This is a genomic window from Mycobacterium farcinogenes, assembly GCF_019739075.1.
In the GTDB taxonomy this organism is placed as follows: Bacteria; Actinomycetota; Actinomycetes; order Mycobacteriales; family Mycobacteriaceae; genus Mycobacterium; species Mycobacterium senegalense.
Genome location: NZ_CP081673.1, coordinates 5,372,989 through 5,603,674, shown reverse-complemented (window position 1 = coordinate 5,603,674; position 230,686 = coordinate 5,372,989). Strand labels below are relative to the sequence as shown.

Here is a 230,686-nt window from a genome sequence, read left to right as displayed (position 1 = left end):
AGGCTCTGGAGTCTGTCGATGCCGAGCGCGCCTGCACGCACTGCCTGGCCCACGACGGGGTGAAGCTGCCGTTCGAGCTGCCCTGACGGCCCACGACCGGACCCCCTCTTGACACCCGTCAAGTCGGGGTGCCAATACTGACGGGGTGAAACCCGCGATCTGTGAGCAGTTCGGTATCGACTTTCCGCTCTTCGCCTTCAGCCACTGCCGCGACGTGGTGGCCGCGGTGACCAACGCCGGCGGCTTCGGCGTGCTGGGCGCCACGGCCTACACGCCCGAGCAGTTGGACCAGGAGCTGTCCTGGATCGACGAGCAGGTCGGCGGCAAGCCGTACGGCGCCGACATCATCGTGCCCGCGAAGTTCGAAGGTAAGGGCGAGAAGCTGTCGCGCGGACAGCTCACCGACCGTATCCCCGCCGAATACCGCGAGTTCGTGGCGCAATTGCTGGCCGATCACGGTATCGAGCCCGAGGCCAAGCAGCGGTTCGGCGGCTCCTCGTTGTCCGGCGACACCGGCCGCGAGTTGTTGGACGTGGCGATGAGCCATCCGATCAAGCTGATCGCCAACGCACTCGGGGTGCCGCCGGACTACATGATCGAGGCCGGCCGTGAGCGCGGCGTGCCCGTGGCGGCGCTGGTCGGTGCCCGCGAGCACGCCCTCAAGCAGGTGCACGCCGGGGTGGACCTGATCATCGCGCAGGGCACCGAGGCGGGCGGGCACTGTGGTGAGGTGTCGACGCTGGTGCTGGTGCCGGAAGTTCTCGAGACGCTGGAGCAGGCCGGCAGCGACATCCCGGTGCTGGCCGCCGGCGGCATCGTGACGGGACGGCAGATGGCCGCCGCGGTGGCGATGGGGGCGGCCGGAGCCTGGACCGGCTCGGTATGGCTGACCACCGAGGAGGCCGAGACCGCGCCGCACACCGTGCAGAAGATGCTCGAGGCGACCTCGCGTGACACCGTGCGCTCGACCGGGCGGACCGGCAAGCCGGCCCGCCAGCTCCGCTCGGAGTGGACCGATGCCTGGCAGCCGAATCCCGGTGGCCACCAGACCCTTCCGCTGCCGCTGCAGAACATGCTGGCCGAGCCGGTTATCCGCCGGGTGGATGTGCTTGCCGCCCAGGGACATCCGGGTGCGCAGGCGCTGGCCACCTACTTCGTCGGCCAGGGCGTGGGCTTGATGAACAAGGTCAAGCCGGCCCGCGAGGTGGTCCGTGAGTTCATCGAGGACTACCTGGCTGCCACCGAGCGGCTGAGCAACTCGCTACCGGACTGAGCCGGCAGGTTGGTGCGTCGACGTCAGTGCCAGTCCCAGACCGACATGTCGTTGGGCGGGTAGTTCTGGCAGACGTCGGTGGTGTTGGCTGCGACGCCCTTGTTGTTGAAGAACAGCTTGGCCCAGTTCGGCCAGCGCCAGGACATGTTCTCGAAGAAGGCGTTGGTGGCCATGTTCTCGGAGTACTGGCGGCGGCCGGCGTAGTCCATGGAGAAGAACCAGTGGATGCGGTCCTGGGCGCCCTGCTGGTCGGCGACCGGCTTGTTGTTGTAGTCGATCATGTAGCGCTCGTAGTAGACGGGCTCGACGTCGCGGGCGGCCGCCATGATCTGCTCGGCGGTGCACGGGGTCTTGAGGATCCGGTTGGGGATCGGGTAGTCGTCGGTGGCGTCGGCGTTTGCGATGCCGGCGCCGGCCAGTGCTCCGGCCACCGCGCACCCGGCCAGGCCGGTGCGGATCAGGTTACTGAGATTCTTGCGCTTCACCCTCGCTCCAAAGTCGTTCAGTGCGCGGCTTGTTCGTAGACGAACCGCTGATCGGGGCAGTAGTAGTTGATGGCGGTACCCAGGAACTGCCACGACTGGGCGTCGGTGCTGTCCTTGTCCAGCTGTTTTTTGACGAACTTCACCGAGTCCTGGGCGGTGTGGTCGACCCCGTTGTGCAATCGCTTGCACATGATCTTGCCGATCCAGGCGTTGTAGTCCTTCTGCCCGTAGATCCCGAAGGTGTGCAACTCGTGGGCGAAGTTGGTGTCGGGATCCCGATCGTAAGACGGATCGGCGTAGGCCGGTGCGGACAGGGCGACACTGGTTGCGGCGCAGAACGATAGGACGATCAGCAGGCGTCTCATCAGGTCAAGGCCTCCTCGGGATCGCGCTGGATGGGTTTGGGCCAGGGCTGCGGCAGCGGGCGCTGGCGGACGCGTTGCGGCCACCAGAACCAGCGGCCCAGCAGCGTGGCGATCGACGGCGTCATCAGCGATCGAACCACGAGGGTGTCGAACAGCAGACCCAGGCCGATGGTCGTGCCGACCTGGCCGATGACGATCAGGCTGCTGACGGCCATCGATCCCATGGTGAACGCGAAGACCAGACCTGCGGAGGTGACCACGGCGCCGGTGCCGACCATGGCCCGGATGATCCCGGTCTTCAGCCCGGCGTGGATCTCTTCCTTTATTCGTGAGACGAGTAGCAGGTTGTAGTCCGCGCCCACTGCGAGCAGGACGATGACCGACATCGGCATCACCATCCAGTGCAGCGGGATGCCCACGATGTGTTGCCACAGCAGCACCGACAGCCCGAAGGCCGAGGCGAGGCTCAGCACCACCGTGCCGACGATCACCGCGGAGGCGACCACGGCGCGGGTGAGCACCAACATGATGATGAAGATCAGGATCAGTGCCGCCGCGGCGACGATGATCAGGTCGTAGTCGGCGCCTTGCTGCATGTCCGCGAACGTCGCCGAGCTGCCGCCGAGGTAGATCTTCGATCCCTCCAGCGGTGTCCCCTTGATGGCGTCGGTTGCGGCGACCTTGAGCGGTGCGATGCGAGAAGTGCCTTCCGGGGTCAGCGGATCACCCTGGTGAATGATGGTGAACCGCACCGCATGTCCGTCAGGTGACATGAACAGCTTGAGCCCCCGCTGGAAGTCGTCGGTCCCGAAGGCCTCCGGTGGCAGGTAGAACGAATCGTCGTTCTTGGCGGTATCGAACGCTTCGCTCATGGCGGTGGCGGTGTTCTGCATCGCCATCGTCTGGTCCTGCTGGGCCTTCTGCACCTGGTACTGGTTCAGCAGGATCTGCTTCTGGTTCTTCATGGTCTGGATCTGCGCAGGCAACACGGCGACCATTCGCGGCATCAGGTCCGCCATGCGCTGCATTTCCGGGACCAGATCCTGGAAGTCGTCGGACATCGTGTTGATGCCGTCGAGCGCGTCGAAGATCGACCGGATGGACCAGCACATCGGAATGTCGAAGCAGTGCGGTTCCCAGTAGAGGTAGTTGCGCAGCGGCCGGAACTGGTCGTCGAAGTCCGCCAGGTGATCCCGGACGTCGTTCATGTCGCCGGACGTGGTCTTCATCTTGTCGGCCATCCGCTGCGACACCGCGGCCAGATCCGTTTGGATGCTCATCATCTCGGTCATCGAGTCGATGCTGTTCTGCAGATCGTTGGCCTGTTTGAGGATGTTGTCCAGGTTGCTCTGCAGGTAGTCGTTGTTCATCAACTGGGTCGTGCCGCTCTGGCCCAGCGTGTACGGGATCGTCGAGTGCTTGATCGGATCGCCGTCGGGACGGGTGATGGTCTGCACCTGGGCGATGCCGTGCACGTTCTTGAGGGCCTTGGCGATCTTGTCGATCACCAGGAAATCGGCCGGGTTCCGCAGATCGCGGTCGGACTCGATCATCATCAGGTCCGGGTTCATCTTGGCCTGCGAGAAGTGCCGGAATGCGGCGTCGTATCCGATGTTCGTTCCGACGTCCTTGGGAAGGAAGATGCGGTCGTTGTAGGTGGTGTGATAGCCGGGCAGGGCGAGCAGGCCGACCAGCGCAGCCACGATGGCGCACATCAGGATTGCGCCCGGCCAGCGGACGGTGGCGGTGCCGACCCGGTGCCAGCCACGCGAGTTCGAATGCCGCTTGGGCTCGAGGATCTTGCCGAACCGGCTCAACACCGAGATGACGGCCGGCCCCAGGGTCAGCGCCATGGCGACCACCATCGTCATTCCGATCGCCAGTGGGATACCCATGGTCTGGAAGTACGGCAGGCGGGTGAAGTGCAGGCAGAACGTCGCACCGGCGATGGTCAGACCCGACGCGAGCACGACGTGGGCCGTGCCGTGGAACATGTCGTAGTAGGCCGCTTCTTTGTCCTCGCTGGCTCTTCGTGCTTCCTGATATCGGCCGATCAGGAAGATCGCGTAGTCGGTGGCCGCGGCGATGGCCAGGGTCACCAGCATGTTGGTCGCGAACGTGGTGAGACCGAAGAAATTGTGGAAGCCCAGTAGCGCGACGAGTCCACGGGCGCCGGACAATTCGAGCACCACCATCACCAGCACGATCAGCGTGGTGATGATCGATCGGTAGACCGCCAGCAGCATGACGGCGATGACCCCGAAGGTGACGAGTTCGATCAGCTGCATGCTCTCGTCGCCGACGATGTTCTGGTCGGTGCTCGACGCCGCGGACCCGGTCACGTAGGCCTTCACACCGTCGGGTGCGGGGCTTTCGGTGGCAATGCGTCGCACTGCTTCGACTGACTCGTTGGCCAGCGTCTCGCCCTGGTCGCCGGCGATGTAGACCTGCACGTAGGCGGCCTTGCCGTCGCGGCTCTGGGCGCCCTTGGCGGTCAGGGTGTCGCCCCAGAAGTCCTGGACGTGCTGCACGTGGGTGGTATCGGCGCGCAGGTCTCGAACCATCTGGTCGTAGAACATGTGCGCCTCGAGGCCCAGCGGCTTGTCGCCTTCGAGCACGACCATCACCGAGCTGCTGGTGTCGTACTCCTGGAACTTCTTGCCGACCTCTTTGATGGCGATCATCGACGGCGCGTCGTTGGGGCTCATCGACACCGCGCGCATCTTGCCGACGACCTCGAGCTGCGGCACAACGGTGTTGAGCAGTGCGACGATCACGATCCAGATCAGGATGATCGGCAGGGCGAATGCCCGGATGAATCGCGGGATCGCCGGGCGCGGAGGCGCTGCGTGGCGCCCGGTTGCGATGGCGTCGGTCGGGGTGTCGTCCGTGGGCGCGCTCATGCTGCCTTCACAAAGCAGAAGGTTTGTGCGTTCAAGCCAGTAGCCGTTCTCTCTTCTTTGACCTGGTCGTCGACAGTGACGCGGCAACTGATGCTGTCCCCGTCGCCCTGGGCCATGATGTTGGGCTGGACCGACGGCAACGTGGTTTGCAGCGTCAAAGTCCAAGGCAGCGGAACGGTTCCGGTGCGCTGGGGCTTGCCTTCGAGGTCCATGTAGTTGATGACGGCAGTGCTGCCGTTACCGAAGATCTCGTATTTCACGAACTTTGGGTTGAAGTCCTCGGCGTTGTCCGACGTGGTGTCGGTGATGATCACGGGATGTGCGCCGAAGACCTTGCGGACGTTCATCACGATCAGCGCGCCGGCCCCCATGGCGATGACAATCAGTACGGGGAGCCAGATTCGGCGGATGGCCTTCAGCATTGCGGCTGGAAGAGGAGTGCGGCGAAGTGATGCCGCGCCTGGACGGCTGTCATTGATGGGCCTCCCGACGTGTTGTTGCGTTCGCGTCGACCTGGCTATTAGGCAGCCTACGCAGTTCGAAGGGTAAAGTTAGCCGAATAAGTGGATAGGATCAATCCACTTATGACGCCGATCACTTAAACTGAGAGATATGACCGAGGAAACACGTCCCGTGCTGCGCAGGGATGCCGAGCGCAATCGGCAGCGGGTGCTGACCGCAGCGCGCGAACTGTTTGCCGACAAAGGTCTTGAAGCAACCCTCAACGACGTGGCACGGCACGCCAACGTCGGGGTGGGCACGGTGTACCGACGCTTTGCCACGAAGGAAGAGCTCATCGAGGCCATCTTCGTGGACGGCATGGACCAGCTCACCGCGCTGGCCGAAACCGCACTGCAACACGAAGATTCATGGCTCGGTTTCGCCTGGTACGTCGAGAGCATGTGCGAGATCACGGCGACCGACCGAGGCTTGCGGGAAATCGCGTTCAGCAAGTGTTATGGCGGCGACCGGGTGAAGGCCTGCCAGGAGCGGCTCATGCCGGTGTTGACCAAGCTGGTGGAGCGGGCGCAGGGCGACGGTTATCTGCGTCCGGAGGTGTCGTCGACGGACATGCCGCTCTTGGGCCTGTTGTCCGGCACGGTCAGCGAATTCGCGGGCAATGTCGACCCCGATCTCTGGCGCCGGTATGTGGCCCTCCTTCTGGAGGGCATGCGTTACCACGCAGATCAGTCACCGGTTCCGGTGGCAGCGCTCGACAGTGATGCGCTCGACACCGCGATGCAGTCGTGGGAGCCGGCCGGCCCGCCGCGTTAGACGTTTCGGAAACGCTTGTGTGGGCACAATATCCACGTGGCAATCAACGGTGGCGCCCACGTGCGCGAAGGTGAGCTGTTCTGTGGTGTCGAGTTGGCCAGGCGTATCGAGAAAGCCGAATCGGACCTCATCGTCGCGGCGACTCGGGCGGCCCGTGATCGCGGTGCCGACGGTTTGGTCTTGCCGGTCGCCGGGGGATTCGCCTGCTTTGCCGAGCCGAACTCGCCGATGAACAAGGTGGTCGGCCTCGGTTTCGACGGCCTACCCGATGAGGCCGTGCTGGGTGAGATCGAACGCGCTTTCGCGGCCCGGGGCAGCGCCACCCAGGTGGAGCTGTCCAATCTGGCCGATCCCGAGGTCACCGCATTGCTGTCCGGGCGCGGCTACCGCCTCGAAGAGTTCGAGAACGTGCTCGGTCGGCCGGTCGGCGACGAGCCGGCCCCGGTGTCGGACGTGCAGGTGCGCCGGGCCGACGATCTCACCGCCTGGGTGAATGTCGTGGTGGAGGGCTTCGCCCATCCCGACGGCGAGGGGCCGGTGAGCCATGAGCAGTTCCCCGCCGACATCGTCGAGCGAGCCGAGCGCGATATGGAAAAGGCCGGGGCCACAGCGTATGTTGCGCTGTGTGACAGCGTGATCGCCGGGGGCGCGATGATGCGGGTGGCCGGCTCGATCGCTCAGCTGGCCGGGGCTGCCACGGCGCCGGCCTACCGGCGCCGCGGGGTGCAGGCCGCCCTGCTCGCGACGCGACTGCATGAGGCCGCCGGCGCCGGATGCGAGATCGCCGTCGTGACAACGGCACCCGGCTCGAAGTCCCAGCACAATGTGCAACGCCGCGGTTTCCAGCTGCTCTACACGCGCGCGATCCTGGTGAAACCCGCCGAGTCGGTTCAGTAAAGGATCTTGCGCAGGTTGTCCTCGCTGTAATATGCGTCGAGTTCAGCCTGACTCTGATCGGGCTTGAACGCCTTGGCCATCTGGGCGACCGAGGGCACGGCCGTCGGATCCCAAGTCTCGGGCTTCCAGGCCTCCGAGCGCAGGAAAGCCTTGGGGCAGTGGAAGAACACTTCCTCGATGGCGATTTCCAGCGCGAGGATCGGCCGCTTACCGCCGACCGCCATGTCGTCGAAATAGTCTGCGTCGGAAAGAATCCGGGCGGTGCCGTTGATGCGCAGGGTGTCGCCGCGGCCCGGGATGACGAACACCGTGCCTACGTGCGGGCGCTGCAGCACGTTGAGGAACCCGTCGACCCGCCGGTTTCCGGGACGTTCCGGGATCGCGATCGTGGTTGCGTCGATGATCTGGACGAACCCCGGCGGATCGCCTTTGGGGGAGACGTCGACGCGGCCGTGCGCGTCGGTGGTCGCCACGAATCCCAGCGGTGACTGCTTGAGCCAGCCCTGCTGTGCCTCCGACAAGCGGTCAGTCACCTTCTTGGCGACGGCGGCGGTGGGTTGCCCGACGATGGCGCGCAGCTCATCGGCGGAAGTCACTTCTCGGCGCATGTCTCCATCATGCCGAAGCCGACAAGTGAAATTCCGGCTCCGTAGTCGCGGCGCTCAGCTGTAGCGCGCCGCCAATGCCCGGCGGTCCAGCTTGCCGATGCCGCGACGGGGCAACTCGTCGACGACGTGCACCTCGCGCGGAGCCGCGGTGGCATCGAGGGTTTGTGCCACATGGGTGCGCAACTCGGCCACAGCGGGCGCCGGCGCACCGGGTGCCAGCACCAGCGCGGCCACCACCCGTTGACCCAGCCGCTCGTCAGGAACTCCGAAAACCGCGCAGTCCGCGATCGCCGGATGGCCGGCCAGGGCCGACTCGACCAGTTGCGGCAGCACCGTCAAACCACCGGTGCTCACCGCATCGTCGACGCGGCCCAGCACCCGCAGCACGCCCGAATCATCCACGGTGCCAAGGTCGTCGGTACGGAACCACCCGGGCTCGGCGAACGGGTCCGGACTGACCGGGTTGCGGTACCCCTTGGCCACGGTGGCTCCGCCGAGCAGGATTCGTGAGTTGTCGATACGGATCGAGACGCCGTCGAGCGCCACACCGTCGTACACGCAGCCGCCGGCGGTTTCGCTCATCCCATAGGTGCGCACCACGTTCACCTGAGCCGCCTCGGCGCGTTCGGCCACCCCGGCCGGCATCGGCCCGCCACCGATCAGGACGGCGTCGAGGTCGGCGAGCGCCTCGGCCGCAGCCGGATCCTGCAGGGCCTTGTCCAACTGAACGGCCACCAGCGAGGCGTAGCGGCGCCCGCTGCCCAATGCAGCTACCGCAGAAGGCAACTCGGTCGGATCGAACGATGCGGAGACGGTGACGGGTGAGGTGCCGGCCAGCACGCTGCGCACCAGAACCTGAAGTCCCGCAATGTGGTAGGCGGGCAGCGCGAGCAGCCAGTGCCCGGCGCCGCCCAGCCGGGCATGGGTGGCGGTCGCGCTGACGCGCAGCGCGTCGGCGGTCAGCAGCGCGCCTTTCGGCTTACCAGTCGTGCCCGACGTCGAGATCACCACCGCGACGTCGCCGTCGATCTCTTCCCCGGCCCGCAAAGTGCTTTTCAACAAAGAACTTTGACGCTCGTCCCCGGCGGGTACGGGCAGGATCGCCGATCCGCTTGCGGTCAGAACGTCGTCGAGGATGGTCAGCAGTTCGTCCGTCGCGGAGCCGACAGCGATGGGGCGTAGAACGGTTATGCCGGGCCCCCTGGCTCATCCGGATCGCCACCGTCGGTTCGGTCGGCCTCGATGGAATCCTCGGCGTCGCGGGGATCGTCCAACGGCCAGCCCTTGGCGGCCAGGCGCTCCCGCACCCGCTCGACGTCCTCGGCACGGGGCAGCTCGTCGGTGATCTGGGTGATCAGTACGCCGATGTCGATGTGATCGAAATCACCGCGATCGATGAGATCTTGTGCGACGGCTTTGACTTCGTCGTTGGTCAACCGCCGCGTCAACAGCGCCAGCAGCGGCACCCGGTCTGGCCCGGGCACCCCCTCGGGGTACCCGGCATTGAGCCAGGCCGCGATCTTCGCGAGAAAAGCGTTCACTGTGCCTACTCCTGATGCACCCGAGCGAGGTTCCTCCGGACAAATGATTTTGAGCCGGGGGACCGCATCGATGGTAGTGCTGTCCGCCGACTCAGGCTCGCAGTGAACTTATAGCCAGCTCGGGGATCGGCAAACCGCCCCGGCGAACAATCCGGGGTGTGCAGATGAACACTCGGTGAACTCATTTGGAGCGTATTCGAATCCCCAGCTCAGCGTGGTGTTTCCGGCTGGTCAAAAACGCCGGCGGTCCTACAGAATTACGGCCATGAGCGCTGAGCTGATCATTCTGGTGTTGCTGATAGCAACAGCATTGGCCTTCGATTTCACAAATGGCTTTCACGACACCGGAAACGCGATGGCGACCTCGATCGCCACCGGGGCATTGAAGCCGAAAACCGCCGTGATCCTGGCGGGTGTCCTCAACCTGGTCGGCGCGTTCCTCTCGGTCGAGGTGGCCGTGACCGTGACCACCTCCGTGCTGAAGATCCAGGACAGCAAGACGGGGTCGCTGGTTTCCGGCATCGATGCCTCGACCGGCTTGACCATCATCTTCGCCGGCCTGATCGGCGGCATCCTCTGGAACCTGCTGACCTGGCTCTTCGGTATCCCGTCCAGCTCGTCGCACGCGCTCTTCGGCGGGTTGATCGGTGCCGGCCTCGCCGCGATCGGACTGTCCGGGGTGAACTGGTCCGGCGTGATCCAGAAGGTGCTCATCCCCGCGGTAGCTGCCCCGTTCATCGCCTGCCTGGTGGCTGCCGCCGGTACCTGGCTGGTCTACCGCATCACCCGCAACGTCCTGAAGAAGCGCCGCGAGCAAGGCTTCCGCTGGGGCCAGATCGCCACGGCCTCGCTCGTGGCGCTGTCGCACGGCACCAACGACGCGCAGAAGACCATGGGCGTCATCGCGCTCGCACTCATCACCACCGGCCACCTGACCGGCGACGTGAAGGAGAACGGTCTGCCGTTCTGGATCATCGCGTCCTGCGCGCTGGCCATCGGCCTCGGCACCTACATCGGTGGCTGGCGCGTCATCCGCACTCTGGGTAAGGGGCTGGTCGAGATCGAGTCCCCGCAGGGCCTCGCTGCCGAGGCTTCCTCGGCCGCGATCATCCTGAGCTCCAGTGCCGCCGGTATGGCCCTGTCCACCACTCACGTCGCGACCGGCTCGATCCTGGGCAGCGGGGTCGGCAAGCCCGGCGCCGAGGTGCGTTGGGCGGTCGCCGGACGTATGGCCGTCGCGTGGCTGATCACCCTGCCCGCCGCCGGCATCGTCGGCGCGCTGGCCTTCTGGCTGTCCCACGGTGTCGAGTCGCTCACCGGGGCAGCGCTGGCCGGCGACGGCCTGATCTTCCTGATCCTGGTGGCGCTGTCCGGCTACATGTGGTGGCGCGCCCAGCAGCAGAAGGTCGACCACAAGAACGTCAACGCCGATTGGGATTCCTCCACCAACTCGGTCGTGCCGGCGGAGGTTCGTGAGGCCGCCAAGCCCGCCGGCACCACCGATACCGCCGACAAAGCCACAGTCTGACCGGATCTGACGAAGGAATCTGCTGATGATTTATCTGGAATCGATCTTCAAGGTGTTGGTCGTGGGCTTGATCCTCGGAGCCGGCCTGCCCGCGGTGTTCGCCGCCGGTCTGGTGGCGTTCTCCAACGGCGCCGGTGGGACGCATGAGGATGGCACCGTGGTGGCGCCCAACCCCGTGCTGAAGGCGTTCGGTCTCGTGCTGTTCGGTCTTGTGGCCGCGGTGATCGTGATCGCGATCCTGTGGATCACCAAGACCACGATCATTCACCACTTCGGATTCAACCCCGTCCCCTTCATCCCGGGTAAGTGAGCGCACACATGACCGAATCTGCCGGCTACATGGAGAACGTGCTGACGTGGCTGCACAAGGGTTATCCCGAGGGCGTGCCGCAGAAGGACTACTTCGCTCTGTTGGCGTTGCTCAAGCGCTCGCTGACCGAGGATGAGGTGGTTCGGGCCGCCCAGTCGATCCTGCGTTCCAACAACGGGGACACCCCGGTCACCGACGACGAACTTCACGACGCGGTGCGCAAGGTCATCGAGAAGGAGCCGAATCCCGAAGAGATTCAGCAGGTGGCCTCTCGCCTGGCCTCGGTCGGCTGGCCGCTGGCCACACCGGTGCGCTGAACTCGCGGCCGACTTATTGCCGCGTATCCCGTCGCAGCGGATGAGTGTCGGGGACCTGCACGAAGATCAGGGTGATGCCGTCGGGATCGGTCACGTGTAACTCGTGCAGACCCCACGGCTCCTCGGCCGCGGCCCGGGCGATCTTCACGCCACGGCTTTCCAGTTCGGCCTGGGTGGCGTAGACGTCACGCACCTGCAGCCACAGCGCCCCGGGGAACCGCCCGGGTTCGGCGGGGCTGTGGTGGCCGGCCAACTCGATCAACGACTGCCCGGCGTAAAAGACTGTGCCTGCACCGTATTCGCGAGCAATGGCCAGACCGATCCCGTCCCGGTAGAACGCCACCGACTTCGGGTAGTCGACCGGCCGGAGCAACATCCGACTGGCCAGGATTTCCATATCCCTTGTCTACCACCGCGGCTGTGCCGGTGGCGACACGACACGTCAGACCGGCTGCACCCGTTGCCGTTTCATCACCGCGTCGACGAGCCCGGGCGCGACGGTGTTGAGCGCCTTGGCGGTCACCGCCATGCGCGGGGCGATCTGCACCGGGCGGGTGCGCGCCGCGGTCAGCATCCAGTCCGCGGCCTCGGCGGCCGTCAGCCCGGGCAAGCCGTCGTAGGCCCGGGTCGGAGCGATCATCGGGGTCTTCACCAGCGGGTAGTACAACGTCGTGGAGTGCACGCCGTCCGTGGCCCATTCGGTTTCGATGACCCGGCTGACCGCGGCCAGTGCCGCCTTGGAGGCGTTGTAGACGGCGAACAGCGGCGAGGATTCGTTCATCACGCCCCAGGTTGCGACGTTGATGATGTGGCCGTCGCGGCGGTCGCGCATGCCGGGCGCCAGGCCGCGGATGAGCCGTAGCGGCGAGTAGTAGTTGAGCGTCATCGTGCGTTCGACGTCGTGCCAGCGCTCCAGTGATTCGGCCAGCGGGCGCCGGATCGACCGGCCCGCATTGTTGATCAGGATGTCGACGCCGCCCAGATCGGCCTCGACGCGGGCCACCAACTCGTCGACGGCAGCCATGTCCGACAGGTCCACCGCGTGGGCGCGGGCGTCACCGCCCTTGGCGGTGATCCGGTCGACCAGCTCGTCGAGCAGTTCCTGGCGGCGGGCCACCGCGACGACGGTGGCGCCCTTGGCGGCGAACTTCTCGGCCGCTGCCTCGCCGATGCCCGAAGACGCGCCGGTCAGCAAGATGCGCTTGCCGGCGACGTCGATATCGTCACGGGCCTGCAACCGTTCGGTCAGCGGCGGACGCATGCTGGTCAGCAGCAACTGTTCGGACAGCCGACGCAGCGGGCTCTTGCTCATGCGCCGAGTTTAGGAGGCCTGGCTTTCCGCGATGACTTGTGGGCTGCTGCCGAGTCGGTACCGGTATGGCGATCACGGGCAAGCTAGACCAGCGCTTCAGCGAGGCGACCGAAGCGACGAGTTGGGAGGCCGCCGCGACGGCCCTCGGCGCCGCCGGGCTGTACTGGCTCACCACCGTCCGCGGCGACGGACGGCCCCACGTCACACCGTTGGTCGGGGTGTGGATCGACGACACGTTCGTGTTCTGCACCGGGGCAGGCGAGCAGAAGGCACGCAACTTGCGGGCCGGCACGGCCGTCGCCGTCACCACCGGTACCAACACCTGGAACTCCGGCCTCGACGTCGTGGTCGAGGGCACCTCCGCGCGGGTGACCGGGCGGCAGCGGCTGACCACCCTGGCCGACGCCTACCGGGCCAAGTACGGCGATGACTGGGATTTCGATTGTGACGACGAGGTTTTCGACCCGGAGAGGGAGGCTGCCCTCGTCTACCGGGTCACCCCGACCAAGGTGCTCGCGTTCGCGAAGTCACCGCACGGCCAGACCGGGTTTCGTTTCCGGTGATTTGTGCACGATTACCGGCGGTGAGCGCGGGTAATCGTGCACAAATCACTCAGAAGTAGCGCGGGAAACCGCTCCAGTCCGGATCGCGCTTCTCCAGGAACGCGTCGCGACCCTCGACGGCTTCGTCGGTCATGTAGGCCAATCGGGTGGCCTCCCCGGCGAACACCTGCTGGCCCACCAGGCCGTCGTCGATCAGGTTGAACGAGAACTTGAGCATCCGGATCGCCTGGGGCGACTTGCCGTTGATCTCGGCGGCCCATTGCAAGCCGACGGACTCCAGCTCGGCGTGGTCGACGACCTCGTTCACCGCACCCATCTGATACATGGTCTCGGCGTCGTAGGCGCGGCCCAGGAAGAAGATCTCGCGGGCGAACTTCTGCCCGGTCTGCCGGGCCAGGTAGGCGCTGCCGAAGCCGCCGTCGAAGCTGCCGACGTCGGCGTCGGTCTGCTTGAAGCGGGCGTGCTGGCGGCTGGCCAGGGTCAGGTCGCAGGTGACGTGCAGGCTGTGCCCGCCGCCGGCCGCCCACCCGTTGACCAGGCAGATCACCACCTTCGGCATGAAGCGGATCAGCCGCTGCACCTCGAGGATGTGCAGTCGCCCGGCCCGGGCGGGGTCGACGGTTTCGGCGGTTTCGCCCGCCGCGTATTGGTAGCCGGACCGGCCGCGGATGCGCTGATCGCCGCCGGAGCAGAAGGCCCAGCCGCCGTCCTTGGCCGACGGGCCGTTTCCGGTCAGCAGGACCACCCCGACGTCGGGGGACATCCGGGCGTGGTCGAGGACGCGGTACAGCTCGTCGACCGTGTGCGGCCGGAAGGCATTGCGCACTTCGGGCCGGTCGAACGCGACTCGCACCGTGGGTTGCCGGGCGCCGTCGGCGACGTGGCGGTGGTAGGTGATGTCGGTCAGATCGTCGAAGCCGGGCACCGGCTCCCAGGCTGTCGGGTCGAACGGGTTGTCTGCACTCACGTGCTCGACTGTAGAGCGACCATGCCCAGAGGTTTCACAGGTATCGCAGCGGGGTACCAACCCCGGCGCGATGATGCGCACCGCGTATCACCAGAGGAGAGAGGGCCACGATGAAGAAGTTGGCGAGTGTGTTGATGTCGGGTTTGGCCGCGGGCGTAGTGCTCGTGGGTTGCACACCCGAGGTGACCGGCGGTGACACGAAGTGCAAGGACTTCATCGGGCAGGACGAGAAGACGCAGAACGACGCGGTGGCCAAGATGCTCAAGGACGAAAAGGGCACCGACGCCGCGCAGCTGGAGATCACCGGAACCCGGTTGGCGGTGCAGACCTTCTGCCAGACCACGGGCAAGCAGGACTCCAAGATCAAGGAGGCCCCGCACCTGAGCTGACCGGGTTAGATCGGGTCCAGCCGGAAGACGGGGCAGCGCCCGGCCAGCGCTTCGAACTCGTCAGGGTTGGGCCCGGTCACCAGGCCGGCGTTGCGCATGAAACCGACACCGGTCGGTACCAGGATCGGGAACTGGCGCAGCAGCGGGCGAGCCTGCTCGACGGGGATCTCCACCATGCGCACCCGCTGGTCCTTGCGGCCCTGGTGCACGGTGGCCTCGCCGGCGGCGCGGGCGTTGGCCGCCCAGTCGCCTTTCGGTAGCCCGGCGACGATGTAGCGGTGGCCGTCGATGGTCATCGGCGTGACCGGCGTCGACCGGGGTTTCCCGGTTTTCCGCCCCGGAACGGTCAGCACCACGGGACCCTTGTCGCCGCCGACGCCGAGCTTGTTGAGCCCGATCATCACCTTGTTGACGTACTTGAGCCACCACGGTGGCCGGATGCGGTCGTCAGCCATGCCTCCACATTAGGCACGGATGCCGACATCCTGCAGGGCCGTGATCAGGCCGTCGGGCCGCTCTGCGGTGGGCAGCGAATCGACCAACGCGAACCGACAACCTAACGCGCGGGCGCCGCCGTCGGCCTCTTCGCTGTCGCCGACCATGAGTGCGTCCGCAGCGGCCACCCCGAGGCGGTCCAGTGCCGCGGTGAAGATGGCCGGGTCGGGTTTGACGGCGCCGACTTCGAAAGACAACACAAATTCGTCGACGTGGTCGGCCGCGCCGATCGCGCCGAACGCCGGCCGCACGTCGAACGCGATGTTGGAGACGACGGCCGTCCGAAGGCCCTGTGTCTTGAGGCTTTCGAAAACCCGTGCCGTGTCGGGGTAGGCGGTCCAGCTGGCGGGGTCGATCACGCGGTTGTAGAGCGATTCCGCATGGTGATCGGCCAGGCCCGATTCGCGCGGCACATGTAGATAGGCCTCGCGGTGCAGGTGCGGCGCGAGGTCGCGGTTGGCCCAGGCTCGGTACTGCTCATCGGTCATCGCGACCGAGCGCCCGGTCGGGGCGGTCAGGCGGCGCATCAACTCGGCTTGCACATGGCCGTCGACCTCACGTTCGTCGACGGCCATCCCGGCGAACCAGCTGTCCTGTTCCTCGAGGCGGAACAGGGTCCCGGAGAAGTCGAACAACACCGCCGACACCATGCCTGCCATCGTGCCACGATGCCGGTCTGGATCAGCCGCGTTCGCGGATGGCCTTGTCCAGCAGTACGTCTCGCTCACGGTCGTTGTCGGTCAAGGCCGCGGCCCGGTCGAACTGCTCGGCCGCCTCGAGGTGCCGCCCCAGCCGGGACAGCAGTTCGCCGCGGATGCTGGGCAGCAGATAGGAGCCGTCGAGGCCTTCGATTTCGTCGACGATCGCCAGTGCCTCGCGGGGGCCGGATCGCATCGCGACGGCCACCGCGCGGTTGAGTTGGACTACCGGCGACGGGGTGATCTGCAGCAGTGCGTCGTACAGCGCGACGATGCGGGCCCAGTCGGTGTCGGCCGCGGTGGGGGCTGTCGCGTGGCATTCGGCGAGCGCGGCTTGCAGGGCGTACGGGCCCCAACCTCGTTGCTGCCGGGCCGCGCTGGAGCGCTCAAGGGCGGCGACGCCCCGCTGGATCTGTGCGCGATCCCACCGGGCCCGGTTCTGGTCTTCCAGCAGGATGGGCCGGCCCTCGGCGTCGGTGCGGGCCGCAAAGCGGGAGGACTGGAATTCCATCAGCGCCAGCAGGCCGTGGACTTCGGGTTCGTCGGGCACCAGTGCGGCCAGGACGCGCCCCAATCTCAATGCCTCGGCGCACAATTCGTCACGGATCCAGCGCTGGCCGGCAGAGGCCGAATACCCCTCGTTGTAGATCAGGTAGATGACCGAGAGCACCGCCGACAGCCGCTGCGGGTATTCGTCCCGCGGTGGCAATTCGAAGGGCGGGTTGGCCTGGGCCAGAGCCTTTTTCGCGCGGGTGATTCGCGCGGCCGCCGTCGCGGTCGAGATCAGGAAGGCCCGGGCGATCTCGTCGGTCCTCAACCCGCCGACCATGCGCAGGGTCAGTGCGATCTGGGCTTCGCGGGACAGCACGGGGTGGACGGCGATGAAGATGAGCCGCAGCACGTCGTCGTCGATGTGGTCGGGGTCCCAGGACTCCTCGACATGTTCGGCCAGCTCGCGGGCCAGCACCGCGTACTTGGCATCGAGGTTCTCCGCGCGCCGCCAGTGATCGATGGCCTTGCGTTTGGCCACCGTGGTCAGCCACGCTCCGGGATTGCGCGGCACTCCGGTGGCCGGCCACTGCGTCAGGGCGTCGAGTAGGGCTTCGGAGGCCAGATCCTCGGCCAGGCCGACGTCGCCGACGGTACGGGTCAGGGTGGCCAGGATCTTGGCCGACTCCATTCGCCACACCGCGTCGAGCGTCTTCTGCAGGTCGGCGGGGGTAGCCGGGTCGTCTGCCACGCCGCCATTCTGCCGATTGTCACGCCAGAGTGGCGCTCAAGCGCGAGCGCCACTCCAGCGTGACGAAGAGAGCTAGCGGGCCGCGAACGTCAGCCGATTGCGCGGGCAGCGCCCTCCCAGAACTGGGCCCGCACGGCCTTCTTGTCGGGCTTGCCGAGGGCGGTCACCGGCACGGAGTCGACGACGATCACCTGCTTGGGCGATTGCACCGAGCCTTTGCGTTCCTTGACAGCGGCCTGGATCTCGGCGGTCACCTTGGCGACGGCCTCGTCGTCGGACGCGGCGTCGGGCCGCAGCACGATCACCGCGGTCACGGCCTCGCCCCACTTCTCGTCGGGAGTGCCGATCACGCACACCTGCGCCACCGAAGGATGTTCGGCCACCACGTCTTCCACCTCACGGGGGAACACGTTGAACCCGCCGGTGACGATCATGTCCTTGACCCGGTCGACGATGAACCAGTAGCCGTCCTCGTCCTCGCGGGCCATGTCGCCGGTGTGCAGCCAGCCGTCCTTGAAGGTGTCCGCGGTGGCCTCGGGCAGCTTCCAGTAACCGCCGGCCAGCAGCGGCCCCGACACGCAGATCTCGCCCACCTCGCCTTGGGGCACCGGGTTGCCCTCGGGGTCCAGCAGCGCGGTCCGCGCGAACAGGGTGGGCCGGCCGCAGGAGGTCAGCCGCTTCTCGTCGTGATCTTTCTTGCCCAGGTACGAGATCACCATCGGCGCCTCGGACTGGCCGTAGTACTGCGCGAAGATCGGCCCGAAGCGCTTGAGAGCTTCGGCCAGCCGCACCGGGTTCATCGCCGAGGCGCCGTAGTACACGGTTTCCAGCGAGGACAGGTCGCGGGTGTGGGAGTCCGGGTGGTCCATCAGTGCGTAGATCATCGACGGCACCAGCATGGTCGCGGTGATGCGCCGCTCCTCGATCACCCGCAGCACCTCGGCCGGGTCGAACTTGGGCAGCACGATCATCTCGCCGCCCTTGACGATCGTCGGGACGAAGAACGCCGCACCGGCATGGGAGAGCGGCGTGCACATCAGGAAGCGCGGGTTCTCGGGCCACTCCCATTCGGCGAGCTGGATCGTGGTCATCGTGGTGATCGACCGCACCGTGCCCATCACGCCCTTGGGCTTACCGGTGGTGCCGCCGGTGTAGGTCAGCCCGCCGATGTGATCGGGGTCCAGTTCGGCGGCGACCAACGGCACGGGCGGGTACTTGGCGGCCTCGGCGGTCAGGTCGGTGCCCACGCCCTCCAGCGCGGAGGGGACGGGTCCGATGGTCAGCACCTGGCGCAGCGTGGGCACCTTCTCGAGCAACCCGAGGGCCCGCTCCACGAAGGCAGGGTTGGGGTCGATGATGAGGGTCGTCACCTCGGCATCGGTCAGCACATAGGCGTGGTCGTCCAGCGAACCGAGAGGGTGTAGTGCCGTGCGACGGTAACCCTGGGTCTGGCCGGCGCCGATGATCATCAGCACCTCGGGCCGGTTCAGCGACAGCAGGCCGACGCCTTCACCGGCCCCTGCGCCGAGCGCCTCGAAGGCCTGAATGTACTGGCTGATGCGTTCCGCGAGCTCGCCACCGGTCAGGGTGGTCTCGCCGAGGAACAGCACGGGCTTGTCCTTGTTGCGCTTGAGCGCGCCGACGGTGAGGTGGCCGGAATGGATCGGATGGTGCAGCAAGGCATCACTCATGGAGTCCAGACTAGAACGTGTTCCAGAAATTGCGGAGCCGATCCCCCGATATGGGCGTAACACAAGATCCTCGCGGCCCGAAAGATAGGTAGTGCACTACTCATGCCGGTGCGACCGGCGGTGCCTAACGTGACTGATTGTGGGGGTGGGAGCCAGACCCCGGCGGGTTAGGGACCGCCGGGGCCTGTGCCCCGATCAGCGGTTGGCGGCCTCGCGGGCCTGCCGGGCGAGCTTCTCGGCCACCTCGGCTTTCCACTGGATCTCTTTCTGAACCCACTCGTTGTCCTGCGGGAACTCCTCGGTCTCGCTGACCCGGCGGACCTCCAGCTTCACGCCCTGGCCCAGCGGGCATTTCCGTGCCCACTGCTTGGCCTCTTCCTTGGAGGACACATCGAGGATCCAGAAGCCGTTGAACAGCTCCTTGGCCTCGGTGTAGGGCCCGTCGGTGACCACCGGGGGATCGGCGTTGAAGTCGACGACAAAGCCTTCTTCCGGGTCGGTCAGGCCCTCGCCCGCCAGCAGTACGCCGGCCTTGATGAGTTCCTCGTTGTAGCGGCCCATCGCCGCGATGATCTCGTCGAAGTCGATGTTCTGCTCGGCCATCGCCACTTCGGCCTCGGGGGTGGAACGCATGATCAGCATGTAGCGCGACATTGTCTGTCTCCTTCTTATGTAGGGAAGGGGCTCGCCTGTTCTACTCAAAGGGTGGCCCTCGTTACATACGTCGAACGGCGCCCCGCGGAAATCGACAGGGCGGGCGGAAACTTTTGAAAATTTTTCCAGGGTTTCTGGGGACACACCCGGGCAAACGTCTCAACGCTCTAGCATCCGGGCATGACCAGCCCGAGCGCGCCCGCCGATCTCGTCCTGTACGGAACCGTTCTGACCGTCGACGACGCACAGCCGACTGCCGAGGCGCTCGCGGTCTCCGGTGGCCGCATCGTGGCGGTCGGGTCCCGGGCCGAGGTGTCCGGCTGCGTGGGCCCCGAGACCGACGTCCGTGAGGTCGACGGCTGTGTCATGCCGGGCTTCGTTGAGGCACATGGTCATCCGTTGATGGAGGCGATGACCCTGTCGGGGCGCATCGTCGATATCCGCCCGGTCACCCTGCCCGGCGCCGATGAGGTGCTCGACGCGATAACCGCCGAGGTGGCCGAGCGGGGTGCCGACGGCGCCTTCTTGAACGGCTGGGATCCGCTGTTGCAGCACGGCTTGCCCGAGCCCACCTTGTCCTGGCTGGACGGTGTGGCGCCCGAGGCGCCGTTGGTGATCGTGCACAACTCGGGCCACAAGGCCTTCTTCAACACCGCAGCGGCTCGGCGTGCCGGGCTGACGAGAGACACCCCGGATCCCAAGGGGGCGAAGTACGGTCGCGATGCCGACGGCGAGTTGGACGGCACAGCCGAGGAAACCGGGGCGGTATTTCCGCTGTTGGGGGACGCCATCTCGGTGAGCGACTATCCGGCCATGCTGGTCGCCGAATGCGCCCGGCTCAACCAGGCCGGGCTGACCACGTGCTCGGAAATGGCATTCGACCCGATGTTCCGGCCGCTGCTGGCGCAGCTGCACGACCAGCTGACGGTGCGGTTGCGCACATACGAGATGTCAACGGCGGCACTGCACACCGATGCCAGCCCATCGGAGGGCGACGACATGGTGCGCCAGGTCGGGATCAAGATCTGGGTCGACGGGTCGCCGTGGGTCGGCAACATCGATCTGACGTTTCCCTACCTGGATACCGATGCCACGCGGACCATCGGCGTGGTGCCCGGCTCCTGCGGGCACGCCAACTACACCAAGGAGCAACTGTCCGAAATCGTCGGCACGTTCTTCCCGAAGGGTTGGCAGCTGGCCTGTCATGTGCACGGTGACGCCGGGGTGGACACCATCCTCGACGTGTACGAAGAGGTTCTGCGAGCGCATCCCCGCGACGATCATCGGCTGCGGCTGGAACACGTCGGCGCCATCACGCCCGAGCAGTTGCGGCGGGCCCACTCCCTGGGCGTCACGTGCAGCCTGTTCGTCGACCATTTGCATTACTGGGGCGACGTGCTGGTGGACGGGTTGTTCGGCCCCGAGCACGGCGGCCGGTGGATGCCCGCGGGCTCGGCCGTCGCGACCGGCATGCGGATCTCCCTGCACAACGATCCGCCGGTCACCCCGGAGGAGCCGCTGCGCAACATCAGCGTCGCCGTCACCCGCGCCGCGCCCAGCGGTCGCGTGCTGGCGCCGGAGGAGCGGCTGACCGTCGACCAGGGGATCCGGGCGCAGACCATCGATGCGGCCTGGCAGTTGTTCGCCGACAACGTGATCGGCTCGCTCGAGGTCGGCAAGTACGCCGACCTGGTGATCGTCTCGGCGGATCCGCGCGAAACCGCCGCGGAAGCCATCGCCGACCTGGAAGTACGGGCCACTTTCCTGGCGGGCCGGCAGGTTTACCCGAAAGCCGGTTGACGGCTCGCGCACCGTGGCACGCTCTGGGCATGTCAGATTTGCCGGCACCGAAGTTTCTCGACGAACGCGTCGCTCATTGGGCGGCCACCAAGCCTGACGAGGAGGCGGTCACCTATCTGAGCCGCACCTGGACCTGGTCGCAGTGGTATGACCGGATCCAGCGGTTGGCCGGGGCATTGAGCGCGTGGGGCGTCGGCCGGGGTGATGCCGTCGCATTCCTGGACAAGAACCACCCGGCCTGCGTCGAGACCACCATCGCCGCCGCGTCACTAGGCGCGGCCACCGCGATCATCAACTTCCGGCTGGCCGCCGACGAGCTGGATTACGTGATCAACGACTCCGGGGCCAAGGTGCTGATGGTCGGCGAGGAGCTGCGGGGCGGCATCGACGCCATCGCCGACCGGCTCACCTCTGTCGAGCACATCGTCACGGTGACGCCCGAGGGTGGCGACGGGGACGAGTACGAGGCGCTGCTGGCCGGTGCGTCGCCGGTGGGCCGGTCACCGGACGTGCGGCCCGACGACACGGCCATCATCATGTACTCCTCGGGCACCACCGGCCGGCCCAAGGGTATTGCGCTGACCCATGCCAACGTCATCGCCCACACCATCAACGCGTTCGAGGGCTGGACGCTGAGCGCCGGGGACAAGAGCCTGGTGGCCATGCCGCTGTTCCATGTCGGCGGCTCGTCGTACATGCAGTGGGGCCTGCATCATGGCGCGCCGACCTACATGACGCGTGACGTCGACGGGATGGCGCTGGCCGGTGGCATTCTGGCCGGGGCGAACCGCACGTTCCTGGTGCCCGCGGTGCTGGCCAAGGTGTTCGACACCGGCGAGGATGCGGTGAAGCTGTTCGGTGCGCTCAAGACCTTTGCCTACGGTGCGTCTCCAATGCCGTTGCCGCTGTTGCGTTCTGCGTTGCAGGCCTGGCCGGAAACTGAATTCATCCAGGTGTACGGGCTGACGGAGGTATCGGGTGCGATCAGCCGGCTGGGGCCCGACGATCACCGTGGGGCCAGTGAAGCGCGGCTGATGAGCGCGGGCACCGTGGTTCCCGGTTCCGAGGTCAAGGTGGTGGACCCGGACACCGGCGCCGATGTTCCGGTCGGTGAGCAGGGTGAATTGTGGTTCCGTTCACCGCAATTGATGAAGGGCTATCTCAACCGTCCGGATGCCACGGCGGAGTCGATCACACCCGAGGGCTGGTTCCGCACGGGCGATATCGGCCGCGTCGACGACGGCGGCTACATCTTCGTCGAGGACCGGCTCAAGGACATGATCATCTCGGGTGGCGAGAACATCTACTCGATCGAGGTCGAGCGGGTACTGGCCGAACACCCCGCCGTCACCGAGGTGGCGGTGATCGGCGTGCCCGACGAAAAGTGGGGTGAGTCGGTGAAAGCCGTTGTGACACTGGACGGCGAGGTTTCCGAACCGGACCTGATCGCGTTCGCCCGCGAGCACCTGGCGGCCTACAAGTGCCCCAAATCGATTGACTTCGTCGATGAACTGCCGCGCAACCCCACCGGCAAGATCCTGAAGAAGGATCTGCGCAAGCCCTACTGGGAGGGCCGCGACCGCGCCACCGTGTAGGAATTACCCTCCCATTTCTCTGTATTTCCCGCCTCGGGCGGAGTAGGTTCGGGCCATACGTGTGCGCGAGATGTGGGGTGCCGACATGGTGCACGGACGTAACTTGCTCAGAATATCGGGATACCGCCGCGGGACAGTACTTCTCACAGTCCTGACAGTGGCGGTGACCATCGGTCTCCTCGGGGCACCGCAGAAAGCGAACGCGTGGTCGAGGGCGGGATTGCCGGTCGAGATGCTCTCGGTGCCGTCACCGTCGATGGGTCGCGATATCAAGGTGCAGTTCCAGGGCGGTGGCCCGCATGCGGTGTATCTGCTGGACGGCCTGCGCGCGCGTGACGACTTCAACGGGTGGGACATCGAGACGCCGGCATTCGAGTGGTTCTACCAATCCGGGCTGTCGGTGGTCATGCCAGTCGGTGGGATGTCGAGTTTCTACAGCGACTGGTACCAGCCGGCGTCGGGCAACGGCGGTGTGTGGACGTACAAGTGGGAGACGTTCCTGACCAGCGAGCTGCCGCAGTGGCTGTCGGCCAACAAGAGTGTGTCCCCGTCGCGCAATGCCGTGGTCGGCTTGTCCATGTCGGGCAACTCGGCGATGATCCTGGCCGCCTATCACCCGCAGCAGTTCGTCTACGCGGGCTCCTTGTCGGCGTTCCTGAATCCGTCGGTCGGCCAGTGGCCCGGCCTGATCGGGTTGGCGATGAACGACTCCGGTGGGTTCTCGTCGGCCGCCATGTGGGGTCCGCCGGGTGATCCGGCATGGGCGCGCAACGATCCGACGATCCAGGTGGGGCGGTTGGTCGCGAACAACACCCGCATCTGGGTGTACTGCGGTTCGGGAACCCCGGGTGAATTGGGCGGCGGCGACCTTCCCTCCACCTTCCTCGAGGGCACGGCGCTGCAGAGCAATCTCAACTTCCGCGACCAGTACGTGGCCGCCGGTGGCAACAACGCGGTGTTCAACTTCCCGCCCACCGGGACCCACACCTGGGGCTACTGGGGCGCGCAGCTGCAGGCGATGAAACCCGACTTGCAACGGGTACTCGGTGCCGGTTAGGCATCATTGACTCTGTGCCCGCGCTAGACGACGTCCTGGACCGCCTTCATGTCGTCTCCCTGCCGATGCGAGTTCGCTTCCGCGGCATCACCGTTCGTGAAGTAGCACTGATCGACGGCCCGGCCGGGTGGGGCGAGTTCGGCGCGTTCCTCGAATACGAACCGCCCGAGGCCGCGGCCTGGCTGTCCGCCGGGATCGAGGCCGCATACCGGCCGGCGCCGGCCGTGCATCGTGACCGCATCCCGATCAACGCCACGGTGCCCGCGGTGCCCGCCGCCCAGGTTCCCGAAGTCCTGGCGCGGTTCCCCGGGGCGCGCACCGCGAAGGTCAAGGTCGCCGAACCGGGGCAGACCTTGGCCGACGACGTCGCCCGCGTCAATGCCGTGCGCGCACATGTTCCGGTGGTGCGCGTGGATGCCAACGGAGGGTGGACCGTGCCGCAGGCCGTCGCCGCGGCGGCCGCGTTGACCGCCGACGGGGAGCTGGAATACCTGGAACAGCCGTGTGCCACGGTTGACGAGCTGGCCGCGCTGCGGCCGCAGGTGACCGTGCCGGTCGCCGCCGACGAGTCGATCCGCAAGGCATCTGATCCGCTGCGAGTGGTGCGGGCACGCGCCGCCGATGTGGCGGTGCTCAAGGTGGCGCCGCTGGGCGGGGTGTCGCGGATGCTCGGGATCGCCGCGCAGATCGACATCCCGATCGTGGTGTCCAGTGCGCTGGATTCCGCGGTGGGCATCGCCCGCGGGCTGCTGGCCGCCGCCGCATTGCCGGAGTTGCGGCACGCGTGCGGGCTGGGCACGGGCGGATTCTTCGTGGAGGACGTGGCTGACGTGCCCGCACCGGTCGACGGCTATCTGCCGGTCGAGGCGGTGGCGCCGGATCCGGCGCGGCTGTCGGGGCTGGCCGCGACGCCGCAGCGTCGGCAATGGTGGATCGACCGGGTGCGCGAGTGCTACCCCCTGTCATCTGACAGCCCGATCATGGCCTGATTTGTGGGGTGCATGGCATAGACGCCATCGCCGAGGTCGCGAACACTGAAGACGTGATGCGATCGGTGGTGATCCTGGGCTACGCCGGGGTGCAGGCGCTGGACCTCGTCGGCCCGTTCGATGTGTTCTCCACCGCCACGCTCGTCCTGGCCGGTCGGGGCAGATCCGACGAGGGCTACGCGCTCACCTTGACCGCGGTGGACGGTCAACCCGTTTCCACTCTCACGGGGCTGGAGTTCGTCGCCGCCCCGTTGCCCGATCCCGGCGAGCCGATCGACACGATCGTCATCCCAGGCGGTATCGGTGCCGACGCCGCCCGCGGCAACGCGGCCGTCGTCGGCTGGATCAGCACCGCGGCAAAGCACGCCCGTCGCGTCGTCAGTGTGTGCACGGGAGCGTTCCTGGCTGCCCAGGCCGGCCTGCTCGACGGCTGCCCGGCCACCACCCACTGGTCTTCCGCGCGTCGGATGGCCGAGGAATTCCCTTCGGTGGCAGTCGATCCGGAACCGATCTTCGTCCGGAGCTCCGAGCAGGTGTGGACGGCGGCCGGCGTCACGGCGGGGATCGACCTGGCGTTGGCGCTGGTCGAGGATGACTATGGCACCGACGTCGCCCAGACCGTGGCCAGGTACCTGGTGCTCTACCTGCGCCGTCCCGGCGGGCAGACACAGTTCGCCGCGCCGGTGTGGATGCCCCGGGCCAAACGGGCCCCGATCCGGGCGGTTCAGGAGTTCATCGAGACCGAACCCGGTGGCATACACAGCATTTCCGAGCTGGCCCGGCGCGCGGCGATGAGCCCGCGGCACTTCACCCGGCTGTTCACCGACGAGGTCGGCGAGGCGCCCGGCGCGTACGTCGAACGCATCCGCACGGATGCCGCGCGCCGCCAGCTCGAGGAGTCCGACGACACCGTCACCGCGATCGCCGCCCGGTGCGGGTTCGGTACCGCGGAGACCATGCGGCGCAGTTTCATTCGGCGCCTTGGTATTTCGCCTGACCAGTATCGAAAGACATCCGCGCACGTGCGCACCCGAGATCTCACCGCCTGAAAGGACCATGCCATGCAGATCGCCATCGTGTTGTACCCCAGCTTCACCGCACTCGATTTCATCGGGCCCTACGAGGTGCTGCGCAACCTTCCTGACACCGAGGTTCGTTTCGTCTGGCACGAGCCGGGCCCCGTCACCGCCGACTCCGCAGTGTTGACGGTGGGCGCCACCCACAGCTTTGACGAGACGCCGTCACCCGACGTGGTGCTGGTGCCCGGCGGGCCGGGCACCACCATGGTGGCCCGCGACGAGAAGGTGCTCGGCTGGCTGCGGCAGGTGTATCCGGGTGCCACGTGGATGGCGTCGGTGTGCTCGGGTTCGGTGGCGCTGGCCGCGGCGGGCCTGCTCGAGGGCAAACCCGCCACCTCGCACTGGTCGGTGCTGAACGTGTTGAAGGTGATGGGTGCGAAGCCGGTGGGGGACCGGCGCATCGTGCGCGCCGAGCCCGACGGCAAGGTGATCACAGCGGCAGGCGTGTCGGCGGGTATCGACCTGGGAATTTGGCTGGCCGGCCAGATCGCCGGCGAGGCGAAGGCAAAGGCCATTCAGCTGATGATCGAGTACGACCCGCAGCCACCTTTCGATTCCGGGCACATGTCGAAGGCGAGCGCGGCCACCAAAGCCGGCGCCACCGCGCTGCTGGGCAAGGACATGATCAAGCCCGAGCCGCTGAAGGCCGGGGTGCTGCTGGCCTGGGATCAGGCGATCCGGAAGGTGCGGGGTCGACGCACCGCGTGATCTGTTGCACTGAGGGTGATCGAGTAGCGTCGGCCGGGTGAATCTGGCTTATGACGACCGAGGCAAGGGCCAGCCGGTGCTGTTCATCGCCGGCCGCGGAGGTGCCGGCCGCACCTGGCATCTGCATCAGGTCCCGGCGTTGCAGCGGGCCGGCTACCGCGTCATCACCTTCGACAACCGTGGCGTCGGCGCGACGGAGAACGCCGCGGGATTCGGTACCGCACAGATGGTGGCCGACACCGCCGAGCTGATCGAGAGCCTGGGCGCGGCGCCCGCGCACGTGGTGGGGGTCTCGATGGGCTCCTACATCGCTCAGGAGCTGATGCTGGCCCGGCCCGAGCTGGTGCGCTCGGCGGTGCTGATGGCGACCCGCGGTCGCCACGACCGGGCCCGTGAGTTCTTCCGCGACGCCGAGCGGGATTTCGCGACCTCGGGTGTGCAGCTGCCGCCGAAGTTCGACGCCAAGATGCGGATGTTGGAGAGCTTCTCGCCCAAGACGCTCAACGACGACCGGCTGGTGCGCGACTGGGCCGAGATGTTCACCATGTGGCCCACCAAGCAGACCCCGGGCCTGCTCACGCAGCTCGATGTCGGGCCCGAGGACAACCGGCTGCCCGCCTACCGGTCCATCACCACGCCGGTACTGGTCATCGGGTTCGCCGACGATGTGGTTTTGCCCGCTCACCTGGGTCGTGAGGTCGCCGACGCGATCCCCACCGCCCGGTATCTGGAGATCCCCGAAACCGGGCACCTGGGCTTCATCGAGAAACCCGAGGAAGTCAATGCCGCGCTGCTGGAGTTTCTCGCCGGTCAGGCCGGCCAGACCGGTCAGTACTGACCAATAAGGTGGAGTGGTGAACCCCTCGACGACCCAGGCGCGCGTAGTCGTCGACGAACTGATCCGCGGCGGTGTCCGCGATGTCGTGCTGTGCCCCGGCTCGCGCAATGCGCCGTTGGCGTTTGCCCTGTCCGACGCCGACCGTGCCGGCCGGATCCGCCTGCACGTCCGGATCGACGAGCGCACCGCCGGTTACCTGGCCGTGGGGCTCGCAGTCGCGGAGCGGGCGCCGGTGTGTATCGCGATGACCTCGGGCACCGCGGTGGCCAACCTCGGTCCCGCTGTCGTGGAGGCCAACTACGCGCGGGTGCCGCTGATCGTGCTGAGCGCCAACCGGCCCTATGAGATGTTGGGCACCGGCGCCAACCAGACATTTGAACAGCTCGGGTATTTCGGCACCCAGGTGCGGGCGAATATCAGCCTGGGCCTTGCTCCCGATCTGACCGGCGGACATCCGGGCGAACTGGACACCCTCAATGCCCAGTGGCGTTCGGCGACGTGCCGAGTGCTGGCCGCGGCGACGGGATCGCGCACGGCCAACGCCGGGCCGGTCCAGTTCGACATCCCGCTGCGCGAACCGCTGGTGCCTGACAGCGCGCACGGGGACGCGTCGCTTCCGCCAGGCCGGCCGGGCGGCAAGCCGTGGACCTACACCCCGCCGGTGAGCTTCGACCAGCCGCTGGAGATCGACCTCACCCCGGACACCGTGGTGATCGCCGGCCACGGCGCCGGGGTGCACCCGAATCTGGCCGGGTTGCCGACGGTGGCCGAGCCCACCGCGCCGCGTCCGGAGAACCCGCTGCACCCGCTGGCACTGCGCCTGGTGCATCCCAAACAGGTCATCATGCTGGGGCGGCCCACCCTGCACCGGCCGGTCTCGGCACTGCTGGCCGACCCCGCGGTGCCGGTCTATGCGCTGACCACCGGCCCGCGCTGGCCAGACGTGTCGGGCAACTCGTTGGCCACCGGGACTCGGGCGGTGACGACGGGCACGCCCGACCCGGCCTGGCAGGCGCGGTGCAGCGAGCTCAACGAGCACGCCGTCGCCGCGGTGCGCGCTCAACTGGCATCGCATCCGCTGACCACCGGTCTGCATGTGGCCGCGGCGGTCGCCGACGCGCTGCGACCGGGCGATCAGCTGGTGCTGGGCGCGTCCAACCCGGTGCGTGACGCCGCGCTGGTGGGGATGAGTGCCGAAGGGCTGAAGGTGCGCTCCAACCGCGGTGTCGCCGGGATCGACGGCACGGTGTCCACGGCGATCGGTGCGGCGCTGGCCCACGACGGCCGGACCATCGCCCTGATCGGGGACCTGACTTTTGTGCACGACAGCTCGGGGCTGCTGATCGGTCCGACCGAGCCGACGCCCCGCGACCTGACCATCGTGGTGTCCAACGACAACGGCGGCGGCATCTTCGAGCTGCTCGAGCAGGGCGATCCACGGTTCGCCGACGTCTCGTCGCGAATCTTCGGCACCCCGCACGATGTCGACATCGCGGCGCTGTGCCGCGCGTATCACGTCGACAGCCGGCAGATGGAGGTCGGCGATCTCGCCGCGGCGCTGGCCGAGCCCTTCGAGGGCATGCGGGTGCTGGAGGTGAAGGCCGACCGGTCGTCGTTGCGTGCGCTGCACGCGTCGATCAAGGCCGCCCTGTGAGGCCCGGGCAGATCGCGGCGCGGTTGCGGGCGTTGGTGCAGCCGTTGATCCCGCACCTGTACGGCGAACCGGGGGAGACGCGGTCGCAGCGGATCATCCGCCGGGTGCGCATCGGCGTCGTGATCGCGGCCTGCCTGGTGACGCTGCAGTCGGTGTTGCTGGTGCTCGGTGCCTGGCGCAACGATCAGCAGATCGAGCGCAACATGGGCGTGGCCGCCGCCGAGGTGCTCAGCGCCGGGCCGCGGCGTTCGACCATCGAGTTCGTCACGCCCGACCGGGTGACCTACCGGCCCGAGCTGGGCGTGCTGTATCCGTCCGAACTCGACACCGGGATGCGCATCTACGTCGAGTACGACAAGAACAACCCCGATCTGGTGCGGGTCCGCGACCGCGATGCGTCGCTGGCGATCATCCCCGCCGGGTCGATCGCAGTGGTCGGCTGGCTGGTCGCGGCGGCGGCGCTGACGTTGCTGGCGTTCCTGCAGCGTCGGTTGAGCCGGGTCAGCTCTGCGGCGTAGCCAGCAGTTTGGCCAGCCAGTCGGGGTCGCTGGTGTCCACCACCTGCTCGCCGACGAGGTCGTACACCGCCGGGGTCGACACCTCGTATTGGGTTTCGCTGAGCAGCCCGGCGTTCGCGTCGTTGAGTTGGCCGGCGTCGATCGCCTTGTCCCCGGCGGCGATCTTGTCGATCTGTTCGGAGCCGACCCCGCTTTCGGAGGCCATGGCCGCGATGGCGTCGTCGCTCGGTCCGGCCGAGCCCTCGGGTTGCTGGTGGGCCCACAAGTCCTGCACGAAGGCCTGGAATGCGGTTCCGGTCGTGCCGGGGCCCGCGGCCAGGAACAGTGCGTTGGCGACGCGCGCCGAGTACTCCGTGACGGAGCGGTCCAGGAAGGTCAGGGGCCGGTACGTCACCGCCAGGCGGCCTTGGCCGATGGCGGCGGCGATCGCGTCGCCGGACTCATGCTGCAGGTGCGCGCAGGCCGGGCACTGCGGCTCGGTGAACAACTCGATCTGGGCCGGCGCGTCCGGGTAGCCGATCTGGATGCCCGCGCCGTCCTTGGTGATCGTGGTGCCTGGCTTGTTTCCGTCAGCCTGGGCGGTGCCGTCGACGACCCGGCTGCAGCCCGCGGTGAGCCCCGCGACGGACAGGGCCAGCACGGCCAGCATCGCTGCAGCAACGCGGGACAATCGCATCCGGCAACCCTATCCCTGCGCATCAGGTTTTAGCGTGTCGTATCCCCGGACGCTACCTCGGCGACAGGTGCCGCTGCGACCATCCTGGTGTGCGCGTTGCAATCGTTGCAGAGTCCTTCCTCCCGAATGTCAACGGCGTCACCAACTCGGTGCTTCGGGTGATCGAGCATCTCCGCCGCACCGGCCACGAGGTACTCGTCATCGCCCCGGACACGCCACGGGGCCAGCCGCCGGCCGAACGCGTTCATGACGGGGTGCGGGTGCATCGAGTGCCCTCGCGGATGTTTCCCAAGGTGACCTCTCTGCCGCTGGGCGTGCCGCGCCCGCGGATGGTGAATGTGCTGCGGGGCTTCGACCCCGATGTCGTACACCTCGCGTCACCGGCGCTGCTCGGCTGGGGCGGGGTGCACGCCGCCCGCCACCTGGGCGTTCCGACGGTGGCGGTGTTCCAGACCGATGTCGCCGGTTTCGCCGAGAGCTACGGCGTCGGCATCCTGTCGCGGGCCTCGTGGGCGTGGACACGGCGCCTGCACAGCAAGGCCGACCGCACCCTGGCCCCGTCCACGTCGGCGATGGAAAACCTTGAAGCCCATCGGATTCCGCGGGTGTTCAAGTGGGGACGCGGGGTGGACATCACCGGTTTCGCGCCGTCGGCGCGCAATGAGCAGCTGCGTGCGTCGTGGTCGCCCGAAGGTAAGCCGGTTGTCGGGTTCGTCGGCCGGCTGGCCCCGGAGAAGCACGTGGAGCGGCTGGCCGCGCTGGCCGGCCGCGACGATCTGCAGCTGGTGGTGGTGGGCGACGGGGTGGACCGGGCCAAGCTCCAAACTGTGCTGCCCACCGCGGTTTTCACCGGTGAGCTGCACGGGCCCGAGCTGGCCGCCGCCTACGCCAGCATGGACGTCTTCGTCCATCCCGGTGAGCATGAGACGTTCTGCCAGGCGGTGCAGGAGGCCATGGCTTCCGGGCTGCCGGTGATCGCTCCGGATGCCGGCGGCCCCCGGGATCTGGTGGCGCCGTACCGCACCGGATTACTGCTCGCGGTAGATGAATTCGAGTCCGCGCTGCCCGCCTCGGTGGAGCATCTGATCGCCGAGCGGTCGCGCTACTCGGTGGCCGCCCGCCGCAGCGTGCTGAGCCGCACCTGGCCGGCCATCTGCGATGAGCTAATCGGGCACTACGAGGCCGTGCAGGGCCTGCGTCAGTTGCGCGCGGCCTGATCGGCCTTCGGGGACAACCTGTTTCAGGAGCGCAGCCACTCGAGTAGATCGGCCATGATGGTCTCGGCCTGGGTGGTCGGCATACCGTGCGGGAATCCCTCGTAGGTCTTGAGTGTCGAGTTCGGCAGGAGTTCGGCCGACAGCGGCCCGGAGTCCGCGTACGGCACGATCTGGTCGTCGTCGCCGTGCATGACCAGCGACGGCAGGGTGATCTTCTTGAGATCCTCGGTGAAATCGGTCTGCGAGAACGCCACGATGCCGTCGTAGTGCGCCTTGGGGTCGCCCATCATGCCCTGGCGCCACCAGTTGGCGATGATCGCCTCGCGGGCAGGCTGCGGGGTCTTCTCCTGTTCCCGGTTGAAGCCGTAGAACGGGCCTGAGGGCAATGCGCGGTAGAACACCGAGCGGTTCGCCGCCAGTTGGGCCTGAAGGTCGTCGAACACCGATTTGGGCAGCCCGCCGGGGTTGGCGTCGGTCTTGACCATCAGTGGCGGCACCGAGCTGATCAGGACCGCATGAGCGGCCCGGTCCAGGCCGTGGCGGGCGAGGTAGTGCACCAGCTCACCGCCGCCGGTGGAGTGCCCGACGTGGATGGCGTCGCGCAGGTCCAGGTGTCGGACCACGGCGGCGAGGTCGTCGGCGTAGTGGTCCATGTCGTGGCCGTCGGCCACGTGCGAGGAGCGTCCGTGCCCGCGCCGGTCGTGGGCCACGACGCGGTATCCCTGCTGCAGGAAGAACAGCATGAACGTGTCCCAGTCGTCGGCGGACAACGGCCAACCGTGGCTGAACACTATGGGCTGGCCCGAACCCCAGTCCCGATAGAAGATCTCGACATTGTCCGAAGTCGTGATGGTCGGCATGGGTTCGACGGTACGCCGGTTTCGGTTTGCTGGAGGCCGGATCGCGGCCTAGTTCTTCTGCTGTGCGGCCAACCACGGAATCAGGCCGCCGGCGAGCACATGCCGGACCTGTCGCGGCGAAAGGCGATGGCGCACGGCGAATGACGTTCCCTGAGTGGAATTGGTGACGGTGATGGGATCACCGTCGGCCAATGCCCGGCGCAGGTTGGTCAGGGCGAGTACGTCGCCTTGGGCCACCGAGTCGTAGTCGGCGGGATCGGCGAATTCCACTGCGAGCACGCCGAAATTGGCGAGGTTCTGCCAGTGGATGCGCGCGAACGATTTGGCGATCACCACCTGCAGTCCGAGGTAGCGGGGCGCGATCGCGGCGTGTTCGCGGGACGAACCCTGACCGTAATTCTCACCGCCGACGACGATGTGGCCGGACTGAGCGGATCGCGCTCGTTCCGGATAGGTCTCGTCGATCTGGGTGAAGCTGAACATCGCGAGTTTGGGGATGTTCGACCGGAACGGCAGGGCGCGCGCGCCGGCCGGCGAGATCTCGTCGGTCGAGATGTTGTCGCCGACCTTGAGCAGGACCGGCGCCTCGATCACGTCGGGCAGCGGCGTCAGCTCGGGGAGGCTGGAGATGTTGGGCCCTTTGATGACTTCGACGGTGCGGGCCTGTTCGGGTGCGGCCGGAGCGACCAGCATGGCCGTGTTGACGCTGAAGTGGGTGGGCAGATCGAGCTCCGGGTACTCGATCCCGTTGTCGGCCGCCCATTGTCGCGGATCGGTGATGACGCCCGTGATGGCCGATGCCGCAGCGGTTTCCGGTGAGCACAGCCACACCGAATCCTCCTTGGTGCCGGACCGGCCCGGAAAGTTGCGTGGCATGGTTCGCAGCGAGTTGCGACCGGTGGCCGGCGCCTGACCCATGCCGATGCAGCCCATGCAGCCGGCCTGGTGGATGCGCGCGCCGTTGATGACGAGTTCGGTCGTGGCGCCCATCCTGGTCAGGTCGGTGAGGATCTCGCGGGAGGTGGGGTTGACGTCGAAGCTGACGTCGGGCGAGGTCTGACGGCCGTGCACCATGGCCGCTGCGATCGCGAAGTCGCGCAATCCGGGGTTGGCGCTGGAGCCGATGACCACCTGCGACACGGGCTCGCCGGCCACCTCGGACACCGGGACGACGTTGCCGGGTGAGGACGGTTTGGCGATCAGTGGTTCGAGTGCCGACAGGTCGATGACCTCGTCGATGTCGTATTGCGCACCGTCGTCGGCGACGAGTTCCACCCAGTCGTCGCCACGGTCCTCGCCGGTGAGGAAGTCGCGTACCGCGTCGTCGCTGGGAAAGACGGTGGTGGTCGCGCCGAGTTCGGCGCCCATGTTGGCGATCACGTGCCGATCCATCGCCGACAGGCCCTCGAGCCCGGGGCCGTGGTACTCGATGATGCGGTTGACGCCGCCTTTGACGTCGTGGCGCCTGAGCATCTCCAGGATGACGTCCTTGGCCGAACACCATTGCGGGAGCGTGCCTTCCAGCCGAATGCCCCACACCTCGGGTGCGCGCAGGTGCAGCGGTTCGCCGGCGATGGCCAGTGCCACCTCGAGCCCGCCGACACCGATGGCCAGCATCCCCAGCGATCCGGCGGCCGGGGTGTGCGAGTCCGACCCCACCATGGTCTTGCCGGGTATGCCGAAGCGCTGCATGTGGGTGGGGTGCGATACCCCGTTGCCGGGTTTGGAGAACCAGAGCCCGAAATGTTGCGCGGCGGTCCGCAGGTACTCGTGATCCTCGGCGTTCTTCTCGTCGGTCTGCAGCAGGTTGTGGTCGACATACTGCACGCTGACCTCGGTCCGGGCCCGGTCGAGCCCGAGCGCCTCGAGCTCCTGCATGACCAGTGTTCCGGTGGCGTCCTGCGTCAGCGTCTGGTCGATCCGGATCGCCATCTCGTCCCCGGGCGTCATCGACCCGGAGACGAGATGGGACCCGATCAGCTTTTGTGTGACGCTTTCCGGCATACCCACAGGCTTCCCCGGGGATTGCCGGATGAAACCGCGGCTAGCCCTGGGCGAGAACCGACACCGGCTGCCACTGCTCCCAGGTGGCCAGCCGGCTCTCGTAATCGGCCTTGGCCAGCTGTAGCGGCAGCTCACCGAAGAACACCCGCAGCGGCGGGTTCTCGGCGTCGACGATCTTCAGTACCGCCTCGGCCGAGGCCTTGGGGTCACCGGGCTTGGCACTGCGCTGGGCGCGGGCACGTTGCGCGGCCGCGCGGGCGTCGTCGTAATCGGCAAGCGGGGCAGCATGTCTGGCCGAGGAGCCGGCCCAGTCGGTGGAGAACCCGCCCGGCTCGATCAGCGTGACGTGCACCCCGAAGGGCGCCACCTCTTGGGCCAGTGACTGGGAGAGGCCTTCCAGCGCCCACTTGGACGCGTGGTACATGCCGACCAACGGGAACGCGGTGATGCCGCCGATCGAGGACACCTGGATGATGTGTCCGCTGCCCTGGGCCCGCAGGTACGGCAGCGCGGCCTGGGTGACCCAGAGCGCGCCGAAGACGTTCGTCTCGATCTGATCGCGGGCGTCGGCCTCGGACAGCTCCTCGATGAAGCCGAACTGGCCGTAGCCCGCGTTGTTGACGATGATGTCCAGCCGGCCGAAGTGATCGTGGGCTGATTTGACCGCGGCGAAGTCCGCCTCGCGGTCGGTGACGTCCAGTTTGATCGGCAGGAGCGCGTCGCCGTACTTGTCGGCCAGGTCGGCCAGCGTCGCGGTGTCCCGCGCCGTGGCGGCCACCTTGTCGCCCCGCTCCAGGGCGGCGATCGCCCACTCCCGGCCGAAGCCTCGCGATGCACCGGTGATGAACCACACTTTTTCGCTCATGATCAGCTTCAAGTCGCCCCGGCGAGCACCAATTCCCGGTCGCAGGAAGTTCACAGGGATGGCTACGGGTAGCGTCGGCGGCGTGAGCCGAGCGAGCCTGGAGAAGAACCCCCACGAAGTGGCATCGATGTTCGATGCCGTGGCGCGGCGCTACGACCTGACCAACACCGTGCTGTCGCTCGGGCAGGACCGGTTCTGGCGTCGCCAGACCCGTGCGGCGCTGGGTATCGGCCCGGGGGACAAGGTGCTGGATCTGGCGGCGGGCACCGCGGTGTCGACGGTCGAGCTGGCGAGCTCGGGCGCGTGGTGTGTGGCTGCGGACTTCTCGGTGGGCATGCTCGCCGCCGGGGCGTCCCGTCCGGTGCCCAAGGTGGGCGCCGACGCCACCCGGCTGCCGTTCGCCGACGGGGTCTTCGACGCTGTCACGATCAGCTTCGGGCTGCGCAATGTCGTCGACCATGTGGCGGGGCTGCGGGAGATGGCCCGGGTGACCCGACCGGGAGGCCGGCTGGTGGTGTGTGAGTTCTCCACGCCGACCAACCGGGCGTTCGCCACGCTCTACAAGGAGTATCTGATGCAGGCCCTGCCGCGGATGGCCACCGCGGTGTCGAGCAATCCCGACGCCTACGTGTATCTGGCCGAGTCGATCCGGGCCTGGCCGGATCAGGCCGAGCTGGCCCGGCGCATCGGTGACGCCGGCTGGTCACAGGTCAAGTGGCGCAACCTGACCGGCGGCATCGTGGCCCTGCACGCCGCCACCAAGCCGTCTCCCTGACCTGCACCGCGAGCGTGCGTGTCTGCTGCCCGCCACGCCGCCAATCGCCGACAGTCTGCGCACGCTCGCGCCGCGCGTGGTAACCCAGCGGGCGGAAAACGAGGTACCGGACTCCCCAGCGTTTCCGCGTGCGCGCGCCTTACCTTTCGGCCACGTCCGCGAAGGGCCGAGAGACGATGTGCTGCAGCCGCTACCGCTCTCCGGTGACTTCTATCCCTGGTGGCCGGGGGGCGACAGCCGACAGCCCGGTCAGCGCCGGGCGTTGGCGACCAGCTTGTCGACAATGGTGGCCGCTTGATCCCGGACGTTGTGACCGCACACCTTGGCCTCGACGGACATGTCGGAGACAGTCGCGATGGCATGCTGACAGGCCCATCCGTCGGTGCCCTCCCGGGTGGCTGTCTGTTTGATCAGATCATCGCCGAGGACGAGCTCGCCGATGTTCCAGACCTCGATGCCGTGGTCCTCGTGAACCGGGATCGCCGATCCCGTGCAGTCGCCCCATACCTTCGCCGAAATCTGGTGCATGGTTCGGGCTTCGTCTTCGGAGGCGTAGAGCACCGCGGCTTGCTGCACCCAGTGTTGATGGTCTGAGTCCGAGTCCTGGGCGGTCTGGGTGCGTACCGCGGTCCAGTACGTGAACAGGTAGTCCATCTCCTCTGCGGGATAGAGTGCGGCCAGGCACCTTTCGTCGCGAACCTTGGGAAAGTTGTTGTTCATGTCCGCCGAGTTGCCGGTCAACACCATATTCCCGGCCCCGACGATCGCCTTGAGTTCCTCGATCGGCAGCATGATCTGCTCGAGCTTGTTCTCGGCCGGCGAGGGAGCCCTCTTCAGTGCGGTGCCCGACACGGTGTTCGTGCAACCGGTCAGCCCCACCAGTGCCGCTGCCACGGCGAGGACACCCAACATCCGAGTTCTGCGCACCCCGTCATTGTGGCGGACGGTCAGCACAGGACCCGACTGATCACCGTGAACCGCCGCAGGGCGCGCCGGTCGCCGGCGCTGACGCGAACGCCGGTCAGCTCGGCCGCCCGCGGATGCTGCATGGCCCGGATGGCCCGCTGCGGCACGGCCCGTGGCCACCAGTCCGTCGGTGCGAACATCTGCCGGCGGAACGGCTCGAAATGCTCGCCCGCCGACAGCTGCGTACGGCATGCGTCATCGAAGTACTCGCCGAACTCCGGCCAGCTGGCCGGCATGGGGCGCGCGGAGATGCCGTAGCGGCGATACCACGCGCAGCACTCCTGGTAGAGCTGCTCGTGCTCGCGCTCGTCCAGCTTTCGGATGAAGGTATTGACCATCATCACAAGGCTTTCCACATAGGTGGCGTGCTGGAAATGGAAGACGTCGGGATTGAGCGCGTGGTATTTGTGACCGGCCGGGTCACGGCCCTTGACCTCCTCATGCGCGAACCGGATGTAGGGGCGCATGTCGACGTCGGTGAACGCGATCCTGATCGCCTGGGTCACGGTGCGTTTGTGGTGCAACCAGACTCGCCGGTGCAGAAGAGCGTGCTGGGAGATCCCGGTGGCGATCGTCGGATGCAGCGACTGCAGGCAGACCGCCCTCGGCAGCACGAACAGGAACCGTCGGTCCGGCAGATAGCGCGAGAGCAGGGTGTCTGGGGTCGTCAGATCAGCGCCTTCTTACGGCGGATCCGGCGGCGGATATCCTTCATCAGCACCGAGTAGTTGCCGGTGCGTAGCGATTTCGGCAGGAAGCGGTTGACGAACGCCACGAACAGGAAGAGATGTTCGAAGCGGCGCCGGTCGGTGTCGGTCCACTCCAGTTCCATCGCCTCGCGGAACACCGGTGCCAGGAATCCGATGGTCAAAAACCGCAACAGCGGCGCCAGCATCTTGCGCATCGGCCAGTTGATCATCCGCAGCTCCACCAGGACCATGAGGTAATCCCGTACGAACGGGGTCATCTGGACGCGTTCGCACGCGGTGTTCCAGTACGCGTCGAAATCCGCCCGCGTGGCCGGCCACATCTCTTCGAGCACCTGCAGCGTGGTGCCGATGGTCATCGCACTCTGGTAGAAGGTTTCGGCCTGCTCCTCGGTCATGGTGCCGTACAGCAGCTGGTGGGTGTCCTCGTAGAAGATGAAAAGGCATGCCGCCACCCACAACTGGAGTTCGCGGTTGAACGCGTTGTACTTGACCGGGCTGTCTTCAGTGGACCTGACCTGCCGGTGCGCGACGTTGACCGCCTCGCGGTAGGCGTTCTTCTCTTCGTCGGTGCCCAGGATTGCGACCGTCAGGTACTGCGCGGTGGTCCGCAGCCGCTTCCAGGGGTGGTGCACCAAACTGCCTGACTCCACCCGGCTTTCGGCCACGCCATAGCCCACCTCGGGCCAGCTCATCTGCATGATGACGTTGGCCGCCGCCCCGGCGGCGGACCAGAAGTCCAGCGCGTCGGTGAGATCGACGTGCTTCTTCCGGATCCACCGGGGCACCCGCTGAGTGACGGTGATGCGCGTTTCGGCAGTGGTCAACCGCGGCTGGGCGGCCAGATCCACATATGTCGCTGGCATGGGACTCCTCTCGGGGGCGAACTATGGCTAACAGGGGTTACACGGTCTGCACGTCGTCGACGATCCAGCGATCGCCGCTGCGCACCAGCTTGACCACCATCCGGTACTTCTGGTCACTGCCTTGTGGCGCAGTCACATTGGTGACGTGTTGATCGACGAATGCCACCACGGTGGCCGCGTCGTCGGCGAGGGAGTCGACCACCACGTGGTCTGCGGTCGCGGTCGCGACACCTTTGCTGGTCACCACGATGTCGCGCAGCGCCTTGACCATCTCGTCGTATTTGGCGGCGAAGCCGGGGGTGGAGTTGGCGACGATGTGTTCGCGGTTGGCGTCCATCTTCTGGTAGTCGAACGCGGCCATCGCCACCAGGTAGTCGCGCGACATCGCCACGGCCTGACCGCGCAAGGTGTCGTCGCGACGGTGTTGGTACTCGCTGATCGACAACAGCACCAGCGCGGCGGTGGCGGCGACCGCCAGTAGCGCGACCAGGCCCGCCAGTACCCGGCGCTTGGCGCGGCTGGGCGCAGTGGGATCGGACGCCTGTGCCTCGGCTTCGCTTGCGGTTTCCTCGGCCGGGTCCTCCAGCGTCAGCACCGATTTGGGGTCGTCGGCGTCATCGTCGGAATTGCTCACTGCGGGCCACCTTTCAGGATGCTGCGCCATTTGTAGGCCAGCTGGGCCAGGGTCGGGATCTTGACCGGGTCATCGACCACTTCGGGTCCGATCGGGTGCCCGGGGGTCTGGGAGTTCTGCAGGCCGAGATCGTTGGGTCGGGGTGCGTTGACCGCGCCCCGCATCAGCATGTCGGGTGCCGGCGGGCAGTACATCACCAGGTTCGGATCTTTCGGGCTGACGTCGCCGATGGCGCGGCGGTCGACGTCGTAGTTGCACACTGGCCCCTGGGTCGCGATGAGCGAGAAGTCGGCGCGGGTCTGGCCGGTGGCGTCCAGCTTGACGATCGAGGTCAGGTCTTGCAGTCCCTTGGGGATCGTCGACAAACCCGTCTGCAGCGAGTCGGTGCGGTCGCCGATGATCGGGGTGACGGTGGCGAGGTTGGCCAGCGTGGCACCGAAGGTGCCCTGGTAGGTGTCGAGCACGCGCTGCAGTGAGGCCAGCGCGGCCGGCGAATGGTCGGTCAGGTAGAGGAATGCCGGTCCGCTGCCGTCGAGTTGGTTGGCCAGCCGGGCGCTGGCGCCCATGCCGCGCACGAACGGGTCACCCTGGCCGGCCATCGTGGTGACGAGTTCGGCGGTGCCCTCGATCAGGGGCTGCAGCTGGCCGGTCTGGTTGCGGATGCGGGTGGACATGTCCGACGCGTTGTCGATCAGCATGGCCAGGTCGGGGCCCAGCCCGTCGAACGCGTTCGACAGCTCGGTACCCACATCCCGGACTGCCCGCGTATCGATGCCTTTCACCAATTGCGCGGTGTCGCCCATGATCCGGTCCATCTGGATGGGTTGGCGGTCGGCGGGTGCGGCGATGGTGTCGCCGGAGGCCAGGTAGGGGCCGGCGTCGGACTGCGGCATGATGTCGACGCTCTGAATGCCGGCGGCCGTGCCCATCCCGACGGTCAGGATCGCGTCACGCGGAATCCTGGTGTCGGGGTCGATCGACAACCGCACCATCGCGGCGCCGTCGGGGGAGAGCCAGACGTCGTCGACGGTGCCGACCTGCACGCCGCGCACCGTGACGCTGGTGCCGGCGGTCAGTCCGAATGCGTCGGTCATGTTGGCGTTCAGGGTCATCGGCGTCCGGAATCCCTGCGGCCCGGCCACATAGCGGATGCCGAACGGGATGACGATCGCGGCGATCACCGCGAAGATGGCCAGCTGAACTACGACCAGGCGTCTCAATTCAGACCTCCCGACAAGAACCCTTCGAGGGCGACATCCCCGGTGATCGGGGTGCCGTTGACGATCAACCCTCCGGTCAGGAGCTTGTCGATGGTGCCCGGAATGTCCAGGGCGCCATCGAACATCAGGTAATCGCCGTGAACCGAGCTGCCGAACTTCTCCAGGAAGGTGTTCATCGAGGTGAGCATCGCGCCGAGCCGGTCGTTGAAGGTGCCCATCATCCCCACCACGGTGCCGGCGTCGCTCACCATGGCACCCAGGTCGGCCGAGGACAGCACGTTGTTGGCGGTAGCGGCCAGCGCGGTCGTCGAGGAGTACAGGGTTTGCAGCTTGGCGCGCTGGATGTCGAGCATCGCCACCACTTTGGGTACCGCGTCGAGATATCCGGCCACGGTCTTCTGTTCGTGCCCGAACTGTCCGGCGATGTTGGCGGCCAGGGTCATTGCCTGATCGAACTCACCCTGATGTTCGGAGGCCTTGGCGGCCAGCAGCGACATCGAGTCGATCAGGCCGCGCACCTTGTCGGCCCGGCCGGCGAACGCCTTGTCCAGTTCGGTGACGATGGTGGCCAGCTGGTCGACGCCGCTGCGGGACAACAGCGCGCCGAAGGTGGCCAACGCGCTCTCGATCTGCGGCCCGAGCTCGGTATGGCTGGGCGGAATCACGTCGCCGTCACGTAACGCTCGTTGCGGGACCGGTGCGCTGCTGAGCCGGACGAACGGATTGCCCAGGGCCGAGGGCAGTTCCACACTGGCCACCGTTCCGGAGTCCAGGCCGGCGGCGTCGGCCAGGCTAAGCTGCACCGAGGCGCCCGAGGCGGCCAGGCTCATCCCGCTGACCCGGCCCACCACCTTCTGCCCGTTGCGCACGTCGGCGCCGATGGTGATGCCGTCGGCGGTCGGCAGCACCACCGTCACCGCCATGGTGTCGGAGGGAGAGGTGCGGCCCAGCGGAAGGTCTTGAATACCGAGCTTGAAGATGTTGCCGCTCAACGCGAATGGAATCGCGACCGCGACCACCACGGCGCAGCCGGTGGCCGCGCCCCGCAAACTGGGCTTGGGCAAGGCTTTACGCATGACCGTTCACCTCGGGTATTTCGGGTTCGGGGCCGGAGCGTTGCCGGTGACGGCCGACACGATGCCCAGCGGGTCCGAGCGGCTGATCGGATACGAGATCGGGTTGGTGATCCCCGCACCCACGCACATCGGCAACATGTTGCGGTCGCAGAAGTTCTGGGCGGCGGCGAACTGGGCGAGCACCGTGGACACGTTCAGTCGGATCCGGCCACGCCGGTCGGGGCCGATCGTGTTGGACAGGTTCTGCATCATCAGCGGCACCAGGTCCATGAACTCACCCAGTTGCGGCTGCTTGGCCGTCAACACGTTTCCTACAGCGTTGAGGTTGGCTGCGATGGTGCCCAGGTCGTCGCCGTGCTGGGCGACGAAGGTGTCGACCTGGTCGAGCACCACCTTGAGGTCGGCCATGGGCTGGGCGATGTCGACGCCTGTGTCGGCCCAGCTACCGCCGACCTGCCCGAGCTCGGTGACCATCTGGTCCAGCGACACCTGCCGTTGATTGAATGCCGCCATCAGCGTGCTGAGGTTGTCCACCACCGCTCCGATGTCCTCGGCCCGCGCGCCCAGCACGCCGCTGGCCGCGCTCAGGTTGCGCATCGCGGAGTTGAACAGCTTGCCCTGGTCGCGCCATTGGTCGGCGCCGCGGGACAGCACCGCGCCGATATCGCCCTGTTGCGGGCCGATCGCTGAGGTCAGCGTGCTCAGGCTGCCCAGCATGGTGTCGAAGGTGATCGGGGAGTGGCTGTGGTCGGCTCCGATGACGTGTCCGTCGGCCAGCGTGGGACCCGATCCGCTGTAGGCGGGGCCGAGTTCGACGCTGCGGTCGCTGATCAGCGCCGGGCTCACCACGTACGCGTCCGGATCGGCGGGCAGCGCGACGTCGTCGGGCAGGGTCATGGTGACGCGCACCGTGGTGCCCTGTGGCGTCACCGCGGTGACGCGCCCCACCGGAACCCCGAGCACGGTGACCTTGCTGCCGGGGTAGATACCGTTGATGTAGCCGAAGTCGGCGTGCACGGTACGGGCCCGGTCGGTGCGGCCGAACACATACCAGCCGCCGGCGGCCACACACAGGACCGTCACAATCGCGATCAAGGCTCTACGCGTCATCGGCACTCCCGCTGAACGTTGAGGAAGCACAACAGGTTGTCGGGCATCACCACTGACGGGGAGTTGACGTCGGCCCAGTTGCCGTTGCCGGTGGCGTTGGTGACCGCACGGATCGCCGGCGGCATCTTCTGCAGGGTCTGGTCGATCTTGTCCACGTTGGCTTTCAAGGTTCCGGTGACCGCGGTGAGCCCGGCGATCAAACTGCCGAAATCGGCCTGCTTTTCGGTGTAGATCTGGGCGAGGTGCCGCATGATCGCGGTCAGGTTGGTGACGATGTCGGTCAGCGCCTGGCGACGCGCGGCCAACGACGACACGATGTACTGCGCGTTGGCGGCGGTGTCGGCCAGCGAATCCGTCTGGTGGGCCAGCATTTCGGCCATTTGCCGGCTGATCCGCAGGATCTCGTCGATCTTGTCGCCGTTGTCGGCGAAAGCCGAGCTGGCCGCGCTGATCCCGGCGAGTGCCTGGCCGAGTTCGGCGCTGTTGCCGGGCATGGTCTCCACCAGGGTGGTCATCATCGCGGTCAACGGCTGCTGGTCGACGTGCTCGGCGGTGTCGGCGGCCTTGCGCCCCACCTCGTCGAGGCTGTAAGGCACAGTGGTGCGCGACAGGGGAATGACGTTGGAGTCCAAGCCGTTTACTGTCCCGGCGGGCATGACGTCCAGGAAGCGCTTGCCCAACACGGTCCGCAACCGCACGGTCACCGTGGTCCGGTTGCCCAGCGCCTGCGCCTTGTCGAGGCGGAAGCCGACCCGGACCCGGTCCACGGCCAGGGCGACATCCTCGACTCGACCGGCCGGCACCCCGGCCACGTAGACGGGGTCACCGCCGGTCAGTCCGCTGGCGTTGGCGAGTTCGGCGACATAGTCCTTGGTTCGGACGTGGTAGACCGCGCGGGGGATCCCGATCGAGACGACCATGATGGCCACCAGTGTGATGGTTCCGATCATGCCGAGTGCCAACGGGATTGACGGGTTGTGTTTGCGCTGATCCTTGACGAAGAGGAAGATCACCGCGCCGACGAAGAGGTCGATCAGTTTGACGAGAAACATCTACTGACACACCTCGGAATGCGTGTAGCCGAAAATGTTGGCTTCGTGGCTGCGGATCTTGAGGGTGAAGTTGCACAGGTACAGGCTCACGAACCCGCCGTAGCTGGTGGTCCGATTGATCGCATCGCCGAATTCGGGCAGCCGGTTCAGCAGCGTGGTGAACTGCTCGGTGTTGGGCTGCCAGGCCTGCAGCATGGCGTTGAGATTGGTGATCGTTTCTCCGTAAGCGGTGCTGGAACTGTTGACCGTGTTGGCCAGGGTGGCCAGCACGGCATTGCCCTGGTCGATGAGCGTCTCGAACTGGCGGTCACCGGAGGTCACCGCAGCGCTGAGCCGGTTGAGCCCCTGCAACATCTGCTCCAGTTGCGGCTGGCGGGCGTTCATGGTGCGCATCAGTGTCGACATGTTGTCGATCAGCTGGGTAAAAATGGCGGAGTTCCCGGTCAAACTCGATGTCATGGCGGCGATCTGGGTGAGCAGCGTGGTCAAGGTCTGCGCCTGGCCGCTGAAGGTCTCGACGAATCCCCGGGTCAGGGTGTTGACCTGCTCGGGGGCCAACGCGTCGAACAACGGCTTGAACCCGTTGAGGAGCGCGGTCAGATCCACCGCGGGTGAGGTCTGGGCCAGCGGGATGACTCCGCCGGCAGCCAGGCGTGCCGGTGGTTCGTCGGTGGAGACGTCCATGATGGCCTCACCCGGATCGGACAGCGCCACGTAGCGGGCGCCGAGCATGTCGCCGTAGCGTACGGCTGCGGTGACGTTGCTGGTCAGGGTGAAATCGGAGTTGACCTCGATGTCGACGTCGGCGCGGCTGGTGCCGTCGGCGTTGGGAGCGAACCGGATCGAATCGACCCGGCCGATCCGAATGCCGTTCATGGTCACCGGGTTTCCGACGTTGAGGCCTTCGACGCTGGTGAACTGCGCCTGGTAGGTCACGGTGCTACCGCGCACCGGCACCGACAGGGTGTTCATCACCAGCACTGCGCTGAGCATCCCGGCGGTGCCGAAGGCGCCCAGCTTGGCCCATGACTGCCACCGACCGTTGCGGTTCATGAGACCTGCACTTCCGTGCCGCGCACCAGCGGGCCCAGCATGAGCACCGTGGCGATGTTCGGTTGGGTTGAGGGGGCACCGGCCGGGGGCACGAGTTGGTCCTGCAGGACCGCGAGCGCGTGCGCCTGGCCGTCTGCGTCGACGACGGCGGAGGCCGGCGCGGCCCCTGGAACCGATTCGGCGGGAAGCGGTTCGGTCGGTATCGGTGCGGACTGCGGCAATCCCGGTCCCGGTGGCAGGGACGAGTTCGTCGGCAGGTGCGGGGCGGGCGGGGTGAACGGCGTGATCGGCAGGTCGGCGGCCGGGCGGGCCAGCACGTCCTCGGGTTGATCGGGGATCCCGCCGGTTGGTGCGGATTCGGCACAGCGCGCGCCCTGCAGGTTGCCGTAGACCGGGCAATCTTGAAGGGAGTAGGGCATCGGCCCGGCGAACGTCGCCACGGCGGTGATGTTGAACTTGCCCGTGGCGAACACCTTGGCGCCGGCCTCGCCGAACGACTGTGCGCCGGCCAGAGTGTCCACCAGCCCCAGTGGCTGGGCTGCGGTGGTGGCCATGATCTTTCCGGCCGCGTCGACCACGGTGATCAACTGCTCGCGGTGATCGGACAGGAACGCGGTGAGCACCGAGGAGAACCGGGCGAACCCGTCCAGCGCCGAGGAGAATTTCTTCTGATCGTCGACCATTCGATTCGACACCGATGTCGCCGCCGACAGCGTCGAGATGATGTCGGGGGTGGCGGTGTTGAGCGAGGCCATCACGTCGCGGAATTGCGGTGTGGTGTCGAGGAATCGGACGAGCGACGGGGTCAGCACCTGCGCACTGGCGCTCAGGTTGTCGATCGTGGTGCCGAGTTCGGTGCCCCGGTTGCGCAGTGACTGGCTGATCGCGGTGAGGGCGGTCTGCATGCGTTCGGGTTTGATCTGCGAGAACATTTCGACGATCTTGGTGAACACGTCGTAGAGCGCCATCGCGTCGGGGCTGTCGTCGATGGCCACGGTGTCGCCGGGCTTCAGGCCCGTCGCCGAACGGTCACCGTGCGGGTCGACGAGTTGCAGGTAGATGTCGCCGAAGAAGGTGCGGGGCACGATGCGGGCGACGGCCGAGGACGGGATGACGCCGAGGCTGTCGGGTTCGATCGCCAACCGGACGCGTGAGGTGTGGGTACCCGATTCGATGTCGGCGATGCGCCCGACGTTGACGCCGTGGTAGCGCACCGGGGATCCGCCGGTGATCAGCCCCGCCGACACCGGAACGCCCACGAACACGTCGGCGCTGCGTTCCAGGTGACCCGAGGCCCGCGCCACCAGGACCGACGCCACGGCCAGCGCCACGACGGTCGCGGCCAGGCCCCGCACTGCCAGCTTCGCCCGGCCGGGTTCGGTACGTCTGTGAGATCTCTTGAGGTGCTTCACATTCCCATCCCGGGGATCTCGGGCACCAGGCCCCACAGTGCGAAGGTGAGCAGTACGTCGAGGATGCCGACCGCGAGGATCGCGGTGCGCAGCGCCCGGCCCGCGGCCTGCCCCACCCCGGCCGGACCGCCGGAGGCGAAATAGCCGTAGGTGCAGTGCACCAGCGCCACCACAACCGCGAACACGATCGCCTTGATGCCGGAGTAGAGCAGATCCTGCGGGCCGAGGGCCAGATGGAAGAAGTAGTCATAGGTGCCGGGGGACGCCCCGTTGAAGACCACCACCACCGTGCGGGTGGACAGGTAGCTGGCGAGCAGTCCGATCATGTAGATCGGGATCACGCACACCACCGAGGCCAGCACCCGGGTGCCGACCAGATAGGGCACCGAGCGCAGCGCCATGGCGTCGATCGCGTCGATCTCGTCGGAGATCCGCATGGCCCCGATCTGGGCGGTGAATCCGGTCCCGACCTTGGCGGCCAAGGCGATCGCCACCACGACAGGCGCCAGTTCGCGGGTGTTGGCGATCGCGGCGAGCATGCCCGAGAGCGTGTTCATCCCGACCAGGTCCAGGCCGCGCTGGGTTTCGACGCCCAGCATCATGGCCGCGGCCAGTGACATGGCGAAAACGATGCCGATGGTTCCGCCGCCGGACAGCAGGGAGCTCGTGCCGAAGGTGACCTCGCCGATCTGATTGAGGGTGTGTTTGCGGTAGCGCACCAGGGCGTACGGCAGCGAGCCGAGCACCTTGGCGTAGAACGTGACGTGCTGGCCGGCGACCGCGAGCGCATCGAGACCGGCCACCGCCGGCCGCGAAATCCGGTGCAGGGCAGCGCTGCTGGTGATCGCGGTCACCGGTAACTGCCCACGGCCGGAACCACCACGGTGTACAGCGCCGACATGGTGGTGTTGAGGATGAAGACCAGGGCGAAGGCCAGCACCACCGCCTCGTTCACGGCGTTGGCCACGCCGCCGGCGCCGCCCTTGGCGTGCAGGCCCTTGAAGGTCGCGACCAGGGTGGCGGTCAGCCCGAAGACCGCCGACTTGATCAGTGCCATAACGAAATCCGACACCTGGCCGTACTGGCTGAAGGTGGCCAGGAACGTTCCGGCGGGCAGGTGCTGCACGCTGATGTGGTAGAGGTAGCAGGCCATCACGCCGCCGAAGGTGACGATCGAGCACAGTGCCAGCGCCACGATGACGGCGGCGACCAGCCTCGGTGCGACCAGGCGCTCGATCACATCCAGGCCCATCACTTCCATCGCGTCGATCTCCTCGCGGATGGTGCGCGATCCCAGGTCGGTGCAGATCGCCGAGCCCGCGACCCCGGCCATCATCAACGCGCAGACCAGGGCCGCGGCCTGGCCGACGATGATGAAGGCCACCACAGCACCCGAATAGCCGCCGGCGCCGATGCGCCCGGCCAGCTCACCGACCGACACCGCGATGAACACCCCGATGGGCATCATCAGCAAGAGTGCCGGGCCGGTGCAGACCCGGCCGATGAACAGGGTCTGGGTCACGACCTCGTCGAGCACCAGGCGTCGGCGGATCAGCGCGGTGACGACGCTGACCAGCGCCTGTACCGAGAAGCCGAGCACGTAGCCGCCCTGGACCAGGACATCCCGTACGGGGCCCTTGGACGCTGGTAGCTCGTAGGTCATCGAGTTCCTTCCGCGCGTGTTGTGGCATGCGCGGGGCCGCCCGGTGACACCGGCTGTGCTGAAGCACCGTTTCGACCCCCCGGTCGCCTGTGGAGCATGTCACATCTCATGACGCGATCGCAACAATTAAGTGAATGGCCATTCTCGAGTGGAGAGACGGTGTCTTCGGAGGTCCGGAACAATTCCGTACCCGGGTTTGTGACCCGTCGATCACATAGTGGTGGGGGCCTTCGAAGCGGCGCGTCGCGCCGGTTCAGCGGAGAACCTGGATTAACTTAGCGTCCACGGCGGTTGGCGGGCCGAGGTGGTAGCGGTATGCCGTGACCCGCTTACTGAAAACAGTTACCAATAACTACGATGGCCCGGTGACATCGGTACCTGTGCTTGCGGTCGCCGGTCATCTCGGCGCCGGAAAAACCACGCTGCTCAACCACCTGCTGCGCAACGGCCGCGGTGTCCGCATCGGGGCGCTGGTCAACGACTTCGGCGCGGTCAACATCGACGCCATGCTGGTCGCCGGCCAGGTCGATGCGATGGCGTCGCTGTCCAACGGCTGCATCTGCTGTGCGGTCGACGCCGACGAGGCGGGCGAGATGCTCGGCAAGCTCGCCGCCGTCAAACCCCGGCTCGACCTGATCGTGGTGGAGGCCAGCGGTGTGGCCGAGCCGGCCGCCCTGGCGCGCACCATCATCACCGCCGACGATCCGCGCTTCCATTACGCCGGCCTGGTCCTGGTCGTCGACGGCCTGCAGCCCGATCTCGGCCACGGGGTACCGGTCGCCGATCTGGTGGTGCTGAACAAGGCGTCCTCGTGCGCCGACGCCGACGGCCTGATCGCCCGGATCCGCGAGCTCAATCCCCGGGTTCCGGTGCTGCCCACCGACTTCGCCCGCATCGATCCGGAGCTACTGATCGACCCCCCGGAGCGTGCGCCGCAGGCCCAGCTGTCCTTCGACGAGCTCCTGCGCGAGGAGCACGGTCACGACCATCCCGCGTATCAGAGCATCGAGTTCCGCACCGATACCCCGGTGAACCCGCGCTTGTTCATGGAGTTTCTGCGAGATCGGCCCGAGGGGCTGTATCGGGCCAAGGGTTTCGTCGACTTCGGCGACCAGCGGTTCCTGGTGCAGCTGGTCGGCAGTTCGCTGCGCTTCGAGAAACGTCGCCCCGGTGGCACCGAGTTGGTGTTGATCGGCACCGGGATGGACACCTCGGCACTGCTTGCCGGGCTGCAGCGGTGCGCCGGCGCACCGGCCGACGAGAACGCGATGCTCGGCGTGCTCAAGTACGTGGTGTAGCCGGCGGCGGGGGTGTCCGGCACCGGTATCCTGACCGCTCACCCGACTTCAAGGAGCCGCATTGTTCAAGGTCAACGAGTACTTCGGTGGCGACGTCGCCTCGATCGGCTTCACCACGCCGGAGGGAGCGGCGACCGTGGGCGTCATGGCCGCGGGTGAGTACGAGTTCGGCACCTCCTCCCTGGAGATCATGAAGGTGGTCTCCGGTGCGCTGACCGTCAAGCTGCCCGGTGCCGAAGGATGGGAAACCTTCGCGGCCGGAACACAATTCACCGTGCCTGCGGACAGCAAGTTCCAGGTGCGCACCGAGGTCGAGACGGCCTATCTTTGCGAGTACCGCTGAGCTGAGCGGTGTCTCCTTGGCCGCGCCGTTTTCCACCGCCGGGCTGTTCGACTTCGCTCGTCATGACCCAGGGGTGGAAATCGGCGACCGCGGCGCACGTGTGCCGACCACCGGTTTCGGGTATGTAGAGGCCCATGCGACCGATCACCCTGGCCAAGACGGCCTCTGCGGCATTGACCACTGCGTTCGTCGGCGGGCTGGCCAGCCGCCCCGCCCAGTCCACGTGGTACGAGCGGCTGCGTAAGCCGTCCTTTCAGCCTCCGCGACAAGCGTTTCCGATCGTCTGGCCGATCCTGTACGCCGGCATCGCGGTGGTGTCGGCCCGCACCATCGACCGTTTGCGCGCCGACGGCCAGGCCGACCAGGCTCGCGCTTACACGGCGGCGCTGAGTGCGAACCTCGCTGTCAACGCCGCGTGGTCGTGGGTGTTCTTCTCCCGTCGCCGACTCGGCGCCGCAGCGCTCACGGCCGCGGCGCTGACGGCCAGCAGCGCGGATCTGACCCGCCGCGCGGTACAGGCCCAAGGTGCCCCCGGCGCCATCCTGTCGCCATATCCGCTGTGGTGTGCCTTCGCGATGGCGCTGTCCACCCGGATCTGGATGCTCAACCGCGAACAAGCGGATCAGCTGAACGGTTTGCGCTGATCCAGCCTCCGTGACGCCAGCCCCGCGCTCCGCCACACCCGGGCCACCCAGTCGTCGTCCTCTTCGGTGACGAGATTGCCCATCACCCGCACGGCGATGTTCATCAAGAACGACGAGCGCACCGCGATCGGGCCGGAGGCCGGCAGGAACCGGGGCAGGGTGAGCAGCAGTGCCAACCGCCGGGCGATGGAGAAGCCCTGGGCGTAATGGTCCCGCAGCAGCGCGGGCCAGGCCTGCGCATAGTCGCCGGACCCCAGCATCTCGGCCGCCAAGCGGCCGGTTTCCAGCCCGTAGTCGATGCCCTCGCCGTTGAGCGGGTTGATGCACGCCGCCGCGTCGCCGACCAGCATCCAGTTGGGGCCGGCCACCCCGGACACCGCGCCGCCCATCGGCAGCAGCGCGGACAGGGCCGCTCGCGGCTCCCCGGAAAATCCCCATTCCTCGCGGCGCAGCTGGGTGTAGTACGACAGCAGCGGTCGCAGCGCGGCGTGTGCCGGGCGTTTCGCCGTCGCCAGGGCGCCCACCCCGATGTTCACCTCACCGTTGCCCAGCGGGAAGATCCAGCCGTAGCCGGGCAGCACCTGGCCTTCGGGGGAGCGCAGCTCCAGATGCGAGGTGATCCACGGCTCGTCGGCGCGCGGGGTGGTGAGGTAGCCCCGGATGGCGGTGCCGTACACGGTCTCCTTGTGCCACGTACGACCGAGCATGCGGCCCAGGGTGGAGCGGGCCCCGTCGGCCACGATCAGGTGCGTGCAGCCGATGGTGGCGCCGTCGTCGAGCTGCACCGACTCGACGTGACCGCGCGAATCATGGCTCACCCCAACCACTTTGGCGCCGAGCCGCATCTTCACGCCGTCGTCGGCGGCGACCGAGCGGATGCGGTCGTCGAGTTCGGTGCGCGGTACCGCGCTTCCGGTTGACGGGAACGACGGCCCAGGCCACCGCACTTCCACATCGGCACCGAATCCCGACATCCGCAGGCCGTGGTGCCGGATCCGGGTATCGAGCCAGGGCCCCATGCCGAGACGTTCCAGCTCGGCGACCGCCCGCGGCGTCAGCCCGTCGCCGCAGGACTTGTCCCGCGGGAACTGCGCCGCGTCGATGACCAGCACGTCGCGACCGACTCGGGCCGCCCACGCGGCGGCCGCTGACCCGGCCGGTCCGGCGCCCACCACGACCACGTCTGCCTGTGTATATCCCCGGGTCGCTGCGCTCCTGCCCGCCGGTGCATCCATGTCCCCCAGTATGTTGGACGAATGAGGACACCAGCGACTGTGGTGGCAGGCGTTGATTTCGGGGACGCGGCGTTCGCCGTCGAAGTCCGGGACAGCGTCGCCAGGATCGAACAACTGATGTCTGACGAGCTGGGCAAAGCCGATGAGCTCATGGCCGAGGCCGTCCAGCATCTGTTCCAGGCCGGCGGAAAACGGTTCCGTCCGTTGTTCACCGTGCTCTCGGCGTCGCTGGGCCCCCGGCCCGGCGATCCGGAGGTCACGATCGCCGGCGCGGTCATCGAGCTGGTGCACCTGGCCACGCTGTACCACGACGACGTGATGGATGAGGCCCAGATGCGGCGGGGGGCGGCCAGCGCCAACGCCCGGTGGGGCAACAACATCGCCATCCTGGCCGGCGACTACCTGTTCGCCACGGCGTCGCGGCTGGTTTCGCTGCTCGGACCGGACGCAGTGCGTGTGATTGCCGACACATTCGCGCAACTGGTGACCGGACAGATGCGCGAGACTCGCGGCGCGGCCGAGCATGTCGACTCCGTCGACCACTACCTCAAGGTGGTCTACGAGAAGACCGCGTGCCTGATCGCCGCCTCCGGACGGTTCGGGGCGACGTTCTCGGGTGCCGACGCCGACCAGATCGACCGGCTGCACCGGCTGGGCGGGATCGTGGGCACCGCGTTCCAGATCTCCGACGACATCATCGACATCGACAGCGATCCCGATGAATCGGGCAAGGTGCCGGGCACGGACCTGCGCGAGGGTGTGCACACCCTGCCGGTGCTGTACGCGCTGCGCGAGTCCGGCCCCGGTTCCGATCGGTTGCGGGAGTTGCTGGCCGGCCCGGTCGAGCGTGACGAGGACGTCGCCGAGGCACTGGCGTTGCTGCGGGAATCGGCCGGAATGGCACGCGCCAAGGAGACCGTCGCCGAGTACGCGGCACAGGCCCGCGCCGAGCTTGCGGGCCTGCCGGCCGGGCCCGGCCGTGACGCGTTGGCCGCCCTCGTGGACTACACGGTGAACCGCCACGGCTGATTCGAGGAACCACGGACGGTAACTGAGCGTTTAATCAGCGATGGTTGCCGAGTAGTTGCCTAGGAGGAAACTGCGATGACGTGGAACCCGCACGCGAACCGGATCAAGACATTCTTCCTGCTGGTCGGGATGTCGGCGTTGATCGTCTTCGTCGGTTCGCTGTTCGGCCGCAACGTGATGTATCTGGCGGTCCTGTTCGCCGTGGGCATGAACGCCTACGTGTATTTCAACAGCGACAAGATGGCGCTGCGTGCGATGCATGCCCAGCCGATCACCGAGGTGCAGGCGCCGGAGATCTACCGGATCGTGCGGGAGTTGGCCACCACGGCCCATCAGCCGATGCCACGGCTGTACATCTCCGACACCGCGAACCCGAACGCGTTCGCCACCGGCCGCAATCCACGCAACGCCGCGGTGTGCTGTACCACCGGCATTCTGCAGCTCCTCAACGAGCGTGAGCTGCGTGCGGTTCTCGGGCATGAGCTCTCACACGTCTACAACCGCGACATCCTGATCTCGTGTGTGGCCGGCGCGATGGCGTCGGTGATCACCGCTCTGGCCAACATGGCCATGTTCGCCGGAATGTTCGGCGGTAACCGTGAAGGCTCGAATCCTCTTGCCCTGCTCCTGGTTTCACTGCTCGGACCCATCGCGGCCACCGTGGTGCGGATGGCGGTATCCCGCCAGCGGGAATATCAGGCCGACCAGTCCGGTGCCGAATTGACCGGTGATCCACTGGCATTGGCCTCGGCGCTGCGCAAGATCTCCGGTGGGGTCGAGGCGGCCCCGCTGCCTCCACAGCCCCAGTTGGCCGATCAGGCGCACTTGATGATCGCCAGCCCGTTCCGCGCCGGCGAGCGTATCGGCAAGCTGTTCTCGACCCACCCGCCGATGGCCGACCGTATCCGTCGCCTGGAGGACATGGCCGGCCGCGGCCCTGGCCACTACTGATCCGTTTCGCCCAACCATCGCTCGTCGGGTCTCCCTGCGCAGACAGGAGTACCGACGAAACAGCGCGAGCGTGCGTGAACTGCTGCCGACATCTGGTGTGTCGGGCAGCAGACACGCACGCTCGCGCTGCTGGGTGACCTTCGCGGTGGTGGGTTATGCCGCGTCGGCCAGGGTTTCAATGTGGGTCGGCGTCACACGCAGCACGCCGGCGCTGGCGATGTCGTAGAACAGGCCGATCACGTTGACCCGCCGCGCCACCGGGTGCGCCTGCAGGGTCTGCACCTGAACGGCGATGTTGACCATCGACAGCTGATCCACCGTGCCGAAGCCGGCCTCGGCCGCCGAGAGCGCCACCGGGTGACGACCCTCATCGAACGCCTCCAGAGACGTATCGCCGTGCGCCAGCCAGGATTCCAGATGTTTGTCGCCGACGTCGGTCTTGCCCAGCATGGCGGTCATCGCGCCGCAGCTGGAATGTCCGCACACCACGATCGAGGAGACATCGAGCTTGTCGACCGCGAACGCGATGGCCGCTTCGATGGAGGCGTCGGCCTGGCCCGCGGGCACCATGTTGCCGACGTTGCGCACCGTGAACAGGTCGCCGGGCCCGCTGCTGGTGATGACGTTGGGCACCACCCGCGAATCAGCGCAGGTCAAGAACAGGGTCTCGGGCCGCTGCGCATCAACCAGCTCCTGCATGTGCGGGCGCAGCACCGGGGCGGTACGGCGGTGGTAGGCGGCCAGGCCGTGCAGCACCGAAGCCGACTCCTCGCGCTGCCAGGAGCTCCACGGAACCACGCCGGAGCGCTTGTCGAACGGCGTGAAGCCACGCATCGGCGGGCCGGCGACGGCACTGGCCATCTCGACCGCACCCACGTCGTGAATGTCGACCGCGCCACCGGTGGCCACGTGCTGGCGCTGCCACTCTTCGATGGTCTCGTGGGCGGCGTGGTCGATGAAGTCGACCGACAGCTCGACTGTCACCGTCGTGCCGGACGGCACGCGCGCCAGCGCGCTGGTGAGGGTCGGCAGGGACAGGAACGTGCAGGAGCCTTCGATGGCGACGCGCCAGGTGTCCTCGCCGGTGGGTTCGGCGACGATGTTGGTCCGCACCACCCGCCAGACGGTCAGGGCGACCGCCAGCGCCAGGCCGATCAGCACACCTTCGAGCAGGTTGAGGAACACCACGCCGGTCACCGTCACCGCGTACACCGCGAAATCGCCTGTGCGTCGCGCGGTTTCGATGTGGGCCCGCTTGACCAACTGGCAACCGATGACGATGAGCAGGCCGGCCAGGGCGGCAGTCGGGATCATCTGGGCCAGTCCGGCGAACGGCACGGCGAACACCAGGATCCACACCCCGTGCATGATGGCCGCCGCCCGGGTGCGGGCGCCGGCGGCCACGTTGGTGGAGCTGCGCACGATCACACCGGTGACGGGCAGACCGCCGACGGCGCCCGAGACCATGTTGGCCGTGCCCTGCCCGATCATCTCGCGGTCGAAGTTGGTGCGCGGGCCGGTGTGCATGCGGTCCACCGACACCGCCGACAGCAGGCTCTCGACGCTGGCGATCAGGGCCACGGTCAGCACGCCGGTGGCAAATGCGCCCCAGTTGCCCTCGGGCAGGCTGGGCAGGGCCAACGCGTCCAGCAGCGAGCCGTTGATCTGGATGCGGCTGACGTCGGCGAACGGTGCCAGCAGGGACAGGGCCGTGACGCCGACGATGGCGACCAGCGGACCGGGCACCTTCTTGACGGCCTTGGGTGCCCAGCGCCACCCCACCAGGATGGCGATCACCAGCGCACCCAGTACGACCCCGTGCCCGTGGGCGTTGATCAGCTGACCGGGCAGTTCGACGACGTTGGCCCAGGCCGAGCTGTTGGAGCTGCCGCCCAGCAGCACGTGGATCTGCTGCAGTGCGATGGTGATGCCGATGCCGGCGAGCATCGCGTGCACGACGACGGGGGAGATGGCCAGCGCGGCGCGCGCGACTCGGCTGAGCCCGAACAACACCTGCAGCACGCCGGCGCACACGGTGATGGCGCAGGTCACCGCCCAGCCGAACTGTGATATCAAGCCGGCGACGATCACGGTCAGTCCGGCGGCGGGCCCGCTCACCTGAAGGGGCGATCCGCCCAGGGCACCTGCGATGATGCCGCCGACGATGGCGGCGATGATGCCGGCCAGTACCGGTGCCCCCGAGGCCACGGCGATGCCCAGTGACAGGGGCAGGGCGACCAGGAACACCACCAGTGACGCCGGTAGGTCGTATCGCAGAACGGATCTCGCCCGTTCTGCGAGTTGGTTGGTTTGCTGCATGGCGCGCCTCCGTCTGGAATCGGTGATGCGCGGGCTCGCCTCGTTGCGGCCCGCGCAAAGTTATTGACGCCGTTGTCGGGGAACAACTGCGAAAGGTGTTGGAGCGCAGTGCGACACAAGTCGACTTATGGCTCACCTGTAGCTGGGTATTACCCAATTGCTGTGGGCGAGAGTATTTATCGCTGTGAGCAGGCGCAAGGAAGATTCGACCACGCATAGGGAACCCAAATGTTTCGGTGAAGTGTCCGTCCCCGCGAATATCCCTGGTGTGCAGGGAGAATCATTCAGGAAATGGCATTGGGCAGCACCAATTGTTCATCTACTCGTTTGAAACTGTATGTATCGCAAGACGTTTGAGCTGGATCACCACAGGTCAGAAACGTGACGTGCATCATAGAAAACTCATAGATACGGCATTCCCTTAGAAGTCCATATGAACTCCGTGACAACACTCTGTGTACTCCGCACAATGGAGGCATGACGACGATGTCCGTTTCCCCCCGCGCCCAGCAACCCCGCCAGGCCATCCTCGGACAGTTGCCGAAGATTCACCGCACCGACGGATCAGCAATCCGAGTGTTGCTGGTTGACGACGAGCCGGCGCTGACCAACCTCGTCAAGATGGCTCTGCACTACGAAGGCTGGGAAGTCGACGTGGCGCACAACGGCCACGACGCGGTAGCAAAGTTCGACGAGATCGAGCCCGACGTCGTGGTGCTCGACATCATGCTGCCCGACATCGACGGCCTGCAGATTCTGCAACGGGTGCGGGAAGCCGACGGCTACACGCCCACGCTGTTCCTGACCGCCAGGGATTCTGTGTTGGATCGGGTCTCCGGCCTGACCGCCGGCGCCGACGACTACATGACCAAACCGTTCAGCCTCGAGGAGCTGGTGGCCCGGCTGCGGGGGTTGCTGCGCCGGTCGAGCCACACCACACCGCCGGCCGACGAGACCCTCAAGGTCGGCGACATGGTGCTCGACGGGGCCAGCCGGGAGGTCACCCGGGCCGGTGAGCCGATCAACCTCACGGTGACCGAGTTCGAGTTGTTGCGCTACCTGATGCGCAACCCGCGCCGGGCGTTGAGCCGGGCCGAGATTCTCGACCGGGTGTGGAATTACGGGTTCGGCGGAAAGTCGAGCATCGTCGACCTGTACATCTCCTACCTGCGCAAGAAGGTCGACACCGACCGCGAGCCGATGATCCACACCGTGCGCGGCGTTGGGTACATGCTGCGGCCGGCGTCGTGACCGGCTGATGCCGCCCAGACGCTGGGGGCCGCGCTCGCTGCGCCGGAAATTGGTGCTGGGTGTCAGTGCGATCGTCACGGTGGTGCTGTTCGCGGTCGGCGCGTTGTCGATATACAGCCTGCACACGTACGTGACGACGATGAGCGATACCGAGGTGTCGCGGTCGTTGGCCGCCTTCAGTCATTCCCACGAGAAATGGCGGGAGAGTCGCGACGAGCACGAGCTCGCGGCAGACACCGAGGCGCTCACGGCGTTCGTCGGGCAGGCCCCGGGCAACCTGATCGCGGTGCTGCACGACGGTGTGGTGATGCAGTCGGCGGTGTTCTCCGACGGTGAGCCGCACCCGGCGCCGGCGGCGGTGACTCGGGCACTCGACCAGTACAGCTGGACCGACGAGCGTCCCCGCACGGTGAAGCTTCCGGTGCTGGGCTCCTACCGGTTGGCCAGCCAGCCTGCGGAAAACGGTGACGTGCTGGTTTCTGGGGTGTCGCTGGACAGCGCCAACCTGGTGATCGCCCGCAAAACGGTGACCGTCGGGGTGATGATCGTCATCGCCCTGATCGTCACCGCCTTGGGCACCGTCGCGGTGGTCCGCTACGCACTGCGGCCGTTGAGCCGGGTGGCGGCGACCGCGGCCAAGGTGGCGAAACTGCCCTTGGACGGTGGCGATCACCGGATCACGACGCGGGTGCGGGACACCGATACCGATCCGGACACCGAGGTCGGCCTGGTAGGGGAAACACTCAACCAGCTGCTGGCCAACGTCGACAGCGCGCTGGCTGCGCTGGCCGAGTCCGACCGGCGCACCCGGCAGTTCCTCACCGATGCCAGCCATGAGCTGCGTACCCCGCTGGCCGCGATCCAGGGATATGCCGAGCTGACCCGGCAGGACAGCGCAACGCTGCCGCCGACCACCGAATACGCGCTGGCGCGCATCGAAGCCGAAGCGCGACGGATGACGGGCCTGGTCAGTGACCTGCTGTTGTTGTCGCGGTTGAGTGAGGGGCAGGACCTGGAGACCGACGACATCGACCTGAGCGATCTGGTGGTCGACGCGGTCAACGACGTGGCGGTGGGCGCGCCCGAGCATCACTGGGTGGCCGAGTTGCCCGACGATCCGCTGTGGGTGCGCGGCGATCTGGCCCGGCTGCACCAAGTGGTCAGCAATTTGTTGACAAATGCCCGCATACATACGCCGCCCGGAGTGACCGTCGCAATTGCGCTCACCAAAGGTGATGAATTCGCGGAATTAACGGTTACCGACGACGGGCCGGGAATTGATGCCGAATTGTTGCCGAATCTTTTCGGTAGATTTGTCCGGGCCGATAAATCGCGGTCGCGAGAATTGGGCAGTACCGGGCTGGGGCTGGCCATCGTGGCGTCGATCGTCGAGGCGCACAACGGGACCGTGGCGGTGGCCTCGAAGCCTGGTGAAACAGTGTTTACTGTGCGTATCCCGCTGGCAGGCGAGGCTGCCCCCGACGCGGTCGCCGGGTATTCGAAACATATGAATCCGGCCTGAGTTCCCAATGTGCGGCCATTCATATGCGGCCATTTGTATGCGTTCAACATGAGTCGATGGACCTGGCTGAATTAGGTGCATAGGCTGAAATCAATCAGCAAGGAAGGCAGGTAGTTCAATGGGGAACTCCGTCAGGAATAGTGTCATCGCCGCGATCGGAACCGGTTTGGCCGTAGGTGCGCTGGCGGTGGCCGGACCGGCCGCGGCGGCGCCGGGTGGCACCGGGTCGGCGCAGCAGACGATCAAGCAATTGGAGGACGAGGGCTACCGCGTCATCCTGTCCCGGGTCGGCAGCGGGTCGATCAGCGACTGCAACGTCAAGGCCGTCCGTCCTGGCCGCGACATCACCGAACTCAAGGCCGCCCCGCGCGGCAACACCGAGGAGCGGGTCCGCTACACCACGGTCTACGTCGACCTCGCCTGCGGCCAGGGTAAGTAGCCCGCCCCGCAGCGGTGGACCACACCAACGCCCCGGGTTAGTGTGGCGACGTGCTGAGCAGAGTGGTGATTGGCCTGGTGAGCGCCGCGGGGGCGGCGGTGATGAGTGTGCCGCCGGTGGCGGCCGCCGAGCCGGAACCGGCGCCGGCCCTCCCCAATGTCAACGCGTATCCACCGGTCAAGACCTCTGAATACGCGGTGATGGACAACAACTGGTACGCGTTCAGCGTCCCCGAGGGGATCACCTGCGTGCTGCAGCGCAGCGGCGGTTACGGCTGCAGTGGCCCGATCCCGGCCGCGCCCAACGGCGCCAACCTGGTCAGCGGCGGGCCCGGGGTCCCCGGGTTCGCCAGCTCGCCGGCCCCGGTGTTCGCCGTCGTCGACAATCCCAAGCCGTTGCCGCCGAATTCGCGGATCAGCTATCAGACGATCAGCTGCGGCACCGACGGTGTGACGACGTCGTGCATCGACGGCCGCAACCAGTCCGGTTTCGTGATCGGCCCGGCGGGCAGCTTCGTCATCGGTGAGCAGGAATCGGACTTCAAGCCCACCTTCCAGATCGGCTGAGATCGGCTGTCGCTCAGCCGATCTTCGCGATCACAGTTCGGCGAAAGTGACACAGGGGTCGTTGCCGCCGACAGATAGCGACCTTGGCGTCACGCTCGGCGCATAGCTCAACGCGAAGGCTCAGAACCCGGAGCCGTGCACCTCGTGGCCCGGCTTTTCCACCAACAAGCCGCGATAGGCGTCTTCGACCGTGCTGCTGTGGTTGATCACCCGGTCGACCTCGCGGGCGATGGGCATGTTCAGCCCGTATTTGTCGGCGAACTCCATGATCACGCTCGCAGCCTTGACGCCCTCGGCGACCTGATTCATCGACGCGATGATCTCGTCGATCTTCTTGCCCGCGCCCAATTGCTCGCCGACGTGACGGTTACGACTGCGCTGGCTGGTGCAGGTGACGATGAGGTCTCCCATGCCGGCCAGGCCGGCGAAGGTGTCGCGGTGCCCGCCCATCGCTTCGCCGAGTTTGGCCATCTCTCGCACCGCCCGGGCCATCACCATGGCGCGGGTGTTCTCCCCGATTCCCAGTGAATAGCCCATGCCGACGGCGATGGCGTAGACGTTCTTGAGCGCCCCGGCCATCTCCACACCGATCACATCGTCGGTGGTGTAGGTGCGAAACCGCCTGGTGCGGAACAAGGTTGCGATATTGGCCGCGAGGTGTTGGTCGGGCATGGCCAGCACGGCCGCGGCGGCGTAGCCCTCGGCGACCTCGCGGGCGATGTTGGGTCCGGCCAGGATGCCGGCCGGGTGCCCGGGCAGCACCTCGTCGACGATCTCGCTCATCCGCCGGTTGGTGCCCTGTTCCAGGCCCTTGACCAGGGACACCACCGGCACCCACGGTCGCAGCTCGCGGGCCAGCTCGGTGAGCACCCCGCGGAAGCCGTGGGACGGCACGCCCATCACGATCACATCGGCGCAGTTGGCGGCCTCGCTGAAATCGTTTGTGGCCTTGAGGCTTTCGGGGAGCGCCACTTCGTTCCCCAGATAACGCGAGTTGCGGTGGTTCTCGTTGATGTCCTTGGCGGTCTCCTCCGACCGCACCCATTGCAGGGTGGGGCCGCGCCGAGCGCAGATCGAGGCGACGGTGGTGCCCCAGGATCCTCCGCCGAGGACGACGACGTTGGGTTCTCGTTGCGCGGGTGCCATGGCGATCAGAGTATTGCCGCGAGGCCGTTGCTGAGCCCAAGTTGTCGAACTGGGTCACCTCGGGCCCGTTGCCGGCCGACGCGGCCTGTGGAAGCCGGCGGCGACGCCGGACGCCGCTGCGAGATCGGTCGAAACTCGACTGACATCGACTGTAGTCAGTAGACTTCGGCGCAACAGCTCACCAGGTACCGCGGTGCCACCCGTCGGCAAAATCGTGGCAACTTTTCCGACGAGTTCGGCACGATTGGCAAAGTTAACGTGCGTCCCGGGTACTGATTCCGTGGTGAGTTCGTGCCGCGGGCGCGAATCCCTGACTGGTCGGGCGTGTCCCTTACGCCGGTGTCAATGGGACGGCCGGTCCCCTGGAGGCTGAATGCGCTGCATTTACAGGTGATCCACGAAGTGAAAACGTCACCACCGTACGGCGGCGTGACGGGCGCGGCGTGCCGGCGGACGGCGACTGATTTGCCGGAGATTGATGAGCCAACCTCGCTAAGTGAATGATAATTCGGCAAAACATTGACGGAGCATGAGCGCCGACGTTACAGTGCCAACCACTGCGAGTTATCCGGCCGGCGGTGGCCATATCTCGGCCTGGGGAGGGATTGCACTGTGTTCGTTCTGCTGCTTAATGAGAGAGGATGACGGCACCGCCCGAGCGTGTGGCTGAGGGGACCGAGGCGGAACGGGGAATCGACGCCATCGAGAACTGGGCCACCGGCTATGCCAGGCGCCATCCTCTGGCGTCACTCACCACGGTCGGCGACCAGTTCGTCCTCGGAGTCCGGACCATCCAGATTCTCTTCTTCGACCTGGTGACAGGACGCTTCCAGTGGCAGGAATTCATCCGCCAGGGCGCCTTCATGGCCGGTACGGCCGTGCTGCCCACCGTGCTGGTGGCCCTGCCGATCGGTGTCACCCTCTCGATCCAGTTCGCCTTGCTGGCCGGGCAGGTCGGCGCGACATCGCTGGCCGGGGCGGCCAGCGGCCTGGCCGTGATCCGGCAGGCCGCATCGCTGGTGGCAGCCGTTCTCATGGCCGCCGCGGTCGGATCGGCGATCACCGCCGACCTGGGTTCGCGCACCATGCGTGAGGAAACCGATGCCATGGAGGTCATGGGTGTTTCGGTGATCCAGCGGTTGGTGGTGCCGCGCTTCGTCGCCGCCATCATGATCGGCGTCGCGCTCACCGGTGTGGTGTGCTTCGTCGGATTCCTGGCGAGCTTCCTGTTCAACGTCTACTTCCAGAACGGCGCCCCCGGCAGCTTCGTGGCAACCTTCGCCTCGTTCGCCACCACCGGCGACATGATCGTGGCTCTGGTCAAGGCGGTGATCTTCGGCGCCATCGTGGCCGTGGTGTCGTGCCAGAAGGGATTGTCCACCAAAGGCGGCCCGACGGGCGTCGCGAACTCCGTGAACGCGGCGGTGGTCGAATCGATTCTGTTACTGATGGTGGTCAACGTGGCGATCAGCCAGCTCTACATCATGTTGTTCCCCCGGGTCGGGCTGTGACATGACGGCCTCTACGTTCGTCCCACCACTGCTCGCACCATGGGTGCGGCTGTACAAGCGGGTGTCCCAGCCGGTGATGCGGTTGGGCCACATGATGGTGTTCTTCGTCCGGGCGCTGACGGCCGTGCCCATCGCGCTGCGTCACTACCGCGGAGAATTCGTCCGGCTGCTATCCGACATCGCCTGGGGCAACGGCTCACTCGTGGTCGGTGGCGGAACCGTCGGGGTGGCCGTGGTGCTGGGTGTCACGGTCGGCGCCCTCGTCGGCATCGAGGGCTACAACTTCCTCGATCTGCTCGGTCTCGGCCCGGCCACCGGCATCATCTCGTCTCTGGTCAACACGCGCGAACTGGCGCCGATCGCTGCCTCACTGGCCTTCGCGACCCAGGCCGGCTGCCGGTTCACCGCACAGCTGGGGTCGATGCGGATCGCCGAGGAGATCGATGCGCTCGATTCCATCGCGATCCGCCCGATTCCGTATCTGGTCACCACCCGGCTGATGGCCGCGGTGGTCGCGGTGATCCCGCTCTACGCCCTCTGCCTGGCGGTGAGCTACCTGACCACCCAGGTGGTCGTGTACATGATCAGCGGCGGCTCGAGCGGGTCCTATCTGCATTACTTCAGCCTCATGCTGTCCGGGCAGGACATCCTCTACTCGGTGCTCAAGGCGGTCATCTTCGTGTGGATCGCCTCGACCGTGCAGTGCTACTACGGGTTCTATGCCTCTGGCGGCCCGGTGGGTGTGGGTGTCGCGGCCGGTCATGCGATGCGGGCCAGCATCACCGTGGTGATCATCGTCAACATGTTGCTCACCATGGCGCTGTGGACGGTCGATTCGGGAGCGAGGTTCGGCGGCTAGATGGGTAACGCGCTGGATACCGACGGGCGGGGTCCCTCCGATCGTCAGCTGCTCGGCTGCGGAGCCGCCGTACTCGTTGTGGCAGCACTGGTCTCGACGTTCCTGTTGGTGAAGGCAACCGGCCGGCTCGACGCCCGGGTACCGGTGGTGGCCGCGCTGGTCAACGTCGGTGACGGTCTGCCCCAGCGGTCCGACGTCAAGTACCACGGCGTGCTCGTCGGGATGGTCGACGACGTCGTCCCGGCCGCCAACGGCGATCCCAACTTCGTGCACATCGACCTCAAACCCGAATATGCGGCGTCCATCCCCAAGACCGTGACCGCGCGCGTGGTGCCCAGCAATGTCTTCGCGGTGTCCTCGGTGCAACTGGTCGACCCCGGCGGGACGGCAAGCGCGCCAATCGCCGCCGGGGCGCAGATCCCCGAGGACACCGAACTTCCCACGGTGTTGTTCCAGACCACGATCAGCAAGCTGCGCGACGTGCTGGCCGCCACCGGACGTGGGCGCGAGGACAAGACCGTGGGCATCCTGGCCGCGGTGAACGCCGCGACCGAGAACCGGCGCAACGAATTGCTCACCAGCGGAGCGCAATTGAATCGGCTGATCGATCAGCTCGATGCGGTGGTGGCCACCGAACCCGACTCGACCACCGTCTCGGCGCTGATCGATGCCACTCGGGGGCTGCAGCAGACCGCGCCCGATCTGCTCGACGCCCTGCACAAGGCGGTGCAGCCGATGCAGACCCTGGTCGAGCAACGTTCACAGCTGAACACGATGCTCAACGGCGGGATCAACACCGTGGGCACCACGCACACGGCGCTGGACAACCACACCGACCAACTGGTCAAGACCACCGCGAACCTGACGCCGGTGTTGGGTGTGCTGGCCGACACCTCCAACAACTGGGTGCCGGCCTTCGTCAAGCTGAATCAGCTCTCGGGCAAGTTCATGGACAACGTCTGGATGCCTGAGCACGACTTCGCCAACATGCGGATCAACCTGTCGTTCACCCCGAGTTACAGCTACACCCGCGCCGACTGCCCCCAGTACTCCGGGCTCAAGGGGCCGAGTTGCTTCACCGCCCCGCTGGTCCCCACGCGGCCGGCGCTGCCGGACGTGTTGCTGCCGCAGAATTATCAGCCGCCTGCCGACCTGGTGCCGCCGGCCGGGACAGTCGTGGGTCCGAATGGCAATCTCGTGGCGGTCGGGCCGCCGCTGGTCAACCCGAACCCCAACCTGGCCGACCCGAATCCGCCGCTGCCGTCGTGGATGCCGCCGTCCGGGCCGGTGCCGGGCACGGCGAATCCCGCGCTGATGCCGACGCCGCCCCCACCCGTGCCGCTGTCGCCGGTCGCTCCGGTGGCGCCTCGACCGGCGGGCGCGCCCCCGGCGGCTTCGGTACCCGGATCGGCTCCCCCTCCGGGTGCCGCCCCGGCTCCGGCCGGTCCGCTGCTGCCTGCCGAGGCCGCACCCGCTGCCGCACAACCTGTTCCTGGAGAGGAAGGCCGATGAAGTACCGCGGTGCAATGATCGGCCTCTCACTGTTCATGGTGGTGGCGCTGGGCCTGACCTGGCTGGTCTACGTGACGCTGCGGCGCGACGTGGCAGGCAAGACCGTCCCGTACGCCGCCTTGTTCTCCGACGTGTTCGGCTTGCGTGAGGGTGACGATGTCCGGATGGCCGGGGTGCGGGTCGGCCGGGTCGAGAAGATCGAACTGCAGGGCGCGCTGGCCAAGGTGTCGTTCGTGGTGCAGGACAACCAGCCCATGTACGGCCGGACCGCCGCCTCGGTGACCTACCAGAACATCGTCGGGCAGCGTTATCTCGGCCTGTCGCTGGGCAAGATCGGTGACGCGGGCCCGCTTCCGGCGGGCAGCGTCATCCCGGTCGAACAGACCGATCCGTCGTTCGACGTCGGCACCCTGCTCAACGGCTACGAACCGCTGTTCAGCGTGCTCAACCCGCGCGATGCCGACAACCTCACCAAAGGTGTGATCGCGTCGCTGCAGGGCGACAACGCCTCCATCGTCGCGCTCGTCGACCAGACCGCGCAGCTGACCGATTCCTTCGCCGGCCGGGACCAGGAACTCGGTGAGGTGATCAACAATCTGAACGCGGTGGCCAAGAACCTGGCTCAGCACAATGACAGCCTGGACGAGGTGATTACCCAGACCCGGGGCATGGTTTCCACCTTCGACGCCCGCCGACCCGAGATGGTGGACTCTCTCGGGTCCATCTCGCGGGTGGTGCGCCAACTTTCCACGATCAGCGACGAGGTCTATCCACCGCTGAACCAGTTGGTCACGCGCGAACCCGGTTTCGCCGCGCACATGGTGGGGATCGAACCCCAGTTGGCGTTCACCGGAGCCAACCTGCCGCTGCTGCTCAAGGGATTCGCCCGGCTCACCAACGAGGGGGCCTACGCCAACACCTACGGGTGCGACCTGAACGCGACGGGATTCTTCCCCGGACTCAACGACGTGACACCCATCATCGTGGACGCGGCAACACCCGGGAACAAGGCCACCTACAGCCCGAGATGCAGGAATTTGGCCAATGGCTGAGAAAATGAAGAAGCGGCGTAGACCGCTGGACGGTTACAGCCGGATGTGGCTGGGGGTCATCGCGATTGGTGTGGTGTCCGCGCTGATCGGGGCGATGCTGATCGTCAAGGTGGCGGACATCGGTTACCGCAAGTACACCGCGCATTTTCTGCAGGCCGCCGCGCTCAAGCCGGGCAACCCGATCACCGTGGCCGGGACTCCGGTGGGGGAGGTGCTCAACATGAAGCTGGCCGGCGACCACGTTGAGGCCAAGCTCAAGGTGCGCAAGAACATTCCGCTGGGCAAAGACTCGCGGGCCGTTATCAAGATCACCACCATTCTGGGTTCGCGCTACTTGGCGCTGCAGCCCGCAGGTTCGGAATCGTTGCCCGACAACACCTTCGATCTCGACCACACCGAGGTGCCCTATGACCTGCAGGAGGCATTGGCTGACGTGACCACCACTTTCGAGCAGGTCGACTCTGAAAAGTTCGCCCAATCCCTGGGCGTCTTGGGCAAGCAGATGTCCGGCCTGCCCGAGGTGGTGCCGCGGGCTCTGCAGAACACCCACACTCTGGCCACCATCGTCTCCGACCGGCGCGATCAACTGGGCTCGCTACTGAAGACCACCGATGTGGTTGCCAACACCCTGCGCCGCCAGCAGTCGACCATCGGCAACCTGGTCGACCAGGGCAACGATCTGGTCGGTGAATTCGTCATGCGCAGGGCATCGTTCCAGGCCATGCTGGCGGCGCTGACCAATCTGGTTCAGACGCTCAGCGGCATCGTGATCGACGATCGGCCGGAGTTGGAGCAGACCCTCACCAATCTCCGGGAGCTGTCGGACATGTTGGGCAAGCACGACGATCTGCTGCGCAGCGTGCTGCAGTCCGGCCCGGTGGCCCTGCGGGGGCTCGCCAACGCCACGGGGAACGGCAATGCCGCCGACCTCAACGTGTCCAACGGCCTGCTGATCGATTCCTGGATGTGCGCGATCAGCGGCCGAGCCAAGCAGTTCAACATGATCCAGTACCTGAAGGACTGCAAATGAGGCCCTTGTTCAAGAGTAAGGTCCTGGCCTTGCTGGTGGCCGGCGCGGTGCTGGTGGCCGCGGTGGCCGGTGCCGGTTGGTGGTATTTGAAGGACCGGATCGACACCATCGCGCTGACTGCCCAATTTGACAGTGCAGCAGGGCTTTACGAGGGAAACACGGTCGCCGTTCTGGGAATGCAGGTCGGCCGTGTCACAAAGATCACGCCCAAGGGCAACTACGTCGAGGCCGAGTTCACCGTGGACAAAGACGTGGCGATACCGGCTGATGTGCAGGCGGTGACGATCTCCAATTCGATTCTCACCGACCGGCAGATCGAATTGACACCGCCGTATCGCGGTGGCCCGAGGGTGCAGAATCACGACACGATAGGACTGAACCGCACCAAGACCCCGGTCGAGTTCGCTCGGGTACTCGACGTGCTGGACAAGTTGTCGTCGTCGTTGAAGGGCGACGGCAAGGGCAACGGCCCGATCGCCGATGTCGTCAACGCCAGCGCCGCGATCGCGGACGGCAACGGCCAGCAGATGAAGGACGCCCTCGGTGAGCTGTCGGATGCATTGCGGCTCAGCGCTGATCGCGGTGCCGTGAGCCGGGACCAGCTCACCACGATCGTCCGCAACTTGAGCTCCCTGTTCGACGCCACGGCCCGCAATGATGCGACGCTGCGGGAGTTCGGTTCGACGATCCGTCTACTCAGCCAGATCCTAGTCGATGAGAACTTCGGCAGTGGCACCACCGGCAAGAAGATCAACGAGGTGATCACGCAGGTGGGCGAGGTGTTGCAGACCCATCGCGACGAGGTGAAACAGATTGTCCAGAACGGTAATACCGCGCTGACCACGACAGTGGACCAGCGGCGGGATGTGGCCGAGTTCCTCGACGTGGCCCCGATGACGTTGGACAACCTCTACAACATCGTCGACCAGAAGAATGGGGCGGCACGGGTACACCTTCTGCTGGACAAGGTTCTGGTCGACTCGCAGACGGTCAAGGAGATCTGCAACATGATGGGCCTGAGGCAGTTGGGTTGCAGCACCGGCACAATGCAGGATTTCGGCCCGGACTTCGGGTTGACCTACATGCTCGACGGTATGGCAGCGATGGGGCAGCGATGATCGGATCTGTGCGCAAAGCCCTTGTGCCCGTAGTGATGACGGCATGCCTGACCGCCTCGGGGTGTGCTTCAGAAGGCCTGGCCAGCCTGCCATTGCCTGCCCCCGGCGTCGGCTCGGGCGGGTACCGGGTGACCGCGGTATTCTCCAACGCCCTGAACCTGCCGGCCAATGCCAAGGTGAAGCTGGCCGGTGCCGACGTGGGTGAGGTCGAGTCGATGGTGGCCAGCAACTACGCCGCGGTAACCACACTGCGCATCATGAACGGTGTCCGGCTGCCCCGCGGCACGACCGCCGAACTGCGCTCTGCGACGCCGCTCGGCGACGTGTTCGTCTCGGTTCGGCCGCCGACCCCGGTCGATTCCAACGTGCCGCTGCTCAAGGACGGCGACACCATCGACCTGGATGCGACCAAGGCTGCGGCCACCGTCGAATCGCTGCTCGGTTCAGCGGCAATCCTGGTCAACGGCGGTGCGGTGCGCAACTTCACCAACATCATCAATGGCCTCGGTAAGGCCACCGGGGACCAGGGCCAGGCTTTCGGCACGCTGATCGCCAAGACGAATCACACGTTGGGCACCCTCAACGCGCGTTCCGACCAGCTCTCCACCGCGATGACCGAGACGTCTCGTCTGCTGCAGCAGATCGAGGACAAGAACCAGACCGTCAGTGAGTTGTTGGACGCGGCCGGTCCGGCCACCGACACCCTGGCCGAGCACACCACTCAGATCGCCGACCTGATCTCCCAGATTGGCGACACCTCGACGCAACTTCGCAAGTTTCCCTCCATCGCCGGTACCGACACGAGCGGCCGCAGTCTGATCGCCGACGCCAACACGGTGGCCGGGGCGTGGAACGACGTGGCACTGGCGCCCAACGCGTCCCTGTACGCGCTGAATCGTCTGATGCCACCGTTCGTGAAGGCGACTGCAGGTAGCGCGATGTCGACACGGGCCAGCATTGACCGGCTGATCCTTGGTTCGATTCCCGACATCGGGTTCGCCGGCGACTCAGGGTTGCACGGACCCAAGCGTTACAACTGGCATCAGTTGGTGGGCTCACTTCAGTACTCGTTGTTGCGGTTGCAGGAGCGCGTGGTCGGGCGCGGCCCGTCGGTGCCGCAGGCGCCGGTGATTCCCAGCCCCACCGAACCCGGTGAGATCGTGCCCGCGCCGGTACCCGGCGCGGCACCGCCGGTAGGTGCTCCTCAAGCCCCGCCGGCCGAGGCTCCGGTAGCCCCGCCACCCGCCGAAGAGGTGCCACGGTGATCAACTCGTTGGCAGATCTCGTGGTCCGGCTGGTCCGGTTCGGCTACCGCCGCAAGGCCTGGTTGTCGGCCGGCGCTCTGGTGCTGACCCTGGTGGTGGCCAGTGCCTATCTGATGATCGGGGCGTTGCGAGTCGAGCCGTTCGACTCGAGCTACCGCATCACCATCGAGCTACCGGAATCCGCCGGCCTGCTGCCCAATCAGGACGTCACGTTGCGCGGTGTGCGGATCGGGCGGGTGGAACGGCTGAACATCACGCCCACCGGAGTCCACGCGGTGGTGAACGTGAATTCCGCGGTCGCCATCCCGAAATCCAGCGATGTGCGGGTGTCCGGGTTGTCCCCGGCCGGTGAGCAGTACATCGACTTCGCGGCGAACACGGCCGACGGGCCGTATCTCACCGACGGCAGTGTGATCGGATTGGGCAAGGCCACGGTGCCGGTCAGCCTGGCACAGTTGCTCGCCGACGCCGACGGTGCGTTGGCCCAGGCCGACGTGGGCAAGCTCGAGGTGATCCGCCGAGAACTGAGCATGTCCCAAGCCGGTCCCGGTAAGCTCGCCGATGTCATCGACGGCGGCACTTTCCTGCTGTCGACGCTGGATTCGGTGTTGCCCGAGACTTCCAGCCTGCTGCGCAACGGCCGGGTGGTGTTCGGCCTGGCCGCCGACAAGAACGCAGGTATCGCGGTGGCCTCGGACAATCTCAGCTCGACATTCGACGGGGTGAACAAGATGCGTGAGGGCTTCCGTCGTCTCACCGATCAGACGCCTGGCGCCTTGAATTCCGTCGACAACCTGTTCACCGACAACTCCGACACCATGGTGCAGCTGCTCGGAAGCCTGGCCAGTACATCACAATTGCTGTACCTGCGGGTGCCGGCACTGCGTGCGTTGTTCCCGGATTACCGGACCTCGCTGCTCGATGCTCTGGGCAGTGCCATGCACGACAACGGGTTCTGGGTGACCGCCGATCTCTACCCGCGGTATACCTGCGATTACGGGACACCACGTCGACCGCCGTCGGCGGCCGACTATCCCGAGCCCTACATGTACACCTATTGCCGCGATGACCATCCCGGGGTGCTGGTCCGTGGCGCCAAGAACGCGCCGCGCCCGGCCGGTGACGATACTGCGGGCCCACCGCCGGGGGCTGATCTGGGGCGCACCACCGACCCGACACCGCGGGGTCGCTACACCATTCCGACACCGTACGGTGGACCGACGTTGCCGATCGAACCGCCGCGCTGATCGGCCCAACCTCACCAGAAGGAGATGATGGTGACCGTGACTACCGACAAGAAGACCGACGACGAGCAGAACGAAACCGTCGACGACGCGATCGGTGTCGAGGAGACCGCGGAGGCCGGGTCGGAGACCGAGGACAAGGACGAGTCCGGCGCTGACAAGACGGATGCCGACGAGACGGACGCCGAAGATGAGTCAGCGGCTGATGAAGAGACGGAGGCCGAGAAGCCGGGATGGGGCCGGCGGGTGCTCATCGGTGCCCTCGCGGTGGTGTTCGTCGCTGTCTTGGCGCTTTCGGGTTTCCTCGGATGGCAGGCATGGCAAGCCCACCAGGTGGCTCAGGCCGGCAAGCAGGCCCAGGATGCTGCGGTGAGTTACGCCCAGATCCTGACGAGTATCGATTCCAACAAGGTCGACGAGAACTTCAACCAGGTACTGGCAGGGGCCACTGGTGAGTTCAAGGACATGTACTCGCAGTCGAGCATGCAGCTGCGCCAGTTGCTGATCGACAACAAGGCCTCCGCGCATGGCGTGGTGGTGGAGTCGGCCGTGCAGTCGGCAAGCAAGGACAAGGTCGTGGTGTTGTTGTTTGTCGACCAGTCGGTGTCCAACACCAGCGTTCCCGACCCGCGGATCGACCGTAGCCGCATCAAGATGACGATGGAGAAGGTCGACGGGCAATGGCGCGCAAGCAAAGTGGAACTCGCCTGAGGCGGCCTATGATGCGCATCGGCAAGCTGATCTGCGCGGCGGCCGTGGCGGCCGGCGCGGTTGTTGCCATCACGACCGCCCCGATCGCCTCGGCGTCGGCGGCCTCGTTCTGTGACGAACTGGCCGGGCAGTGGGACGGGCAGGCCTGCCGCACGTCGGTGACCTCGGATCGAAAAGCGGTCCGCGACATCACGATGGCGCTGCCCGGCGATCTGGTGGAGAACCCCGTCATCCGGCAGTACCTGACCAACCTGATGAACAACTGGCGCAACGCCGCGCAGAACATGGCCGCCGACAGCTTCGGCGAAGAGCAGTTCGAGATCTTTCAGCATGGTGGCGCGGTGAGTGCCGTATTCCACGAGATGTACTCGGCCACGTTCGGTACCGACGCCCTTTCCCACCCGAACGCGCCGATCGTGAGTGATGCCTACCGCACCTTCACATTCGCCGGTGGCCGGCAGTTGCAGCTGGCCGACCTGTTCAAAGCGGGCGTCGATCATCGGGCCGAGATCCCGCGCCTGGGCGAGCCGTTCATCGTGGCCGCCCTCGACGCTGCGCCGCCGCCACACCAGCCCGGCACCTATCCGTTCACCCCGGACCGCTGGACACCCGACAAGGTGTACTCGGGCGGGTACAAGGCCTGGGCCCTGACGCACGACGAGTTGATCCTCTACATGCCGGACTACCCCGTCGGTCGCGACTCGCCGATCGATTTCACCCCGGGCCGGATGCAGTGGTCGATGGACGGCGGCACCGTGCAGGCCCACATCCCCCTCTCGGCGCTCGCCCCGGTGCTGAAGCCGGAGTACCTGTGACCTCTGCGCCCAATGTGAAGAAGATCGCGAGATTCCTCGAAAATCTCGCGATCTTCTTCACATTGGGCCGGCAGTGAGTCGCTGACCGTGCGGCAGCTGATCGCCAAACTGGGCGGTAGCCGCGGGCACCGGACCTTCGCCGGCACGGCCGAGCAAGTGGCCGACGACCTGGAAGATTTCGTCGAGCAGGTGGTGCCGATCCTGCAACGGCGCGGGTTGTTCCGCACCGACTACACCGCCACGACGCTGCGCGGGCACTACGGGCTGGCGCATCGGCCGAGCCGCTACACGGTGGCGTCGGCGCGCTCCGCATAACACCGCACAACACCGCGTCGAGTCTGCGGTGAGGGCCTAGATCTAGGAGAAGCTACGGCCCTCACCGCAGACTCAACACACTCAGCGGTAGTTGACGAACTGCAGCGCCACGTCCAGGTCGGAACCCTTGAGCAGCGCGATGACGGCCTGCAGGTCGTCGCGCTTCTTGCTGCTGACCCGGATCTCCTCGCCCTGGATCTGGGCCTTGACGCCCTTGGGGCCCTCGTCACGAATGATCTTGGTGATCTTCTTGGCCTGCTCGCTGCTGATGCCCTGCTTGATGTCGCCGGTCACCTTGTAGGTCTTGCCGCTGGCCTGCGGTTCGCCGGCGTCAAAGGCCTTCATCGAGATGTCGCGACGCACCAACTTCTCCTTGAACACGTCGACCGCGGCCTTGACGCGCTCCTCGGTGCTGGACGTGAGTTCGATCACCTCTTCGCCCTTCCAGGCGATGCTGGTGTCGGTGCCGCGGAAGTCGAACCGGGTGGACAGTTCCTTGGCGGCCTGGTTGAGCGCGTTATCGACCTCCTGACGGTCGACCTTGCTGACCACGTCGAAGCTGGAATCCGCCATTGGACGCCCCTCCTCTTTCCTCGGTAAATCCTGCCGGTTTGTAACTTGGGTACATCCTCGTTGTACCCTGCTAGTCGCACCAAACCGGAAACGGGGCGGCGCACCACCCAGGCAGGTTGCCCGAGCGGCCAATGGGAGCGGACTGTAAATCCGTCGGCTTACGCCTACACAGGTTCGAATCCTGTACCTGCCACCCAAGTCAGGCCCCCTTTCGAGGGGGCCTGTTTGGTTTCGTGGGCTCAGTGCCGACAGGTTGGCGCCTCAGCGGCGGTTGTCGGATCTCGGGCAGCCGCTCGTGGGGTCTGCTGCGGTTCGCCGGCCGGCGGCATCAGCCGACCACCAGCCGAACCGATGGACCTCAAGGTGCTGGTCGCCTTCTGCGTGTTCCTCGATCCACCGCAATGCGGCGCGTTTGCGCCAGAATCCAGCGATCGGCATCACGCCACCGTCAGGCCGGTGCATGAACACGTACCATCCAAGTTTCATCGGACCCCCCGGGTCCCGACTCGTCTTCGCTTCTCGAACTCTATTCTGGCGCGTAGGTACCGTTTCCCGTCAAATCTGGCAAATTGCTGTGCCCCACCGTGGGTCGGTCGACCGGCACGATCGGGCCAAACGCGACCGACAAACCGTTCGACAGCGTCGGGAGAATCGAAGTCATGACCGCGCGCCAGGTCGCCGACCACAGGCTGGTGAACTTCGCCAGCCACATCGACGACAACACCATCGAGCAGGCCAGGCAGACCGCCTCGATGCCGTTCGTACATCCCCACGTCGCACTGATGCCAGATGCGCACAGCGGCAAGGGTTCAGCGGTCGGCACGGTGATCCCCACCATTGACGCCGTGATCCCGGCGGCGGTCGGTGTCGACATCGGTTGCGGGATGATCGCTGCCCGCACGGAGTTCACCGCCGCCGACCTTCAGGGTCGCGACCTGACGGCGCTGCGCAAGGCGATCGAGACGGCGATTCCGCTGTCGCCGGGTAATTACAACGACACGCTGGCCCGATTCCCGTTCACGCACGGCCGCATCGCCGATCTCGAGCACCTGGCCAAGGACGGCGAAATCGACCTGTCGCACTCGCCCAAGTGGCGCGAGCAGCTCGGCTCGCTCGGCGGCGGCAACCACTTCATCGAACTGTGCCTGGACCAGGCCGACCGGGTGTGGCTGTTCTTGCACTCGGGCTCACGGGGTGTGGGAAACAAGATCGCGCAGAAGCACATCCGCATCGCGCAGAAACTGATGAAGCGGTGGTGGATCGAGCTGCCCGACCCCGATCTGGCCTACCTGCCGCAGGGCACGCCGGAATTCGCGAACTATCTGCGGGAACTCAACTGGGCGCAGCGGTTCGCGCTCGAGAACCGCGCCGAGATGATGGACCGCTACATGTGGGTGTTCGCCTCGTGGATGGGCTATGCGCCGCTGGATCGGCCGCAGACTGCCGGTGACTTCGAGGTCGAGCGGGTGAACACCCACCACAACTACACCCGCAAGGAGCACCACGGGGGCCGTGAGGTGTGGTTGACCCGAAAGGCGCCATCGATGCGCACACGGGCGTGCTGGGCCTGATTCCCGGCAGCATGGGGACGCGGTCGTATGTAGTGCGGGGCAAGGGCAACCCGGCCGGTCTGTGCTCAGCCCCGCACGGCGCCGGACGCCGGTTCTCGCGCAACGAAGCACGCCGTCGTTTCACCGCCGAGGACCTCGCGCGGCGGATGCACGGCATCGAGTACCGGCACGGGGAACAGTGGGTCGACGAGATTCCCGACGCGTACAAGGACATCGACGTCGTGATGGCTGACGCGGCCGGCCTGATCGAGGTCGAGCATGAGCTCCGTCAGGTGATGAACGTCAAGGGCACGTAGGTCCTGACCGCCGGTCAGGACCTACGTCCGACAAGCAGATATGCCACGGGCAGCACGCCTGAGGTGCTCAGCAGTCCGAGCGCGCTGCCCCACAACCATTTCGGTCCGTTGATCCGGCTCGGCTCGCGGCCGGCGAGATCACGCAACGCCCAGGCCCGCAGTCCGGCGTCCGCGGCGGCCGCTGCGATGACGGCCGTCTTGGCTTTGGGGGACAGGTCTTTCCAGCGCTTCTTGGCCACTGCGGCGTTCCTTTCGGCAACGGACGGTCGCTTCCAAGGTATCGGCTCTCGGCGGCCCGGAAAGCAACTACCGATTGCGCGGTGTCGCCGCGCCGGGCACTATCCGAATATGGCGGAAACGGCCGCCCCGGCAGAAGATGCGTTGGTCGGTGCGCTCGCGCATTCCCGCAGCGCCGCCGAAGTGCTTGAGGTTCTGGGCAGTTCGGGCGACGGGCTGGATGGTGACAGCGCGCGCGAGCGGCTGGCCGCCCACGGTCCGAACAAACTCCCCGAAAAGCGTCCGCGGCCTGCGATTCTCCGGTTTTTTGCGCAGTTCAACAATGTGCTGATCTACATCCTGATCGCCGCGGGTGTACTCAAGGCCATCCTCAACGACTGGATCGATTGCGCGGTGATCGTGTCCGTTGTGATCGTCAACGCCGTGGTCGGCTTGATCCAGGAAGGCCGGGCCCAGCGCGCGCTGGACAGCATCCGGGGCATGTTGTCGGTGACCGCGCAGGTCCGTCGTGACGGTCACTGGCAACAGGTAGACGCGCAGACCCTGGTTCCCGGCGACATCGTGCGCATCGCGTCGGGGGACCGCATCCCGGCCGACATGCGCCTGCTGACGGTTGCGAACCTGCGGGTGGAGGAGTCGGCGCTGACCGGTGAGTCGCTGCCCGCCAAGAAGGACGTGCTTCAGGTTGGCCCGGATGCCGGTCTGGGCGATCGGATGTCGATGGTGTATTCGGGCACCATCGTGGCGGCCGGTTCGGGCACCGGCGTGGTGACCGCCACCGGCGCCAGCACCGAGATCGGCCGGATCCAGTCGCTGATCGCCGACGTGGAATCCATCGAAACCCCGCTGACTCGCAAGCTGGCGCGTTTCGGTCGCCAGCTGTCGGTGGGCATCCTGGGCGCGGCCGCGGTGATGCTGGTGGTCGGCAAACTGGTGCACCAATTCACGGTGGATGAATTGATCACGGCTGCAATAGGTTTCGCTGTCGCCGCGATACCGGAGGGGTTGCCCGCAGTTGTCACCATCACCTTGGCGCTCGGGGTGCAGCAGATGGCCCGCAGGCGGGCGATCACCCGCAAGCTTCCCGCCGTCGAGGCACTCGGCGCGGTCAATGTCATCTGCTCGGACAAGACGGGCACACTCACACAGAACGAGATGACGGCCCGAACCGTCGCCACCGCGCGTCACCTGTTCGACGTCACCGGCGCCGGATACCGGCCCGAGGGTGCCCTCGAACTCGACGGGGCCCCGATCACGGTGGCCGACCATCCCGACCTGGCAGCGTTGTTGACGACGATGGCCGTGTGCAACGACGCACGCCTGAACGAGGCCGACGGTCAGTGGCGGGTGGTGGGCGAGCCGACCGAGGGTGCGCTGCGCACACTGACCCTGAAGGCACGGATCGACGATGCGGACTGGCCACGGCTGGGCGTGGTGCCGTTCGAGTCGGCCAACAAGTTCATGGTGACCCTCAACGACACCCCCGGAGGCGAGCGCTACCTCTACGTCAAAGGGGCACCGGACCGGCTGCTCGACCGGTCGGCCAGCCAGGCCGGCGCCTCGTTCGCGGAGCCACTCGATCGCGCCGCCTGGGAGGCGCGTATCGACGAACTCAGCGGGCAGGGTCTGCGGGTGCTGGCCGCGGCCCGGCGGCCGGCGGGCAGTTCGGACACCGTCGACATCGGCGACGTCTCGGAGGGGCTGGAGTTTCTCGGCGTCGTCGGCATCGTCGACCCGCCCCGGCCGGAAGCCGTCACTGCCATCGCCACCTGTCATGCGGCCGGCATCCAGGTCACCATGATCACCGGTGACCATGCCGGAACTGCGCAGGCCATCGCACGCGAGATGGGCATCATCAAAGCCGGCGAGGCACCGCGGGTGGTCACCGGAGCCGAGCTGGAGGAGATGAGCCAGACCAGGTTGCGCGAGGTGGCCGACGACATCCACGTCTACGCCCGCACCAGCCCCGAACACAAGCTGCGCATCGTCAGCGCGTTGCAGGGCCAGGGCAAGGTGGTCGCGATGACCGGTGACGGTGTCAATGACGCACCGGCGTTGACGCGCGCCGACATCGGTGTCGCGATGGGGATCAAGGGCACCGAGGCCACCAAGGAAGCCGCCGGGATCATCCTGGCCGACGACAACTTCGCGACCATCGAGCGGGCCGTCGAAGAGGGCCGGCGGATCTACGACAACATCCGGAAATCCGTGCTGTTCATGCTGCCTACCAACGGTGCGCAATCGTTGATCATCCTCGTGGCGATCCTGGCCGGGTTCGCGTTGCCGTTGCAGCCGGTGCAGATCCTGTGGGTCAACATGGTCACCTCCGTCACCCTGTCGCTGGCGCTGGTTTTCGAGAAGGCCGAGGACGGCCTGATGCAGCGGCCGCCGCGAACTCCCAAGCAAGCGTTGGTGAACCGGGCCGACGTCGCGATGATCGCGCTGGTGTCGATCCTGGTCGCCGGCGCCACCCTGGCGGAGTTCTTCGTGGCCCGCGCCGGTGGATATCCGTTGGCGGTAGCGCAGACCGCCGCGGTGAACATGCTGGCCCTGGGCCAGTTGGCCTACCTGCTGAACTGCCGGTTCGTCACTTCATCGAGCCTGCGGCCGCAGGTGTTCCGGGGCAATCCGTGGGTGTGGCGGATGGCCGGCGCCATGATCGCACTGCAGTTGGTGTTCACCTACGCACCGTTCATGCACACCTGGTTCCACTCCGCGCCTATCACCTTCCGCGGGTGGTCGGTGGCGATCGCGTTGTCGATCGTGATCTTCCTGACCATCGAGACCGCCAAGTGGGTGGGACGCCGGTTCATGCCGACGCTGGTGACCTAACCCGGTCTCGCTACAGCCCCAGCGATTGCTGCGCGCGCTTCAAGGTCGCCGCGGACGCTTGCAGGCGGAGCAGTTCGGAGACCGACAGCGGAACTTCCAGTACCCGCCCGGCGCCGGCGGCGGTCACCACCGTCGGCAATGACAGGCAGACATCACTGATCTCATAGGTGCCCCGCTGCACCGTGGACACCGGCAACACCCGGTGCTGGTCGCCGAGTATCGCCTCGACGATTCGGGAGGTCGACAACCCGATGGCCAGGCTGGTGGCCCCTTTCCCGGCGATCACCTCGTACGCGGCGTTGACCACGTCAGCCGAGATCTGTTCGCGGGTGGTTTCGTCGAACACCAGATTGCCGTCGATTCGGAAGCTGTCGGCGGGGACTCCGCCGATCGACACACTCGACCAGAGCGGGATCTGTGAATCGCCGTGCTCACCGACGATGAAACCATGCACATTGGCGATCGCGAGGTCGGCGCGTTCGGCGATGAGATAACGAAACCTGCTGGAGTCCAGCACGGTGCCGGATCCGAGGATCCGCCCATTGTCGGTGCCTGTCGCTGCGATGGCTGCGTAGGTGATGACATCGACCGGGTTGGTGACGAAAACAACGATGGCGTCGGGGGATTGCTCGAGCAGTTGCGGTGTCAGGGTTTGCGCCATCGCCACATTGGCGGTGGCCAGGTCCAACCGGGTTTGGCCTTCGTGCTGCTTGGCGCCGGCCGTGACGATGACGATCTTCGATCCGGCGGTGACGGCCACGTCGTCGGAACCGACGATCGGACAGTGCGGGACGAATTGGCTGCCATGTTTGAGGTCGAGCAGTTCGGCGCGAACCTTTTTGGAGTCGAGGTCGTAGAGCGCCAGCGCCCCGGCCGACCCACGGATCAGGCAGGCGTAGGCGATGGCGGTGCCGACGCTGCCCATGCCGACGATGCTGACCTTGTTCGACAGTTCCCTCGATGCCCCGGTCATGGTTCCATCGTGAACCCTTACGGGCTGGCGGGCATCGTTGTCATCGGTGAGCTGCCGGAGCCGGAGCCGCTCCCCGAGCCGCCGCCACCGAAGAGCCCGCCGGAAGACCCGCCGCCACTCGACGACGACTCGCCATATGACCCGCCGCCCGAAGACGAGGATCCGCCGCCCGACGGGTATTGCGGCGCCACCGTCGTCACCGGCGCCTGGGACGCCGGCTGTTCGACCGGGGGCGTGTAGGTCGGCGCGGTGTGGGTCGGCACTTCGATCGTCGGCACGGAGGCTTCCGTCGACGTGTGGGTCGGCGGCACCGTGGTGGTGGGCGGGGCCGTCGTCGTGGGCGGTGCGGTGGTGGTCGGCGGCGCGGTCGTGGTCGTCGGCGGCGCGGTCGTGGTAGGCGGCTCCGTCGTGGTGGTGGGCGGTTTCGTGGTGGTGGTAGGTGGTGCCGTGGTCGTGGGTGGCGTGGTCGTCGGCACCCACGGTGACGGCAATGTCGGCCACACGACCGGCGGTAGCGGAATCGGCACGGGCAGGGGCACCGGAACCGGAACGGGGACCGGCCCGGGTGCCACCTCGACCGGCGGGGGAGCGGGCACCGCGGGCGGGGCGGCCGGAGGGGCCACCGGGGGCGCCTGGACCGGTTGGTTGCCGGTGCCCTGGCGTACCTTGGGCGCGGCCGGAGCCGCGGGCGGTGGGGTCAGCACCGACACGGGCAGAGCCACCGGATCCGGCTCATGCGGTACCTGTGGCAGGTAATTCCCGGGCACGGTCTGTGCCTGCTGGGTGGGCGCCGGCTGCGCGCGCACATCGGCCGCCGGCCGGACGTTGATCGCGACGGTGACGGCCAGCGTGGCGAAGGCCACCACCACGAACGTCAAGGCACTGCCCATGAGCAGCATCCGCGGCGGCGGCGGCGCGATCACCGTCGTGTAGTCGGGGTCCTCGTCCTGCTCGGGCACGAACTCGTTGACCGCGTCCATCGGCATCTCGTCGGCCCATGGCTGGTCCTCGGGCTCCTGCGAGTACGCCAGATCCGGTCCGACGGCGGCGGAGTCCGCAGGGGCAGGAGCCATTTGCGTGGCATCGCCGGCGGCGGGCGCCATTTGCGTCGCGTCAGCCGCGGGCGCCATCTGCGTGGCCTCTGACACCGGCGCCATCTGGGTCGGGTCTTGTGGCACACCGACCACAGGTGCCATTTGCGTGGACGCACTCGCCGGTGCGATATCGCCGACCAATTGAGCCGCACCGCGGGCGATCGCGTAGCCGGCGTCGGCGGCCACCTCGACGGGTGTGGTCGAACTGAGTTCTGCCGCAACGGAATCGAGATCGAGACGCTGCCCGACCAGCAGCACACGCGTGGGGGCTTCGTCGGCGGGCACCCGCTGCAGCACTGCCGCGCACGCGGCGGCCGGCCCGGCGGTGCCGATCGGCGCGGTGGCCAACGTCGCCGATGTCGGGGCCGGTGCCGCCGTGCGGTCCCCGACCACGGTGAGCGACACGGTGTCGTCATCGGCGAGCAGCAGGGCGGCGTCGGCGCCCACGCTGCGGGCCAGCGCTGCGGCGGCCTCGGCTTCGGTCACCACCTCGACGTTCGGCACCCCGGCGTCGAGCACGGTCTGGCGCAATGTGTCGGCGGCCGACTCGTCGGGCACACACAGTCGGGTCGCGGCCACCTGGTTGCCCGACTCGGTCACGGCTCGGTAGGTGCCGATGATGGTCTCGGCCAATTCCGACATCTCGGCCACCAGGTCGTCGGGCAGATCGAGCGCGTACTGATCCAGAACCTGGCCGCCACTCGCGGGCGAACCGATCATGGCCAAGCGCGCCACACGCCCGGTGACCGCCACCCCGAGGACTACGTCCACGGTTCTACTCCTTGCTTTATGGGTGTTGTACGAGCCCCGACGGACAAATCCAAGCTACCGCACAGGTGGGACGGGCCCTGGGGGTGAAGCGATGCGGCTGCCAGCGCTGCTTGTGCGTCGGAGCAAAAGTGAGCACGCTGGTTGAGTCCCGCTGCGGTGTCACTCATAGAGAGGAATCGGTTCGTGAGCGACGAGCGTTACGACGCGTCCGCCACCGTCGAGGTGGCGACGATGGCCGCGCCAGTCGTGGAGCGTCCGCCGCGGGTCGGCTACCTGCCCACCCGGACCAACCGGCTGCGTGACGGCCTCGCCGTGGTGTTGCTCGTCACGGCCATGTTGCTCCCGTGGAACCTGGAATTCGGCCTCGGCGTCCCCGGCAGTGCCGGGTCGACGTTCGCGGCGCTGGCGGTCGTCACGCTGCTGGCCATCGGTGCCGCGCTCGCGCCGCACCTCGGTCCGCTGCGGCTGGCCGCCGCCGGCTCCGACGTCCGCCGCACCGGCCACGTCCGGTTGGCGCTGAGCGTCCCCTACCTCGTCGTGGTGGTCTGCTTCGTCGGCTACCACGTGGCGCAGACGGTGAGCGGCGGCGGAACCGGCGCCGTGCCGCCGGGGGCGGGGCCGGGCATGCTGCTCGGTGTTGCCGGCGCCCTGTTGGCGGGGCAACCGCCCATCACCTCGATCACCATCGAGGACAACAAGTTTCGCCGCTGGTACACGATCGCCCGGGTGATCGGGTTCGTCTCGATCGCCTTGGCGACGTTGTCGGTCGCGTTCAACCTCTACTGGCGGTTGCGGTACCTGTTCGTCACCGCGGGCGAGTTCGGTGGTCATGACATCGCCGTGATCGTCACCACGTTGCTCTACGGCGCGGAGGCGATGATCGCTCTGGTCATCGCCTCACGCTGGCTGACCGAGCGCACGGGCGCGGCGCGGCTGGCCACCACCGCCGTCGGTGTCTCCGGTGCGGTGGCCGCCACGCTGGTGTGGCTGGCCGGAATCGGCCGCGATATCGACGCCTTTCACGGCATCGCCCAGAACACGTCGACGGCCGCGGTGGGTTACGAGGGCTACCTCGCCTGGGCGGCCGCGGCGGCGATCGTCGCACCGACGACGTTGTACGCCGTGTTCCTGATCAAGCCGCCCACCATCGGTGCCTACCGCGGCGCCGCGCAGAAGTGCCTGACGCTCATCGCCTTCTGGGCGTTCGCGGCCGCCGCGTTGCGGGTGGTCGACTTCCTCATCGCCCTGTCGCTCGACCTGCCGCGGGCGTTGTACGACACTGTGGCGATGACGGTGTTCAACCTGATCACCGCATTGGTGGCGCGGTGGCTGCACCGCCAGCTCGACAAGGGGACCACCTCGACGACCGTCGCCGCCGCGTTCAGCGCCGTGTTGTTCGTGTTCACCGTGGCCAACGTGGCCATCGGGGTGGCCCTGGCGCCGCGCTATGCCGGGCCCGCGCCGGCCGCGATCTACGGCAACAACCTGGCTCAGCAGATCACCAGCACCTTCGACGTCACGGTGTGTGTGCTGAGCTTGCTCGTGCTGGCGGTGATGGTGTTCACCGGGCCGTTCGCGGGCTACCTGGTGCGACGCGAAACCCGTGCCGCCAAACCCGTGCCCGAACCGCCGACGGAGGTGGTGCCGCCCAGGCCTGCCATCGAAGAGTCCGCCCCGCCGACCATCGTGCGGCAACCCCGGGCCGTCCCGAGAATCGTGCGCCTGAAAGAGGATTCGACGACAGTGCTGGCTGCCCCGCCGACCACCGACCTTCAGGTGCCGACGCAGGCGCTGCGGATCCAGCGTCGTCCGCAGCGCCCGCCACAGCGTTAACCGGCCTTGGCACTCTCGTGCTTGGCGGGCCGGTCGCGCTTGGTCTGCGCTGACTTCGCGGTGGGCTTGGCCGGGCGAACAGTCGAGCGGGTAGAGGAGCGGGTCGAATCGCGGCCGGCTGCGCCCGTCGCCTCCGCGACTGCCTTCAACCTCGGCAGCGAATCGCCGCGCGAAAGGCCCGTTTGCGCCGAAGCCTTGCGGGTGCGCAGAGGCGTCGGGGAGGTGTCGGCGACGGGCGGTTCAACGGCCGGGGGAGTCGAGGTTCGTCCGCCGATGGCCTGCAGCACCTTGGCGAACGGCCGGGTGGCGTTCGACAGGGCAGCGGCGACGTTCTCCACCGCGTGGCGCAGATCCTGCTCGAATGGCGAGTTGCCCACCGGATGCACCGGACGCACGATGACCGGGGTTTGGGGCTCGGTGTCCGACACCACGGGCTGGGGCAGGGTGGGGAGGTATTTCTCGCCGCCCAGAATCGCCAGGGACTGTGCGAAGGCCGCCGGGAGTTGGTCGAGTGCTTCCTGCAGCTTCTCCGGCGGGGCCACCCAGCTGAATTCCGGGGCGTGGCTGGGGTCTGCGGTGCGGTCGTAACCCATCTCGACGAACACCCGCAGCACCGGGTCGAGCGCGTCGACGAAACGCTCCGCGCCGACCAAGGATGCCGGTATCCGCAGCGGGGCCAGCAGTGGAAGGTATTGGGGCAGCATGACGTAGGTGGTGTTGCCCACCTGTGTGGTGACGGCATTCGGTGCGTCCGGGTACTCCAGCAGGTAGCCGGGAAAGACGTGTCCGAACGCTTGCCCGGCAAAGGAGTTCGCCAGCGAGATCACGTTGAAATAGGTCGGGAAGTCGGCGATGGCGTCGTACTGGTTCTGGTAATAGGTTGTCTTGAAAGGGCTGTCGGATGGGCCCGGGCGGCCCAGCGGGAAGATGTCACCCAATATCGGGAGAGTGTTCCACGACGCCAATCGGGACAAGATGCCGCCGTCGGGCTGATACGGATTGCCGATGAACACGAACTCGTAATTGTGGGCGTTGGCAAGGAAATTCGGGTCCAGCGCCATGGCGGCTCGCGCGATCTCGGCGACCTGGTTACCTTGCGATACCCCGATGATCGTGACTTTTTCACCGGCAGCAATCCCGGCGAGGTCCTGCAGCAGGTAACCCGCGCCGACCGACTCGGATCGTTTCAGCGACTGCGGCCAGTACGGAAGGTCCGACAGCACCGGCAGATCCGAGATCATCGGGATGTCGAGGTTGATCTGTGCGGGGTAGGGCAGGGTGTGGAACGAGTCGCCTTCCGGGACCGTGGTTCCGTAGAACAACATCGGAACGGTCAGCCCGAATGCGTCGAACGACGGCCCAACCCCGATCGTCGTTCCGGTCAGTTGAACAGCGGCGCTGTAGGCGGCCGTCGGTGTGGTGACCGTGACCCCTGCCGAAGCCACGGCGACGCCGCCGGCAGTCAGCAACGTCGCGGCCCATGAAACGCTGTGCCGGCGCGCACGGCGCGACGACATCCCCCGACCCCGAGCCATCATTTGTGAATTCCTTTCCTAAGAGTTTTCTTTGGTTTTTGAGGGACCTGTATGCCTCCGGTTGCTCGGGGCGCGCTCAATGCTGCGCTATGTCACAGTGAATTAGTGGGGAAATTCGGAACTGTCGGTTTGGTTGCCGTCATGGCGGGGGCGGCTTCCGTGCTGAACACCATCGCAATGCCGTCCGCCACTGCGGCACCGTGTCCGGATGCCGAGGTGATATTCGCCCGCGGCACGACCGAAGCACCCGGTGTCGGCGATACCGGCGCGGCGTTCGTTGATTCGTTGCGCGCCAACGTCGCTCCGAAATCGGTGGAGGTCTATCCGGTCGACTACCCGGCGACCACCGATTTCCCCACTGCCGTACAGGGAATCGCCGATGCCCGGGCACACATCATGACCACCGCGGCCAATTGCCCCGATACCAAGATGGTGCTCGGCGGGTTCTCTCAGGGCGCGGCGGTCATTGGTTTCGTAACTGCCAGCGTTGTGCCGGACGGGATTTCGCCGGATAGCGTGCCTACGCCGATGCCGCCGGATTTAGCTGACCACGTGTCGGCCGTCGCGTTGTTCGGCAAGCCGTCGCAGCGATTCATGAGGGTGCTCAACAACCCATCGGTGATCGTCGGCCCGAATTACACGGCCAAGGCCATCGACCTCTGTGTGGACAACGACCTGGTGTGTGACCCGCAGGGCAGAAGCTTCGGCATCCACACGCAGTACGCGGAGGCCGGGCTGGTCAATCAGGGTGCCGCCTTTGCGGCGAGCAAGCTTCAGGACGACTGGGCTCGTCAGGCAACACCGCCCGCTCCACCGGCGACGCTGGCCGGCGCCGGGCCGGCGCAGCCGTCGCGGGTACCTGCTCAACCGGTGCAAGCCGCTCCGCCGGCACAGCACATGGGTCCGGTGCCGCGGAACCTTCCCGGCCCGGCCCCAGCTCAAAGCCCGCCGGCGCCGACCACATCCGCCCCGGTGCCCGTCGCGCCGCTGGCGTGAATCGGCCGTGATTCGGCGTTGTCGGGTCAGTGCGCGTTGTTGCTGAACAGATAGACACCGGTGTGGTGGCCGATGAAGTTGTTGGCGATGAACAGCACGCCCGTGACCACGACCACCAGCACCAACGCGAACATCACCCAGCTCAGGCCCGTCAGCAGCCGGCCACGGCCGGGTTCTGAGGCACCGGCGGCGACATCGCCCGCGATGTGCAGGCGTACCCCGATCGCGAACAACGTCGGCACTGAGGCGCCCACCGCCAATCCGAAGAGCAGGATCTTGCCGACGGCCACGAGGTTGATCCAGTTGCTCATACGACGTCCCGTTCCTGCCTGTTCTCGAACGCGGTGAGGCTGCCCTGCCACGCGTCGTTGACGTTGTTGTGGTCGATCGGCGGTTTACGCGACTTGAGCCAGATGGGCACCGTGGCGGCGATCAGCGCGACGAACCCGACCAGTGGTCCGGCGAAACCGCCGATGCCGTGCACGAGAACGTAGGTCAGGGCGCCGACGAGGCCCGCGGCCGGAAGGGTGATCAGCCACGCGGTGGCCATGTTGCGCGCCACGCCCCACCGCACTTCGGTGCGGCGGCCCAGGCCGCTGCCCAGGATCGACCCGGTCGCCACGTGTGTGGTGGACAGTGAGTAGCCGAAGTGGCTGGACAGCAGAATCGTTGCCGCCGAGGAGACTTCGGCGGCCATGCCCTGGGGTGCTTCGGTGTCGACGAGTCCCTTGCCCAGGGTGCGGATGACGCGCCAGCCACCCGACAGGGTGCCGAGGGCGATGGCGACCGCGCATGCGGCGATCACCCAGAACGGCGGCATGGTCGCCGAGTCGTCGACGGCGCCGTAGGAGATGAGGGCGAGAAAGATGATGCCCATTGTCTTCTGCGCGTCGTTGGTGCCGTGCGCCAGTGAGATCAGGGAGGCCGAGCCGATCTGCCCGTAACGGAAGGCGGAGATCGTGCGCTCCCGCGGCAGGCCGCGGATCAGCCGGTACACCAGCCAGCTGGCGATGCAGGCCACCACGCCGGCGATCAGCGGTGACAACACCGCCGGGACGATGACGGTCGAGACCACGCCGCGCCAGATCACGCCGTGCCCGCCCACGGCGGCGATCATCGCGCCGACGATGCCACCGATCAGGGCGTGCGACGAGCTGGACGGGATACCCATGAGCCAGGTGAGCAGGTTCCACAGGATGCTGCCGACCAGCCCGGCGAACACCAACTCCAGCGTCACCAGGTTCGCGTCGACGAGCCCTTTGGCGATCGTGGCGGCCACGGCCGTCGACAGAAACGCGCCGACGAGGTTCAGCAGGGCCGAGAGCGCCACCGCTGTGCGTGGTTTGAGTGCTCCACTGGCGATCGACGTCGCCATCGCATTGCCGGTGTCGTGAAAACCGTTCGTGAAATCGAACATCAGGGCGGTGAAGACGACGATGCACAGCAGGAGGAACTGTAACGACACGGTAAACAATTGTTGAACACAATCGCTACGAAAACCTAATTAACTGGATGAGGTCTCTGTCACTCCTCGGGCCCGAAGGTAGGGACCCGAAAATCGGCCGGGTGTGGTAGCCGCGTCGACGTCAGCGGTTCGGGATTTTGACTTCGAGGAGCTTGAGCGCCTCCATGATGTGTAGATGCGCCTCGTCCATCGTGGCGCTCATCTTGCCCAACCGGGCCTCGCTGTTCTCCGGCGTCAACACCACACACTGGTCGGCCATGCTGCGATAGCCGTCCAGGCCCTGCCGCAGAGAGTCGTTGATCTTGGCGTCAGGGCCGGGCAGAACCTTGTTGCGCACGGAGTCGACGTAATTGCGCAGGTCGTTGCAGGCGCTGTGGAGCGCGCCGAAGTCAGTTTGGTGATTCTGGGTCACCATCGCATTGGCGATCGGGCCCATCTGTGTGCCGAGGCCGGCGACGGCTTCGGTGATGGCGTGGCGCCATTCATCGGTTGCCGGGGCCATGGTGGGCGTACCCGCGACGGCGCAGCCGGAGAGCACGGATGTGGCGGCCAAGACGGCGGCGGCGAGGTACCTCATATACAGCGAGCTTATGGTGTGCGCCGCATGAGCGCGGCGCCTATGACAGCTGTAAGAGTTTGCGCGTAGATCGCCGCCCCCACGTGTAAGCACCGTCACACCGGTAACCTGATCAACGACTGACTAGGCAGATCGGGGGATCGGTATGGATCTCGTGCTCGGCCTCGCGATGACTTCGAGAGCCGTTCGGTGGGTGCTCGTCGAAGGAACGACGGGCGAGGGGCGCCCGTTCGATCGCGGCGCAATCTCGTTCGAGGACGCCGCCGTTTACGACCCTGATGGGCTGCTGCGCGGCTTGGTCGACGACACCGAGCTCGAAGCCGGGCACCGCATCCATGCCATCGGCGTGACGTGGACCAATGACGCGGCGCCGTTGGCCGGCCGCATCATGCAGTCCCTGGACACCCGCGGCTACGGAAATGTCTTCGCGGTCTCGGAGATCGAGGCGGCCGGCATGCTGGCCAGCGGTATCGCGGAGATCACCGAGCACGACGACATCGCCGTGTGCATCGTCGAACCGGACGCTGCCGTCGTGTCGATCGTGACCCCTGACGATGTCAGCGCCGACCGGATCGAGCGGTCCGAGACTTTCGTCGCCGACATCACCGGATTGCTGGCGCTGACCGGCCGGCCGATCAGCGCGATGTTCGTCCTGGGCTCCGACGCCCACCCTCCGTTGGTGACCGAGCTGGCCGAGTCCATCCCGGCTTCGGTGATCACCGCAGCCGAATCCGATCTGGCATTCGCGCGGGGAGCCGGGCTGGCGGCGGCGCTCGCGGTGAATACCGTTGACACACCGCCCAAGAGGGTGCACTGGACCAAGGTCGGGGCATTGACTTCGGTCGTCGGTGGGGCCTTGGTGACCCTCGTGGTGGCCAGCTCGGCCGCGATCGGGCTGCATCTGCATCCGGGGGCGGTGTCGGAAACCGCGCAGGCCGCCAGCATTCAGGAATCGGCGCCCGAAGCCGGCCCGGCGCCCAAACCCGTGCAGAAGCCGGCTGACAAGCCGGCGGCAAAGCCCGCCGTCAAGCCGGCCCCTGCGGCTCCCGCCGCTCCGCCGCCGGCTCAGGCTGTCGAGGCGGCCAATCCGCCGGCCCAGCCACCGCCCGCCCACGTTCCGCCGGCCCCGGCGGCTCCGGCGCCTGAGCCTGCTCCTGCCTACGTACCGCCCGCGCCGGCACCGGTGTACACGCCACCGCCCGCGCCGGTGTACACGCCGCCGCCGTATGTGCCCCCGCCGGTGACCTACCCGCAGCCGCGGCTGCGGGACCGGATCATCGAGCGCATCCCGATCATCAACCGGTTCCACTGAATTTGGCGGTCAGCCCGGCCCGGGCCAACCGGGCCTGCTCGGCCCGCACCACCTCGTCCTGATGTGGCGGCGCTTGGTCGGGGTGCTGCGCCAGGCGGCGGATGGGCTCGTCGACCGTGGCCCTGGCCAACAGTCGGTACACCCGCACGGTGTGCAGTTCGCTGAGCCGCTGGGTGCGTCCGACGATCCGTCGTTCCGTGCGTGGCTGCCATTGCGGCTCGGCGATGATGAACACGACCGGGGCATTCAGCCGGCGTAGATCCAGCGCGCCGACGCCGATGTCGGCCAACAGGGTGGCCGGCCCGCGGTCGGTTGCGAACGCGTCGACGACTGCCTGCCGATCGGGTACCGATTCATCAATCGGGCCGAAGATGTTGCCCGGCAATGCTTTCCGAATCACATCCAGCACCGCTGGAAAGTGTGAGAACACCACCACTCGGGCGCCGTTGATGTGGGCCTCGTTGACCAGTTCGATGAGCCGGTCCAGTTTGGCTGCCGGTGTCGGTGAGCCGGACGGCCACGCGGCCTGGCGGATCGCGCTGAAGTTGCCGCTGGAGACGGCCTGGCGGTAGCGCTCTCGGTCGGCGCGGCTGGGGCGCACCCATTCCTCGGTGGAGATCCGCGCCGGCAATTCGTCGACCACGTCGCGGTAGTCGCGCCGCAGGTACACCCGGTCTACTGCGCGACGGAAGGCGATCGACCCGCGGTCGCCCGCATTGGGCGCCACTTTCCCGGCGACCTCAGGCTGCAGAAAGTCGGCGAGATGGCGAAAACCGCCGACCCGCTGGTGCATTGGCACACCGGACAGGAACAGCACGCGGTTGTCGGTGCTCAGCACGTTGCGGACAGCGCGGGCCCGGTCCGACTTCGGGTCGCGCAGCAGGTGCGCCTCGTCGACGATGACCAGCCCGGGGCGTTCGGGCAGCTTGATGCGTGCCAGGGTGTCGTAGGAGACGATGGCCACTCCGCCGGCGGCCTTCCAATTCTCAAGGCGTGCATCGCGTTCGCTGCCGCGGATCTCGATCGCGCGCAGTGCGGTGTGCTTGGCTGTCTCTGCGGCCCAATGGATTCCGGTGTTGGGCTGACATACCACCAGGGTGTGGCGCAGCTGTGCGGCGGCGGCCAGGTGCGCCGCGACCGCCAGTGCCTGCAGGGTTTTGCCCAGGCCGAGATCGTCGCACAGCAGTACCCGCTCGCGGGCCAGCGCATAGCGGGCGCCGAAGTCCTGGTAGCCGCGCAGTTCGGTGCGGAGCAGGGTGCGGTTCAGCACGGTCTGCTCGACCAGTGCGGCCACCTCGGCTCCGATGAAACCCTGTGCGGCATCGATATCGGTTGTTCCGGAAGCGAATTCGGTGAGCAGCTGGTCGATGGGCCGTGGGTCGGCGCGGTAGCTCACCCACGGATCGCCCTGGCGGTGCCGGGCGTCGTCGATGCGGTCCAGCAGCCCGCGTGCCGAGTCCAGCAGCTGATCGGACGCGGTGTTGCTGCGCAGCCGGGGCATCAGCCGGCGCAATTGCTTGACCGGCAGGTCGGCCTCAGCCAGCGTCAGTAGCGAGGAGAGCAACTCGGTGTCCTCCCCGGGGCGCAGCCGGGGCCGCGTGGTGGTGCGGAGGTGGTCGGCCATGGCCTGCGCGGCGGCCTGCACCGCCTGCGCGGCCTCGATGTCGACACCGGGAACCTGGGTCAACAGCCGGGCCGGCACGCTGTGAACGTCGGCGACCGTGCGGTAATCCGAATTGGCCAGCCCGCCGAGCCGGGCGCCCCGCGCCAGGTATGGGCGCATGTGCGGCAGCGGCGCAGACTTCAGGGTTTGCGTGACCACCTCGTCGGTGCTCGCGCGGATCCGGTCGGCGATCTCGGCGCGGAGTTTGCCGACGCCGGCGAGCGCAGCCTCGGCGTGGCGGATCAGCTCGGTGGAATCGGCGCTGTCCATGACAAATCATCATGGCACCTGATCGGGATCGCCGGATGCGCGGATTGTCCGGGGTTCTTCGCCGGCCGGCGCCTCAGATCATCTCGTTCTTGGTCAACCAGCGCATCACCGGCCAGCCGATGAACACCGGCAACCAGCAGGTCAGCACACGGTAGAGCAGCACCGCGGGCACCCCGATCGCCGCAGGCACCCCGAACGCGGCCAGACCACCGATCAGGGCGGCCTCGACCGCGCCCACACCGCCGGGGGTGGGTGCCGCGGAGGCCAGGGTGCCGCCGACCATGGTCACCACGGTGACGGTGATGAATGACGTGGTTCCGCCGAACGCCTCGACACTGGCCCACAGCGCCAGGGCCGCACCGAGGGTCGTACCCGCCGCACCCAGCACGATCAGCGCCAGCCGTTGTGGTTCGCGGGCCAGTTTGATCAGGTCGTCGCCGACCTCTTGCAGCTTGGGCCGCAATGAAGAGGCGAGCCAGCGGCGCAGTTTGGGCACGGCCAAGAATGCCCCGACGAGCCCGAGGGCAAGGCCGGCGATCAGGTACAGGATCGTTGAGCTGGGCACGAAGTGCGACAGGTCCGCGGATGCCCCCGCCAACGTGCTGAACAGGATCAGCAGGATCACGTGGACGATCACCTGCACCGACTGTTGCAGGGCCACCGCCGCGGTGGCACGTGCCGTACTCAGCCCGCCCTTCTGCAAGAACCGGGTGCTCAAGGCCAGGCCGCCGACGCCTGCGGGCGTGGTGGTGGCGGCAAAGGTGTTGGCCACCTGCATGATCGAGAGGTTGCGGAAGCTCACCAGCCCGTCGGCACATGCCCACAGCGCGGCTGCCGCACCCACATACGTCAACGCCGAGACCGTCAAGCCGAGCAACGCCCACGACCAGTCCACGGTGCGCAGCTCGGAGAAGAAGGTCGGCACGGTGCTGATGAACGGGTACGCCACGTAGACCAGCGCCACCAGCAGCACGAGCTGGATCACCTGGGTACGGGTGAACCGCGTGATGGTCTCGGCCTGGATCTGATCGGCGCCGGTCTGGCGTTTGACCTCGTCGCGCGCCGCGGCCATCACTTCTTTGGCGTCGGGCACGGCATCGCGGACCCGGGACGGCACGGCGGCCTTGGTCAGCCGCCGCGACGCGGTGAGCACGGTGTCACGGCCGAACGCGTCGATCGCCGCGGTGACCGCCGACTTCGGGTCGTACAGCGCCGTGGTGGTGACGAGCAGTTGGGCGATGTCGGACTGCAGTTGCGCGTCGGTGGCGCCGTATTCGGCATTGCCGAACCCGCCGAACAGCACGGCGCCGTCGTCGACGGTGATCTCCTTGCTGCGTAGGTCGCCGTGGGAGATCTGGTGGTCGTGCAGGGTGCGCAGCGCGTTCCATACCCGCCCGACGGTGATGTCGTCGGTGCTCTGGTCCAACGGGACCCCGCGTTTGCGGTTGTGCGCGTACAGCGTCCAGCCGCGGTCCAGCGCCGCCACCGACATGGTCGACGTGCTCGCCAGGCCGAGGTCGCCGATGGCAATCGCCATCAAGGCCCGGTGCTCGACGGCGCGGCGCATCGAGGTCTGCAGCGGCGCGGTCTCATTGGAGCGCAAGCGAAGTTTGCGCCATACCTGCCGCACCGCGCCGCCGCTCTGCTGGTTGGGGCCGTAGAGCTCGACGACGGCGCTGGAGTCGGGATCCGGTGACTGCGCGGTCAGTGTCAGCGGGCCCGCACCGGCCGGGCGCTCCACGGTGAACGCCGAGACGACGAACCCGCGCCGGGCCAGCGCGCGCACGGCGCCGTCGAGCGGGACCTCGAGGGCGGGGGTGCCGACGAGCCACACCACCAGGGCGCCGACGAACCAGCCCGCGGTCAGGCCCAGTAGGGAGCGGGCCGGCACCACGGCGCTGACCACCAGGTGAATGGGCACGAATGCCAGCAGCAGTGTCCACCACCAGCGGCGCAGCCGGCGCGACAGCCAGGGTCCGGAGACGGTGAGCACCGCGGCGAGCATGCCGATCCAGCGCGGGTCGTCCAAAAATTGCGAGAGCTGGGAACTGAGCCGGTCCGAAAGATCGAAATGCCACTTCGGCGCGGCGATGCCGTTGGCGGTGATCGACAGCGACAGCATCGTGATCAGCGCGGCAGCCGCGTAGGCGCCCAACAGTTTCCATTGCCGCCCCAGCACCAGGCTGACCAGGATCACGAACGGCAGGGCCAGGATCGCGATGCCGTAGGCCAGGTACACCAGGTTGGACTGGGTCGGGGTCAGCACGCCGACGATCTCGGAGATGGAGCGCTCCAGCGCGACCCACTCGTAGCGGGTGATCAGCGAGCTGGTGATGACGGTGGCCAGGAAGATCGCGGCCAGGGTCAGACGCAGGATGTCGTTGGTGCGCCGCGTCGGCGGTTGCAGGAGGCTGCCGGTGACGGTGATCTCCCGTCCGTCAACGCGCATGTTCCTCCTTCCTGACCCGTTACCAAGACTCGCTACCAAAGCCCGCGACCAAGGTAGCGGGATGGGACACCGATATCGGCATTTGGTGCCGATCTGGACCGTTACGAATTCACATCGGTCTCTTTTGTCACCGCGGGCGACAATTTTTGCTCGCTCGATGTGATCTAGGCCGACGGATGCGGCAATCGTGATGTAACTTCGAGCGACATGCCAACGCCGAATTGGCCACTCCCGAGGAGTTGAACGGTGGAGTCAACCCCATTCGGGCACTATCAGCTGCAGAAGCTGATCGGTCGGGGCGGGATGGGTGAGGTTTACCAGGCCTACGATTCCGACACCGACCGCATCGTCGCGCTCAAGGTGCTGCCCCCGCATCTGGCGCAGGACCGGGCTTTTCAGGAACGGTTCCGGCAGGAATCGCACGCCGCCGCCGGGGTCAACGATCCGCATGTGGTGCCGATTCACGGCTACGGCGAGATCGACGGCCGGCTCTACCTGGACATGCGGCTGATCGAGGGCCGAAACCTCGGCGCCATGCTCGCCAACACCGCGAAACCGATGGAGCCGGCTCTCGCGGTGAGCATCGTCGAGCAGGCGGGTATGGCGCTGGACGGCGCCCACCGGGTGGGTCTTGTGCATCGGGACGTCAAACCGTCCAACATCCTGATCACCGACAATGACTTCGTTTATCTCATCGATTTCGGGCTGGCCCGCTGCGCCGACGACGTGGGGGTGACCACGGCGGGCAGCACGGTCGGCACCTTGGCCTACATGGCCCCGGAGCGGTTCGAGGGCGGCAAGGCCGATCCGCGCTCGGACATCTACGCGCTGGCGTGCGTGCTGTACGAATGTCTCACGGGTGTGCGGCCGTATCCCGGGGACAGCCTCGAGCAGCAGATCGCCGGGCACATGGTGTCTCCGGCGCCGCGGGCGTCCGACAAGGATCCGCGGCTGGCAGCCTTCGACGAGGTGATCGCCAAGGGCATGGCGAAGAAGCCGTCCAAGCGGTATCAGAGTGCGGGTGCGCTCGCCGCGGCGGCCCGGGCGGCTTTGGCGGTCCCGGTGCGCACCGGCGGACGGTCCGGGCGTCATTCCGCGCAACGGGTTTCGACGCGGCCGCGGGTGTCCAAGAAGGTGGCCGCGATCGTGGGCGCGACGGTTCTGGTGGCGGCACTGGGCGCGGTGGGGGTGTGGCAGCTGCGCGACGACGGCTCCGACCGGGTTGCCAATGCGGTCGGTTCGGCGGGGTCGGGTCCGGTGCAGGCGCCGACGGGTGCCGTTGAGGAGATCGCCAAAACGGTGCCTGCCGAGATCCGCGATTCCGGGCGCCTGGTGATCGGGGTGAACGTGCCTTACGCGCCCAACGAGTTCAAGAGTTCCAGCGGCGAGATCGTCGGTTTCGACATCGATCTGATGAAGGCCGTGACCCGCACCATGGGGTTGGTGCCCGAGTTTCGCGAGACCGGGTTCGAGGGCATCTTGCCTTCGGTGGTGGACGGCAATTTCAACGTCGGGATGTCCTCGATCACCGACACCGCCGAACGAGAGCAGCAAGTCGACTTCGTCACCTATTTCCAGGCGGGCACGCTGTGGGCGCGGCGGGCCGGCACCTCGGCCGATCCCGCGTCGCCATGTGGACTGCGAGTAGGCGTGGCGTACAGCACGATTCAGGACACCGCGGGTATCCCGGCCAAGTCGGACGCCTGCGTGGCGGCCGGGCTGCCGCCGGTCGAGAAGGTGGTGCGCACCCATCAGGATGAGGTGACGGCCGCGTTGATCGCCGGCGAGGTCGACGCGATGGCCGCCGATTCACCGGTCACGGGGTTCGCGATCAAGCTCAGTGGCCCGGTATTGGAGCCGGCCGGTGAGGTGTTCGACTCGGCGCCCTACGGCTGGCCCGTGGCGAAGGGATCCGGTTTGGCCGAGTCGTTACGGCTGGGGCTGGAGCATGTGATGAGCACGGGGGAGTACCGCACGATCGCCACCATGTGGGGCGTCGAGAAAGGCATGATCACCCAGCCGGTGATCAACGGTGCTGTTCCGTAAGGGTTTTCGGGTATCAGAGCGCGTTGCGTCCGGCGATGATCTTCGCCAGCTGGACCGTCTGACGGTCGGTGATGGTGTAGCCGCTGATCCTCAAGTCGACGACGTAGGCGTCGACGGCCAGGATCGCGCGGTGGGTGATGCGGTCGCTGACGTCCAGCGGTTCGTCATGGGTGAGGTCGACACCGTCGAGCACGGTCGGGACGGCCATCCGGCGGGCGTCCCGGGTCTTGCCGCCGTCGTAGCTGAAGGTCAAGGTATCGCCGCCGCAGCGCCGCCAGATGTCGAGCGTGCGCGCCACCATGGCCTCGGCCGCCTGGGGGTTGTCGAACCTGGCGATCGCCTGGTCCACTTCCACGTCGTCGTTGTCATCGGCGAGCTGGGTTTCCCGGAATTCGCGGTAGCTGCTGTCGCCGTAAACCCATTCCATCCCGTTGCCGATGACGACGATGCATTCCGGGCGGGACAGTGGCTCGTAGTTGGCGTTGGTCATCGGGCTGCGCAGCGCGGTTTTGGGCCGGACCTTGGCGTCCATCACGGTGTTGATCTCTGATTCGCTGGCCATCATGCTGCCCAGGACGTCCACGTGTGGGCCGTCGGAGTCGGTGACGGTGGGGGTGCAGGCTGCGATCAGGGCCGCGCTCAGCGCGACGACGGCCGCCTTGAGATCGATGCCCATCGAGTCCCCCTTGCACCTGTTTGCTGATCTTAAGCGCCGGGGTCGGCCGTGTCCTTCCCTGCCGTCCCCGCCTTTCCCCTCTTGGGCCTTTCTTCCCCGACGCCGATTTCTACCTCACGGCTGCTCGTCCACGCGATCTACGACCCAGATGTGGAAAACGGCGAGCTGTGCAGCCGGCGTTCGGGCCTTTGGTGTGCGGCCGTCGGCTCGTATGGTGAGGTTATGGGCGGTACCGCGTCGCTGCCGCCGGGGCCGCCGTTGCCCCGGGTGGTGCAGGCCGGCTTGATGATGCACTACTGGCCGCGTTTTGTTTCGTCCTGCCGTCGGCGCTACGGCGATGTGTTCACGCTGCGGGTCGCCGCGATGGGCACCATGGTGTATCTGGCGAACCCCGCCGACATCAAGGTGGTGTTCGCCGGAGATCCGACGATCTTCCATGCCGGGGAAGCGAATTCGGTGTTGAGCTCACTGCTCGGTACCAGTTCGGTGCTCGTGATCGACGAGGATGAACACCACGAACGCCGTCGCCAGATGCTGCCGCCGTTCCACCGCGATGCGGTGGCCCGCCAGACCGAGATCATGGCGGAGATCGCCGCCGCGAACGTCGCGGGCTGGCCGGTCGGCACCCCGTTTCCCGCGGCCCCGAAGATGGCCGAGATAACCCTCGAGGTGATCCTGCGGACCGTGATCGGCGCGTCGGACCCCTCCCGGCTGGCGGCGTTGCGGTCGGTGATGCCGCGGCTGCTCAGTGTGGGGCCGTCGGAGTTGATGGCGGTTGCGCGGCCCGAGCTGCTGAAGTGGCGCCCATGGCGCGCTGTGCAACAGAACATCGAGGAGGCCGACCGGCTGCTGGGCGCCGAGATCACCGATCGACGCGCCGACCCTGAGCTGGAGTCTCGCCCTGATGTGCTGGCCATGCTGGTTCGGTCAGCAGATGGACACGGCCGCACCATGACCGACCGTGAACTGCGCGATCAGTTGATGACCCTGCTGGTCGCCGGCCACGAGACGACGGCGACCGCGTTGTCGTGGGCGCTGGAACGGTTGACCCGGCACCCCGCGATCCTGGACAAGGCGGTGCAGGCAGCCCGTAGCGGCGACGACGACTACCTCGACGCCGTGGCCAAGGAAACCTTGCGGATCCGGCCGGTGGTGTTCGACGTGGGCCGAGTGCTCAAGCAGCCCGTGGAGGTGGCCGGCTATCGGCTGCCCGCCGGGGTGATGGTGGCGCCGGGTATCGGCCTGGTGCACGAGCGCGACGACGTGTATCCCGACGCCGACCGGTTCGACCCGGACCGGATGCTCGGCGCGACGCTGGGACCCACCACCTGGTTCCCGTTCGGCGGCGGCAACCGTCGATGCCTCGGTGCGACGTTCGCGATGGTCGAGCTGCGGGTTGTGCTACGTGAAATCTTGCGTCGCGTCGACCTTTTCACCACCACTGCGCCCGACGAAGGTCAACGCGTCAAGCACGTCACGCTGGTGCCGAATCGCGGGGCACGGATCTGTGTGCGGGACATCCATGAGGTGCCCGCCGAGATCACGCGCGACCGGGCCGAAGCGGCGCCGCGTCAGCCCCACTGATGGCACGCCGTAGGGGCTCAGGCCGCGAGGTTCCAGCCGGGCGACAGACTCGCGTGCCAAGCTGGGGGTATGGCTGCGAAACGTTCCCCGCACCGCGCCGACCTCGTGCTTTCCGGCGGCGGGGTCAAGGGCATCGGCCTGGTGGGCGCCGTCGTCGCGCTCAAGGAGGCCGGGTACGCCATCGAACGGATCTCCGGAACTTCGGCCGGCTCCCTGGTCGGCGCCGTGGTGGCCGCCGCTGAACACCGCAACCAGCTGACCAGTGCGCAGCTCAAGGAGTTGGCGCTGAGCGTGCCGTACCACAAGTTCCGTGACAGCGGACCGATCGAACGTATTCCGGTACTCGGCACAGCGTGGGGCCTGCTACCTGAAACCGGAATTTACCGTGGCGATTTCGCATATGACTGGATCCGCGGCGAGCTGAAGAACCTGGGCATCAAGACTTTCGGTGATCTCGCCATCGATGACGACAATCTGTTGCCCGAGCGGCGGTACCGGCTGACGGTCACCGTGACCGACGTGACCACCGGCCAACTGGTGCGGCTGCCGTGGGATTACCGGCGCGTCTACGGTCTGGACCCCGACGAGCAACTCGTGGCCGACGCGGTGCGGGCCTCGATGTCGATTCCATTCTTGTTCCACCCGGTGACGCTGAAAACCGCTGACGGGCAGGCGTGCACGCTGGTGGACGGCGGGATGCTGTCGAACTTCCCGATCGACTCCTTCGACCGTCCCGACGGCGGCGAGCCGCGCTGGCCGACGTTCGGGGTCACGGTGGTGCCCTATCTGCCGGCACCGTCGGCCGAGCAGCTCATTCCCGGGCTGGGAATGTTGCGCTGTGGAGAGCCGACGTTTCTGGAGAGCCTGCTCACCACCATGCTGGTCGGTCACGATCAGGCCCATCTGAGCCTGCCGTGGGTGAAGGTGCGTGCGATCCAGGTGGATTCGACCGATGTCGGAGTGCTGGATTTCGACATCACCCGGGGTGAGGCCGAGGCGTTGTACGACAAGGAATATGCGGCGACGACGGAGTTCCTGGCCACCTGGGACTGGCCCGGGTATTTGGACCGCTTCCGCCGGGCTACGCGGGTGGATCAGCGTTGACCATCCGCTACTGCGCCCCTGGCCGGATCAACCTGATCGGCGAGCACACCGACTACAACTCGGGATTCGCACTGCCGATCGCCCTGCCGCAGCGGACTACGGTGACCTTCGATCCGGATTCCTCTGGTGTGCTGGAGGTTTCGAGTGTGTACGGTCTCGCCCGGATCGGTGTGACTACCGAACCGGGCGATGTGACGGGCTGGGCGGCGTATGTCGCCGGGGTGGTGTGGGCGTTGGTGCGCGCCGGGGTCTCGGTGCCGGGCGGTCACATGACGATCACCAGTGACGTCGCGGTCGGTTCGGGGTTGTCGTCGTCGGCCGCACTGGAATGTGCGGTGCTCGGCGCGCTGCTCACCGCCGCGGGCGTCGAGCTCGATCGCGTCGAGCAGGCCCACATCGCGCAACGGGCCGAGAACGAATACGTCGGTGCGCCAACCGGATTGCTCGATCAACTGGCGGCGCTGTTTGGTGCCCCGGCGCAGGCCATGCTGATCGACTTCCGCGATCTCACCGTGCGGCCGGTGCGTTTCGATCCCGAGGCGTCCGGTGTGGCGCTGATGTTGATCGACTCACGGGCCCGGCACGCGCATGCCGGTGGTGAGTACGCGGACCGGCGGTCGTCGTGTGAGCGGGCGGCCGCCGACCTGGGGGTGGCCACGCTGCGGGAGGCCGATTTGGCTGGCCTGCAGAGGATCACTGATCCGGTCGACGCCCGGCGGGCCCGTCACGTTTTGACCGAGAACCAGCGGGTGCTCGATTGCGTCGCAGCGCTGGCATCGGGGGACTTCGCGTCGGTCGGTGAGCTGTGGACCGCATCGCATGCCTCGATGCGGGACGACTTCGGGATCACCACGCCGCATCTCGACCTGATCGCCGACACCGCGGTGCGGGCGGGTGCGTTGGGGGCGAGGATGACCGGTGGCGGGTTCGGCGGCTGTGTCATCGCGCTGGTGCCCTCGGAGCGGGACCGATTGGTGAGCGAGGCGGTATTTCGGGACATGCGCAACGCCGGATATCCGGAGCCGCAGATCGTCAGGACTCACGCAGCCGCCGGGGCGGGCCCGATCAGCGCAGCTTGACCATGCGCGTCGTCGAACTCTCGTCCAACTCGACGATCTTGGACCGCGACCGCAGGAAATCACTGAACGATTTGAAGCCCAATGACTTCTCGCTGAAGGACGGGTCCATCCGCTTCATCTGTGCTTTGACCGCGGAGTTGTGCAGCCACTCGACGTCGTCTTTCTCCAGGCCGATCTGCAGGGCGCGGGTCAGTAGCGCGGTGGCCTGGGCCTGCGGATCGGGCTCTTCTTTTCTGCGGGTGCGCTTCTGCGGTTTGGGTTCGGGATCGGGCGCCGGGGTGGGGATGCCGGGCAGCGCGTCGTAGACGACGAACTCGTCGCACGCGGCGGCCAGCACCCGGCTCGACGAGCCGGCCACCCCGATACCGACGACATAGCGGCCCAACCGTTTACAGCGCTGGGCCAGCGGGATGTAGTCGGAATCGCCGGCCACGATCACCACGTGGGTGAGATCGGGCAGGCGGAACATGTCCTCGACCGCGTCGACGGCCAATCTGATATCCGCACCGTTCTTGCCGTAGGCGGCCGCCGGGAACAGTTGCACCAGGTCAACGGCGCGGCCGACGAGCTGTTCGCGGTAGCCGGCGTTGACGTCGGCTGACCAGTCCGCGTAGGCGCGGGTGAGCACCAGGGTGCCGAACGAGGAGGCGAAGTCCAGGATGGCGGCCACATCGACCGTGGCCTTGGCGAGCTTGTCCGGTTCCAGGCCTTTGGCCTTGTCTTTCTGGAACGAGTTGCGACCGTTGACCTGGTCGTAGCGGGAGATGACGATGTTGTCGAAATCGAGGTACACCGCGACGCGGGTGTCGAGTTCGGTCATGTTTCCAGTCTGACAAATCGGATGTATGTGGGCATATGCAGTTCTAAAGTGGGAATTACTTTCTCCCATATTGGCCGCAAAGGAGAAGCAGGAACTCAGCAGATGCCCGCGAAGGCCGCAGGTCGATTCGCCGATGTCGTCGTCACCGCGATCGCATCGACCACTTCCCTTGCGCCCGATGCGGAGGACACGTGGGCGCTGTTGTTGGAGGGTCGCAGCGGCATCCGCACCTTGGACAAGCCGTTCGTCGAGGAGTTCGACTTTCCGGTGCGTATCGCCGGGGAGCTGACCGAGAACTTCGAGGACATCCTGAGCCGGGTTGAGCGGCGCAAGCTTTCGTATATGGGCCAGATGTCCACGGTGCTGGGACGTCGGCTCTGGGAGAACGCCGGCTCCCCGGAGGTCGACACCCGCCGGCTGCTGGTCTCGATCGGCCTGGCGTTGGGCACCACCGAGGAAATGATCCTGCAGTACGACACCTGGAAGGAGAAGGGGCTGCGCGCGGTGGCGCCCACGTCGATCCAGAAATACATGCCGAATGCGCCCGCGGTGGCGGTCGCGTTGGAGCGGCACGCCAAGGCCGGGGTGATGTCTCCGGTGATGGCCGATGCGTCGGGTGCGGCGGCGATCGGTCAGGCGTGGCGGCAGATCATCCTCGGCGACGCCGACATCGCGATCTGCGGGGGTGTCGAGACCTGTATCGAGGCGGTACCCATCGCGGCATTCGCGCAGAGCGGCATGATGTCGACGTACAACGACGACCCGGCGGCCGCATGCCGGCCGTTCGACAGCCATCGCGACGGCATGGTGTTCGGTGAGGCCGGAGCCCTCATGCTGATCGAAACCGAGGAGCACGCCAAGGCGCGCGGTGCCCCGATCCTGGCCCGGCTGCTGGGCTGCGGCATGACCAACGACGGCTATCACCCGGTCCGGCCCGACCCGACCGGCGAGCGGGCCGCCGATGCCATCACCCGCGCCGTTGAGCTGGCGGGTCTCACCCCGGCCGATATCGATTACGTCAACGCGCATGCGACCGGCACGGGCTGCGGGGATGCCGCCGAGGCGCGTGCGATCCACCGGGCGCTGGGGAGTGCGACACCCGCGGTGTATGCGTCGAAGGCGGCGCTGGGACACTCCCTCGGTTCGGCCGGGGCGGTGGAGGCGGTGTTGACCGTGCAGGCCCTGCGCGACGGGATCATCCCGCCCACGCTGAACTTGAAGAACCGTGATCCGCAGATCGACCTGGATGTGGTCGTCGATCAACCCCGCCGGGGCAGCTACCGGTACGCGATCAACGACTCGTTCGGATTCGGCGGCAACAACGTCGCTTTGGCCTTCGGAGCCTACTAGGACTCTTTGGCGAAGGTGAACTGCGCGACTTCGGAGATCCCGCGGCGGAAGAAGTCGGCGCAGCCGGTGATGTAGCGCATGTACCGGTCGTAGACCTCTTCGGAGGTCGCGGCGATCGCCTCGTCGCGGTGGGCGACCAGGTTGGCGGCCCAGGTGTCCAGCGTTCGCACGTAGTGGGCGTTCATCAACTGCAACTCTTCGGTGGAAAAGCCCGCGTCGGAGGAGAATTCGAACATGTCCTGATCCGAGGGCAGCTGCCCGCCGGGGAAGATCTCCCGGCCGATGAACCGGGTGAACTTCATGTCGTTCAGCGTGATGGCGATGCCGTGCTCACGCCAGTAGTTGATCGGGTGAGTGAAGATGGTCTCGATGACCATGCGGCCATCGGCGGGTAGCACTCGGTGTGCCGTGTCGAAAAAGGCTGCATAGCGCGACTTTCCGAACGCCTCGAACGCCTCGATGCTGACGATGCGGTCCACCGGCTGGTCGAACTGCTCCCAGCCCTGCAGGCACACCAGATGCGAGCGGCGGGTATCGGTCTGGTCCAAAAGGCTTTGACAGTAGGCATACTGGTTGCGGCTCAGCGTCAGGCCGATCACGTTGACGTCGTAGCGTTCCAGGCCGCGTTTCATCAGCGCGCCCCAGCCGCAGCCGACGTCCAGCAGCGTCATCCCCGGCTCGAGGTCCAATTTGTCGAGGGCCAGGTCGATCTTGGCCATCTGGGCTTCTTCCAGCGTCATGTCGTCGCGGGCGTAGAACGCGCAACTGTAGGTGCGGGACGGGTCTTGGAAGAGCCCGAAGAAGTCGTCGGAGAGGTCGTAGTGGGCTTGGATTTCTTCGAAGTGCGGCCGCATCTGGGCCGTCCCCGTTGTCCCGTCGGCCATGCGTAGCAACCTCCCCGTAGTTACATTTTCTCGCAGGTGAATTGGCATACGTCGGTGTAGCCCACGCGGAAGAGGTCCGCGCAGCCGGTCAGGTACTTCAGGTAGCGCTCGTAGACCTCTTCGGAGGTGATGGCGATCGCCTCGTCCTTGTTGGCCTGCAGGTTCGCCGCCCAGGTGTCCAGAGTGCGGGCGTAGTGCGGCCGCAGGCGTTGTTTGCGGGTGACGTGGAAACCGGCTTCGACTGCGCGGTCTTCGACCATCTTGATCAGCGGGATCCGCCCGCCGGGATATATCTCGGTGACGATGAACCGGAAGAAGCGCATCAGCGACATGGTGGTGGGCAGGCCCAGTTCGGAGACTTCTTCTTTGCTGGTCGAGACGATGGTGTGCAGCAGCATCACGCCGTCGTCGGGCATCAGCTCATAGGTCTTCTTGAAGTAGTCGGCGTACTTCTCGAAGCCGAAGTGCTCGAAGGCGCCGATCGAGACGATCCGGTCGACGGGCTCGTCGAATTCCTCCCACGGCTGCAGCCGTACTTCTTTGCTGCGCGGGCTGTTTGATTCGGCAAAGCGTTGCTCGATGTGCGCCAGCTGGTTGTGCGAAAGCGTCAGTCCGATGACGTTGACGTCGTATTTGTCCACCGCGCGCATGATGGTCGAGCCCCAGCCGCAGCCGATGTCGAGCAACGTCATTCCCGGTTGCAGGCCGAGTTTGCCCAGTGCCAGGTCGACTTTCGCCATCTGGGCTTCTTCCAGCGTCATGTCCTCGCGCTCGAAGTAGGCGCAGCTGTACGTCTGGGTGGGGTCCTGCCACAGCCGGAAGAACTCGTTGGACAGGTCGTAATGGGATCGGACTTCATCCGCCGTCGACCCGTGCCGTTCACCCGGCGGCGCGCCGATAAACGTCGTCGTGGCATCTTTTTGGTGCTTGGTTACTGTCACTATCCGCCCCGTACTGCATCGGACTCGGTAGCTGACTGGCGCACCGCTTTCTTCATACGCCGGTTTCGGACGCTACTCCTTCGATCGTGCGCTCGGTACCCCTTGGCGAAAACCGGAGTCGCTCGTGGGGTCTTCGGGTTCGGATCGGCCGATGAGGTTCTTGGCGCCGGTGGGGCCGAGCAGCTCCCGGAACGCCTGGACGGTGTAGCCGACGATGCGGGCATCGGTTTTGGCGCGGGCGGTCGCCGACCGGGGCAGGCTGAACAGCGGTCCCATTTCGCCGAAGTAGTCGCCGGGGCCGACGACTTTGATGAGTTCCTCACCGCCGCTGGACAATTCGCGCGCCAGTTCGATCTCACCGGCGGTGACGATGTAGATCAGGTCACCCATCTCGCCCTGGGAGAACAGCACCTCGCCGGCGTCGACGGTGATGGTTTCCGGGCCTTCATGCTCGACGGCGACGTGGGGGACGAGTTCCACCACCTTGTCGGCGAGCGGCAGGATGCGGGTGTCGTGAGTGGCCACGACGACGACGCGTTCGTCGCTTGCGAGTTCACGGATGAGCCGCAGCACCTCCTCGACCTGGATGAAGTCCAGATGGGCGGTGGGCTCGTCGGCGAGGATCAGCGGCGGATCCAGTGCGATCGCGCGGGCCACCGCGACGCGCTGTTGCTGTCCGCCGCTGAGGTTGCCGGGGCGGTGGTGCAGTCGGTCCTTGAGCCCGACACGGGTGAGCAGTTCCATCGCGCGTTCACGGGCGCCGTAGCGGCTCATGCCGGCGGCGCGCAGCGGCACCATCACGTTCTCCAGGGCGGTCAGGCTGGGCACCAGGTTGAACGCCTGGAACACGATCCCGACGGTGTCGCGCCGGTAGTCCGACAGCGCCTTCTTGTTCAACGTGGTGACGTCGATGTCGCCGAATTCGATGCGACCGGCGGTCGGTTTGAGGATTCCGCCCAGACAAGACAGCAGCGTGGTTTTGCCACAACCGCTGGGGCCCAACAGGATTGCCAGCGACCCGGCCGGGACGTCGAGGTCCAGGCCGTCGATCGGGCGTACCGCGTAGCCGCCGCTGGAGTACTCCACGACGAGGTCTTTGACGAGAAGGTCGGCCATGTCAGGGTCCTCGGAACGCCAGGGCGGGGTCGATGGTGACGGCGCGGCGCAGCCCGGCCACGCTGGCCAGCAGGCCGATACCGACGGCAAGGATCGGGAGAGCCACGAAGGCGGCGGTGGGGACGTCGCAGCGCATCGGGAACGGTGGCCCCAGCACCAGCGACAGGCCCGCGCCCAGCAGGGCGGCCAGCAACGCGACCGCCACCGCCTGCATCGCGAGGCCGCCCATGATGGAGCGGGTGGCCACCCCGACGGCCTTGAACACCGCGAAGTCGCGGGTGCGTTCCAGGGCAGACAGGTAGATGACCGAGCCGACGATCAGCGCCGCGACCGCCCACAGCAGGCCGGCCATCAAGCTCATCGCCTGGTTGGCGCCACGCAGCGGGCGCACCATGTCGTCGATGGCGCCGGCCCGGTCGACGATGCGGAATTCCGGCGGCGCGGCGCCCGGGGCGCCGACGATGCCGACCGACGAGATCAGTTTCTGGCCCGAGAACAGCAGTTGTTGGGCGCCGGGGACCGTCAGGTAGACGTTGTCCTGGGCGGCCAGGGCGGTGAGGTCGTCGACCAGGCCGACCACGCGCAGTCGGGAGGCGCCGATGGCGACGTCGGCGCCGATCGGTTGGCCCATCGTCGTCGACACCGCGACCTCGCCGGGCGTGTGCGGTGCCCGGCCCTCCTTGAGCGTCGGGGTGCCCGGCCCCTGCTCGGGCACCCCGAACACGTTCACGTTGCGTGGGGTGCCGTTGTTCGGGATGGTCGACGAGCCGTACACCAGCGGGACCGCTGCGGTGACGCCTGGGAGCCGGGCCGCGCGTTGAACATCGGTGAGCGGCAGCGGCGCCGAGCCGAGGAACGGGCCGGCCGCGCCCTCTTTGATCATGAATGCGTCGAGGTGAAGCGCGTCTACGCTGCGTTCGGCCTCGACGCGGAAACCGTTGGCCAGGCCCGTCAACACCAAGGTCATCGCGAAAACCAACGCGGTGCCGACCGCGGCGATCATGAATCGCCGTCGGCGCCACTGCAGATCGCGTAATGCCGCGATCAACACGTCGGTGTCTCCTGCATCGCTTTCGACGTTACCGAGATGGGTGTGGCGGGTGGTGGTTATTGGGGCATTTGGTGTGCAGTCGCGCGCGGTCCGCCTGCGCCGATTCCTGTCGGTAAGAGCCGAGAACCAGACTTAGGATCAAGAGGCCGTGTCGCCTGATTGGGGGTACTGGGTAGATGGCAGTCGACAATTTCGCGCGCTGATGAGTGGGTGGTTGCTCTTCAACGCCAAGAACGCCTGCGTTGTTGCCAATCTAGGTGTCCATGGCCGGTATTGACCAAGCAGCATTAGCAGCCTCAGTGGCGGGATGGGGTAATGCGACGGTCGAGATTCTGGCGCCCTCACCGCAGAGACGTGCCGTGATTCCCGAGGCATGGTGGTCGGTAGCCGAATCAGTTGATCCAGAGGAACGCAAAGACGTCGCGCTGGCACTGTGGAACAGCGAATTCCTGGCCCTAGTACCGCGATTCAGCGAGGCGTTACGGTCGGCGCTTCTCGACGTGCGGGTGGCTCAGCATTCCTGGCAGAGCTCCCCCACCTTGGACTACGTGCTTCGGGCCTGGGATGGCGAGCCCAAGGTGTGGATGGGGGAGGACCCACGCACGTTCGGACCTTCAGAGCCCCCGATGTTCGACTCGCTGCCTGATCCGGCCCGCACGTTCCTGCGGCAGGTTCACGCCGGGTTCACCACACTCAACGGCAAGTCGTGTGGGCTGATGCCGCCGGCCGACATGCAAACGCTTGCCGACAGCTGGGGCCAGCCCGACGAGAGTGATATCGCCGAGTGTTGGGATACGTCGACCTACCCGTTTCCCGGCAGCCACCGACTACTTCTCGTCACCGAATATGTCGGGCACCCGTATCTGCTCACTTCACCGGAGTTGCCGCCAGGCACCGCGGTTACCTACATCGAACCCGACTTCGAAGTCACACCGTTCGGCGAAGCGCTCGACGAGTTTTTGAACAAGCCACTGGGGTACTGAGATGACGGCAACACCCGGGTTTCAGCAAGAGCCGTGGACAGCTGGTTTGTCCGCGCATTGCGGTCGACGAAGCGGCGCGCGAGCATGGCGGTATGGCCGTCGTGAACGTTCGGGCCTATGCCGAGCTCAACGACTTCTTGGACGCGGGCTCGCGGGGCGAGACCCTGCGGCGTCCTTTCCAGAGCCATCAGACCGTCAAGGATGTTCTGGAAGCGATGGGCATACCGCACACCGAGATCGACCTGATCCTGGTGAACGGGCACCCGGTGGGCTTCGAGCGCCGACCGGTAGCCGGCGACCGCATCGCGGCTTATCCGATGTTCGAGGCGCTCGACATCGGGTCGACGGCCCGGCTGCGGCCGCAGCCGTTGCGGCATCCGCGGTTCGTGGTCGACGTCAACCTCGGCCGGCTGGCGCGATTGCTCCGGGTGCTGGGGTTCGATGTGTGGTGGTCGAGCGATGCCGACGATCAATCGCTCGCCGACATCAGCTCGGAACAGCAGCGGATCTTGCTGACCCGCGACCGCGGGCTGTTGAAGCGTCGGGCGATCACCCATGGATTGTTCGTCCATTCCCAGCGACCGGAGGAACAGACGCTTGAGGTGCTGCGGCGGCTGGATCTGCGGCGGCAGGCCAAGCCGTTCACCCGGTGCGTGCGCTGCAACGGTCAGCTGGCCACGGTGGCCAAGGAACAGGTGATCGATCAGCTTGAGCCGTTGACGCGCCGGTACTACGACGAATTCAGTCAATGTCCGAAATGTGGCCGGATCTACTGGGCCGGATCGCATTTCGAGAAGTTGAGCCGTCTTGTCGATCGGCTTCTCGCGCGACTCTGAAAAGTACCGCGGGACTGGCTGGGCGAGAACGAGATTGGCTCTCGTCCCACTCTCACTATACGGCGGGGGGTGGGTCTTGCGGCAAGGCCCCTGAGGTGCTGCACAATCTTTCGATCCGTGACGAGATGGGGGATTTGTGACGACTACGCCGAAACCGTTCGAGGTGCACGAGTCCGGTGCGCTGCTGCACGGCACCAAGGCCGACCTGGCGGTGGGGGATTACCTGGTGCCTGGACGCGAGTCGAATTACGTGGCCGGGCGGATCATGAACCACGTGTATGTCACCCGCACGTTGGATGCCGCGGTGTGGGGAGCCGAGATGGCCGCCGGCGAGGGGCGGGGCCGCATCTACATCGTCGAACCCGAGGGTGAGCTGGAAGATGACCCGAACGTGACCGACAAGAAGCTGCCCGGCAACCCGACCCACTCCTTCCGCACCCGCGAGCCGGTGAAGATCGTCGGTGAGATCACCGACTGGGTGGGGCATTCACCCGAGCAGTTGCAAGGCATGCGTGACGGCCTGGCAGACCTGCGGCGGCGAGGGCTCGACGTCATCTACGACTGATCGCACGGGCTGACTGTTTGGCCGGCGGCTCAGGTCGTGTGTTCGCCTCGGGGCACTGTGACGAACGTGCAGCTTTTCCGGGTCAGGACGCGAGATCATCCAGAAACCCTGCACGCTCGCCACAACGTCGCGGCCACCATCGACAGGCCGATTTTCATGCCAGACCGGTTCGCTCGATACGGGTATTTGTGCCCTCCCGCCGTACCCTTCCATCGTGGACGCGATCGACCCCGACCAGCTCAGCACGTGCCTGCGGGTGCTGTCCGAGGTGCACATGCTGCCGCCCGAGCACCCCGACGCCGTTGCTGTGCGCCAGGCCACCGCGAAGATGTTCAAGGCGCTGAAGAAGGAGCGCCGGGCCGCCGCACGCGAGGCGGTGGCGGCCGCTGATCGTGCGGTCATCGCCGCTACCGCGACGGGTGCACCGGGCCGGATCGACGACGAGACCCAGGGCTTGCCGCTGGTGTCGACCGCGGTCGGGGCCACTGCGGGCACGCTGCTGCGCTCACGAGCCTGCTACATCTGCAAGAACCACCACACCGTCGTCGACGCCTTCTATCACCAGCTTTGTCCCGACTGCGCCGCGATCAACCGGGCCAAGCGCGACGCCCGTACCGACCTGACCGGGCGCCGGGCCCTGCTCACCGGCGGGCGCGCAAAGATCGGCATGTACATCGCGCTGCGGCTGCTGCGCGACGGCGCGCACACCACGATCACCACCCGGTTCCCCAACGACGCGGTGCGCCGCTTCGCCGCGATGGAGGACAGTGCCGACTGGTTGCACCGGCTGCGGGTGGTCGGGATCGATCTGCGCGACCCGGCCCAGGTGGTGGCCCTCGCCGACGAGGTGGCCGCGCAGGGGCCGCTGGATATCTTGATCAACAACGCGGCCCAGACGGTGCGCCGCCCACCGGGCTCGTATGCAGCGCTGGTGGAGGCCGAGCGCACCCCGCCGCCGGCGTTGGTGGACGTCGTCACCTTCGATCACGTCAGTGACGCGCACCCGCACGCCTTGGCCGGCAGCCTCGGCGAGCACCCCACCGCGCATGCACTCACCGAACTGGCCCTGACCGCCCGCAGCGCCTCGCCGGAGCGGATCTCTGCCGGGACCGCCATCGACGCGGGTGGGCTGCTGCCCGACACCGCGTCGGTGAACAGCTGGACCCAACGCGTGCACGAGGTCGACGCGATGGAACTGCTCGAAGTCCAGCTGTGCAACCAGACCGCGCCGTTCATTCTGGTGAGCCGGCTGCGCCCGGCGCTGGCCGCGTCGCCGGCCCGGCGCAAGTACGTGGTGAACGTGTCCGCGATGGAAGGCCAGTTCAGCCGCGGCTACAAGGGACCCGGGCACCCGCACACCAACATGGCCAAGGCCGCGCTGAACATGCTGACCCGCACCAGTTCCGGGGAAATGCTGGAGCAGGACGGCATCTTGATGACGGCCGTCGACACCGGGTGGATCACCGACGAGCGTCCCCACCCGACGAAGCTGCGGCTGGCCGAAGAAGGGTTCCACGCACCGCTGGATCTGGTGGATGGTGCTGCGCGCGTGTATGACCCGATCGTGCGCGGGGAGCTGGGCGAGGATCTGTACGGGTGCTTCTTGAAGGATTACTCGAAGGCCAGTTGGTAGGGCGGTCCCTCAGATCGCGTCGAGCAGCCGCATCACCCCGCGATCGGTCGACGCACATCCAGCTGCGCCAGGTCGGCCGCGATACGCCCGGCTGCCCATCCGGCGCCGTTGGACGGCGACATCATGCGGGGAATCGTCGCCGGGAAGAGCCGGTTGGTGAGGTCCTCGGTTGCCTGGCTGCGCGCGGCCAGTACCGGAAGCAGCGTGCCGTGGTCCACCTCGGTGGCCACTGCCGTGGAGGTGGCGGTGAGGCGTTCACCGATGCGCGCGGCGTATGAGAGAAGGAATGACTGGCGAAACGAGCGCGTCCGGGTGTGGCCGCTGGTGGTGCGGCCCGCTGCCAGCATCGCTCGGTTGGCTTGGACCAGTAGCGAAGTAGCAAGTAGCTCAACGAATTCCAGATCGCACTCGGCGCCGATGACGGCGACGAACCCGAGCTTCTCCGCGCACACCATCTGACACCGGTTGGCCGCTGCCACCGACTGCACCAGTGCTGCCTTGGCGCTGACGTAGGGGCTGTCGATCCAGATCCGTCGGGCGGTCGCCTCTGCTGCGCGACCTTCCTCGTGATCGCGGATCGCGTGCTGCAGTGAGTATCTGCTCATCAGTTCTTGCGCCTTGGCCGAAAGCGCTTCCGCTTCTTCGGGAAACTTGGTGGCCTCTGCCTTGGCGAGCAGCCCCCGCACCCGGCTGAGCGCCTTCGCATCCGTCGGGTTCACCGCGACCGCCGAATGTTGGTGCGCGCCGGGCACCGGCAGCAACGGCACGAGCCTCGGCAGGGTACCCAGCAGCCGCAGCACCTTCAATACGACGGTCAACGCTGCGTGATGGTCGACGGCGTTCCTGTGCGCCCAGTCCCACATCTGCGGAGCGCCGTGATCGATGTCCACGGGCAGCGCGGTGAGCTCGGCGCGCCACCGCGGGTGCAGTGAGGTGACGGGATAGTGCCGGGATTCGCGGACGATGGCCTCGGCCAGGTAACCGGCTGCCGCTGCGTCGAGACGGCGACGAGCGAACTCGTGCAGGTCATTCGGCGACCACCCCACCTGCCACGCGCCGCTGATGGCACCGGCCACGGTGCCCTCGGCGGCAAGGTCGAGTTCGTGTGTCCGGTCGGGGAAGTCGTCGAGCAACTCAGCGGCGTGAAACTCCGCGTCGTGGTAGGGACACAGTGCGGAGTTGTACAGCGCTGCGGTGAGGCGGTCGAGGAGGGCGACCCGGTCGTACCCGGGTTCGGTGCTCCAGCGTTCCCGTTGGGGCGTGGTGCGGTGGCGGGCCTTGTGCTTGGCGGCGCGCTTCTGGCGGTTGCGGCGGCTCATGTCTGGAGTCTGGAGCAACGGTCCGACAAGTTGCGTCTCTGCCGCGCGCAGCGCCGTCGCACACCATGGGCTGGCTCTGCGTTCGTAACCTGGTGGCGGTCCGAACGCGGTTTCTTCGCCCTGACGTTACAAGCGCGAGCAGATCGCTCGCCGGTCGGCGTCTACCGGGCGCAGCGCGCTCGCAGAAGGTCGTGCTGCGCGGCGGACTCTGGGCAGGAGATTGCGGCTTTCCTTGTGCCTGCGCGTAATTCGGCGATGCGGGCGATGACGTTGTTATAGCTCAATCCGGATTCGGCGAGCAGACACCCGATCACTGTGCTGGTTCGGCCCTTCCCGCCCCGGCAGTGCAGGTAGACGTTGCGGCCGGCGTCCAACTCGGAGCGGATGCGTGCGAGGATCGCGTCGTAGCCCGCTTCGTCGATGACGCCGTAATCGGGAATCGGATGTGCGAAGTACCGCACTGTGCGCCCGGACTTCTCGGCTGCTGCGTGCATAAGCGCTCGGTAGGGCGTTAGGTGGTCAGCATCGGTGGTGAGGTCGACGACCGTGTCGATTCCGGCGTCGAGCAGGACGTGGATCTTGGCTTCGGCATGCTCGAGTGTCGCGGCGGCGGGGTATTCACCGGCCAGGAGTCGGTTGGGCTCGACCCACCACGCGTGAAGGACGTCGTCATGCGGCCACGGTGTCGCTCGCCGTGGCGGGCGGTCGTCGTCGGTTGCCCCAGGATGATGACGCAGCGCCTCGACGATCGCGGTGAACTCGGGAAACTCCTCTTCGATGGGGCCATAGGCGCCACCGTGACGATGAGCGCGGACGCACCAGAAGGCCCAGCCGCGCAGCAGATCAACCCCGGCCCACTCGGGGATCACACGGGTGCTTCGAAATTCGTCCATAACCGGACGGAGAACATCGGCAAGGCGGGACGGGTCACCTGCCAGTCGTTGGTAGCCGTTGTACTCATGCGCCCACTCGATGAGCGTGCGTGCACGTCGCTCCACGCTGCGTAGGTTAGCGAACCCGGTCAGGCGAGCTGGCCGAGCACCGCCGCGACTGCCGCGCGGACCGTCGAGGCGACGGTGTCAGGGGAGGACGCGTCGAACTTGCCATCCAGGTGCAGGAAGGCCAGACCGTGCACCAGCGCCCACACCGCGTTCGCCATCGCGTCCGGATCTGAGGTGGGAAGCGCCTGCCGCACAATCGATCTGAGGTACTCGCTGATCGCCTCCACCGCGGCGACGCGTTCCGGGCTGGTGGGATCACACGGTTCGGCGAACATGGCCCGGAACAGGCCGGGGCGCTGGAGCGCGAAGTTCACGTAGGCGATGGCGACGTCGGCGAGATCGTCGGGCGTTTCCGGTGACGGGTTGGCCGCGGCCAATTGGGCGGCCAGATCGCGATAGCCCACCGCGGCGACCGCGGACAACAGCGCGTCGCGGTCGGTGAAATGCCGGTATGGCGCAGCGGTCGAGACCCCCGCGCGCCGGGCCGCCGCGCGTAGCGAGAGTTCGGTCGCGCCGCCCTCCTCGAGCAGCTCCAGGGCGGCCTGCACGAGGGCGGTTGGCAGGTCGCCGTGGTGGTACGACCTGGTTGACGTGGCCATTCGGGATCTACCTCACAAGTGTTGACACTGCTTACATGCCCCCGTATGTTAGCAGCAAGATGAAGTAAGCACTGTCAACATTGCTAGGAGTTCCCATGTCGAAAGCGTCGGAGGCGTTGTTCGCGCCCCTGCAGCTGAAGTCCGGCCAGGTGTTGCCCAACCGGATCGCCAAGGCGGCCATGGAAGAGGGCATGGCCGGACGGGCACAGCTGCCGGATGGGCGATTGATCGCGCTGTACCGGCGGTGGGGCGCCGGCGGCGCCGGCCTGCTCATCACCGGCAACGTCATGGTGCATGCCGAGGCGATGACCGGGCCGGGTGGCGTCGTGCTCGATGCCGACTCGCCGCTGGAGCCGTTCGCGGCATGGGCGCGAGCAGGCAAGGACGACGGGGCGGCGATGTGGATGCAGATCAGTCATCCCGGCCGACAGGTCCAGGCCAACATGCCGGGTGTGGTGTGGGGACCGTCGGACGTTGCTGTCGAGCTGGGCCGGCACTCGAAGCGGTTCGGGCAGCCGGTGGCGATGACGGCGCAGCAGATCGCCGACACCATCACCCGCTTCGCCACCACTGCGCGACGTGCCGAGCAGGCCGGGTTCGATGGTGTCGAGGTGCACGCCGCGCACGGATACCTGTTGTCGCAGTTCTTGTCTCCGCTCGTCAACACTCGCACCGACGAGTGGGGCGGCTCACTGGAGAACCGCGCCCGACTCCTGCTGGAGATCGTCCGCGCCATCCGCGCCGAGGTGTCGCCGGGCTTTTCCGTTGCGGTGAAACTGAATTCAGCGGACTTCCAGCGCGGAGGCTTTGATGCCGACGACGCCCGCAAGGTGATCGACATGCTCGCACCTCTAGGTGTCGACCTCATCGAGCTGTCCGGCGGCAGCTACGAAAGCCCCGCCATGACCGGCCGCCCGGCCGACGAACGGACCGCCGCTCGTGAGGCGTACTTCCTGGAACTGGCGGCCGAACTCGCGGTGAGCAGCCCCATCCCGCTGATGCTGACCGGCGGCATCACCCGGCACCAGACAGCCGAGCGGGTGCTGGCCAGTGGCGTCGCCGTGGTCGGCATGGCGACCGCGCTGGCCGAGACTCCCGATCTGCCCGCGCGGTGGCGCCAGGGTAGGGAAGCGACGGGCCGACTGAAGCCCGTGACCTGGTCGGACAAACCGCTGGCCTCGATCGCCAGCATGGCGATGGCCCGGTACCAGATGCGCCGACTCGGTGCGGGGAAGAAGCCCGCACTGGGCGTCGGGCCGGCGTTCGCGCTGGCCGCCGATCAGCTGGTGTCGCGACGTGCCCTGCGTGGGTACTCCAGGTGGTTGAAGTCCCGGCCGCGGCCGGCTCGCGTTGTTGGTACCCAACATATTTAAGGGGAGACGGATCATGACGAAAGTTCTGATGGTGATCTCGGCGGCCGACCGCTGGACACTCAACGACGGCACGGTGCATCCGTCCGGGTACTGGGCCGAGGAGGTCGCGCGGCCCCATCAGATCTTCACCGAGGCCGGGTGGGAGATCACCGTGGCGACGCCGGGTGGCAAGGCGCCGACGCTCGACCAGCTCAGCCTCGGCATCTCCGGCGGCATGCCGTGGAAGCGTCGCGAGGTCAAGAGCTATCTGGACAGCATTGCCAACGTGCTGGCCCATCCGGTCTCGCTCGACACCGTGAACGCCGACGACTACGACGTGGTGTTCTACCCCGGCGGGCATGGCCCGATGGAGGACCTCGCCTACGACCCGGTCTCCGGTGCACTGTTGGCGCACCGGCTGGAGTCCGGCCAGCCACTCGCGCTGCTGTGCCATGCACCGGCGGCGATCCTGGCCGCTTCGGAGCCGGACGGGGTGTCACCGTTCGCGGGGCGACGGATGACCGGCTTGTCGAACCGCGAGGAGCACCTGAACAGCTTCGGGTGGAAGGCACCGTGGCTGTTGGAGGACAAGCTGAAAGAGGCCGGCGTGGACTACTCCAAGGCAACGCTGCCGCTGCGTCCGCATGTCGTGGTCGACGGAAATCTCTACACCGGGCAGAACCCGCAGTCCTCGGAGAAGCTGGCCGAGCGCCTGGTTGCCGACGTGGGGCGGGTCTGATGGCCGTTCAGGATGTGGTCGAGGTCGATCTCGGCGGGCATCTGGTCACCGTGCCCAAAGGTGGCCTGTATGACCGGTTTCGGATGCGGACCGACCTCGACGAGGTCGAGCGCGACCCCCGGGTGTCCAGCGTCGACTTCTTCCGGAAGCTGCCCAAGACCGAGGTGAACTCGGCGATCGGGCCCACGCTGACCCCGAACTTCTACTACCGGATTTCGACCGCGCGGCTGGTGATGCTGGCCCGGTCCCGGGACATCCGCACCCGGCTGCCGAAAGCGCTTGCACCGCTGGAGGTTGCGCCCGGTGTCGGGATCGTCTCGGTGATGTTCTTCCGCTACGACGTGTGCGACATCGACTTTTACACCGAGGCCGCCGTCGGAATCGCGGTGCGGCCGGCGCGGCACGGCAAGGCCGGATTCGCCGATCTGGTGAGCAGCCTGGCCAACGATCACCTGCATTCCTATGTGCTGTCACTGCCGGTGAGCACACAGATCGCCCAGGTGCGCGGGCATGACGGATATGGCTTTCCGAAGTGGGTGACGGAGCTGGATGTGTCTATCGATGCAGACCGGGCTTCGGCGCGGGTTGCGAATGACTTTGGCGGTGTGGATCTGGCGTTGTCGGTTGTCACTCCTTCTCAAGTTAAGTATGTGACGGGGGAGCGGGTTTCGACGCTCACGTCCTATACGTCATTCGGCGGTGCCTGGCACTCCACATTGAGCCAGACGAATGTGTTGTCGGCGGGGACGGCACGGTTCCCGCGCGGTATCGATCTGCAGATCGGACAAGGCCGGATGGCGGACGACTTGCGGGCGCTGAAACCGATCAAGACCATTCAGTTCGATGTCGTTACGGAAGGTCAACTCGCGCTGCACATGCCGGTGCCGGTGTCGGTGCGGGATTGAGGCGGCGGGGCCGGTTGGGGTGGACATGTGGGTTGGAAGACCGTCAAATTTTTTGACGATGTCCCCACCACCAATGTGCGCATAGCCCTGGTGGTCGGCCGGCGTGTATGACGCAGCGCGCTTGAGTGCGTCGAGCGCCATATCCCGGGGCCGCCCACGCAGGTCGGCCCCGGGGATCGCTGGCTACGGCGTCAGCTCCACGGTGACGCCGCCGGAGAACATCGAGTCGTGCAGTTCGATGCGTGCCGGTGCTGCGCCAACCGGCATGTCGTAGACCAGCGATACGTCGACGGCATTGCCGGGGTTGATGTCATCCCAGACCGGGATATCTGAATCGCCCAGCGCGATCTGCGCGGACGCATCGCTTTCGAAACTGCGACCTTGGGTGTCGATCAGCTTCTGGTTGGACGGGCTGAACCCCTGGGCCCGGTCACCGATGTTCTGCACGCTGAGCGTCACGATCACGAACTGACCCTGAGCCTTCTCGCGCAGGTAGGGATTGTCGCCGACCTCGGCCAGACCGGGCTGCACCGTCTTTACGACGAACTCGAACTTGCCGTCGCGGACCGGGGTGTTGAGCCCGGCAGCCGGGGCGTCCTGTTCGGCAGGGGGCTGCGCCGCAAGCGCGGTGTTGGGCTTGGTGTCCGGCTTGGTGTCGCCCTTGTCGGAGAACGCCGACATGACGGCCAGGAATGCGACGACGCCGATGACGATCGCCGGCCACTTGCGCTTCTTCGCTCGAGGTGACGCGTACTGGGGGAACCCCTGCGCGGCAGTCTGATTCGGCTCTGCGGGCTGCTGATAGGGATTGCTCATGACCATGTTCCTTCTGACTCGCGCCCGGGCACCGATGCCAGGCGAACAGGAGAACGTACAACTGGGTGCCGACAAAGTCCGGGGCGTTGGTGTTCGCTTCGGGTTTTCCGGCGGCAGCGTGCTGGTTGTCGGTGGCGGATGCGACGATGCGCGGTTCACTTCGAAACCAGGAGGTTGTGATGAAGAGTGTGTTGATCGCCGCGGCAATGTTTGGGATGGCTGTTGCCTTGGGCCCGGTGGCATCCGCCGAGCCGTCATGGACGATGCCGAATCTGATCGGGATGGATCTGCAGGGTGCGCAGGATGCGATTCAGTCGCTGACTCGAGGTGAGGTGTGGTTCAGCAGCTCAACAGATCTGACCGGCAAGGGGCGGGCACAGATCAGCGACCGCAACTGGCAGGTGTGCAGCTCGACGCCGGCGCCCGGGGCGAAGTTCACCGTGAGCACCGAGATCGACTTCGGGGTGGTGCGGATCGATACGGAGAAGTGTCCGTGAGGTAGCCGGCCAGCCCGGTGGACCTAGGACGGATCCGCGTATCGACGAGGTTCAGCGCCTGGCGTGTCGCCGTACTGGTGTGATTCGGCGGTTGGCATCGAGGTTGGGTTGTATCGGTAGGCCGAAGGGATGTCGGGTAGGCGCTCCGGCAGACAGTCAGAGTGATCGCCGCGCCAACGGACTACGTCCGGGTCCTTGCCCGGCTCGGGTGAGAGTGGCCCCGCCCAACCTTCCTCGAAATCGAGCATGTAGTAGTACAGCGCCGGATTGTCGGCGTCGTCCCAGGGGCCCGAGTCGATGAGGGATTCACTGGTATCGCGGACCAGACCCCACGTGATTGCCAACGGCGGCATTTGATACACCAAGTACATCATCGGACCGTCGGTCCACGCGTGAGAGACTTGGAACACGTGCCCTGGTTGCTCACCGTCTGAATGCCTTCGGTTCCCAACAGCGATGTGCCGCAGTAGGTTTTGCAGCACATCAGTGGCGAACTCGTGCGCTGACTTAGCAGGGTCAGTTGATGGGCACATTATTGTTCACCCAGGGAGGAGTCCAGGTCCAGTTTGGTCCGATTTCCACTACTCCGCTCCCTCCTGCAAGGGGATACATCGTGATCAATCCCTTCTGTCCTCCATCCGGAATGTCAGCATTTGCATTGGTATTCACGACGATCCTCATCGTGAGGCTCTCGCCGGTGTCCTCGCAGCTGACCCAGCCTAGAGGACCGGACGTACAGTGAGCCCGGTTGATCGGAACGTCGTAGACCAGTGTTCCACCGTCGTTTTTCACCGGTCGACTGTGAGATATGAGGTCTTTGAACACGTTGGGGTTGACTACGCCGTGGCGCCAGTACACCTTGTCCCACCCGAAGCCTTTCTTGGTCACCGCATCGTAATATCCACGGCGCATTACGACGTGGTTACCGTCTAGGTCGGTAGCTTCGGCGATCACGTCGTTGATTGGATAGGAAGGAGAAGGCGCGGGTGATTCCTTGAGGTCCAACGCGTGGACGGTCCCATCGGTTGGTGACTCTGGGAACTGGACGGCTTCCAGCGGGGAGATTTCGGCGGTGATCCTGCCAGCGGCCATATTGTCGGCTGCCGCGAGGTTCTGTGCCTGTGTGCGGATGTTGGTAGCGAATTCATCCGCTTTCAATTGGCGGGCTTCCCAGCCGCGCATGAGCGGCGTCCAGGAGCGGTCGGTGACCGAAAGATCCTCCTCCACAGAGAATCCCGCTTGCTCGGCCTCCGTAATGGCATCCAATGCCCGTTGTTTAGCCCAGCGAATATCGTCAGCACCCTTGCGTGCCGCCGTCGCGGCGTTGATGAGGCAGTCGGCTAGTCCGCGTACCTTGACGAGGTCGGACCAAGCACGGTCCTGCGCCGCATCAGCCGCCGTCCCCTCCCACGCCGTTCCGCCGGGGGACAGGGTTGCTGTGTGCAGTGTCGTGAAGTGCTCTTCCCACCGCTGTGCGGTAGCTGACCAGTTTCTGTCTGCAGACTCCAAGTGCCTGACATCCCAGTCTGTGATCTGCGACCGACTCGGGATGTATGCACTGGTCACGTTGGCCATGTCATGCCTCGACTGAGTGACCGGTCCCCGCGATCCTGTTCGCAGCTCCATCGTCTGTGCTCGCGTAAGCAGCGGCCGACACTCGCAACTTCTTCGCGGTCTCTGTCACTCTTGTGGCGAGCACCGTGGCGGCAATTTCGACGAGACTGGAGCCCTGCTGGACCGCCGTTGTGGTGGCTTGACGAGGTAGCCCACCAGATGACGGATTGATGTTGCCCGTAAGTGCTGCCGCAGTGGCATCGCATTGGTCTGCGAGTGCGTGCAGGCCCTCGCCGCTGACCTTGACCTGGTCCCCCATATCGGCCAACTATATCTGCAGGTCGAGATGGTCTCGTGCACCAAATTGGCTAGCTGTCGACTCCCTTCCTGGGACATTTGATAGTCGAACTTGTCGACTCTTGACGAGAAGACCCGGGGTCCTTTTACGACGTTTGTCTTGACGCCCACCCTTCCTGTCCCTCCCGCCAGTCGGCCCCTCGCGCTAACCTCCGAGCGTGGATGCCGGCCTGTACGAATCCCTGCTCACGGAGCGTCTCAACACTGCCCTGGCCCAGAGCCCCGACCTCCAGCCCGATTTCAGCACCGTCGACGACGCCGAGCAAGCGCTGACCATCGCGCGGCATCTCACGCCGCTGATCGAACGGCAGCTGAAGGCTGCAGGTAGCCCCGATGCGCGAGCTGATCTGCTGCGCAACATCCTTGGAGTGCTGGGCGATACCGATGCGCAGAAAGAAGTGTTGCATCTGGACGATCCCGCAAAGATCCTTCGTCTGGACGGCTTGACCCACAAAGCGCTCGGCACGGTCCAGCTTCCACGTCCCGCGACGCCGCTGTGTGACGCCGCACTGATGACGAATGCTCGCAACGAGCCGACGCTGGCGGCAGAGTTGCGGGCCGAGCTCGGCAGTGCCGACCACGTCGATCTCCTGTGTGCATTCGTGAAGTGGCAGGGCCTGCGCCTGCTGGAACGCGAGCTCACTGAACTGCGTGAGCGTGGTGTGCGGCTGCGGGTCACCACGACCACATACTTGGGAGCGACAGACGCCCGGGCTCTCGACGCGTTGGTCAACGACTTCGGCGCCGAGGTGCGGGTCAACTATGAGACTGACCGAACCCGGTTGCACGCGAAGGCTTGGCTGCTCCGCCGCAACACTGGGTTCCACACCGCGTATGTCGGCTCGTCCAACCTCTCGCATGCGGCGCTCGTCGACGGCCTGGAATGGAACGTGCGGCTGTCGGCGATTTCTACCCCGCACCTGTTGGAGAAGTTCCGTGCGACGTTCGACTCGTACTGGGAGAACCGCGAATTTGAGCTCTACCGCCCTGCTGACGATTCAGAGACGCTCAGGCTGGCGTTGGAGGTGGCCTCCGGTAAGAAACAGCGGGACCCGCTGGCCGTCACGCTGTCCGGGCTGGAGGTCACCGCCAAGCCGTATCAAGCTGAGCTGCTCGAACAACTCGACGCTGAACGTGTGCTGCACGACCGCCATCGCAACTTGATCGTGGCCGCCACCGGCACGGGAAAGACGGTGATCGCCGCACTGGACTACCGCCGGCTCGTCCGAGAAGTGCACGGCCGCGACCTCACGCTGCTGTTTGTCGCACACCGCAAGGAGATCCTCCAGCAAGCGCGGCGGATGTATCAGGAGGTGCTCACCGATCCGTTGTTCGGTGAGTTATTGGTTGACGGTGATGAGCCGACTCGATGGCGGCATGTATTCGCCAGCATCCAATCGCTCACCGCTGACCGACTTTCCACCGTTGAGCCCAACCGGTTCGACATCGTGGTGATCGACGAATTCCACCACGCGCAAGCGGCGTCCTATCGCCGGCTTCTTGAGCACATCGCGCCGATGGAACTGCTCGGACTGACCGCCACCCCGGAACGCGGTGACGGTGTCGACGTGCGGGCATTCTTCGGAGGGCGGGTTGCCGCCGAGCTCAGGCTCTGGGATGCGCTTGAGCAGAACCTGCTTTGCCCCTTCCACTACTTCGGCATCCACGACGGTACTGACCTGGAGACCCTGCAGTGGAAGCGCGGCGGCTACGACCTGACACAGTTAAACGAGATCTACACCGGCAACGACGCCCGAACACGCATCGTGCTTGACCAACTGCAGGACAAAGTTGCCGATGTTGGCGAGATGCGTGCGCTGGGCTTCTGCGTGAGCGTCCAGCATGCCCGCTACATGGCCGACCAGTTTGTCGCGGCGGGCATCCCGGCCCGCGCCATCGTCGGGCTCGACGATTCTGCCGAACGGCGCGCAGCTCTGACTGCACTCCGTAACCGCGACATCAACGTGCTGTTTACGGTCGACCTGTTCAACGAAGGCCTCGACATCCCGCTGGTCGACACCGTGCTGTTTCTGCGGCCCACCGAGAGTGTGACCGTGTTCTTGCAGCAACTGGGTCGCGGGCTGCGGCTTGCGCCCGGCAAGACGGTGTTGACGGCGCTCGACTTCGTGGGTCACCAGCGCAAAGAGTTTCGGTTCGATCAGCGGTTCCGAGCGTTGACTGGACTGGGCCGTAAGCAGTTGGAAAAGCAAGTCAAGGAAGGATTTCCGTTCCTGCCGTCGGGCAGTCAGATCGTGCTAGACACGGTGGCCCGGGACCTGGTGCTGGAGAACGTGCGCCAGCAGGTGTCGCCGAAGAAGGCCGTGTTGGTGTCCGAGATTCGGACGCATTCCGACGACCGACTGGCGTCGTATCTGGAGGAGTCGGGCCGCGGGCTCGAAGACATTCTGCGCACGGACCGGTCGTGGACCACGCTGTGCCGAGACGCCGGCAAGCTGGGAGAGCAGCCCGGGCCCCGGGAGGTCGACCTGGTCAAACGGGTGAAGGCGTTGGCGCACGTGGACGACCAGCGTCGCTGGAAGGCCTACAACGCGCTCCTGCAGGATTACCGCGCTGAGGACAGTGTCACCGAGTCCCGGTTGGCGGCCATGCTGTTCTATTCGCTGTTTCCCAATGGCGGCGGGTTCGGCAGTGTCGCAGAAGGTCTCAGTGTTCTTCGAGACGAAGCAGTAACGCAGGAGATGCGCCAGGTGATCGACATCGCGTTCGATGCTGCCCACCGCAGCACCTACGGTCTGTGGAATATGGGTGACGAGTTCGCCGACGTGCCGCTGGCGCTGCACGCCAGCTATTCGCGGGAGGAGATCCTGGCGGCGCTGGGTTTCGCGTCGCAGAAGCGGACACCGAGCACGATGCGAGAAGGAGTCGCATGGTGCCCGGAAGTCAACGCGGACGCCTTCCTCATCACGCTGAAGAAATCCGACACCGACTACTCGCCGACCACCATGTACCGGGACTTCGCGCTGAGCCCTGAGCTGTTCCATTGGGAGTCACAGTCCACGACCTCGGTGGCGTCGCCGACCGGGCAGCGCTACATCCATCACCGCGAGCGCGGATCCCACATTCTGCTGTTCGTGCGGGAGACCAAGGCCAACGCGCTGGGTGCCGCGCCGTACGTGTTCTTGGGACCCGCGGACTACGTGTCGCATGAGGGCGATCGGCCGATGGCAATCACCTGGCGCTTGCGTCAGGCAATGCCGACGGAAGTGTTCTTGGGGGCGCGGGCTGCGGTCGCGTGAGCATCGTAGGACCGACGCAATTACTTTGCGAAAGCCGCGAATGTCGATGCTAAGCCGACCGTGGAAATATTCACCAGGAGTTCTATCAAAGGGGCGGGGTGTCAGTAGTTGGCCTACGGTGCCCGCCGACGGGCCGGTGAGGGACGAAACGCCGAGGATTTAGGAGATTGGAGTCGTGACCATGGATATGTTCCAAAAGAGGGACTGATGGATACGGGAATCGCAGTCATCGTGTACGGATTCATCGGTCTATTGATCCTCTATTGCGTATTGTGGTGCCTTGTCAAAGTGGGCTGGGCGCTTCTTTCGGCAATGCGCTTTATTGAAGAGCGACTTCCTGAGCCGGCATCGGATCAGAAATCCGAATTCCGAGTGACAACTGAGTCGAATCGTGAGACTCGTCGGCATTGCCCGGGTTGCGGCCGGTACCACCCGCCGAATCGGATGGGTAGGACGGCTCAAGGTTTGTATCGATGTGCAACGTGTAGGCGCGACGCGCAGGCTGTTGACACGAGTGCAGGGCCGGCCCACTCTGAGTCGAGCGCTCGAGAGGTCATATCTCAGGCTCAATCTACGTCCGGCCCGCTGCAATATGGAGTTCCCCTCCGGCGCATCGCTGCACTCAACATTAGGCACGGTGGGGGAACCAAGGATCGAATGGACAATTTAGTCGCACGGTTGTTGAGTTACGACGCCGATGTGCTCGTAGTCAGTGATTTTCGGGCCAACAAGCACGGCGTGCGTCTCATTGACGAGCTCGAGCGTTCGGGATATGCAACATCGCATCCGGGCGCTGAGGCCACGCAGAATTCTGTGTTAATCGCTTCACGCAGCCTTATCCAACGATCCTGGAGTTTTCCCGGCGCGCTCGACGGCCGCCATCTCTGGTGTGCCGACACCACGGGCATCGCCATCTGTGGTGTATACATGCCGCAAAAGTGCGAAAAGCTTCCCTATTGGGAGTCGCTAATCTTGCGCGCGCGCCGCTCGGGAATTGATTTGTGCATCGGAGACTTCAATACCGGTAACAACGACTTGGACAAGGACCCTGAGGGTTCTCGATTCATTGGCCCAGAGATGCCCGGACGGTTCATAGACTCTGGCTATGTAGATGTATGGCGGTCACTGCACCCCCGCCGCCGCGAGTACTCCTGGTTTAGTCCTGGCGCCTACAACGGTTTCCGTATCGAGCATGCCTACGCCACGCCAAAGTTGGCCAGACGCGTTTCAACTTGCGAGTTCGACCAAACTCCCAGAATTCGCGGCGAATCGGATCACGCAGCACTCATCGTGTCGTTGCGATGACCGCTGAGTGGACCGGTGTCGCTCTGGGCGGCGCTGCAAGAAGGAGTTGCGTGTGTGCGGGGTGGTTCGAAACTCGGAATCTAAGCCGTGAATCCGGTAGCGCGGGCCGCACTTTCTGCCGGTCGTGCGAAAGGTGACCAACGCACTAGCGCTACACCCCCATGCCGTCCTTAGCCCGGCAGGACTGCAGCCTCCCGAAGAGACATGGGGCCGATGGCAATCACCTGGCACTTGCGCCAGGCAATGCCGATGGAGGTGTACTTGGGGGCGCGTGCTGCGGTGGCGTGAGGGGCAATTCTGGTTCTCTTGTCCCCATTTTGTCGGTCCCGCCGATAAAGTCTCCGGGGTGAAGCGGTTGTGGTTGCTACTTGTGCGTGGGTCGCGCGCCTCCATGCCTAAAAGCAGGATGCGATGAAGCGTGACTCTCCACTGTGGAAGGTGATGGGTGAGCCGGCGAGTCCAGCTGAGGCCGCCGCGCTCGATGCCTTCCGCGAGCTGCTCCCAGACGATGGCATCACTACCGCCTGGGCAAACCTGACCTTCATAAACGACCAAGGGCGCACGGCCGAGGTCGATGTCCTCCTGCTGACGGCTCAGGGGATGTATCTCGTCGAGCTCAAGGGCTGGCATGGCACGATCCGCGGCAACGCGCAACGTTGGAACCATCGTCAGCGCAACGTCGAGAACCCCCGACTCGCCGCCGACCGCAAGGCGAAGTGGCTGAAGGGTCTCCTGCAGGACCGAACGCCGAACCAATCCGCCAGGGGACAGGTACCTCGCATTCACGCCGTCGTGGTCATGCATGGTGAAGGCAGCACCGTCAACATCGCTGCCCCCGGCGACATCGGAGTGCTGACGCTCGACGGCTACCACGTCAAGTCCTCGCCCCACCTCATGAAGTTCTCCGATTTCCTGGCCCAGCCGCCCCACGATTTCCGGCAACCGATCGACTACCAGCGGGCAAAACAGGTACGTGCGCTCTGTGACGCGGTCGGGTTCACGCCGACGCCTAAGGTTCGGATGGTGGGTGACTTTGTCGTTGCCGACGATGAGCCGATCGCGCAGGGGCGGGACTGGCAGGACGTGCTGGTTAACCTCCCGGCGTTGCCCGATGTCAAGCGTCGGCTGCGTCTGTACGACGTGCCGGCAACGGCGTCGCCCGCGGATCGCCAACAGATCGAGCAGCTCGCGCAGCGCGAGTTCCAGCTCACCCAGGGGCTGCGCCATAGCGGTATCGCGGTTCCGATTGACTTCAAGCGGACCGATGACGGCCCGGCTCTAGTGTTCGAGCACGACGCCAAGGAACTCCCGCTTGACGCCTATATCGTGGGGGAGGGCACCGAGCTCGATCTTGAGCAGCGCATCGCTCTGGTGATTCGCTTGGGAGAGATTCTGCGGTCCGCCCATAACGTCCACCTGCGCCATCGAGCATTGTCGCCGCGGCGTGTGTGGGCGACTCCGGGTGCCGACGACCTGCCGCATCTAACGATCCGGGACTGGTACTTCGCTCAACGTGACAGCTCGACCCGGAACGTATCCCGACTGACCGCTATAAGTGCAGGTGTCGACGACATCATGGGTGTGGCGGATCAGGATGATTGGATCTGGCTCGCACCCGAGGCTCGTCATTCTGTCGACGGGCTCCCGCCAATTCCGTTGGACGTCTATGGGTTTGGCGTCCTGGCCTATCTTATTTTGACGGGAAAGCCGCCAGCCGAAACTTTTGTGGAGTTGGAACAACGGCTGTCGGACGCGGGTGCACTTGACCCCCGAGCAGCGTCGCCAGGCATGCCTGACGGTGTCGCCGACGTCGTGGCGATGGCGACTCGTGCGGTCGAGTCGGAGCGGCTGCCAACCATTGAGGAAGTGCTGGAGCTCCTTCGGCTCGCGAGCGACGAGCTTCGCCGAGGAGACCAGATCGACGAACCGACACCGGTGAAAGACCCCGTCGATGCGCAAAAGGGCGACGCCGTAGCCGAACGCTTCATCGTATCCGCTCGTCGTGGCGAAGGTTCCAGCGGCGTAGCGCTCGCAGTCCACGACACCGACTCGGAGGATCCGAACCGCGAGCTCGTGCTCAAAGTCGCTCGCACTGAATCAGCAGGGCGCAGGCTCGCGCTGGAAGCCGACGTGTTGAGAGCGCTCGATCACCGTCGGGTAGTGCGACTCGTCGCAGGGCCGCTCGACGTCGGAGATAGACGCGCACTGCTGCTCAGTGACGCTGGCAAGGAGACGCTGGCCACGCGACTCTCGAAGGAGGGCCGGGCAACGGTGGGCCAGCTAGAGCAGTACGGCAGCCAATTACTAGAAGCCATGATCTACCTGGAATCCCAGGGTGTCTTTCACCGCGACATCAAGCCGGCGAATCTGGGCATCACTCCAGATCCCGGCACCAGGAGGCCGTCCCTGGTGCTATTCGACTTCTCTCTCGCGAGTGAGAGTGTTGACAACGTCGCGTCCGGCACACCGAGCTATCTGGACCCTTATCTCGGTCGAGGACGGCGACAGAAGTACGACCGGGCAGCCGAACTGTGGGCTGTCTCGACCACCCTCTTCGAGATGGCGACGGGGCAGCTTCCATGGTGGGGAGAGGGTGCGGGACGCCCCGCTGACCCAAGTGACCCGCCGATCATCGAGCCCACAAGCTTCGAGCCGGCCGTGGCAACTCAGCTCACGGCATTCTTCCAACGTGCTCTAAGCCCCGACATCGGTTCACGATTCAGCAACGCTGATGAGTTGGCAGTCGCGTGGCAGGGAGTGTTCGCCGCTCTTGACACAGAGGAGGATGGCGGGGCTGGAAGCGACGACCTCGCCGACGCCGCTACGCTCGACACCCCTTTGGAGCGCGCGGGCCTGTCCGCGCGTGCGTTGTCCGGCGTGTCGCGTCTCGATGTGGCGACCGTCGGGCAATTGTTGGGTGTCCACCCGACCCGGATCAACTCGATACGAGGCCTCGGGGAGACCTACCGCAAGGAGATTCAGGCAAGGATTCGCGGCTGGCGGTCACGGCTCAGCGGTGCGGAGGACGTCGACACCGGTCAGCCGATGGGCACAGAGCGCCTCGTCTCCTTGCTCGTAGACCAGCTCAAGGGTGCAGAGCAGACGGTGATCGAGCGGCTCCTTGGACTATCTGGTGACGCGGCCGCCGGTGAATGGCCCTCCACGGGAGACACGGCCCAATCACTTGGGATGACCCGAGAGCGCGTCGCGCATGTGGTGGATCACGCCGTCACGGCGTGGGGCAAGAAGGCCCGCCCTGCCATCGATGGCGTGCGAGACGAAGCGGCCACACTCCTTGCCCGCAACGGCCGAGTGATGGCGGTGACGTACCTCGCGAACGCATTGGTTGCCCAGCGCGGTTCTCTCTTGGACGGGGACGATCGCCTTCGGCAAGGTGCCGCCTTGCTGCGGGCAGCGTACGAGGTAGATGCGCGTATGCCCGAGCCAGCGTTGGAACTGCGGCGAGGTATCGGGAAGCGTCCCGACCTCATCGCACTCCGAGAGACAGCAGACCCTGATGAAACAGGGCACGAGTTCGCGCCGGCCGACATCCTGACGGAGACGGCAATCGAGTTGGGGCGCCGAGCAGATGACCTCGTGGGTGCCGGGGTCGTGCCGGTCGCAACAGCGAATACTGCCCTGGTTGAAATCGTAAGTGAGGCAGGAGCTTTCCCGCTTTCGGACCTGACAGGGCGTCGGCTCTTGACTCTGGCCGCCTCCGTCTCGACAAAGGCTGCCGTCTCGGGGTTCGACGAGCTGTACCCGGTTGGCCTCGACCCCCAGGAAGCCGTCGAGCGCGCATTGCGCGGCAAGCCTGGCCGGCGCATCAGCGAGACCGCCGTCCGGCGCAGTGTGGTAGCACGCTTCCCGGAGGTGGCGCTCCCAGCTGCCTCGCAACGACTCGATGCACTCGTTTCCGCGGCCCTGCCAGGCGTGGTGAACCGCAACGGTGTTTATGAGCTAGCTTCCGAAGTGCGCTCGGCGACGCATACCGCCAGCGGTTTCACGGTCTTCGCGCCGGTTGTGGTCGCAGAGGCCGCGACGAAGTTGGAAGAGTCGCTCTCGCGTAACGGCGCGCTCACCCTGACCACACCGCCCAAGCGATACGTGAAAGCAACACACGAACTTTCGACCCGGTACGCAGTGGAAGTGCTCGATGTCGCATCACTCGTTGTGAACACGACGCGCGCACTCGCCAACCAGCACGGGGCAAGTTGGGAGTTCGTTCTGGGCGTTGATGCCAGCCAAAAAGACAGCGGAGACTGGTCGAACCTCGTGGGCCTTGTCCAGCGAGCCCTGAAACCAGCCTGGGAGGAAAGACTCGCAACGGACAAGCCGTTGCTCATCGTCAATGCCGGACCGCTCGTGAGATACGGCATGGCAGAGCTTCTTTCGACGCTGCTCGATGTCGGAACTCCCCGACCAGCTGCCCGCTGGCTACTGGTAGCCAAACAGGGCAGCCAAGCCGTCCCCTTGCTGGAGGGCAAGCCCGTGCCGCTCGGTCCCAGCGGCTGGGTTGAGCTGCCCGCAGACCTCTCGCTCCTTATGGAGCACACAGTGACTCGCAGTAACTCAGGAGCCCAAAAGTGATCGACTCGTCCGCCCTCCTCGCCGACCTCAAGGCGCAGCTCAAGCTTCTCCAAGCTGACCTGAAACAGCGTGCAGACGACCCCTCGAACCCCTGGGGCGAGCGATTGAAGGAGGAGTACGCCGAAGCGTTCCGCTGCGAGCGGACCGGCTGGGACTGGGTGGACTGGCGCGACAACGAAGTCGAGCAGGCTGCCGTCGCGTGGATTGTCTCGACGACCTTTCTGCGCTTCTGTGAGGACAATGATCTTCTTGTCGGTGCCAAAATCGACGGTCTGCCTACCGCCGTTGGCTGGATCGCCGGTCCCGGCGACCGCGTGCAGCGCGCCGAAGAGAACCTCACCGCCTATTTTCGCGACAACCCCACCCACAATCGCCGCCACTGGCTCCAGCAGGGCTTTAGCGTCCTCGCCGCACAGCCGGCCGGTCAGGCATTGGTCGACCCGAAACACAACCCGGTGTGGAAGGCCGAGATCAGCCCGGAGTCCGCGACCGCGCTGATCGCTTTCTGGCGTCGCACCAACGACGACGGCACCCTCGCCCACGACTTCACCGACCCCAACCTGGAAACCCGCTTTCTCGGTGACCTTTACCAGGATCTCTCCGAGCATGCCAAGAAGACCTACGCGTTGTTGCAAACGCCGGTGTTCGTGGAGGAGTTCATCCTCGACCAGACGCTAACTCCGGCTATTGCGGAGTTCGGACTCGAAGGACTCAAGCTGATCGACCCCGCTTGCGGGTCCGGGCACTTCTTGCTCGGGGCGTTTGAGCGACTCAACCAGGCGTGGCTCGAAGCTGCGCCCGGGCTGGACGCCAAAGAACGGGTGCGCCGCGCGATGGCGTCGATCCATGGTGTGGATATCAACCCCTTTGCGGTAGCAATCGCGCGGTTCCGCCTTACCGTCGCCGGCTTGACGGCGGCGGGAGAGCGCTCGCTTGTCGGGGTGCCTGCGATGGGGTGCCGCCTCGCCATTGGTGATTCACTTCTTGGCATCCGGGGTGGCCTTGATCAGACCTTTGACTTCGATGAGGACGATGCAGCGCCTGGATTCACTTACGACACTGAGGATCTCAACGAGTACTTCGGCATCCTCCAGCCAGGTCAGTACCATGTCGTTGTCGGAAATCCTCCGTACATAACGCCGAAGGATCTGACTCTTAGTGCGCGATACAGGGTCGCGTACGTGTCAGCATCGGGTCCTTACGCGCTGTCTGCGCCATTCATTGAATTGCTGTTCCGGCTTGCCATCCGTGGCGAGCACGGGCAGGGCGCCGGCTATGTAGGCCAGATCACCGCGAACTCCTTCATGAAGCGGGAGTTCGGAAAGAAGCTCATCGAGTACATCTTTGCCGGACACGACGTTAGCAACCCCGTCGACCTAACCGCCGTTATAGACACCTCTGGCGCCTACATTCCTGGTCACGGCACTCCGACTGTGATCCTGTTTGGACGTCGTCGTCGTCCAAACAGCGATCACGTACGGGCGATCTTGGGGCTTCGTAGCGAACCTAGCCAGCCTGGCGACCCATCAAAGGGTTTGGTATGGGCCGAGATCGTTGGGCACTTCGCCGAGTCTGCTTTTGACGGGACCTACGTCACGGTCACGGAACTCCACCGCGCGGTTCTGACTGCGCATCCGTGGTCGTTGAGCGGTGGCGGAGCGCCGGCCGTCATGGAGCAGCTGGGGCGGGGAACTACGCTGCTCAAACCGATCGTCTTGGAGATAGGGCGCACGACAGTTGTCGGGGAAGACGACGCTTGGATCTATCCACGCCCTGCTGCAAAGCGACTTTCGCTTAACGGTATTCCAATACGGGAGTTTGTGCTTGGGGAGCATGTGCGCGATTATCGAGTGAACTCGAACACTTACGCCATCAATCCCTACCTTGACGCGTCGAATTCAGAACCAGTGCCCGACGGGCCAGTTTCTCAACACCTTTGGCCACTCCGTCGTGTGTTGACCGATCGAACCGTCTTCGGGAAGACGTTCAGGGACCGCGAACTGCCGTGGTGGGTGCATCTCGAGAGCTACTCATCGAAGCTACTGACGCCGTACTCCATCGTCTTTGCCTTCGTTGCGACACACAACCATTTCGTTTTTGACCGTGGTGGAAAGGTCTTCAACCGATCCGCGCCGGTCATCAAACTGCCTGAGGACGCGACGGAGGAACAGCACTTAGAGTTGATGGGCGTCTTGAACTCGTCGACGGCGTGCTTTTGGCTCAAGCAAGTTAGCCACAATAAGGGCAGACCGAGTGCTGACGGCGCAGGGGCAGACGAACCGTGGGAGCACCGATACGAGTTCACCGGCACCAAGCTTGAGCAGTTCCCGCTGCCGACGAATCTTCCGCTGGACCGTGGACGCATCCTTGACGAGCTGGCACGAGAGTTAGCTGAGGCCGCGCCATATGCTGTAGTGAGGGCCTGGCTCGATAGCTCCACCGGGATGCTTAGTGATGCTCTCGCAAGAGCGCAGACTGAATGGCATCGGCTCTTGACACGGATGATTTTCGAGCAGGAGGAGTTGGATTGGGAAGTCTACCAGCTCTACGGACTTATCGATGACGACCTGAATTACCATGGCTCTCGGATTGGTGGCATCCACTCAGAAGAGCGCGCGTTCGCCATAGCGCTTGCCCGGGACGTGCGGGACGGGAGGACTGAAACCTCATGGTTCCGTCACTGGAACCATCGGTACCCGGAACTTACCGAACTCCCCGGCCCGTGGCCAGACGACTACATGGCCCTCGTCCAGCGTCGCCTAGACCTGATGGAATCCGACAGATCCATCCGGCTCTTAGAAAAACCAGAGTTCAAGCGCCGCTGGGCTGCCACACCTTGGGAGGCGCAACGGGTTGAGGCCCTGCAAGCGGCAATCCTCGACCGGCTTGAAGACCCGGCCCTGTGGCAGGACCCGCAGGGGCCGATTATCAGGTCGGTGGCTGAACTCGCTGACCTGCTCCGAACCGAGCAGGTACTTAAGGAGCTCGCTCGCGCCCTCACTGGCACCGCTGAGCCGGACCTTGCCGCTGTGATTGGCGGTCTGGTTTCCGACGACGCTGTGCCATTCTTGGCCGCGCACCGCTACAAGCCTGCCGGCGTCGAGAAGTACCGGGCGTGGCAGAGCGTGTGGGCGCTGCAGCGGCGTGAGGATGCCGGTGAAAAGGTCACTATCCCGGTGCCGCCGAAATACACGCAGGGCGACTTTCGGAAGACCACGTACTGGAAGGCACGCGGCAAGCTCGACGTCCCCAAGGAACGCTTCATTGCGTATCCCGGTGTTGCGCGCGAAGGCGACGCGACACCGGTGTTCGGTTGGGCCGGTTGGTCCCACCGCGATCAGGCACTTGCCCTTGCCCGTGAGATTCCTGTCCAGCAGGCGCTCGGTGCCGACGACGAGGCCTTGGAGCCGTTGGTGGCGGGTTTGGTGGAGTTGGAGCCCTGGCTGGCGCAGTGGCACTCGGAGATCGAACCGCAGTTTGGCGCCAGCCCCGCTTCGGTCATCACGGGCATGGTCGACCAGTACCTTGCCCGTATGGAGAAGACACGCGATCAGGTGACGGAGTGGAAGCCGCCGGCCGCAACTCGTGGACGGAGGGCGTCGCGATGACAGACTTGTCGTTGCCGTTGCGGGATGCGATCGACATCCCGTACGCCGTCCACGACGACGACTTCGTCCTACAGATCCACCGCGCACAAGAAGCGGCGTCTCAAACGCTGGCCGACTATGTAGTCACAGAGTCGATCGCGGAGTCGTTCGAGAAGGGACTGACGCTGGTCGAGGCCACGCTGTCGAGCGGATCCTCCAAGGGCGCCTTCATCCACGGCTCGTTCGGTTCCGGTAAGTCGCACTACATGGCCGTCATGCATCTACTGCTTGCCGGCAATGCACAGGCCAAGGCACTGCCTGGCCTCCAGGCTCAAGTCGCCAAGCATGAGGCCCTGCTCACCCGCAAACTGCTCGCAATCGACTTCCACCTCATTGGGGCAGAGTCGTTCGAGTCAGCGCTCTTCGGTGGCTATCTCGCGACCATGAAGAAGCGGCACCCAGGTGCGCCGGTTCCGGTGCTTCATCGCTCGGATTCGCTGTTCGAGAACGCCGATCAGTTGCGCGCGCAGCTCGGGGACGAACAGTTCTTCGCCCGGTTCGAGGCAAGCGGCTCGGGTTCCTCCGGCTGGGGCACGTTTGCCGCCACCTTGAATCCTGAGCTGTATGACGCTGCTCGGACCAAGCCGGCAGGTGATGCCGACCGTCAGCGTGTCGTCGCCGACCTCGTTCGCACCTATTTCCCGGCCTTCGAGAACACCGGCACCTGGCTGGACATGACCGACGGCCTGCAAGCCATGACCGCGCACGCCAAGAACCTCGGTTACGACGGGGTCGTGCTCTTCCTCGACGAGCTGGTGCTGTGGCTCGCCAACCACCTGCGCGACACCGCCTTCATTCAGACCGAGACCTCAAAGGTCGCCAAGCTCGTCGAGACCGGCATCGGCACACTGCCAATTCCGCTGGTGTCCTTCGTTGCTCGTCAGCGAAACCTCAAGGATTTCCTCGGCGGCGGGGCGGTCGGTGCTGAACAGGTCGCACTCGACGACTCCTTCCAGTGGTGGGAGGGCCGCTTCGAGAAGATCACCCTCGCCGCTGCCAACCTTCCTCAGATTGTCAACAAGCGACTCCTCGAGCCGACCAATGACGTCGGTCGGGATGCCCTGGCCGCGGCGGTGGACCGGGTGCGCACGAACCCGGTGGCCTTCAAATACCTGCTCACGGACGAAGCCGGCTCGGCCGCAGTTGATTTCGAGCAGGTCTACCCGTTCTCGCCCGCGCTGGTGGATGCGATGGTCGCGCTCTCGGCGATCATGCAGCGCGAACGCACCGCGCTGAAGATCATGAGTGAGTTGTTGTCGCGCGGTCGTAACGAGTTGACCGTCGGCGACGTGATCCCTGTCGGCGACCTCTTCGATGTCGTCGTCTTAGGCGACGCCGAGCCGCTGACCGACGACATGAAGAACCTGTTTCGTGCCGCCCGCGCCTTCTACACCCGAAAGATGCGCCCCTACCTGCTGAATCGGCACAGCCTTACCGACGAGGAAGCGAAAGGACTGGCGCGGAACCACCCCTTCCGGCGCGACGACCGGCTCGCCAAGACGCTTCTGGTCGCTGCCATCGCCCCGGGCGCAGCCTCGCTGAAGGACCTCACGGCCTCGAAGCTGGCGGCGCTCAACTTCGGCACGGTGGTCACGATGATTCCTGGGCAGGAAGCAGTCCAGGTGGTCGCACTTGCCCGCGAGTGGACGAAAGAGTTCGGTGAAATCACCATCGGTTCGCAGGCGGGTGATCCGGTCATCACCTTGCAACTATCGGGCGTCGACTATGACTCGGTCCTTGTCCACGTACAGAACGAAGACACTCACGAAAACCGGCGCGGCCTGCTGCGGCGGCTTCTCGCCGAGCAGATCGGTGCCTCGCCGACCGGCACGTTGGGTAGCGATTACTCCCTCGCTCATGTGTGGCGGGGCCAAAAGCGTGAGGTTGATGTGGTGTTCGGCAACGTCCGTGACGCGAGGGCGCTCCCTGATGGCGCTCTCACGTCCACCGGCGGGCGCTGGAAACTGGTGATCGACTTCCCGTTTGACGACGCGGGCCACCCCCCGTCCGACGATGTGTTGCGCCTCGTACAACTCAAGCTGGACGGTCTGGAGAGCGACACGATCGCGTGGCTGCCTCACTTCCTGACCGCTTCGCGCATGGACGACATCGGCAAACTTGTCGTGCTTGACTACCTACTGACCGGCGCGCGGTTCGACCAGTATTCGACATCCCTACCGGTCACCGACCGCGAGCCTGCCCGAAGGCAACTCACCAACCAACGAGATTCCCTGCGCGAACAGATCGTGCTGGCATTGCGTCAGTCGTACAGCATCGATGCGCCGACCGATGATCACCTAGGCGAACGAGTGCCCGAAGGGAACACCTTCGTCACCCTCGCACCCGACTACGACCCGCAGAAACCGTCTTCGCCCTCCTTTGCCGATGCCGTCGTGGCAGTTCTCGGAGGCGGCCTTGATGCGCGTTTCCCGACCCATCCCGCTGTCGATCGCGGTACTGACGAAGTCCGCAGGACTGAGTTCAGCGCCGTGCTCGACCTCGCACGCAATGCAATGGCACAGGGCGGACGCATCGACACCGTCGACAGAACCACTGCGGGCAAGGTGCGGAGGGTGGTCGATGCCTACGGGGTCGGCGCCCTGAGCGAAGTGACCTACGTCCTGGACACGGTGCGTTTTGCCTGGCATGACGACTTCACGAAGGCCCTCGTCAGTGGCGATCCGACCGTCGGCACGCTCCGGACCGCGCTCGCACCCACGGGCATGACCACCGATGCCCAGGACCTGTTGATTCTGGCGTGGGTGGCACTCACTGATCGACAACTGCGCCGTCACGGGTCGTCAGCAGGTTCGCCGGGGATCGGCGGACTGGCCAACGACATCATCCTCCAGGAGCCAGTGCTCCCAAGTTCGGAGGACTGGGCCAACGCGCTTGTTCGCGTTAAAGCGTTGTTCGGAATCGGAGCCAATGAGCACCACCTGTCTAGCAGTGCCGTACAGCGGCTTGGCGATGAATTGATGGAGAAGGTCCGGCACGTTGACCGGGGAGTGACTGACCTTGTCGGAGCCCTTGAAGGGCACAGCGACGTGCTCGGCTTGGAGGACGTGAGTCCCCGCCTTGGTACTGCGCGTCGTGCACGGGATCTGATCGGGGCTTTGCGCGATGCCGCAGATCACGTCGGCCGGATTCGGGTGGTTGCCGAATTTGACTTGCCGGACGAACTGCAGCCGCTCGCCCGATCGCTCGCCTCTGCAGGCGATGTTGCGGCAGCTATTCAGGGTGCGAATTGGCAGCTCCTGAATCAACTTCCGAGTTTGGGTGGAGAGCGGTCCGCCGCTGTAGTTGGCACGTTGCGGGCCGCTGCCGAAGCCGACCAGATGCACGCGGATTTGGCTCCCGCCCTTGCCTCAGCAGCTCGAGAGATCACCCAGATCCTTGTCGAGCAGCGTCCCAAGGATCCCAAGCCGGACCATGCGGCCGCCGAGGAACAAGAACGAATCCGTCGTGAGCAAGAGGACCAACGTCGACGCGAGCAGGAAGATGAACTCAAGCGACGCGAGCAGGAGGCCGCCGACCGCGAACGTCGGTTGCGGGAACAGGAAGAGGAGTTCCGCCGTCGGCAAGAGGAGGCGCAACGCGAAGCCGAAGCACGTGCCAGCCAGCAACACACGATCGAAGTCGAGGCTGTCTCGCAGCTCGAGTCTCTCGTCAAGAATCTGACAGCCGAGCTCAGCCGTCCGGTTGAGGGCAAGAAGTTGAGGATTGACTGGCGATGGTTCTGAGCGAGCGGCTCCGCACCGTCAGCGTCTCGCCGGCGATGGTGCAGCAGAGAGCAGCAGACCTGGTCAAGTCGGATGCCCAGATCCTTTTGCTTCGTGCGCGTCCCGAGTGGAGACACGGAGATGTCAAGGTTGGGGACGCAGTTGTCCGAGTACTGCCAGGTGTGTCTCAGCTCGCCGTTCTCGACATCCTCGCGTCGTTGGCAACTGATGAGCGAGCAATCGTTCTGACCGACCGGCCAGCGGAGGATCTTGGCGACGCCGTACTTGCTCGTGCGTACAAGAATGTCATTGAACTGCCAGATGAGTGGCAGGCCGTTCCTCGGCTGTTTCCTGGGGCGATCGAGGTCGGTCGCGACCTCCGGCGTCTGGACTGGGCCGCAACAGCACTGCTCGATCACCAGCCACCAGGTGGATGGCCGCGATCGGTTGAACCCGCGCTCACCGCTCGCCATGCCGTCGGTTCTCTCCTCGCACGTGTCCTCGGACTGAGCGCCGAGGCTCAGCTGGACGGAGTTCTGCTCCTGACGGCTTTGGGGAGACGAAACGTGCGCGCTGCGTGGGCCGCTGTTGATGCGCCGTTGCGTGCGCACCTGGTCGATTGGGCTGGAACCGAATTGGGCGATCCTGCAGCCGTTGCCCTGCAGATCGCTCAGCGCAACGAGCACGTCACCCCACTTGCCGTTGGCCTGGTGTTGGACGTCTTGTGGCCTGAGGACGGTGTTCCGCCCACGGAGACACAGGTTTCCGCGCGGGTGCGGGTCGAGGCCTTCATCGCTGGGAAGGCGGTTCCTGCCGACGTCGCGAAAGCCACTGCGCAACTGGCCAAGGCGGCTGTCCTGCGCCTAGAGGTGGATAACCCTCCCGAACTGGGTGTCGCCTTGCAGCAAGCAGAAGCACTGCTCGGTGACCTCGGCTGGACTGAGGGAACTGACCGATCGGCCGTCCTGCATCCTGGGTATCTGGCACGTGTCCGTGGACTCGCGTCGGCGCTGACCTCTGGTGACAACGTCGAGCAGGCACTGGCCCACGTCCTTGCACACCGTGACGCCGATGCCTCGCAGGCGCCGACGATGGCCGTGCGCCTCTATCGCTGGCTTGCCACCAATGAGAATTCCTCAGCATCACTCGGTAGCGATCTCCAACGGCAGATGAACGACGGCGCGTGGGTGGACGCCGCCATCGGTGCTGTGTGGCATGGTTCCGATGACCCGACTGTCACGGCTGCGTATCAACTACTTCTCGACAAGGTGCACGCCCGGCGCAAGCAGCGTGATCGCGCCGCAGCATCGCGACTCGACCAAGTCAACGGGGCTGACGACCAACACGCGATCGGTGTGGAGCGCCTGCTCGCCGAGATCGTTGATCCGTGGCGTCGCCAAGGCGGTGCACTTCTCATCGTGCTGGATGGAATGAGTAGCGCCATAGCGACAGCGCTCGCGTCCGAAGTTGCCCGGCTGGGCCTTGTGGAGTGGGTTCCATCGTCAACGCACGCACGGCGTTCTGTGGTGGCGGCGTTGCCATCGCTGACCAACGTCTCTCGCGCTTCATTGTTCTGCGGTGAGATCTGCTCAGGTACCGGTGAGGATGAGAAACGCGGGCTCTCAACGGCATTCCCCGGTGCAAAGCTCTTCCATAAGAACGACCTGAGGTCTGAAGGTGGTGCTTCGCTGCCTAGCGGGGTGATGGCCGCGGTGCGGGATGGCGCCATTCCCGTTGTCGGAGTGGTGATCAACGGAATTGATGATGCGACCCATAAGAACGACATGTCCGCGTGGGATTGGGATTTGCGTTCGCTCGATCCTCTGCGAGCGCTCCTGGAGGCCGCCATCTCTGCCCGGCGCGCAGTCATCCTGACGTCCGATCACGGCCACGTCGTCGAGCGTGGTACCGAGGCACTGAGCGTCAGCGGTGCCGATTCCCGTTGGCGGCCGGCCTCGACTGGTGCTGCTGGCGATGGAGAAGTGCTCGTATCTGGCCCGCGGGTGATCGCACCAGGAGGCGAAGCCGTGCTGCTCTGGCGTGATGACGCGCACTACGGCCCCCGACATGCGGGCTACCACGGTGGTGCCAGCCTCGCGGAGCTGACGATTCCAGTACTCGTGTTTCAAGCTGCTGCAGTGGCGGCTGGGGCACCTGGGTGGGAGCAGGCCGCGCCGCAGGTGCCGTTGTGGTGGAACGATCCGATCGCCTCCACCGCGGAGGAGCCGACGAAGCCCACCGGTCAGCTGACGAAGACGAAGACGAAGACGTCGGGTCAAGGTGAAGGATTGTTCGAACTCCACGAGTTGCCCACGTCGACGAAAGCCCCTGCGGGGGTGGTCGAAGCGGTGCTTGCATCGACTACGTACGCCGAGCAGAAGCGGATGGCTGGTCGGCGTGCGCTCGACGACGGAACTGCCGGGGCGTTCTTGCGCGCACTGGTGGATCGTGGTGGTCGCGCTCATCAAGACACGGTGGCCGCCGCCGTCGGAATTCCAACCACCGAGTTTGGACAGGTCTTCGCGGCCGTTCGCCGGTTGTTCAATGTCGACGGGTACGGCGTAATCGAGCTCGATACCGATGGCGTCACCCTGCGGCTCGATGAGCACCTCCTGCGTGAGCAATTCGACGTCAAAGGTACGAGATGACCGAGCCCTCTGGCGGAATCAGCCCGCGCCGTCGCAAGGACATCATCGATGCGCTGCGCCGCGGCACCGTGCCACAACAAGGGCTCGACGTCCTCGCTGTCGGTCTGGGTCGCTTCGAGGACGCGATCGATGAAGAGCTGCAAACGGTTTCGGGCGGAGGCGCCGTCTTCAAAGCCGTCCGCGGCGAGTATGGCTCCGGTAAAACCTTCTTTTCTCGCTGGCTCACCGAGCGTGCCAAGCGTGCAGGGTTTGCAACCTCCGAAGTGCAGATCAGCGAGACGGAGACGCCCCTGCACAAGTTGGAGACCGTGTATCGGCGGATCACCGAGAACCTCTCCACCTCGACCACCCAGTCGGGCGCTCTTAGAGACGTCATTGATGGTTGGTTCTACATCCTCGATCACGACGTCAAAGACGGGGCCGGACATCCGACCGGTTCGGAAGAAACACTCGAACTTCTTCACCGCCGGCTCTCAGATGTCTCGAAGGAGGCGCCGGCCTTCGCCGCGGTGCTGCGGCAGTATCGGTTGGCACAGGCTGCGGGTAACACTGCGGAGGCAGATGGACTATTGGCATGGCTAGGTGGTCAGCCTCACGTAGCGGCCTCAGTGAAGCGTGCCGCCGGAGTGCGCGGCGACCTCGACCATTTCGGTGCTCTCGGTTTCCTTCAAGGCCTCCTCACGGTTCTTCGCGATTCGGACTACGTGGGGCTTGTCATTGTTTTCGATGAAGTTGAGACGTTGCAACGCATGAGAAGCGACGTTCGGGAGAAGTCGCTGAACGCACTTCGTCAGCTCATGGATGAGATCGACGGCGGCCGATTCCCCGGTCTGTATCTGCTACTCACGGGAACGCCCGCGTTCTTCGACGGACAACAAGGCGTGCAACGTCTTCCCCCGTTGGCCCAACGTCTTCAAACTGACTTCACCACCGACGCGCGCTTCGACAATCCGCGCGCAACACAGGTCCGCCTTACCGGCTTTACACCCGAGTCGCTCTTGGAGCTCGGTAGTCGTGTTCGGGACATCTACGCGGCCGGAGCTAAGGATCCTGAGCGCATCAGGAGCGTCGTCGACGACGAATACTTGAAGAACCTCGCTGCCGCGGTAGGCGGAGAGTTGGGTGGACGAACTGGAATCGCACCGCGGCTCTTCCTCAAGAAGTTGGTGTCCGACGTCCTCGACCGCGTGGACCTCTTCGAGGACTTCAATCCACGCCGCGATTACCACCTCACAGTCAGCTCCGACGAACTGACGCCGGCGGAGCGGGAAGCGCACGCGCGCACCAACCGAGCTCCGGCAGGAAGCGTCGACGAAATCGAGTTGGACCTTTAGCCGATGTCGGCGTTCACTGGCCTCGACCCGGCGATCGAATATCACATAGTCAACTCGCTGGGCTGGACAGGGCTGAGACCACTGCAAGCAGCATCGGTCGATCTGGTGAGGGCGGGATCGGACTGCGTCCTTGTCGCACCGACCGCCGGTGGCAAGACCGAAGCTGCCGTTTTTCCTTTGCTCTCTGAGATGATCGAGGGCAACTGGTCAGGTACGACCATCCTCTATGTCACGCCACTTCGCGCTCTTCTGAACAACATTCACCCGCGCGTAAGTGCCTACTGCTCCTGGTTAGGCCGAAGCGCGGGGTTGTGGCATGGCGACATTGGGCAGTCTGAACGTCGGCACATGCTGGGCGAGAGGCCAGACATTCTGCTGACGACCCCAGAATCCATTGAGGCCATGCTGGTGTCGAGGCGAGTCGATCATGAGCGCTTCTTCGGTTCCGTCCGAGCCGTCGTGATCGACGAGCTTCATGCGTTCGCTGGATCCGATCGAGGGTGGCACTTACTCGCCGTGCTGGAGCGGGTGGAGCGAATAGCTGGGCACAGGATTCAGCGAGTGGGGCTTTCCGCAACCATCGGTAACCCAGAAGTAGTTGGCGCATGGATGCAAGGTTCGACAGAGGGTCGCACGTCGGTCGCTGTGGTGCGTGAGGACTCATCGCCGATGGTCAGCCCCGAGGTGACCATTGACTATGTCGGAAGCATGGACAACGCCGCCACGGTCATTTCGCGGCTTCATCGGGGGGACAAGCGACTGGTGTTCGCCGAATCACGGCGTTCCGCTGAGGAACTCGCCTTCCTCTTACGCGAGCGCGGCGTCCAGACGTTTGTGTCCCACTCGTCGCTCTCGGTTGACGAGAGGCGGCAGAGTGAGCGTGCTTTCGCTGAGGCCAAAGACACGGTCATTGTTGCGACTTCGACCCTTGAGCTTGGTATCGACATCGGCGACCTCGATCACGTCATCCAGATCGACGCACCGCGCACCGTTTCGTCGTTCCTACAACGACTCGGCCGTACCGGCCGGCGACCGGGCACGAGCCGCAATACTTTGTTCCTCGCCACCAGCCTCGACGGACTACTCGACGCAGCTGCCGTGCTACTTCTCTGGAAGCGCGGATTCGTCGAGAAGGTAGTCGCCCCACCACATCCACGTCACCTTGCTGCCCAACAGCTTCTTGCGCTGGCGCTTCAAGAGGGGGCGTTCGGCGCATCGGACTGGCGGCGGTGGTGGGGAGACCTTCCGCTCATGGCGGACGGTGCGGAGGTACTCGCTTACCTGCGCGAGCAGGAGTTCCTCGTTGAGGATTCAGGGTTGTTAATGATCGGCCCGCGTGCGGAGAAAGAGTTCGGGCAGCGTCACTTCATGGACCTCCTCTCTACCTTCGTTGCCGATCTCGAGTTGCGGGTAATGGCAGGCATTAGGGAGATCGGATTCGTTTCGCCGCTTGCCATCCCGGCCGGGAAGGATCGCGAGCAGCACCCACTCGTTCTCGCGGGCCGAGGCTGGCATGTGCAACACGTTGATTGGGAGCGCTTCACTGTATGGGTCGAGGAGATCTCAACCAAAGGTGATGTGAAATGGCCGTCCGGTGCGGTAACGCAATCGTTCGAGATCTGCCAGGCGAAGCGAGAAGTACTGCTTGGGGCGGTGCCTGAGGTCGAGTTGTCCAAGCGCGTTCCGGCGGCGATGCGGCGCCTCCGTGAAGAACGCGCTGCGGAGGTCAGCGTCAGCGGCCTGGTGATGCATCCGCGGGGTTCGGGAGGTGCGCGCTTGTGGACATGGGCTGGGTTGAAGGCGAACGCGACGCTGTTGTCGGGTCTGGACATCTACGCGAGCGGCATCGAAAACGAGAGTGTCCTTCTACCAGATGGGGTCGACGGAGATGACGTCAAGGCTGCAGACCCTGCGGCTGTTCCGCGCGTCGATGATGAAGCCATCTCTGGGCTGAAGTTCTCGGTAGCACTGCCGCCCGACCTTGCCGTCAAGACCCTCGGTGAGCGGCTGGCTGATCCGCGTGGTGCCGCGGAGACCGCCCAAGCTCGCGTCGTTCGGTATCACGCAGGCTGACGCCGGCGACGTAGTTCAACCACCGGCACCTCGGTAGGTCGCAATGCAGGCGCGTCCTGACCTCCGCTTATGGTGGTTGCGAGCACGTCGGCGCGAGGCGGGGCGGGCTATCTCCGCAGTTCATTGGGAAGTGCACTCGAATACACCACTGCGAGTTCACGGTTCGCGCGCGTAAGGGCGGTGTAGAGGGGGCCGTGGCGTCCGATGTTAAGCGGGAAGTCTGCAGGTTCCACGACGACCACCCCGTCGAACTCTAGGCCGCGGGCTTCATCGAAAGTAAGGACAGTTACCTCGCCTCGATTTTTCTGCCAGACCGTCTCATCGAACGGCGAGTTGGTCCAGCCGCGTTTTCGAAGTGCCCGGGCAACCAGTGGTGGGGTAACTGCGATCGCAGCCACCGTTCCGGATGGGTAAGCATTTGCCAGGCGTTCGAGTTCTGAAGCTGCCTGATTCGCCAGCTCTTTGGAGGACACCTTCTGTACCTTCGGCGGTGGCCCCACTTCCTGTAGCGCGTTGATCGTTCGCTGACTACGTGGGAGGAGCCGATTGGCGAATTCGAGGATGGGTCGGGTCGATCGGTATCCCCGTTCCATGCGCCTGATCGGAGTGTTTTCTTCGATGGCGATGACATCTAAGACACGTGACCAGTCGTTGAGGGTGTGATCCGACCGGCGTTGATTTAGGTCTCCGAGGATAGTCCACGCATCTGCCTCGTTGATTTCGTCTAGTAGCAACCACTCCAGTGGAGTGACATCCTGTGCTTCATCGACGATGACATGTTCAACGCCGGACAACTCGCGCGGGCCGAGCACCTCCCACTTAATGAAAGCAATCAGCGGAGCGTGGCGTTCATCCAGCAGCGCCGCTTGATAGGGCGGAAGATTGCGCAAGTATCGCGACCATTCGGGGTCAGAGGTGACACTTCCGGATTTCGTGCGGAGGTGTTCATATATATCTTCTGGTTTCGGCGTTAAGCCCTTGGCGTGCTTGATCTTGACCAGAGCCGAGCGCGCCAACTTGGCGAGATGCCAGTCCGCATCATGCCAGGTGCGGGTCCGGTGGGACCGCGGCGCGCGTTTGATTCCTATGATCTTGTTTATCAGCTCAGGCAGGGACAGCACTTTGATGCGCTCCGTCGGACCGGCAAGCCGAAGGATCACTTCCTGAACGTGCCTCGAGTAGCCGGACGTCGGGCCAACGACGAGTACGGTGCCGTCGAGTGTGTTCTCCGGCGGTGTTTCATCGTTGACCAGATAGGCGGCGCGATGCGACGCGACGATCGTCTTTCCAGTACCGGGCTGCCCCTCGATGATCACGCTGTCCATCGCGGGAATGGTGATCAGGTCGTATTGATCCGGCTGCAAGGTTGCTAACACTGGTGCGAGGCTTTTGGTGCGCGGTGCTTGAAGCTGATCTCTCAAAAGCTTTTCGACGCGTAACGATGGAAGTCGTGCCATATCGCGCTTTGGATCCTCCCGTGAGGAACCTAGATCCCCGTTTCGGGAAGCTTGGCTGTCTTCTGACTGAGGTGCAATTCGCGGTCCCGGAACAGATTGGGGCAAAGGCAGATTCGGTCGGCTGGGTGGTGCGGGGATGGACAGGCCGCGCTTGCGGAATGGGTTTGCAGGTGCATCGGGACGCACGGTCTCGTCGACAAAGTCGACAATCTGCCCGGCGCGTGAAACCAGTGCTCGTACAACGGTGACCTCGTCGCATAGGTAGTGTTCGCCAGAACCTCGAAAGAAGGTTGAAGCGATGGGGGTTACCCAGCTGAACACGTTGATTCCGTTGAGCTTTGCGTGGATTTCGCCAATGTAGAAGTCCGATCCGCCGTCGAGCAGATCCTGGTCGGGCCGTGCGAGGGCCACGCGTCCCAATAAGTCGCCGTTGACAACTGACCGCGGCTTCGGAACGCCGGTACCTGTCCACAGGCCATTGGCCGGACCGCTGTACACGACCGGCTTGGCAGCTTCTTCGCGGAGTATTTTTCGGTACTGCTTCTGCGCAGTCTGCTCGTCCGCCAACTCCAACGCTTTAGCTTGATCCTTTTTCACTTCGCGCTCTCAGTGACGATAATTTCTACGACACATGCGGCTAGCGGTTCTAGCTGAATCTCAGGTTGTGCTTGTGAGGTGATCTCGGCGTGTAGGGCTGAGTAGCGTTCCTCCGCGCGCTCAAGTTGTCTGCGAAAGAGGTCGATGCTTTGTTCTCGTCGACCTCTACTGCGCGCAGTCGCGATGCGGTTCTCAATGGCGATCTTCCTGCGCTGATGCTGGGCCTCGAGGCTGATGAGCTTGGCGTCTTGCAGCGCCTCAAACTCCGAATCCCGCTTGGCTTGCTCATCGGCGTGGCGGATGCGGAGTTGATCAAGTGCACGCTCGGTGAGGCGCTCGAGACGCGGGATCTCTGGCAGCGGCGTATCGGTCAAACCGCCGGTGGCAAGGGCCGCGAGCAACGCATCCACCGGTGCCTCGCCAGCATCCCTTCCTAGTTCCGTCACTGCGCACCCCCAAATTTCATCGCCGCCTTGCGAGGCTGACGTGGCCGTGGCTAACACGACAATGTAAAGGCCGGGTACGACATTTTCGGATGTTGCGATCTTCAAGGAAGCGAACCGTGCTTGACGGTGCCCGGGCACGGCTGTCGCCGCCATCGCGAGGGGGCTCGTGGCAGTCAAGAGAGTTCCACCACTGGTCCTTGCAAATTCCTGGTTCAAGGCAAGCGAAATCGGGAGCTCATTGCGCAAGGCGGCGGATATCGAGCTCGTTTCGGCGCGAGTACGTTGGCTGGTCTTCGTAAGCTCGTCCACCCGTGCAGCCATTGTGGGGTTGCCGCGGAGCTCGATCGTTGCACCATCAGGGAGGAACGTGACCCCGAACGCCCCGTCTGTGCGTGCCCAGTCGTCAAGCAGCAGTGCGAGTTCCCGCTGACCGATGTACTGACCGGTTCGAACAAGATCGCTCTCCAAGCCCGCCACGTCCACGTCGTTGCTCACTAATAGCGAGGTCGAGGCATCAGTGATGTCTTCGACTCCAGCCCGCTGCTCTTCCAGTGCGGTCAGCATTTCGTGGACCTTTTGGTCGCGTTCCTCCTGAGTCAACGTGAAGTCAAATCCTGCTTGGAGGATTCTCGGTGCGTTCGCAGCGATAATCGGCTCAAGAGCGCCGATTGAGGACTCAAAGATGTCGATACGGTCAAGTAGCCGACTGAGGATTCGTTCGTCGATTGTGCTTTCATTAACGAAGTTGACCACCAGGATCGTTTCTTCCTGCTGCCCTATCCGGTCGATCCGGCCGATCCGCTGCTCGATTTCCATCGGATTCCACGGAAGGTCGTAGTTTATTACAGCCGAACAGAATTCGAAATCAAGGCCCTCGCTCGCTACTCGATTAGCAAGCACAAAATCGTAGGCTCCAGCGCGAAAATCGGCCATGACCTTGAGGCGGACGTCGCGCTTCACGCCACCGTGCATGACTGCGATCCGGTAGTCCTCGCTCAGCCGACCCCTGAGGTAGGAAAGGGTGGGAACCGAAAACGTGAAGATTAGCGCTCGGCGTCGTCCGGTATGAAGAGTGGCGAGCACTGCGCGCAAGTTGTCAAACTTCGTATCCACATGCTCCGGCAGTGCCCGTGCCGCTGCGATCAGGTCAGCATGCGGCTCGATACGAATAGCGGACGCGTCTGAATCAGCGTCAGTGATGTCCCCGAATGCAACCGGATCTAATACGGCCTGACGCGCCATTGGCAAGCAAGCGCTTGCCAAGCGCAGTGGCATCTGCATCGCGAAGTAGAGAGGCATCCCTGTGGCGGCAGCACGTGCTTGGCACCACGCGAGGTATTCGGCGTAGAAGGCTTCCTCGACGTCAGTCCAGTAGACAGGTTGCCGGTCCTCTTTTCTCTTAGCCTTCTGGTCGTCGACCTCAACCTTTTTTGTGCGGGTGATGACAGTCGACAGGGTGTTCAGGTCAGATAGGTGTCTTTTGGCGTCAACGATGTTGCGCGGTGTGAGGCTGTTGGTGTCGAGGATCCGTCGGAGGAGTGCAAAGTCCGGCCGTTGCATCAGCGCGTTGCCGAGTCTCGTCGTTGATAGCTTGTTGAGTTCCTTGAGTAGATCGCGACCGCGCACGCCCTTTTCGCCGAGCTTCATAGCGACCGAGTTCGTAATTTGATTCGGCTCCAGTCGCAGCTCGAGATCTCCCAGGTCTCCGTAGTCCTCGGGTGCGAGCAGTTCCAGAAGGTTCAGCAAGTCCTGTTGGTGAAGATTGATCGGCGTTGCAGTAAGAAACACCAGGTTATCGGCCCAATCCGCGAGTTCGGTCCCCAATGTGTAGCTCTTAGTATCGGAGTTCCGCATCGAATGGGCTTCGTCAACAATCACCAGGTCGAATTCCGGGGGAAATTCTTTGAGCTCCTCGAGCCCCTTCCAACTTCGAAGTCGCTCCAGGCTGCAGATATAGGCTTGCCGTGCCGGGAGGCGGTTTTGCCGGTGCTTCTCGAGGAAGTCCGTGAGCGCCTTGGTGTCGAGCTCGGTCAGCTCGAATTCAAACCGGTCGGCCATCTCGTACTTCCACTTACTCAACAAGCTGGATGGGCAGACAACCAGCACGCGGTTCGCTTCCTGGCGGGCTTCCAACTCTGTCCAGATGAGTCCGGCTTCGATCGTCTTGCCAAGGCCGACTTCGTCTGCGATCAGCAAGCGGGCCTTCCCGGTCTGCAGCAACTTGAGAACAGGTTTGAATTGGTATGGGCGAAAGGTGGTCCGGGTCGCTCGGAAGGAGAACAACGTGTTGGTGAACTTGCCGTGCAACTTCGCGCGAGTGAGCGTTGCGCCGAACCGGCTCGCAGGTGTGGGTTCCATCGTGACCCAGGCAGCGGGTCCATCGACCTCAGGTTGTGGCCTCAACTTGGATTCGGTGACTTCTTTGCGGCGACCCTCGGTTACGACTGAGTATGACCACTCGTTGCGGAAGAATCTGCGGTCGCGGATCGTGACATCGACGTCACCCGGGTACGTGACAGCCAGGTCGTTGATTGCAAATTCCGGCGTCGGGACCGGCGTAGCACTGTTCCATAGGTGTTCCGCCCAGTCCCACGCGCTCCTTAGTGGGTGGTCGTCGTTGAGTGCCCCGAGCGGTGCTACGGTCGCGTCCCCGGGCGGCGCGCCGATGAAGATCTGCATCAGAAGGGGCGCCTCGATACCTTCGAACCAGTAGATACCCTCGGGAAGCTCGACCCCTGAGTTCCAATGGACGCGACATTGCCCGACCCGGTCAATGAGGCCGTGTATCGGCTTGTCCATGACAAGGGCGCGGCGGAAAGCGCTGCGGTTGAGCGGTACGTCAGTGCGATCCGCATCAGGGTGATACCCGAATATCGGGGTCGTGTCCGCAATTGCTTCAGGGCTGTCAGTCATCGGTTGAGCAGTTCTTCTGGTCTTTACGTCTTCGGAAGAGTGGAGCTTGGAGGCGCTCCGCCACCACTATGTCGGTGGACTCTGTCATTCTGGTCGGCTCGCATTCGCCTGTATTTGATCAGCCTGGAGGAGCCGGATGACGTCCAATCTTGCACAAGACAAGCCTTGCCATGACCAAGGAGTGCCTGTGGCGACGGTGACTTGGATGAGTTGCCGAGCGCAGACTCCAGCAACACGGGACCTCCCTCGCGTAGCCGTTGTAAACCTCGATCGTCAAACGTCTACCACGCCGTCCCGCCGCATGCTTTCATATCCGTTAAATATCTCGTACGCACGTCCCATTGTTCTGAGCTGTACAGCGCTGCATGGTGGGCACCAGACCATGAAGTGGGGGTGTGAGTCATGGACCCTGTTGACCATCATTCACTTGTCGGACAGGCGCTGCCGATGCTTGCTCGGGGCCTGTCGCCATTCGTAACGAAGGTCCTCGCGCTGCTGGCCCCGGCCGGCGGTGACTGGGCCGAATTGCTTCGCAAGAAGGACGCCGGCAACGGCCGGGGTGGTGGGGAGTACCGCAGCACCGACCTGGCTCTGATGCTGCGTGCCATGACCGAGCGACTCGGCGATGCCGGCTACCCGTTTACTCGCAACATGCCGCGACAAGCGGAGATCTACGCCAAGGAACTGCGCGAAGTCCGCAACAAGTGGGCCCACACCGGGCAGTTCAGCGCCGCCGAGGCGTATCGCGCCATCGACTCGGCCGAGCTGCTGCTTCGCACGATCGGTGTCACGGAGCAGGCGGAGCAACTCGCGGACCTGAAGGCCACCGTCTCACCGCTGGAGGCGAAGACCCGCCCGGAGGCGCAGTCCGAGCCGGTAGTCACGCCACCCAAACCGACAGCACCGCCGCCACCCCCAACGCTCGGCACGCCCCGCATCGACATCGCCGCTATCCCGGACCTGAGCTACGCGATGGCCCATTGCCGCATTCCGGTGATCGACCACATCACCATCGACAACACCGGCGGTGACCTGTTCGGCGGCATCGTCGAGATCGATGTCGTCAGCGCCGAGGGATCGCACGGCGGCCCGCGAGAAATCCACGTCGACCTGGCCCCGAGCCGCCCGACCATCCTGCGTGACGTCGACCTTCAGCTGGACCCAAAGTCCATGCTCGCCGTCGACGAGCAACGCCCCGGCGACATTCGTGTTGTGCTACGCGATGCAGCTGGCGGAGTCATCAGCGAAGCCGCCAAACCGGTCAACATCCTGGCCGCCAAGCAATGGAAGGCCTCACCGCCGCAGCTGGCGCTCGAGATGCTCGCCGCCTACGTCCAGCCCAACTCGAATGCCGTCGAGGCGATCTTGACCGACGTCTCCGACCGGCTGCTCGGATCGACCGGCAATTCCGCAATCGACGGCTACCAGAGCGAGAACCCGGAGCGGGTAGACGCCATCGCGCAGGCGGTATTCGAAGCCATGCGCGCCAAGGACATCCGCTACGCAGAGCCACCGGCGAGCTGGGGCGACAACGGTCAAAAGGTGCGCACCCCCGCCGAGGTGCTTGACGGCCGGCTGGGCACGTGCCTCGACACCACGCTGACCATGGCGGCCATCCTGGAGCAGGCCGGGATCAACTCCACCATCTGGGTGCTACGTGGCCATGCTTTCCTCGGCTACTGGCGCGCGGACTCGGCATTGGGCACGGTGTCGACCACCGAAGTCATCGATGCGGTCAACCTGGTTGACCTCGGTGCCATCGGCCTGATCGAGACCACGATGGTCACGCAATCCGCCGACCTCAGATCTTTCGACGAGGCCCGACAGTCGCCGCGCGTCCGATACCTGGCCGACGGCATCGACGACATCATCGGCGTCACTGACATCCGCCAAGCCAGAAGTGCCCGGATCTACCCGCTGCCCAGTCGTGCGGTGGACGCCGACGGCAATGTGGTTGTCACGATGTATGAGGCGGCCGCGGGCCCAACCATCGCTCCGTACGTCGCCACCGATACCAAACCCGCGGCGGAGACTCCCGATATCCCAGCGCGCATCACCCAGTGGAAAAACGCGCTGCTGGATCTGAGCCTGCGCAACCGCCTGATCAACTTCACCGATCGGGCAGGCTTCCGCATCGAGGTTCCGGGCCCGGCCCTGGCGCGGTTCGAAGATGCGATCAACGCCGGAGACAACATCACCCTGCTGCCATCAGATGCGGTGAAGAGCGTGGACAGCGCGCGAGGCATCCACTTCGGACGCGACCTGACCGAACAGGATCGCGAACTCCTGCTCGCCGACAAGCACAGCGCCTACATCGACGTCACGGACGCGTCGTATCAGACCAAGCTGCGACACCTGGCCTACAAAGCCAAGACCATCGTCGAGGAAACCGGTGCTAACAACCTGTACCTGGCTTTCGGCATGCTCAGCTGGCGCCTCAACGACCGCGACCTGCGCTCCCCGCTGATCCTGATCCCTGTAGCACTGAAGACTTCCAACCGAGGTCAGAGTTACGTGCTGACCATCGATGAAGCCGGCGCTTCGACGCCCAACTACTGCCTCGTCGAAAAGCTCCGGACCGCATTGGGTTTGGAGGTCCCCGCGCTAGCCAATCCGGATGAAGACGCCTCCGGAATCGACTTGGCTGGGACGTTCGCAGCGGTGCGACGGGCCATCGTCGAGGCTGGTCTGAGTTTCCGGGTGGAGGACAGCGTCCACCTGTCGATCCTGCAGTTTGCGAAGTTCCCATTGTGGAAGGACCTCGACGACTCCTGGCAACAGCTTTCTCGCAACAGCCTGGTCAAACACCTCATCGAGACGCCGAAGAACCAGTTCGTCGACCCAGTAACCGAGTCATCCGGTGCCGACCTCGACGAGCTCAGCGCCTCGGTACCCGTACCGGCTGACTCCTCGCAGCTGCGGGCGGTGGCCGACGCTGTCGGCGGACGCACGTTCGTGCTGGAAGGACCACCGGGAACCGGTAAGTCGCAGACCATCACCAACCTGTTGGCTCACGCCATGGCGGCTGGGCGGCGGGTTCTGTTCGTTGCCGAGAAGCGGGCCGCTCTCGACGTCGTCAAAAAGCGTCTGGAAAGTGTTGGGCTGGGGGAGCTTTCCCTGGATTTGCACGACAAGTCGGCCCGCCCAGCCGCCGTCCGCGCCCAGATCAAGCAAGCCCTCGAGCTGCGGGTCTCCCACGACCAAGATCTACTGCGGACCAAGCTGCAGGCTGTGGAAGCCAGCCGGCGAACCCTGGCCCGCTACGCCGAACGTCTCCACGAAGAAAACTCCGTCGGCCATTCGCTGTACGCGGCACGGTCACGGGAGCTGGCCGCCGACCCCGATGTGACGCCCCTGGACGTGCCGAAGACGCTGGTTGCCTCCGGCGGGCCGGAGACCTTCGACACCGTGGCACAGGTCATGCGCGGTCTGCCGGAGAAGACGGACCTGGCGCGGCCACGCCGCGAGCACGCATGTGGGTTCATCGACTCGGTGCCGCCCAACGGTCTCGATGTTGCGGCGAAAATTCACGCCGCCGCTGTGGAATTCGATGCAGCTCTGGCTGAGGTCCAGAGCGGTATTGAGTGGGAACAGCTTGCCCGAGCGGAAAGCGCCAGCGCGATCGACGCATGGGCGCGAGCCACGGCAGAACCACGCTTCCGACTGGAAGCGGTCGACGCCCTGCATGCAGGAGCTGGCAAGGCCGAGCTCGATGCCGTCGAGAGTCAGTGCGCTGAAATTACTGCGGCACAACTCGAATGGCTGAACACCTTCACTCCCGCGGCCATGGAACTCGACATTCCGGCCATCCACCAGGCAGCCGCCGAGGCAGACGAATCGGGCTTCTTCGGACGCAAAAAGCGGCGACGCGCGGTGCTCGAACGGCTTACTGACGTCCTGGCCGTGGACGCGTCCACTGTGAAGCTCAAAACACTGTCGAAACTGACCGCCGACGTGGAGGCTACTCACCGCGTGGTCACGGAGCTGCGGCGCAGGGTAGCCGAACTGCCTGTCCCGGTCTTCGATGGACCGTGGAATCCACTCGTCGCCGACGACGCGGCCCGGTTGACCGCGACGGTGGCCGCGGTACGGCGAGTGGGAAACATCCTGTCGGGGAAGCCCACTGACCCGCGGATCGCCGCCATGCGGAAGTTCTACACCGACACTGAGCAAGGAGCGTTGCAGCAACCGCTGCAGCGGCTGGCGTCGGCATGGGAACAGCTGGGCACAATAACCGGCACATCGGAAACGCAACAGCGAATCTGGGCCGGCGAAGGATCATTCCTCGAACAGTGGTGGGTAACTCGCGCCGACCGAAAGGTGGAAACACCGGCCTCGATCGAGCGGTGGATCGATTTGGTGACCCACATCGAGCCGTTGCGCCACATTGGGATGGACTCGGTTCGTGTCGAGATTCTCAAGGGCACTGTCCCGGCAGAAGATGCGATGTTGGCGTTCGAGCACGGTGCTGCCATTGCCTCGGTCAAAGAGCGGCTCGAAGCCAGTGCCCTCGGCGATTTCGACGTGGCTGCACACAACAAGACGGTGCAGAGATTCGCTACGAGTGCCAGCGCCATCCGCACGGAACTGCATCGGTCGATCCCGGCCGCGCTGCTGCAAAGCCGCAAGTTCGACGCCGCCGCTGAGAGCGGCCAGGTTGGCGGACTGCGACGGCAGCTGGACCGCAAGCGCGGCGGCATGAGTGTGCGCACATTGATGGAGAACTACGGCGAGCTGATCACCCAGATCCTGCCATGCACACTGATGAGCCCCGACTCTGTGGCGCGCTTCTTCCCGGCCCGTCCCGACATCTTCGACATCGTTGTGTTTGACGAGGCATCGCAGATCCGGGTGGCCGACGCGATCGGCGCGATGGGACGAGCCAAATCCGTTGTGGTGGTGGGTGACAGCAAGCAGATGCCGCCCACAAGCTTTGCCGAGACCAACGCCACGTTCGACGAGGACGAGGACTACAACCCCGATGTGGTGCTGGACGAGGAATCGATCCTCACCGAGTGTGTGCAAGCGCTGGTACCGCAGCAATGGCTGTCCTGGCACTACCGCAGCCAGGACGAGGCGCTGATTGCCTTCAGCAATGCGCACTACTACGGCGGTCAGCTGGCCTCATTCCCGGCGCCTCATGCCGGTGATCATGGACACGGCATATCGCTGGTGCGAGTGGACGGCCACTTCGAGCGTTCCGGTAAGGGAAAGACACTGCGGACCAACCGGGTTGAGGCCGAACGGATCGTCGAGGACATCCGTCAGCGGTTCGCCGCATCGCCCGAGCGCGCTCCCTCCTTGGGTGTCATCACCTTCAACGCCCCGCAACGTGACCTCATCGAGAACTTGTTGCGGGATGCCGGCAATGAACGACTGGTGCAGGCACTCGACGAGCCGGACGGGCTGTTCGTTAAGAACCTAGAGAACGTCCAGGGCGACGAACGCGACACCATCTTGTTCTCAGTAGCGTTCTCCAAGAAGGACAACGGTGTGCTGCCGCTGAACTTCGGTCCGCTATCGCGACCAGGCGGGGAACGCCGACTCAATGTCGCCGTCACGCGAGCCCGCTGCGAGGTGGTGCTCTATGCGAGCTACGATCCCGGAGACCTTCGGGCCGAAGAGACCACTCAGATCGGAACCAAACATCTCAAGGCCTACCTGGAGATGGCGGCGCGCGGTGTGGAGACCATCACCGAAGGCGGCCGACGACAGCCCGTCATCGACCGGCATCGCGACGACATTGCCGAGGCGCTGCGCCGTGAGGGCTTCGTGGTGGCGACCGATGTTGGATTGTCCGATTTCCGAGTCGATTTAGCGATCTCCGACCCGGACGAACCCGACCAGCCGCTGGTTGCAGTTCTGTTGGACGGTATCGGTTGGTCGCGGCGCAAGACCGTTGCCGACCGCGACGGACTGCCCGTCGACGTGCTGGGGAACTTAATGCACTGGCCAGGCGTCGAACGGGTGTGGATGCCCGAGTGGCTGCATCATCGCGACGAGACCGTCGCTCGGTTGCGGACGGCCGTCAGCGATGCCAAGCAACGGTTGGCTGAGCCGGTTGTGGAGCCGGCCGCACCCGTCGTGGTGAAGCCGGTCGACGTGCCCGAGAGTATGTCGTCGATTCCGTCTCTCAAATCCGCCGCTGCTCCTGCTACGCCGCCAAAGCGCAAACAGCATCCGAACATCCGAGTATTCAGTGGCTGGACTCCGCGAGTTGCCGGAGATAAGAGCAGCCTCGACGAGCTCGGTAACGCGTGGGCGAAAGACCAGGTGACTAGGGTGATCCGCGAGATCGTCGATGCGGAAGCACCGATCCACCGAGACCGGCTGGCCAAGCTCGTAGCCGGTGCGTTCGGGCTTGGCCGCGTCAATGACGACCGCCGTCGTGCGATTCAGCGCATTGTGCCAGCGGAATATCGCCGCAAGGACGATGCCGAGTTCTACTGGCCGGTGGATGTCGAACCCGCATCGTGGAAGCTGCTACGGCAGCCCAAATCCGGTGTCACGCGTGTTCTTGACGAGGTCTCGCTTATCGAGATCGGCAACGCCATGGTGATCGTTGCCGAACAGACTGGCGGCGTTGAGCGTGAGGAGATCAAACGGGAAGCTCTGGCGCTCTTGGGCGGCAAACGAGTGACTCAGGCTATCGGGGCGCGGCTGGAAGCTTCGCTGCAACGGGCCCTAGACGTGGGAGTGCTCAAGCTCTCGCCAGCCGGGGTGGTCGTTGTTTCATGACTGAAATGAGCCACCGATGAAGTACGTTCACGATGATCAAGCGCGACAGGAAGCTGCGGAGCATCCGCTGGCGAACCATCACGTCGAAAAATTGCGGGGGCTCGTCACGGCTAAGCGAGATGAGCTGGGCGAAGGCGGGGTGCGAGCTCATCGCGTTGGCTACGATCCAGCGCGCTGGGCCAAGGTGCTTCCTGCCAGCATGGCTGGAAAAGATGGCGTGTCCCGGCGTGACGTGTTCGCAATAGCCGAAACCGGGAATCTGAAGGATGTTTTCACTGCATCTTATGTGTGGGGTACGGGGCGGATTGCTTACGGTCCGCGTCGATACCGGGACATCGTCGAGTCTACTGCCGGGCAGCTCGACCTCATTCTGGCGCGCGCAGCTGACGCTAGTTCCACGCACCCCATTGCCGGCTACGCCATGTTCTATGGCGGTGATACTCCGGAGAGTCGCGCATCTGCCAATCGCGAACCATGGTGCAGGATCAGGGGATTTGGGCCAGCATTTTTTACCAAGTTCCTCTACTTTACAACTCCTGGTGCGCTAATTCTGGACAACGTACTCGCTCGAAAAGTTGCCGTACTCAGTGGTATTCCCCATCTGGTGACGCGCACTGGCAGGTCGCGGGCATGGAGCCCATACCGGTATGCGGTCTACCTGCATTGGATGCATCAGACGGGACTTCTGCTGGATTGCACGCCGGAGGAACTTGAGCTCACGTTGTTTACCGTGCAGGGACTTCCGCAGCCTTCGGTTGCCTAACCCGTGGCATCCGTTTCTCATTCTGGTGCACTGATTGAAGCCCCCGAATCATGGATGTGGATGGGGGCCTGCCGCGCGGTATCTCAATCGATCGCCGCGACCGCAGTCTTGTCATAGCGACGGGCTAGCCTCCACCGCTGTACAGAAGAAAGGAACTCGGCCGGTATGCACGATGCCGACGATTTGGCGGACCAGCTGAGACTGACGCCAAGGGAATTGGACGCACTGCACTCCTTGCGATTGCAGATGATGCACGCCGACATCTCCGGGGAACGACGTGACGCTCGAAAGCAAAGTAAGCAACTGATACTGAATGAGTTTCATCGTGCGTTCCTCGTGACGGTGCGTACCTGCGGTGATCAAGTGTCTTCCGGTTCGTTCGGTCCGGACATGGCAGCTCAACGCGCCGGTGATATCGACTCGCGATCACGCGCGATGATTCTGATGATTGAACTGATGACCTTCAATCCGTGGCACCCAACCGAGAAATGGGTAACTGGGGCACGTCGGGCCGGATTAGAAGTAGCTGTTCAGCAGCTCGCTGGTGTGTCTTCGGATGACCTCAATGCCACCACCAGAGAGTTCGACGCGTTGCTCCGGCAGTTGAGGCGCAAGTCCATCAAATGGGGGAGGGTAGCGGCGGCTTCGGTCGTCGGGCTCGGTGTCGGTGCGGCCACAGCAGGGTGGGCCGCGCCAGCTGTTGGGGCAGCCATCGGCGGGAGTCTGGGACTTTCTGGTGCGGCAGCGACATCGGCTGGATTGGCCATGTTGGGTGGAGGATCGATTGCAACGGGCGGGTTTGGCGTGTTGGGCGGCACGATTCTGCTGAGTGGAGCCGGAGGTGTTTTTGCCGCTGGGGCGGCCGGAGCCACTGCCCGATTCAGTCGCCTCGCTACGGCGGAAGTGGTTGCCGATGCCATCAAACTTGATCTGCTAGCGAAACTGGTACTTGCTGATTCGCAGGACCGCGACCAGAAGCTTCGTCGGGTAGCCGAGGGCCTGCAGAGCCGCATCAACGACTTCTCCGAAAAAAATCAACCTCCTCAGTGAACGTATTGCTGACTTGAAGGCGGAGAATAAGCGACTCGGTGACGAAAACCGTGAGTTGAAGGATGAACTAACGCGCCTGCGAGAGGTTCGAACTGAAGCGGAGAATGCGAAGGTAACGCTCGCAGTAGTTCTCGACCGATTGCCGGCGGTCGTGGGATGACCGACGATTTCGACCGCAATCTCGACACACAACGAAGGCGACTCGATGCAATGGATCTTGCTGTTGCCAAAGCCTTATCGGATGATCCTGCAATTTCGGAGCTTCCCGCCGCACCTACCGCACAAAACTACCGTGAACTAACAGCCTTTAACGATGAGTTGCGGTCAGCGAACTCGTGGAACGATGTCGATCTGGACGCGGCACTAACTCCCGAGCAGGCCGCCGCACTCGATGAATGGCGCAGTCGGCAGCGCATCCAATGGGCCACAACGGATGTCGCCATGGTCGGTCTTGCAGGAGTCTTGGGAACGGCGTGTGTCTGGTTTGACGCTTCCATCGACAGGGCGGTTCGGAACCACCTCAGTACTCTAGCGAGTACTCGTATCGGACGGAGATTTGAGAGGGCCGGAAAGCGTTTGCCGATCGACTTCATGGGGGAGGGGTTTGGTGGCCGGGCTCATCGGGTCAAATCCGCCGGCCACGACTTGGCCCGCCCCTTCGAGGCGCTGCGTCAGATCATGGAGGGCGAGTTTCGCGGAGTCCGGTGGTCATTTGGCCAGCGTTCTCAAGTCAGTGCCAGTGGACGCTTCGACGTAGTCGACAGCTTCGAAGAGGCGCTGCTTCGCTGGCTCATGCATCTAGCAGCCGACGTCCTCACTCCGATGAGTTTGCCGATACCGGGATCGTCCTTGCTTTATGAGATGGACAACGAGGCGGTCAGAGACTTTGCGTTGCATGCGTATAAAGGATTGCGTAGCGGCGAGGGATGCAACGTTCGGTCGGCCGTGGCGGGGCCGGGAATGACGACTGTCACGACCGAGGCTGTAATTCGGACACATGTGCATCTGACGGCACTACGGGCACGCGGCACGGTTGAACTGACCCGCCAGGAAGAACGTAGACGAACAGAACTTCGCCTGGCCGCTCACTCACTTGTTGGGGCCGCTTCCATCGGTAAGGCAACAGCTAAAGGTCTAGTCACCAAACATCCTTCATCCATTAGGCACATCCATCTGCCCACCCTCTTGACCGCAGGAAAATTGGCACTTCAAGTCGTTTCCGATTCGTCTGCAGCGCAACGGTCGTCAGCTGATACTTGGGACGAGATCGTCCTGAATGTTGCCCAGCCCTGGCAATTAGACCTTGCACGCGGTATCGAAGATGCGTGGGCGTCCAGGAGCGAAGTTACGCGGTCAGTGCAGCGCTGATCGGGTCTTCGAGATAGCCCTGAGGCTGACTCTCTCGGCGAGACACTCGTTCGCCTTTAGACGCGGTGGATCGCGATGTGGGGTCGGCAGGCGAGTTTGTCAGGTCGCTTAGCATCCCTGCGATTCAAACGCACGGACTGGTGTATTTGGAGCGGATTTCGGTCGAGCCCGGACGGATAGGGCCTCAGCGTCCGCACTCCAACGTCGAACCGCGCAAGCTTGTCGGTGGCCTCTGCCATTCTGTCCGGCTGCTCTGAAGACAGGCAGCGCCATTCATTGCGAGAGAGGTAGGGCAGTGACAGATCCTCGGGACGGCCGCAAGCATGCGGCGGAGCTCGACAACGACCTGGTGGAGCGAATCACGGACGTGGTCGCCAGCAGCGATGTCATCGAGACCTTGAGTAACAAGCGCACCAACTGGATTGCGTCATTCGATCGTACAGGCGTGTGGGTGGAGACCGAGCGATCCCGCGCACGTGGGGCGGGACCTCAGCTGGTGCCCGCATGGATGATCCTCGCGGCGTGGGAACGGTTGTGCAAGAACGGGACTCTCAGCCACATCGAGCTGCTCCACGACATGAAGGTGATGCGGTCGGCGTTCGTCTGCGCGTTGCTCGCGCAGTTTGCCGATGTCGTGGTGGTGCAAGATCGTCCGGCTGTGCTGGAGAGGATCATCGCCCCGTGAAGAAGATAAGGATTCGAGTGCCACGGCGGGGCTGGGAGTCTGGCGACGCAACCGAATCGACGATGACAACCCAGCTCCTGAGCCGATGAGGTTCCAATCGCGTCGAAAAGCCAAGCGGTCCTGGCGCTTACGAAAAGGACCCATCATGCCAACCCAAATCTCAGCCGCCTGGTATTCCTGCTCGACCATTCCGAGTCGATGCCGTCGATTAAAATCCGACGTGACCTGCGGATTCCGCTTTTCTTGCCGGGCAGCGGGTGGGCTGACGGTCACCCGCGCCGTGACCCCGGCCAAATTCGACCATGAGTACGAGGTCGTCTACCGCGGCGTTTCCGCTCGAGAAGGTGCCACAGCTCGAGCTGTCACCGCGCGAACGAACCGCACTGCTCGATTCGATGGGCAAGCTCCTCACGGGACAACTCCGGCGAGCTCGATGCCCTTAGGAGGAGGACGTGCCGGGGCGTTAGTCGTGGCGATCATAATCGACGGCCACGAATGAAGAGCCTCGAATGGCAACGGCTGGCTATCAAAGACCTTTGTGCGAAGTGTTCCCCGTGAGAATCGTCGTCAGGGACCTTCGGTTTCCATAACAACGGGTTCGAAGTGGTTCACGCCTGGTGGAACTCAGACGGCCAAGTCAGACGAGAACGCCTACGATGCGGTACCGATCTGGTCTGCAGACCTCGTGATCCGTCAGACAAGCTGCGGCATGGTGGCGTGATAACCGTTAGACCTCGTTGGCACAGATCACGGTTCCATCTCTGGAAACATTCGGCCTTTGCCAGTGTACGAGCGTTTCGCCGCGCCTTCACCTTTGGCTTGCTCGTAAAGACGCTGCGCAGCGCCGGTGCGCCGCGGATTTCCGTAGAGCCGGGCGGCGACGCGCTCCCAGCGCATGTTTTGGCCATCGCGCAGAGCGACCGCATCGGCCGGGGTTGGCGTACGGGTCAGCACCTCATTAGCGAGCTTTGCTTCTTCTTCAAGGACGATCAACCACAAATCGCGCCCGCCACCGAGGCGGTCTGAAGTTTCGCTCGTTGTTGAACCACTGCGGAGCAATTCACGGATGCGGCCGCGGAGCGCGGAATGTGGTGACGTGTTCTCCATTGGAAATTCAGCCGGACCGATGGGATTGCTCGCGGGCGCTGACGGTACCTGAGCTGGTTGAGTGGCCGATGGCGTAGGACCGGGACGGATGGTGTCGACCCTGTCGGGGCCTGGCCAGATACGCGCGATGAGGCTGGCCAAATATGTGCTGCGCTCGTCGACGTCGATCTCGGTGAAGGACTGCGGGTGTTGACCGGTGACGATTGAATTCAGCTTCAACAGGCTGTGTTCAACGAGACTGCGCCGCTTGTCCTTTGATTGGAGGGGTGCGTGCCACGGTGCGTTCGACAAACTCGAATTTAGGACGCCATTGGTCAACGTTAAGTTGCCCAATTTGTGCAGATGGGCGATGCGCCACGCAAGCGGATCTTCTTGAGTCTCGTCGAGTGGCCAGTGCGGTTCCCACGTCTGCGGAATTAGGTGTTCCAAGGTCAGATTTTTCGCCATGCCGAGATGTTGCTCCGTTTTGCTATCCAGCGTTCGGAGGTGTTCTTCTATGCGATGCAGCACCATCACAAGCCGATCCTGGCGCCGTTGCCCGTACATGTCGCGGGTGAGGATTGCGCTGTGGAGTTCACTATCTGTGGGCCACCGATTGGCAGGCGCGGTTTCAGCTGCTAATCGTGATGCCAGAACGTCGTCGGCATAAGGCAAATCGGCGTTGATGTCACTAACCAGAGCGGCGAAGAGGCGGTTGTAATTTTTCGTTGTCCCGCCACAAAGCATCCGGCGCACAAGAAAACTCTCCAGGATTCGAAACGCTCGTGCCCGGCGGTCGGCTGTGACTGCCTCAGCGCGAAGCAGTGTAAGAGCTATTGGCATCAACGTGGTGGTATCCAACAGCTCGAGCAAGTCATGGAACCGCCTATCGGCGGGCTCAGCGTCCGCACTCTGGAACCAGCGGAGCGCAGCAGCGTCGCGGGTAAGGCTCGGGATGAGGTCAGTCATCGGCGGACAAGAGGCGGGTTGCAGAATCTTTGTGCGGAAGATGTCGAAGAGCTCGGTCGCTGCAACGGGCTCGGCGAGCTCCGCCACCAGCCAGTACTGAAGGAAGAGGTCACCGTTCTTCGTGAACAGGCGGCCGGTTCGCCTGCTATCGCGCCAATAGTCACGGTCCAGCTCTGGCGCCCAGTGCTCGGTGTAAAGCGCGTCCGTGTTGGAGTTTTCACGCTCCGCCCTCAGAAAAACCGCATTCTTTAGAAGGTCGAGGGCAATAAGAGGTGTGCCGCGTCCGTTAAGCGTTTCGAATATGACTTGCGGATTGTCGCCGTCTTCAAGGCGAATGGAGACGAGCTTCAACAGATCTCCGAGCGTGACGCGAAGTGCTTCGAACTGCTTCACCGGCGGTGACATGGGCGAGGCGTTGGGAGCGTCGTCGGTGACCCAGGATGTGATCTGCTGGCAGAAGAAGGCGTAGGCGTTCTGTATCTCGTTTCCTGTGCTCGGCGGTTTCGACGCTACGGAACCATCGCCATCCATCGTCTGTCGGAAGGCCGCCCGATTGGCGTTGGTCGGCCAAACCTTGAAGCGCTCGTCCCCTTCGGCAAGAAGCTGGTTATTCAGGGTGAGCCGGCCGAGCAAATCGCTTTGCGCGGGACAACCCATCGCATTGGCAGTTTGCGCGGCCGCAGCAAGCAGGAGCTGGAGTGTTGTCAGTCGTTGCTGACCATCGATGACGAGGAAACGCTGTGGTGAACCGGGAGGGTTCTCTTCCTGTTCGATAACAATTGCACCGAGAAAGTGGGCGGGCGACTTCGAACTCGCGCCTTCGAGTAAGACATGTTCGGCGACGGTCGCGATGTCTTCCCACAGCGGTCCCCACTGCTTCTGCTCGGTCCAGACGTACGGTCGTTGGTAGAGGGGAATGACGTAGCGTACGTCTAGCTGAAATAGCTGCGTCAGTGTCCGAGTCTCTGCCTGCATATCGCTGAGCCTACGGTCAATAGCAGCGACCGAGGCTGTGAATCGGTGTGCGCATCTCGCCTTTCGGATGTCGGTGCGAGTCCGGGAGACCGATCAGCGCGTTGCGCATTCCGTCGCAGCCGTTTCGTGCGGTCCCAGTTTCCTTCCGGTACGCGGCCGCTCTGGGCGCCGTTGCGAGCCCTACTCCTCGGGGTCGTAGCTCGAACAGGGATCGGTCGTTTGTAGTTGCACTAAACGCGGGGACGGCGATCTTCGGTCACACCGATGGATGACTACGACAGATCATCACCTTGTCGGAGGGCCCTGTCATTCCGTTCGGCTCGCATGTGCGAGCGACCATGAACAACGGATGGAGCACATACGATGAATACCTACTCGTTCAAGACGGCCGCGGGCCTGCTGTTGGCCATCGGTGGCATTGCGCTGTGGACAGTCGGCGAGGACGTCGATGACGCGAGCCCGTCGGTGCAATTGGCCGGCGTTGCTACCGGCGTCGAGGAACACAACGGACCACACGTTCGGGCATTGTCCGGACCGATGATCCCGCTGGAAGCGGCCTCGACGGTGAGCCAGCGCAAACGGTGCGCGCCGCCGAACAGTACCTCGACTACAGCGCCTTCTCGCGCCAGGGGCTGATCGAACAACTGGAATACGAGGATTTCTCAACGGCAGACGCGACTTTCGCCGTCGACCACATCACCGTGGACTGGAACGCGCAAGCGGCGAAAGCGGCCAAGGCGTACCTGGACTATTCGGCGTTCTCCCGCGGCGGACTCATCGAGCAGCTCGTGTACGAGGGCTACACCCCGGCTCAAGCGGCCTACGGAGCCACCGCGGCAGGACTGTAGGGCGGTACACGCATCTTTGGAGGTGCATCATGAGCAATAAGCGCTCCTCGGGCGCCGGCAGCGCGATCTTTTTCCTGTTCGTGCTGATCGCGTTGGTCCCGAAACCGGTCTGGATTGCCCTGGGTGTCATCATCGTGGTCGTTCTGGTGAGCTTGGCTGCCTACAAGGCCGTCGTCGCACTGGAACAACGCAGCTATGAGGCCCAGCAGCGGGCTCGCGTCGAACAGGCGGCGCAAGCTGCGAAGGCCAAACGTCAACGCGAAGAACGAGTTCGGACGGAGAAGCAACGGCGCGTCGACGCGCTCGGCAAGCAGAACGCCGCGCTCGTCGAGTCGGCTCTGGGTGGGGTCAAGCAGGTGGCCGCGTCCGAAGCCGCCCGCGCGGGCTGGCTGGGTGACGTCGACTTCAGTGCCGACATCAAGGGGATCACCGAGAACTTCGAGAAGGCGCACGCGCTACGGGGTGTGATCGGAAAGTTGTCGGCACTGGACAAGCCGAGTGCCGAGGATCGCGCGATTCTCGCGGAAGCCAAAACCACGGCTGCCAACCTGGAAACCGCCGCGATCGAACGCGTGGAGCTCATCGGGAAATGTGCCGAGGAGGCACAGCTCATCGACAAGTCGCTACGCACCGAACGCGAGGACGCCCGGGTCGCCGCGCAGCGTGCCGAGTTGCACGCGAAGTTGAGCGCCGTACTTTACGGCATCGAGGCCACTCCGCAAACCACGCAGCAGGATTCGGCAGTGGAAGCGGTGATGGCACGCGTGCAGGCGTACCGGGAGATCAAGAATCAGATTCAACAAGCCCGTGACGCAGGGGCCGCGTAGGCATACTGGACCCATGCCGAACATCACCGCGATCCACGGCGACATCACTCAAAAGCAGGTAGATGCGATCGTCAACGCCGCAAACAGCGCCATGCGCGGAGGCGCCGGCGTTGACGGTGCGATTCACCGCGGTGGCGGACCGGCGATCCTGCAGGACTGCATCGAGCGGTTCCCCGACGGATTGGCGACCGGCGACGCCGGCTGGACCACCGCCGGAGATCTGCCTGCCCGTTGGGTGATCCACACCGTCGGGCCGAATTACCGTGCCGGACAGCGTGACCGGTCTTTGCTGACGTCCTGCTACCGGCGGGCACTGGAAGTCGCCGACGAGCTCGGCGCGCTGACCGTGGCATTCCCACTCATCAGCTCGGGCATCTACCGTTGGCCACGCCGCGATGCTATCGCCGCTGCCGTCGAGACCATCGCCGGCACTGCAACCCGAGTGGAAGAAGTCAGAATCGTCGCTTTTGATGCCGCGACGTATGACGAAGTGCACGAGCTCTCGGCGCGCCGATGACAGCCGGTCCGTCAATCACGAGCGAGTGAGTCTGTCCCGAGAGGCCTGGTCCGTGCGCGCTCGGCGATCTCCAGGATACGAGGGGTGAGCCCTGGATCGGGACCAGATTCGTCGGACGGCTCGTCTGCGTCTTCGACGTCGTCGTCCTCGATCTCCCAGTCGATGTCGAGGACGCACAGTGTTTTGGTGTCTGCTCGAATGCACCGGATCAACCGTTGCAGGTCGCACCAATGCTCGTGCATGCACCGCGCTACCGTGCTCTCACACACCGATCCGGCCAGAGCGATAGGCGGCGTGAGTTCGCCACCCTGATATCGAGCAAGGGTCACGTCGGTGAACGCGTATACCGGATCGGCGTCCGGTACCTCGGTGACCACATGCACCACGCCGACGCCCTCGATCGGGATCTCGGTGTGCTCTCGACACCCATCGCGTTGGTAGCTGAACGCTGCGATCCGGGCAAGATCACGGTCCAAAACAGGATAGATGGCTCGGTGTACCACCATGTTTGAATTCTATCGACGGGTACCGACTCGTATCGCTTCTATTTGCTGAAGAAGCGCCTCGCCTACGGCGTCCCCTCAAACCCCGGACCCCGCAACGGCTCCCCGAACCGCGCCCGCACCTCCAGGAGCGGCTCCACGGTGCGGAGCGCGAGATCGATCCGTTCCTCGAGCGTCCCGGTCAACAACACCCACGAGTGCCCGGCGGCGGTGAGCGCGTCGGCGAACCAGCCCGTCACCGCCGCTCGGATTTCCAGGTCGCCTTCCCTCATCCCGTCGTCGTGCCAGGGCACGCCCTCGTGGTCGGTGAGCAGATATACCGCGCGCGGCGGGGCTTTCGTCCAGGGCCCGCCGGAGGCGTCGTCCAGGTAGCGGCGCTTCCAGATGGCGGTGGCGAAGGCGTCGGTGTCGCAGATCAAGATCGGGGAACCCGCCCGCGCCGCCTGTTCTTCGAGGCGGGTCTGCTCGGGGCCGATGACATCGAAGTCGCGTGAAGTCCACTGCAGTTCAGTGATATCCACGTCAGGGTTGGCGGCCCACTTGATCTCGGTGTACTCCCGCCCGTACTCGGGCACGCATTGCGTCGCGGCCCACGCCCCGCCGCGGGCGGCGTAGTGGCGGGCCAACTGTTCGGCCACCGTCGTCGTCCCGGTCGACTCAGCGCCCACCACGACGACGCGCGTCGTCAACCCGGCCTGGGTGGCTGGCGCCAACTCATGCCAGCCGCCGGCGAGGTCGCGTCGGACCGCGGTGCTGCTGCCGGTGCGTCCCGTCCTCACGGCAGTCGCACCGAACCACCGGGCGAGCTCGTCGACATAGTCATCGCCGCTGAACACCGCATCAACTTCCGGCGCCGCACCGGCAGCTCGCACGCCCGCCCGCATGGCGGCGACCTGCGCCGCCCACACTCGTTGATCGGTCACGTCGACCGGTGCGTCGCAAGGGATACCGGCGATCCGCACGTTCGCATCGTGCTCGTGTTCCTCGCGGAGCCACGCCATCCGGTCGGCCAGCGGAATCGACTCAACCGCCGCGGCCATCACCAGCACCGTGAACCGGTCGCAGCGTGCCGCGGCGGCCCGGATCGCCTCGTGGTGCCCGATCCGCGGCGGATAGAACTTGCCGATCATCAGGCCATGCCGGAACTCGGTCATCGCACCGCGCTGTCTGCCGGCAGGGCCGCGTCGGCCGGCGCCAGCTCACGGGTCCAGGCACGCAAGCCAGCGACGCACAGGCCGAGGAACAACAGGTACACCGCGGCGGTGAGGATCAATCCCTGGCTGAGATAGAGCGGGATGAAGATGCAATCGGCGGCGATCCAGAAGTACCACGTCTCGAGCCGCCGGGTGTTGAGCAGCCACTGCGCGACCAACGACAGACACGTCGTGACCGCATCCAGGAACGGCGCCGCATCGTTCGCGGCGGTCAGAATGACGAACAGCATCCCGGTGCCCAACACCAAGAACACCGCGCACCAAGCCAACTCGGCCCGGCTACTCCGGCGGATCACCGTCGTACCCGTATCGGCTCGGCCGCGCAGCCACTGCCACCACCCCGGCGAAACCCAGCACGATGTAGAGCACCTGTAGGCCCGAGGCCGCCCACAGGCTGGCCGAGGTGAACAGCACGAGGAAAAACGCGTTGTTGGCGATCCCGACCGGGAAGTTGAGGATGTTGCGCCGCACCGTCAGCGCGACGCACAGGCCGCCGGTAACGAAGCCGAGGAACTCGGCCCAGCTGACCGCGTCGCTCCCGATCGTGAAGAGCGCACTGTTGAGCGGCTCCACCATTCGGGCCAGCCAGTCGATCATCTGGCCAGCCTATTAGCTACGCCGCCGCGCGCTGGCGGGTGCTAATCCAACACCGCGACCAGCCCCGAATGGTCCGTTTCATCGGCCAGGCGCGGGGCATGGTCGAACTCGCAGGTGCGGACGCGCCGAGCGAACTCGGGCACGGCGTAGATGTAGTCGAGACGGAAGCCGTTGTCGCCGGGGCGGCTGAACCACGAGTACTCGCGGACGCCGGGGTGCAGAGCCCGCCATACGTCGACGTATCCGGAGGCGACCAGTCGACCGGGCACCTCGGGGCCGATGAACTTCGTACCCTTGGGATCTTTGTCGAGATCGTTGTTGCCCGTGTTGAAGTCGCCGATGAGCAGATCGACCTCGCTGCGGCGGGCCCGGTCGATCAGGGCCTCCCAGTAGGGCAGCTTCGCGTGGGCCTGCGGTAGGTAGACGCCGGCGACAATGGTTCCGTCGAACTCGACGCACCACACATGGTGGGCGGACAGGTGCCGGCTGAATCGGGCGGCCCGGTCGATCGGGGTCCGCGATGCGATGAGCATGGTGTTCTGCTTCGAATCGGCGCCAGGGTGGGTGGTCGAGTATCCGGCGCGTTCGAGTTGGGCGACCAGAGCAGCACCCGCGTTGTTGGCCCGGAACTCAGTCACCACGAGAAGGTCGGCGTCATAGCCCAGCAGGCGCGCGGCGAGCGCGTCGGCGTACTTGCTGCCGCCGTGGCGGATGTTCAGCGTGGCGATTCGCAGCGTCATCGGGAGTGTCCTCTCGCTCGACGTGGAATCTCCAGCGAGCCGGACAGTATGAAGGCGGGCGCCGACAAACTTTGACGCTCTCAGGTCACCGATCTCCGCGCAGTGTCGCTAGGTTCGGATGGGGAGGTTCGGACATGGTTTCTGCGCGCGAGAAAATTCTCGTGGAAGGGCAGCACGATTGGGTCAAACTCTGGCAGGTGCATCGGCATGTCGCGCAAGAGAACCTCTCGGCCAGCCTCGCGGAAGTGCAGCGACAGACACTCGAACTGCTCCGTCAGCTGGTCGGTGACGGGTTGGCCGAGATCGGCGACCTGCGTGACCACGGTGCCCGATTCGAGCCTTGGGACAGTGCCCTGGATGCGTCGATCCGTCGCATATCGGCCGAGTACGTCGACCGGTTCGATGATCGTGCGGGTTGGCCCTGGACGTTGTGGCTGCGAATCACGGCCCAGGGCAAGGACCTCGGCAGATCCTTGCAGCCGGTATACGAGCAGTGGCTGGATGGTTTGCGCGAGCAGGGACGAGAGGACGAGGCGTTGCCGCTGTCGTTGGAGCCCGGCGGAATGGGGCGCGAGGGGTAGCTCGCAGGCGCAGCGCTCGACGTTCATCCGGTGGAATCTGGTGAGACAGCTATCCCATCGAGTTCACGGGCGCCCGTGCGGCAGTCCGTCGAATGCTCCCGTACAACCACAGCAGCACGGCCGCGAACCCGATGATCCCGAGAACCTCGGCGAACGTCCCGTCGTTGCCGGTGAAGATCGCGAACGGCTCGTCACTTCCGGTGCCGGCGACGAAACCGGCGAAGATCACGCCGTAGAGGCTTTCGCCGACGATCATGCCGGTGGCCAGCAGCACGCCCAGGCGCTTCTTGCGTTCGACGTTCTCACCGGAGCGATCGGCCCACTTGTTGTAGAAGTACCCGAGTAATGAGCCCAACGGGATGATCAGCGTCAGGCTCATCGGTAGGTACATGCCCATCCCGACGGCCAGCGGTGGCAGGCTGAATCGCGAAGTACGGGTGAGGATCTCGTCGACGATGACGATCACCACCCCGATCGCCGCGCCCAGCCCGATCAACGACCAGTCCAGGGATCCGCCGAACACGCCTTTGGCCAGTGACGAGATCAGCGCGGCCTGCGGTGCGGCCAGGGCGTGGTCGGTCGCGCCCGGCGCTCCCAGGAAGCCGAAGGCGCGTTGCATCAGGTCAAGTACCGGCGGGATGATCGCCGAGCCGAACAACACGCCAATCACCAACGCCACCTGCTGTTTCCACGGGGTGGCCCCGACCAGCTGACCCGTCTTGAGGTCTTGCAGATTGTCGTTGGAGATGGTGGCCACCCCGAACGTGATGGCCGCGACGAACAGGGTGAAGGCCACCAGGGCGAGGGAACCGTCATCGGATGTCGGGCCGTACACCAGCTTGATCAGCAGTGCGGCGATGAGCACGGTGAGGATGCCGACGCCGGAGATGGGGCTGTTCGACGAGCCGATCAGGCCGGCCATATAGCCGCACACCGCGGCGATCACCAGGCCGATGACGAAGACGAAGACCACGCTCGCCACGATGATCCCCGTCGAGCTGCCGTGCAGCACGGTGGCATGACTGAAGTCCCACAGCAGCACGGCAATTGGGACCAGCATCGCCACCACGATGCCGACCACGATGGGGAAGGGGATGTCGCGCTGGGTGATGTCGACCAGCTGGCCTTGCCGGCGGTCGCGGGCGGAGGCCAGGGCCTCGGTGATGCCCTTGATGATCGGGCGCAGGATCTTCAGCAGCGTCCACACGGCGGCCACCGCGATCGCTCCGGCCCCGATGAACCGCACCTCGTGCACGAACACCCCGTCGATGACGTCGGCGACGGACTCGTCCGTCCCGAACGTTCCGATGGTGCGGATCGGCAGCAGTATCCCGAACGAGATGACGAGACCGACGAGCATCGCGATGCCCACGGTCATGCCGATCAGATGCCCCACGCCGATCAACGCCAGTGACAAGCTGGCACCGAACATCGAGCCGCCGGCGCCAACCCGAAAATAGGCCGCCACGTAATTGGCCAGCACCTTGAGATTGGCCAGCAATCCGAACCCGGCTGACACCAGCGCGCCGAACGCGATCACCCGGATGCCGACCCGGTTCTCCTCGACACCGCCGCTGCTGTCGCCGACCTTGAGCACCTCGGCTGCGGCGACGCCTTCGGGGTAGGGCAGATCGGACCCGGTCACCAGGGCCCGGCGCAGTGGGATCGAGTACATCACGCCGAGGATCCCGCCGACCGCGCACACCGCGACGGTGATCCAGTAGGGGAACCCGGTCCACCAGCCGATCATGATCAACCCGGGCAGCACGAAGATGATCGCCGAGAGCGTGCCCGCCGCCGAGGCGATGGTCTGCACGATGTTGTTCTCCACGATGGAGTGGTTGGCGAAGTTGCGCAGCAGCGCCATCGAGATCACCGCGGCCGGGATCGCGGTGGCGAACGTCAGACCGACTTTGAGACCGAGGTAGACGTTGGCGGCGGTGAACACCAGCGTGATCGCCCCGCCGAGCAGTATCCCGCGCAGGGTCAATTCGCGCAGCGTCGGTGTGGTGGGTTCTGCGACGGCCACTCGGCATCCTCTCGGTTCGCGGTTGCTGACTAACCGTAGGCGCTGGGTCGCGGTATCGCGGGTTGATCGGCTCGTCCACGACGCTGTCACCCACGGGCGAGGTCACCACCGGGGGTGGTGGGCGCCCCGGTGAGTTGTTTCGCCGGGCGTGACGTGAACCGCAATGTGCGGTAAATGCGAATTCGCCCGATACGGAGGGGATTTGCCGACTGGGCAGACGTGAACCATTTCGCGCATTCGACGCCTTCGTCAGTTCTGTCGTACGGTCGAAAACGTGGAAATGTACAACCAGGCTTTTGAGTGGACAGAAACCAATCGACATTGGCTGATTGAGGTCCCCGTCAGGGTCGTGGCGTACATCGTTGTCGCGTTAATCATTCGATTTTTGCTGCATCGCATGATCGACCGCGCCACCACCGGTAGGACCAAGAAATCCGTTAGCGGCGAACTTGAGGGGCAAGCGAAAAAGCCTCCGCTGTTGCGCTATTTGCGGGATCGGGCATCCGCGACGACCAATGGAATACGAGCGGCCGAACGGCGTCAACAGCGTGCGCAGACCATCGGGTCGGTGCTCAAATCCACGGTCTCGATCGTGCTGCTGGTGTGGGTGGTGCTGGCGATACTCAGCGTGCTCGGCGTGAACATCGCGCCGTTCATCGCCTCGGCCGGGGTGGTCGGCCTGGCGATCGGCTTCGGTGCCCAGAACCTGGTGCGCGATTTCGTCACCGGCGTGTTCATGTTGCTGGAGGACCAGTACGGCGTCGGCGACACCGTCGACCTCGGTGAGGTAACCGGGGAAGTGCAGAGCGTGGGGCTGCGGATCACCACGGTCCGCGACATCGACGGCACGCTGTGGTACGTGCGCAACGGCGAGATCGCCCGCGTCGGCAACATGAGCCAGGACTATGCCGTGGCGCGGATCGAGGTGCCTGTCTCGCTGACCGCGGATGTGGACCGGGCTGAGCAGGTGGCCGTCGAGGCCGCCCACGAAGTTGTCGCGGACCCTTCGATGGCAGGCAAGGTGATCGGCGAACCTGAGATGCTCGGGGTGCAGTCGTTGTCGGCCGACCAGCTCACGCTGCGGATGACCCTGAAGACCCGGCCGAACGCGCAATGGTCGGTGCAACGCAAGCTGCGTCGCGAAATTCTGCGCGCCTACGATGAAAACGGAATAAACCTGCCCTACCCGCAGGGCCGCATTCACGCTGTCGTCGGGGGTCCGGAGACCAACGGCTCGTAGATCGCCCGGGTTGCGAGAATCCGGCAGCCTCCAACTGACGGTCTCGACAAATTTGTCGGGCGCACGTTGTTAAATCGTTGCATGCCGCAAGAGGGTGGGGCCGCCGCCGCAGCTGCCGAACTGTCCGTTCACGACGTGATCCTGGAATTGCTCGGCAATGACGATGCGTTGTCCGAGACCGCCAAGGACGTCGTGCTCAACGCGCTGGCCGAGGTGTCCGGAGGCGCCGGTGAAACGACGCAAACCGATCCAGCTGCAACCTTTCTCAGCTCGATCTCGGTTTCTGGATTCCGGGGCGTCGGCCCGTCCGCCCGGCTGGACCTCTACCCGGCGCCGGGCCTGATGGTGGTCAGCGGTCGCAACGGCTCCGGAAAGTCCAGCTTCGCCGAGGCGCTCGAGCTCACCCTCACCGGTACCAGTTACCGCTGGTACAACAAGAAGGAAAGTCTGTGGTCGGAGGCCTGGCAGAACCTCCACCACCCGGACCCGTGCGAGATCGAAGTCGGCTTCACCCGCGAGGCGGCCGACCCCTTTTCCGTCGGCGTGCGATGGGACCGGGACGCCAAGCTGGAGCACTGCACGACGTGGACGAAGACGGGCACCGGCAAGCGGGTCGACGGCACCGACGCCCTCGGGTGGTCACGCGCTCTCGAACTGCACCGCCCGCTGCTGTCGTATGAAGAGCTCGGCAGGTTGTTCGACGGCGGCCCGTCCGCCTTGTACGACGCGTTGGCCAAGCTGCTCGGCCTCGACGCCCTGGCTGACACCGAGAAGATCCTCACCGCCCGCCACAAGACGATTAAGTCCGCGAGCGACGCGGCCGACGCCGAACGCAGGCGGGTGCAGAACGCACTCGCCGGTCATCCCGATGAGCGGGCCGGGCGTGCGGCCAAACTCCTCCGTAAACGCGTTGTCCCCCTTGATGATGTCCGTGCGCTGGCCACCGGGGCGGGGGAGACCCAGTCCGACGTCGCACCCGCCCTCCGTGTCCTGGCCCGGCTGGAGATGCCGAGCATCGACGCCGTCGAAGAGGCCACCCGGCAATTGCGCGCCGCCGCGAAAGCCGCCGCAGACACTGCGACCGCCGCGATCGACCTCACGAGTCAACGCGTCGACCTGTTGCGCACCGCGCTGCGCTTCCACGACCAGGGCGGTGATGCCGACTGCCCCGTGTGTGCGCAGGGCCGCCTCGACGCTGACTGGGCGACCGCCGCCCAGGACACCATCGCCAGCAGCGAGGAGCTGCTGGACGAATACCGCGCCACAGCACAGCAACTCAAAACCGCACGGTTAACCCTCACCGCGCTGATGCAGGAGCTCTCCACGGCGCCCGAGGTGCCTGGCGTCGACCTCCCCGGGCTGGCCGCCTACAACGACGCCGTTGCCGCGGCGAGGAAGGTCCCCGTCGGTGACGATGCCCTCGCGGCACACGCGGAGTCGACGCTGACCGAGGTGATCGCCGCCGCCGAATCCCTACGAGCACAAGCATCCGACGAACTCACGCGGCGCGAAAGCGCATGGGCACCGGTCGCCGCGCAGCTGGGCGGCTGGGTCGGGCTCGAGGAACAGGCCCGCAAGGTGGACGACGAGCTCAACGCCGTCGCAGCGGCCAAGAAGTGGGTCACCGAGCACGCCGCTGCCTTCCGCAATCGGCGGCTCAAACCCATTGCCGCACAAGCCCGCGACATCTGGCATCAGCTGCGTCAGGAAAGTAACGTCGACCTCGTCGAGATCTCGCTGGAAGGAACCGCCACCCGGCGCAAGGTGGTCCTGGAAGGCGCGGTCGACGGCAAGCCCACCAAAGCGCTGTCGGTGATGAGTCAAGGTGAGCTGCACGCTCTGGCCCTCGCGTTGTTCCTGCCGCGGGCGACCTCGGCGAAGAGCCCTTTCCGGTTCGTCGTCCTCGACGACCCGATTCAGGCGATGGACCCCTCCAAGATCGACGGCTTCGTCCAGGTGCTGTGCGAGATCGCCAAGACGCACCAGGTGATCGTCTTCTCCCACGACGACCGGCTGGCATCGGTAATCCGCGAAACCGGCGTCGATGCCCGGCTCATCGAGGTGGTCCGCGAAACCGGTTCACGAGTCACCGTGCGCGACAACGTCAATCCCGCCGTGCGCCACGTCGATGACATCTTCGCACTGATCAAAGACACCAAGATGCCCGACGACATCAAAGGCCGCGCCGCTCCTGCGCTGTTCCGGATGGCACTGGAATCAGCTGCCAAGCAGGCGTTCTACGCCAAGCAGGCGCGGGCCGGGCGGCCCATCGCCGAATCCGAAGAAAAATGGTCGACCGCCAAGAAAACCTCGAGTCGTTTGGCCCTCGCGATCCACGGAGACCCGCAGATCGACCTGACCCCATGGCTCAAACCCGAACGCAGACGGGCGCTGCGGATCTGCAACGCCGGTGCCCACGGCGACGCGAAGACCGTGACCATCCACGATGCCCGCGACCTGGAGAAGACCGTGCGGGAAGTGCTGGCCCTGCGGTGAGCGCGATGGACCTGCTCGGCCAGGCACAGCGCGTCCTGCGTGCGCCCGGAACAGCCGAGGGACTGTCGTCGCGGGTCGCAGCGTTCCTGGCTCGACAGGCGTTGGAAGAGATCATCGATCAGCGATGCCGGGCGCTTGCGGCCGATGCTCCGTGGGCGAACTCGCGCAGCAAGCTGGTGGTGCTCAAGGCCCTCGATACCGCGGAGGCCGCCGACGGTGCGGCGTTGGCGTGGAACCGGCTCAGCGTCGCCTGCCATGTGCACGCCTTTGAGATGCAGCCGTCCACCGCTGAGGTCGAGTACCTGTGCGGTGTGGTGGCATCACTGATTCTCGCCGAGTCCGCCTGATCAGCGAGACAGCGGAACTAGGATCCGCACATGACTCGGGCCAGGTTGGTGCTGCTGTCAGGGTTGGTGATCGCGGGTTTCGTGGGCGTCGCGATACCCGCCCACGCCGAACCGGCGCCGCCATGCGCCTTCGCGTTGTCGCCGCCGGCCGTTGTTCACGTCGACGGCGCCGACATGGTCAGCGTGACCGTCTCCCCGGATGCCTGCGGAGCACCGGCCGATCCCCGCTTCAGCGTGGCCTGCGTCCAACGTCAAGACAACGCGTCACCCGTGCAATGCAACCAGGGCCGGGGCGCCCAACCGGCGCAGGTGCTGACGCCCTTCCGACCGGGTGCGACGTATGTGGCCACCGGCCGGGCCTGCGGCGGTTGGATGGGTATCGCGGAAATCGCCCCACAATGCCAAGTGCTCGGACCGATCTCCGCGCCGCTGTAAGTCTCGTTGCCCTTCGTTCACCTGCGAACTGCCTGTCAGACACCTGTGCGAGGCAAGCTCGTGCGTCCGACGCGTCAGCAGAACTGAAGAGGGTGACGAATGAGAACGGCACGGGCCGCAGCGGTGACCACCGTGGCAGCGCTGATCCTGGCGGGCTGCTCCACCGAGGACAACCAGCAAGAAAGCAGCACGCCGAAGGCGACCTCGCCGATCGACTGGAACCTGCCCGACGCGGACCGCTACCACCGCACCGCCACCTACCCGGTGTACCTCAACAAGCCGGCTGAAGATCCGGTCGACAAGGAGACCGTCGCCGAGATCTCCACCGTCACCCCCGACGGCAACACGGTGATCTACACCGACGCCGCCGCCAAACGCATCGGCTTTGTGGACATCACCGACCCCGCCAAACCCGTTGGGAAAGGCACACTTTCCCTCGCCGAGCTGGGCCACAAGGACGACCAGCCCACGTCCGTGGCGGCGGTGAACGACCACGTCCTCGTCGTCGACACCACCGGCGGCGACTTCGCGCACCCGTCCGGCCGCGTCGACATCGTCCGGATCGCCGACCGCACCCGCGTGCACAGCATCGACCTGGGCGGCCAGCCCGACTCGATCGCGATCAGCCCCGACGGCACCTTCGCCGCGATCGCCATGGAGAACCAGCGCAACGAGGAGTTCACCCCGCCCGGCAAGGAGGAAGGCGACCTGCCCCAGCCGCCAACGGGATTCGTGCAACTGATCGACCTCACGGGCGCGCCGAACACCTGGACACCCCGCAAGGTGGACTTCGATGTCGAGGCCGCACGCAAAGCCGGCCTGGACACACCCGAAGACCTCGAACCCGAATACGTCAGCATCAACTCCCGCGGCCAGGTCGCCGTGACACTGCAGGAGAACAACGGCATCGCCGTCCTCGACGGCCACACCGGCCAGGTCGCCAAGATCTTCAGCGCCGGAAGCCAATCCGTGACAGGCATCGACACCAAGGAAGATGCCGCGATCGACCAGACCGGCTCGATCGAGGACACCCCGCGTGAACCCGATGCCATCGGCTGGATCGGAGACGACTACGTCGCCACCGCCAACGAAGGCGATTGGAAGGGCGGCACCCGCGGCTGGACGATCTTCGACGCCGGCACGGGCAAGGTCGTCTGGGACGCCGGCAACTCCCTCGAACAGCTCGCGGTGCGCACCGGCCTGCACATCGAAAGTCGCGCGGAATCCAAGGGGCCCGAGCCGGAAGGCCTGGCCATCACCACCATCGGCGGCCGCCCCGTCGCGCTGATCGCCTCGGAGCGCAGCAACTTCGTCGCCGTCTACGACGTCAGTGAACCGGCCGCCCCGAGGTTCCGGCAGATCCTGCCGACCACACCAGGACCCGAGGGGGTCCTGCCGATTCCGTCGCGCAATCTGCTGGCGATCTCCTCGGAATCCGACGACGCCGAAGCCAGAGTGAGGGCCTCAATCACCATCTACGGCTACGGCGACGATTTCAAAGCCGAAGGCAAACCGAACTTTCCGTCCATCGTGTCCGGCGATATCGACGGCGCACCGATCGGCTGGGGAGCGCTCGGCGCGCTGTCGGCCGACCCGAAAGACGACAACCGGCTCTACACCGCCACCGACATCGCCTACGGCCCGGCCCGCATCCTCGGCATCGACGTGGCGCACAGGCCGGCCCTGATCGACACCGAGCTGCCGGTCACCGAAGGCGGCAAGCCCGTCACCCTCGACACCGAGGGCGTCTCGGCCCGATCCGACGGAGGATTCGTGCTGGCCGTGGAAGGCGAAGACGGCGCCGGTAACCAGATCGTCTACGTCGCCGCCGACGGCCACATCGAGAAGCGGGTGTCGCTGCCCAAAGACATTGCCGCGCAGCTCGATAGCCAAGGCTTCGAAGGAGTCGCTGTCGATGGCGACGCCGTCTGGGTGGCCTTGCAGCGCGAACTCAAATCCGACCCCAAGGGCATCGTCCGCATCGGGCGCTACACCCCGGACGGGGACAAGTGGGACTGGTTCGGCTACCAGCTGGACACCACCGCCACCAAAGATGACTGGCTGGGCGTCTCCGAAATCGCGGTCCACGACGGTGAATTGCTGGTCCTCGAGCGTGACAAGCTCAACGGGCCCGAGGCCCGGGTGAAAGCGTTGTACCGGGTGGCGATTCCCGAAGGTGAAACCGTGGCGGCGGACAAGCTGAAGGTCCTGCCGAAGACGTTGGCCCGCAACCTGTTGCCCGACCTGCAGGCCACCAATGGCTATGTGCAGGAGAAGGTCGAAGGCTTCGCGATCGCCGGCAACCAGAACCTGTACGTGGTCACCGACAATGACGGGCTCGACGACGCCAACGGCGAGACGGTGTTCCTCGACCTAGGTGCGGCCCCTTGGTAGGCCATCAGCCACCGATCCCCTTTCCGGCGAGCCACGCGAAGAACTCATCAGCCGAGAACACCGGCTTACCGTACTCTTGGGCCTTGCGCGCCTTCCCGGACTGGCTGCCGGCCTCCGCGGTCACCAGCACTTCGCACCGGGTCTTGGTCACCGACTTCACCGGCGCCAGGCCGGCTTTCGCCGCGAGCCGCTCCATCTCCTCGCGCTCGACGGTCCGTCCGCTGGTGTTCTGCGTCGTTCCGGTGAAACAGATCCGTGCGCCCGGAACCAGGACCGCACCGATGTCGTGGCGCTCGACTGCGCATGCGCCAGGGACGATCTCGGCACCGAGAAACGCCTCGACCTCCCGTAGCCGCTCCACGACCGCATCGGTCAGCGTTGCACGCGACACCGCTGCGCACAGTTGATCCGCTACGGATTGTCGGGCCGCCGCTAGCCACGGCGTCTCCTCGTCGCTGCGCACCTCTGACACCGAACGCCCGGCCAATACGATGGCGCCGACATCCCGGCTGACCCGCAGAATCGCCGACAGTGCCGGCAGGTGATCGGCCGCCGGAGTGGGCGCATCGTCACGGCTCACCAGCAGGCCCGACGCCGATTCGGGTTCGTCCGGTTCCTCGAACGGCGACGCCCCGGTGTCATCAACCTCCGATCGGGCGTGCGCGGCGAGCGCTGCTCGTGCCTGCTCCAGCGCCGTTGTCGCGTGTGAAGAGCCAGAGACCTCCAGCCCCAACGGCATTGGCGTGATCTGGCCCAGTCGCTTCAACTCGAAGTCGATGAGTCCCAGCGTCTCGTCGATGCCGAACCCGACCGGCGTGTATCCGGCCAGCATCGGCCCGAGCATCGCCCACGCCTCGCGCAGCGTCGGCGCCAACAGCACGTCCGACACCGAAATGCCGTACGCCTGACGGGCGTCCGACAAATCCCGCTGAGGATTGACCACCGTCGACACCGCCGTCCCGTCGTCGAAGGCGACCGCCAACTCCACTGGACGTGGCCGCGACATCCGGCCCTCGTCGCCTACGGTCAAGATGCCAAGAGCGCAATACCGCCGCACTCGATCATCGCGCACCGCCCTGCGCAGGAACCGCGCGATGCGCCGGTCCACCTTCAGATCCCTGGGCAGCACGGGCCGTTTGAGGACCAGCCCGCTCATCGAAGTACACCGGCTCAGGGCGACGTAGAGCTGACCGGTGGAGAACATGCCGCCCGTCAGGTCCACGATCAATCGGTCCAGTGTCTGCCCCTGGCTCTTGTGAATCGTGATCGCCCACGCCAACTTGAACGGCAGCTGTGTGTAGGAGCCGATCACCTCTCGGGTCAGCGACCCGCCCGCCACCACCGGCCGCGTCGCCTCCCACGTGTACGGTGTCACGTCCGCGCCCGACCCGTCGGCGAATTCCACCTCGACGACGGCGCCGTAACGGTCGTAATCGACACCGGCCACCCGGCCGATCGTGCCGTTCACCCAGCGGCCATTCTGGTCGTTGTTGAGCATCATGATTTGTGCGCCGACCTTGAACCGCAGCGACTCCTCGACGGGCGGATCAAACAACGACAGGTCACCCGAAACTCGCGCGTGGTGGACCAACTCGTCACCCGGCAGGCGCTCAAGGTGCTGCCGGTTGCGCGCCGTGACCAGACGGTTCGTCGGCGCCAGCGTGATCCAGAACTCGTCGTCGGGCGGGACGAAATCGGGATTCGTGCGGGCGTTGAGTTGCTCCTGGGCGTGGCCGAGCAGCACTCCTTCGCGAATCTCGTTAAGGATGGCGGTCATTCGATCGTCACCCCGCTGGCGGAAGACCTTCGTCAACGCCACGGTGGGGAAGTCGTCACGCCGGAAGCTGTTGGCGGAGAAGAAATACGGTGTCTCGTATGCGGTCGAGACGCCCGCCGAAAAGAACGCAGCTTCGCCTTCGCTGACCACCGGCGGCAGCTGGTACAGATCACCGACCAGCACGATCTGCACGCCGCCGAAGGGCTGCCCCGGCGACGGCCCGAACCGCTCCAGCGCAGCGGCCAGCATGTCGAACACGTCGGCGCGCACCATCGATGCCTCGTCGATGATCAGGGTGTCCAGCGACGCGAGCGTCTTCGTGAACCGCCCCGGCCGATACCCGCCGGCGCGGACGTCGTGCAGCGTCGTCGTCGTGCGGAACCCGAACAGCCGGTGGATCGTGTACCCGTCGACGTTCAGCGCGGCGATGCCCGTCGGCGCGACCACCACGACATCGCGCTCGGTCTCGGCCATGAAGCATCGGATCAGCGTTGACTTACCCGTCCCGGCCTTGCCGGTCAGGAACATGTGCTTGCCCTCGGCCAGCAGCGCCAGCGCGTGCGAAAACTCCTCGGTGACGACGATCTCGCGTTCGGCGGTCATGTGGTCAGCCATCGTCGAGCCCCGCCGCGCCGAGTCAGAGGTACATCCCTGCCGGCACCTCGGCCCGATACCGCCCGCTGCCGAGCTCGGCCAACAGCGCCGCCGTGCTGACGCTGCCGCCCTGGTCCGCCAGCACCGCCCGGCGGACGACTTCGCGGATATCGCTGCCGCTCGTCCGTTCCGGCAGCGCGGCCACAACCGTCGCCGAGTCGACGGTCTGGCCGCCGGGGATGTCGTGGATCAGCGCAGCGAGGATGCGTGCGGCGTCAGCGCGGTTCGGGTAGCCGACCTCGACGACGGAGTCGAACCGCCCGGTTCTGATCGCCGCTTTGTCCAGCGTTGCAGCGTCGTTGGTGGACGCGAGGGTCAGGATCCGAGCTTCGGCGTTGATGTCCATCGCCTGCAACAGCTCGGACAGTCCGGAACCGCCGGTGTTGCGGTCACGACACCACAAGTCGACGTCTTCGAGCACGATGAGCACCGGACCGCCGAGGCGCTGCGCTTCCTCCACGACGGCGGTGAGCAGTTCAGCCCCGGCCTTGGCTTCGACGTAGATGACTGTGAAGTCTCCGACAACCTCGCGGGCGATGACCGAACTCACCGCCGACTTGCCCGTGCCGGGCGGACCACATAGCAGGACACCGCGCCGCGCGCCGAGACCGTGCGCGTTGAGCACATCGTGACGGTCCCGCACAGCAGTGACACCCAGGTCGACCTCGGTCCACACATCGTCGGGGACGATGACGGTCTCGCGGGTCGCGGTCGACGGCAGGTCGATGACCGTGAAGCTCAGTCCCCGCTTGAGTGTTGCGCGCACCACCTGGCCCCGGTACGGGTTCAGGTCGTTGGCCCGCTCGGCGAGCCGGTCCAGCACCGTCCGCGCATGTGCCTGGTGGCCAGGCGTCACGTGTGCGCTCACTTCAGCTGTGTGGACAACGCTTTCGCGTGCCTCGATGTGGATGACGCATCCCGCGTCATCGAGCAGCGTCCCCGCAGGGAAATACACGCGCAGGCAGAGCGGGTGCCGGTACTGCCGATCACCGATCTCGGTCTGGGTCCACGCCGGTGGGGACGTGTAGTCGCCTGGACCGATCTCGCAGACGTTCGCGTGCGTGTCGATCAACTCCGCCAACGCGAGCGGAATGGTCAACTGGGATACGGGATTCAGGTCGCGTTCCTCGTTGAGCAGATGTCCGCAGTCCGGCACGTTCAGGCAGCGGGACGTGAACTTGTCTGCAGTGTCTGCGATTTCACGTCCGGCGACGCCCACCAGCAGCTCGCCGAGTGCGCGCAGCGCCGCACGAACATCGGAGTCCAGGTCGTCAACCCACGCGTTGACATCGGTGATGGGCCGGCGGCACACGTCATCGCCACCGGTCAGTTCGGCGGTCGGATCGGTCAATTCTTCGTCAGTAAGCGTCATTGCGTTGCGTTCGTCGAGAAAAGGGCAAGTTGCCCAGGATCTCACCGGATTGGCGTGTGGTCAACTGGTTTGCCCTGCGCTGCCTCCCGCCCCAATGGCCCCTGAAGTGACATGATGACGCGCATGACGGCGGTGTTGATCCGGTCCGACAAGCTGCTGATCTTCGGTGGCCTCGCCATCTGCGTGGTGGCGGGGCTGTCGCATTACGGTGGCTGGCCGCACCTGGTCGGCTTCGTCGTCAGTGCACTGGCGGTCACCGTGCTGGCTTCCGTCGTGGGTCTGGCCGTCGATCAACTCGGCGACCGGTTCGGGCCCGGCGCAACAGGAGTGCTGCAATCCGCCCTCGGTAATCTGCCGGAGCTGTTCATCTGCATCTTCGCGCTCAAGGCCGGACTGGTCGATGTGGTGCGCGCGGCCTTGATCGGCTCCATCTTGGCCAACCTGCTGTTGGTGCTGGGTCTGGCGTTCCTGGTCGGCGGACTCAAACACGGCCCGCAGAAACTCGGCTCGGCGCAGGTACGGACCATCCTCGTGCTGATGGTGCTCTCGGTGACCGCCATGGCGATTCCGTCGATCGCCCACGAGGTGCACGCCCCGGCCTCCGAACACGAAGTGTCCTTTTCGATGATCGTGTCGGTGGTCCTGCTGGTGCTGTTCGGGTTGTCACTGCCGTACTCGCTGAGCCGGGACCGGGACAAGACCAGTGAGGCTGTGCCGCAACCGGATAAGGAGCCGCCGCGGTGGCCGGTCGGGCTGGCGATCGGCATGCTGGCCATCGCCGGCGCGGCGGCGGCGTTCGTCTCGGACTGGTTTGTCGCCGCGCTGGAACCGGCGATGGACTCGCTCAACATTTCACAGGCGTTCGCCGGTCTGGTGATCGTGGCGATCGCGGGCAACGCGGTGGAGAACGTGGTCGGCGTGCAGCTGGCCGCCAAAAACCAGTCGGAGTACGCCTTCTCGATCATCCTGAACAGTCCGATCCAGATTGCTCTGGTGCTGGCACCGGTGCTGGTGTTGGTGAGCCAGATCTTCGGGCTCGCCTCGCTCACGCTGGTGTTCGGGCCGATGCTGATCGTCGCGCTGCTGGTCGCCGTCATCCTGGCCGCGATCATCGCCTTCGACGGGGAATCGACCTGGTTGGAAGGTGCGGCGCTGATCGCGTTGTACTGCATCATCGCCGCCTCGTTCTGGTGGGGATGACTGATCCTCAGACAGCGAACGCCACCCAGTAGCCGATCGGGATCATCGCGAAATACCCGAGCATTCCGACCGGGATCCCGATCAGCGGAGTCCACTTGCGCCATTCGGCCACCACCGCACCCGCGACGGCCAGCACGCTGCCGGCCACCAGAGCCATCCACGGGATCCACACGAGGACGTTCTGGCCCTTCGCGGACAGTTGGCACACCTTGTCGGTGACGCCCTCGTGACAGGGGTCGGTCGCCATGGCCAACGGCAACATCAACACCACGGCTGCCACGAATCCCAACAGGGCCATGGCCGTGAGCAACCCGACGAACCAGAGCCAGTGCTTGCCGCTGTTGCGGGCCGTCACGGGCGGTTCGTCCGGTTGCGTCATCGATCAGCCTTCCGCGGCCACCAACGACCCCAGCTTGATGTCGGGGTTGTCGCGCTGGAAACCCTCCAGCCGCCACGGTGTCGAGAACAGCACCAGCATGACGCCGTCGGTGCGGGTCAACACCTCACAGGACACCTGCTTGTTGACGTATTCGGCATCCTCGGGGCGCACCACCCGGGCGACCTGATACGGCAGGTTCTCCAGGGAGATGGGGGCGCTGAGTTCGGTGGCCATCCGGTGGGCGGCCACCTCGAACTGCATCGGCCCGACCGCGGCGAACACCGGCGCCTGGTCGCCGCGCTTGTCCGAGCGCAGCACCTGCACCACGCCTTCCTGCTCGAGCTGCTCGATGCCCTTGCGGAACTGCTTGTGCTTGCTGGGGTCGGTGCCGCGGGCCACTGCGAAATGCTCGGGGGAGAAGCTCGGGATCGGCGGGTAGACCACCGGGATGTCGCGGTACAGGGTGTCGCCGGGGCGCAGGGCCGCGGCGTTGGCCAACCCGATCACGTCGCCGGGCCAGGCGTCATCGAGCGTCGAGCGCTGCTGACCGAAGACCGACTGCGCGTACTTGGTGACGAACGGCTTGCCGGTGGCGGCGTGGGTGAGCACGTCGCCGCGCTCGAACGTCCCCGACACCACTCGTGCGTAGGCGATCCGGTCGCGGTGCGAGGTGTCCATGCCGGCCTGCACCTTGAACACGAATGCGCTGAACGGCGAGTCGACCGCCCGCCGGTTGCCGTCGACGTCGAGTGACCCGCTGGGTGCCGGGGCCAGCTCGACCAGAACGTCGAGCAGCTGGTTGACGCCGAAGTTCAACGCGGCCGAGGTGAACAGCACCGGGGAGGACTCGCCGGACAGAAAGGTCTCCCGGTCGTAGTCGGACCCGTCGGCACTCAGCAGTTCGGACTCCTCCACGGCGGTGTCCCAGTCATCGCCCGCAGCGGCGTGTGCGTCGGCGGCGGCGATGTGCTCCTCGGGTGCCGCGGTGGCGCCACCCGCGGTGCGGGTGAACCGGATGAACTTCTCGGCGCGACGGTCCATCACGCCCTTGAAATCGCCGGCGATACCGACCGGCCAGGTCAGGGGAGTGGTGCGCAGCCCGATCCGCTCGTGGATCTCGTCCATCAACTCCAGGGCGTGCCGGCCCGGGCGGTCCCACTTGTTGATCACGGTGATGATCGGGATGCCGCGGTGCTTACACACCTGGAACAGCTTGAGGGTCTGGGGCTCAAGGCCTTTCGCGGCGTCGATCAGCATGACCGCGCAGTCCACCGCGGTCAGCACGCGGTAGGTGTCCTCGGAGAAGTCGGCGTGGCCCGGAGTGTCGAGCAGGTTGATGACGCAGTCGCGGTAGGGGAACTGCAGCGCGGTCGAGGTGATCGAGATGCCGCGGGCCTTCTCCATCTCCATCCAGTCCGACACCGTCGACTTGCGGCCCGCCTTGCCGTGGATCGCGCCCGCTTCGTTGATCACCCGGGCGTGCAGCGCGAGCGCCTCGGTCAGCGTCGACTTACCGGCGTCGGGGTGGCTGATGACGGCGAAGGTGCGGCGACGGGCCGCCTCAGCGGCGATCTTGGCAGCTCGGGCGGTGGTAGTGGCAGGCGTGGCGAGGGCGTTGTCGGTCATCTCGATAAGCGATGGTATGGGGGTTGAGGGGCAAACCAGTAATTGAGCGGGTGGGCGGGCAGGGCATGATCGTCGGTGATGAACGTCTGCGTCTTCCTGTCCGCCGCCGACCTCGACGAGCGCTACACCGAACCGGCGCGTGCTTTCGCCGAGCTCCTCGGCAAGGGAGGCCACACGCTGGTCTGGGGTGGTTCCGACAAAGGCCTGATGAAAGTGGTGGCCGACGAGGTGCAGGCCGCCGGCGGCCGGCTGGTCGGGATCTCGGTGGAGTTCCTGCGGCAGCAGGCCAGGGTGGGAGCGGACGAGATGGTGATCACCGCCGACCTCTCCCAACGCAAGGCGCTGCTGCTGGAGCGTTCCGATGCGCTGATGGTGATGCCCGGTGGTCTGGGCACCCTCGACGAAGCCACCGAGATCCTGGAACTGCGCAAGCATCGTCGCCACGACAAGCCGGTCGTGCTGCTGAACACCGCGGGCTTCTACGACGGTCTGGTGATCCAGCTGCGGCGGATGGAGCAGGACGGCTTTCTGCCCGTGCCGCTGGATCAACTGGTTTTCGTCGCCGAGGAACCCGCCGCGGCGATGGAGTACCTGGAGCGCACCGTCAGCTGAGGCGACGACGGCAGCCCGACTCGCCCACGTCCCCTGGGCGTTGCGTCGAAGCCGAAGCGGCCCGGCTACGATTGAGTCACTGATCACGCCCTGATCAATCAGGCCCTCGCCGAACCACATTGGAGTGACTTTGACGTCTGTTCGTCGTGCCTACCTGGCGGTCGCACTTGCCGTGCTGGCCATCTCAGGTGGTGTCGTTGTTTCGGCCCTGCCGGACTGCGCCGAGCATTGCCAGACGTTGGCCGCACCGCCCCAAGGTGTCCCGCAGCCGTCGCCCACCGAGCCGGCGAAGCTGACCATCACGCCCAAGCCCGACGCCGAAGTCGACCCGCTGGCGCGCGTCATGGTCACCGCCGACACCGGCACCGTGGCACGCGTGACGATGACCAACGACGCCGGCAAGGAGATCCCCGGCGTCCTCACTCCCGACGCCAGGACGTGGAAGCCGACCACCACCCTGGGCTACGGCCGCACCTACACGCTGAAGGTCGACGCGCGTGGCCCCGGCGGAATGCCGACCCGTAGAACCGTCAGCTTCTCCACGGTGACCCCGGGCTACCAGGCCCGGGTCTACCTCAACGGTACGAACTACGCCCCGCTGCAGGAGGGCGCCACCTACGGCGTCGGCATGGTGGTCGTCGCCCGCTTCGACGAGCCGATCACCGACAAGGCCAGCGCCGAAAAGCGGATGAAGGTCATCACCGAGCCCAAGGCCGTCGGCTCGTGGAACTGGATCGACGACCAGACCGCGCACTGGCGTCCGGAGAAGTACTACGCACCGGGCACCAAGGTCACCGTCGACGCCGGCATCTACGGCGCCAAGCTCGGCGACGACCTCTACGGCGCGCAGGACGAGAAGGTGTCGTTCACCATCGGCGCCTCGCACGTCACGATCGCCGACGACGCCGACAAGCAGGTCAGGGTCTACGACAACGGCAAGCTGGTGCGCACCATGCCCACCTCGATGGGTATGGGCGGCACCGAGACCGTGGGCGGCACCACGATGAGCTTCTGGACGCCGCGTGGCATCTACACGGTGATGGACAAGGCGAACCCGGTGATCATGGACTCCTCGACCTACGGCCTGCCCGTCAACTCGCGGCTCGGTTACAAGACGACCATCCCGTGGGCCACACGCATCAGCATCGACGGCATCTACCTGCACCAGTTGAACTCGACGATCTGGGCCCAGGGCAAGGAGAACGTCAGCCACGGCTGCCTGAACCTCAGCGGCGAGAACGCCGAATGGTTCTACAACTTCTCCGTCCCCGGCGACATCGTCGAGATCCGCAACACCGGCGGCGACCCGCTCAAACCGACCAACAACGGCGACTGGTCCGTGCCGTGGGCCGAGTGGGTCAAGGGCAGCGCGCTGCGCTGAGTACCTACTTCGTCGCGGGCAGTTTGGCGGCGATGCGGTCGATGACCGCATTGGCCTGCGCCTGCGAATCGCCGTCACCGCACACGATCGACTCGACGACGGCGCTGCCGCGGGCCAGGACGGCGTGATAGCAGTTGCGGGCCGGCGCTTCCTGACGCCGAGCCCCTCCGCCACCGCGGGCGGTGTCGAGGCGGGGGTCGGGCAGCGCAGCCGGGTTCTCCGCGGTGACCGGACCGGCCGTCCAATGCTGGGTGACGTCCTGGGCGGCGATGGTGAACACGACGCCATCGCGGCACTGCTCGTCGTTGATCATCCGGACCGTGTTGCCGGCCACCCGCAACGCCTGACGTCCGGCCTGCCGCCAGACCGGTGAGGTCTGCGGAAACACCTGAATCAGCTGGGCCGCGGATTGTCCCCGCGTGCCGCGGTGGTTCTCGCCGACCACGGCCTGGTAGCCGTCGGCCCCCACCGCCTCCTGGAACAGCAGACGGGCCGCGCAGTCACGGGGCTCGATGCCGGCCGAGGGTTGTCCGGGCTGGGTGAACGTCGCCGTCTGCCGCATATCGGAATCGCCGATCATCTCACCCAGATCGCCCGGGCTCAGGAGCGCTGCACGAGCCGCCGCGGCCGGGTCCGCCGGTGCCGGAGTCTGTGCGGCTGACGTCGGAACCGACTCATCAGAGCCGTCACTTCCGGGCGAACATCCTGCCAACAGCAGAACCGCTCCGAGCAAACCCACCGCAGCCCGCACTGCGCCCCCCTCGTCATGTTCGGTCGATGGTGTTGATCATGCCCCAGCCGCCGCGGGCGTGAATGCGGCAATCTGGCCGCTGCGCAGGCGGGTGACCGCCGGCTCAGAACACCCGGCGCGCCGGCGGGGGTTTCTTCACGACGGCCGGCAGGATGAACGTCTCGATGTAACCACGGGCCACCGCCGGATCGTTCATGTCGGGAACCGCCTTCACCAGAAACCCCAGCGCGGTCGCGATGATGAACTGCGCCAAGTCATGTGCGTGCAGGCCGGACCGGAACTGGCCGGCGTCGTCGGCGATCATGGCCTCGACGGTGGTCTGCACCAACTCGGTCAGGCGCGAGTCGCTGGCGATCAACGACGCGATCGTGCCGTCGGGCGTCTGGTCGGCGATGGTGTTGAGCAGCGGATCGGACACCAGCTCGGTTGCGACGATGACCAGGCTCTCGACCAAAAGGTCGACAGGACCGGCGCCCTCGGGGATCCGCGTGAGGATCGACGCCATGTGCCGCTGGGTGGTGCGCTGGACCATGGCCGCGATCAGCTCGTTGCGGTTGGCGAACTGCCGGTAGATCGCGGTGCGCGAGTAACCGGCCTCGTGAGCGATGACCTCCATGGTCGAGGCGCGGTACCCGCGGGTGATGAACAGGTGCTCGGCGGCGTCCATCAACACCTCGCGGGACTGCTCGGCGGTGTTGCCGCCGCCGACCGGGCGGCCCCGGGGTCGGCGTTCTGGTGCTGACAATCGACTGTCCTGCTCGGCTGCGTAATCGGGTTTGCGTAATGGGATCTCAGTATGCAGGACGGGCTACTGCGGCTGAGACCGCGAACCGTTAAAGGAACATTTGAACAAGTTTGTTCATTTTCCTGCGGACGGCCGCTGGCGCCGGTTAGCGTGCCTGCGTGATCAAACCGGGGCGGGCCATGCATGTGTTCACGGCGACGGGATGGGGCGCGCTGGTGGCCGCCCTGTGGCTGGGGCTGATCGCGGCCACGGCGTCGACGGCCCACGCCGATCCTGGCCGCGAGAAGTCAACCACGCAGTCCGCCAACGACTCTGACAAGCCGACGAAGATCCGGGACAAAGCCGGCCAGCTTGGCCCGCGCAAGGCCAAGACGCACCGGGAGGGCGATGGCACGCCGCGTCAGCGCCTGGGGTTGTCCGTGCCGAGGCCCTCGGCGGGGTCATTGCCGACACCTGCCGACGTGCGCGACGCGGTCGACGACCTGGGTGCTCAGGTGCGCACCACACTGACCAGCCGTGCCGGCCACACATCGAAGGTCAGGGCCGCGCAACCACTTCCACGGCCCAAGGTCGGCTTCAGGCGTGACGCACCGCAGCTGCCCAGGGTGGCCGACACCGCCGTGGCCGAGGAGGCAGCACCCGATATCGCCGACGCGTTCACCGCCGTCACCGGCCCCGCCGCCGAGGGCCGGACCCTCTTCGCCGATCTCACTGACCGGGTATCGAAAACAATTTTCGATCAACCGGTTACGCGACCCATCGCGCAGCTGGCCGCCGCCGCCACCATCGGCGCCCCGGTCGCCGCGCCGCGGCCTGCGCCGCTGGTGAACATCGTCGGCTCACTGGTGTTCAACGTGGTCGGTGCTGCGCTGCAGGTGTTCTCCGGCCCGCCGGTGCTCCCGCCGGGCAGCAACGTCACCGTCCGAAGCTCGACGCTGGACATGCCGGGCACCAACCAGACCGTGCGCGCGGACTGGTACTTCCCCGAAGACCCGGACTCCGCCACCGGCGTCATCTACCTGCAGCACGGATTCATGGCCACCGGCCCGATGTACAGCTACACCGCGGCGTACCTGGCCGAGGAGACCAACAGCATCGTCGTGGTACCCACGTTGTCGTCAAACCTGTTCGACACAGGCGCCGAATGGATCGGCGGGGAACCGATGCAGCAGTCCGTCGCCGACCTGTTCGCCGATGACCGGCCCGAACTGACCGCGAGCGCCGCCGCGGCTGCCGGCCACCCCGTTACGCTGCCGTCCAAGTTCGTGCTGGTCGGGCATTCCCTGGGCGGAATGCTGGTCACCGGCGCCGCCGGGCGGATGGTCGACAACGGCGCGGTTGACGACCTGGCCGGGGTGGTGCTGCTGGACGCGGTGGACACCGATCACGACATGCCCGACGCGCTCGACAAGCTCAAGGGCGCCAATTACCGCCCCGTGCTGCTCATTTCATCCGAGCGGTACGTGTGGAACCTCGACGGCACGGTCGGTGACGAACTGCACGCCGCCCGGCCCGGCAAGTTCAACGGTGTCATGCTGGCCGGTGGCCGCCACATCGACGGACTGCAGGGGGCCAACCCCATCCTGCAGTTCGCCGAATACCTGATCGCGGGCTTCTCGCAACCGCAGAACATCGATGCGGTCAAGACGATTTCGGCCGGCTGGATCAACGACATGTTCAACGGCACCGACTCCGGAGTGCACGGCGCACCGCAGGAGAGCGTCGAGATTCCCACCCCGTCGGGCACCGCCACCGCGGTGGTGCTGCCGTTTGCTTCTGACGAAATCGTCCAGGCCACGCCGTGGGACGGGGTGGCCGAGGCGATCCTCGACGCCCTGATGCAATTCGCGGTGTACGAGCCGCTGGCCGGACAGTCGGTCGCACTGACCGTCTGAGGGCCGAAATCGGTGCCTGTCACCCCGTGGTGGCGCCCATATCCTGGTGAGAACGCCGAACCGGGGGGTGCCGTGGGGGAGATGCCGCAGGACCAAACCGTGCTGGGCATCCGCTGGGTCGCAGGAGTCATCGGCGGCGGCGCTCTGGCGTTTTGGGCCCTGGTCATCTTCGGGGTGCTCAGTTCGGCCTTCGACACCGACCCGGCCACCGATCCGCACGGCTACGGCATCGTCTTCGGCGTGCTCATCGCTGTGCCGGTGAGTCTCTTCTGGGCCCTGGTGCTGCCGTTCGCCGCGCCCAAACGCCGGTGGGGCCGCGCCTTCGCGGTCTCGTTGCTGGCCCTCCTGGCCCTCAACGCGCTGGTGTTCTGGGCGCTGAGCGTGTCGGGTGCCGGTTAGCGCGATGTGGGTGTTCGCTGAGATGCGCTGAACAAGGCATATAACAAGCTCAGCTATACATTTTGCCGCGAAAACGTTAACCAAATTGGTGCGTCATCCATATGTGATTCAGCCCACCGGCGATGTACATTGTGATCGCTGTCATAGGAAAGGGCGTGCAATGGTCGGTGCATTTGTGGGCGTACTTCTGCTGGTGCTCGGCATCGGCGCGGTCGCCGGCGTCGTCACGGCTGCGGCGATGGGCCTGCCCACGCTGGCAATCGTGATCGGTCTCGTCTCCGGCGCATTTTTCGCCGGACGCGCCGTTTAGAGCTTCAGCCGCTTTCGCAGGCCGGTCGCTCGGACTGCCTGCCGGGAGATCGCCGCGCGAATCTCCGCCTCGGACCCCACGACGCGCACCCGCGTCTTGGCCCGGGTGACCGCCGTGTAGAACAGCTCTCGCGTCAACAACCGGGAGTCCTCCGGCGGCAGCAGCACGGTCACCTCATCGGCTTGGCTGCCCTGGGACTTGTGGATCGTCATGGCGTGCATGGTCTCGACTTCGGTGAGCCGACCGGTGGCAAACGTCCCCGACCCACCCACGGTCGCACGCAGGCCGTCCGGCGTGGCGATGGTGACACCGGTATCGCCGTTGTAGAGCTTGAGCCCATAGTCGTTGGCGGTCACCAGGATCGGCCGCCCCACGTACCACGACGCCCACATGGGCTCACCGGTCGCCTCGGCCAGCCACCGCTGCACCTGACGGTTCCAGTGCCCAACGCCGAACGGACCGCGCCGGTGCGCGCACAGCAGCCGATGCTCGTCGAGGATCGCCAGCGCCGTCGGCCCGTCCCCGAGGATCGCCGCCTGCCGCAGCGCAAGGGCATGCGGCACAAGGACTTCCCGTAAGCGCTCGGTTGCGTCTGTGGACACCCACTCGACGTGCTCGCCGCCGGCTGCCAACACCTCCACCGCCCGCGACGCGTCCCCAGCCCGGATTGCTGAGGCCAGCGCCCCGATCGACTCACCGAACCGGTGCGAGGTTTGCAGGGCCGCGACTCCGCGCGAACCCAACCCGTCGACCAGATCGGCCAACACCGCACCGGCTTCCACCGAGGCCAGCTGATCGGGATCACCGACCAGCAGCAGCCGGGTTTGCGGGCGCACCGCCTCCAACAGCCGCGCCATCATCGTCAGCGACACCATCGAGGTCTCGTCCACGACGATCACATCGTGCGGCAAGCGATTGGCCCGGTGATGACGGAACCGCGACGACGTGTCCGGGCGAGGCCCCAACAGCCGGTGCAACGTGGTGGCCTGCAGACCCGAGATGCGTTCCCGATCCACCGCGTCGAGCCGGTTCACCTCAAGCTGGACGGCCTCCTGCAGCCGCGCGGCGGCCTTGCCGGTCGGCGCGGCCAGCGCGATGCGCAGCGACGGGCGCCCGGCCAGCGCGGCCTGTTCCGCCAGCAGCGCCAGCAACCGCGCCACGGTGGTGGTCTTGCCGGTGCCCGGACCGCCGGTCAGCACCGTGAGCCCTTGAGACAACGCCACATTCGCCGCAGCCCGCTGCTCTTCGAAACCCGGCGGGAACAACCGCGCCACCTCGGGCGCCGAGCCACCCGGCTCGGCGGCCACCAAGGCCAGCACGTCGTCACAGACCTGCTGCTCCTCCAGCCAGTAGCGGTCGAGATAGAGCAGGTCGCCGAACAGCCGCAGCACCGGGGGAGGACCCGTCAGCGGGCTGGCCGCCACCGCCGCCAGCCACTCGTCGGCCTGCGGCCACGGCAGCTGCGGCAGCTGGGTCTGCGCGGCCACCGACCGCAGATCCACGCACACCGATCCGCCGCGCAGGGCCCGGACCGCCAATGCCAGCGCCAGTTCGACCACCGGGTCGGTGCAGTCCGCCAGCGTGCCCAGCCGTTGGGCCACGTGCACATCGGCGGGCTCCAGGATCTCGGCGAACGCGTCCAGCATCACGCGGCTCCCTGATCGAGTAGTGCTGACATAGCGATCACCAGCGCGGCGGGCGGTTTCCAGCTGAACACCCCGGCGGGATGCCCGTCGACGACGGGGGTCTGCACGCCGCACATCCCGCGCACGAACAGGTACATCACCCCGCCCAGATGGGTGGCCGGATCGTAGTCGGGCAGCCGCCAACTCAGGAACCGGTGCAGCACAACGCTGTACAGCAATGCCTGCAGTGGATAGTCGGAGTGCAGCATCGCCTCGGCCATCCGGTCCCGCCCGTAATCGGCTGCGGTCAGCGGCTCGTCCCCGGTGCCCAGCCAGTTGGTCTTGTAGTCGACGACGACGAAACGCCCGCCGATCCGCAGCACCACATCCACCGAACCGGACAGGTACCCGCGCAGCGGCTGGCGGCCCAGCAGTCCCGTCGACAACCGGTCGGCATATCCCGCCATGGGATCGTCGGCCGGCAGATGCTCGTCGAGCAATGCGCCGACGTCGGCCAACCGGGCGAACTCGCCGCCCCGCAGATCGCCACCGGCCATGGGGAATTCGAAGTCCAGTTCGCACAGCCGGTCGGCCAGCCCGATCTGGCGCAGCGTCACGCCGGGTGCCAACGGCCCCAGCGGGGAGTCGTGCATGGGCAACAGGGCCCCGGCAAGGTCCTCCGCGGAGACCTCCACCGGCCACCGGGCGGCGTGCCTGCGCACCTCGGCCAGCAGTTCTGCCGGCAGATCCGCGGCCAACGGGTCGGCGGTCTCCAGGACCGCGTGCACCAGCGACCCGAATGCCGCCCCGGTGGGCAACGACGCCATCGGGGACGGGACGTCGGCACCCTGGGCAGCGGCGATGACGGCGATGTCGGTCGACTCGTCGTCGAGTTCGACGACCTCCGGTTCGCTGGACACCCCGGCGTGCCCGTCATCCTCGGCCGCCCGCAACAGTCCCGAGTACGACGTGCGCCGCCAGGCGGTATCGATCGAGCGGTGAAAATGCCGCGCCGCCAAGCCATCCGGTACATCGTGGGTGGGCACCGGGGCGGCCGGAAGGATCACCGACTCCTCCAGCGTCGGGCCACCCGCGGCCTCCCATGCCCGCAGCCGCGCCAGCGCGTCGTCGTCGGAGACCTTGGCCGGGGCACACCGGTCGGGCACCGCGGCCTCGCCGGGCGCCCGCCCGCGCAGCAGCCGCGACAGACCGCCGTTGGGCTCGTCATTGGACGGTGCCCACCAAGCCACCACCTGCGACTGAGCCCGTGTCATCGCCACATAGGTCAAACGGCTGTCATCGGCGGCGGCCTCGGCCCGCCCGGCCCGGGTCACCGCCGGATCGGGGCCACCGACCTGCAGGCAGCGCACCCCCTCGTCGTGGAACAACACCAGATCCGGTTCCGGCACATACCGGTTGAAGGCGAACGGCAGGTACACGATCGGGAACTGCAGGCCCTTGCTCACCCACACCGTCATGATCTGCACCGCGGCCGCGTCGCTGTCCAGGCGCCGGTTGCGTTCGGATTCACCACCGCCCTCCGAGCGCTGGGTGCGCAGCCAGTCCCTCAGAGCGGCCAGCCCGAAGCCCTCCCGGTGCGCGGTGTCGCCGAGCAGTTGGGTCATGTGAGCCAGGTCCGTCATCAACCGCTCACCGCCCTGCCAGGACAGCACCCGCTTGCCCATGCCGGCCAACTGCGCGGCCTCGAAGATCGCCGCGACTCCGCGCTCACGGGCATGGCCGGCCCAGGTGCGCAACGTGTCGGCGACCCGATCGGTCAACGCATCCCCGCCGGCGGCAAGGGTTTCCGCCGTCTCGCCGAAGAACATCGTGGCTGCGGCGGCCCGCACCAACCCGGGCCGGTGCGGCTGGTCGAACGCTTCCAGCAGGTACAGCCAATCTTCGGCGGCCTCGGAATTGAACACGTCCGAATCCCCGGTGTAGACCGCGGGAATGCCGGCCGCCAGCAGCGCGGTGTGGCAGGCCCGGGCGTCCTTGTGGGTCTCGACGATCACCGCGATGTCGCGGGCCTGCAGCGGGTCGCCGCCGAAGGTGGCGCCACTGGTCAACAACGCGCCGATGTCGGCGGCCAGATCTCTTCCGATGTGCTCGCGCAAATCGGAGATCGGAATCACCCTGGTACCGGGCCGGTTTCGCGCCACCACGCGCAGCCGGAACGGATCGTTGTGCGGCGCCCCGGCCAGCCGGTGGCCCTGGTGGTTGGCCTGCACGTCCTGCACCACGATGTCGGGGCCGCCGAGTTCGGCCCCCCGCAACACCGCCTGCGAGCGATCCACCAGCACGCTGTCGCTGCGCCAGTTGGTGCCCAGCGTCTGCTTGTCTCCGGCAGTGGCCGCGGCCCGCAGGTAGGTGTCGATATCCCCGCCGCGGAACGCATAGATCGCCTGCTTGGGGTCACCGATCAGAATCAGGGTCGACTGCCCGGAGAACGCCCGCTCGATCACCTGCCACTGCACCGGGTCGGTGTCCTGGAACTCGTCGACCATCACGATCGGCCAGCGCTGCGCCATGCGCACCCGGGCGGCGGAGTTCTCGGATTGCAGCGCCCCGGCCAGCCGGGTCAGCAGGTCGTCATAACCCAGCACACCTCGGCGCCGCTTGCGAATCTCCAACTCCGCCAACACTGCCCGTGCGAAGCCCACCCGAATTCCTGCTGGGGACTCCGGTTCGGGGTCCAGGGGCCGAAGCTCGGTCGCCGGATTGGCCACCACCACGCGGGCCAGCCGCAGCGCCTCGGCATAGCCCAGCTCGGGGACGTCGCGCTGCGCACCGAAGTGGGCCAGATACAGATCGTCGACGATCTCGCACACCAGGTCGTCGAGGCTTTCGACCAGCGTCACACCCGAATCACTGTCCCCGGCCACGCCGAGCGATTTCAGCACGATCTGACAGAACTGGTGCGTGGTGGCGATGGTCGCCGCATCGAAACCGGCCAGCGCGTCACGCAGCCGCTGCCCTCGGGCCTGCTGATCCTCTGCCACCAGGTGCTGCAACAGGTCATTGTCGGCGCGCGCCGGATCCTCCAATGCCAGCAGGGCGCCGACGATCTGGGCCCGCACCCGCTCGCGCAACTCCTGGCTGGCCGCCCGGCCGAAGGTGATGAGCAGCATCTGATCGAGCGTCGCCGCTCCCTCGGCCACCAACCGCGTTACCAGGCCGGCCAGGGCGAACGTCTTGCCGGTGCCCGCGCTGGCCTCCAGCACCGTGGTGGTGTTGGCTTGCGGCAACGGGCCGAGCAGATCGAAGACCTTCACCGCGGCGACCTCTCGGCCCGAAGGACCGGCAACCACAGCCGCTCGGCGTACTCCCCGAGGCCCAGCCCGGCCAAGCGGCTCAACGGCGCGCCGCGGCCCCACGCCCGTACGTGTGCAGGCGCCTCGTCCTCGCCGGGGAACCTGCCGCTGCGCCACCGGAATCCGGCCTCACGCTCCGGGTCGTCACCGGCATGCCGGGCCGCCGCCCACGCGTAGGACGTCTTGACCGGCAGCGGCAGCGGCTCCCGGCGGCCCGCGTCATGGATGGCCACCAGATCGGCCAACATCGCGATCGGATCGTCGGGACGGGCCAGCGCCTCGACCCGCGGGGTGTCGCCGCGCCGGGGCCGACCGATGCACACCGCCGACCAATCCTCGTGGGGATGCCCGGCGGCCAACGCCAACAACGGAATCCAGGATTGCAGCAGGTGCTTGCCGTCGAGCTTGGAATAGGTGACCGACACCAGACGGTCGCCGAACACAGGGGAGACCGTGCCGGTCAGCCGGCGCCCGGTGCCCAGGTCGATGTCGACGTCATAGGCCCGCGGGTCGGTGCTGCGGTGCCGCAGCGCCTCGGCGGCCAGCAGCGCACATCGATCCCGCAGCGCGATCGCGCGCCGCCAACCCAACTGGCCCGGGGGCAGGGTGCCGCGACGCCACTCCGCCTGCTGGGCGTCCGCCGGGGTCATGCCGCGCAGAATGTCGTTCAGCATCCGATCGCCGACGGTCCACTCCTTCAGCGCGTCGATGTCGACCGGCATCTCATCCGACACCCCGTCCACATCCCACGGCAGCGTGTACTCCAACGCCCGGAAGAAGCCTTTCACCGGATCCTTGAAGAAGGTGACGAGATCCTCCAGCGCCACATCTGCGGCGGGCAGCGCGGGCAACGGATGGTCGAAGAACGGCGGGCGTTCGGCCCGCTGCCCGGCGCTGGCCCGCGCCGCGGTGAGCGCCGTGGGGTCGAACGTGAACGGGCCTTCGGGCAGCAGCGCGCCTGGGGTGACGTTACGAATGTCGAAGGGCTGCAACGGGTGCGTGGTCACCACATCCGCCGGCTGCTCGGTGGTGACCTTGACGGTGTCGAGGAGTTCGGCCAGCGGCACGGCGGGCGGCCGCGCCTGTCCGGAGTATTCGTTGGCGCCGGTATAGGTGATGACGAGGGTCTGGGTGGCCGCGCCGATCGCGTCGAGCAGCAACTGGCGGTCCTCGGAGCGGATGTCGCGCTCACCGGTGCGCGGGTCACGCGCCAGCACGTCGTCGCCGTCGACAGCCCCCAGCCGGGGGAACACGCCGTCGTCCAAGCCGACCAGGCACACCACCCGGTGCGGCACCGAGCGCATCGGCACCATGGTGCACACCGTGAGGGTTCCGGTGCGGAAGTTCGCCCGGGTCGGCCGCCCGGCCAGGTGCCGGCCCAGCAGTGCGCGAATGTCACTGAGCCGCATGGGCGTAGCGGCCGCTCCGGCCGCCTCGGCGATCTCGGCGAACTCGCGCTGTACCTGGGCGGCGGGCCAATCCTCACCGGAGTGGGCCAGTGCTTCGATGCCGGTGCTCAACGCCGACAACCAGTCGCCGAGCGGGCGCACCCCGCTGAGCTGACGGACGGTGCGGCTCAGTTTCTCGACGAAGTCGGCGAACCGGCCGGCCAACTCGACGCGGTTGCTGCTGACGTCGTCGAGCGGCAACGTGGTACCCAGCCAGCCATGCGAATCGTCGGACATCGCCACCCCGGCCAGCACCCGGTCAATACCGAAACGCCAAGTATTGTGCAGGAATTCGACGCCATAGGGGCTGCGGTGCTCCTGATCGAAACCCCACCGGATATTGGCCTCACGCACCCAGGCGGTGATGGCCTCCAGATCGTCGTCGGTGAAACCGAACCGCGCCCGCACCGGATCCGACTCGGCCAGGTTGAGTACTTCGCTGGCCGTGGCGCGCCCACCGGCCAGATCCAGCACCGAGGCCGCCACGGACAGCAGCGGATTGGTCTGCACGAGAGCTCGATCGGCCAACCGCACCCGCAGCTTGTGCGCCGGATGCGCGCCGCGCACGACGTCGGCCAGCCCGAACCCGGCCGTGATCAACGGGGCGTAGGTCTCGATATCGGGGCACATCACCAGGATGTCGCGGGGCTCCAGGCACGGATCGTCGGCCAGCAGACCGAGCAGCACCTCGCGCAGGACCTCGATCTGGCGGGCCGGCCCGTGGCAGCTGTGCACCTGCAGCGAGCGGTCCTCCCGCCGGGGCACCCGACCGGCCGGCCGGATCGCATTGGCGGCGATATCGGACTGGAGCCAACCCAGTACAGTGTCGGGATACCCTGTGCCGGGAAGGTATTCGTCGGTGTCGGCGGTCGGCAACCCGCGCTGCAGCTCCCGCAGATCGCGGCCCAGCGTGGCCAGCAGCGGGTGGCCCACATCGCGGTGGCTGTTGTCCTCCCGGCGGGGGACAGGGCCGATGTGCGCGGTCAACGACTGCCACAGCTCGTCGCTGGGGTGCGGCAGCCACAGATGCAGATCGTGATGGGTGGCCAGTGCGGTAAGCAGTTCGATCTCGGTGACCGGCAGCCGGGTATGCCCGAACAGGGACAGCCGCTGCGGTAACTCAGTTGGTGACTCGCTGAGCCGGGCAAGGGTTTTCGCGTGCCGGATGTGCGGCGGCTCGGCGTCGATCCGCTCGACGAGCGCCTGCCACAACGGCTGCTGCCAGGCCAGGTCGGCGGGCAGCTCCGTCCAGTCGACCAGCAGCTGCGGGCGCTGGCGGGCATAGGAGGCGAACAGCCCGGCCAACCGTCGGGCCACCGCATAGCGCCGGCCCTGGCGCAGCTCATACTCGTCACCGGTCTCGAAGTGGCCGAGGTGGGTGGCCACCGGCTCACACCACGGCTCATCCAGGTTCTCGTCGATGACTGCCAGCAGCGGCCAGGCCATCGCGTCGGCCGACCACGGATCGTCGTCGTCGGTGCCGGTCAGCTCGGCGATCAAGGATCGGGGATTGCGGAACTCGACCGCCGCGCACACCCCGAGCCGGTTCGACAACCGCTGGCTCAGCCAGCGCTCCACGCCCTTGGCGGGCACGAGCACCAGCTCCTGGGCGAAGGGATCAGCCGGGGGCTGCGCCAGCAGATCTGCCAGCCCGTCGGCGAGCAGATCGGTGCGCTCGGCGCGGTGCAGGTGCAATCCCATCGACACACACGATAGGAGACGGGGTCAGGCCGCCACCGGATTTGGCGCCGACAGCGCACGCGGCCGGGCCGCCAGCGCGACCGCCAGGGTGATGGCGCCGGCGATCACGAATGCCACGCGCACGTCGAACACGTCGGCCGCACCGCCCAGCAGCGCCGCCGCGAACGGGCGCGAGCCGAGGAAGCCCACCAGCCACAGCGCCATGATGCGGCCACGCAACGCCTCCGGCGCCCGCTCCTGCACAACGGTGCTCAGACCCGTCATCGCCCAGCCGAAACCCAGCCCCGCAATCGCGAAACCGGCCAGCGCCAAGGCCGCCACGGTGCCCAGGGCCAGCAGGCCGCACCCGGCCACCAGCAGCCACAGCCCGATCGCCGAGACCCGGGCAGCGGGCAGCCGTCCGCGCATCGCGGCCAGGACCACCATGCCGAGCGCGGCGCCGAGGCCGAACGCCGCCGACAGTGCCCCCACCAGATGGGCGCCGCCGCCGAGCGCTTCGGCCATCGACGGCGTGAGCGTGATCGACGGATCCGAAGCGAACCCGACCGTGGTGACCGCGAGCAACGCCAGCAACAGCGGACGGTCTCGCCACACGTAAGCCAGGGCCGCGCGCACCCGGTAGTCCCCGTCGGGACTGCGCTCGGGACGGGCCGGGAAAGTGACCAGCAGCAGGAAGATCGCGAACACCAGGTGCAGGCCGGCGCTGATCGCGAAGCCCGGCGCGGCGCCGAAACGGGCGGCCAGGAACGCGCCGATGGCCGGGCCCAGGATGCGGCCGATGGTCATCGGAATGCTGTTGAGCGCCATGGCCGTCGGCAGTTCGCCGTCGCGGATCAGGCTCGGCACGATCGATTGCATGGCCGGGCCGCCGATCACGAAACCGAAGCCGACGAGCGTAGAGCCGACCAGCACTGGCACCGCTGCGGCGGTGCCCTGCAGGTCCGGTGCCGCGCCCAGCCAGAGGGCTGTCGAACCCGAGCCGATGATGCACAACACCCGTCCCCACAGGATCTGGCGGGCCGGGTTGCCGACATCGGCCCACTTGCCGCTGGTCGGGCTCAAGATGAGCTGAGGCAGGAACTGTGCGACGCCGACCATGCCCACCATCACCGCCGAACCCGTGGCATCGAAGATCACGATGGCCGCGACGATGCCGTGCGTCCACACCGCGACGACGGAGAACATCTTGCCCCAGAACAACGCGCCGAAGACCGGGTCGAACATCAGCCGCAGCGCACCGCGCGGTTGCGGGCGGGCAGCGGTCTCGGCTGTCACGAGCTGATTCCCCGCTCGAAATCGGTGACCAGTTGCTCCAGCAGTTCGACGAGCTTGTCGACATCGGATTCGGCCCAGTCGGCCACCGTCTCGGCGACCATCTCGCGCCGCCGTTCGGTGACGGCGGCCAGCGCCTGACGCCCCGTGTCGGTAAGAGTGAGCTCGCACCGGCGCTGATCCTGCGCGGCGAGGGTCTTGGTCAGCAGGCCGGCCGCGACGACATTGGCGACGGTGCGGCTGGCGGTGGAGTGCTCGACGGCCATGTACTCGGCCACCTCGCCGACCGATGCGCTCTGCCCGGCTTTCTCCCGCTGCTCGACGGCCCGCAGCACCCGCAGCGTCGACAGCGACGGAACACTGCCCGACGCGTCGATCAGCCGGCGCCGCCACCCCGGGCGCTGCCGCACGGTGTGGATGCGCACCAGAAGCTCATCGAGTTGGTTGTAGCGAGGCACTATATGTGCATAGCACATAGATATATCTCCGAGCGAATGGTCGTTCCGGACCGCGTGTGCAGCGCTGTGGCGGAAAAACGGTCGAAAAATCGCCGCAGCGCTTCACAGGTGAACTGTCGGTACGGCTCGGCAGACTCCGCCCATGGGGGATCCATTCGTCGGAAGCCAAGCGCTGGCCTCGGGAGCTTTGACGCGGCATGAACTGAGAACCCGATTCAGAGCCATCCATCGCGACATCTACGTCGCCAGGGACGCCAGGCCGACCGCGCTACTGCGGGCCAAGGCGGCCTGGTTGCGGTCTCGGGGACACGGAGTCCTGGCCGGGTTCTCCGCATCGGCCTTTCACGGGGCGCGGTGGATCGAGCCGAGCCTGCCCGCCTACGTCATCGATATCAACAATCGACGGCCGACCCGGGGGATCGTCACCTGGGCCGACGCGATCGAGGATGACGAGATCTGCTCGATCGGCGAAATCCGCCTCACCACACCGGCTCGTACGGCGGTCGATCTGGCCTGCAAGTTTCCCGAGGACACCGCTGTCGCTGCGATCGACGCGTTGGCCAGAGCTGCCCACCTGAAGGTCGCCGACATCGAGCAAGCCGCCGATCGGCACACGGGCCGCAAAGGCATCAGGCAGGCGCGTGCCACCATCGCGCTGGTGGACCCCGGGGCGGAGTCGCCGCAGGAAACTTGGCTGCGGCTATTGGTGATTCGTGCCGGCTATCGGCGACCACAAACGCAATATCCCGTCTACAACGAGTACGGCGCGCTGATCGGCGACGTCGACCTGGCATGGCCGGAGCTCAAGATCGCGCTGGAATACGAAGGCCACCACCACACCGATCCGGAGCAGCTTCGCAAGGACATCCAGCGCGTCGACGCGATGGTCGAAACGGGGTGGATCGTCATTCGGGTCACGTCCCGTGAAGGAGCCGCCAACGCGCTCGGCCGCATCGCCAAAGCGTGGGCCTCGCGTGCTTCACGTGCGACGGGGGAGTGGGTCTAGCCCGCGAATTCCGTTGCCAGCCCGTCGATTCCAGCCCTGATCGCGGTCAGCGCCCCGGCGCGGGCCTTGAGCTTGCTGGCCACGTGCGCCCCGGTGTGCAGCGTCGTCGCAGCCTCGGCAGCCACCTCCTGCGCCCGTGACAGGACAGCGTCGGCGTCGGCCAGCTCGTCCACCCAACCGCCCGCGATCGCCGCGTCACCGGTGAACACCGCCGCCATGGAGTTGGCCCGCTGAAAAGTGGCCGGGGTCAAGCGCATCCGCATGATCTCGATGGCCGCGATCGGCAGTGTCATCCCGATCTTCACCTCGTTGGCCTGGCATCGCGCCGTCGACGAGCCGACCCGGTGATCGCCGCACAGCAGCAGGAACGAACCCATCGCGATGGCATGCCCGGTCGCTGCCATGATCACCGGCACCGGGAAACTCAGGCACCGCACTGCCAGTTCGAAACCGCCGGCGAGCATGCCCAGCGTCGCGGCCACGTCGCCCGACGAGAAGACACTCAGGTCGAACCCGCCGCTGAACACCTTCGAATTACCGGCCAGCACCACGGCTTTCACCTCGCCGGAAGCCGCGCCGGCCGCGGCTTGATCCAGTGCCGCGTTGATCTCGGCCTGCATCGCAGGCGACAGTGCGTTGACTTTGCCGTCATCCATCGTGATCGTGGCTACGGCGTCGTTGAGCTCGTAGCTCACCAGGCTGCTCATCGCACTGATGCTAGCGACTGGCCTCAGGCCCGATGACGCCTGCCGGAGGAAGCCGGCGGCTTGATCAGATCGGTCTCGGGATCGTCGTCGTCGTAATCGTCGTCATCGTCGTCGTGACTGGCCTCGTAGCGGTTACGCCAGCGGGACCGCACCTCCGCACCCAAGGCGTTGATGCGGTTGATCTCGTTGCGCAGCGTCTGCTCGTCACTCTCCTTGGCCGCGTACTGGAAATACGTCAGCACACCGCGCAACAACTCCAGCTTCTGCTTCTCGCGGCGGGCCTGGTCATGAGTGGTGAGCAACTCCATGCGGTCCACCGGCGGCAGCGTCGCCCAATCGAGCACCGCGGTGTTGCGCAGCTTGCGGCCACTGGGCTTACCGGGCGAGCCCGGCTCGTCGTAGTAGGTGATCGCGCCGTCGAAACGCGACGCGATGGCCTCGCCCAATTGCTTGCGGTCCAGCGCCGAATCCCACACGATGCGCCACTCTTGCGACGGCGCCAGGTATGGAATCTCAGATGGCAGGTTCAACGGCACGATGTCGACGAAGTTGTCGTCGTAGGAGCTTTCGTACTTGCCGACCGTCGGCGGGTTCGCGAACTCGAACCGCAACCCATAGGCCGGACGTTGCCCGTAATTGCGCACGACAAGTTCGACCAGATGCCAATCGGCACTGCTGGGCTCCATGAACATCGACACATTGGGCTGGGTCAGCTCGGCCTGGCGCTCCCTGGCCTTCAAATACTGCCGCCACGCATAGATCAACGCGATGACGACGACGACGATCGCCACCCATGCCGCGAGCGCAGTCCATGCACCCGGTTCGAAACTAGCCAACTCACGCCCCCGCTCCGTGACTGAATCGATGATCCCCACCAAGTGGGTATATCACGGACTTTCAGTGGGGGCAGCGGTCCGGCTCAGCAAACTTCAGCTAAAACCGCTCGTCTCACGACGCGACGGCGGTGAGGATGTCGGGCTGCCCGGTGGCGGTCACCGGAGTGTGCACCAGGCGCTCACCGCGGGCCAGCCATTCGGCGTCGGCCCATTCGATACGCGCGGGCAGTCGCCGCCAATAGTGCGGATGCGAGCGCAGATACACCTCCACACTCGCGTGCACCTTGGCGTCCAGCGGTGCCCGGCGCGGGCCGATGGAGAGGGAGGTCCCGGCCAGCGCATCCAGATCGGTGGGGCAGGCACTGTTGTCGACCACCGCAAGCCCCGCGGCGATGGCTCCGTCCAGCATCCAGTCGAGGGCGATATCGGCCAGCGGCCAGCACGCGCCGGGGCCGCCGATGACATCACCGCGGGTGCCCCGGAACCAGACTTCGTCGAGGTGTTCGCAGTACCGCATGGTCCGGCGGCCGCCATCCACCGCCACCGCATGCCGGCCCGATTCCACCGTCGGCAGCGGGCCCATCCGCTGCTTGGTGCCCGGGGTGGCGGTCGCATTCCACAGCCCGACGAACCGCACCGGTACGGCGGGGTCGTGGTCGCCGACGAGTTGGGCCGCCAACACCCTGATCTGTCGCCAATCCTGAGGGGTGCGTGGCGTGCGGGGCAGCACGTAGGTGGCCAGCGCGTAGTCCAGCACGTCTGCGGAATGTGCCGGCAGCAAGCCGACCGTGCCGAGCAGGGTGGCCAGCTCACCCGCGCGGTGCCCGCCCTCGCCGCCGCCGAAGACGAAGATCTGATCCCCGGGATCCCAGGCGTCGCCGAGGAATCGGTATGCCTCGACGATGGCTGCCCGGGCTTCGCTGACGGCGTCGCCGCGGCGGCCGGGCGTCTTTCGTCTGCCCTGTCCCATCGCCGCGCCGCTGTGATACCAGTTCAGCTGATCGGTGCTGTCCAGCAACCGAAACAGGATCTCGGTATTCGATGCGTCGCGGAGTCCGGGATGTTCATCTGTGTGGTCGAAGCACAGCACGATGTTCTTCACGGCGACCCCCGGCGGGACTGTCAACTACGGCTCATCAATTGCTGACAGCTACTTTGCCGGGTCCGTGTTCCGGTGTCCTGAGTATCGCACTACTCGAATCGCGCAAAACGGTGCTTAGTTCCTATTGCAACGGATTAGGCAACGAAATCCGTGGCAGATGACGGGCTATGGAGCGGAATTTCTCCGTCCGGGCGCGGCCGTTTCCTCGGATTTCGCAAAACGGCCGGCTGAAGCGATTCGTCAGCCGCCCATCAGCATGTGCCACTGCTCAAGGTTCGACGCCCGATACACGTAGTTGCTGCGTTTGACCTCGTCCAGCCGGGCACTCGGTTCCTCCGAGTACCAGTGGCCGGGGAAGACGGTCGGGTCTCCGGGCAGCTTGGCCAACGCCTGAAGGCTGCGGAACATGTCGTCGACATTGCCGCCGGGAAAGTCGGTACGCCCGCATCCGTCGAGGAACAACGTGTCGCCGGCGACCAGGCGGCCGTCGAGCAGAAAGCACTGACTACCCGGGGTGTGGCCGGGAGTGTGCAGTAGCTCGATCTGCACGGCGCCGACGGAAACCGTGTCGCCGTGGACGTGTGCGGTCAGCTCGCTCGGTGCGATTCCGGTGACCTTCGAGACCCAGTCGGCCTCGTGGGTGTTGACATGGACCGGCACGCTCTGGCGTTCCAGCAGCTCGGCGAGGCCCGCCAGCGTGAAGCCCATCATGGTGCCGCCGACATGGTCGGGGTGGTGGTGGGTGACCAGCACCCCGGACAGCCGCATGCCGTCGTTCTCGATCACGTCGACCAGGTCGTTGGCGGCGTAGGCCGGGTCGACCACCACGGCCTCACCGGTTTCGCGGTCGCCGATCAGATAGGAGAAGTTGCGCATCTGCGCCGCGATCGGGTCGCCGGCCGCATAGTCGCGACCCGACAGCAACTGCCGGAAGTACAAGCGGTCTTGGGCGCTGGGTTCGGACATGCGTCAAGCCTATTGCGGCTCCGTCACGACATCCCCGCAGGTCCAAAAACCGCACGTCATGACGTGTTTGAACCCACAGCGATAAAACTCGCATCGAAAATGCGGAATTACTAACGTCACCGGTATGCACCTCACCCGGTTCACCGACCTAGGACTGCGCACGCTGATGCTGCTGTCCTCGGGCGAATCCGAGAACCGGCGCATCACCACCCGCACCATCGCTGCCGGCGCCAACGCGTCCGAGCACCACGTCGCCAAGGCGGTCTCCAAGCTCTCCGAGCTCGGCATGGTGCACGCCCGGCGGGGCCGGGTCGGGGGACTGGTGCTCACCGAGCCCGGGCGCAACGCCTCGATCGGCCGGCTGGTGCGCGAACTCGAAGGTGACCGCGAGGTCATCGAATGCGGCGGCGAATCGCCCTGTCCGCTCATCGCGGCCTGCCGGCTCCGCCGCGTGCTGGCCGACGCCAAAGAGGCGTTCTATCGCGAACTCGACCGCTACACCGTCACAGACCTCACGGCAGACAGCCGCCTGCCGATCGTTTTACAACTCACAACCGAAGGGAATCTCCGATGACCGTCACCAGCCCCGAGCCGTCCGCGGTACGCGACGAACTCGAGCCGCACCACGCCGAAATCGTCTCGGCGACACTGCCTCTCATCGGTGCGCACATCGACGAGATCACCTCGGAGTTCTACCGCCGACTGTTTGCCAACCACCCGGAACTGCTGCGCAACCTGTTCAACCGTGGCAACCAGGCCCAAGGGGCCCAACAGCGCGCGCTGGCGGCGTCGATCGCGACGTTCGCCACCCACCTGGTCAACCCCGACCTGCCGCACCCGTCGGCCCTGCTGGCGCGCATCGGCCACAAGCACGCCTCGCTCGGCATCACCGCCGACCAGTACCCGATCGTGCACGACAACCTGTTCGCGGCGATCGTCGAGGTGCTGGGCGCCGAGACCGTGACGGCCGAGGTGGCCGAAGCCTGGGACCGCGTCTACTGGATCATGGCCGACACGCTGATCGCGCTGGAGCGGGACCTGTACGCGAGTGCCGGCGTCGAACCCGGTGACGTCTTCCGGCGGTTGCGCGTCATCTCCCGCGTCGACGACCCGTCCGGCGCGGTGCTGGTCACCGTCCGCGCTGCCGCGCCCGTCAACTTCACTGCGGGGCAATACGTCTCGGTAGGCGTGACGCTGCCCGACGGTGCCCGTCAGCTACGGCAGTACAGCCTGGTCGGGGTACCCGGATCGACCGACCTGACCTTTGCGGTCAAACCGGTGGACGCCGTCGCCGACCAGCCCGCGGGCGAGGTGTCGTCTTGGATCCGCGCCAACCTGTGCGTCGGCGACCTGCTCGACATCACGGTGCCGTTCGGCGACCTGTACAACGGCGGCCGCCCCGACGGCCCGCTGGTGCTGGTGTCGGCGGGAATCGGTATCACCCCGATGGTCGGCATCCTGGAATTCCTGGCCGCCGAGGCCCCCGACACCGAGGTGCGGGTTCTGCACGCGGACCGCAGCGACAGCGGCCATCCGCTGCGCGAGCGTCAGCACGAGCTGATCGAGGCGCTGCCCCACGCGAGCCTCGACCTCTGGTACGAGGACGGCGTCACCGCCGGCGCCCCCGGCGTCCATGCCGGCCTGCTCAAGCTCGACGGCATCGAACTGCCCGCCGAGGCCTCCTACTACCTGTGCGGCGGGGCGGGATTCGTCGAGGCGGTTCGCGGCCAGCTGAGTGACCGCGGCATCGCCCACGAGCGGGTGCACTGCGAGCTGTTCGCACCCAACGACTGGCTCCTGGACTAGGCGACCTGGGAAAACAGCTCCTCGGCGGCCGCGTTGACCTGCGGTTTGGTTTGGCTGCCGGGGAGGCTGTACCCTCTTTAAGGCTGCGCGGCTACGGACGCGCAACAAGCCCCCTTAGCTCAGTCGGCAGAGCGTTTCCATGGTAAGGAAAAGGTCAACGGTTCGATTCCGTTAGGGGGCTCGGTGGACGCCAGGCGAGCGAAGCGACGCGGGAGATCCGGACGTGGAGCCCCACCTGGGACCCTCCGGGGCGGTGTAGCTCAGCTGGTTAGAGCGCACGACTCATAATCGTGAGGTCGGGAGATCGAGCCTCCCCACCGCTACAGGAACATCAAAAGCAGAGCGTGATTTTGAGCAGGGAGAACTGACGTGGCGTCGAGTACCGACGTACGGCCGAAGATCACTTTGGCGTGCGAGGTGTGCAAGCACCGCAACTACATCACCAAGAAGAACCGCCGCAACGATCCCGACCGGCTCGAGATCAAGAAGTTCTGCCCCAACTGCGGCACCCACCAGCCGCACAAAGAGTCGCGGTAGCCCAACGCTCGTGGCTCTTTCGACCAGCATCGTCGGGATGCACTACCGGCATCCTGAGCACTACGAGGTCGGGCGCGAGAAGATCCGCGAACACGCGCTCGCGGTCAAGAACAACGATGCGTTCTACCACGACGAAGCCGCCGCAGCTGAGCTCGGCCACGACTCGTTGCCCGCGCCGCTGACCTTTATCTGCATTTTCGGTTACCAGGCGCAGTGGGCCTTCTTCGAGTGGGCCGAGATCGGCATCCAGGACGCTCAGATCGTCCAGGTCGATCAGGAGCTCAAGTTCCTCAAGCCGGTCTTGGCCGGGGACAAGCTGTACTGCGACGTGTACGTGCATTCCGTGCGGAAAGCGCACGGCACCGACATCATCGTGACCAAGAACATCATCACCAATGAAAAAGGTGAGGTGGTCCAGGAGGCCTACACGACCCTGGCCGGGCGTGCGGGTGACGGAGAAGAGGGTTTTAACTGATGGCGCTGCGCGAGTTCAGTTCGGTCAAGGTCGGCGACACGCTTCCGGAGCGCGTGATCCCGCTGACCCGCGGAGACCTGGTCAACTACGCCGGCGTGTCCGGTGACCTCAACCCGATCCACTGGGACGACGAGATCGCCAAGCAGGTCGGCCTGGACACCGCGATCGCCCACGGCATGCTGACCATGGGCGTCGGCGGCGGCTACGTCACCGAATGGGTCGGCGACCCGGCCGCGGTCAAGGAATACAACGTCCGCTTCACCGCCGTGGTGCCCGTCCCCAACGACGGCGTCGGCGCCGAGATCGTGTTCAACGGACGCATCAAGGCCGTGGATCCCGAAGAGAAACTGGTCACCATCGCCATCTCGGCGACCGCAGGCGGAAAGAAGATCTTCGGGCGCGCGATCGCGACCGCACAACTGGCGTAAGGAGTTCTGGGCCATGGCACTCAAGGTCGACATCCTCGGAATGGTCTGGAAGTATCCGCACCCCTTCCTGATCGGCCGCGAGCAGATCCGTCAGTACGCCAAGGCCGTCAAGGCCATGGATCCGGCCAGCCACGACGAGGCGGCCGCCGCCGAACTCGGCCACGACGCCCTCATCGCCCCGCTCACCTTCGCCTCCACCCTGGCACTGCTGGTGCAGGAACACTTCTTCCAGAACGTCGACGTCGGCATGGAAACCAAGCAGATCGTCCAGGTCGACCAGAAGTTCCTCTACCGCAAGCCGCTCAAGGCCGGCGATCAGCTGCACGCCGTCATGGAGATCGCCTCGGTCGAGGAGCGCTTCGGCGCCGACATCGTCGTCACTCACAACGTCTGCACCAACGACGACGGCGACGTGGTCCTGGAGGCCATCACGACGATGATGGGCCACGATGCCGACGATTCCATCCAGGTGAAGTGGGATCCGGAAACCGGCAAGGTCATGCGTAAGGCGGCCGGGGAGTAGCGGTCGATTAGTAGATGACACGCACGCCGGGGTACACTCGGCACTCGGGGTTTTTCCCATTTCAGCGCGCTGTCCGTCGGCTTGACCAGTCGAGCGGGCCGCGCGCGAATTGTGTAAGCCTCGGCGCAGTACGGTGATGAAGCGCAAGTTGAGTCACCAACAGAGGGGCGTAGCTCAATTGGCAGAGCAGCGGTCTCCAAAACCGCAGGTTGCAGGTTCAAGTCCTGTCGCCCCTGCTCAAACTGAATACTCGACAACGTGTGCACACTGGAAGGTGAACACACAAAAACCAGGATGAAAGGCATGCGGTGAGCGACGAGCGCGAAGGTGCCGGCTCCGCAGACGACACTGGAACCGACGCCAGCACCGACACCGGGGCAACGGACAGCTCCCACGGTCAGACCGCGGTGGTGACCCGGCCGCTTCGCCCGACCGGCAAGCGGACCCGTCGTGGCGCGGCTGCCGAGGCCGACAGTGACGAGGCCGCCGAGGGCGACGCGTCGAGCGAAGATGCCAAGGCCGACTCCGGCAAGGCGAAGAAGGCGAAGAAGGCGAAGGCCAAGAAGACCGGCCCGTCGCGAAACCCGATCATGTTCGTCGTCAACTACCTGAAGCAGGTCGTTGCCGAGCTGCGCAAGGTGATCTGGCCGAACCGCAAGCAGATGGTCAGCTACACCACGGTGGTGCTGGTCTTCCTGGTGTTCATGGTCGCGCTGATCTCCGGCGCCGACCTTGGCCTGGCGAAGCTGGTGTCGCTGGTGTTCGGCACCTGATCTGGAATTTGAGAGAGGACTGACAACGTGACTACGTTCGACGGCGACGAGACCGTCGCCGACGAGACCGTCGACGCCGTCGAGTCGCAGACCGACGACCTGGAGTCGGACAGCCCAGAAGCTGCCGCCCCCGAGACGGCCGACGAGACCGAGTCGGTCGAAGAGGCTGGACAGGCTGAAGAGGCTCCCGCCGCCGACGAAGACGAAGACCCGGCAGTCGCCCTCAAGAAGGAGCTGCGGCTCAAGCCAGGCGACTGGTACGTCATCCACTCCTACGCCGGTTACGAGAACAAGGTGAAAGCCAACCTCGAGACCCGCGTGCAGAACCTGGACGTCGGTGACTACATCTTCCAGGTCGAGGTGCCCACCGAAGAGGTCACCGAGATCAAGAACGGCCAGCGCAAGCAGGTCAACCGCAAGGTGCTGCCCGGCTACATCCTCGTTCGTATGGAGCTCAACGACGAGTCGTGGGGCGCGGTGCGCAACACCCCGGGTGTCACCGGATTCGTCGGCGCCACCTCGCGTCCGTCGCCGCTGTCGCTCAACGACGTGGTGAAGTTCCTGCTGCCGCAGGGCGCGGCCAAGAAGCCCGCCAAGGCCGCCGCCGCCGCTGCCACCGGTGCCAGCACCGAGGCCACCCTCGAACGGCCCGAGATCCTGGTCGATTTCGAGGTCGGCGAGTCCGTCACCGTCATGGACGGCCCGTTCGCGACGCTGCCCGCCTCGATCAGCGAGGTCAACGCCGAACAGCAGAAGCTCAAGGTGCTGGTCTCGATCTTCGGCCGCGAGACGCCGGTCGAACTGACCTTCAACCAGGTCTCCAAGATTTAGTCGCCACAGCGGCTAGAAACAACGGGCGTTCGCGCCCTTGGATGAGCAAGTAAAGGAACACCAGAAGCATGGCCCCGAAGAAGAAGGTCGCCGGGCTCATCAAGCTGCAGATCCAGGCCGGGCAGGCCAACCCCGCCCCGCCGGTCGGTCCTGCGCTTGGCCAGCACGGCGTCAACATCATGGAGTTCTGCAAGGCGTACAACGCCGCGACCGAGTCGCAGCGCGGAAACGTCATCCCCGTGGAGATCACCGTCTACGAGGATCGCAGCTTCACGTTCGCACTGAAGACCCCGCCCGCCGCCAAGCTGCTGCTCAAGGCAGCCGGTGTGCAGAAGGGCTCGGGCGAGCCGCACAAGACCAAGGTCGCCAAGGTGACCTGGGACCAGGTGCGCGAGATCGCTGAGACCAAGAAGGCCGATCTCAACGCCAACGACATCGACGCTGCGTCGAAGATCATCGCCGGCACTGCCCGGTCGATGGGCATCACGGTCGAGTAGCGAAGCGGATCGACCCGACAGCAGAGGTCGAATATCCGCATCCTCAGTGGGAGGGCTGGCATCGGCCCGCACCACGACTCCAACAGACACGATTGGATTTTCAATGAGCAAGAACAGCAAGGCATACCGCGAAGCCGCGGAGAAGGTCGACCGGACCAAGCTCTACACGCCGCTTGAGGCCGCGAAGCTGGCCAAGGAGACCTCCTCCAAGAAGCAGGACGCCACCGTCGAGGTCGCCATCCGCCTCGGTGTGGACCCCCGCAAGGCTGACCAGATGGTCCGCGGCACCGTCAACCTGCCGCACGGCACCGGTAAGACCGCCCGCGTCGCCGTGTTCGCCGTCGGTGAGAAGGCCGAGCAGGCGCTGGCCGCCGGCGCCGATGTCGTCGGCAGCGACGACCTGATCGAGAAGATCCAGGGCGGTTTCCTGGACTTCGACGCCGCGATCGCCACCCCGGATCAGATGGCCAAGGTCGGTCGGATCGCCCGCGTGCTGGGCCCGCGCGGTCTGATGCCGAACCCCAAGACCGGCACCGTCACCCCGGATGTCACCAAGGCTGTGGCCGACATCAAGGGCGGCAAGATCAACTTCCGCGTCGACAAGCAGGCCAACCTGCACTTCGTGATCGGCAAGGCGTCCTTCGACGAGGCCAAGCTGGCCGAGAACTACGGCGCCGCCCTCGACGAGGTGCTGCGGGCCAAGCCGTCGTCCTCGAAGGGTCGTTACCTCAAGAAGGTGACCGTCTCCACCACCACGGGCCCGGGTATCCCGGTTGACCCGGCGGTGACCCGGAACTTCACGGAGGTGTAGCGCAGCGGAGCCGACCATGGGCTCTGAGGCGTAGCGCAGCGGAGCCGACCATGGGCTCTGAGGCGTAGCGCAGCGGAGCCGACCATCGGCTCTGAGGCTTGGTTTTGAGCCCGAGTGGCCAGTTACGGCACAAGATTCTCTGAATCGCGTGTCATAACTGGCCATTCGGCGTTTCTGGGGCGCATTCGGCGAGGCGGCGGCGCAGGAAGGCCGCGGCCGGCTCCGACCCGGAACCATCGAGTGCGACGCGGTACCAGCGCACGGCCTCGTCGAGGCGGCCCGCCCGACGCAGTAGGTCCGCCCGGATCGGGGCCACGGTGTTGGTCCGGGCCAGCCGCGGATCCTCGGCCACCTCGTCGAGCGCGGCCAGCCCGGCTGCGAAGCCGTCGCGAAACCCAACGGCGAGTGCACGATTGGCGCGCACCACCGGTGAGCCCGTCATCTCGGCCAAGCGGTCATAGGCCACGCAGATGGTGGCCCAGTCGGTGTGCTGCCAGGTGGGCGCCGTCGCGTGCAGTGCCGCGATCACCGCTTGCGGTAGGTAGGAGCCGCCGGCCCCCTCGGCCAACCGCAGCTGTTCCAGACCCCGCGCGATCCGTCCCCGATCCCATTGCCCGCGGTCCTGCTCATCCAGCGGTATCAGCGCGCCGGCAGTGTCCACGCGGGTGCGTCGTCGCGAATCATGCAGCAGCACAAGCGCGGCGAGCGCATGCGCATCCCGATTGCCGGGCATCAACGCGCACAGCTCACCGGCGAGCCGGACGCCTTCGTCACACAGTTCGTCACGGATGGCCGACGGCCCGCCGGTAGACCAGTAACCTTCGGTGAACACCGAATAGATGCAGCCGAGCACATGCGGTGTGCGTTCGTCCAGGAGCTCCGGTGGTGGCACCCGCAACGGGATGTTGGCCTGGCGAATCTTGTTCTTGGCGCGGGTGATTCGCTGACCGACCGCGGAATCGGACTGCAGCAGGGCACGGGCTATCTCGGTGACGGTGAGCCCCGAGATCAGCCGCAGCGTCAGGGCCAGCTGCGAACTGGGATCCAGTGCGGGATGAGCGCAGGTGAACATCATCCGCAATTCGTCATCGCGTACCGGGTGCAGTTCGCCGGCACTACCCGACGCGTTCACCTGCTCATACACGGCCGCGAGTTCCTTTCCGGGGCGGGCGGATTCACGCCGCAGCCGGTCCAGAGCCCGGTTGCGCGCCACGGTCGTCAACCATGCCCCGGCATTGACCGGCACCCCGTCGGCCGGCCAAACCCGCAGAGCCTGCGCACAGGCCTCCTGGACGGCGTCTTCGGCCACCGAGAGATCGCCCGACCATCGCGCCAGCGCGGCTACGGCCGGGCCCCACTCGCGCCGGAAGACGCCGTCCAGCTCGGTCACGTGGCGACTACAGGCCCGATACCCCGGCCAACTGGCGGACCTCAATGGCCGACGCCGGAATCATCGACGCCAGCTTGACCGCCTCGTCGCGATCGGAGGCCCGCAACACGTAGAAGCCGTTGGCCACCTCGGCACCTTCGATATAGGGCCCGTCGGTCAGCAGCACCTTGCCGTCACGCACCCGCACCGTGGTCGCGGTTGACGGCGGATGCAGCGGCGCGCCCGCCAGTGTCTTGTCGCCGATGGTCTTGGCGAGTTCGACGTGCAGGCCCGCCTGCTGATTCCACTCGTCGGTTCCTGGCGTGTTCACGTCCTGCGCCGGTTCCAGCAGCAGCGCCAGCCAATCGTTGCCGAGGGGCTTCTCGGGGGCCTGCCAGTGGACCATCGGCCACACCTCGACCGCGCCGAACTGGGCGACCGGGATGTCGCGCGCCAGGGCCAGCGCTTCATCGAGATTGTCTGCCTCGAACACGTAATAGCCGCAGGCCACCTCGGCTCCCTCGGCGAACGGGCCGTCGGTGATGGTCGGGTGGTCCGGACCGCCGTCGATCCGGGTGGCGGCAGCGCTTCTGTCCAGCGCGTCGCCGGCCCGGATCGACGACTGGGCCTTGGCGTGAAAGGCCTGGAAGGCCGCCATGCCTTCGGCCTGCTGCTCGGGCGCGAGTTCCACGTCCTGGCTGATCAGTAATGCGAAGTAGTGCATCGTCGTCTCCGGTGGGTCAGCGAGTGAGAACCGTCTGTTCCACTCTCTACCTATCCGACGAACGGCGATGCCCGGATCCGACAGGAGCGCGAGATTACTTCTGCAGCGTGAACTGATGCACGCTGATGTGGCCCGAGGCGAAGTACTTCTGGCAGCCGTTGAGGTACTTGTCGTAGCGGTCGTAGACCTCTTGGCCCTGAATCGCGATGGCCTCGTCCTTGTGGGCCTCGAGCGCGTCGGCCCAGATCTTGAGGGTCCGGACGTAGTGCGGGCCGATCTCCTGCAGCTGGGTGAGCTTGAACCCGGCCTCGATCGCTTTTTCCTTCTCCATCTCCACCGAAGGCAGGCGACCGCCGGGGAAGATCTCGGTCATGATGAAGCGCGCGAACCGGGCGTCCTCGAACGTCATGTGCAGGCCGAGCTTCTGGCCCTGCCGAAGGTCGAATCCGGTGATGTTGTGCAGCAGCATGATGCCGTCGTCGGGCAGTGCGTTGTAGGCCGTCTCGAAAAACGCCGGGTAGCGCTCGAATCCGAAATGCTCGAACGCCCCGATCGACACGATGCGGTCGACCTTGTCGTCGAACTCCTCCCACCCCTGCAACCGAACCTCGACGTTGCGCTGCGTGGGGACCTTGGAGAGCTTTTCGATGGCGTACTCGCGCTGCTCACCGCTGAGGGTCAGGCCGATGACATTGACGTCGTACTTCTCGATCGCCCGTGCCATGCACGCGCCCCAGCCGCAGCCGATGTCGAGCAGAGTCATGCCGGGTTCGAGACCCAGCTTGCCGAGCGCCAGGTCGAACTTGGCGATCTGAGCCTCGTCGCCGGTCATGTCCTCGCGCTCGAAATAGCCACACGTGTATCCCATTGTGGGGCCTAAAAACAGTTCGTAAAATTCGTTTGAAATGTCGTAGATCGACTGCAGTTCTTCATATTTCGGCGTCAATTTGGACATATTCGAAATGCTCCAAGCTGTAAGAGTTCTCCCCGCGGATGTCAGCGTACCGCAGGCCAGAGTGGGGTTCGTGCAGGCGCTCGCATCAGTTGATTTTGTCGGCAAACGAGATCAATGTGCCGTACGCTCATTTGCCCCGTGAGGCCTGCGGAAATGCCACGGGCGCGATTCGTCGGCGAAGGAAATCACCCGGCGACATGCAGGGTGAACTGGTTGACGTCGGTGTAGCCGACGCGGAAGAGGTTCGCGCAGCCCGTGAGGTATCGCATGTAGCGGTCGTAGACCTCCTGGGACTGCATCCGGATGGCCTCCTCGCGGTTGGCCTCCAGGTTCGCCGCCCACAGATCGAGGGTGCGGGCGTAGTGCGGCTGCAAGGACTGCCGGCGCGTGAGATGGAACGACGCCCGCTGCGCATGCTCCTCGACCATCTCGATGGTGGGCAGCCGGCCGCCGGGAAAGATCTCGGTGACGATGAACTTGATGAACTTGGCCAGCTCGAACGTGAGCGGAATGCCCCGCTCGTGCGCGTATCGCGGATGAATCGCGGTGATGGTGTGAAGCAGCATCACTCCGTCGTCCGGCAGGGCGCGGCGCGTGAAGCGGAAGAAGTCGTCGTATCGGTCGGGGCCGAAGTGCTCGAACGCTCCGATGGACACGATCCGGTCCACCGGCTCGTCGAACTCCTCCCAGCCGGCGAGCAGCACCTGCTTGGCACGTGGGCTGTCGCTCTCGTCGAACAACGCCTGGACGTGAGCGGCCTGGTTGCGGCTGAGCGTGAGCCCGATGACGTTGACGTCGTAGCGCTCGAGCGCCCGCATAAGCGTTGCGCCCCAGCCGCATCCGATATCGAGCAGGGTCATTCCGGGCCGGAGGTCCAGCTTGCCGAGGGCCAGGTCGATCTTCGCGGTCTGTGCTTCCTGCAGCGACATGTCATCGCGTTCGAAGTAGGCGCAGCTGTACGTCCTGGTGGGGTCCAGGAACAGGGCGAAGAAATCGTCGGATAGGTCGTAGTGGGCTTGTACGTCGTCGAAGTGGGGTTTGAGTTTTCCCGGCTTACTGGGCACGCGCAACCTCTCGGGGCAGAGACCGACCGAGGTGAGCTGCGCTATGCCACGTCTTGACCTAGCCGCCCCCCAGACTGCTGCTGAAACTGTAGGGCGAGGATTGCCAGCTACCCAGCTTTCAAAACCTGGCAAAGGCGAATTCGATAATTAACGTTGCCGACGCAGAGAAACTAGTGGGACATGGCAAAGTTTGTCTTGAGCTCGCCGACGACCTCGTCCCAGACCGGTTCCGGTAGCTCGTGACCCATGCCGTCGATCAACACCAGGCGGGCGCCGTCGATCGCCCGGGCCACTGCGCGGCCACCGTACGGCCGCATCAGCCGGTCGGAGCGGCCGTGGATGACCACCGTGGGGGCTTTGATCCGCTTGTCGTGGTGGCGCAGACTGCCGCTGCCGAGGATGGCGTCGAAGTGCCTGGCGATTCCGGCCGGGTAATAGGCGCGGTCGTACAGCTCGGCGGCTTGGGCCCGGATCTCGTCTTCGGGAGTGGGATATCCGGGGCTGCCGTTGATCTTGCTGATCCGAACGGCGTTGTCGATGATGGCTTCTCGCGACGAGTTGGCGGGCGGGCCGGTGATGACCGACAGCAGCTGTTTGATGCCGGGTGGCGGCAGCAGGGGCTGGTTGTTGCTGGAGAAGATCACCGCCAGCGTCTTGGTGCGCTCGGCATACCGGGACGCGAATATCTGCGCGATCATCCCGCCCATCGACCCGCCGACGATGTGCGCGGTGTCGATGTTGAGGTGATCGAGCAGGGCGGCAGCATCGTCGGCGACGTCTTCGAGCGTGTAGACCGACGGGCTGCGCAGGCCCAGGAACGACCGGGCCATCCGCAGCGGCAGTGGGGAATCGACCCGCTTGCCCGACAACTTCGTGGACAGGCCCACATCGCGGTTGTCGTAGCGGATGACGCGCAGACCCTGGTTGACCAGCTTCTCGCAAAAACCGGTGCGCCACAACAACATCTGTGCGCCCAAGCCCATGATCAGCAGCACGGCCGGATCGTTCGGGTCGCCCATGTCCTCGTAGTACAGGTCGACGTCGCCGGGTTCCGCGGACGACTTGGCGAATCCGGTTCGCACCTTCATGCCGGCCACTCAGGCCTCGATCCCGTCGGCGTTTTCCTTGTGTTCGCGGCTGATGTCCACCATGAAGTTGGCGAAGTACCCGGTGAGCTGGGGATCGTTCATCATCTGCCACCTCGGCGCCAGCAGTTTCATATAGCGCTCGACGTAGAGGAACTGCTTGCCGATCAACACCAGTTCCCGGGGCAGTTTGACGTCGTAGGCATCGGCCAGCGCAGAGAGCTGCTTGCCAATTTCGGCGTAGGACATATCGCCCAGCGACTTCATCGTGAGGGGGGTAGCGAACTTCTCCAGGTCTTTGGCGGCCTGTGCCTCGGGCTTCACCGTCCCCACGGCCCCCATCAGCACCACGATCTTGCCGGCGGCCGCATGGTCTTTCTTGACCAGCAGTGCGTACACCAGCTCGCGCAACAGCCAGCGGGTGCGCGGGTCGATGCGGCCCATGATGCCGAAGTCGAAGAACACGATCTTGCCGTCGTCGTCGACGTAGAGGTTGCCCGCGTGCAGGTCGCCGTGGAACAGCCCGTGTTTGAGGCCGCCCTCGAACACGCTGAACAACAGGGCCTTGACCAGCTCGGTGCCGTCGAAGCCCTTCTTGCGGATGGCGGCCACGTCATCGATGCGGACGCCGGTGACCCGTTCCATCGTCAGCACGCGCTGGCTGGTCAGATCCCAGTACACCTGCGGCACCCGGATGTTCTCGCCGAGCGGGGAGGCATGCATGTGCGACACCCAGGCGTCCATCGACTGGGCCTCCAGCCGGAAGTCGAGCTCTTCGGCGAGATTGTCGGCGAAGTCGGCGACCACATCCTGGGCCGACAGTCGCCGTCCCAGCTTGGCCAGCTCGACCAGTTGCGCGCCGCGCTTGAGGATCTGCAGGTCAGCGGCGACGCGGCGGCGGATCCCCGGGCGCTGGATCTTGACCACCACCTCCTCGCCACTGTGCAGCGTGGCGTAGTGCACCTGCGCGATCGATGCTGACGCGAACGGCTTCTCGTCGAAACTCTTGAACAGGTTCGACGGCTCGTCGCCGAGTTCCTCGACGAAAAGCTTGTGGACCTCTTCGGTGTCGGCGGGCGGCACCCGGTCGAGCAGACCGCGGAACTCGCGGCTCAGCGGCTCACCGAAGGCGCCCGGGCTGGACGCGATGATCTGGCCGAACTTGACATAGGTGGGACCCAGGTCGGAAAAGGTCTGCGGCACCTGCTTGATGATCTTCTGCTGCAGGGACCCGCCGCCGAAGATGTTGGCGGCGACCCGGACCCCGGTGCGGGTGATCTGCCATCCGGTGGCGCCGATACGGGCGGCTTCGACCGGAAGGGGCACCCGGCTCAACCTGGCGACCTCGCGGTGCTTGGTTTTCGGCGGCGTAGTGCTCATAGCTGCAGTGTCTCAAAGGCCGCGGTGCGGCCAAAAACATCTGTGCCGTGCGTCACACCGACGTGAAACTTTCTTCGACCTCGTCGCGGCTCAGGACGGGGTCGCTTCCGGGCACGTAGGCGGGCTCGGTGTGCGGCACAGTGGTGCCTCCGGCGACCCGCTTCTGGGCTTGGCGGAACTCCAGCGTGGTGCCGGCCGCGGTGTGCAGCCCGTTGATGATCGACCACACGACGGCACGCCGGCCGGCCCGCTCGATCGGGTTCGGATCGGTGTGCCCGATGAGCTGTTTGGCCCACTTGGGCATGGTGTCGCGGATCGCCCAGTCGACCGCGCTCTGCGGCATGGGCAGGTTGGAGCCGGTGGCCATCGCCGCGCCGTGGGTCAGCGCCAGCTTGGGCAGGTACGACTCGAGGCAGTCCAGCGTCTCCGCCTTGGTGGCCGGAAGGTCGGTGCCGCCCAAGGCGTGGCCGACGCGGACGAACTCACCGTAGTACCGGTCAAGTTTCTTGCCGCGCAACGGATTCGGATGGTAGATCTCGTGTGCGGTGGCCAGCCCCCACACCACGGTCGCGTAGTTCCAGCGCAGCCAGTCCGGATCGTCGGCGTCGTATTTTGCCCCGTCCGGGCGGGTGCCTTTGATGGTGTGGTGCATGGAACGCACGGTCTTGGCGACCCGCTCGGCGGTTTCGGTGTTGCCGTAGGCGGTGCCGATGAAGAACGCGATCGAATGGCCCAGCCGGACCGCCGCGCCCTGCGGATCGATCTGCGGCACCGCCACCCCGGTCTCGGGGTCGCGTTTGACCAGTCGCGAATGGTGCATGCCCATCCAGTAGATCGACGGATCGAGGCGCTCCATGTACGCCGCGCACTGCAGGCCGAAGATCAACGCCTCGGTGTGTGAGTGGACGTGCCAGACCGCGCTGCCCGGTCCGAACCATCCCGGGTCACCCGCCGGCCCGGCGAACTCCATGCCACGGAAGTAGTGCTGGCGAATGTCCTTGTCGAACTTCCGCTGCAGCATCTGCTCGAGCACCTGGTGTGGCATGTCCACCGCGGACCCCCTTCTGGTTACGTCTGTAGCCAGAATACATTTTGGGTACGGGTGTGACCAGATCTAGTCTGAAGCAATGACCGGAGCACCCACCCCGACCCGCTGGGCCGGCGTGCCGCTCACGGACCGCCGTGCCGAGCGTCGCGCACTGCTCGTCGACGCGGCCTTCCGGCTGTTCGGCGACGGCGGGGAAGCCGCGCTGTCGGTGCGCTCGGTCTGTCGCGAGTGCGGCCTCAACACCCGCTACTTCTACGAGAGTTTCGCCGATACCGACGACCTGCTCGGCGCGGTCTACGACCAGGTGAGTGCGGCCTTGGCGGCCGACGTCGACGCCGCGATGGCCGGGGCGGGCGAGTCCGTTCGGTCCAGAACCCGCGCCGGGATCGCCGCCGTACTGGGCTTCAGTTCGGCCGACCCGCGTCGGGGACGAGTGCTGTTCACCGACGCCAGGGCCAACCCGGTGCTGGCCGCCCGGCGCACGGCCACCCAGGACTTGTTACGCGAGGCGGTGCTGTCGGAGGGCGGCCGGCTCAATCCGGGGTCGGACCCGGTCGCCGCCCAGGTCGGTGCGGCCATGTACACCGGGGCGATGGCCGAACTCGCCCAGCAGTGGCTGAGCGGGAACCTGGGCGACGACCTCGAGGCCGTGGTGGACTACGCGCTGCGGTTGGTGCTGGGGCGCTAGCCTCAGACCGCCGCCGGCCGCCAGCGCTTGATCCAGTCGGTCTCGGGCCACTGCTCCTCGGCCGCCAACAATTCGTACATCGTTGCGCGGTCGATGGATTCGCGGATGATGTCGGCGTGGCCGGCATGGCGACTGAGTTCCTCGATCAGATGCATGGCCACCCAGCGGACCGACCAGTTGTCGACATCCTGCGGAAACCACGGCACGTGGTGGGGTACGGGGACCGGGGTCTCTAGATCTGTTTCGGCGAGCACGCGCAGCGTCTCGGCGTTCTGGGCCTTGAATGCGTCGAGCAACTCGGCCAGTGTCTCGTGCTCGTGCATCACGTACTGGTCGGCATAGTCGGCCATCTGCTCTTCCATGGGCCGGGGATCCGGCGGCGGGAACTGCGGTGCATGCTCGGCGCGGGCCGTCCACCCCTGCTGCATCCCGGTGACGTGTTTGATCAGCCCGCCGATGGACAGCGCGCTCACCGACGGGGTGGAGCGAGCCTGCTCATCGGTCAGGCCGTGGGCCACGGCGAAGAAGGCGTTCTGCTGGAAGGCCACGAATCCGATCAGCGTCTGGCGTTCGTCGGCGGCGGGGGCGGGCATACCGGGCATCGTTCAGTTCTCCTTGCTCTTGGTGGTGTGTACGTAAAGGTCGCGAATGCAGGCGATCTCGGCGCCGTGGTGGATGACCTCCCGGTTGATGTGCAGGATCAGCACGGCCATCGAATGCTCGGCCCACGGACCTTCGGCCGGACCGACGGGCTTGGCCAGGTCATCTTCGCTCAGTCCCCGGACTCCGTCGATCCAATTCCGGTACGCGTCGTCGAGTTGGGTGAGGGCAGTGGCCGCATCGGTGGCGTACGGCCACGACTGATAGTCGGCGGGCGGCCCACCGAAGTGTGAGCGATTGCGCATGGCGAACACGCCGACGATCACGTGAGCCAGCCGCCACGCGATGGTGGTGAACGGTTCCGGTTGGGGCGGTGGATAACTGAAGTCGATGCCGCCGTCGGGGTGCACGGTCCAGCAGTCGGGCACCGGCTGCCAGAAATACTCGTCGTCGGTCAGTCCGTCGAGCCGCGGTCGGAGTTGATGCGTCCAGTGGAAGTCGAGTTGCTCGGCCAGAAGGTTTGTCCACATAGGACCACTGTGACACCTATATAGGACAGATTCGGTCCTAAAACTACGGCACACTTCTTGCATGACGGTGAGCAGCGAAACCACCGGCCGCGTGCTGCAACTCCTCGGGCTGTTGCAGTCGCGCAGGACCTGGACCGGTGAGGAACTGGCCGAGCGGCTCGATGTCACCACCCGCAGCGTCCGTCGTGACATCGAGCGGCTGCGCGAACTCGGGTATCCGGTGCAGGCCAGCAAGGGGCAGGGTGGCGGTTACCAACTGGGCGCGGGTGCGGCGTTGCCGCCGCTGCTGCTCGACCCCGACGAAGCCGTCGCCATGGCCGTCTGCCTGCGACTGGCCGCCGGCGGCAGCGTCGCCGGCGTCGGCGAGTCCGCGCTGCGGGCGCTGTCCAAGCTCGACCAGGTCATGCCCTCGCGGTTGCGTTCGCAGGTCTCGGCGGTGCACGGCGCGACCGTGACGCTGGCACCCAACTCGTCAGACGCACCGGTGGAACCCGAGGTGCTGATGACCCTGGCCCGAGCCTGCCGCGACCGCGAACACGTCAGGGCCGACTACACCGACATCCGCGGTAACCACACCCAGCGCCGGTTGGAGCCGTATCAACTCGTGACCACCGGGCGACGCTGGTACTTGATGGCCTATGACCGGGACCGCGAGGACTGGCGCAGCCTGCGGCTGGACCGCATGTCGGCGGTGGCGGCCCGCGGCAGCACCTTCGCGCCGCGCGCAGCTCCGGACGCGGCCGAATACGTCCGTCGCTCGATCAGCTCGTCGCCCTACCGCTACCGTGCCCGGGTCCGCTATCAAGCCCCGCAAGAGGTTGTGGCACAGAAGTTTCCGCCGGCCTCGGCCACCGTCGAGCCCGACGGGCCCGGCGCCTGCATCGTCACCGCCGGCGCCGACGACCCCGAACGCATGGTCCTCTACTTCGCGACCGTCGGCCACGACTTCGAAGTGCTGGAACCACCAGAGGTGATCGCGGCGGTACGCGCCGTCGCCGCCCGCCTGCGCGCCGCGACCGCAGACTAGGTGATCCCCAGCCGGTCGACGAGTGTCAGGAACGCGGCGGCGAAATCGTTGTCGGCGGTCGCGACCCGCACCCCATCCCAGTCGACCTGCTCGCGCACCGCGCGGGCCGCCGGCAGCAATGCGGCGAAGTCACAGTGGTGTTCGTTGAGCGAGCGCAGCTTCTCCGACATCACCAGCGTCGGCGGCAGGACCGGCATCCGGACCGCGAGCACATCCTGCACCTCGCCGCGGTCCAGTACGTCGGCGTCCACCGACACACCGTTGAGTTGGTAGAGCACGTCGACCAGGACATCGTCGTCGGGATAGGCCTTGAACAACCAGTCCTCGGGCACGTGCACGATCTGGAACCCGGCCTTGCGCAACGTCGTCTCGGCCGCTTCCGCGTCGGTCTCGGCGACGACGAAATCGACGTCGTGCACGGGTTCGGGCGCGCCGTACACCCACAGCGCATAGCTTCCGGCCAGGGCGAACCGCGGGCCGTGCGCCTTGAACGCCGACGCCGCGCGTTTGAGCGCGTCCCGCAGCTCATCGTTGCGGTCGAGCACGTGCCATCCCGGGTTGTCGGGGCATCGTCATGATGGGGGCGACGCCGTTGTGGGTATGGGGTACCCATGCGGCTGGCCACTTTCAACATTTTGCACGGACGCAGTGTTCACGACGGCGATGTCGACTTGGGCAGATTGGCGGCGGCCGTCACCGAACTGGACCCCGACATCCTGGCCCTGCAGGAGGTCGACTGTGATCAGCCGCGGTCGGGCAAGGCCGATCTGACCGCCGTGGCCGCCGATGCGATGAACGCCCCGTACCACCGATTCGTCGCGGCCATCTCCGGAACCCCCGGCGCGACGTGGATGGCCGCGACCGGCAGCGAACAACCCGGCACCGCCGCCTACGGGATCGCCCTGCTGTCCAGGTTCCCGGTCGAGAACTGGCAGGTGCTGAGGCTCCCGCGGATCCCGTTCCGGTTTCCCATGTACGTCTCGGGGATTCGTCGGGTCCGGGTCATCCATGAGGAACCTCGGGCCGCGGTCGTCGGCCGCGTCGACACTCCGCTGGGGCCGATCACGGTGGCCAACACCCACCTGTCGTTCGTTCCCTGGTGGAACCGCGTGCAGTTGCGGCACCTGGTCCGCGACGTCCGCGGCTTTCCGGGCCCGAGACTGCTGATGGGCGATCTGAACATGGGACCGGGCCAACCGGGCCGGTGGCATCCGCTCGGAACCGCGTTGACGTTCCCGGCCGACGAGCCGACGGTGCAGCTGGACCACATCCTCACCGACGACGCCAGGTTGTCGGCCGGGGACTGTGCCGCACCGCGGCTGCCGGTTTCGGATCACCGGGCGCTTGTCGTCGACATTTCGGAGCGGTGACGCCGTAGGGTTTTGAAATGCACGTCACGTCAGTGGAGACGACGGAGCTGTTTGCCGGGCCGGAGGATGCCCCTCGGCAGCTGGTGCGGGTGCGATACGAGGCCTGCGCCGCGCCGACGCCGATGCGGATCAGCGGGGACGGGCTTTCGGGTGAGGCGCTCGCCCCCGTAGGTGACGGCATCGTCGAGGTGCCGGTGGACGTCGAGCGCGGCGTGCCCGGCGAGGTCCGACGCGCGTGGGTGGGGGAGACGGCCTTCGGCTTCACCGTCGCCGAACCGGGCTGGACCATGTACCTGATCAGCCACTTCCACTACGACCCGGTCTGGTGGAACACCCAGGCCGCCTACACCAGTGTGTGGACCGAAGACCCGCCCGGACAATGCCGCCAGACCAACGGCTTCGACCTGGTGGCCGCCCACTTGGAGATGGCCCGGCGCGAGCCTGAATACAAGTTCGTGCTGGCCGAGGTGGACTACCTCAAGCCGTACTGGGACGCCAGGCCCGAGGACCGGGCCGACCTGCGCCGGTTCATCGCGCAGGGACGCGTCGAGATCATGGGCGGCACCTACAACGAGCCGAACACCAACCTCACCAGCCCGGAAACGGCGATCCGGAACTTTGTGTCCGGCATGGGTTTTCAACGCGACGTCATGGGCGCGGATCCGGCCACCGCGTGGCAGCTCGACGTGTTCGGGCACGACCCGCAGTTCCCCGGGATGGCCGCCGACGTCGGCCTGACGTCCAGTTCGTGGGCGCGCGGGCCGCATCACCAGTGGGGGCCCATGCAGAACGACGGCGACCCCGAGCGCATGCAGTTCGCCAGCGAGTTCGAGTGGATCGCGCCGTCGGGACGCGGGCTGCTCACGCACTACATGCCCGCCCACTACTCGGCCGGCTGGTGGATGGACTCGTCGGCCTCACTGGCCGAAGCCGAAGAATCCACCTACGCGCTGTTCACCAAACTCAAGCGAGTTGCGTTGACCCGCAACGTGCTCCTGCCCGTCGGCACCGACTACACCCCGCCCAACAAATGGGTCACCCAGATCCACCGTGACTGGAACGCGCGCTACGTCTGGCCGAAGTTCATCTGTGCGCTTCCGTCCGAGTTCTTCGCCGCGGTGCGCGCGGAAGCCGACGAACGCGGGATCACGCCGTCCCCGCAGACCCGCGACATGAACCCGATCTATACCGGCAAGGACGTCTCCTACATCGACACCAAGCAGGCCAACCGGGCCGCCGAAGACGCGGTGCTCGATGCCGAGCGCTTCGCGGTGTTCGCCGGACTGCTCGGCGGCGCGGACTACCCGCAGGCTGCTCTGGCCAAGGCGTGGGTGCAGCTGGCGTACGGGGCACACCACGACGCCATCACCGGATCGGAGTCCGATCAGGTCTATCTCGACCTGCTGACCAGCTGGCGCGACGCCTGGGAGCTGGGGGTCACCGCCCGCGACAACGCGCTGAACCTGCTGACCGAAGCTGTGGACGGTTCGGTCGTGGTATGGAACGCCTTGGCGCACAACCGGACTGACATCGTCACCGCGCACCTGGACGAACCGTTTCCCGGTGCCCTGCTCGACAGCGACGGCAACGAGGTGCCCGTGCTGGTCGAGCACGACGGAGCCACCGTGAGCTGGCTGGCCCGTGACGTCCCCTCGCTGGGCTGGCGGTCCTATCGCTTTGCCACCGGGCAGGCGCAGGGCTGGCATCCCGTGGCCGGCGTCGAGATCGCCAACGAGCGTTACCGGCTGCGTATCGATGCGGCCCGCGGCGGTGGGGTGTGCTCACTCATCGACGACGGGCGCGAGCTCATCGCCGACGGCGGCGTCGGCAACGAACTGGCCGTCTACGAGGAGTACCCGGCCCATCCCGAGGCCGGCGAAGGACCCTGGCATCTGCTTCCCACCGGACCGGTCGTGGGCTCGTCGGCCGCTCCCGCTGACGACGTGCAGTGCCAGCACAGCGCCCTCGGTCAGCGGGTGATCGTGCGCGGACACATTCCAGATCTGTTGCGCTACACCCAGATCATCACGCTGTGGTCGGGGGTCCAGCGCGTCGATTGCCGCACCGTCATCGACGAGTTCGTCGGGGCCGACCGCCTGGTGCGGCTGCGCTGGCCCTGCCCGGTGCCCGGCGCGTTGCCGGTCAGCGAGGTCGGCGACGCGGTGATCGGCCGTGGATTCGGACTGCTGCACGACAGTTCGTCGCCTCAGGCGGTAGATGCCGCGCAACACCCGTGGACGCTCGACAATCCGGCCTACGGTTGGTTCGGCCTGTCCTCGGCGGTGCGCGTGCGCATCGGCGACGCCGTCCGGGCGGTGTCGGTGGCCGAGGTCGTCGCTTCCGGCGAAGGTGCCGATCCGCGCGAGCTGATGGTGGCGCTGGTCCGCGCCGGGGTGACGGCCACCTGCAGCGCCGCCGACAAACCCCGCTACGGGGACCTCGCGGTGGACTCCAACCTGCCCGACACCCGGTTCGCGCTCGGCGGTCCCGATGAAAACCCGTTCACCGCGGCTGTTCTCGCCGAAGCCGACATCGCCTATAGCGACGAGTTCAAACGCCAGATCGACGCGACGGGCTCGGCACGAGTGTGGGTGCCGGCCACCGCGCCGTTGGCCCAACAATGGGTGCCCGGTGCCGACCTGCGTGGCGTCCGAACCCTGCCGGTGCTGATCCTGGCCGGCGACATCGACGCGGTGATCCAGGATCTGGCGGATGCCGAGATCCTCGTCAGCCAGCAGGCGCCCGCGGCGGCCGAACCGTTCGAGGCCCGCACCGTCGCACTGCTGAACCGCGGTGTGCCCAGCTTCGCCATCGAGCCCGACGGCGCCCTGCACACATCCCTGATGCGGTCCTGCACGGGCTGGCCTTCGGGTACCTGGATCGACCCGCCGCGCCGTACCGCACCGGACGGATCCAACTTCCAATTGCAGCACTGGACACACACATTCGACTACGCGGTGGTCACCGGCGCCGGTGACTGGCGGGCCGCGGGTGTCGCTTCGAGCGCCGCCGAGTTCAACCGGCCGCTGCAGCCGGTCGTGACCGATTCGGATGCGGCCGGCGGGCTGCCGTCGTGGGGCTCATTGCTGGAGATCGAGCCGGCGGGCACCGTGCAACTGGGCGCGCTCAAAGCCGCGGGTAACCCCCTCGCATCGGGCAGCGTCCGCAGTACCGATCCGGCCGACGGGGTGACTGCGCGGCTGGTCGAGATCACCGGCACCCCCGCCGAGGCCACACTGCGCTCGGGCCTGCGCGCGGTCACCGCGGCGGCGAACCTCAATCTGCTGGAAGAACCCGCAGCAGAGCAGCCCTCACATCTGAGCCTGCACGGCTACCAGATCGCTACCGTCTCCACCCAACTCAACCTGCCCAGGGTGTTGCGCGGCGAGCATCGACGACTGGCGCCCGACGCCGAGGCGGCCCAACCGCTCTACGCCAGGTACTGGCTGCACAATCGCGGTCCCGCACCTCTGGGCGGCCTTCCTGCCGTCGCGTACCTGCACCCGGAAAGCGTTGTCGGCCAAGCCGGCAGCGAGGTGGTGGTCCGGCTGACCGCGGCCAGCGATTGTACCGACGCCGCGCTGCACGGCCGGGTCAGGCTGACCGGCCCTGCCGACTGGGACGTGCAGCCCGATGAGTTGCCCTATGTCCTGCCGCCGGGTGAACACCTGGAAACCGATGTGGTGGTGAGCATCCCGGCCTCCGCGGAGCCGGGGCTGTATCCGCTGCGTGCCGAACTGGTGGTGACCGGCAGCGGATCAGATGCGCTACCGCCCTCGTGGCGGCAGGTGGTCGAGGACGTCTGCGTCGTCAGGATCGGTGAACCCGAAGCACGCGTGCTCAAGCTGGTGTCCGAGCCCCGGGACGTCGATATCAGAGCCGGTGAGACCGCACGGCTGTCGATGACGATCGGCACCGACGCCCGCACCGGCATGAGCGCCGAGGCACATCTGATCAGCCCGTGGGGGACCTGGGACTGGATGGGGCCTGCGGCGGTCGGCGTCGAACTGCCCGCTGCGGGTACCGCCGAAATCGTTTTCGATGTCACGCCACCGCCTTGGGTCGAGCCGGGCCAGTGGTGGGCGTTGGTCCGGGTCGGTTGTGCCGGGCGACTGGTTTACTCTCCCGCGGTGAAGGTCACGGTGCGATGAGCCGCGTGGAGTGGGCGGCGCAAGTGGCCGGAAAACCGGTGTCGGTCACCGAGATCGACGAACGGGAGGCGGTCCTGCGCGCGGGAAACCGAGAAGCGGCGCTACCACGACCCGGCACCAGCGAGGGGCGGCAGTTGCGCCGCTGGCTGACCCAATTGGCGGTGGCCGAGAAAGTGGTCGCCGACGAGGCCTCGGCCCGCGGGCTGACCGGCCTCGGCGCCCCCGGCCGAGACGAGGTGCTGCCCGACACCGCGGCCCGGCTGGAGATCGGCAGCGTCGCCGCTGCGACGCTGGACTCCGCACCGGCGCGAGCGGTCTTCGTGGACGTGACTGCGGCGGTGCACATCTCCGATGCGGAGGTGGCTGCCTACCACGCGCGCAACCCCATGCGATTCGCGCTGAAACCGGCGGGACCCGACGGTTGGCGGGGCCGGCCGGTTGCGCCGCCGCTGGAACAGGTGCGCTGCCGGATCGCCGCGCATCTGACCGCGGCCGCCCGCAGGAAGGCCTTCCGGCAGTGGCTCGACGCGCGCTGTGCCGCGGTGGTGCGACTCGCGCCCGGATACGAGCATCCCGGAGACCCGCGTCAACCGGACAACACGCACAAGCACTAGGAGCACCAGGTGACTCTCACCCTCGCGGTCGACATCGGCGGCACCAAGATCGCAGCCGGTCTGGTCGACCCCGAGGGGCAGTTGGTGCACCGGGCCCAGCTGCCGACCCCCGACGGCGACGCCGAGACGGTCTGGGCCGTCGTCGAGAAGCTGCTCGACGAGACCATGCAGACCGCGGACGGCGCCGCGACCGGTGTCGGTGTCGCTTCGGCCGGCCCGATCGACCTGCGCAGCGGCACCATCAGCCCGATCAATATCACTGAGTGGCAACGCTTTCCGATCGTCGACCGGGTCGCCGCTGCGACCCGGTTGCCGGTGCGGCTCGGCGGCGACGGGTTGTGTATGGCGATGGGCGAGCAATGGTGCGGGGCGGGGCGGGGCGCGCAGTTCCTGCTCGGCATGGTGGTCTCGACCGGGGTCGGCGGCGGTCTGGTGCTCGACGGCGCGCCGTACGACGGCCGCACTGGCAATGCCGGACACGTCGGCCACGTCGTCGTCGCACCCGACGGTGAAGACGCGTGTACGTGCGGCGGGCGCGGCTGCGTCGAGACCATCGCGTCCGGCCCGAGCTTGGTCAGATGGGCCCGGCGACACGGGTGGGAAGGTACCGACGCCAAGGCGCTGGGTGGCGCCGCGAACCAGGGAGACGAATTGGCGCTCAAGGCATTTGAGCGCGGCGCCCGGGCGGTGGCGGCCATGATCGCGTCGGTGGGCGCGGTGTGCGACCTCGACCTGGTGGTGATCGGCGGGGGAGTGGCCAAGTCCGGGGCGCTGTTGTTCGATCCGCTGCGCGCGGCGCTGACCGACTACGCCGGGCTGGAGTTCCTGCGCGGCCTGCGAGTCGTCCCGGCCGAACTCGGTGGGGATGCCGGCCTGGTGGGTGCGGCGGCCCTGGCCCGCGGCTGACGCTTTTGCTTCTGGAGCTCCATGTGGGTGCGGCCCCAGTCGCACAACGCGCCCAGCACCGGCGCCAGCGTCTGGCCGTACTCGGAGATCGAATAATGCACGCACGGCGGCACCGTGCCCGCGTCATGGCGATCGATGATCCCGGCGTCGACCAGATCGTGCAGATGCCGGATCAGCATCCGCTCGGTGATCTCGGGGATGCTGCGGCGCAACTCGGCGGTGCGCATCGGCCCGTCGGACAACCGCCACAGGATGGTTCCTTTCCAGCGCCCATCGATGACCGACAACGTCGCGTCGATAGGGCACTCGCCGACCTCTTTCTTGGAAACCGCCATGGGACAAATCCTCCCATCGCGCTGACTAATTTGTCAGTACCTTGTTTTTTGGCAGCACGCTGAGCAGGCTTGATGCCATGGAAGAGGTTCTGCAAATTCTCGCCCTGATCGTCACCGGCCCGCTTGTCGGCGTGGAGTTCGGGGTCGCGGCGTTCACCAACCCGATCCTGCAGCGGCTGCCGGACGCGGCCTACCGCCAGGCCCGCGGCACCGGCAGCCGGATTCTCGGAACCGTGATGCCGTTCTGGTACCTCGGGGCGACGGCGCTGTTGATCGCTGTCGCGGTGTGGCGTCCCGGGCCGTTGCTCATCACGGCCGTGGTGTTGATGGGGGTGATCATGCTGTTGTCCGTCACCACACTGGTGCCGATCAACAACCGCGTGGCGGCGGGCGCAGGCGGGGAGGGGGAACCGGACCGGTTCGGCGAGCTCACCGGCCGCTGGGACCGGCTGCACTGGCTGCGGGTGGCGTTGCTGGTGGCGGCGTTCGTGCTGTTGGTGATGGGTGCACGGTGAACAGTTTGCGAGGCGGAAGCGGCCGTTTTGGCTGATCGGTAGGTGTTCGGCTACTCTGGTCGAGTTCCACCGAAGACCGTCGGTCACCTAGCAATAGGTTGAAGGTCCGGAAGTGTCTGTTGTTCTTCGCGCAAGCGGCTCATCAGAGACCCGGCGGCCCACGCAGGAGGACGAGGCTAGACCAGTTTCGTGCTGGATATCTGTGCGCCCCGACCTGTCTGCGTCGGGGCGTTCGTCATTTCACGGCCCCAAGTTGGTGGAGCACCCGATACCCACCACAAGGAGGCATGCATGGCCAAGGCTGACAAAGCCACGGCGGTTGCCGACATTGCTGAGCAGTTCAAGGCGTCGACGGCCACCGTCGTCACCGAGTACCGCGGGCTGACTGTGGCGAACCTGGCTGAGCTGCGTCGTTCCCTCGGCGACTCCGCCACGTACACCGTCGCCAAGAACACTCTGGTGAAGCGCGCTGCGTCCGAAGCCGGCATTGAAGGTCTCGACGAGCTGTTCGCCGGTCCCACGGCGATCGCGTTCGTCCAGGGTGAGCCGGTTGACGCCGCCAAGGCGATCAAGAAGTTCGCCAAGGACAACAAGGCGCTCGTCATCAAGGGCGGCTACATGGACGGCAAGGCGCTGTCCGTCGCCGAGGTCGAGAAGATCGCCGACCTCGAGTCGCGCGAGGTTCTGCTCGCCAAGCTGGCAGGTGCCATGAAGGGCAACCTGTCCAAGGCCGCCGGCCTGTTCAACGCGCCCGCTTCTCAGGTGGCCCGCCTCGCCGCGGCGCTGCAGGAGAAGAAGGCCGGCGAAGAAGCCGCTTAACCGCTGTCGCTTAACCGCAACCGCACCATCCACCCGAACATCTGTAAGAAAAATCAGGAAGGACCATAAACATGGCCAAGCTGTCCACCGACGAACTGCTCGACGCTTTCAAGGAAATGACCCTGCTGGAGCTCTCTGAGTTCGTGAAGCAGTTCGAAGAGGTCTTCGAGGTCACCGCTGCCGCTCCGGTCGCCGTCGCCGCCGCCCCCGCCGCCGGTGGCGCCGCCGCCGAGGCCGGCGAGGAGCAGTCGGAGTTCGACGTCATCCTCGAGGGTGCCGGCGACAAGAAGATCGGCGTGATCAAGGTCGTCCGCGAGATCGTCTCCGGCCTGGGCCTGAAGGAAGCCAAGGATCTGGTCGACGGCGCTCCCAAGCCGCTGCTGGAGAAGGTCTCCAAGGAGGCCGCCGAGGACGCCAAGAGCAAGCTCGAGGCTGCCGGCGCCACCGTCACCGTCAAGTAGTCCGATACCGGACCGCAAGAACCCCCGAATCCCCACGGATTCGGGGGTTCTTCGCTTGTAAGGGCGGGATTGCTCCGCGTTGAGCCTGGGTACTCCCCGATGTTGGGAGACATGCATAGGTGGTCGGCGTTGCGTGCGCTATGGTGACTCAAGCCACAGGCCGCAGCAGGTGGCGGGGTGAGCCGTAGGCGGAAGGATCTTTATGGGCGTCCAGATCGATGTGACGGGGCTGAGCAAATCTTTCGGATCGTCGAAGATTTGGGAAGACGTCACGATGTCGATTCCTGCTGGCGAGGTCAGCGTGCTTCTGGGCCCGTCGGGTACCGGTAAGTCGGTGTTCCTGAAGTCCCTGATCGGCCTGCTGCGCCCCGAGCGCGGCTCGATCGTCATCGACGGCACCAACATCCTGGAGTGCTCGGCCAAGGAGCTCTACGAGATCCGCACTCTGTTCGGTGTGCTGTTCCAGGACGGCGCGCTGTTCGGCTCGATGAACATCTATGACAACACCGCCTTCCCGTTGCGCGAGCACACGAAGAAGAGCGAGAGCGAAATCCGCAACATCGTCATGGAGAAGCTCGACCTGGTCGGTATGCCCAATGACGGGCACAAGTTCCCCGGCGAGATCTCCGGCGGTATGCGCAAGCGTGCCGGCCTGGCCCGCGCCCTGGTGCTCGACCCGCAGATCATCCTGTGTGACGAGCCCGACTCCGGTCTGGACCCGGTACGTACCGCCTACCTGAGCCAGCTGCTCATCGACATCAACGCCCAGATCGACGCCACGGTGCTGATCGTGACGCACAACATCAACATCGCCCGGACCGTGCCCGACAACATCGGCATGCTGTTCCGTAAGCAGCTGGTCATGTTCGGCCCCCGTGAGGTGTTGCTGACCAGCGAGGAGCCTGTGGTCAAGCAGTTCCTCAACGGTCGTCGTATCGGTCCGATCGGTATGTCGGAGGAGAAGGACGAGGCGACCGCGGCCGCCGAGCAGGCCATGCTGGACGCCGGTCAGCACGACGGTGGCGTCGAGGAGATCGAAGGCGTGCCGCCGCAGCTCACCGCGACCCCGGGTATGCCCGAACGGCAGGGCGTCCTGCGGCGCCAGGCCCGCGTGCGCGAGATCCTGCACACCCTGCCGCCGGCCGCGCAAGCCGCGATCCTCGACGACCTGGAGGGCACGCACAAGCTGCCGGTGCACCAGTTCGGCGACGAGCCCACCACGCGCCACCACCGCCCGGTTGAGGACGACGCACCGACCGGCGCCATCGAGGTGCCGCACCAGAGCTGAGTTTGGATGAATCAGGCCGGACCCGAGGGTCCGGCCTGATTTGCGTCGGGGGACAGGGGGCATTCGCAGATCGTGCAGCTGGGGGCCATCGAGCGCATCTGGCATGCCGACCACGTCTTTCACGTATCGGCGCGGGGCCGTGGAAACGGGCTCGTCATCCCGGATCGGTAGTTTGCCCGAGCTGCAGGTCAGGGGAGATCTAGAGGCACCAAACCGCGCGTCACCTCTTGACGGACGGCCATGGACAGGCCAATCTGTTGGGCAGCATGTGTGAACGGGTTGAGGGACGCCAGCCAGCGCCGGGTGACCCGATTCATGCGGTGAGTATTTGGTGGTTGAGGACTGCTCGTTGAATAAGTGGCCGTCTTGCGCTATTGTTGGACGTTGCGCTGGCTGCATCCTGCCCACCCTCACCTGACCTCCACATAGTGTTCTAGCCTGAGCGTTGCTCAGTACCTAGTCCTGTGCCGTGCGTATGGGGTTCTGGACAGGCTGAAGTGGGAAGTAGCCAGCCGAACCGACGCAGAAAAAGCGACGATCGGGCCGGCACTCGGATCTCTTCGAAGGCCTTCCGCGCAGTCGCATGAGGTGCTGGAAGGATGCATCTTGGCAGTCTCTAGCCAGAGCAAGTCAGCGAACGCTATCACCAATAACTCCGTCCCAGGAGCACCGAACCGAGTTTCCTTTGCCAAGCTCCGCGAACCGCTTGAGGTTCCGGGGCTGCTCGACGTTCAGACGGATTCCTTCGACTGGCTCGTGGGTTCGGATGAGTGGCGGCAGAAGGCCGTCGATCGCGGTGAGACCGACCCCAAGGG

General features: G+C 65.8%; 199 protein-coding genes, 4 tRNA genes and 2 pseudogenes (2 of these 205 running past the window's edge). 112 read left to right on the top strand and 93 right to left on the bottom strand.

Going from position 1 to position 230,686, the window contains the following annotated elements; all coding sequences use genetic code 11:
• Together K6L26_RS26690 and K6L26_RS26685 are read left to right on the top strand one after the other, a co-directional pair.
• Positions 1–86, top strand: the 3' end of a protein-coding gene (locus K6L26_RS26690) for an S-methyl-5'-thioadenosine phosphorylase (protein ID WP_036389271.1). It extends 691 nt beyond the left edge of the window; 86 of the gene's 777 nt are visible here — the last part of the coding sequence; the start codon falls outside the window, past its left edge; it ends in the stop codon at positions 84–86.
• A gap of 59 nt (positions 87–145) precedes the next feature.
• Positions 146–1,273, top strand: a complete 1,128-nt coding sequence (locus tag K6L26_RS26685) for a nitronate monooxygenase (protein WP_019348972.1) — start codon at positions 146–148, stop codon at positions 1,271–1,273.
• A 23-nt stretch (positions 1,274–1,296) separates the two neighbouring features.
• Here the strand turns inward: K6L26_RS26685 and K6L26_RS26680 are convergent, their stop codons facing one another.
• Genes K6L26_RS26680 through K6L26_RS26665 form a run of 4 tightly spaced genes read right to left on the bottom strand, consistent with a single transcriptional unit; the run spans position 1,297 to position 5,448 of the window.
• A complete protein-coding gene (locus K6L26_RS26680) occupies positions 1,297–1,758 on the bottom strand; it encodes a DUF5078 domain-containing protein (protein WP_036389269.1) in 462 nt (153 codons plus the stop codon).
• A 17-nt stretch (positions 1,759–1,775) separates the two neighbouring features.
• Positions 1,776–2,123 (bottom strand): DUF732 domain-containing protein, encoded by a 348-nt coding sequence (locus K6L26_RS26675; protein WP_065062018.1) that lies wholly within the window; start codon positions 2,121–2,123, stop codon positions 1,776–1,778.
• The gene (locus K6L26_RS26670; RefSeq protein ID WP_221852099.1) at positions 2,123–5,026 is read right to left on the bottom strand and encodes an MMPL/RND family transporter; all 2,904 of its coding nucleotides are present in this window, start codon (positions 5,024–5,026) and stop codon (positions 2,123–2,125) included. The genes K6L26_RS26675 and K6L26_RS26670 overlap by 1 nt, the downstream gene beginning before the upstream one ends.
• Positions 5,023–5,448 carry an MmpS family transport accessory protein gene (locus tag K6L26_RS26665; RefSeq protein ID WP_019344540.1) on the bottom strand — a complete coding sequence of 142 codons (426 nt, stop codon included), beginning with the start codon at positions 5,446–5,448 and terminating at the stop codon, positions 5,023–5,025. Before K6L26_RS26665 ends, K6L26_RS26670 begins: the two co-directional genes overlap by 4 nt.
• Before the next feature lie 190 nt (positions 5,449–5,638).
• Here K6L26_RS26665 and K6L26_RS26660 point away from each other — a divergent pair, with 190 nt between their 5' ends.
• Positions 5,639–6,301, top strand: coding sequence for a TetR/AcrR family transcriptional regulator (locus K6L26_RS26660; RefSeq protein WP_019344539.1), 663 nt, complete (start codon positions 5,639–5,641; stop codon positions 6,299–6,301).
• Between the two features lie 36 nt (positions 6,302–6,337).
• Positions 6,338–7,198 (top strand): GNAT family N-acetyltransferase, encoded by an 861-nt coding sequence (locus tag K6L26_RS26655; RefSeq protein ID WP_019344538.1) that lies wholly within the window; start codon positions 6,338–6,340, stop codon positions 7,196–7,198.
• Here the strand turns inward: K6L26_RS26655 and K6L26_RS26650 are convergent.
• From K6L26_RS26650 to K6L26_RS26640, 3 genes are read right to left on the bottom strand one after another with little or no spacing between them, the layout of a single operon-like run.
• Positions 7,192–7,806, bottom strand: coding sequence for a pyridoxamine 5'-phosphate oxidase family protein (locus tag K6L26_RS26650; RefSeq protein ID WP_019344537.1), 615 nt, complete (start codon positions 7,804–7,806; stop codon positions 7,192–7,194). The two genes, K6L26_RS26655 and K6L26_RS26650, sit on opposite strands and share 7 nt — an antisense overlap.
• A 54-nt stretch (positions 7,807–7,860) precedes the next feature.
• Positions 7,861–8,943: an o-succinylbenzoate--CoA ligase gene (menE, locus tag K6L26_RS26645; protein WP_377153322.1), complete on the bottom strand. Its 1,083-nt coding sequence runs from the start codon at positions 8,941–8,943 to the stop codon at positions 7,861–7,863.
• 50 nt (positions 8,944–8,993) lie between these two features.
• On the bottom strand, positions 8,994–9,347 hold the full coding sequence (locus K6L26_RS26640; RefSeq protein ID WP_019344535.1) for a DUF3349 domain-containing protein: 354 nt from the start codon (positions 9,345–9,347) through the stop codon (positions 8,994–8,996).
• A gap of 265 nt (positions 9,348–9,612) precedes the next feature.
• Between K6L26_RS26640 and K6L26_RS26635 the strand changes: the two genes are divergently transcribed.
• From K6L26_RS26635 to K6L26_RS26625, 3 genes are read left to right on the top strand one after another with little or no spacing between them, the layout of a single operon-like run.
• A complete protein-coding gene (locus tag K6L26_RS26635; protein ID WP_019344534.1) occupies positions 9,613–10,875 on the top strand; it encodes an inorganic phosphate transporter in 1,263 nt (420 codons plus the stop codon).
• Positions 10,876–10,900: 25 nt separating this feature from the next.
• Positions 10,901–11,185 (top strand): hypothetical protein, encoded by a 285-nt coding sequence (locus K6L26_RS26630; RefSeq protein WP_019344533.1) that lies wholly within the window; start codon positions 10,901–10,903, stop codon positions 11,183–11,185.
• Positions 11,186–11,193: 8 nt separating this feature from the next.
• The gene (locus K6L26_RS26625) at positions 11,194–11,502 is read left to right on the top strand and encodes a DUF3349 domain-containing protein (protein ID WP_036390176.1); all 309 of its coding nucleotides are present in this window, start codon (positions 11,194–11,196) and stop codon (positions 11,500–11,502) included.
• 13 nt (positions 11,503–11,515) lie between these two features.
• On the opposite strand, the gene K6L26_RS26620 is transcribed toward K6L26_RS26625, so the two are convergent.
• A complete protein-coding gene (locus K6L26_RS26620) occupies positions 11,516–11,899 on the bottom strand; it encodes a VOC family protein (RefSeq protein WP_019344531.1) in 384 nt (127 codons plus the stop codon).
• Between the two features lie 45 nt (positions 11,900–11,944).
• Positions 11,945–12,814 (bottom strand): SDR family oxidoreductase, encoded by an 870-nt coding sequence (locus tag K6L26_RS26615; protein WP_048896289.1) that lies wholly within the window; start codon positions 12,812–12,814, stop codon positions 11,945–11,947.
• Positions 12,815–12,879: 65 nt separating this feature from the next.
• Here K6L26_RS26615 and K6L26_RS26610 point away from each other — a divergent pair, with 65 nt between their 5' ends.
• Positions 12,880–13,377, top strand: coding sequence for a pyridoxamine 5'-phosphate oxidase family protein (locus K6L26_RS26610; RefSeq protein ID WP_019344508.1), 498 nt, complete (start codon positions 12,880–12,882; stop codon positions 13,375–13,377).
• Between the two features lie 49 nt (positions 13,378–13,426).
• Here K6L26_RS26610 and K6L26_RS26605 read toward each other — a convergent pair whose 3' ends face one another.
• Positions 13,427–14,344 carry a 1,4-dihydroxy-2-naphthoyl-CoA synthase gene (locus K6L26_RS26605; RefSeq protein WP_019344507.1) on the bottom strand — a complete coding sequence of 306 codons (918 nt, stop codon included), beginning with the start codon at positions 14,342–14,344 and terminating at the stop codon, positions 13,427–13,429.
• A gap of 110 nt (positions 14,345–14,454) precedes the next feature.
• Between K6L26_RS26605 and K6L26_RS26600 the strand changes: the two genes are divergently transcribed.
• Complete coding sequence (locus tag K6L26_RS26600) at positions 14,455–14,733, top strand: hypothetical protein (protein WP_019344506.1); 279 nt, start codon at positions 14,455–14,457, stop codon at positions 14,731–14,733.
• A gap of 5 nt (positions 14,734–14,738) precedes the next feature.
• Here K6L26_RS26600 and K6L26_RS26595 read toward each other — a convergent pair whose 3' ends face one another.
• The 5 genes from K6L26_RS26595 to K6L26_RS26575 form a co-directional block, all read right to left on the bottom strand.
• Entirely contained in the window at positions 14,739–15,188 is a 450-nt protein-coding gene (locus K6L26_RS26595) for a nitroreductase family deazaflavin-dependent oxidoreductase (RefSeq protein WP_221852097.1), read from the bottom strand.
• Between the two features lie 9 nt (positions 15,189–15,197).
• A complete protein-coding gene (locus K6L26_RS26590) occupies positions 15,198–15,887 on the bottom strand; it encodes an HAD family hydrolase (RefSeq protein WP_221852095.1) in 690 nt (229 codons plus the stop codon).
• A 22-nt stretch (positions 15,888–15,909) separates the two neighbouring features.
• Entirely contained in the window at positions 15,910–17,106 is a 1,197-nt protein-coding gene (locus K6L26_RS26585) for an RNA polymerase sigma factor (protein WP_221853478.1), read from the bottom strand.
• Positions 17,107–17,255: 149 nt separating this feature from the next.
• The gene (gene fadD8, locus K6L26_RS26580; protein ID WP_221852093.1) at positions 17,256–18,857 is read right to left on the bottom strand and encodes a fatty-acid--CoA ligase FadD8; all 1,602 of its coding nucleotides are present in this window, start codon (positions 18,855–18,857) and stop codon (positions 17,256–17,258) included.
• 195 nt (positions 18,858–19,052) lie between these two features.
• Positions 19,053–19,511: a YciI family protein gene (locus K6L26_RS26575; protein ID WP_019344501.1), complete on the bottom strand. Its 459-nt coding sequence runs from the start codon at positions 19,509–19,511 to the stop codon at positions 19,053–19,055.
• A 180-nt stretch (positions 19,512–19,691) separates the two neighbouring features.
• Here K6L26_RS26575 and K6L26_RS26570 point away from each other — a divergent pair, with 180 nt between their 5' ends.
• From K6L26_RS26570 to K6L26_RS26530, 9 genes are all read left to right on the top strand, one after another.
• The gene (locus tag K6L26_RS26570; protein WP_221852092.1) at positions 19,692–21,311 is read left to right on the top strand and encodes an amidohydrolase; all 1,620 of its coding nucleotides are present in this window, start codon (positions 19,692–19,694) and stop codon (positions 21,309–21,311) included.
• 29 nt (positions 21,312–21,340) lie between these two features.
• Positions 21,341–22,906 (top strand): long-chain-fatty-acid--CoA ligase, encoded by a 1,566-nt coding sequence (locus K6L26_RS26565; RefSeq protein ID WP_019344499.1) that lies wholly within the window; start codon positions 21,341–21,343, stop codon positions 22,904–22,906.
• 85 nt (positions 22,907–22,991) lie between these two features.
• Complete coding sequence (locus tag K6L26_RS26560; RefSeq protein WP_065062112.1) at positions 22,992–23,963, top strand: esterase family protein; 972 nt, start codon at positions 22,992–22,994, stop codon at positions 23,961–23,963.
• 2 nt (positions 23,964–23,965) lie between these two features.
• Entirely contained in the window at positions 23,966–24,952 is a 987-nt protein-coding gene (locus tag K6L26_RS26555; RefSeq protein ID WP_047039929.1) for an o-succinylbenzoate synthase, read from the top strand.
• 56 nt (positions 24,953–25,008) lie between these two features.
• Complete coding sequence (locus K6L26_RS26550) at positions 25,009–26,001, top strand: GlxA family transcriptional regulator (RefSeq protein WP_204161245.1); 993 nt, start codon at positions 25,009–25,011, stop codon at positions 25,999–26,001.
• A 12-nt stretch (positions 26,002–26,013) separates the two neighbouring features.
• On the top strand, positions 26,014–26,739 hold the full coding sequence (locus tag K6L26_RS26545; protein ID WP_065062158.1) for a DJ-1/PfpI family protein: 726 nt from the start codon (positions 26,014–26,016) through the stop codon (positions 26,737–26,739).
• Between the two features lie 37 nt (positions 26,740–26,776).
• A complete protein-coding gene (locus tag K6L26_RS26540) occupies positions 26,777–27,577 on the top strand; it encodes an alpha/beta fold hydrolase (protein ID WP_065062166.1) in 801 nt (266 codons plus the stop codon).
• A 16-nt stretch (positions 27,578–27,593) separates the two neighbouring features.
• Entirely contained in the window at positions 27,594–29,231 is a 1,638-nt protein-coding gene (gene menD / locus K6L26_RS26535) for a 2-succinyl-5-enolpyruvyl-6-hydroxy-3-cyclohexene-1-carboxylic-acid synthase (RefSeq protein ID WP_065062170.1), read from the top strand.
• Complete coding sequence (locus tag K6L26_RS26530; RefSeq protein ID WP_019346910.1) at positions 29,228–29,749, top strand: DUF3592 domain-containing protein; 522 nt, start codon at positions 29,228–29,230, stop codon at positions 29,747–29,749. The genes menD and K6L26_RS26530 overlap by 4 nt, the downstream gene beginning before the upstream one ends.
• Here the strand turns inward: K6L26_RS26530 and K6L26_RS26525 are convergent.
• Entirely contained in the window at positions 29,733–30,425 is a 693-nt protein-coding gene (locus tag K6L26_RS26525; protein ID WP_245008649.1) for a DsbA family protein, read from the bottom strand. The two genes, K6L26_RS26530 and K6L26_RS26525, sit on opposite strands and share 17 nt — an antisense overlap.
• 89 nt (positions 30,426–30,514) lie before the next feature.
• Between K6L26_RS26525 and K6L26_RS26520 the strand changes: the two genes are divergently transcribed.
• Entirely contained in the window at positions 30,515–31,642 is a 1,128-nt protein-coding gene (locus K6L26_RS26520; protein WP_047039927.1) for a glycosyltransferase family 4 protein, read from the top strand.
• A gap of 23 nt (positions 31,643–31,665) precedes the next feature.
• Here K6L26_RS26520 and K6L26_RS26515 read toward each other — a convergent pair whose 3' ends face one another.
• Genes K6L26_RS26515 through K6L26_RS26505 form a run of 3 tightly spaced genes read right to left on the bottom strand, consistent with a single transcriptional unit; the run spans position 31,666 to position 35,371 of the window.
• Positions 31,666–32,502, bottom strand: coding sequence for an alpha/beta fold hydrolase (locus K6L26_RS26515; protein ID WP_047039923.1), 837 nt, complete (start codon positions 32,500–32,502; stop codon positions 31,666–31,668).
• Between the two features lie 48 nt (positions 32,503–32,550).
• Positions 32,551–34,506, bottom strand: coding sequence for an aconitate hydratase (locus K6L26_RS26510; protein ID WP_047039921.1), 1,956 nt, complete (start codon positions 34,504–34,506; stop codon positions 32,551–32,553).
• Positions 34,507–34,546: 40 nt separating this feature from the next.
• Positions 34,547–35,371, bottom strand: a complete 825-nt coding sequence (locus K6L26_RS26505) for an SDR family oxidoreductase (RefSeq protein ID WP_047039952.1) — start codon at positions 35,369–35,371, stop codon at positions 34,547–34,549.
• Positions 35,372–35,453: 82 nt separating this feature from the next.
• On the opposite strand from K6L26_RS26505, the gene K6L26_RS26500 reads away from it, so the two are divergent.
• On the top strand, positions 35,454–36,146 hold the full coding sequence (locus K6L26_RS26500; protein WP_019346917.1) for a demethylmenaquinone methyltransferase: 693 nt from the start codon (positions 35,454–35,456) through the stop codon (positions 36,144–36,146).
• A gap of 249 nt (positions 36,147–36,395) precedes the next feature.
• On the opposite strand, the gene K6L26_RS26495 is transcribed toward K6L26_RS26500, so the two are convergent.
• Genes K6L26_RS26495 through K6L26_RS26440 form a run of 12 tightly spaced genes read right to left on the bottom strand, consistent with a single transcriptional unit; the run spans position 36,396 to position 47,905 of the window.
• The gene (locus tag K6L26_RS26495) at positions 36,396–37,073 is read right to left on the bottom strand and encodes a sensor domain-containing protein (RefSeq protein WP_221852090.1); all 678 of its coding nucleotides are present in this window, start codon (positions 37,071–37,073) and stop codon (positions 36,396–36,398) included.
• Between the two features lie 20 nt (positions 37,074–37,093).
• Positions 37,094–37,750 carry an oxygenase MpaB family protein gene (locus K6L26_RS26490; protein WP_264019030.1) on the bottom strand — a complete coding sequence of 219 codons (657 nt, stop codon included), beginning with the start codon at positions 37,748–37,750 and terminating at the stop codon, positions 37,094–37,096.
• A gap of 29 nt (positions 37,751–37,779) precedes the next feature.
• Positions 37,780–38,685, bottom strand: a complete 906-nt coding sequence (locus tag K6L26_RS26485) for an oxygenase MpaB family protein (RefSeq protein ID WP_036389237.1) — start codon at positions 38,683–38,685, stop codon at positions 37,780–37,782.
• A gap of 37 nt (positions 38,686–38,722) precedes the next feature.
• Positions 38,723–39,319, bottom strand: coding sequence for an Rv1363c family protein (locus K6L26_RS26480; RefSeq protein WP_221852088.1), 597 nt, complete (start codon positions 39,317–39,319; stop codon positions 38,723–38,725).
• The gene (locus K6L26_RS26475) at positions 39,316–40,539 is read right to left on the bottom strand and encodes an MlaD family protein (RefSeq protein ID WP_019344485.1); all 1,224 of its coding nucleotides are present in this window, start codon (positions 40,537–40,539) and stop codon (positions 39,316–39,318) included. The genes K6L26_RS26480 and K6L26_RS26475 overlap by 4 nt, the downstream gene beginning before the upstream one ends.
• Positions 40,536–41,615, bottom strand: coding sequence for an MlaD family protein (locus K6L26_RS26470; RefSeq protein ID WP_047039917.1), 1,080 nt, complete (start codon positions 41,613–41,615; stop codon positions 40,536–40,538). Before K6L26_RS26470 ends, K6L26_RS26475 begins: the two co-directional genes overlap by 4 nt.
• 6 nt (positions 41,616–41,621) lie before the next feature.
• The gene (locus tag K6L26_RS26465; RefSeq protein ID WP_043370250.1) at positions 41,622–42,725 is read right to left on the bottom strand and encodes an MCE family protein; all 1,104 of its coding nucleotides are present in this window, start codon (positions 42,723–42,725) and stop codon (positions 41,622–41,624) included.
• On the bottom strand, positions 42,722–43,777 hold the full coding sequence (locus K6L26_RS26460; protein WP_019347678.1) for an MCE family protein: 1,056 nt from the start codon (positions 43,775–43,777) through the stop codon (positions 42,722–42,724). The genes K6L26_RS26465 and K6L26_RS26460 overlap by 4 nt, the downstream gene beginning before the upstream one ends.
• Positions 43,778–44,830, bottom strand: coding sequence for an MCE family protein (locus tag K6L26_RS26455; RefSeq protein ID WP_221852086.1), 1,053 nt, complete (start codon positions 44,828–44,830; stop codon positions 43,778–43,780).
• Positions 44,827–46,242 (bottom strand): MCE family protein, encoded by a 1,416-nt coding sequence (locus K6L26_RS26450; RefSeq protein ID WP_221852084.1) that lies wholly within the window; start codon positions 46,240–46,242, stop codon positions 44,827–44,829. The genes K6L26_RS26455 and K6L26_RS26450 overlap by 4 nt, the downstream gene beginning before the upstream one ends.
• Positions 46,239–47,069, bottom strand: a complete 831-nt coding sequence (locus K6L26_RS26445) for an MlaE family ABC transporter permease (RefSeq protein ID WP_047039949.1) — start codon at positions 47,067–47,069, stop codon at positions 46,239–46,241. The genes K6L26_RS26450 and K6L26_RS26445 overlap by 4 nt, the downstream gene beginning before the upstream one ends.
• Positions 47,070–47,092: 23 nt before the next feature.
• Positions 47,093–47,905 carry an MlaE family ABC transporter permease gene (locus K6L26_RS26440; protein WP_036389232.1) on the bottom strand — a complete coding sequence of 271 codons (813 nt, stop codon included), beginning with the start codon at positions 47,903–47,905 and terminating at the stop codon, positions 47,093–47,095.
• Between the two features lie 365 nt (positions 47,906–48,270).
• On the opposite strand from K6L26_RS26440, the gene K6L26_RS26435 reads away from it, so the two are divergent.
• The 3 genes from K6L26_RS26435 to K6L26_RS26425 all read left to right on the top strand — a co-directional run bounded on the left by K6L26_RS26435 (position 48,271) and on the right by K6L26_RS26425 (position 50,190).
• Positions 48,271–49,203 (top strand): CobW family GTP-binding protein, encoded by a 933-nt coding sequence (locus K6L26_RS26435; protein WP_043370907.1) that lies wholly within the window; start codon positions 48,271–48,273, stop codon positions 49,201–49,203.
• A 61-nt stretch (positions 49,204–49,264) separates the two neighbouring features.
• A complete protein-coding gene (locus K6L26_RS26430) occupies positions 49,265–49,546 on the top strand; it encodes a pyrimidine/purine nucleoside phosphorylase (RefSeq protein ID WP_221852082.1) in 282 nt (93 codons plus the stop codon).
• A gap of 134 nt (positions 49,547–49,680) precedes the next feature.
• On the top strand, positions 49,681–50,190 hold the full coding sequence (locus tag K6L26_RS26425) for a TspO/MBR family protein (RefSeq protein ID WP_221852080.1): 510 nt from the start codon (positions 49,681–49,683) through the stop codon (positions 50,188–50,190).
• Here the strand turns inward: K6L26_RS26425 and menJ are convergent.
• Entirely contained in the window at positions 50,169–51,425 is a 1,257-nt protein-coding gene (gene menJ, locus K6L26_RS26420) for a menaquinone reductase MenJ (protein ID WP_221852078.1), read from the bottom strand. The genes K6L26_RS26425 and menJ overlap by 22 nt on opposite strands.
• Positions 51,426–51,446: 21 nt before the next feature.
• On the opposite strand from menJ, the gene grcC1 reads away from it, so the two are divergent.
• Both grcC1 and htpX read left to right on the top strand, forming a co-directional pair.
• Positions 51,447–52,454 carry a nonaprenyl/(2E,6E)-farnesyl/geranylgeranyl diphosphat synthase gene (gene grcC1 / locus K6L26_RS26415; RefSeq protein WP_221852077.1) on the top strand — a complete coding sequence of 336 codons (1,008 nt, stop codon included), beginning with the start codon at positions 51,447–51,449 and terminating at the stop codon, positions 52,452–52,454.
• Positions 52,455–52,529: 75 nt separating this feature from the next.
• Entirely contained in the window at positions 52,530–53,405 is an 876-nt protein-coding gene (gene htpX, locus K6L26_RS26410) for a zinc metalloprotease HtpX (protein ID WP_070187062.1), read from the top strand.
• 153 nt (positions 53,406–53,558) lie between these two features.
• Here the strand turns inward: htpX and K6L26_RS26405 are convergent, their stop codons facing one another.
• A complete protein-coding gene (locus tag K6L26_RS26405; protein ID WP_221852075.1) occupies positions 53,559–55,724 on the bottom strand; it encodes a SulP family inorganic anion transporter in 2,166 nt (721 codons plus the stop codon).
• Between the two features lie 477 nt (positions 55,725–56,201).
• Between K6L26_RS26405 and K6L26_RS26400 the strand changes: the two genes are divergently transcribed.
• The 4 genes from K6L26_RS26400 (at position 56,202) to K6L26_RS26385 (ending at position 59,502) form a co-directional block, all read left to right on the top strand.
• On the top strand, positions 56,202–56,975 hold the full coding sequence (locus K6L26_RS26400; protein ID WP_070187064.1) for a response regulator transcription factor: 774 nt from the start codon (positions 56,202–56,204) through the stop codon (positions 56,973–56,975).
• A 7-nt stretch (positions 56,976–56,982) separates the two neighbouring features.
• On the top strand, positions 56,983–58,497 hold the full coding sequence (locus K6L26_RS26395) for a sensor histidine kinase (RefSeq protein ID WP_221852073.1): 1,515 nt from the start codon (positions 56,983–56,985) through the stop codon (positions 58,495–58,497).
• A 118-nt stretch (positions 58,498–58,615) separates the two neighbouring features.
• On the top strand, positions 58,616–58,936 hold the full coding sequence (locus tag K6L26_RS26390; RefSeq protein ID WP_221852071.1) for a hypothetical protein: 321 nt from the start codon (positions 58,616–58,618) through the stop codon (positions 58,934–58,936).
• 50 nt (positions 58,937–58,986) lie between these two features.
• On the top strand, positions 58,987–59,502 hold the full coding sequence (locus K6L26_RS26385; RefSeq protein WP_070187067.1) for a hypothetical protein: 516 nt from the start codon (positions 58,987–58,989) through the stop codon (positions 59,500–59,502).
• A gap of 120 nt (positions 59,503–59,622) precedes the next feature.
• On the opposite strand, the gene K6L26_RS26380 is transcribed toward K6L26_RS26385, so the two are convergent.
• Positions 59,623–60,648, bottom strand: coding sequence for an NAD(P)H-dependent glycerol-3-phosphate dehydrogenase (locus tag K6L26_RS26380; RefSeq protein ID WP_070187068.1), 1,026 nt, complete (start codon positions 60,646–60,648; stop codon positions 59,623–59,625).
• Between the two features lie 641 nt (positions 60,649–61,289).
• On the opposite strand from K6L26_RS26380, the gene K6L26_RS26375 reads away from it, so the two are divergent.
• From K6L26_RS26375 to K6L26_RS26325, 11 genes and pseudogenes are all read left to right on the top strand, one after another.
• Positions 61,290–62,159, top strand: coding sequence for an MlaE family ABC transporter permease (locus K6L26_RS26375; RefSeq protein WP_070187069.1), 870 nt, complete (start codon positions 61,290–61,292; stop codon positions 62,157–62,159).
• A gap of 1 nt (position 62,160) precedes the next feature.
• Positions 62,161–63,018: an ABC transporter permease gene (locus K6L26_RS26370; protein WP_070946783.1), complete on the top strand. Its 858-nt coding sequence runs from the start codon at positions 62,161–62,163 to the stop codon at positions 63,016–63,018.
• Entirely contained in the window at positions 63,019–64,530 is a 1,512-nt protein-coding gene (locus tag K6L26_RS26365; protein WP_070946782.1) for an MlaD family protein, read from the top strand.
• Positions 64,527–65,582, top strand: coding sequence for an MCE family protein (locus K6L26_RS26360; RefSeq protein WP_070946781.1), 1,056 nt, complete (start codon positions 64,527–64,529; stop codon positions 65,580–65,582). The genes K6L26_RS26365 and K6L26_RS26360 overlap by 4 nt, the downstream gene beginning before the upstream one ends.
• Positions 65,575–66,612 (top strand): MCE family protein, encoded by a 1,038-nt coding sequence (locus K6L26_RS26355; RefSeq protein WP_070946780.1) that lies wholly within the window; start codon positions 65,575–65,577, stop codon positions 66,610–66,612. The genes K6L26_RS26360 and K6L26_RS26355 overlap by 8 nt, the downstream gene beginning before the upstream one ends.
• Positions 66,609–67,730, top strand: a complete 1,122-nt coding sequence (locus tag K6L26_RS26350; protein ID WP_070946779.1) for an MCE family protein — start codon at positions 66,609–66,611, stop codon at positions 67,728–67,730. The genes K6L26_RS26355 and K6L26_RS26350 overlap by 4 nt, the downstream gene beginning before the upstream one ends.
• Positions 67,727–68,995: an MCE family protein gene (locus K6L26_RS26345; RefSeq protein WP_070946778.1), complete on the top strand. Its 1,269-nt coding sequence runs from the start codon at positions 67,727–67,729 to the stop codon at positions 68,993–68,995. The genes K6L26_RS26350 and K6L26_RS26345 overlap by 4 nt, the downstream gene beginning before the upstream one ends.
• Positions 68,992–70,242, top strand: a complete 1,251-nt coding sequence (locus K6L26_RS26340) for an MlaD family protein (RefSeq protein WP_070946777.1) — start codon at positions 68,992–68,994, stop codon at positions 70,240–70,242. Before K6L26_RS26345 ends, K6L26_RS26340 begins: the two co-directional genes overlap by 4 nt.
• Positions 70,243–70,266: 24 nt before the next feature.
• A complete protein-coding gene (locus K6L26_RS26335; protein ID WP_070946776.1) occupies positions 70,267–70,950 on the top strand; it encodes an Rv1363c family protein in 684 nt (227 codons plus the stop codon).
• A gap of 11 nt (positions 70,951–70,961) precedes the next feature.
• Positions 70,962–71,765: a DUF3298 domain-containing protein gene (locus tag K6L26_RS26330; RefSeq protein WP_070946793.1), complete on the top strand. Its 804-nt coding sequence runs from the start codon at positions 70,962–70,964 to the stop codon at positions 71,763–71,765.
• 66 nt (positions 71,766–71,831) lie between these two features.
• A pseudogene (locus tag K6L26_RS26325) lies at positions 71,832–72,080 on the top strand (LLM class flavin-dependent oxidoreductase); the annotation flags it as partial.
• Positions 72,081–72,161: 81 nt separating this feature from the next.
• Here K6L26_RS26325 and K6L26_RS26320 read toward each other — a convergent pair.
• A complete protein-coding gene (locus tag K6L26_RS26320) occupies positions 72,162–72,653 on the bottom strand; it encodes a YajQ family cyclic di-GMP-binding protein (RefSeq protein WP_070186373.1) in 492 nt (163 codons plus the stop codon).
• Between the two features lie 110 nt (positions 72,654–72,763).
• Here K6L26_RS26320 and K6L26_RS26315 point away from each other — a divergent pair.
• Positions 72,764–72,846: transfer RNA gene (locus K6L26_RS26315), tRNA-Tyr, on the top strand.
• Positions 72,847–72,914: 68 nt separating this feature from the next.
• Here the strand turns inward: K6L26_RS26315 and K6L26_RS26310 are convergent.
• Positions 72,915–73,139 (bottom strand): hypothetical protein, encoded by a 225-nt coding sequence (locus K6L26_RS26310; protein ID WP_070186374.1) that lies wholly within the window; start codon positions 73,137–73,139, stop codon positions 72,915–72,917.
• Between the two features lie 173 nt (positions 73,140–73,312).
• Here K6L26_RS26310 and K6L26_RS26305 point away from each other — a divergent pair.
• Positions 73,313–74,520: pseudogene (locus K6L26_RS26305) on the top strand (RtcB family protein).
• Positions 74,521–74,534: 14 nt separating this feature from the next.
• On the opposite strand, the gene K6L26_RS26300 reads toward K6L26_RS26305, so the two are convergent.
• On the bottom strand, positions 74,535–74,759 hold the full coding sequence (locus K6L26_RS26300; RefSeq protein WP_070946774.1) for a hypothetical protein: 225 nt from the start codon (positions 74,757–74,759) through the stop codon (positions 74,535–74,537).
• A 109-nt stretch (positions 74,760–74,868) separates the two neighbouring features.
• Between K6L26_RS26300 and K6L26_RS26295 the strand changes: the two genes are divergently transcribed.
• Entirely contained in the window at positions 74,869–77,589 is a 2,721-nt protein-coding gene (locus K6L26_RS26295) for a cation-translocating P-type ATPase (RefSeq protein ID WP_221852069.1), read from the top strand.
• 10 nt (positions 77,590–77,599) lie between these two features.
• Here K6L26_RS26295 and K6L26_RS26290 read toward each other — a convergent pair whose 3' ends face one another.
• Positions 77,600–78,562: an L-lactate dehydrogenase gene (locus tag K6L26_RS26290; RefSeq protein ID WP_047039892.1), complete on the bottom strand. Its 963-nt coding sequence runs from the start codon at positions 78,560–78,562 to the stop codon at positions 77,600–77,602.
• Positions 78,563–78,579: 17 nt separating this feature from the next.
• On the bottom strand, positions 78,580–80,427 hold the full coding sequence (locus K6L26_RS26285; RefSeq protein ID WP_047328156.1) for a DUF7159 family protein: 1,848 nt from the start codon (positions 80,425–80,427) through the stop codon (positions 78,580–78,582).
• A gap of 183 nt (positions 80,428–80,610) precedes the next feature.
• Between K6L26_RS26285 and K6L26_RS26280 the strand changes: the two genes are divergently transcribed.
• Positions 80,611–82,260 (top strand): DUF7937 domain-containing protein, encoded by a 1,650-nt coding sequence (locus K6L26_RS26280; RefSeq protein ID WP_047039662.1) that lies wholly within the window; start codon positions 80,611–80,613, stop codon positions 82,258–82,260.
• On the opposite strand, the gene K6L26_RS26275 is transcribed toward K6L26_RS26280, so the two are convergent.
• Positions 82,257–83,777, bottom strand: a complete 1,521-nt coding sequence (locus K6L26_RS26275) for a PE-PPE domain-containing protein (RefSeq protein ID WP_047039661.1) — start codon at positions 83,775–83,777, stop codon at positions 82,257–82,259. The two genes, K6L26_RS26280 and K6L26_RS26275, sit on opposite strands and share 4 nt — an antisense overlap.
• Positions 83,778–83,936: 159 nt before the next feature.
• Here K6L26_RS26275 and K6L26_RS26270 point away from each other — a divergent pair, with 159 nt between their 5' ends.
• Positions 83,937–84,791, top strand: a complete 855-nt coding sequence (locus tag K6L26_RS26270; RefSeq protein ID WP_047039659.1) for a cutinase family protein — start codon at positions 83,937–83,939, stop codon at positions 84,789–84,791.
• A gap of 26 nt (positions 84,792–84,817) precedes the next feature.
• Here K6L26_RS26270 and K6L26_RS26265 read toward each other — a convergent pair whose 3' ends face one another.
• The 3 genes from K6L26_RS26265 to K6L26_RS26255 all read right to left on the bottom strand — a co-directional run bounded on the left by K6L26_RS26265 (position 84,818) and on the right by K6L26_RS26255 (position 86,833).
• Positions 84,818–85,102, bottom strand: coding sequence for a hypothetical protein (locus tag K6L26_RS26265; RefSeq protein WP_019345766.1), 285 nt, complete (start codon positions 85,100–85,102; stop codon positions 84,818–84,820).
• Entirely contained in the window at positions 85,099–86,256 is a 1,158-nt protein-coding gene (locus tag K6L26_RS26260) for an inorganic phosphate transporter (protein WP_221852067.1), read from the bottom strand. The genes K6L26_RS26265 and K6L26_RS26260 overlap by 4 nt, the downstream gene beginning before the upstream one ends.
• Positions 86,257–86,377: 121 nt before the next feature.
• Positions 86,378–86,833 (bottom strand): hypothetical protein, encoded by a 456-nt coding sequence (locus tag K6L26_RS26255; protein ID WP_036389195.1) that lies wholly within the window; start codon positions 86,831–86,833, stop codon positions 86,378–86,380.
• Between the two features lie 145 nt (positions 86,834–86,978).
• Here K6L26_RS26255 and K6L26_RS26250 point away from each other — a divergent pair, with 145 nt between their 5' ends.
• Positions 86,979–88,145, top strand: a complete 1,167-nt coding sequence (locus K6L26_RS26250; protein ID WP_076213257.1) for a DUF7159 family protein — start codon at positions 86,979–86,981, stop codon at positions 88,143–88,145.
• Here K6L26_RS26250 and K6L26_RS26245 read toward each other — a convergent pair.
• The gene (locus K6L26_RS26245) at positions 88,129–90,078 is read right to left on the bottom strand and encodes an SNF2-related protein (RefSeq protein WP_221852065.1); all 1,950 of its coding nucleotides are present in this window, start codon (positions 90,076–90,078) and stop codon (positions 88,129–88,131) included. The two genes, K6L26_RS26250 and K6L26_RS26245, sit on opposite strands and share 17 nt — an antisense overlap.
• A 73-nt stretch (positions 90,079–90,151) precedes the next feature.
• Positions 90,152–92,527: a lysylphosphatidylglycerol synthase transmembrane domain-containing protein gene (locus tag K6L26_RS26240; RefSeq protein ID WP_036389192.1), complete on the bottom strand. Its 2,376-nt coding sequence runs from the start codon at positions 92,525–92,527 to the stop codon at positions 90,152–90,154.
• 246 nt (positions 92,528–92,773) lie between these two features.
• Between K6L26_RS26240 and K6L26_RS26235 the strand changes: the two genes are divergently transcribed.
• Complete coding sequence (locus K6L26_RS26235) at positions 92,774–94,573, top strand: serine/threonine protein kinase StpK7 (protein ID WP_076213254.1); 1,800 nt, start codon at positions 92,774–92,776, stop codon at positions 94,571–94,573.
• 13 nt (positions 94,574–94,586) lie between these two features.
• Here the strand turns inward: K6L26_RS26235 and K6L26_RS26230 are convergent, their stop codons facing one another.
• Positions 94,587–95,249: a sensor domain-containing protein gene (locus K6L26_RS26230; protein WP_221852063.1), complete on the bottom strand. Its 663-nt coding sequence runs from the start codon at positions 95,247–95,249 to the stop codon at positions 94,587–94,589.
• A 222-nt stretch (positions 95,250–95,471) separates the two neighbouring features.
• Here K6L26_RS26230 and K6L26_RS26225 point away from each other — a divergent pair, with 222 nt between their 5' ends.
• The 3 genes from K6L26_RS26225 to K6L26_RS26215 all read left to right on the top strand — a co-directional run bounded on the left by K6L26_RS26225 (position 95,472) and on the right by K6L26_RS26215 (position 99,016).
• Positions 95,472–96,833, top strand: a complete 1,362-nt coding sequence (locus tag K6L26_RS26225) for a cytochrome P450 (RefSeq protein ID WP_221852061.1) — start codon at positions 95,472–95,474, stop codon at positions 96,831–96,833.
• A gap of 69 nt (positions 96,834–96,902) precedes the next feature.
• Positions 96,903–97,937: a patatin-like phospholipase family protein gene (locus K6L26_RS26220; protein WP_221852060.1), complete on the top strand. Its 1,035-nt coding sequence runs from the start codon at positions 96,903–96,905 to the stop codon at positions 97,935–97,937.
• On the top strand, positions 97,934–99,016 hold the full coding sequence (locus K6L26_RS26215) for a galactokinase (RefSeq protein WP_065063868.1): 1,083 nt from the start codon (positions 97,934–97,936) through the stop codon (positions 99,014–99,016). The genes K6L26_RS26220 and K6L26_RS26215 overlap by 4 nt, the downstream gene beginning before the upstream one ends.
• On the opposite strand, the gene K6L26_RS26210 is transcribed toward K6L26_RS26215, so the two are convergent.
• The gene (locus K6L26_RS26210; RefSeq protein WP_019347725.1) at positions 99,003–99,836 is read right to left on the bottom strand and encodes an NYN domain-containing protein; all 834 of its coding nucleotides are present in this window, start codon (positions 99,834–99,836) and stop codon (positions 99,003–99,005) included. The genes K6L26_RS26215 and K6L26_RS26210 overlap by 14 nt on opposite strands.
• Before the next feature lie 102 nt (positions 99,837–99,938).
• Here K6L26_RS26210 and K6L26_RS26205 point away from each other — a divergent pair, with 102 nt between their 5' ends.
• The gene (locus K6L26_RS26205; protein WP_221852058.1) at positions 99,939–101,186 is read left to right on the top strand and encodes a KasA/KasB family beta-ketoacyl-ACP synthase; all 1,248 of its coding nucleotides are present in this window, start codon (positions 99,939–99,941) and stop codon (positions 101,184–101,186) included.
• Here K6L26_RS26205 and K6L26_RS26200 read toward each other — a convergent pair.
• The 4 genes from K6L26_RS26200 to K6L26_RS26185 all read right to left on the bottom strand — a co-directional run bounded on the left by K6L26_RS26200 (position 101,183) and on the right by K6L26_RS26185 (position 105,178).
• The gene (locus K6L26_RS26200; protein ID WP_080989635.1) at positions 101,183–102,070 is read right to left on the bottom strand and encodes a cyclopropane mycolic acid synthase family methyltransferase; all 888 of its coding nucleotides are present in this window, start codon (positions 102,068–102,070) and stop codon (positions 101,183–101,185) included. The two genes, K6L26_RS26205 and K6L26_RS26200, sit on opposite strands and share 4 nt — an antisense overlap.
• A 20-nt stretch (positions 102,071–102,090) precedes the next feature.
• On the bottom strand, positions 102,091–103,011 hold the full coding sequence (locus K6L26_RS26195) for a cyclopropane mycolic acid synthase family methyltransferase (RefSeq protein ID WP_435405350.1): 921 nt from the start codon (positions 103,009–103,011) through the stop codon (positions 102,091–102,093).
• A gap of 72 nt (positions 103,012–103,083) precedes the next feature.
• Entirely contained in the window at positions 103,084–104,127 is a 1,044-nt protein-coding gene (locus tag K6L26_RS26190) for an ABC transporter ATP-binding protein (protein WP_221852057.1), read from the bottom strand.
• Between the two features lies 1 nt (position 104,128).
• Positions 104,129–105,178 (bottom strand): ABC transporter permease, encoded by a 1,050-nt coding sequence (locus tag K6L26_RS26185; RefSeq protein WP_221852055.1) that lies wholly within the window; start codon positions 105,176–105,178, stop codon positions 104,129–104,131.
• Positions 105,179–105,477: 299 nt separating this feature from the next.
• Here K6L26_RS26185 and K6L26_RS26180 point away from each other — a divergent pair, with 299 nt between their 5' ends.
• From K6L26_RS26180 to K6L26_RS26165, 4 genes are all read left to right on the top strand, one after another.
• On the top strand, positions 105,478–106,161 hold the full coding sequence (locus K6L26_RS26180) for a hypothetical protein (protein WP_221852053.1): 684 nt from the start codon (positions 105,478–105,480) through the stop codon (positions 106,159–106,161).
• A 92-nt stretch (positions 106,162–106,253) separates the two neighbouring features.
• Positions 106,254–106,997 carry a Mut7-C RNAse domain-containing protein gene (locus K6L26_RS26175; RefSeq protein ID WP_221852051.1) on the top strand — a complete coding sequence of 248 codons (744 nt, stop codon included), beginning with the start codon at positions 106,254–106,256 and terminating at the stop codon, positions 106,995–106,997.
• Positions 106,998–107,133: 136 nt separating this feature from the next.
• Positions 107,134–107,562: an NAD(+)--rifampin ADP-ribosyltransferase gene (gene arr / locus K6L26_RS26170; protein ID WP_221852050.1), complete on the top strand. Its 429-nt coding sequence runs from the start codon at positions 107,134–107,136 to the stop codon at positions 107,560–107,562.
• A gap of 214 nt (positions 107,563–107,776) precedes the next feature.
• A complete protein-coding gene (locus tag K6L26_RS26165; RefSeq protein ID WP_221852048.1) occupies positions 107,777–109,195 on the top strand; it encodes an SDR family NAD(P)-dependent oxidoreductase in 1,419 nt (472 codons plus the stop codon).
• 32 nt (positions 109,196–109,227) lie between these two features.
• Here the strand turns inward: K6L26_RS26165 and K6L26_RS26160 are convergent, their stop codons facing one another.
• The 3 genes from K6L26_RS26160 to K6L26_RS26150 all read right to left on the bottom strand — a co-directional run bounded on the left by K6L26_RS26160 (position 109,228) and on the right by K6L26_RS26150 (position 112,114).
• Positions 109,228–110,514, bottom strand: a complete 1,287-nt coding sequence (locus K6L26_RS26160) for a DUF2786 domain-containing protein (RefSeq protein WP_221852046.1) — start codon at positions 110,512–110,514, stop codon at positions 109,228–109,230.
• A gap of 161 nt (positions 110,515–110,675) precedes the next feature.
• Positions 110,676–111,512 (bottom strand): protein-tyrosine phosphatase family protein, encoded by an 837-nt coding sequence (locus K6L26_RS26155; protein WP_245008648.1) that lies wholly within the window; start codon positions 111,510–111,512, stop codon positions 110,676–110,678.
• Positions 111,513–111,535: 23 nt separating this feature from the next.
• Positions 111,536–112,114, bottom strand: a complete 579-nt coding sequence (locus tag K6L26_RS26150) for a TetR/AcrR family transcriptional regulator (RefSeq protein WP_221852044.1) — start codon at positions 112,112–112,114, stop codon at positions 111,536–111,538.
• Positions 112,115–112,209: 95 nt separating this feature from the next.
• Here K6L26_RS26150 and K6L26_RS26145 point away from each other — a divergent pair, with 95 nt between their 5' ends.
• Genes K6L26_RS26145 through K6L26_RS26135 form a run of 3 tightly spaced genes read left to right on the top strand, consistent with a single transcriptional unit; the run spans position 112,210 to position 115,110 of the window.
• On the top strand, positions 112,210–113,487 hold the full coding sequence (locus K6L26_RS26145) for an NADH:flavin oxidoreductase/NADH oxidase family protein (protein WP_221852042.1): 1,278 nt from the start codon (positions 112,210–112,212) through the stop codon (positions 113,485–113,487).
• A 13-nt stretch (positions 113,488–113,500) separates the two neighbouring features.
• Positions 113,501–114,205, top strand: coding sequence for a type 1 glutamine amidotransferase domain-containing protein (locus tag K6L26_RS26140; protein WP_076210251.1), 705 nt, complete (start codon positions 113,501–113,503; stop codon positions 114,203–114,205).
• Positions 114,205–115,110, top strand: coding sequence for an acetoacetate decarboxylase family protein (locus tag K6L26_RS26135; RefSeq protein WP_221852040.1), 906 nt, complete (start codon positions 114,205–114,207; stop codon positions 115,108–115,110). Before K6L26_RS26140 ends, K6L26_RS26135 begins: the two co-directional genes overlap by 1 nt.
• 183 nt (positions 115,111–115,293) lie before the next feature.
• Here K6L26_RS26135 and K6L26_RS26130 read toward each other — a convergent pair whose 3' ends face one another.
• Positions 115,294–115,926 carry a DUF4352 domain-containing protein gene (locus K6L26_RS26130; protein ID WP_221852039.1) on the bottom strand — a complete coding sequence of 211 codons (633 nt, stop codon included), beginning with the start codon at positions 115,924–115,926 and terminating at the stop codon, positions 115,294–115,296.
• 179 nt (positions 115,927–116,105) lie between these two features.
• Here K6L26_RS26130 and K6L26_RS26125 point away from each other — a divergent pair, with 179 nt between their 5' ends.
• Entirely contained in the window at positions 116,106–116,423 is a 318-nt protein-coding gene (locus K6L26_RS26125; protein ID WP_245008647.1) for a hypothetical protein, read from the top strand.
• Positions 116,424–116,446: 23 nt separating this feature from the next.
• On the opposite strand, the gene K6L26_RS31770 is transcribed toward K6L26_RS26125, so the two are convergent.
• The 3 genes from K6L26_RS31770 to K6L26_RS32040 all read right to left on the bottom strand — a co-directional run bounded on the left by K6L26_RS31770 (position 116,447) and on the right by K6L26_RS32040 (position 118,296).
• Positions 116,447–116,776 carry a hypothetical protein gene (locus K6L26_RS31770; protein WP_245008646.1) on the bottom strand — a complete coding sequence of 110 codons (330 nt, stop codon included), beginning with the start codon at positions 116,774–116,776 and terminating at the stop codon, positions 116,447–116,449.
• Positions 116,777–116,939: 163 nt separating this feature from the next.
• A complete protein-coding gene (locus K6L26_RS26115) occupies positions 116,940–117,998 on the bottom strand; it encodes a hypothetical protein (protein ID WP_221852035.1) in 1,059 nt (352 codons plus the stop codon).
• Position 117,999: 1 nt separating this feature from the next.
• Entirely contained in the window at positions 118,000–118,296 is a 297-nt protein-coding gene (locus tag K6L26_RS32040) for a type VII secretion target (protein WP_221852034.1), read from the bottom strand.
• 196 nt (positions 118,297–118,492) lie between these two features.
• Here K6L26_RS32040 and K6L26_RS26105 point away from each other — a divergent pair, with 196 nt between their 5' ends.
• The 8 genes from K6L26_RS26105 (at position 118,493) to K6L26_RS26070 (ending at position 140,910) form a co-directional block, all read left to right on the top strand.
• Positions 118,493–121,591 (top strand): DEAD/DEAH box helicase, encoded by a 3,099-nt coding sequence (locus K6L26_RS26105; protein WP_221852032.1) that lies wholly within the window; start codon positions 118,493–118,495, stop codon positions 121,589–121,591.
• Between the two features lie 555 nt (positions 121,592–122,146).
• Positions 122,147–122,896: an endonuclease/exonuclease/phosphatase family protein gene (locus K6L26_RS26100; protein WP_342394418.1), complete on the top strand. Its 750-nt coding sequence runs from the start codon at positions 122,147–122,149 to the stop codon at positions 122,894–122,896.
• Between the two features lie 411 nt (positions 122,897–123,307).
• Positions 123,308–127,486, top strand: coding sequence for a BREX system serine/threonine kinase PglW (pglW, locus tag K6L26_RS26095; RefSeq protein ID WP_221852028.1), 4,179 nt, complete (start codon positions 123,308–123,310; stop codon positions 127,484–127,486).
• A complete protein-coding gene (pglX, locus tag K6L26_RS26090) occupies positions 127,483–131,094 on the top strand; it encodes a BREX-2 system adenine-specific DNA-methyltransferase PglX (RefSeq protein ID WP_221852026.1) in 3,612 nt (1,203 codons plus the stop codon). The genes pglW and pglX overlap by 4 nt, the downstream gene beginning before the upstream one ends.
• Positions 131,049–134,876 carry a DUF6079 family protein gene (locus K6L26_RS26085; protein ID WP_221852024.1) on the top strand — a complete coding sequence of 1,276 codons (3,828 nt, stop codon included), beginning with the start codon at positions 131,049–131,051 and terminating at the stop codon, positions 134,874–134,876. Before pglX ends, K6L26_RS26085 begins: the two co-directional genes overlap by 46 nt.
• Positions 134,867–137,503 (top strand): BREX-2 system phosphatase PglZ, encoded by a 2,637-nt coding sequence (pglZ, locus tag K6L26_RS26080; protein ID WP_221852022.1) that lies wholly within the window; start codon positions 134,867–134,869, stop codon positions 137,501–137,503. The genes K6L26_RS26085 and pglZ overlap by 10 nt, the downstream gene beginning before the upstream one ends.
• Positions 137,500–138,837: a BREX system ATP-binding protein BrxD gene (gene brxD, locus K6L26_RS26075; RefSeq protein WP_221852020.1), complete on the top strand. Its 1,338-nt coding sequence runs from the start codon at positions 137,500–137,502 to the stop codon at positions 138,835–138,837. Before pglZ ends, brxD begins: the two co-directional genes overlap by 4 nt.
• A 3-nt stretch (positions 138,838–138,840) precedes the next feature.
• Entirely contained in the window at positions 138,841–140,910 is a 2,070-nt protein-coding gene (locus K6L26_RS26070; RefSeq protein ID WP_221852019.1) for a DEAD/DEAH box helicase, read from the top strand.
• A 107-nt stretch (positions 140,911–141,017) separates the two neighbouring features.
• Here K6L26_RS26070 and K6L26_RS26065 read toward each other — a convergent pair whose 3' ends face one another.
• Positions 141,018–142,964: an AAA family ATPase gene (locus K6L26_RS26065; RefSeq protein ID WP_221852017.1), complete on the bottom strand. Its 1,947-nt coding sequence runs from the start codon at positions 142,962–142,964 to the stop codon at positions 141,018–141,020.
• Positions 142,961–146,323, bottom strand: a complete 3,363-nt coding sequence (locus K6L26_RS26060; protein ID WP_221852015.1) for a helicase-related protein — start codon at positions 146,321–146,323, stop codon at positions 142,961–142,963. The genes K6L26_RS26065 and K6L26_RS26060 overlap by 4 nt, the downstream gene beginning before the upstream one ends.
• Before the next feature lie 402 nt (positions 146,324–146,725).
• On the opposite strand from K6L26_RS26060, the gene K6L26_RS26055 reads away from it, so the two are divergent.
• From K6L26_RS26055 to K6L26_RS26035, 5 genes are all read left to right on the top strand, one after another.
• Complete coding sequence (locus K6L26_RS26055; protein ID WP_221852013.1) at positions 146,726–153,061, top strand: anti-phage protein ProA; 6,336 nt, start codon at positions 146,726–146,728, stop codon at positions 153,059–153,061.
• Between the two features lie 16 nt (positions 153,062–153,077).
• The gene (locus K6L26_RS26050) at positions 153,078–153,824 is read left to right on the top strand and encodes an 8-oxoguanine DNA glycosylase OGG fold protein (protein WP_221852011.1); all 747 of its coding nucleotides are present in this window, start codon (positions 153,078–153,080) and stop codon (positions 153,822–153,824) included.
• 165 nt (positions 153,825–153,989) lie between these two features.
• On the top strand, positions 153,990–154,874 hold the full coding sequence (locus K6L26_RS26045; protein WP_221852009.1) for a hypothetical protein: 885 nt from the start codon (positions 153,990–153,992) through the stop codon (positions 154,872–154,874).
• 156 nt (positions 154,875–155,030) lie between these two features.
• Positions 155,031–156,242, top strand: a complete 1,212-nt coding sequence (locus tag K6L26_RS26040) for a hypothetical protein (RefSeq protein WP_221852007.1) — start codon at positions 155,031–155,033, stop codon at positions 156,240–156,242.
• Positions 156,243–156,537: 295 nt separating this feature from the next.
• Entirely contained in the window at positions 156,538–156,927 is a 390-nt protein-coding gene (locus tag K6L26_RS26035) for a hypothetical protein (RefSeq protein ID WP_221852005.1), read from the top strand.
• 747 nt (positions 156,928–157,674) lie between these two features.
• On the opposite strand, the gene K6L26_RS26030 is transcribed toward K6L26_RS26035, so the two are convergent.
• Entirely contained in the window at positions 157,675–159,957 is a 2,283-nt protein-coding gene (locus K6L26_RS26030) for a DUF262 domain-containing protein (RefSeq protein WP_221852003.1), read from the bottom strand.
• A 581-nt stretch (positions 159,958–160,538) separates the two neighbouring features.
• Here K6L26_RS26030 and K6L26_RS26025 point away from each other — a divergent pair.
• The 3 genes from K6L26_RS26025 to K6L26_RS26015 are packed head-to-tail and all read left to right on the top strand — an operon-like array spanning position 160,539 to position 162,149.
• A complete protein-coding gene (locus K6L26_RS26025; protein WP_221852001.1) occupies positions 160,539–160,805 on the top strand; it encodes an Ltp family lipoprotein in 267 nt (88 codons plus the stop codon).
• 29 nt (positions 160,806–160,834) lie between these two features.
• Entirely contained in the window at positions 160,835–161,632 is a 798-nt protein-coding gene (locus K6L26_RS26020) for a hypothetical protein (protein WP_245008645.1), read from the top strand.
• A 13-nt stretch (positions 161,633–161,645) separates the two neighbouring features.
• Positions 161,646–162,149, top strand: coding sequence for an O-acetyl-ADP-ribose deacetylase (locus K6L26_RS26015; RefSeq protein WP_221851999.1), 504 nt, complete (start codon positions 161,646–161,648; stop codon positions 162,147–162,149).
• An 11-nt stretch (positions 162,150–162,160) separates the two neighbouring features.
• Here the strand turns inward: K6L26_RS26015 and K6L26_RS26010 are convergent, their stop codons facing one another.
• The 5 genes from K6L26_RS26010 to K6L26_RS25995 all read right to left on the bottom strand — a co-directional run bounded on the left by K6L26_RS26010 (position 162,161) and on the right by K6L26_RS25995 (position 165,203).
• Positions 162,161–162,655, bottom strand: coding sequence for a hypothetical protein (locus tag K6L26_RS26010; protein WP_221851998.1), 495 nt, complete (start codon positions 162,653–162,655; stop codon positions 162,161–162,163).
• 62 nt (positions 162,656–162,717) lie between these two features.
• Positions 162,718–163,806: an AAA family ATPase gene (locus tag K6L26_RS26005; protein WP_221851997.1), complete on the bottom strand. Its 1,089-nt coding sequence runs from the start codon at positions 163,804–163,806 to the stop codon at positions 162,718–162,720.
• Positions 163,803–164,162, bottom strand: a complete 360-nt coding sequence (gene pnuC, locus K6L26_RS31910) for a nicotinamide riboside transporter PnuC (protein WP_280639565.1) — start codon at positions 164,160–164,162, stop codon at positions 163,803–163,805. The genes K6L26_RS26005 and pnuC overlap by 4 nt, the downstream gene beginning before the upstream one ends.
• The gene (locus tag K6L26_RS31905; RefSeq protein ID WP_280639564.1) at positions 164,146–164,463 is read right to left on the bottom strand and encodes a nicotinamide mononucleotide transporter; all 318 of its coding nucleotides are present in this window, start codon (positions 164,461–164,463) and stop codon (positions 164,146–164,148) included. Before K6L26_RS31905 ends, pnuC begins: the two co-directional genes overlap by 17 nt.
• Before the next feature lie 41 nt (positions 164,464–164,504).
• Positions 164,505–165,203: an endonuclease/exonuclease/phosphatase family protein gene (locus K6L26_RS25995; protein ID WP_221851996.1), complete on the bottom strand. Its 699-nt coding sequence runs from the start codon at positions 165,201–165,203 to the stop codon at positions 164,505–164,507.
• Between the two features lie 134 nt (positions 165,204–165,337).
• Between K6L26_RS25995 and K6L26_RS25990 the strand changes: the two genes are divergently transcribed.
• Entirely contained in the window at positions 165,338–165,784 is a 447-nt protein-coding gene (locus K6L26_RS25990) for a hypothetical protein (RefSeq protein WP_221851995.1), read from the top strand.
• 49 nt (positions 165,785–165,833) lie between these two features.
• Here K6L26_RS25990 and K6L26_RS25985 read toward each other — a convergent pair whose 3' ends face one another.
• Positions 165,834–167,813: an OPT family oligopeptide transporter gene (locus tag K6L26_RS25985; RefSeq protein WP_221851994.1), complete on the bottom strand. Its 1,980-nt coding sequence runs from the start codon at positions 167,811–167,813 to the stop codon at positions 165,834–165,836.
• A 280-nt stretch (positions 167,814–168,093) separates the two neighbouring features.
• On the opposite strand from K6L26_RS25985, the gene K6L26_RS25980 reads away from it, so the two are divergent.
• The 5 genes from K6L26_RS25980 to K6L26_RS25960 all read left to right on the top strand — a co-directional run bounded on the left by K6L26_RS25980 (position 168,094) and on the right by K6L26_RS25960 (position 174,725).
• Positions 168,094–169,053: a mechanosensitive ion channel family protein gene (locus K6L26_RS25980; RefSeq protein ID WP_221851993.1), complete on the top strand. Its 960-nt coding sequence runs from the start codon at positions 168,094–168,096 to the stop codon at positions 169,051–169,053.
• A gap of 81 nt (positions 169,054–169,134) precedes the next feature.
• Positions 169,135–171,549, top strand: a complete 2,415-nt coding sequence (locus K6L26_RS25975; RefSeq protein ID WP_221851992.1) for an AAA family ATPase — start codon at positions 169,135–169,137, stop codon at positions 171,547–171,549.
• 5 nt (positions 171,550–171,554) lie between these two features.
• Positions 171,555–171,896, top strand: coding sequence for a hypothetical protein (locus tag K6L26_RS25970; protein WP_234791808.1), 342 nt, complete (start codon positions 171,555–171,557; stop codon positions 171,894–171,896).
• Between the two features lie 30 nt (positions 171,897–171,926).
• Positions 171,927–172,331, top strand: a complete 405-nt coding sequence (locus K6L26_RS25965; RefSeq protein ID WP_221851991.1) for a hypothetical protein — start codon at positions 171,927–171,929, stop codon at positions 172,329–172,331.
• 99 nt (positions 172,332–172,430) lie between these two features.
• Positions 172,431–174,725: an esterase-like activity of phytase family protein gene (locus K6L26_RS25960; protein WP_221851990.1), complete on the top strand. Its 2,295-nt coding sequence runs from the start codon at positions 172,431–172,433 to the stop codon at positions 174,723–174,725.
• A gap of 4 nt (positions 174,726–174,729) precedes the next feature.
• On the opposite strand, the gene K6L26_RS25955 is transcribed toward K6L26_RS25960, so the two are convergent.
• Positions 174,730–177,117, bottom strand: a complete 2,388-nt coding sequence (locus K6L26_RS25955; RefSeq protein ID WP_245008643.1) for an AAA family ATPase — start codon at positions 177,115–177,117, stop codon at positions 174,730–174,732.
• A gap of 22 nt (positions 177,118–177,139) precedes the next feature.
• Positions 177,140–178,528 (bottom strand): ATP-binding protein, encoded by a 1,389-nt coding sequence (locus K6L26_RS25950; protein ID WP_221851989.1) that lies wholly within the window; start codon positions 178,526–178,528, stop codon positions 177,140–177,142.
• Between the two features lie 123 nt (positions 178,529–178,651).
• Here K6L26_RS25950 and cax point away from each other — a divergent pair, with 123 nt between their 5' ends.
• The gene (gene cax / locus K6L26_RS25945) at positions 178,652–179,728 is read left to right on the top strand and encodes a calcium/proton exchanger (RefSeq protein ID WP_221851988.1); all 1,077 of its coding nucleotides are present in this window, start codon (positions 178,652–178,654) and stop codon (positions 179,726–179,728) included.
• 7 nt (positions 179,729–179,735) lie between these two features.
• On the opposite strand, the gene K6L26_RS25940 is transcribed toward cax, so the two are convergent.
• The gene (locus tag K6L26_RS25940) at positions 179,736–180,107 is read right to left on the bottom strand and encodes a hypothetical protein (RefSeq protein ID WP_221851987.1); all 372 of its coding nucleotides are present in this window, start codon (positions 180,105–180,107) and stop codon (positions 179,736–179,738) included.
• Between the two features lie 3 nt (positions 180,108–180,110).
• Positions 180,111–181,733, bottom strand: a complete 1,623-nt coding sequence (locus K6L26_RS25935; RefSeq protein WP_064898143.1) for a peptide chain release factor 3 — start codon at positions 181,731–181,733, stop codon at positions 180,111–180,113.
• A 78-nt stretch (positions 181,734–181,811) separates the two neighbouring features.
• Between K6L26_RS25935 and K6L26_RS25930 the strand changes: the two genes are divergently transcribed.
• Together K6L26_RS25930 and K6L26_RS25925 are read left to right on the top strand one after the other, a co-directional pair.
• On the top strand, positions 181,812–182,345 hold the full coding sequence (locus tag K6L26_RS25930; protein ID WP_019347047.1) for an LOG family protein: 534 nt from the start codon (positions 181,812–181,814) through the stop codon (positions 182,343–182,345).
• 124 nt (positions 182,346–182,469) lie between these two features.
• On the top strand, positions 182,470–183,726 hold the full coding sequence (locus tag K6L26_RS25925) for a L,D-transpeptidase (RefSeq protein WP_221851986.1): 1,257 nt from the start codon (positions 182,470–182,472) through the stop codon (positions 183,724–183,726).
• Between the two features lie 4 nt (positions 183,727–183,730).
• Here the strand turns inward: K6L26_RS25925 and K6L26_RS25920 are convergent, their stop codons facing one another.
• Complete coding sequence (locus K6L26_RS25920) at positions 183,731–184,477, bottom strand: sensor domain-containing protein (protein WP_221851985.1); 747 nt, start codon at positions 184,475–184,477, stop codon at positions 183,731–183,733.
• Positions 184,478–184,580: 103 nt separating this feature from the next.
• Complete coding sequence (locus tag K6L26_RS25915; RefSeq protein ID WP_036389135.1) at positions 184,581–185,222, bottom strand: TetR/AcrR family transcriptional regulator; 642 nt, start codon at positions 185,220–185,222, stop codon at positions 184,581–184,583.
• A gap of 158 nt (positions 185,223–185,380) precedes the next feature.
• On the opposite strand from K6L26_RS25915, the gene K6L26_RS25910 reads away from it, so the two are divergent.
• From K6L26_RS25910 to K6L26_RS25900, 3 genes are all read left to right on the top strand, one after another.
• Positions 185,381–187,117, top strand: coding sequence for an alpha/beta fold hydrolase (locus tag K6L26_RS25910; protein WP_221851983.1), 1,737 nt, complete (start codon positions 185,381–185,383; stop codon positions 187,115–187,117).
• 81 nt (positions 187,118–187,198) lie between these two features.
• Entirely contained in the window at positions 187,199–187,516 is a 318-nt protein-coding gene (locus tag K6L26_RS25905) for a hypothetical protein (RefSeq protein WP_065064643.1), read from the top strand.
• A 160-nt stretch (positions 187,517–187,676) separates the two neighbouring features.
• The gene (locus K6L26_RS25900) at positions 187,677–187,826 is read left to right on the top strand and encodes a hypothetical protein (protein ID WP_019344342.1); all 150 of its coding nucleotides are present in this window, start codon (positions 187,677–187,679) and stop codon (positions 187,824–187,826) included.
• On the opposite strand, the gene recD is transcribed toward K6L26_RS25900, so the two are convergent.
• The 5 genes from recD to K6L26_RS25875 are packed head-to-tail and all read right to left on the bottom strand — an operon-like array spanning position 187,823 to position 197,662.
• Entirely contained in the window at positions 187,823–189,472 is a 1,650-nt protein-coding gene (gene recD / locus K6L26_RS25895) for an exodeoxyribonuclease V subunit alpha (RefSeq protein ID WP_221851982.1), read from the bottom strand. The two genes, K6L26_RS25900 and recD, sit on opposite strands and share 4 nt — an antisense overlap.
• Positions 189,472–192,726 carry an exodeoxyribonuclease V subunit beta gene (recB, locus tag K6L26_RS25890; RefSeq protein WP_221851980.1) on the bottom strand — a complete coding sequence of 1,085 codons (3,255 nt, stop codon included), beginning with the start codon at positions 192,724–192,726 and terminating at the stop codon, positions 189,472–189,474. Before recB ends, recD begins: the two co-directional genes overlap by 1 nt.
• Positions 192,723–195,914, bottom strand: coding sequence for an exodeoxyribonuclease V subunit gamma (gene recC, locus K6L26_RS25885; protein WP_019344339.1), 3,192 nt, complete (start codon positions 195,912–195,914; stop codon positions 192,723–192,725). Before recC ends, recB begins: the two co-directional genes overlap by 4 nt.
• 24 nt (positions 195,915–195,938) lie before the next feature.
• A complete protein-coding gene (locus K6L26_RS25880) occupies positions 195,939–197,189 on the bottom strand; it encodes an MFS transporter (protein WP_019344338.1) in 1,251 nt (416 codons plus the stop codon).
• Positions 197,186–197,662: a MarR family winged helix-turn-helix transcriptional regulator gene (locus K6L26_RS25875; protein ID WP_036389131.1), complete on the bottom strand. Its 477-nt coding sequence runs from the start codon at positions 197,660–197,662 to the stop codon at positions 197,186–197,188. The genes K6L26_RS25880 and K6L26_RS25875 overlap by 4 nt, the downstream gene beginning before the upstream one ends.
• Positions 197,663–197,786: 124 nt before the next feature.
• On the opposite strand from K6L26_RS25875, the gene K6L26_RS25870 reads away from it, so the two are divergent.
• A complete protein-coding gene (locus tag K6L26_RS25870; protein ID WP_221851978.1) occupies positions 197,787–198,650 on the top strand; it encodes a hypothetical protein in 864 nt (287 codons plus the stop codon).
• Here K6L26_RS25870 and K6L26_RS25865 read toward each other — a convergent pair.
• The 4 genes from K6L26_RS25865 to K6L26_RS25850 all read right to left on the bottom strand — a co-directional run bounded on the left by K6L26_RS25865 (position 198,647) and on the right by K6L26_RS25850 (position 202,261).
• The gene (locus tag K6L26_RS25865; protein WP_019344335.1) at positions 198,647–199,357 is read right to left on the bottom strand and encodes a crotonase/enoyl-CoA hydratase family protein; all 711 of its coding nucleotides are present in this window, start codon (positions 199,355–199,357) and stop codon (positions 198,647–198,649) included. The genes K6L26_RS25870 and K6L26_RS25865 overlap by 4 nt on opposite strands.
• A 23-nt stretch (positions 199,358–199,380) precedes the next feature.
• The gene (locus tag K6L26_RS25860) at positions 199,381–200,232 is read right to left on the bottom strand and encodes a DUF8453 domain-containing protein (RefSeq protein ID WP_019344334.1); all 852 of its coding nucleotides are present in this window, start codon (positions 200,230–200,232) and stop codon (positions 199,381–199,383) included.
• 73 nt (positions 200,233–200,305) lie between these two features.
• Positions 200,306–201,295, bottom strand: a complete 990-nt coding sequence (locus K6L26_RS25855) for a phospholipase effector Tle1 domain-containing protein (protein WP_019344333.1) — start codon at positions 201,293–201,295, stop codon at positions 200,306–200,308.
• 240 nt (positions 201,296–201,535) lie between these two features.
• Positions 201,536–202,261 carry an MBL fold metallo-hydrolase gene (locus tag K6L26_RS25850; RefSeq protein ID WP_019344332.1) on the bottom strand — a complete coding sequence of 242 codons (726 nt, stop codon included), beginning with the start codon at positions 202,259–202,261 and terminating at the stop codon, positions 201,536–201,538.
• Between the two features lie 124 nt (positions 202,262–202,385).
• Here K6L26_RS25850 and K6L26_RS25845 point away from each other — a divergent pair, with 124 nt between their 5' ends.
• The 13 genes from K6L26_RS25845 to rplA all read left to right on the top strand — a co-directional run bounded on the left by K6L26_RS25845 (position 202,386) and on the right by rplA (position 208,942).
• Positions 202,386–202,835, top strand: coding sequence for an RrF2 family transcriptional regulator (locus K6L26_RS25845; protein WP_221851976.1), 450 nt, complete (start codon positions 202,386–202,388; stop codon positions 202,833–202,835).
• Positions 202,832–204,067, top strand: coding sequence for a globin domain-containing protein (locus tag K6L26_RS25840; RefSeq protein WP_019344330.1), 1,236 nt, complete (start codon positions 202,832–202,834; stop codon positions 204,065–204,067). Before K6L26_RS25845 ends, K6L26_RS25840 begins: the two co-directional genes overlap by 4 nt.
• Before the next feature lie 108 nt (positions 204,068–204,175).
• Positions 204,176–204,248: transfer RNA gene (locus K6L26_RS25835), tRNA-Thr, on the top strand.
• Positions 204,249–204,316: 68 nt separating this feature from the next.
• Positions 204,317–204,390: transfer RNA gene (locus K6L26_RS25830), tRNA-Met, on the top strand.
• Between the two features lie 46 nt (positions 204,391–204,436).
• Entirely contained in the window at positions 204,437–204,604 is a 168-nt protein-coding gene (gene rpmG, locus K6L26_RS25825) for a 50S ribosomal protein L33 (protein ID WP_003881823.1), read from the top strand.
• Between the two features lie 10 nt (positions 204,605–204,614).
• Positions 204,615–205,079: a (3R)-hydroxyacyl-ACP dehydratase subunit HadA gene (gene hadA / locus K6L26_RS25820; RefSeq protein ID WP_036389125.1), complete on the top strand. Its 465-nt coding sequence runs from the start codon at positions 204,615–204,617 to the stop codon at positions 205,077–205,079.
• On the top strand, positions 205,079–205,507 hold the full coding sequence (gene hadB, locus K6L26_RS25815; RefSeq protein ID WP_019344328.1) for a (3R)-hydroxyacyl-ACP dehydratase subunit HadB: 429 nt from the start codon (positions 205,079–205,081) through the stop codon (positions 205,505–205,507). Before hadA ends, hadB begins: the two co-directional genes overlap by 1 nt.
• A 13-nt stretch (positions 205,508–205,520) precedes the next feature.
• On the top strand, positions 205,521–206,030 hold the full coding sequence (hadC, locus tag K6L26_RS25810; RefSeq protein WP_019344327.1) for a (3R)-hydroxyacyl-ACP dehydratase subunit HadC: 510 nt from the start codon (positions 205,521–205,523) through the stop codon (positions 206,028–206,030).
• Positions 206,031–206,193: 163 nt separating this feature from the next.
• Positions 206,194–206,266 (top strand) — tRNA-Trp (locus tag K6L26_RS25805).
• 72 nt (positions 206,267–206,338) lie between these two features.
• On the top strand, positions 206,339–206,803 hold the full coding sequence (secE, locus tag K6L26_RS25800; RefSeq protein WP_019344326.1) for a preprotein translocase subunit SecE: 465 nt from the start codon (positions 206,339–206,341) through the stop codon (positions 206,801–206,803).
• Positions 206,804–206,830: 27 nt separating this feature from the next.
• Positions 206,831–207,634 (top strand): transcription termination/antitermination protein NusG, encoded by an 804-nt coding sequence (nusG, locus tag K6L26_RS25795; RefSeq protein WP_019344325.1) that lies wholly within the window; start codon positions 206,831–206,833, stop codon positions 207,632–207,634.
• Between the two features lie 68 nt (positions 207,635–207,702).
• Entirely contained in the window at positions 207,703–208,131 is a 429-nt protein-coding gene (rplK, locus tag K6L26_RS25790) for a 50S ribosomal protein L11 (RefSeq protein WP_003881829.1), read from the top strand.
• A 103-nt stretch (positions 208,132–208,234) separates the two neighbouring features.
• A complete protein-coding gene (gene rplA / locus K6L26_RS25785) occupies positions 208,235–208,942 on the top strand; it encodes a 50S ribosomal protein L1 (protein ID WP_019344324.1) in 708 nt (235 codons plus the stop codon).
• Positions 208,943–209,093: 151 nt separating this feature from the next.
• Here rplA and K6L26_RS25780 read toward each other — a convergent pair whose 3' ends face one another.
• The 7 genes from K6L26_RS25780 to K6L26_RS25750 all read right to left on the bottom strand — a co-directional run bounded on the left by K6L26_RS25780 (position 209,094) and on the right by K6L26_RS25750 (position 216,570).
• Entirely contained in the window at positions 209,094–210,332 is a 1,239-nt protein-coding gene (locus K6L26_RS25780) for an RNA polymerase sigma factor (protein WP_019346556.1), read from the bottom strand.
• 7 nt (positions 210,333–210,339) lie between these two features.
• A complete protein-coding gene (locus K6L26_RS25775) occupies positions 210,340–211,035 on the bottom strand; it encodes a YciI family protein (protein ID WP_221851974.1) in 696 nt (231 codons plus the stop codon).
• Positions 211,036–211,129: 94 nt separating this feature from the next.
• Positions 211,130–211,990, bottom strand: coding sequence for a cyclopropane mycolic acid synthase family methyltransferase (locus K6L26_RS25770; RefSeq protein WP_036389119.1), 861 nt, complete (start codon positions 211,988–211,990; stop codon positions 211,130–211,132).
• Between the two features lie 185 nt (positions 211,991–212,175).
• Positions 212,176–213,054, bottom strand: coding sequence for a cyclopropane mycolic acid synthase family methyltransferase (locus K6L26_RS25765; RefSeq protein ID WP_221851972.1), 879 nt, complete (start codon positions 213,052–213,054; stop codon positions 212,176–212,178).
• 170 nt (positions 213,055–213,224) lie between these two features.
• Positions 213,225–214,142, bottom strand: a complete 918-nt coding sequence (locus tag K6L26_RS25760) for an alpha/beta fold hydrolase (RefSeq protein WP_043369401.1) — start codon at positions 214,140–214,142, stop codon at positions 213,225–213,227.
• Positions 214,143–214,151: 9 nt separating this feature from the next.
• Positions 214,152–215,519 carry an ABC1 kinase family protein gene (locus K6L26_RS25755; protein WP_221851971.1) on the bottom strand — a complete coding sequence of 456 codons (1,368 nt, stop codon included), beginning with the start codon at positions 215,517–215,519 and terminating at the stop codon, positions 214,152–214,154.
• Between the two features lie 52 nt (positions 215,520–215,571).
• Complete coding sequence (locus tag K6L26_RS25750; protein WP_221851969.1) at positions 215,572–216,570, bottom strand: oxygenase MpaB family protein; 999 nt, start codon at positions 216,568–216,570, stop codon at positions 215,572–215,574.
• A gap of 76 nt (positions 216,571–216,646) precedes the next feature.
• On the opposite strand from K6L26_RS25750, the gene K6L26_RS25745 reads away from it, so the two are divergent.
• The gene (locus tag K6L26_RS25745; RefSeq protein WP_047040350.1) at positions 216,647–217,255 is read left to right on the top strand and encodes a TetR/AcrR family transcriptional regulator; all 609 of its coding nucleotides are present in this window, start codon (positions 216,647–216,649) and stop codon (positions 217,253–217,255) included.
• 2 nt (positions 217,256–217,257) lie between these two features.
• Here the strand turns inward: K6L26_RS25745 and K6L26_RS25740 are convergent, their stop codons facing one another.
• Together K6L26_RS25740 and K6L26_RS25735 are read right to left on the bottom strand one after the other, a co-directional pair.
• Positions 217,258–217,857: a DinB family protein gene (locus K6L26_RS25740; protein WP_221851967.1), complete on the bottom strand. Its 600-nt coding sequence runs from the start codon at positions 217,855–217,857 to the stop codon at positions 217,258–217,260.
• Positions 217,858–217,860: 3 nt separating this feature from the next.
• Positions 217,861–218,385, bottom strand: a complete 525-nt coding sequence (locus K6L26_RS25735) for a DinB family protein (RefSeq protein WP_221851966.1) — start codon at positions 218,383–218,385, stop codon at positions 217,861–217,863.
• Between the two features lie 61 nt (positions 218,386–218,446).
• On the opposite strand from K6L26_RS25735, the gene K6L26_RS25730 reads away from it, so the two are divergent.
• Positions 218,447–219,412 (top strand): helix-turn-helix transcriptional regulator, encoded by a 966-nt coding sequence (locus K6L26_RS25730; RefSeq protein WP_221851964.1) that lies wholly within the window; start codon positions 218,447–218,449, stop codon positions 219,410–219,412.
• Here the strand turns inward: K6L26_RS25730 and K6L26_RS25725 are convergent.
• Complete coding sequence (locus K6L26_RS25725) at positions 219,409–219,957, bottom strand: nucleotidyltransferase family protein (RefSeq protein WP_085142664.1); 549 nt, start codon at positions 219,955–219,957, stop codon at positions 219,409–219,411. The two genes, K6L26_RS25730 and K6L26_RS25725, sit on opposite strands and share 4 nt — an antisense overlap.
• Before the next feature lie 66 nt (positions 219,958–220,023).
• On the opposite strand from K6L26_RS25725, the gene K6L26_RS25720 reads away from it, so the two are divergent.
• Genes K6L26_RS25720 through K6L26_RS25705 form a run of 4 tightly spaced genes read left to right on the top strand, consistent with a single transcriptional unit; the run spans position 220,024 to position 226,453 of the window.
• A complete protein-coding gene (locus K6L26_RS25720; RefSeq protein WP_221851962.1) occupies positions 220,024–220,782 on the top strand; it encodes an endonuclease/exonuclease/phosphatase family protein in 759 nt (252 codons plus the stop codon).
• Positions 220,783–220,799: 17 nt separating this feature from the next.
• Positions 220,800–224,933, top strand: coding sequence for a glycoside hydrolase family 38 N-terminal domain-containing protein (locus K6L26_RS25715; RefSeq protein ID WP_221851961.1), 4,134 nt, complete (start codon positions 220,800–220,802; stop codon positions 224,931–224,933).
• Positions 224,930–225,547 carry a DUF7158 domain-containing protein gene (locus K6L26_RS25710; protein ID WP_047040359.1) on the top strand — a complete coding sequence of 206 codons (618 nt, stop codon included), beginning with the start codon at positions 224,930–224,932 and terminating at the stop codon, positions 225,545–225,547. The genes K6L26_RS25715 and K6L26_RS25710 overlap by 4 nt, the downstream gene beginning before the upstream one ends.
• A gap of 9 nt (positions 225,548–225,556) precedes the next feature.
• Positions 225,557–226,453: an ROK family protein gene (locus K6L26_RS25705; RefSeq protein ID WP_019346572.1), complete on the top strand. Its 897-nt coding sequence runs from the start codon at positions 225,557–225,559 to the stop codon at positions 226,451–226,453.
• Here K6L26_RS25705 and K6L26_RS25700 read toward each other — a convergent pair.
• Positions 226,354–226,788, bottom strand: a complete 435-nt coding sequence (locus tag K6L26_RS25700) for a winged helix-turn-helix transcriptional regulator (protein WP_047328153.1) — start codon at positions 226,786–226,788, stop codon at positions 226,354–226,356. The genes K6L26_RS25705 and K6L26_RS25700 overlap by 100 nt on opposite strands.
• A 77-nt stretch (positions 226,789–226,865) precedes the next feature.
• On the opposite strand from K6L26_RS25700, the gene K6L26_RS25695 reads away from it, so the two are divergent.
• The 5 genes from K6L26_RS25695 to rpoB all read left to right on the top strand — a co-directional run.
• Complete coding sequence (locus K6L26_RS25695; RefSeq protein WP_085142655.1) at positions 226,866–227,303, top strand: anthrone oxygenase family protein; 438 nt, start codon at positions 226,866–226,868, stop codon at positions 227,301–227,303.
• Positions 227,304–227,594: 291 nt separating this feature from the next.
• Positions 227,595–228,122 carry a 50S ribosomal protein L10 gene (rplJ, locus tag K6L26_RS25690; RefSeq protein ID WP_019346901.1) on the top strand — a complete coding sequence of 176 codons (528 nt, stop codon included), beginning with the start codon at positions 227,595–227,597 and terminating at the stop codon, positions 228,120–228,122.
• Between the two features lie 71 nt (positions 228,123–228,193).
• Positions 228,194–228,583, top strand: a complete 390-nt coding sequence (gene rplL / locus K6L26_RS25685) for a 50S ribosomal protein L7/L12 (protein WP_019346900.1) — start codon at positions 228,194–228,196, stop codon at positions 228,581–228,583.
• A gap of 202 nt (positions 228,584–228,785) precedes the next feature.
• The gene (locus K6L26_RS25680; RefSeq protein ID WP_019346899.1) at positions 228,786–229,871 is read left to right on the top strand and encodes an ABC transporter ATP-binding protein; all 1,086 of its coding nucleotides are present in this window, start codon (positions 228,786–228,788) and stop codon (positions 229,869–229,871) included.
• Positions 229,872–230,459: 588 nt separating this feature from the next.
• Positions 230,460–230,686, top strand: partial view of a DNA-directed RNA polymerase subunit beta gene (rpoB, locus tag K6L26_RS25675; protein ID WP_036389104.1) — the start only. It continues 3,286 nt past the right edge of the window; the window shows 227 of its 3,513 coding nt (coding positions 1–227); it begins with the start codon at positions 230,460–230,462; its stop codon lies off the right edge, out of view.

Bases quoted from the DNA above. Each gene is read 5' to 3' on its own strand.
- K6L26_RS25875 (WP_036389131.1), bottom strand. From the start codon at position 197,662: ATGTGCTATGCACATATAGTGCCTCGCTACAACCAACTCGATGAGCTT.
- K6L26_RS26295 (WP_221852069.1), top strand. From the start codon at position 74,869: ATGGCGGAAACGGCCGCCCCGGCAGAAGATGCGTTGGTCGGTGCGCTC.
- K6L26_RS26320 (WP_070186373.1), bottom strand. From the start codon at position 72,653: ATGGCGGATTCCAGCTTCGACGTGGTCAGCAAGGTCGACCGTCAGGAG.
- K6L26_RS26675 (WP_065062018.1), bottom strand. From the start codon at position 2,123: ATGAGACGCCTGCTGATCGTCCTATCGTTCTGCGCCGCAACCAGTGTC.
- K6L26_RS26570 (WP_221852092.1), top strand. From the start codon at position 19,692: ATGACCAGCCCGAGCGCGCCCGCCGATCTCGTCCTGTACGGAACCGTT.
- hadC (WP_019344327.1), top strand. From the start codon at position 205,521: ATGGCACTCAAGGTCGACATCCTCGGAATGGTCTGGAAGTATCCGCAC.
- K6L26_RS26240 (WP_036389192.1), bottom strand. From the start codon at position 92,527: ATGCGCGTTGACGGACGGGAGATCACCGTCACCGGCAGCCTCCTGCAA.
- K6L26_RS25990 (WP_221851995.1), top strand. From the start codon at position 165,338: ATGGTTTCTGCGCGCGAGAAAATTCTCGTGGAAGGGCAGCACGATTGG.
- K6L26_RS26220 (WP_221852060.1), top strand. From the start codon at position 96,903: ATGGCTGCGAAACGTTCCCCGCACCGCGCCGACCTCGTGCTTTCCGGC.
- hadB (WP_019344328.1), top strand. From the start codon at position 205,079: ATGGCGCTGCGCGAGTTCAGTTCGGTCAAGGTCGGCGACACGCTTCCG.
- htpX (WP_070187062.1), top strand. From the start codon at position 52,530: ATGACGTGGAACCCGCACGCGAACCGGATCAAGACATTCTTCCTGCTG.
- K6L26_RS25845 (WP_221851976.1), top strand. From the start codon at position 202,386: ATGCACCTCACCCGGTTCACCGACCTAGGACTGCGCACGCTGATGCTG.
- K6L26_RS26335 (WP_070946776.1), top strand. From the start codon at position 70,267: ATGATGGTGACCGTGACTACCGACAAGAAGACCGACGACGAGCAGAAC.
- K6L26_RS26460 (WP_019347678.1), bottom strand. From the start codon at position 43,777: ATGTTTCTCGTCAAACTGATCGACCTCTTCGTCGGCGCGGTGATCTTC.
- K6L26_RS26330 (WP_070946793.1), top strand. From the start codon at position 70,962: ATGCGCATCGGCAAGCTGATCTGCGCGGCGGCCGTGGCGGCCGGCGCG.
- K6L26_RS26600 (WP_019344506.1), top strand. From the start codon at position 14,455: ATGAAGAAGTTGGCGAGTGTGTTGATGTCGGGTTTGGCCGCGGGCGTA.
- K6L26_RS25940 (WP_221851987.1), bottom strand. From the start codon at position 180,107: ATGACGCAACCGGACGAACCGCCCGTGACGGCCCGCAACAGCGGCAAG.
- K6L26_RS26205 (WP_221852058.1), top strand. From the start codon at position 99,939: ATGCCCGCGAAGGCCGCAGGTCGATTCGCCGATGTCGTCGTCACCGCG.
- K6L26_RS26380 (WP_070187068.1), bottom strand. From the start codon at position 60,648: ATGGCACCCGCGCAACGAGAACCCAACGTCGTCGTCCTCGGCGGAGGA.
- K6L26_RS26055 (WP_221852013.1), top strand. From the start codon at position 146,726: ATGGACCCTGTTGACCATCATTCACTTGTCGGACAGGCGCTGCCGATG.
- K6L26_RS26635 (WP_019344534.1), top strand. From the start codon at position 9,613: ATGAGCGCTGAGCTGATCATTCTGGTGTTGCTGATAGCAACAGCATTG.
- K6L26_RS26225 (WP_221852061.1), top strand. From the start codon at position 95,472: ATGGGCGGTACCGCGTCGCTGCCGCCGGGGCCGCCGTTGCCCCGGGTG.
- K6L26_RS26030 (WP_221852003.1), bottom strand. From the start codon at position 159,957: ATGCAGGCAGAGACTCGGACACTGACGCAGCTATTTCAGCTAGACGTA.
- K6L26_RS25965 (WP_221851991.1), top strand. From the start codon at position 171,927: ATGACTCGGGCCAGGTTGGTGCTGCTGTCAGGGTTGGTGATCGCGGGT.
- K6L26_RS31905 (WP_280639564.1), bottom strand. From the start codon at position 164,463: ATGATCGACTGGCTGGCCCGAATGGTGGAGCCGCTCAACAGTGCGCTC.
- fadD8 (WP_221852093.1), bottom strand. From the start codon at position 18,857: ATGAGTGATGCCTTGCTGCACCATCCGATCCATTCCGGCCACCTCACC.
- K6L26_RS26255 (WP_036389195.1), bottom strand. From the start codon at position 86,833: ATGAGGTACCTCGCCGCCGCCGTCTTGGCCGCCACATCCGTGCTCTCC.
- K6L26_RS26505 (WP_047039952.1), bottom strand. From the start codon at position 35,371: ATGAGCGAAAAAGTGTGGTTCATCACCGGTGCATCGCGAGGCTTCGGC.
- K6L26_RS26440 (WP_036389232.1), bottom strand. From the start codon at position 47,905: ATGACCTACGAGCTACCAGCGTCCAAGGGCCCCGTACGGGATGTCCTG.
- K6L26_RS26230 (WP_221852063.1), bottom strand. From the start codon at position 95,249: ATGGGCATCGATCTCAAGGCGGCCGTCGTCGCGCTGAGCGCGGCCCTG.
- K6L26_RS26550 (WP_204161245.1), top strand. From the start codon at position 25,009: ATGCGATCGGTGGTGATCCTGGGCTACGCCGGGGTGCAGGCGCTGGAC.
- K6L26_RS25955 (WP_245008643.1), bottom strand. From the start codon at position 177,117: ATGGCTGACCACATGACCGCCGAACGCGAGATCGTCGTCACCGAGGAG.
- K6L26_RS26370 (WP_070946783.1), top strand. From the start codon at position 62,161: ATGACGGCCTCTACGTTCGTCCCACCACTGCTCGCACCATGGGTGCGG.
- menJ (WP_221852078.1), bottom strand. From the start codon at position 51,425: ATGGATGCACCGGCGGGCAGGAGCGCAGCGACCCGGGGATATACACAG.
- K6L26_RS26665 (WP_019344540.1), bottom strand. From the start codon at position 5,448: ATGCTGAAGGCCATCCGCCGAATCTGGCTCCCCGTACTGATTGTCATC.
- K6L26_RS26375 (WP_070187069.1), top strand. From the start codon at position 61,290: ATGACGGCACCGCCCGAGCGTGTGGCTGAGGGGACCGAGGCGGAACGG.
- K6L26_RS26455 (WP_221852086.1), bottom strand. From the start codon at position 44,830: ATGAACCGCAACGGTCGGTGGCAGTCATGGGCCAAGCTGGGCGCCTTC.
- K6L26_RS26200 (WP_080989635.1), bottom strand. From the start codon at position 102,070: ATGGCCGACGGGACAACGGGGACGGCCCAGATGCGGCCGCACTTCGAA.
- recC (WP_019344339.1), bottom strand. From the start codon at position 195,914: ATGGGATTGCACCTGCACCGCGCCGAGCGCACCGATCTGCTCGCCGAC.
- pglZ (WP_221852022.1), top strand. From the start codon at position 134,867: ATGGTTCTGAGCGAGCGGCTCCGCACCGTCAGCGTCTCGCCGGCGATG.
- K6L26_RS26465 (WP_043370250.1), bottom strand. From the start codon at position 42,725: ATGACGCGTAGAGCCTTGATCGCGATTGTGACGGTCCTGTGTGTGGCC.
- K6L26_RS26390 (WP_221852071.1), top strand. From the start codon at position 58,616: ATGGGGAACTCCGTCAGGAATAGTGTCATCGCCGCGATCGGAACCGGT.
- K6L26_RS26265 (WP_019345766.1), bottom strand. From the start codon at position 85,102: ATGAGCAACTGGATCAACCTCGTGGCCGTCGGCAAGATCCTGCTCTTC.
- K6L26_RS26585 (WP_221853478.1), bottom strand. From the start codon at position 17,106: ATGGAGTCGGCCAAGATCCTGGCCACCCTGACCCGTACCGTCGGCGAC.
- K6L26_RS25735 (WP_221851966.1), bottom strand. From the start codon at position 218,385: ATGTGGACAAACCTTCTGGCCGAGCAACTCGACTTCCACTGGACGCAT.
- K6L26_RS26360 (WP_070946781.1), top strand. From the start codon at position 64,527: ATGAAGTACCGCGGTGCAATGATCGGCCTCTCACTGTTCATGGTGGTG.
- K6L26_RS26350 (WP_070946779.1), top strand. From the start codon at position 66,609: ATGAGGCCCTTGTTCAAGAGTAAGGTCCTGGCCTTGCTGGTGGCCGGC.
- K6L26_RS26625 (WP_036390176.1), top strand. From the start codon at position 11,194: ATGACCGAATCTGCCGGCTACATGGAGAACGTGCTGACGTGGCTGCAC.
- K6L26_RS26245 (WP_221852065.1), bottom strand. From the start codon at position 90,078: ATGGACAGCGCCGATTCCACCGAGCTGATCCGCCACGCCGAGGCTGCG.
- K6L26_RS26125 (WP_245008647.1), top strand. From the start codon at position 116,106: ATGAAGAGTGTGTTGATCGCCGCGGCAATGTTTGGGATGGCTGTTGCC.
- K6L26_RS26610 (WP_019344508.1), top strand. From the start codon at position 12,880: ATGGCGATCACGGGCAAGCTAGACCAGCGCTTCAGCGAGGCGACCGAA.
- K6L26_RS25995 (WP_221851996.1), bottom strand. From the start codon at position 165,203: ATGACGCTGCGAATCGCCACGCTGAACATCCGCCACGGCGGCAGCAAG.
- K6L26_RS26365 (WP_070946782.1), top strand. From the start codon at position 63,019: ATGGGTAACGCGCTGGATACCGACGGGCGGGGTCCCTCCGATCGTCAG.
- K6L26_RS26615 (WP_048896289.1), bottom strand. From the start codon at position 12,814: ATGAGCAAGAGCCCGCTGCGTCGGCTGTCCGAACAGTTGCTGCTGACC.
- K6L26_RS25740 (WP_221851967.1), bottom strand. From the start codon at position 217,857: ATGCCCGGTATGCCCGCCCCCGCCGCCGACGAACGCCAGACGCTGATC.
- K6L26_RS25870 (WP_221851978.1), top strand. From the start codon at position 197,787: ATGGGGGATCCATTCGTCGGAAGCCAAGCGCTGGCCTCGGGAGCTTTG.
- K6L26_RS26060 (WP_221852015.1), bottom strand. From the start codon at position 146,323: ATGACTGACAGCCCTGAAGCAATTGCGGACACGACCCCGATATTCGGG.
- K6L26_RS25760 (WP_043369401.1), bottom strand. From the start codon at position 214,142: ATGAAGGTGCGAACCGGATTCGCCAAGTCGTCCGCGGAACCCGGCGAC.
- K6L26_RS25730 (WP_221851964.1), top strand. From the start codon at position 218,447: ATGACGGTGAGCAGCGAAACCACCGGCCGCGTGCTGCAACTCCTCGGG.
- K6L26_RS26140 (WP_076210251.1), top strand. From the start codon at position 113,501: ATGACGAAAGTTCTGATGGTGATCTCGGCGGCCGACCGCTGGACACTC.
- K6L26_RS26670 (WP_221852099.1), bottom strand. From the start codon at position 5,026: ATGAGCGCGCCCACGGACGACACCCCGACCGACGCCATCGCAACCGGG.
- K6L26_RS25755 (WP_221851971.1), bottom strand. From the start codon at position 215,519: ATGAGCACTACGCCGCCGAAAACCAAGCACCGCGAGGTCGCCAGGTTG.
- grcC1 (WP_221852077.1), top strand. From the start codon at position 51,447: ATGAGGACACCAGCGACTGTGGTGGCAGGCGTTGATTTCGGGGACGCG.
- K6L26_RS25695 (WP_085142655.1), top strand. From the start codon at position 226,866: ATGGAAGAGGTTCTGCAAATTCTCGCCCTGATCGTCACCGGCCCGCTT.
- K6L26_RS26130 (WP_221852039.1), bottom strand. From the start codon at position 115,926: ATGAGCAATCCCTATCAGCAGCCCGCAGAGCCGAATCAGACTGCCGCG.
- K6L26_RS25930 (WP_019347047.1), top strand. From the start codon at position 181,812: ATGAACGTCTGCGTCTTCCTGTCCGCCGCCGACCTCGACGAGCGCTAC.
- K6L26_RS25770 (WP_036389119.1), bottom strand. From the start codon at position 211,990: ATGTCCAAATTGACGCCGAAATATGAAGAACTGCAGTCGATCTACGAC.
- K6L26_RS25745 (WP_047040350.1), top strand. From the start codon at position 216,647: ATGACCGGAGCACCCACCCCGACCCGCTGGGCCGGCGTGCCGCTCACG.
- K6L26_RS26115 (WP_221852035.1), bottom strand. From the start codon at position 117,998: ATGGCCAACGTGACCAGTGCATACATCCCGAGTCGGTCGCAGATCACA.
- K6L26_RS26020 (WP_245008645.1), top strand. From the start codon at position 160,835: ATGAGCAATAAGCGCTCCTCGGGCGCCGGCAGCGCGATCTTTTTCCTG.
- rplA (WP_019344324.1), top strand. From the start codon at position 208,235: ATGAGCAAGAACAGCAAGGCATACCGCGAAGCCGCGGAGAAGGTCGAC.
- K6L26_RS26040 (WP_221852007.1), top strand. From the start codon at position 155,031: ATGACCGACGATTTCGACCGCAATCTCGACACACAACGAAGGCGACTC.
- K6L26_RS26650 (WP_019344537.1), bottom strand. From the start codon at position 7,806: ATGCGCCGAGAAGTGACTTCCGCCGATGAGCTGCGCGCCATCGTCGGG.
- K6L26_RS25900 (WP_019344342.1), top strand. From the start codon at position 187,677: ATGGTCGGTGCATTTGTGGGCGTACTTCTGCTGGTGCTCGGCATCGGC.
- K6L26_RS26210 (WP_019347725.1), bottom strand. From the start codon at position 99,836: ATGACCGAACTCGACACCCGCGTCGCGGTGTACCTCGATTTCGACAAC.
- K6L26_RS25935 (WP_064898143.1), bottom strand. From the start codon at position 181,733: ATGACCGACAACGCCCTCGCCACGCCTGCCACTACCACCGCCCGAGCT.
- K6L26_RS26345 (WP_070946778.1), top strand. From the start codon at position 67,727: ATGATCGGATCTGTGCGCAAAGCCCTTGTGCCCGTAGTGATGACGGCA.
- K6L26_RS25950 (WP_221851989.1), bottom strand. From the start codon at position 178,528: ATGACGCTTACTGACGAAGAATTGACCGATCCGACCGCCGAACTGACC.
- K6L26_RS26470 (WP_047039917.1), bottom strand. From the start codon at position 41,615: ATGCGTAAAGCCTTGCCCAAGCCCAGTTTGCGGGGCGCGGCCACCGGC.
- K6L26_RS26070 (WP_221852019.1), top strand. From the start codon at position 138,841: ATGTCGGCGTTCACTGGCCTCGACCCGGCGATCGAATATCACATAGTC.
- K6L26_RS26405 (WP_221852075.1), bottom strand. From the start codon at position 55,724: ATGCAGCAAACCAACCAACTCGCAGAACGGGCGAGATCCGTTCTGCGA.
- K6L26_RS26355 (WP_070946780.1), top strand. From the start codon at position 65,575: ATGGCTGAGAAAATGAAGAAGCGGCGTAGACCGCTGGACGGTTACAGC.
- K6L26_RS26560 (WP_065062112.1), top strand. From the start codon at position 22,992: ATGGTGCACGGACGTAACTTGCTCAGAATATCGGGATACCGCCGCGGG.
- K6L26_RS25700 (WP_047328153.1), bottom strand. From the start codon at position 226,788: ATGGCGGTTTCCAAGAAAGAGGTCGGCGAGTGCCCTATCGACGCGACG.
- K6L26_RS26275 (WP_047039661.1), bottom strand. From the start codon at position 83,777: ATGTCGTCGCGCCGTGCGCGCCGGCACAGCGTTTCATGGGCCGCGACG.
- K6L26_RS26545 (WP_065062158.1), top strand. From the start codon at position 26,014: ATGCAGATCGCCATCGTGTTGTACCCCAGCTTCACCGCACTCGATTTC.
- recD (WP_221851982.1), bottom strand. From the start codon at position 189,472: ATGCTGGACGCGTTCGCCGAGATCCTGGAGCCCGCCGATGTGCACGTG.
- K6L26_RS26045 (WP_221852009.1), top strand. From the start codon at position 153,990: ATGCACGATGCCGACGATTTGGCGGACCAGCTGAGACTGACGCCAAGG.
- K6L26_RS26135 (WP_221852040.1), top strand. From the start codon at position 114,205: ATGGCCGTTCAGGATGTGGTCGAGGTCGATCTCGGCGGGCATCTGGTC.
- K6L26_RS25840 (WP_019344330.1), top strand. From the start codon at position 202,832: ATGACCGTCACCAGCCCCGAGCCGTCCGCGGTACGCGACGAACTCGAG.
- K6L26_RS25980 (WP_221851993.1), top strand. From the start codon at position 168,094: ATGTACAACCAGGCTTTTGAGTGGACAGAAACCAATCGACATTGGCTG.
- K6L26_RS26050 (WP_221852011.1), top strand. From the start codon at position 153,078: ATGAAGTACGTTCACGATGATCAAGCGCGACAGGAAGCTGCGGAGCAT.
- K6L26_RS26150 (WP_221852044.1), bottom strand. From the start codon at position 112,114: ATGGCCACGTCAACCAGGTCGTACCACCACGGCGACCTGCCAACCGCC.
- rplL (WP_019346900.1), top strand. From the start codon at position 228,194: ATGGCCAAGCTGTCCACCGACGAACTGCTCGACGCTTTCAAGGAAATG.
- K6L26_RS26575 (WP_019344501.1), bottom strand. From the start codon at position 19,511: ATGTCGCGCTACATGCTGATCATGCGTTCCACCCCCGAGGCCGAAGTG.
- K6L26_RS26005 (WP_221851997.1), bottom strand. From the start codon at position 163,806: ATGACCGAGTTCCGGCATGGCCTGATGATCGGCAAGTTCTATCCGCCG.
- K6L26_RS25975 (WP_221851992.1), top strand. From the start codon at position 169,135: ATGCCGCAAGAGGGTGGGGCCGCCGCCGCAGCTGCCGAACTGTCCGTT.
- K6L26_RS26400 (WP_070187064.1), top strand. From the start codon at position 56,202: ATGACGACGATGTCCGTTTCCCCCCGCGCCCAGCAACCCCGCCAGGCC.
- K6L26_RS26015 (WP_221851999.1), top strand. From the start codon at position 161,646: ATGCCGAACATCACCGCGATCCACGGCGACATCACTCAAAAGCAGGTA.
- K6L26_RS26250 (WP_076213257.1), top strand. From the start codon at position 86,979: ATGGATCTCGTGCTCGGCCTCGCGATGACTTCGAGAGCCGTTCGGTGG.
- K6L26_RS26310 (WP_070186374.1), bottom strand. From the start codon at position 73,139: ATGAAACTTGGATGGTACGTGTTCATGCACCGGCCTGACGGTGGCGTG.
- K6L26_RS26660 (WP_019344539.1), top strand. From the start codon at position 5,639: ATGACCGAGGAAACACGTCCCGTGCTGCGCAGGGATGCCGAGCGCAAT.
- K6L26_RS25720 (WP_221851962.1), top strand. From the start codon at position 220,024: ATGCGGCTGGCCACTTTCAACATTTTGCACGGACGCAGTGTTCACGAC.
- cax (WP_221851988.1), top strand. From the start codon at position 178,652: ATGACGGCGGTGTTGATCCGGTCCGACAAGCTGCTGATCTTCGGTGGC.
- K6L26_RS26515 (WP_047039923.1), bottom strand. From the start codon at position 32,502: ATGCCGACCATCACGACTTCGGACAATGTCGAGATCTTCTATCGGGAC.
- K6L26_RS26190 (WP_221852057.1), bottom strand. From the start codon at position 104,127: ATGGCCGACCTTCTCGTCAAAGACCTCGTCGTGGAGTACTCCAGCGGC.
- K6L26_RS26395 (WP_221852073.1), top strand. From the start codon at position 56,983: ATGCCGCCCAGACGCTGGGGGCCGCGCTCGCTGCGCCGGAAATTGGTG.
- K6L26_RS25905 (WP_065064643.1), top strand. From the start codon at position 187,199: ATGCCGCAGGACCAAACCGTGCTGGGCATCCGCTGGGTCGCAGGAGTC.
- K6L26_RS25960 (WP_221851990.1), top strand. From the start codon at position 172,431: ATGAGAACGGCACGGGCCGCAGCGGTGACCACCGTGGCAGCGCTGATC.
- K6L26_RS26160 (WP_221852046.1), bottom strand. From the start codon at position 110,514: ATGAGCCGCCGCAACCGCCAGAAGCGCGCCGCCAAGCACAAGGCCCGC.
- K6L26_RS26565 (WP_019344499.1), top strand. From the start codon at position 21,341: ATGTCAGATTTGCCGGCACCGAAGTTTCTCGACGAACGCGTCGCTCAT.
- K6L26_RS26425 (WP_221852080.1), top strand. From the start codon at position 49,681: ATGCGACCGATCACCCTGGCCAAGACGGCCTCTGCGGCATTGACCACT.
- K6L26_RS26510 (WP_047039921.1), bottom strand. From the start codon at position 34,506: ATGCCGGAAAGCGTCACACAAAAGCTGATCGGGTCCCATCTCGTCTCC.
- K6L26_RS26595 (WP_221852097.1), bottom strand. From the start codon at position 15,188: ATGGCTGACGACCGCATCCGGCCACCGTGGTGGCTCAAGTACGTCAAC.
- K6L26_RS26590 (WP_221852095.1), bottom strand. From the start codon at position 15,887: ATGGCAGGCATGGTGTCGGCGGTGTTGTTCGACTTCTCCGGGACCCTG.
- K6L26_RS26630 (WP_019344533.1), top strand. From the start codon at position 10,901: ATGATTTATCTGGAATCGATCTTCAAGGTGTTGGTCGTGGGCTTGATC.
- K6L26_RS25865 (WP_019344335.1), bottom strand. From the start codon at position 199,357: ATGAGCAGCCTGGTGAGCTACGAGCTCAACGACGCCGTAGCCACGATC.
- K6L26_RS26175 (WP_221852051.1), top strand. From the start codon at position 106,254: ATGGCCGTCGTGAACGTTCGGGCCTATGCCGAGCTCAACGACTTCTTG.
- K6L26_RS25680 (WP_019346899.1), top strand. From the start codon at position 228,786: ATGGGCGTCCAGATCGATGTGACGGGGCTGAGCAAATCTTTCGGATCG.
- brxD (WP_221852020.1), top strand. From the start codon at position 137,500: ATGACCGAGCCCTCTGGCGGAATCAGCCCGCGCCGTCGCAAGGACATC.
- K6L26_RS26270 (WP_047039659.1), top strand. From the start codon at position 83,937: ATGGCGGGGGCGGCTTCCGTGCTGAACACCATCGCAATGCCGTCCGCC.
- K6L26_RS25775 (WP_221851974.1), bottom strand. From the start codon at position 211,035: ATGCACTACTTCGCATTACTGATCAGCCAGGACGTGGAACTCGCGCCC.
- K6L26_RS32040 (WP_221852034.1), bottom strand. From the start codon at position 118,296: ATGGGGGACCAGGTCAAGGTCAGCGGCGAGGGCCTGCACGCACTCGCA.
- K6L26_RS26525 (WP_245008649.1), bottom strand. From the start codon at position 30,425: ATGCGATTGTCCCGCGTTGCTGCAGCGATGCTGGCCGTGCTGGCCCTG.
- rplK (WP_003881829.1), top strand. From the start codon at position 207,703: ATGGCCCCGAAGAAGAAGGTCGCCGGGCTCATCAAGCTGCAGATCCAG.
- K6L26_RS26290 (WP_047039892.1), bottom strand. From the start codon at position 78,562: ATGACCGGGGCATCGAGGGAACTGTCGAACAAGGTCAGCATCGTCGGC.
- K6L26_RS25715 (WP_221851961.1), top strand. From the start codon at position 220,800: ATGCACGTCACGTCAGTGGAGACGACGGAGCTGTTTGCCGGGCCGGAG.
- K6L26_RS26620 (WP_019344531.1), bottom strand. From the start codon at position 11,899: ATGGAAATCCTGGCCAGTCGGATGTTGCTCCGGCCGGTCGACTACCCG.
- K6L26_RS25710 (WP_047040359.1), top strand. From the start codon at position 224,930: ATGAGCCGCGTGGAGTGGGCGGCGCAAGTGGCCGGAAAACCGGTGTCG.
- K6L26_RS31770 (WP_245008646.1), bottom strand. From the start codon at position 116,776: ATGCCGCCGTTGGCAATCACGTGGGGTCTGGTCCGCGATACCAGTGAA.
- rplJ (WP_019346901.1), top strand. From the start codon at position 227,595: ATGGCCAAGGCTGACAAAGCCACGGCGGTTGCCGACATTGCTGAGCAG.
- K6L26_RS26145 (WP_221852042.1), top strand. From the start codon at position 112,210: ATGTCGAAAGCGTCGGAGGCGTTGTTCGCGCCCCTGCAGCTGAAGTCC.
- K6L26_RS25970 (WP_234791808.1), top strand. From the start codon at position 171,555: ATGGACCTGCTCGGCCAGGCACAGCGCGTCCTGCGTGCGCCCGGAACA.
- K6L26_RS26485 (WP_036389237.1), bottom strand. From the start codon at position 38,685: ATGCCAGCGACATATGTGGATCTGGCCGCCCAGCCGCGGTTGACCACT.
- K6L26_RS25850 (WP_019344332.1), bottom strand. From the start codon at position 202,261: ATGTCCGAACCCAGCGCCCAAGACCGCTTGTACTTCCGGCAGTTGCTG.
- K6L26_RS26010 (WP_221851998.1), bottom strand. From the start codon at position 162,655: ATGGTGGTACACCGAGCCATCTATCCTGTTTTGGACCGTGATCTTGCC.
- pglW (WP_221852028.1), top strand. From the start codon at position 123,308: ATGAAGCGTGACTCTCCACTGTGGAAGGTGATGGGTGAGCCGGCGAGT.